Source organism: Mycobacterium sp. NPDC049093 (assembly GCF_040704635.1).
GTDB lineage: Bacteria > Actinomycetota > Actinomycetes > Mycobacteriales > Mycobacteriaceae > Mycobacterium.
In genome coordinates, this window is the sequence record NZ_JBEZJS010000003.1 from 173,015 (window position 1) to 403,700 (window position 230,686).

The following is a 230,686-nucleotide window of genomic DNA, read 5'->3' on the forward strand; positions in this document are numbered from 1 at the left end:
GTCCAATACGAAGAACGCCGCCCACGCCGTCGGCGAGCCGATCGGCGGTGCACCCGAACCGGCCTCCAGAGGCGTGCTGGCGCACAACCACATCGTCGTCTCGGTCGGGCCGTAGACGTTGACCATCACCCGCCCCGGTGACCAGCGATCCACCAGGTCCGGCGGGCAGGGCTCGGCCCCGATCACCAGCGCCGTGGCGTCCAGGCCTTGGACCGGCAGCACGCCCACGGCCGACGGGGTCTGCGTCAACACCGTGACCTGCTCACGCACCAACAGGGCGTGGAAGTCCTCCGGTGAGCGGGTCACCGACTCCGGCACCACCACGAGGCGCCCGCCGTGCAGCAGCGCACCCCAGATCTCCCAGACCGAGAAGTCGAACGCATATGAGTGGAACTGCGTCCACACCTGTCCCGGCTCCAGCGGTATCCCGATCTGCAGCGAGTCGAACAGCTGCGCCACGTTGTGCTGGGTGACCGCAACGCCCTTGGGCTGCCCGGTCGTGCCCGAGGTGTAGATGATGTGGGCCATGTCGTCGGGGGCGGGCGGGGTCAGTGCCGTACTCGGCTGGCCGGCCACGACGGGGTCGGCAACGTCGCCGCCGTCGAAAAGCCTCAGCTGGTGACCGTCGAACCGATCGAACAGCGCCCTGGTGGTGACCGCGGCGATGGGGGCGGCATCGGTCAGCATGAAATCGACCCGGGACTCCGGCAGGGCCGGGTCGATCGGCAGGTAGGCCGCACCGGCCTTGAGCACCGCCAAGATCGCCACGACTGCCTCGGCCGAACGGGGGAACATCAACGCGACCCTCTCGCCGGGCCCTACTCCCTCGCCGACGAGCAAGTGCGCCAACCGATTCGCGGCCTCATCGAGTTCGCGGTAGGTGAAGGTCCGGTCGTCGCAGACCAATGCCACCGCCTCCGGCGTACGTGCCACCTGGGCGGCGAACCGCTCCGGCACCGACGTCGGCCGCGGCAGGTGAGCCAGGACGTCCCGGTTACCCCAACGCTGAAGGCGCGCCCGCTCGGACTCGTCGAGCAGATCCAGCGCCGACAGCTGCCGATCCGGCGCGGCCGTCATCGCCGTCAGGATCGCCTCGATCCGTTTGGTGAGGGCTTCGATGTCGGTCGGGTCGAAGACGTCGGTGTCGTATTCGAGACGCAGCCGCAGTTCGTCACCGGGTATCGCCTGCATCGTGAGCGGGTAGTCGGTGGACTCGTGGCTGGTGAACTCGGTGATCTCCAGTCCGTCGTCCACACCGGACAACGCGTTGGTGTCCACCGGGTAGTTCTCGAACACGAACAAGGTGTCGAACAGACGGTCCTGGTCAGTGATGCGATGAATCTCGCTGAGCGACAGATATTGGTGCTCAAGGGTTTTGGTCTGTGCGCTCTGCAGGTGGTCGAGCAGGTCGGTGGTGCTGGTCGCCGCGGTGATGTCCGCGCGGACCGGCACCGTGTTGATCAGCAGGCCCACCATCGATTCCGCGCCGGCAACCTCGGCCGGCCGACCCGAGACGACCGTGCCGAAGGCGATGTCACGCTGGCCGGTAAGGGAGTTCAGCAACAGCGCCCACGCACCCTGCAGAACGATGTTGACCGTGGTGTGGTGTGAGCGCGCCAGATCGTTGAGCGCCCGGGTGGCATGCTCGGACAGTCGATGCGCCCGCACGCCGCGGAGTCCCGACCCTGACTTCTGCGACGGCCCGACCAAGGTGGGTGTGTCGAAGCCGGCCAACACCTCGCGCCAGGCCGCGTGCGCGGCTGCGACGTCGCGATCGGCCAGCCAGGTGATGAAACTGCGATACGGCGTGGCCGCGGGCAGCCGAAGCCCTTGATAGCAGGCGAAGATCTCCTGCAACAGGATGGGCAGCGACCAGCCGTCGAGCACGATGTGGTGATTGGTCAGCACCACGCGGTGTCGGTTGTTCGCAGTGCGGATCACGGCCACCCGGAAGGCCGGTGGATGGGCCAGGTCGCACACCGCGGTGCGTTCCTCGGCGCAGATCTGTTGGATCTGCTCCTCGGTTGCGGCCGCGCCCAATTCGACATACCGCCAGCCCGCGGTGGGATCGGCCGGAATGATCTGCACCGGCTCGTCGAACTGCTCGCAGAACCGGGCTGCCAGGTGTGGGTGCCGGCTGGCCACGGCCTGTACGGCATCGCGCAGCCGGTGCTCGTTGAGCACTCCGGCGACGGTGATGTCCAGTTGGACGACATACAGATCGTCGTCGGGTCCCTGCGCAGTGCTGCTGTGGAAGACCAGTCCCTGCTGTAGCGCGGTCAGCGGCAAGATGTCCGCGATCCGGTACTGCTGTGACAATTCGTCGATCTCGTGCTGGGCAAGCCGGGCGGGCGCGATGTCCGAGGGCGTCAACCCGCCTCCGCCATTTCGCACATGCACGCAGAGACCGGTCAAGGCGTCCAGCCACAGTTGGCTCAGCCGGCCGATCTGGGCGTCGTCGATCGACGAGTGTGCCCAGGTCCAGTTCGCCTGCAGATGCGGGCCGGCATCGGTGTCGACGGTGCCGGCGTTGAGGGCCACGGTGTGGGTCAGCGGCATCGATGTCGCCGCGGCCACAGCGGTCGCCGAGGCGGCTTCGGCCGGCATCTGCCACAACTCGCCGGTCGTCTCGGTGGTACCACCGCCGAGGCGGCCGAGGTAGTTGAATCCGACTGTGGGGTCGGCAATGTCGAGGTCGACGTCGGGATTGAGGTAGCGCAGCAGCCCGTAGGACAAGGGATCCGGTTGGGCCCGCAGCTGTTCTTTGGCGTCTTTGACCACCGCGCCCAACGCCGGGTCACCGGCGATCACCTGATCCCAGGACAGGGCGCCGAGCGACAGTGCCACCGGGTACTTCGTGGTGAACCACCCGACCGTGCGCGACAGGTCGACGTCAGCGGCGATCTCCTCATGCCGCCCGTGGCCCTCGACGTCGAGCGCGATCGGATCGCCGCCGGTACCCGTGAATTCAGCCAGTGCGAGCCCGAATGCGATCAGGAGGATGTCGTGCACCCCGGCGTGGAACGCTGTCGGCACCTCGCCGAGCAACATCCGCGTCGTCTCGGTGTCCAGCGATATCGGCAACTGGCCCGCGGTCGCGTAGGTATCCACCTCGGGGCGTACCGCCGGCAACACCGCAGGCGTCGCCGCGATCCGTCGCCACTCCAGCGCCCGGCTCGCAACATCTGGATCGCTCGCGTAGGCCTCCAGCAGCCCGGCCCACCGGGAGAACGACGTCCCCGCAGGTGGCAGCACCACCGGTTGGCCGCCGCGAAGCTGCGCCCAGGCGATGTTGAGGTCTTCCAGGATGATTCGCCACGACACCCCGTCGACCGCCAGGTGGTGAACGACCAACACCAGCTGGGCCGTGGAGGTGACCCACAGCGCGCGCATCATCGCGCCGGACGCCGGGTTCAACCCCGACCGGGCCGCCACCAACGCCTCGTCCGTCAGTGCGTCCACCGACTGCAGGCATTCGCGTGCGTCGACCGAACCCGGCTCGGGCGCGGTCAACGACCACCCGCCCGCTCGGTCGTCCTCGGCGCGCAGACGCAGCATGGCATGCCGATCCAGCAAGGCCTGCAACATGATTACGACGTCAGCTTCGGTCGCCCCATCGGGAGCCTGCACCAGCAGCGTCTGGTTGAACTGGTCGACCGGGCCGTCGACGTCACACAACCACCGAATGATCGGGGTGGCCGGTACCGGTCCCACGCCTTCGTCGACCGGGCCATGTGATCCGGCGGTCACACCGGCAATCCGGGCCAGCCGGGCCACGGTCTGCTCGACGAAGACATCGCGTGGGCGGCACACCAGGCCGGCCGCGCGGGCCCGCGCAACGACCTGCATCGACAGGATGCTGTCGCCGCCGAGGTCGAAGAACGAGTCGTCGACTCCGACCCGCTCCAGCCCCAGAACCTGGGCGTAGATACCGGTCAGGACTTCTTCGACGGCGTCTGCCGGGGCACGGTAGCGCTCCCCGTCTGCGTAGTCGGGCGCGGGAAGGGCCCGGGTGTCGAGTTTTCCGTTCACCGTCAACGGAAGTGCGGCCAGCGCCACCACGGCAACGGGCACCATGAAGGCAGGCAGCCGCTCGGCCAGCTCGGCGCGGACCCCGGCCGGATCCGCGGTGCCGGTGAGATATCCGACCAGCCGCTTGTCACCGGGACGGTCTTCCCGGGCGATCACGACCGCCTGCTCGACGCCGTCGAGTTCGGCCAGGGCGGCCTGGACCTCACCGAGTTCGATGCGGTAGCCGCGGATCTTGACCTGCTCGTCGGCGCGGCCCAGGTACTCCAGCTGCCCATCGGCCCGCCAGCACACCAGGTCTCCGGTGCGATACATGCGCGTTCCGACGCCGCCGAACGGGCAGGCGACAAACCGTGATGCGGTCAACCCGGTCCGGCCCACGTAGCCGTATCCCAGGCCCGCACCCGCCACGTACAGCTCGCCGATGACTCCGGCCGGTACCGGGCGCAACCACTCGTCGAGCACGAACAGTGCGGCCCCGGGAACCGGTGAGCCGATGGGGACCACGTGCGGTCCGGCGGCTTCCACGTTCAGAGGCGCACTGATCGCCACACACATCGTGGTCTCGGTCGGACCGTAGGCGTTGATCATCACCCGGCCAGGGGCCCACTGCTCCACCACCTCGGGTGGGCACGCCTCACCGACCACCACCAGTGCCGTCGACTCCAGCCCGTCGCGCGGCAACACCCGCACTGCTGACGGTGTCTGGGTGAGAACGTCGACGTTCTCGCGAACGAGCAAGGCGTGGAAGTCTTCCGGGGAAACGGTGATCTCCTCGGACACCACCACTACCCGTCCGCCGCGGAGCAGAGCGCCGAAGATCTCCCAGACCGAGACATCGAAGGCCAGCGAATGGCACTGCGGCCATACGCCGGGGTGCGGTAGACCGGCATCGAGTGTCTCGAGGAGTTGGGTGACGTTGTGGTGGGTGACCGCGACGCCCTTGGGGACGCCCGTCGTGCCCGACGTGTAGATCAGGTACGCGATGTCGTCTGCATCGGGCGCCGGTAGAGCGATACCCGACTGATTGCCGGGCTCGACACTCGCGTCGACGATCGCCAAGCCGCGTCCCTGCAGCCGCTCGACCAGATCGGTGGTGGTGACCGCGGCCACCGGCCCCGCATCGGCCAGCACGAAATCCAGCCGCGTATCGGGCACCGACGGATCGATCGGAAGATATGCGGCACCGGTTTTGAGGATCGCCAGGATCGCCACGATCGCCTCGGCAGACCGGTTGAACAGCAGCGCTACACACCGGCCGGGGCGGGCGCCGTGACCGATCAGCAAGTGCGCCACGCGGTTCGCGGATTCATCGAGGTCACGGTAGGTCCAGGAACGGTCACCGCAGGTGACTGCCACCGCTTCGGGAGTACGCGTCACGTGTTCGGCGAACAATGCCGGAACCGACACGGCGGTAGAGGCCGGTGCTGGGTCCTCCAATGCCGCCTGGTTGCCGATCGCCGCCAGACGGGCGTGGTCATCGGCATCGAGCAGATCCACCGACGACAACCGCGCTGCCGGATCGGCAGTCATCGCGGTCAGGACTCGCCGTAGCCGGGCGACCAGTGTTGCGATGGTCTCGGCGTCGAACACGTCGGTGCGGAATTCCACCGTCCCGCCGATGCCGGCCGGCTCACCAGCGTCGGTCCGGCGATCCATCAGCGAGAAATTCAAATCCATTCGCGCGGTGTGGGTATCCACCGGCACCGGGGAGACCTGCACATCGCCCAACGCCATCCCGGCAGCCGGATCGTTGACGTCGTACCCGCCCAGGTTCTGCCATGCCAACGCCACCTGGATCAATGGGTGATGCGCCAGCGAACGAGTCGGGTTCAGCCGCTCGACCAGCACCTCGAACGGCACATCCTGGTGGTCGAACGCGGCCAGACTCCGCGCGCGAACCTGAGCCAGGACCTCGGCGACCGTCGGATCGCCCGCGAGGTCGACCCGCAGAACCAAGGTGTTGACGAAGAAGCCGACCAGTTCATCCAGTGCCGGGTCACGACGTCCTGCGATCGGAAAACCCACCGCCACATCCGAACTCGCGCTCAGCTTGGACAGCAGGGTCAGCAACGCGGCTTGGACCACCATGAAACTGGTCGCATTGTGCTCCCGCGCGAACCGGGCCACCTGCTGCTGCAGCTCGACCGGCCAGTCCACCGCCATCGTCGCGCCCCGCTGATCGGACATCAGCGGGTAGGGCCGATCGGTGGGTAGCGCGGTGCGCTCGGGCATCCCGGCCAATGCGTCCTGCCAGTAGGCCACCTGCGCCGCAATCCGGCTGTGGCTGTCCTGGAGATCACCGAACTGGGCGCGCTGCCACAACGTGTAGTCGGCGTACTGCACTGCCAGATCCGCCCAACCGGGGGCCTGTCCGGCGCATCGACTGGTGTAGGCCACCCCCAGATCGGCCACCAGCGGAGTGATCGACCACCCGTCGGCGGCGATATGGTGCACCACCGCAGTGAGCACGTGCTCGTTGGCTGCCAGGCGGAACAGCCGTGCCCGCAAAGGGATCTCGGTGGACAGGTCGAAGGTGTGCCGCGATGCGGTCTCGATCGCGTCCTGTAGGCGCACCGCCGGCCAATCGGTGGCGTCGACGACATCCCAACCGAATTCCACCGGTCCACGTGCCATCACCACCTGACGGGGAATCCCGTCGGGGGCGGCGAACAACGTCCGCAGGCTCTCGTGCCGGTCCACGACGTCGGTCAGCGCCGCACGCAACGCATCGACGTCCAGAGCGCCGCTGAGGCGGAAGGCGGCCGTCATGTTGTAAACCGGTGAGGGACCCTGCAATTGATCCAGGAACCACAAGCGCGACTGGGCGAACGACAACGGAACCACCGCGGGCCGCTCACCAGCGATCAGCGGCTCCAACTGAGCCGCTTCCCCACCGATATGGCAGGCCAACCGCGCGACCGTGGGCGCGTCGAACAACGAGCGCACCCCGATCCCGGCCTTCAGCGATGTGTTGACCGCTGCGACCAGACGCATCGCGGAGAGCGAATCCCCGCCCAGATCGAAGAACGAATCGTCGATACCTACCCGTTTTACGCCCAGGACGCGGGCATAGACGTCGGCCAGGAGCTCCTCGACCGGGTTGGACGGTGCCCGATAGTGATCGGTGCCGGCGAAGTCAGGTGCCGGCAGCGCGCGTTGGTCCAGCTTGCCGTTGACCGTGAGCGGCACCGCGTCGATGGCCACCACCGCGGCCGGGACCATGTAGTTGGGGAGCCGCTCGGCCAGCTGGGCGCGGACGTGGCCCGGATCGGCGGTGCCGGTGATGTAGCCGACGAGACGCACGGGGCCGGCATCGTCGCCGCGGGCGATCACCACCGCCTGTGTCACCCCGTCGAGGGCGGCCAGGGCGGCTTGCACTTCACCGAGTTCGATGCGGTACCCGCGGATCTTGACCTGCTCGTCGGCGCGCCCAAGGTACTGCACCTGGCCGTCGTCACCCCACCGCACCAGATCGCCGGTGCGATACATCCGTTGTCCCGAACCGAACGGGCATGCCACAAACCGCGACGAGGTCAAACCTGCCCGGCGCCAATAACCCACGCCCACACCGCGACCGGCGATGTACAGCTCGCCGACCACCCCGGGCGGCACCGGACGCAGCCAGGCGTCCAGGATGAACAACGCTCCTCCGGCCACCGGCTTGCCGATGGGCACAACGGGCCCCGGGGCGAGCGGTGCGCTGATCGACGCGTACACCGTGGCCTCGGTGGGACCGTAGGCGTTGATCATCACGTGTCCGGGCGCCCAGCGGTCGACCAATTCAGGCGGGCAGGCCTCGCCGGCCACCACCAATGCAGCCGATTCCAGGCCTTGCGGCGAGATCATCCCCGCCGCCGAGGGCGTCTGACTCAGCACGGTGACGCGTTCGGCGACAAGCAGCTCATGGAAAGCGTCGGGTGATTCGGCGACCTGTTCGGGCACCACCAGCAGACGTGCGCCGTGCAGCAAAGCGCCGAAGATCTCCCACACCGAGACGTCGAAGCTGTACGAATGCCACTGCGTCCACACCTGCCCCGGCCCCGACGACACGTTGGTGTCCAGTGAGCCGAACAGACCGGGCACATTGCGATGCGGGATGGCAACACCTTTCGGGACACCGGTGGTGCCCGAGGTGTAGATGATGTAAGCGATGTCGTCGGGTCCAGGTCCCGCGGGCGCGTTGGCTGGGAGGTCGTCCACAGCCGCGTCGTCGACGTCGATGACTGGAAGGTCGCACCCGTCCAGACGCGACCGCCGGTCGGCCGTGGTGACCGCAACGATGGGCGCGGCGTCGGCCACCATGAACTCGATACGCGCCAACGGAAGTGCCGGGTCCACCGGGACATAGGCCGCACCGGTCTTCAGCACCGCCAGAATCGCCACGATCGCCTCGGCAGACCGGGAGAACAGCAGCGCCACAACCTCACCCGGGCCGGCGCCGTGACCGGCCAACAGGTGCGCAAGCCGGTTGGCTGCGACATCGAGTTCCCGGTAGGTCATCGACCGGCCGTCGAAGGTCACCGCCACGGCGTCGGGCGTGCGCGCGACCTGCTCGGCGAACAACGCCGGAAGTGACTGCGCTGTAGTTGGTTTAGCCAATACCGCCAGGTTGCTCCACTCGTCCAGGCAGGCGTGCGTGCCCGCATCCAGCAGATCGACCGACGACAACGGCCGGTCCGGATCCACGGCCATCGACGCCAGAATCGTCTTCAACCGATCGATCAGGGCCTCGATGGTGCCGAGGTCGAAGACATCGGTGTCGTATTCGACGCGTAGCTGCATCTCGCGGTCGACGCGTGGTCCGGTCTCGCGGCCGGGCAGCGCCTGCACCGCCAGCGGGTAGTGGTTGGACTCGCGGAAATCGAACTCGGTGATGGTCAGGCCGTCGACACCCAGCGGCGCGGCGGTATCGATCGGATAGTTTTCGAAAACGAGGAGGGTGTCGAACAGTTGGTCCTGTCCGGTGATGCGGTGAATGTCGCTCAGCGCCAGGTGCTGATGCTCGAGCGTGTCGTTGTGGGCACTCTGCAGCTGATGCAGGAGGTCCGCGGTGGTGGTGTCCGGTGTGAAGGTGGCCCGCACCGGCACCGTATTGATGAGCAGACCCACCATCGAATCCGCGCCCGCGACCTCGTCCGGACGCCCCGAGACCGTCGTGCCGAATGCGACGTCAGGCTGACCGGTCAGTGAGTTGAGCAGCAGTGCCCAAGCGCCCTGCAACACCACGTTGGCAGTGGTGTGATGCGAGCGGGCGAGGTCGCCGAGTGCCCGGGTGATCTCGAGAGGCAGCCGGAATGACTCAATACCGCGTTGCCCCAGCCCTTCCCGGGCCCCAGGTCCGACGAGCGTGGGAGTGTCGAAGCCGCTCAACCTTTCCTGCCACGCCTCGTGGGCGCCGGCGCGATCCCGTTCGCCGAGCCAGGTGACGAACCGGCGGTACGGCGCGGCGGCAGGCAGTCGGTGCCCACCGAAGCTTGCGAAGATCTCCTGCAGCAGGATCGGCATCGACCAGCCGTCGAGCACGATGTGGTGAGTGGTCAGTACGAACCGGTACCGGCCATCTGCGACGCGGACGAGGGCGGCCCGGAACGGCGGCTGGTTGTGGAGGTCGCACACCGCGGCACGTTCGGCGGCACAGACCGCCTGGATCTGGTCGTCGACGTCGAGGGCGTCGGCATTCAATTCGACAGACCGCCACGGCACCACGGGATCGACGAGAATGACCTGCACCGGCTGGTCGAACTGTTCGCAGAACCGGGCCGCCAGGTGGGGATGCCGTGCCGCGACCGTCTGCACCGCATCGCGAAGCCGATTCTGGTCGATCGGTCCGCTCAACGCGATGTCGAGCTGCATGGCGTAGACGTCGTCAGAGTCCAGTGCGGTGCCGGCGTGGTAGAGCAGCCCCTGCTGCAGCGGTGTCAGCGGCAACACGTCGGCGATGCGGTACTGCCGACTCAGCTCGTCGATCTGCTGCTGGCTCAGCTCGGCGGGGGCGATGTCGGACGGAGTCAATCCACCGCCACCGCGTCTCACATGCTTGCAGATGCCGGTCAGGGCCTCGAACCACAACTGACCCAATCGGTTGACCAGCTCGTCGTCGAGCGCCGAGAGCGCCCACGTCCAGTCGGCATTCAAGTGCACGCCGGTGTCGGTGTCGACGGTGGCCGCGTTGAGTTCGACGGTATGCCCGAGTGAGGTGGGCACCGCCGCTGCGATGCTCGCCGACGAGAAGCCGTCAGGGCAGATCCGCCAGACATCAGCGGACGTATCGTCCTGCGCCGTACCCAGGCGGCCCAGATAGTTGAATGCGATGACCGGGTCAGGTCCGGCCAGGTCCACGTCCGGATTCTGGTAACGCAGCAGGCCGTAAGTCAGGCCGTCGGGCTGGGCCCGAAGCTGCTCCTTGGCATCTTTGAGCATGGCGCCGAGCGCCACGTCACCTGCGACCACCTGGGCCCACGACAGGCCACCACCGCGATCGAAGTTCAACGCCACCGGGTATTTGGTGGTGAACCATCCGACGGTGCGGGACAGATCGATATCACGCGCGGGAACCCCACCCAGGTCTGCCATCTCCTCGTGGCGACCATGACCCTCGACGTCAATGGCGATCGGCGCGCCGCCTGCGCGCGTGAATTCGGCCACCGCCAACCCGAAGGCGATCAACAGGATGTCCTGCACCCCAGCGTGAAACGCGGCAGGCGCTTCGCCGAGCAGCATCTGGGTGGTCTCGGCGTCCAGCACCATCGACAGCTGTCCGGCGGTCGCGTAGGTGTCGACCTCGGGTTGCGGCTCGGGCAACGTCGCCGGTGTGGCGGCGATCTGCCGCCACTGCTGCGCCAGCTCCCCCACGTGCGGGTGCCGCGCAGCGTGAGTCAGCAGATCCGCCCAGCGACCGAAGGACATGCCGGTATCCGGCAGTGCCAGAGACTGCCCGCTGCGAAGCTGGGCCCAGGCGATGTTGAGATCCTCCAAGACGATTCGCCACGACACCCCGTCAACCGACAGATGGTGAACGATCAGCACCAGTTGGTGCGCCGAAGTCACCCACAGCGCGCTGAGCATCGTCCCGGCCGCCGGGTTCAACCGCGACCGTGCCGCCACCAGTGCCTCATCGGACAGCACATCCACTGCGTGCAGGCAGGCGGCGGCGTCAACCGAACCCAGGTCGGGAACCGTCAACGACCATCCGCCCGCGCCATCGTCCTCGGCATGCAGTCGGAGCATGCCGTGTCGATCGATCAAGGCCTGCAACAGGATTACGAGATCGGACTCGGTGGTTTCGGCGGGCGCCTGCAGCACCACCGTCTGATTGAACTGGTCGATCGGGCCGTCGGCGGTTTCCAGGTCCTTCAACCACCGCATGATCGGGGTCGCTGTCACCGGACCCAGTCCGTCGTCGGCGGGCCCGTCCGCGATACCGGTCGTCCCGACCACCTGAGCGAGGCGGGCGACGGTCTGCTGGACGAAGATGTCCCGGGGGCGGCACACCAGGCCCGCCGCGCGGGCTCGGGACGCCACCTGCATCGACAAGATGCTGTCCCCACCCAACTCGAAGAACGATGCATCGACTCCGACCCGGTCCAGTCCGAGGATCTGGGCGTAGATGCCGACGAGGATCTCCTCGGTGGGAGTCGACGGGGCCCGATAGTCATCGACGTCGTGATATTCGGGTGCGGGCAGTGCTTTTCGGTCGAGCTTGCCGTTGACGGTCAACGGGAACGCATCCAAGGCAACCACGGCCGTGGGCACCATGTAGGACGGCAGCCGCTCGGACAGGGCCGCCCGTGCCACGGACGGATCGGCGGTCCCGATCAGGTAACCGACCAGCCGCTTGTCGCCGGGACGGTCCTCCCGGGCGATCACCACGGCCTGCTCGACACCGTCCAAAGCCGTTAATGCGGCCTGGATCTCACCGAGCTCGATCCGGTAGCCACGAATCTTGACCTGCTCATCGGCACGCCCCAGATACTGGAGCTCCCCGTCAGCGCTCCAGCAGACGAGATCCCCGGTGCGATACATCCGCGCGCCCGGCGTGCCGAAAGGGCAGGCCACAAATCGTGTCGAGCTCAACGGAGCCCGGCCCACATAGCCATAACCCAAACCCGCACCGGCCACGTACAACTCGCCCACCACACCGGCAGCCACCGGACGCAACCAGTCGTCGAGCACGAAAAACGCCAGATCAGCCAGTGGCACACCGATCGGACTCACATCGCCTTCGGCATCCGCGGAGGTGATCTCACGGAACGAGGCATGCACCGTCGTCTCGGTGATCCCGTACATGTTGATCAACCGGGGCAGCCGAGGATGTTCGGCCAACCATGACCTCAGGCGGGGCGGTTCGAGAGCTTCTCCACCGAACACCACCACCTCGAGGGCCAGCGGGTTTTCCGGCTGTGCCGTGTCCACGGCAGCCAACGCATAGAACGCCGACGGAGTCTGGCTCAGCACGGTGACGTGCTCGTCGACGAGTAGGGCGTGGAACTCTTCAGGTGAGCGGGTCACCGATTCGGATACGACGACGAGCCGCGCACCATGCAGCAGCGCACCGAAGATCTCCCACACCGAGAAGTCGAACGCCAACGAATGGCACTGCGTCCACACCTGACCCGGCGACAACGCCACATCACGATCGATCGCATCCAACAACCGCGTCACGTTCCGGTGCGGAATCGCCACACCCTTGGGCACACCCGTAGTGCCCGAGGTGTAGATCAGATAGGCGACATCGTCCGGTGACGGCAGCACCGGCAGCGGAGTACTCGGTTGGCCGTACACCGAACGGTCGTGGACATCGATCACCGCCAACCCACGCCCACCGAGCCGATCCAACAGATCGGCGGTGGTCACGGCGACAACCGGGCCGGCATCGGCCAGCACGAACTGCAGCCGGGTATCGGGCACCGACGGATCGATCGGCACATATGCCGCACCGGTCTTGAGCACACCCAGCATCGCCACGATCGCCTCAACCGACCGCGGAAACAGCAGCGCAACCCGCTGCCCCGGACCGACACCGCGCTCGACAAGCAAGTGCGCCAACCGATTCGCAGCCGCATCCAGCCCGCGGTACGACATCGAACTATCGCCGTAACTGACCGCTACCGCCGCCGGATCGCGGGCCACCTGCGCGGCGAACAGCTCCGGAATTGCCGCCGATGACACAGCCGCCGCAACCGGCACCTCGAGCGCCGCCCGATTACCCCACCCGTCCAACTCGGTGAGCTCATCCCGGACGTCGACAGTGGAAATCGACTGTCCCGGGTCGGCCGTCATCGACATCAGCACCCGTTGGAAACGGTCCGCCAAATCGCCTGCGTCGCAGCCGGCGAAGAGCTGTCCGACGCCCGTCATGCTGACAAGGAGATCTTCACCCTCCTGGAGGAACACCAGACCGAACTGATCCACCAGCCCGGTGTGGGTCACCGTCCCTGTCCCGAAAGTGCTCCCGAAATAGGCCACGGGGATGGTCGGGATGAAATTGATCGCGGCCCGGGTGGACGGTTGCCCGGTCCCCTGGAATCGCGCCTTGTTCTCGATCGCGCGGAGCGGAAAACGCTGATGACGCATCGCTTCCTGGATGCGCGTATCCACATGCCGGCAGAACTCGGCCACCGTGGTCTGCGGTGACGTTGTCAGGACCAATGGCACGACTCCGGAAACCATCCCGGGCATCAGCAGTACTTCGGGATTCACCCGTCGACTCACCGGAAAGTCGAGGACGACCTCGGATCCCCCGGCCTCGCCATGTACGAGCAGCGCGTACGCCGCGGCGACTACCGATGCTCGACGTACCCCGAGAGATTTCGAGAGCTCGCGCGCCCTGTCGACGGCGAAGCGATCCAATCGGATTGGCGCAGAAGGTTCGTATTCATCGACGGGGTTTGCGACTCCGGCGGCCGGTCCAGGGCGAGACTCGGACTCAGGCGGTACATTTTTGGACCAATAGGCCTGATCAACGAGGTAATCGTCGGTAGCCTCGTATTCGGACTCGCAATCGATGATGGTCTTCAGCGGCCCGAAGATCGTGGGCGGTATCGGCTCGCCGGCATCGATTGCTGTATAGGCAGCGGCAATCTGGTGAATGACGAGACCCATGCCGATGCCGTCGATCGCGATGTGGTGGCAGCACACAAAAAAGTAGAACTCGTCGGCCCGCGTCTGCATCAACGCGAACTTGAACAGCGGACCGTCGAGCGGCATCGGCGTCCGGCGGATCGCTGCGACCACCCGATAGGCGTCCTGCACCGGATCGGCCGAGTCCGTCAAGTCATAGCGGCCGAGTTCGATGTCCGGATAGTCGACGACGGTCTGGAAAACCTGGCCGTCTACCTCCGAAAATACGGCTCTGAGGGGTTCGGCCTGGCCGACCACATGACGAATGGCCCGTTCGAGCACGTCATGTTCGATGACGCCGTCGAGGCGGGCAAGCATTCCCAGCTGCCACTTGACACCGGCGCGCCCGGACTCCTCGGCAAGCCAAATATCCAGCTGGCCCCGCGTGAGCGGAAGTGCCCCGTGATCACTTCGAGTATTTCCAGCCGACGGCTTACTGATCAACAGTCCGACCCTGTGCCAACCTCTCACGGAGACTCTTCGGCCGGATGTCAGGCCAATGTTGCTCGATGTACTCCAGGCAGGAGGCGCGATCCGCCTCGCCGTAGACCACCCGCCAGCCCGCCGGAACATCTGCGAAGGCCGGCCACAGGCTGTGTTGCTCCTCGTCGTTGATCAAGACGAAAAAACTGCCGTTGTCGTCGTCGAATGGATTGATGCTCACCAGTTCTCCAGACCATCTGGGCGAGTTAAATGGAACACGTTCTAAACCTAACCCAAACAGCCGGGTCGGCAGGCAGTTTTAGAGAAATCGTCAATATTTGCTGCCCACTGTCCGTCAGCCGATGCGCGGTGGCGTTCCCCCTGTCGCAGCCCCCGTTAACATAGCGAATTAGCCACTAACACTTGGATCGCGACGCGCAATCGCGATACGTACGCAGCCACCACTGCTGATTACGTTCGTCCTCCTCGTAGGGCAATTGTTAGCTGTGCGGCAGACCTTCCCCGCCGGGCAGCCCACATCGCAGCACCAGGCCGACCTCTACGAGCCTTCAGCAAGACAAATGCAACTCATAGAAATCTGCTGAGCACCAGCACAGCATTTCGCCCGGCGAACCGGAACTAATGGTCGTAACCGGAACCGGGTTGAAGGCAAACGTGCCCGCCACTCGCCAGGGTCACCCGCAGCAGGTGATGTCTCCGACCGAAAGCGCCCCGTACCCATGCCAAGACTCGTACGGTTGGGAAATACCGTAGAGCCCGGATCTGCGACCTCGGATCGCGCGAGCGCTCCCCACGACCGGCCACCCGCGTCGGTTGCGATCCGAGGCCGTCGGCCTGTCCGCACCCGTACCGTCTAGTAGCTAGGGATCACGCAAAGTGTCTGCCGCGAAAACCGAACTGCCGCCCGGCCCTCCACTTCCCATGGTGGTGCAGTCCACGTTGATGGCAAGCTTCGGTCTACGCTTCCTGCGCGCGTGCCAGCGCCGTTACGGGAACATGTTCAGGCTGCGTATTCCGTTGTCGGGCACGGTCGTTTACCTCGCGGATCCTGCCGACATCAAGACGGTGTACGCCGGCGACCCTCGGGTCTTTCATTCCGGCGAAGCACATTGGTTCTTCCGCGGACTCCTCGGTGAGAGCTCGCTGTTTGTGCTCGACGAGGACGCGCACCACTCCCTGCGCCGGCTGACTATGCCGGCATTTCATCGCGACGCCGTCGCGCAGCAGGCTGCTCAGATGGTCGAGATCGCCGCGGAGAACGTCGCCGGGTGGCCGGTCGGGAAGAGCTTCCCGGTGGCACCCATGACGACGGAGATCACGCTCGAAGTGATCTTGCGGACAGTCATCGGCGCCAGCGACCCCGCGCGACTGGCCGCGCTGCGTCGGGTGGTGCCGCGGTTGCTCTACATGAAACCGTGGGAAACACCGGCGATTACGAAGCCGAGCCTGCGGCGTCATCGCCCGTGGCGAGGCGTCGGCCGGCGATTCGAGGAAGCCGACGCCCTGCTCTACGCCGAGATCGCTGACCGGCGTGCCGACCCCGACCTCGCCGAACGTACTGACGTGCTGGCCATGCTGGTCCGCGCCACCGACGACGACGGTCGCACCATGTCCGACAGCGAACTGCGCGACCAGCTCCTGACCGCGATCGCAGCCGGCCACGAGACCACCGCGACGGCACTGTCCTGGGCGTTGGAGCGGCTGACCCGCCACCCGGAGGCACTGGCCAAGGCGGTGCGGGCCGCCGATGCCAGCGCAGCAGGCGACGCGACCGGCGACGAGTACCTCGACGCCGTGGTCAAGGAGGCGCTGCGGATCCGTCCGGTGCTGTTCAGCTCGGGCCGCGTCCTCAAGGAGCCGACCGAGATCGGCGGCTATCGGTTGCCGGCCGGCATCATGGTCGACCCGGCCATCGGGCTGGTGCACGCGAGCGCCGAGGTGTACCCCGATCCGGATCGATTCGACCCGGATCGAATGCTCGACGCCTCCCTCAGCCCCACCACCTGGCTCCCTTTCGGTGGCGGAAACCGCCGCTGCCTCGGTGCGACCTTCGCCATGGTCGAGATACGGCTCGTTCTCCGTGAGATCCTGCGCCGGGTCGAATTGAGCACCACCACGGCAGCTGACGAAAAGGCACGGGCGAAGCACGTCACGTTCGTTCCGCATCGTGGCGGCGTGATCCATGTCCGCGCGATCCGGGATGCCGAGCCCCCGTCGCGGGCCGCAATGCCACAACGCTGCCCCGCCAGCGCTCACGGCTCGCGCGACGTGCCGGACTAAGACGCGGGACCAGGCTGATCAGAGCAGTGTCACAGCCGACCGGCCCCGGCAAGTTTCTCCACGAGATCTGCCGCGGTCGCGATACTTTCGGCGGGTTGGGTCATCTGGGTGGCGACCTCGCGCGCTCGGGCGGCATACTGCGGCTCGAGGATCGTGCGCAGGTCGGCAACCAGGCTCTTCTCCGTCGTGCTCGAAAAGCGCCGGGCGGTGCCCACTTTCAGCACCTTGACCCGGCGCCCCCATAGCGTCTGGTCGAGATCGGTCGACAGGATCAAGGTGGGAACTCCCGCGCGCAGCCCGGCGGCGGTGGTGCCCAATCCCCCATGGTGCACAACCGCGCGGCAACCGGGAAAAGCCGTCGCGAAGTTCATCGTGCCGACGATCTTGACGTGCTCGGACCGAGGAACCTGGCTCAGGTCGGTTCCGGCCGCACACACCAGCGCCCGTTCGCCGAGCTGGGCGCAGGCCGAGCTGATCATCGCGAGTGTTTTCGCGCCGGATTCCATCGGCAAGCTGCCGAAGCCGAAGAAAATCGGTGGTGGGCCCGCCGCGATCCAGCTGGCGACCTCGTCATCGGAATCCCCGGGCAGATTCATCGTCAAGGCACCGACGAAGGGCCGTTGGCCGGACCATTGCGCCCATTCGTCGGCCAACCCGGGAAAGCAGGCTTCGTCATAACCTTGGATCTCCAGGCACCCGCGTTCGGTGAGCCGCCACGGCGAGGGGGACGTGGCCTTGGGCAACGCCAATTCGCCTCGCTGTATGCCCTCGACCTTCCTGGCATTGCGCCACGCAAGCCATTCGGACACCCGCATCGCCGTTCGGCCCAGCCGCCCAGGCAGGAACGGTACGAACTGGCCATTGGCGCGAAGCGGGAACAGGTGCAGCGTGGCCAATGGAATGTCGTAGTACTCAGCGACATTGCCCGCGGCGTCCTCGAAATTCACCCCGGTGAACAGCAGGTCGGCATCTTCGGCGAGTGACGTCAACGTGGCGATGATGTCCTTCCAGCACTGGTGGAACGGCGCCACAACCTCCCGTCGCAACCTGATCATCTCGCGGACCTTCCAGAAGTTCCGGAAGAAGTGGGTCCAGAAGTCGCGGTGCGCATCCAGCACTGCCTGCAGATCCGGCCCGTACGGGATCGCTGTCGGCCCGGCCGCCTCGGCAAAGCCGACGAGGTCGGGCGGGACAGCCATGTGCACGTCGTGCCCGCGCCGTAGCAGCTCGCGGCCCACGGCGACACACGGCTCGATGTCACCGCGGGTTCCGTAGCTTGCCAGCACAATCTTCATTGCAGATTCTGGCCTTTCACGTCCCTCCAACGCCTTTCGCTATTTGCGCCAGAGCACAGCAGTCCCGTCGATGTCGACGATCTCGGCGGTGATCCCGTGCTCCGCGCGGTAGTCGGTAACGGCTTGCCGACATGGCTCGAGATCGTGATAGTCGTCGATGATGCAGAAGCCCTGCGGGGACAGCCGCGGGTAGAGCGCGTCCAGCGCTTGGATTGTGGATTCGTACAGATCGCCGTCGATCCGCAGGACCGCAATGTGATCGATCGGCGCGTCCTTCAGGGTGTCCTTGAACCAACCAGGCAGGAAGCGGACCTGGTCGTCCAGGAGTCCGTAGCGCTCGAAGTTCGCCCTGACCTCAGTTTCGGACACTCCCAGAATTCCGGCCAGGCTCTGCGTCCTGAGCCCCTTGTCGGCGATGTAGTTGTCAGGGTCGGCAGGTGGCAGGCCCTGAAACGAGTCCGCCACCCAGACGCTGCGTGTCTGATCCCCATACGCGGCCAGTACGGCACGCATCAGGATGCAGGCCCCGCCCCGCCACACGCCGCATTCGATCAGGTCGCCGGGGACCTCCTCCGCAAGCACCGTCTCGACGCACTGCTGAAGACTGGTCAGACGCTTCATTCCGATCATCGTCTCGGCCTCCGCCGGCCAATCGATGCCCAGGTCCCGCTTGTGCTGAACGAGGGTGCTGCGATTCTCGTTCGGAGTGGCGCGGGCAAGTCGATGCGCCCCACCACGAACCATCATGCGATTGAGGGTCTTGAAGTAGAGCCGTCGCCGCAGCGTCCACTGGGCGGGCATGCGTTCCGGCATCCCGTACCTCGTGAGGTTGCCTCGGATCAGGTCGAGGTACAGCGATCGAACATCATGGTCGGTCACGTGAAATTGGGCCCCCAGCTCGTATTCCAGTAAGTTCGAGTGACTCTAGCCTCGAGCCGGCACTGCCCGGATCGGTTTGCTGATTGCGCATGGGGAAATTGACCCGCACTTTGGCACGACAACGATAGCGCAGCGGGCCACCCCCGGTCCGAACCGCAAGATCGACTGTGCGAGAGACGATTTCCGCTGCAGCGACCCGCGGCCGCCCAATACCTCAGATTGCCTGTAGGACGAATCCCGTCTGGTCGCCCCGCCCCTGCCGGTTGAGCAATTGTGCGCGTTTTTCCCACGCCCACAGCTGCTTGGGTCCAAACATGCGAAGTATCTTCGGGTCGGTAACCGGAACATCACGTCGATAGGCTTCACTGCCGAGGAACTGGCCCAAATTCGAATCATCGAACGTCCGGACCACCCGCATTCCAGCCCGTTCGGCCGCCATTGCCATTCCCTGCCGCGACGGGATGACCATGTGCCGCGGTGCATCGGCCTGCACCCAATCCGCCCGGTAGGTGCTCCAGGCTTCCGACGAAGTCGTGGGCACACGAGCCAGGCACATGCCTCCGGCAGCGAGCTTGTCGTACGCCACCTTGAGGGTTTCGACCGGGTCAGGAACGTGTTCGAGCGAATGATTGAACATGATGAGGTCGTATTTGCCGTCGACATCGCACAGATCTGCCTTCATCAGCGGCACGCCTTCGGCAGATTCGCCATCGGCCTGGATGAACGGGTCCGCGCCGGCCAAGTTGTTGAACCCGATTCTGGTCAGACGGTCCAGCAGTCCCCCCGTGCCACAACCGACGTCCAGAATTCGCGCGTCGTGCGCCACCGCCAATTGAGCGAGCATTCTGACGACGTCGCCTCCGAGAAGCACGCGGAAGAGTCCTTCGGTCAGCCGCGACTTCATGAACGCACCGACAATGGGATTGCCTCCGCGCAGTTTGTACTCGTCATGCTGGGTGACCAGCCATCGAAAGGCACCCGGTTGCGCTGACGCGCTGTGCGAGTAGTAGTTCGAGGGATAGTGACGCATGAGGTCTTCGCCCTCAAGCTCCTTGTCGATCTGCAACGTATCGCACGCAGCGCAGCAGAAATATTCAAATTGTTCCCGAGTGCCGAACATCATCTCGCGAACTTCAATCGCCGGATGGGGGCCAGTCGATCCGCATAACCGGCAATCTCTGGTTATCGCGGACACTCGGCCATCCTCAGAGAACTCCACACCACCGCGAGAGCATAGCGTCTGCAGCCTGCCACGGGGCCGAAACCGGAGTGCCGGCAGGGACGGCGCATGAGCCAAGTTGGTGCTGGCAAACCGACTTTGGCGTGCCGGGACAGCATCACTCAGGACACCGACAGTGCGAAAAGAGCGGAGCGGCTGGAGCGACCGGGTAGTGTTTCGGCCGTGTGGGGATCGGTGCTGGCGCTCGGGATTTTGGTTGGACTCGATCCCATGCGCATCGGCATCACCCTTCTCGTGATCTCGCGGCCGCGACCCGTGCAGAACCTCCTGATGTTCGGCGCCGGCTGCATGGCTGCATGCATTCCTACGCTGATCGTTCCGTTGACGCTGCTGCACGCGACCCCGCTGTTCAAGTCCACCGCGGAATCCTGGGCCAAGAGTTCGACCGGCGGTTACATTCAGATCGGCATGGGAGCGGTCGCGCTGACGACTGCCACGGTGCTGACGGTGCACTTCTGGGTACGTCAGCGGGCGAAACTACCGGCCACGGACGGTGGCGCGTCGACCATGGTCCTGGACACCGACACGTCGACGCCGGTCTCGCGGCTCCTCGCCCGCGCGAAAGAAGAACCCGAAGGCGGCACGTCCTTCTTCCGGCGCCTGCTGCGGCGCGGCCACGACGCCTGGGAGAGCGGAGCCCTGTGGGTCTCGTTCGTGATCGGCTTCTCATTTGCCGGGGCCCCACCCGACGTGGCTCTGTTCCTACTCGCGATCGTCGTCGTTTCCGGGGCTGCGGTCGGCACGCAGATCACCGCCGCAATCGCGTTCATCGTCGGCATGCTGGCGGTTGTCGAGATCGTCCTCGTCAGCTATCTGGCCGCTCCCAGGAAAACCGAAGCGGTGCTGCAACGGCTGCATGACTGGGCGTGGGCTCACCATCGAAAGATCCTGGTGGCCATGTGCATATTGGCCGGCATCATGCTGATTGCCAAGGGGTTGAACACCATCTGAGCCGGGCCACGACCCGACAGATGACGAAAGTTCAATCGACTCCGCTAGCCACCATGCCGGGACCGGCTGGCCACCGCCACCGTCGGGCCCAGCCCCCGTCGAGTGCGGAACTCGACCGTGATCGACGGGTCGGCGTGCCGGCCCAGCGCACGCAATGCCGCCGGGCTGTAGGCGCGCAGGGAGCTGATGAATCCATCGTGTTGCAGCGGCGAGACCTTGACCAGCGGTAGCACCACCGCCAGCAGAACGACGTGCAAAGGAGCGGGCGGCCTGGGGAGGTCGACTATCAGCAGCTTCTTCGCCGCCCGAGTGCCCGCCGCAAACACCTGGACGGCGAGTTCGGGGGACAGGTGATGCAACGACAACGCGAACACCGCCAGGTCGTAATAGCCGTCCGGCGCGTCGATTTCGGTGGCGTCCATCTCCCGGACGACGGCACGCGGGTGGCTGCCGAGATCTCCGGCGGCCATGCCCGCCACAAATGTGGGCTCGATGTCGGTGACCGTCATCTGCGCAGAAGGATGCATCTCCAACAGCTTGCGCGACAACCCGCCGAGGCCCGCACCGAGTTCGAGGATCTTCGGCGCCGGCACGTCGGCCACCTCGCGAAGCACCATCCGGGCGCACTTCTCGTGGATGCCGATCCGCCGCCGCCCTCCGGCACGGTCGAGCGAATCCATGACCTTGCGCTTCAGATCATCGACGTCGTCGCGATCCAGGTACTCCAGTCGGTCGGTCTGCAGTCGCCGGTCCAGCCAGGACGCGTCCGGCCCACCCCGGGGCATGTTCGCAATATCGGAGGTTCTGCTTTCCACCCAGACATCATGGGTCATCGCGCTCGCGATCCGACCAGAAGTCGTAAAGTCACCGCGATTGCGGAGCGACAAAAAGGCTTTCACCGTGGCGACGCCGCTGTCCCCCGTCAGGCTGATCAGCCGGCACGCTTGAGGCGACCGAGCTTTTCCAACAGGTCGGCGGTGGTCGCCACACTTTCGGCGGGTTTGGTCATGCGAGTGGCGACCTCGCGGGCGCGAGCCGAATACTCCGGCTCGAGGACGGTACGCAGATCCGCGACCAACGTCTTCTGGGTCGTGGCCGAAAGGCGCCGAGTGGTACCCACTTTCAGTCGCTTGATCCGGGCGCCCCACAGCGTCTGATCCAGGTCCGTCGAAAGGATCAAGGTGGGAGCCCCGGCACGCAATCCCGCGGCGGTGGTACCCGCGCCGCCGTGGTGCACGACCGCACGGCACACCGGAAAGGCAGCCGCATAGTTCATGGTGCTGACCACCTTGACGTGATCGGAATGGGGCACGTCGCTGAAGTCACTCGCGCCGGCGCACACCAATGCCCGCTCGCCCAACTCCTCGCAGGCGGCACTGATCATTGCCAGCGTCTCGGCGCCGGAGTCCACCGGCATGCTGCCGAAACCGAAGCAGATCGGCGGTGCCCCCGCGGCGATCCAGGCAGCGACCTCGTCATCGGTGTCGGTCGGCAACTCCATCGTCAACGCACCGACGAAGGGCCGCTGCCCATCCCATTCCGCCCATTCCTGCGCCAGCCCGGGAAAGTAGATCTCGTCGTAGGCCTGAAGCTCCAGCGAGCCGCGTGCGGCCACCCTCCACGCCGAGGGACCAGTTGCCTTGGGCAAGCCAAGTTCGCGGCGCTGGGGATCCTCCAGCCTTTTCATCATGGGCCAGCTCAGCCACTCCGACGCCTTCATCATTGCGCGAGCCAACGGCGCCGGTAGCCCCGGGACGAGCTGCCCGTTGGGCCGCATCGGGAACACATGCAGCATGGCCAACGGAATCCCGCAACCCTCGGCGACGTTGCCTGCAGCCTCCTCCCCGATCACCCCGGTGAAGAGCACGTCCGCCCCGTCCACCAAAGACGTCAGCGTCTTACTGACGTCTTGCCAGTACTGGTCGAACAGGTGCCATTCCTCGCGCAGCAAACCGGCCAGATCCCGGACCCGCCAGAAGTTCCTCCAGAACTTGCGCAAGAAGCGCGCCCAGAAGTCCCGGTTCAGGTCCTGCCACACCCGTACGTCCGGCCCGCAGGCGATGGCCTCCGGTCCAGCCGCTGTCACAAACTCGACCAGATCGGGCGAGACGGCCATGCGCACTTCGTGGCCGCGCCGCACCAGTTCACGACCGACCGCAACTCCAGGCTCTACGTCACCACGCGTCCCATAGAAAGCCAGCACAAATTTCATCGCGGAGCCTCTAGCCTTTCAGTTGTCGAGCCTGTGAGCTGCCCGAAGACATCGGTCATTATCCCCATCCCCTGTCAGTTCTGTTCCAAAACGGAGCAGCTGAATCCGGAAGAGAATACGGAAGATTCGACCGACGCCCTCACGCAACCGCAGTCCGTCGGCGCCGTCGGCCCGTACCAGAGCGCGACTTCTGTCGGAACGCCGGACGGAACGGACCAGGGTCACGTAGGGCCAAGATCGAACAGGTTGCCAAAGGCCCAAAAAATAATTAACTAGCAGGTAATGTTCCCCGCCGTGTGGGGCTCATTACTCGGGATGGCGATTCTGATGGCGTTCAATCCCGCGCTTCTCGCCCTCATCCTTCTCGTGATCTCGCGTCCACGGCCGGTACAGAACCTGCTCGTGTGCTGGATCGGCTGCCTCACAACGAATATTCCCGCGCTGTTGGTGCCGGTGGTATTGCTGCACCGGGCGCCGATGTTCAGTCCCCAGACACCGGCCGCCAGCGCCGCGGCCCGACACATCCAACTCGGTATGGGTGTGCTGGTGTTATCGGTCGCACTGCTGATCGCAGTTCGTTACTGGGTACGTCGGCGAGCACAGGTGCCGACGCCTGCCGGCAACGCCCCGAGCGAGGTGCCGGAATCCGAGGGGACGGGCCAGATCTCGTCGCCGTTCGCCGGCGTGGGGGAAGCGACGGAAGGCGGCGACTCCGCAATTCGCCGCCTGTTCCGCCGACTTCAACGAGCCTGGGACAGCGGCGCTCTGTGGGTCGCGTTGGTGTGCGGTTTAGGATTCATCCCTGGGTTTCCGCTGGTCCTTTTTGTGGCGACCACCGTCGTGTCCTCCGGGGCGTCGACGGGCACGCAGATCATCGCCGTCATCCTGTTTGTCGTCGCGATGTTCACCGTCTTCGAGGTCGCCGTCATCAGCCATCTGATCGCTCCGGCACGAACCCAAGCTGTCCTTCAGCCAGTCCACGACTGGGCGCTGGCCAACCGTCGCCAGGTGATGATAGGCATCTTCGTGATGATTGGATTGCTGCAGGTGGTAAGGGGATTGGGCATCATCTGAGCGGCAAGCTCGGATGATCACCTCATTCAGAACGTCCTGACCGGACGAACCGTTCCAGGTGATCCGCGGTGTCGGCGACGCTGTCGTCCGGGGTGGTCATCTGGGTAGCGATCTCTCGCGCGCGGGCAACGTACTGGGGGTCGAGAATCGTGCGTAGGTCTGAGGCGAGCCGCTCACTGCTGGCCGCCGAGATGCGCCGTCCGAAACCAACTTTCAGCTGTTCGACGCGAGATGCCCACAGTGCCTGGTCGAGCGCCGTCCAGTAGACGAGCATAGGTACCCCGGCGCGCAGGCCCGCGGACATCGTGCCCATACCGCCGTGGTGCACCAATGCGCGGCACGCTGGAAACACAGCCGCGAAGTTCATCGTGTCCACGACTTTGACCTGGTCGGAATCGGGGACCTGGCTGAAGTCACTCGAACCGGCGCACACCAACGCCCGCTCCCCCAGCTCCGCGCAGGCCTTCTCGATCATCGTCAACGTGTCGGCGGGAGACTTGACCGGTGTACTGCCAAAGCTGAAGAAAATCGGCGGTGTTCCCGCGGCAACCCAGGCAGCGATCTCGTCATCGCCGTCTGTGGTCAGCTCCATCGTCAGTGCACCGACAAAAGGCCTTTGGTCAGTCCATTGCGCCCACTCGGCAGCCAGACCGGGAAAACAAACCTCGTCGTAGGCCTGTATCTCCAGTGATCCGCGTTCGGTGATCCGTCGCGGCGAGGACCCCGTGGCCTTCGGCAGACCCAGTTGACGACGCTGCGCGTCGTCGAACTTCTTCACCCCGCGCCAATTCGCCCACTGGTACACCTTCAGAGCGGAACGTCCCAATGAGGGTGGCAGGAATGACAACATCCGACCATTGGGCCGAACCGGCGAGACGTGCACCGTGGCCATCGGGATGCCGTAGTACTCAGCGACGTTGACCGCTGGGGGTTCGAAATTCAGGAATGTGATGAGTAGATCCGCCCCGTCGGCCAGCGACGTCAGCGTCGTCGTGATGTCCTCCCAGAACCGGACGACGGACTCCCCGATCTCGCGCATCTCGCGCATCAGTTTCATCAGTTCTGGGATCTTCCAGAAGTTGCCGAAGAAACGGACCCAGAAGTCGCGGTGCGCGTCCGCCCATACCGCCGTGTCCGGACCGTAAGGGACCGTCTCAAGCCCGGCGGCCTCGGAGAAGGCAACCAGGTCGGGCGGGACGGCCAAACGCACGTCATGCCCGCGGCGCTGCAGCTCACAACCGACCGCGACGCAGGGCTCCACATCGCCGCGAGTGCCGTAGCTTGCCAGCACGAGCTTCATCGCGCGTCTCTCGACATGAACTCTCCAGTTGGGACCTGTTGGCGAACAATGGTGTGGCAGATGATCTTCGGGATTGAACGGTCTAGGCTACCTACCGCACAGCTGGTACGTCAGTGGATCTCGCCGACAAGATCAAAATCAGCCAGCGTGCGTTCTGCCAGTTCCCGCAGGGCGAATGTCGTGTTCTCCGCGCCGGGTTGGTAGGCCCCGACGCTGATGAAGATCTTGCCACTCAGGCGTCCAGAGAGGATGACCAATCGGCCGCCGGTCCGCTCGAGGAGCTGTCGCGATTCTTGTTGCCCGGTGGTCCGCGCATTGGCGAACTCGGCCACGGTGCCGTCGGCCTCGCTGATGAACGAGCTGAGATCGCCCAGGTAAGAACAGAACACCGCTTGGTCCGGGTCCGCGGGCACTCTGGCGACCATCTGTTTCAGCATCCGCTTCGGCATGAACGACGGCAGCCACAGGAGCTGCTTGGTCTCCTCTGAGGTCTCCTTCAAGGTCGCCAGCGTCTGTTTGATGGCGGCACGGACCTCGCGCAGATCCGTGCCGACAGGTGCCGGGTCGATCGTGACGCGCGCATACGACAGCGCCATCGCACGAGTGTCGTCCTCTGTGCGGTCGCTGATCGGGATCTGGAGGGTGACAGCGCCGTCCCTGTCGCGGGTGCGGCCGATGTGCTCGCCGAACTTCGCGGCAAAGGCCGCGGCCAGCGTGTGACTCGCTCCGCCGAGGGCTTCCGCGCGCGCGTCCCACTCACCGAGGTCGACGTAGACCGTCAGAGCCGGCACGAGCACGATCTCATCGGTGCCGACTGCCTTGGCCGCCCGGGCAGACTGCGGTGCCGATGACGTGTTGTCCTGCTCCTTGGTGCGAGCCTGCTCTCTGGCGGATTTCACCGCCGTGACGAGGGCTCGGGCCGCCTTGGGTACGTCCCGCGCGGTTTGTCGGGCATCTTGCACCAGAGCGCGCATTCGAGTACGCGACCGTGGCGGTGGGTAGCCGAGATCGCGCGTCTTGCCCAGTGTCCCTTCGACTATCACGAGCGCAAGTCCGAGCCCGTCGATCAGGTTGTGCGAGAGCACCAGGCTGACCGCGGTCGAGCCGTCGTCGAGGCGTACGACACCGATGTGCCAGCCCGGACCCGATTCCGCATCGACCGGAAGCTGCGACCGCTCGTCGACCCAGGAACTGAAATCGGCACGCGGACGGGTCGACTCAGCGATGTCGACATCTGACGGTCCCCGGTCCACAACCCATCGGTGCCGGGCGACCGGCAGCGCGGGACGCTCGATGCGACGCCCCAACAAACCCTGGCCGAGATGATGGTGAAAACGCCGCAGCCCATCGAGATCGACGGCGCGGTCGTACAGCCAGGTGACCTGGATGACCACCTTCATGCCGGCAGCGCGATGCTCCGCCAACGACGCCTCGTCGGCCAACGCGAGCCGATTATCCAGTTGCACACGTTCTTCGGATACGGGGCGCGGTCTCAAAGACTCCCGTGCACGACTTGTTCGTCCCGACACTAACTAGCCTCTTTCATCATCGGCAGTGCGCTGCGTAACTGCAGCGGTCCCCGGTTGCAGACGGGTCAGGCCCACGTCCCACGACGCCGGTTGGCCAGTGCAACGGCCTCGTAGCGAAACTTAAGGATCGACGGCCGGATGAATCGGTTGAGCTTGTTCAACCGGACGGAGTTCTCGAACACCGACCGGAAGCCCTGTTCGCTCGCCCGGTACGCCGTATACACGCGATCCAGCTCGACCTGGTCTACAGGTTCGTCGCGTGCAGCCGCGCTCAACGCGTCGTAAACCGAAGAAATCCAGTCTGTCCCGAAAGTTTCCGTCACCGGGCCGGTATGCCGCTGGCGGTGGAGATCCGGGGTGAGGAACTCCTCGATGGCGTCCTCATCCCGGTTGTCCAGATCGATGCCGAGGGCCAATGAGATCCGTTTGACTTCCCGACGCCAATCCTCGAGCAGATTGGCGTACTCGACGAACACGCGCGGCAGCTCACGGGTATCTCTTTCGGCCAACAAGTTGAACTTCAGCCACAGTGCACTGCCGAGCTCCGGTGATGTCAGGAAGTCCGCGGCACCTGACGCGATGACCTCCTGCGGAGGACGCACCATGTTCACGACAGCGATATCGAAGCCGGCCTGCCGTGCCGCTTCGAACCACAAACTGGACAGCAGCGTTATCTGCAGGTCTTTGATGAGTACGACAGGCGCTGCCGGCAGGGTGGCGAGAAACTGTCCGATCTTGTTGATACAGAAAGCCTTCTGGTCTGCATCGAACCCCCCGTCCTCCTGCAGGCGTAGTGACGGGTCGAACACGGCGCTGCCGTAGCGGCGCAAGATCGTGTTGTTGAGATGGAGCGAAGCGCGCGGCTCCCAGTAGCCACGCGGGTTGCGCGGGTCTGCGCCCGACAGCCCCGCCGGGAGCGTGGCACCGCAGAGCGAGAGGACCCGGGTGACCGCAGAGGTTCCGGATCGAGGCACACCCAACACGAACAATGCGACCGGCCGAGCCGTCGAACCGCTGTCACTGGCGGGGGTCACGAGCACGACTCCTCGAACGGCGTTGCGGGCAGCTCACGCGCGGAGCAGATGGAAGGAGATCCTGCGACGCGTTGCGCAGCGGTGTATCGGCTCTGACTCATGACGGCAGAGTATTCGGAAATGCGTTGCTATCGTGGCGAATTGCTATAGGCCGCACAATCTGTTGGCTTTCGGTCACCGATCTCGCCGAGGGCACCGACAGTGGGCCCCGCCGGCCCGCCGAGGACGAGCGAATCGACCACGGCGGCGCCGACTTCAGATCAGAAGTTGTTGCAGGTGTTGAAGGCTTGTTCGATGGTGCCGAGGTACGGCTGGAACATCGGAGCATTCGCCACATCTTGCGCGGTCTTTGCCCGCTTGGCCGGTGCGTCAGCGATGAACTCACGCAAGCCACGCTGCAGGATCGGAGATTGATCGAATGCCATCCGGACTTGCGGATCCTGCGCATCGAGCGCCGACACCAACTGCGGGTATGTGCACGTCGTGTTGATGGCCGAATCCAGATTCGGCCCCGCGGACGCGATCCCGGCCCCGGCGGTCAACGACAAAGCCAGGCCGCCGAGCCCGACTGCAAGTCTGGTCAACGACAGACGGAACATATTCAAACTTCCTCCCTACCATTGCTCCCGACCATTCCGACTGTAATCGGCCTGGGCGGATCTCACCCATGCTTTGTTCAGCTCCATCACAGCGCGAAATCAGGCCTCCTGCTTGACCAGTGGGTCAGCGGGCACCCTGACCGGGCCCAGAACGGCACTCGAGGGCCGCTGACGGACCCGCAGCGGCCACCAGAACCACCGCCCGAGCAGCGCGGCGATCGCCGGAGTCATGAATGCACGTACCACCAGGGTGTCGAACAACAGACCCAAACCGATGGTCGAACCCACCTGACCGATGATGCGCAGATCGCTGACCACCATCGACAACATCGTGAACGCGAACACCAGACCCGCGGTCGTCACCACCTTGCCGGTGCCGCCCATGGCTCGGATGATGCCCGTATTGATCCCGGCGCTGACCTCTTCTTTCATCCGCGATACCAACAGCAGGTTGTAGTCGGAGCCCACCGCCAACAGGACGATCACCGACATCGCCAAGACGAGCCAGTGCAGCTCGATGCCGAGGATGTGCTGCCAGACCAGCACCGAAAGCCCGAACGCCGCACCGAGCGAAAGCGCCACCGTGCCGACGATGACCAGAGCGGCGACGAAACTCCGCGTCACGACCAGCATGATGCCGAAGATCAGGCACAGCGCCGCGACACCCGCGATCAAGAGGTCGAATTTCGACCCGTCGCGCAGATCCTTGTACGTCGCAGCGGTTCCGGCGACGTGGATGGAAGCGTTCTGCAGCGGCGTCACCTTGATCGCCTCTTCGGCTGCCGTCCGCACAGCATCAACCCGAGAGATGCCCTCGGGAGTTCCGGGATCACCCCGGTGCGTGAGGATCAGTCGGACGGCCTTCCCGTCGGGCGAGAAGAACAGGCTCATCGCCCGTTGGAAGTCCTTGTTCTCGAACACTTCCGGAGGCAGATAAAACGAGTCGTCGTTCTGGGCGCCGTCGTAGATCTTGCCCATCGCGCTGGCGTTCGACGTCGTTTCATCCATGATGGCGATCATTCCGGACATGGTGCTGTGCATTGTCAGCATCATGGCCCGCATTGACTTCATGATCTCGATCATCGGCGGCAACTGAGTGACGAGCTGTGCCTGCAACCCGTCGACTTTCACCAAGTTGTCGAGAAGTTTGTGCATCTGAAGGCTGAGCTGGTCGGTGCTGTCCAGCGCGTCGAACACCGATCGGATCGCGAAGCAAATGGGAATGTCGTAGCAGTGGCCTTCCCAATACAGGTAATTGCGAATCGGCCGGAAGAAGTCGTCGAAATTTGAAACGGTGGCCATCAGATCATCAGTAAGTTCGGCAGTCTCCCCGGTCACCTCGACCGTGTTGTGGGTGATCGAGCCGATCAACTTCATCAGATTGTGAGTGCCCTCCATCTGCGTGATCATTCTCTGCATGTCGTCCGCCTGCTTCAACATGCCATTCATGCGATCTTTCGCGAACGGCACGATCTGTCGGAGGCCGGCGCTCTGCAGGCTGATCTGAAACGGTATCGACGTGCGCTCGATCGGGCTGCCCTCAGGCCGGGTGATGCTCTGCACCGTGGCGATCCCGGGAACCGCGAAGATCTTCTTGGCCAGCTTGTGCAGAACCAAGAAATCTGTCGGGTTGCGCATATCGTGGTCGGCTTCGAGCATCAGGATGTCGGGCGTCATCCGAGACTCGGGGAAATGACGCTCGGCGGCCGCATATCCGACATTGGCCGGGATGTCCTGGGGCACATACAACCGGTCGTCGTAGCTGGTCTGATATCCGGGCAGGGCCAGCAGTCCGACGAACGCCACCGCGCACGCCCCGGCAAGAATCGGCACCGGCCATCGGACCACCGCCGTGCCGACCCCCCGCCACCGGCGGACCATGAGCTTCCGCTTCGGTTCGAACAGCCCGAACCGGCCGCCGACGGCGATCACGGACGGAACCAGCGTGACGGCCACCGCGACGGCAACCGCCATGCCTATTGCGGAAGGAATGCCCATCGTCTCGAAGTACGGCAACCGGGTGAAGCTCAGACAGTAGATGGCTCCGGCGATCGTCAAACCTGAGGCCACCACCACCTTGGCCACACTGCGATAGGTGGTGTAGAACGCGGTTTCTCGGTCTTCTCCGGCTTGGCGCGCCTCGTGATATCGCCCGATGAAGAAGATTCCGTAATCGGTGCCGACCGCGATTCCGAGCGATACCAGGAGATTCACCGCGAATGTAGACAGCCCGAGAACCTGGTGATCGCCGAGGAATGCGACGACTCCCCGAGCCGCCTGCACCTGGATTCCGACCATGGCCAGTAGGAGAACGACGGTGATCACCGAGCGATACACGAATAGGAGCATCGTGCAGATCACCACCAGCGTCACCAGCGTGATCTTCATGATCGACGTATCGCCGGCATGGTTCATATCGGTGATCAACGGGGAAGGACCCGTGACGTAGGCCTTCACCCCGGGCGGCGGGACCGTCCCCGCGACGATGTCCCGGACCGCTTCCACAGATTCGTTGGCCAGGGCCTGCCCCTGGTTACCAGCGAGATTCAGCTGGACGTAGACACTCAGGTCATCGGCGCTCTCGACGCCCGACGCGGTGAGTGAGTCCCCCCAGTAGTCCTGAACGTGCTGCACATGTTTCGTATCGGCCCGCAGCTGACGAACCAAGTCGTCGTAATAGCGGTGCGCGTCCTCGCCGAGGGGTTTGTCACCCTCCAGAACGATCATCGCCACGCTGTCGGAATCGGATTCGCCGAACACCTGCCCCATGCGCTGCATCGCCTGAAACGACGGCGCATCCTTGGGAACCAGCGATACAGAGCTTTCCCGTCCGACTTGTTCCAATGACGGAACTGCGAAGGTGACGACGGCGATGATCGCCAGCCAGCCGAGAATGATCGGCACCGACAGTCGATAAATCACCCGAGCGATCAACGGCGGCCGGTCGCTGGTGTCCCGACTGCTCATGCGGCCTTCACCGCACAGAAGGAAGACGCATTCATGGCTGTCAGCGCTCTTCTCTCTGCAGGATCGACCGCACGAGCTGGCCGCGACCGGAGGGACGCCCCGTTGCACTGAGCGGCCGTGGATGCACCCGCTGCGGCCACCAGAACCACCGCCCCAGCAGCGCGGCGATAGCCGGCGTCATGAATGCGCGTACCACCAAGGTGTCGAACAACAGGCCGACGCCGATGGTCGCACCCAACTGCCCGATGGTGACCAGGTCACTGACGACCATCACCAACATGGTGAACGCGAACACCAGTCCGGCGGCAGTCACCACCTTGCCGCTGCCGCCCATGGCCCGGATGATGCCGGTGTTGATCCCGGCGCCGATCTCCTCTTTCATCCGGGACACCAGCAGCAGGTTGTAATCGGAACCCACCGCCAACAGAACGATCACGGACATCGCCAGCACAACCCAGTTCAAGGGCATACCGAGGATGTGCTGCCAGATGAGCACGGAAAGTCCGAAGGCCGCGCCCAGTGAAAGCGCCACCGTGCCAACGATGACCAGTGCCGCGATGAAGCTTCGCGTCACGACCAGCATGATGCCGAAAATGAGGCAGAGTGCGGCGACAGCCGCAATCAGAAGATCGTATTTGGACGCTTCGACCAGGTCTTTCACAGAAGCTGCGGTGCCCGTGAGATAGATCGAGGCATTTTGTAGCGGGGTGCCCTTGAGCGCTTCTTCGGCCGCGGTTTCGATCGGGTCGACCAGCGACATGCCCTCGGTCGTTGCCGGGTCGCCTCGCTGGGTGATGAGCATGCGGGCCGCTTTCCCGTCCGGTGACAGGAAGATGTCCATGACGCGCTGGAAGTCCTTGTTCTCGAAGACTTCCGGAGGCAGATAGAACGAGTCGTCGTTCTGGGCGGCGTCGAATGCCTTGCCCATCGCGGTGGCGTTGTCGTTCGACGTCGCCATTTGATCCATGATCCCGGACATGGTGCTGTGCATCGTCAGCATCATCGTTCGGGTGGATTCCATGGTCGAGATCATCACCGGAAACTGCGCGGCCAATTGCGGCAGAATTGCGTCGAGTTGATCGAGGTTGTTGACCAGGCTGACCATCTTGACGGTGATTTGGTCAATTCCGTCGAGCGTGTCGAAAACCCCTCTGATCGACGAACAGATCGGAATCGTGTAGCAGTGCGGTTCCCAGTAGAAGTAGTTCCGGATCGGTCGGAAGAAATCGTCGAAGTTCGCAACGTGATCGCGCAGTTGATTGGTCACCGTTTGCAGCTCGTGGGTGTCGGCGACCATTTGATGCGTGGTGCTGACCATCTCTTCGGTCAGTGCTTGCATGCGCTTGACGATGGCGATCGTCTTGGTCATGTCGTCGGCCTGCACCAGCAGGTCTTCCATTCGATCCTTCTGGAACGGCATCAAATGGGTCTGAGACGCATTGCTCATGCTGAGCATGAACGGAATCGTCGAGTGTTTGAGCGGCTCGCCGGCGGGACGGGTCGGCGCCTGGACCATGGAAACTCCCGGTACCGACTGCACGCCCTTGGCCAGCTTGTTCAGGGTCAGGAAGTCGATCGGATTCCGCATGTCGTGGTCGGCCTCGATCAACAGAATGTCGGGCGCCATCATCAATGACTGGGGAAAGTGCCGCGTCGCCGCCGCATATCCCACATTCGCGGGGATGTCCTTCGGGATGTAGTTCTGGTCGTTGTAGCTCGGCTTGTACGCGGGAAGCGCCAGCAGTCCGATGAGCGAGACCGCGCACGTCGCGATGAGAATGGGCCCGGGCCAACGAACCACCGCCGTGCCCACCTTCCGCCACCGGCGGGTGGTGAGCTTCCGCTTGGGTTCGAACAGCCCGAAGCGGCTACCCACGGCGATGACTGCGGGAACGAGTGTGACGGCCACCAAGACTGCGGCTGCCATGCCCACGGCGGTCGGGATGCCGAGGGTTTGATACACCGGCAAGCGGGTGAAGTGCAGACAGAGAATCGCCCCGGCGATCGTCATGCCGGAACCCACGACCACCTTCGCGACGCTGCTGAACGTCGTATAGAACGCCGACTCTTTGTCCTCGCCGGCCTGGCGCGCCTCCTGGTAGCGCCCCGTGAAGAAGATGCCGTAGTCGGTTCCCGCCGCGATCGCGAGCGCTACCAGCAGATTGACGACGAACGTCGTGATACCGATGACGCCGATACTGCCGAGAAACGCCACTACCCCTCGGGCCACCGTCAATTCGACGCCGACAACCACCAGCATGAGAATCACGGAGATGATCGACCGATAGACGAGCAGCAGCATCACGAAGATGACCGTGAGGCTCAACGAGGTGACCAGCCCCACCGTGCGGTTGCCGGCCGGTCCCAGATCCGCGGCGAATGCCGCCGGCCCCGTGACATAGGTCTTGATTCCCTGCGGCGGCGGAATCCGGTCCACGATCGCCCGCATCGCCTCAACGGACTTGACCGCCGAGATGTCCGCGTTGCTGGTGAGCGTCACCTGTACGTAGGTGGCCTTGCCGTCGACACTCTGCGCGGCGCCCTGGGTCATCGGGTCGCCCCAGAAATCCTGGACGTGCACGACATGCGTGGTGTCGGCCTTCAACTGACGGACGATCTCGTCGTAATAGCTGTGTGCAGCGTCGCCGAGGGGTTGCTCGCCCTCCAGGACGATCATCGCGACCGCGCCCGAACCGGCTTCGCCGAACAGTTGCCCCATGCGCTGCATCGCCTCGAACGACGGTGCCGCGATGGGATCCATCGCTACCGGATGCTCTTTCTCCACCTGCTCGAGCGACGGAACGGCGACGCTCAAGATGACGGTGATCGCCAACCATCCCAGGATGATCGGCACCGAAAGCACGCGGACCATGCGTGCGATGAACGGGCGGCGCCTCGCTATGGGCAACGGCTCCGTGATCGGCTCACTGTCCGTGCTCATGCGGCCTTCAGCTGACAGAAGGTGAAGGCACTCACGCCAGTCCGGACCTTCTCGTCCTTCACCTCGTCTCCGACGAGGATGCGGCATCCGATCGAGTCAGTATTGCCTTGAGCGGAGATGTTTCCCATCGCCGTCGCATCCGAGATCGGGAAGTCCATCGACCATGGCAGCGGCGCATCCCTGACGAGTTTCGGTTCGGCATCGGCATCGAAATAACTGATGGTCGCCAGCGTCCCCGGGGGGCCGAACACCTCGTAAACCAGGTGCTTGGGGTCGTGGGGCCGCTTCTCCTCACGCTCGGCGCTGGTGTAGGCAGGGCGGCTCTGGCTGCCGAAGACGCCGTGCAATCGCGACACGGTAAATCCGCCTGCGACTCCCACCACCACCAGCACCAGCGGAATCCACAGCCGCTTCAGGATCCTGAAAATCGCGAGTTCCTCCGACTGTCTTCCGTGCCGGCACCCTGCGGGTGCTCAAACATGCATTTGCAGATCGGATGCGAACGACCGAGCCCCGGATGCGGTGGCATCCCAGGCCGGACCCTGCACGAAGCTCCCGCAAACGTGCGGCGCCCTTCGATGAGCGCAACCGATCCCGAAGAGTAAACCATGCCGGTGCGTCAATATGGCGCAAACGGGACAGATGGCCGGAATCGGTTCAACGCCTTGACAATCACCCTGTGGCCACTCCCGGTGGCACACCGACCGACACCCCGATCAATGCCACTGTCGTGGGCACTGCCGACCCGGTGTCTCACGGTGCCGAAGCTAGGAACTAGCTATGAATCCGACCTGAAGGACCACGAAGTGTGCCATTGCCGCAGGCGGGTCGACGCAAACTGTGTGGCGGCGATGAATCCATAGAAGCACACGCCGGCATCCACGCCCTCAGTAGCCCCCGACGAGCCTCAGCTCACCTGAACGGCTGGGGCAAGGTCCCCGATGACCCGACGAATGGTGCCGGCTCGGGGCACCGCACCCGCGGGGTACACGACGGTGATGTGCGAGCGCAGGTTGCTGGTGCGGATCATCCACACGTGGGTGTACACCACGCCGCGGATATCGCGGGACGAATGGCTGACCGCCGTCACACAGTCCCATGGCAGGAACCCCGGGTCATCCTCGGAGGGCGGCGGATAGCCGATTCCTTCGCGTGACAGCCAGAAGTGGGTGCGCCCGTAGGACCGGATGCTTCGCACCGGAACTGCGATGGCCGCCGAAACAAACCCGACCAAGGCCATCACGGCGATGACGGTCACCCCGAGGGCCGCCAGTCCCGTCGTGCCGGGCCGGTCGAGACCGCCGTGCTGGATTGCTCGCCGAACGAAACGACCTAGGCCAGAAGCCGTCACCGCCAGGACGACCACGGCCAGAGTGGCGAAGAGCCAGAACACCAGACCGAGCGGATTACGAACCTCGAGCACGATGTCGTCCGGCGCATCCGGCGGTTCACCCTCGGGTTCAGCGGTGGACGCACAACGAAAGGCGACGGTCCCGAATCCGGCCCCCATGACCAGGACTCCCATCAGCGGGACCCACGGTGATCCCGCCAGATCGCCGTGGGCCCAACCAAGCACTACGAGCACTCCCCCGACGACCGAGGCGACGGCCGCGGCGGTGAACACCCAGACCAGTGGGCCCATCCGGTACCCAACCGCAGCAGAACGTCTGCGGTCATGCTCGCCGCGTGTCATGCGGTGCCGCTACGGCAGGAAACGAGCGATCTGGGGCGACGGAAGTGTCTGCGCCGCGCGCGCCTGCCGGACACCGACTGCTCCCCCGGCGGCCGTCATCAACAGCATGCCTGCGAGTCCGGGCAGCACCGCGAACAGCAGATCGCTGGTGCTGGCCGTGCGCAGATAGTCGGCGTATCCGAGCCGGAAGGACTCCGGCACCGCAGGCACCGAAAGCGGCTGCGCCGCTGGCGGTTCAGACCTCGGCGCAGGAATGATCGGCGCGCTCGGTACCGCTGGCGGCGCCCCTGCCGGCGGGGCCGCGGGCACCGGGACTGCGATGACGGGAGCGGGCGGGGCAACCACCGGAGCCGGAGCGGCCGGGGATGCAGCGATTACCGGCGCCGGCGCGGCGGGAGCTTTGGGCGGGGTCGACCGGATCACGATCGTGCGACTGCTCGGAGCCGTCGGCACCGGCGCGAGGCCCGGGGCCCGGCCGAGGTTGCCATTGGTCGGCGCCCCCGCCGCTCCGCCTCCTCCGCCACCGCCCGACACGACAGCCGAAGGGGCCTGGGAAGTGCCGCCGGTGACGGCCGCGGTGGGTGCCTGGGCGGTCCCACCCGACAGGACCGCCGACGGCGCCTGCCCGGTCGTGCCGACGCGGGCCGACTGCGGTGATTCAGCGGATGTTCCCGAGCGGGCCGCAGTAGCCGGTGCGTCACCGGCGCCCGCTGTCGTGGCCCCGGAGTTGGTGGTTGCGGTCTTGGTGGTCCCGGTCTTGGTGGTCCCGACCTTCGACTCGGGCTTGGAGCCATTGGAGACCCGCGGTCCGCCGAGGCTGCCACCGGAATTCTTGACTCCGCCGCCACGCTGCGGGCCAAACTTGGCCGCGGGACCGGACTTCTTGTTCTTCTTCTTGTGATCGAAGAGGTCGTGGATGTCGATCCCGAACAGATGCGCCGAAGCCACAGCGGTGCCGGTCATGCCAGGTCCGACCACCATGGCGCCACACGCGATCGCACAGCCTGCAGCGGTGTTTCGCACCCATGACCGATCCACGTCGAGATCCCCCCAAAGAAACGAGATCGGCGGCACGACGGCCGCGCGCACTGGAACAAGTTCCCATTGTGACATACCGCCATTCCGTCGGATTTGCTGGACAGTGATTCGAAATAGCGGCCGCGTCAATGTCGGCCAATCCGGTGGTTTGCGGCGATACCCTTTGTCCGTGGTGGTCAGCGAGTTCCGCCGGTCGGTCTGCATACCTGAGATGGCGTTGAGCAACCGCGTTCCGGCCCGCACTCGGCACTACGCCGAGAGCGTGTCGAGCCGACTGCGGGTGTTGACCATTGCGACGTGGATTGCGGCCGCGGTATCCGGTGGATTCGGGGTCTTCCAACTGGTCCTCGGCGGGCCGATGTGGCGGTTCGGGTTCGTCAACCTCGGATCCGCAGCGTTGTTCCTGCTAGTGCCGCTGTTGTACCGGTTCGGTGAACTGATCGCACCGCTGGCGTTCTTCCTGTTCGCCTACGTGTCGGTGTCGACGATGTGCTTCGCGGTCGGGACCGGTTCGGGACTGCAGTTCTACTTCGTGGTGGCCGCGTCACTAGCGGTGCTGGTGTTGGGAATCGAGCGCATCGTGCTGGCCGGGGTGCTGACGGCGCTGGCGGTGGCCGCCGCGATCGTGCTGGAAGTGCTGGTCCCTGAGGATCGGGGCCTGGGGCCACCGTGGACGCTGACTGCGGGGTTCATCCTTTCGGCCGTCTCAGCCGGAGTAATGGTGTTTGCCACAGTCTGGATGTCGTTACGGGAGATCGCGCGGGCCGAACAGGCGATGGAAGCCGAATATCAACGATCCGAGCAACTGCTGGCCAATATCCTGCCGGCCACCATCGCCCAACGACTCAAGGAACCCTCACGCACGATCATCGCCGACAAGTACGACGACGCCTCGATCCTGTTCGCCGATATCGCCGGCTACACGGAGCGGGCCAGTGACCTCACCCCCACCGATCTGGTGCGCTTCCTGGACGTCCTGTACACCGACCTCGATGCACTGGTGGACCGCCATGGTCTGGAGAAGGTGAAGACCAGCGGCGATTCCTACATGGTGGTGGCCGGCGTGCCCAAGCCACGCACCGATCACATCGAGGCACTCGCCTGTTTGGCGCTCGATCTGGCCGACGCCGTAGCCGACCTCAAGGACCCCCAGGGGCGCGCGGTGCCGTTGCGGATCGGCCTGGCCGCCGGACCCGTGGTGGCCGGGGTGGTCGGGGCACGCAAATTCTTCTACGACGTCTGGGGCGATGCGGTCAACGTCGCCTCACGGATGGAGACCACCGACGTGGCCGGCCGAATTCAGGTGCCGCAGAACGTCTATGACCGGATCAGCCACGCGTTCGTGCTCGAGGAGCGCGGTGACGTCGAGATCAAGGGCAAGGGCGTCATGCACACCTGGTACCTCGTTGGACGCCGCGGCGACGAGGCGGCACGCGCCCGGCCGGAGGTGGCCGGTCCGATGCGTGCCGCCTCGGTCGAGCCGCCGAGCGACGGCTAAACCTTGCGGTTCTCCGACTTGATCAGCCACGCCAGCTTTTCCAGACCATCGATCAACTGGTGCAGGATGTCAGCGGTGGTCGGGTCGTGCGCGTCGACCTCGTCGTGCACCCCGCGCATCGTCTCCACGGTCGCATGGATCCGCGTGGTCATGAGGTCGACCACCTCAGCCGTGCTGCGCTCGTAGGCGGGGAACTCCGGCAACGTGGTGCCGGCCACGACGGTGTCCGACCGTCCGTCGGGCACTGCGTCCAGGGCACGCATCCGTTCCGCGACCGTGTCGCTGCCTTCCCTGGCGAAATCGACGAGCTCGTCGAGCTGCAGATGCAGGTCCCGGAAGTTCGTGCCGACGACGTTCCAATGCGCCTGCTTGCCCTGGATGCCGAGCTCGATCAAGTCGACCAGCACCTGCTGTAGGTAGCCGCTGAGCTCGGGCGCGGCCTGGTATCCCTGGATATCGGATTCGATTCGACGTGTACTCATGCCAGTTACAACCGTCCCCAATTTGGAATCACTCCAGATTAGGGAAGATGTGAGCACCTTCACACAGACTGCTGGTCGGCCGCCTGATCCTGCTGATTGAGCAGTCGTGCATACCCCGCTCCCATTCCCAGCAGCGCCAACCCGACCACGATGAACACCGCCACCCGGAAGATTCCGTCCAGAGTCCCGAGGTCGAACAGGAACAGCTTGGCCATGGCCGCCGCGACGAGCGCCATACCTCCGCCGATCGGCAGGGACCGCTGCGCCTTGGGGCGTCGCGCCGCGTAGCCGAGCAGGCCGGCCGCCACCGCGATCCAGCAGATCGTCGCCACCATGTGACCGCCGAAGAAGCCGGCCCCGGTGCCGCCGACTGCGACACCGGCCGTCACGGTGAACACCGTCAGCGCGTATCCGGCCACGAGAGCCGCAGCCGCCCACACCAGCCGGAGCAACTCCTGATCCGCGGCACCCTCGGCCGACCACGCCCACGAGACCGCCGCCGCCGCTGCGATCGCCAGGACGCTGCCGATCAACACCAAAACCGTAAGTCCTGCAGACATTTTGGTGGCGTGAACCAAGATGTCGGGACCGGCGGAATCGAGATAGATCATGCCCCCGACCGCGGCTATCCCGAGGGCAATAGACCGCGCGACACCGGCGTAGCGCCCCGCGAGGGCGACCACCGTCGCCATCGCCAACAACACCGGGCCGGCCACCGGTCCGTCGAAGGCCACCAGCACCGCAATCAGTGCAGCTGCAGCCGCGAGTACCGCCCAGATCTGGCGGACCACCACGACCACCCCCGGAATGCGGTCGCCGAAGGCCACGATCGCCACCAGGGCGGCCGCCAACGCCGCCGCCACGAGGGCCGCGATCACGCGGTCGACGCCGGCCGCCACGCACAGCACGGGAAGAACGCCGCACGCCGTCAGAACGGCCGTCGCCGACGGCTTGGTGGTCCAGCGCAGCACCAGCAGCCCACCCGCCAACGCCAGCACTGCGGCGAGCCCGCAGGCCAGCGCGAGCAGGAGATCGGTCCGACCATCGATTGCGGCGGCCGCGAGCCCCATCAACAGCGGCAACGTGGCCGCGGCAACACCCGCGGCATACAACCCGGTCCAGTCCCGGCCGAACTGCACCGGGAGTGCGGCAACCGATAGAGCCAGCATGAACCCGATCAGCAGGTGGGTCACCCCGTCGGTGACGACGGGCGCCAGGGCGATCAGCGGCACCAGCACCAGCAAGCCCAGCTGTTCGGAGTTCCACCGCCGTGCCAGCAGCAGGCCGCCGCCACCGATTGCGGCGGCCAACAGAAGGCCGATCGGCGCTGCCACCCACTCATAGATCGTGGTCACGGCGATCACGTCGATGTACGCGGCGGCAACACCGGTGGCGGCCAACGCGATGGCCCCCACCCGGCCACCCGGCCGGCGATGTAGCCACCATCCGGCGCCGACCAGTCCGGCGGCCAGAACGGCCCCTGCACCCACCCGGAACTCCGGTCGCAGAATGCCGGCCTGCGCGGCCAGCACCAACAGCAGCACCACACCGGTGAGCGTCACGGCCACTCCCGCTACCGCGAGCGCCTTGCCGATCCAACCTTCTGAGCGCTCCGGGCGGAACGCGGGCTCAGACCTCGGCGGCACCGGAGCAGGGGCGGCGGGCCAGGCAACCGGAGCCACAACAGGGACCGGGGGCGGTACGGCGACCGGAACCTGATCCAGCCGTCGACCCAGCTCCCCCAGATCCGCCGACACCCGGTTCATGTACGCCGAGATCGCGGCCAGGTCAGACGACATCCGGGCGATCACGACCCGATGGGATTCGCTCATGCGGTCATGGTGGCAACAAATGCGGCCGCCCGGATGAGTAGGACTACTTGTCGAGGCCGTGTTCGATGGCGTAGCGGGCCAATTCGACGCGGTTGGCGACCTGCAACTTACGGAACGTCGCCTGGACGTGGTTCTCCACCGTGCGGTGACTCAGGGAGAGGCGCGTCGCAATCTGCTTGGCCGTCAACCCCTTTGCCACAAACCGCAGCACTTCGGTCTCCCGCTCGGTCAGGCTGGGCGTGGCCGGGCCGTCCTCCGGGCGTTGGGCGATACGCCGGTACTCACCGAGCACCAGTCCGGCCAACCCGGGGGTGAACACTGCGCGCCCCTCCGCGGTGGCCCGTACCGCCGCGGTCAGTTCGGCTTTCGACGCGCTCTTCACCAGATAACCGGTGGCCCCCGCTTTCACCGCCTCCAGAACATCGTCGCGTTCGTCCGAGGCCGAAAGCACCAGCACCCGCGACGACGGCGACACCGTGAGCACCTCCGCGGTGGCCGTGGCACCACTGCCGTCGGACAGGCTCATGTCCATCACCACCACGTCAGGCAGCACCACCCCGGCCCGCCTCCGCGCCGAAGCCACCCCGTCGGCGGTGGCCACGACATCGAATCCCTCGTCGGCAAGGTCGCGTGCCACCGCGTCACGCCAGATCGGGTGGTCGTCGACGACCATCACCTTCAGTGCGGTCTCGGTCATCACTGTCCCCTCTCGAAGGCGTCACGGCTGCCCGAAGAGCGGGGCAGCGTGAGCTCCCATTCCGTGCCGCATCCGGGTGCAGTGTTCAGCTGCGCCTGACCGCCCAGCCAATCCATCCGTCCCACAATCGATTTCGATATGCCGACATGCCCTTCGCGGACCGCCTCTGCCAGCCGTCCGTCGCCGATCCCGATCCCGTCGTCGCGGATACTCACCGTCACCGAATCGCCGAGATCCTCGAGCAGGACGAAAACCCGGGCGTCAGGTCCCGCGTGTGCGGCGGCGTTGTCCAAGGCATTGCCTGCCGCAGCGAACAATTCATGGGCGGCATCGTGGTCCAGCAGCACGGGTTCGGCCGGCAGGCTGACCGAAATTCGATCAGACGCTCTGGACCGCAGTAGGGCACCGATATCGGTGACCCCGCCGGTGTGAACCTCCGGATCAGGTGCGCTGACCAGCCTGCGCAACGCGCGCTCCTGTTCCCCGGCGAGTTCGGCCAATTGAGCTGTCTCACCACCGATTTCGCGGCCCCGCCGCGAAACCAGGGCCAGCACCTGAATGGCACCGTCGTGGACCCGTCGCGACAATCGTTCCCGTTCCTCCAACGACGCCGCCAACCGCACCGCCCGCTCCAACTCGGCATGAGCCCGGCGCGCGGTCTGAGCGGCCATCCCTACCGCGAGGCCCACGGCCAGCTCGATGACGATGGTGGCATTGCGCCCGAGATTGATACTGACGTAGCCCTTCAATGCGGCCGCGGCGGCCATCACCGCCAGCCCAGCTCCCATCCCTCCGACCGGACCGAACTGCAGTGCCGCCGAAATCGTGGCGTTCGTCGCCCACAACGTGGTGGGCCAGGACTGATTGTCCGCGATCCAGTGGTCGGATGCCACCAACTCGGTTGAGAGCATGAGGCCAAGAACGACCACGATCTCGGCGATCACCCACGATGGGCGCCGGCCGAAACCCTGTAGGTAGGCGATCGCACAGGCGATGCTCCACGCGATGAGCACCGCGCACAGCACGCCGGCCAGTACCGGGCTGGTCAGATCGTCGTTGATCGCGACCTGAAAACCCAGCGCGTACAGGCAACTCAGTAACCGGAAGATCTGAGCGGCACGCCACAACGGGGTGACCGGGTCCGGGCTGCGCTGCATCGGCTCAGCATAAAGTCGCTGACCGGCGCCGCGGAGCACCGATGTCGCGCGTCGGAGCTACTGCTCACCCCGGGCGACCGGACGATCCGGATCCGATGCCCACTCCGACCATGACCCGGGATACAGCGCCGCATCCACCCCGGCGGCAGCCAGTGCGGCCACAGCCAGCGCCGCGGTGACCCCGGAGCCGCAGTAGGCACCGACGTCCGCGCCCGCGACCGAGCGATCTGCGAGCAATGCCTGCAGTTGGGCGTCCGCAACCAATGTGCCGTCTGAGGAAAGAAACTGGGTACTCGGCAGATTGACCGCCCCGGGGATGTGACCGGCCACGGGATCGACGGGTTCGACGTCTCCGCGGAACCGTTCGGGCGCCCGCGCGTCGAGCAGCACCTCGACCCCGGTCGTCGCCTGTTCGGCGGTCAGGGTGCGCAGGGCCCCGCGGTACAGGTCGTCGTGTAGCACGTCGACGTCCCCGGGCTGCGCTGCAACCGGGCCGGAGTCCAGGGCCTCCCCCGCCGCCGACCACGCCGCCAGACCGCCGTCGAGGATGCGGACGTCGTCGATGCCGGCCGCGGTCAACACCCACCAGGCCCGGGCCGACCCGGCGCGGTTCCAGTCGTCGTAGACCACGGTGGGCACGCCCTTGCGCACACCCCAGCGACGCGCCGCCGACTGAAGGTCAGATCCGGACGGCAACGGATGACGACCCCGACCGGTGACACGGTGGTCCGTGAGCTCATCATCCAACGAGACGTAGACCGCACCGGGCAGATGGCCGCTCAGGTACCCCTGTTCGCCGTCGGGCTCAGTCAACGACCATCGCACGTCCAGCACGATGACGGGATCCCCCGAGTCGATGCGCTCGCGAAGGTCACCGACGGTGACGAAGACGTCTTCACGCGTGGAAGCCACACCGTCGACGCTACATCACCTTCGACAGAAACTCCTTTGTGCGTTCATGTTTGGGGTTGGCCATCACCTCGCGGGGATTTCCGCTCTCCACGATGACACCGCCGTCCATGAACACCAACTTGTCGGCGACCTCACGGGCGAAACCCATCTCATGGGTGACCACCACCATGGTCATGCCCTCACCCGCGAGTTTCTTGATCACCGCCAGAACCTCACCGACCAGCTCGGGATCCAGCGCCGAGGTCGGCTCGTCGAACAGCATCAGCTTCGGGTTCATCGCCAGCGCCCGGGCGATGGCCACCCGCTGCTGCTGGCCACCCGAGAGTTGTGCCGGGTACGCGTCGGCCTTGGCGGCCAAACCCACCTGATCGAGCAGATCCTTGGCCCGGGCCAGCGCGGCATCCTTCTTCACCCGCTTGACGCGCATGGGCGCCTCGATGATGTTCTCCAAGGCGGTGCGGTGCGGGAACAGGTTGAAGTGCTGGAAAACCATGCCGATGTCCCGGCGCTGCCGGGCAGCATCTCGCGGAGCCATCTCGTGCAGCTTGCCACCCCGTTCGCGATACCCGATCAGCTCTCCGTCGACGTAGAGGCGGCCCGCGTTGACCTGCTCGAGATGGTTGATACACCGCAGGAACGTCGACTTGCCCGAGCCTGACGGCCCGACCATGCACAACACCTCACCCCTGCTGACGTCCAACGTGACGCCTTTCAGGACGTGCAGGGCACCGAAGTTCTTGCAGACACTCTCGGCCCGCACCATCGGTTCGGCGGCGGCGGTCATGGATGTGGCTCTCCCATCTGGGCGTTGGCCAGGGCCTGCAGCTGCTTGGAGGTCAACTTGCGCGAGGCACCACGCGCGTAGTGCCGCTCAAGGTAGTACTGCCCGACCATCAGAATGCTGGTGATCGCCAGATACCAGGTGGACGCCACCAACAGAAGCGGGACCGGCTGAAACAGGTCCACGCCGATATCTTTTGAGCGGCCGTACAACTCGAAGCTGTACGGAATCGCGGTGACCAGCGAGGTCGTCTTCAGCATGCTGATGAACTCGTTGCCGGTCGGCGGGATGATGACCCGCATGGCCTGGGGAAGCACCGTACGTCGCATCGTCATGGTCCACGACATGCCAAGCGCCACCGAGGCTTCCGTCTGGCCTTCAGGCACTGAGTTGATACCCGCCCGGATGATCTCTGCCATATAGGCGGCCTCGTTGAGGCCCAGACCGAGAACCGCCAGCCAGAACACATTCGGGTCAGAAAGGGTGAACTCGAAAAGCTTCGGGCCGAACGGGACGCCGATCTGAATGTTCTTGTAGATCACCGGGACCAGGCCCCACAGCACCAACTGAACATAGATCGGGGTGCCGCGGAAGATCCACAGGTAGGTCCAGGACACCGCTTTGAGCACCGGATTCGGTGACAACCGCATCACCGCGAGGAGGACACCCAGGACGAGCGCCAGGATCATCGAATAGATGGTCAGTTGCAGCGTGTTCCAGGCAGCTTGCGAGATGCGTTGATCGAAGAGGTACTTGCCGTACGTCTCCCACCCGTACGCCTCGTTGGTCGCAGCGCCCCACAGGAACAGCCCGATCAGGACGAGGATGAGGATCGCCGCCACCCAACGCCATGGATGTCTCAGCGGGACGGCGTCGATGGCGGCCGGCGAGGATTCATCACTCATCGGCGGCTCAGCTGGTCGCACCGTTGATGACCGGCTTCTCGATCATCCCCTTCTCCGCGCCCCAGTTCGTGGCCACCTGCTTGTACGCACCGTTGTCGATCAGGTGCTGAAGCGCCTGTTGCAGCGACGCAGCCAGCGGCGAACCTTTCTGGACCGCCCAGCCGTACGGAGCCGAGTCGAAGATATCCCCTGCGGCTTCGAGTTTCCCGTTGCTCTGCTTGATCGCATACGCCGTCACCGGCGAATCCGCCGACATGGCGTCGGCCTGGCCGAGCATCACCGCGCTGGTGGCGGCGGTCTGGTCGTCGAACTTGATGACGTTGATGGCGGGCTTGCCCGCGTCGACACATTTCTTGCTGCGCGCCGGCATTTCCTCGGTGTCCTGCACCGTTGCCGTCTGCACCGCGATCTTCAAACCGCAGGCATCTTCGGGGTTGATCCCGGCACCGACCTTCTGCGCCCACGATGAACCCGCATTGAAGTAGGTCACGAAGTCAACCTGCTCTTCACGCTTCTTCGAGTCGGTGAACGACGACATGCCGACGTTGTAGTTCCCGCCCTGCACCGACGGGATGATCTTGTCGAACAACGACGCCCGATACTCCGGAGTGAGACCCAACGTGGCGGCGATCGCATTCATCAAATCGACATCGAAGCCGATGATCTTGCCCGCGGGATCTTTGAATTCGTTGGGCGGGTACGTCGGGTCGGTGCCGATGACCAGCTTGCCGCTCGACTTGATCGGCTCCGGCACCGAATTGGCGATCGCGTCGACCTTTTCAACCTTTGCCGCCGTCGTCGTCTTGGTTTCCGACCCACCGGATTCGGTGTTGTTCGCGCAGCCCGACATCGCGAGCGCGCCGCTGGCGGCGACCACCACCGCGAAACGCCACATCTTGCTTCGTCGGGGACGACATCCAACTGTCACGGTTGCCTCATTTCTCTGTCTGCGGCTGCGGTCGGACTGTTCCAAAACGAAGAGGTTAACGGCCGCGGGCCGGGGATGCAGCGCCGGTAACGGAACCTTAACTACCAGGCTGCGACACCACAGCCGTAACGCAAAAACCGCGATCTACATCTACGTTTGTGTCAAACTGCCTGCATGGAAACCACTGCTGCCCCAAGCTTGTTGCCACATCTGTGGAAATCGACGCTGGTTTCGGGAATTCTCGCCGTCATCCTCGGCGTCCTGGCGTTGGTCTGGCCCGGGATCACCATTCTGGTGGCCGCGATCTTCTTCGCCGCGTACCTGTTGATCACCGGTATCTCGCAGCTCGTCCTGGCGTTCAGCATCCGGTCATCGGTCGGTGGGCGGGTGTTGCTGTTCATCGGCGGCGCCGCGGCACTCGTGCTGGCCGTGCTCTGTTTCGTCAGCCTGCAGAATTCGTTCGAACTGCTGGCGATCTGGATCGGTGTCGGGTTCATCTTCCGCGGTGTCGCAACGACGATGTCGGCCATCGGAGATCCGTCGCTGCCCGGGCGGGTCTGGGAGATCATCATCGGCATCATCAGTGTGATCGCCGGCATCATCATGTTCGTCGCCCCCATGGAGGGGTTGGTCGCCCTCGCTCAGGTCACCGGGATCATCCTCATCGTCGTCGGCGTATTCGAAGTGATCTCCGCCTTCGCAATCCGTAGCGAGGCCAAGAAACTCCACGCGGCAATCTCACACCAGGCGCCTCCGGTGACATAAGACACCGGTCATGGTCGGCGCCTGGCCCGCAACCTTCTACTACACTCCGTCGTAGATTGGTCTGAGACCTCGGAAGTAGGGCCAGATGGACGCTTTGGACGTATCGCGGTGGCAGTTCGGAATCACCACCGTCTACCACTTCATATTCGTACCGCTGACCATTGGGTTGGCGCCGTTGATCGCCATCATGCAGACCGCGTGGGTGTTCACCGGCAACGACAGCTGGTATCGCCTCACGCGATTCTTCGGCAAGCTGTTCCTGATCAACTTCGCGATCGGTGTGGCCACCGGCATCGTGCAGGAATTCCAGTTCGGCATGAACTGGAGCGAATACTCGCGTTTCGTCGGCGACATCTTCGGCGCGCCGCTGGCCTTCGAGGGCCTGGTCGCGTTCTTCGTCGAGTCCACGTTCATCGGCCTGTGGATCTTCGGCTGGACGCGACTGCCGCGTGCCGTTCATTTGTTCTGCATCTGGATGGTCGCCTTTGCCGTCAACGCTTCGGCGTTCTTCATCATCGCTGCCAACTCGTTCATGCAGCACCCGGTCGGGGCGAAGTACAACCCGGAGACCGGGCGGGCTGAGCTCATCGACTTCGGCGCGCTGCTGAGCAACAACACCGCGATTTGGGCGTTCCTGCATGTCGTCGCCGGGTCGCTGCTCACCGCAGGCACCTTCGTCGCGGCCGTGAGCGCCTGGCTGATGGTGCGCGACCGGCGCAGGGCAACCGCCGACCAGGCGGCCGCCGAGTCCACCGACGTGTCCGACGCCGCAGCCGGAAACGATTCCGCTGGAATGTACCGACCCGCAACGATTCTCGGCAGCCTCGTGGCGTTGGCCGCAGTCGCCGTGATCTTCTTCACCGGGGACATCCAAGGCAAGTTGATGTTCGTGCAACAGCCGATGAAGATGGCCTCGGCCGAATCCCTGTGTGACACGCAGACGGACCCGGACTTCTCGGTCCTGACCGTGGGTACGCACAACAACTGCGCGAGCGTGACCCACGTGATCGAGGTGCCCTACGTGCTGCCCTTCCTGGCTGAGGGCAAATTCAGTGGCGTCACCCTCGAAGGCGTCAACGACCTCCAAAAGCAGTACGAATCACGGTTCGGACCCGGCGATTACCGGCCGAATCTCTTCGTCACGTACTGGTCGTTCCGGGCGATGATCGGCCTCATGGTGGTGCCACTGGCGTTCGCCCTGCTGACACTGTGGATGACCCGCCGCCGACGGCTTCCCGATCAACGGTGGTATGGCATCTTCGCACTGATCACCCTGCCCACGCCGTTCCTGGCCAATTCCGCCGGCTGGGTTTTCACCGAGATGGGCCGGCAACCCTGGGTGGTGGTCCCGAATCCGACCGGTGACCAGATGGTCCGACTGATGGTGCAACAGGGCGTGTCTGACCATGCGGCCGGCACGGTGTTCTTCTCACTCGCGGTCTTCACCCTCCTCTACGGCGGGCTCGCGGTCGTCTGGTTCTGGCTGCTGCGCCGCTATGTGACCGAAGGGCCACAGGAACACGATTCCGAGCCGGCCCCGCCGACGCCTCCTGACGAGGACGAATCCGCCCCGCTGTCTTTCGCGTACTGAGAGGACTGATCTCAGATGGGACTCCAAGAACTCTGGTTCATACTCATCGCCGTCCTGTTCCTCGGATTCGTGGTTCTGGAAGGCTTCGACTTCGGTGTCGGGATGCTGATGGCCCCGCTTGGCAGCGCGGGCGAAGGCGACCCGGAAAGCCGCAGGCGAGCCGTGCTGAACACCATCGGACCGGTGTGGGACGCCAACGAAGTGTGGCTGATCACCGCGGGCGCAGCCATGTTCGCGGCATTCCCCAACTGGTATGCGACGCTGTTCTCCGCGTTGTACCTGCCGCTGCTGGCGATTCTGTTCGGGATGATCCTGCGCATCGTGGGCATCGAGTGGCGCGGCAAGATCGACGACACCAAGTGGCGCAAGTATGCCGACCTGGGCATCGCCGTGGGATCGTGGCTGCCCGCCATACTGTGGGGTGTCGCTTTCGCAATCCTGGTGCGCGGCTTGCCGATTGATGCCAACCATCGGGTTCACGCCGGGATCGGTGACGTGCTCAACGCCTACACGGTGCTCGGCGGGCTCGCGACAGCCTCACTGTTCGCCTTCTACGGTTCGGTGTTCATCGCCTTGAAAACCGCTGGGCCCATACGCGACGACGCGTTCCGGTTCGCCCGGATACTGACGCTGCCAGTGATCCTGCTGGCCGGCGGCTTCGGACTGTGGACGCAGTTGGCCCACGGCAAGCCATGGACCTGGGCGGCCCTGGCGGTCGCGGTGGTCGCACTGCTGATCTCGGTGGCACTGATGTGGTCTCGGTCGCGGGAAGGCTGGGCCTTCGTCGCCACCGTGGTGGTCGTGGCCGGCGTCGTCGTCCTGCTGTTCGGTGCGATGTACCCGTACCTGCTGCCGTCCACACTGAGCTCGGAGTGGGGCGTCACCATCTACAACGGCTCCTCCACCCCGTACACCTTGAAGATCATGACCTGGGCGTCGTTGACCCTGCTGCCGCTGGTCCTGGTGTACCAGGGCTGGACCTACTGGGTGTTCCGCAAGCGGATTTCGGCAGACCGTATCCCCGCCCCCATCGGACTGTCCCGGCGGTCGGTCTGAATCTCTGGCGCGCACTCGGTATCCGCGGGGCCACCGGCGCTACGACGGGGTTACGGCGCTACCTGCTGGCGGCGGTGGTCTGCGGCGTGACCATCAGTGCCGGCACCATCGCCGCAGCGGTGGTGCTGGCACACATCGTGGCCGCGATCATCGTCCACCCTGGCTCGGCGGCCCGTCACGGCGGCGCACTGGTGGCACTGTGTGCGCTGTGGATCCTGCGCGCGGCCGCGCACTGGCTTCAGGGCCGGCTGTCGCAGCGCGGCGCCACCGCGGTGATCGGGGAATTGTCCAGCCAGGTCTTGCGCTCGGTAACCTCTGCACCACCAAGGCAATTGGCGGCCGATCGCGATGCCGCGGCGGCAGTGGTGACCCGCGGCCTGGATGGTCTACGCCCCTACTTGACCGGCTACCTCCCCGCGGTGATCCAGGCCGCGGTCCTGACACCGGTGGCCGTGATCGTGATGGCTTGTTACGACCTTCAGTCCGCGGCCATCGTGGTGATCGCGCTGCCGCTCATCCCCGTGTTCATGATTCTGATCGGCCTCGTCACGGCCGACCGGTCGGCCGCCGCTCTGGCCGCGATGACCACCCTGCAAGCCCGGCTGCTCGACCTCGTGGCCGGGATCCCCACCCTGCGCGCCGTCGGCCGGGCCGCCGGCTCAGCCCAGCGCATCACTGAACTGGCTGCCGCGCACCGACGCTCGGCCATGGCAACCCTACGGATCGCGTTCCTGTCCTCATTGGTGCTCGAACTGTTGGCCACCCTGGGCGTGGCTCTTGTTGCAGTCAGCGTCGGCGTACGACTCGTGTACGGCGAGATGGACCTGTCTGCGGGCCTGACCGCCCTGTTGCTGGCTCCCGAGGTGTTCTGGCCACTGCGCCGTGTCGGCGCTGCCTTTCACGCGGCTCAGGACGGCAAGACCGCCGCCGAACAAGCTTTCAAGCTCTGTGAGACGCATCAGCCCGCCGGAGGTGCTCTGCGCGTAGCGGATTCCGCTCCCGCGATCGAGTTGGAGGGTCTGGGGCCAACCATCGAACCGGGCAGGGTCACCGTGCTCACCGGCCCCAACGGAGCGGGAAAATCGACTGCACTACAGGCCATTCTCGGTTTGGCCACGCTTCCGTCCGGGCCCGTACGGGTCGATGGAGTGGATGTCGGTGACCTGGACATGACGGCGTGGTGGCACCGCATCGCCTGGCTGCCGCACCGGCCCGTGCTGATCCCGGGAACGGTCCGCGAGAACCTTGAGCTGCTCGGACCACTGACCGACCTGGCCCGGGCCTGCCGCGATTCCGGCTTCGACGACGTGCTCGACGACCTTCCTGACGGGCTGGACACGAGGATCGGCCGCACCGGGGTCGGATTGTCACTGGGACAACGACAGCGGTTGGGGCTCGCCCGCGCGCTCGGGGCCTCGGCACGGGTACTGCTTCTCGATGAGCCCACCGCCCACCTCGATTCCGCGCTGGAACAACGGGTGCTGCAGGCGATCGTCGGCCGGGCCCGCGCCGGTGCCACGGTCATCGTGGTCGGGCACCGGGATCCGGTGGTGGCCATCGGCGACGAGGTGATCACGATAGGTAGCGCACATGTTTCGACGTGATCCGCTGCTGCGGCTGGCCCTGGACCTGCTGCGACCCCGGCTGAGCCGGCTGATCCTGGCCAGCGTTCTCGGAGTGCTCTCGCTGGGCAGCGCGCTGGCCCTGGCGGGTATCTCGGCGTGGTTGATCACCCGGGCCTGGCAGATGCCCCCGATCTTGGACCTCTCGGTGGCCGTCGTCGCGGTGCGTGCGTTGGGTATCTCCCGCGGTGTGCTCGGCTACTGTCAGCGGCTGGCCGCCCACGACACGGCGCTGAGGGCCGCGGCCAACGCCCGCACCGGGTTGTACCGCAGACTCGCCACCGGACCCGACGACGATGCGATGCGACTTCCGAGCGGGGAGTTGGTTTCCCGGGTCGGCAGTTCCGTCGATGAACTGGCCGACGTCGTAGTGCGTTCTGTGCTGCCGATCGTGGTGGCCACAGTGCTCAGCGCGATCGCGGTCGGTGTCATCGCGCTCATCTCCCCGGGCGCCGCGGTGGTCCTGGCGCTGTGCCTGCTGATCGCCGGCGTGGTGGCCCCGGCACTCACCGCCCGCGCCGTTGCAGCCGCGGAATCCGTTGCCGTGCAACATCGTGGCGACCGCGACTCGGCGACGATGTTGGCCCTGGAGTACGCGCCGGAGTTGCGGGTGAGCGGACGCCTCGACGATGTCATCGCCACCGCCGAGCGCCACCACCGCGACTGGGGCCACGCCGCTGACCGAGCGGCCGCCCCGGCGGCGTTGGCCGCCGCGATGCCCAGCATCGCCATTGGTGCCAGTGTCCTGGGTGCGGTCGTCGCAGGCATCGCACTGGCCCCCACGACCGCGCCGACCACCTTGGCCATCCTGATGTTGTTGCCGTTGTCGGCTTTCGAGGCCACAACGGCCCTGTCCGACGCTGCTGTCGGGCTCACGAAGTCCCGTATCGCCGCACGGCGCCTGCTCGAGCTCATCGAGGGCGATCCCCGGGCCCGCCGACGTCCCGAGGCACCCTCGGTCGATCTGCCCGACGGCGGCCGACTGGCCGTCGTCGGGCCGAGCGGCTCGGGAAAGACGACGCTGTTGATGGCGCTGGCCGAACGACTCGATGAAACACCTGGACGCGCAGCGTTTTTCGCCGAGGATGCACACATTTTCGAGACCACTGTGCGGGACAACCTGCTCGTGGTCCGCGGGGATGTCACCGACACCGAATTGCTGTCGGCGATCGAGCGTGTCGGTCTCACCGACTGGTTGGACGGCCTGCCCGACGGCTTGTCGAGCGTGCTCGAAGGCGGTCACACCGCGTTGTCGGCCGGTCAGCGGCGCCGGTTGTTGCTGGCGAGAGTGCTGGTGTCCGATTTCTCTGTCGTCCTGCTCGATGAGCCCACCGAGAACCTCGACGCCGCCGACAGCCAACGGATCCTCACCGAAATCCTCACTCCGGGTGACTGGTTCGCCGCGGACCGGACCGTCGTCGTCGCCACCCACCATCTGCCGGACGCGCTCGGCTGCCCCGTCGTGCACTGTCCACAGCCCGGCACCCTCATCGGCGGGTAGCCTCGCAGGCATGACCGACGAGCGATCCAACCCACCCGGGTCGGAGGAGCCGCAGCCGACCGAGCCTCCCCCGCCGTCGGGATATCCCTACGGGCCGCCCCCCGGTGCGTATCCCGGGCCGTACCCGTCGGCCCCGCCGCCGTACGGCGGATACCCGATGCAGCCCAGCCCGCGTGGGCCCGCCAACGGACTCGGCATCGCCGCGCTCATCCTGGCCATCTTCGCGCTGCTGCTGACGTGGACGGTGATCGGTGGACTGATATTCGGCATCGTCGCACTGATCCTCGGGTTTCTCGGTCGTGGGCGCAGCCAACGCGGCGAAGCCACCAATGGTGGCGTCGCTACCGCCGGAGTCGCGCTGGGAGCCATCGCCTGTGTGGTATCCCTGGTGTTCGTCGGCATCTGGCTGTACTTCGGCCAACGATGGTTCGACGATGTCGGTGGCCGGGACTACGTGCACTGCCTGCAGCAGGCCGGCGACGACACCGTGGCGCAGCAGCGGTGCGAGAAGGAGTTCGAACGGCGGATCGAGGATTCCTTCGGCGAGACGCCGACCACTATCCGCTGAGCCGACTCACGTCGTGGCGGCGCCGGGGAAGTACTTGACGATTCCCTCCTGGACCACCGTCGCGACCAGATGGCCCGCGGCGTCGAAAAAGTGGCCGGTGCCCAACCCGCGGGATTCCGCCGCCACCGGCGACGTGGTCGAGTACAGCACCCACTCGTCGAACTTGACCGGCCGGTGAAACCACACGGAGTGGTTCATCGTCACCGCGAAGATCCGGTCAAAACCCCAGGACAACCCGTGAGTGGTGATGATCGAATCGAGCACGGTGGTGTCCGAGGAGTACACCAGGGCCGCACCGTGCAGCACCGGATCGGAGGGCATGGTGCCCTCCGTCTTCAGCCACACCCGGTTGTGGTCGAGCTTGCCGCCCTTTCTCCGCATCACCCAGGACGGATCGTTGGTGTACCGCCATTCGATCGGGCGTAATGCCTCGACGAACAACGGCACCGTTTTCTCATAGCCGCGCAGCAACTCATCGATCTTGGGCAGCGTGTCCGGATGCGGAACCTCCGGAGCGGGCACGCTGTGCTCGAGCCCCCGGCCAGCGTTCATGTAGGACAGCATCACCGAGGTCAGCAGGTTCCCGTCCTGCATGACATCCACCCGGCGGTTGGCGAACCGGCGCTCGTCGCGCAGCCGCACCACGTGGAACTCCAGATCCTTTTCCGGGTCGCCACCGGCGATGAAGTGCGCATTCAGCGCACTCGGCGCGAGCTTGTGTTCTAGCGTGCGCCCACCGGCGACGAACGCCTGCGCGATCATCTGGCCACCGAAGGTGCGTACCGGGTTCTTACTCGGATGCGAGCCGATGAACAGGTTGTCATCGACGCGATTCAGATCGAGAACAGCCAGCAGCTCCTCGAAATCCGGGTGTGTCAAGGAATGCCTTTCGAGATCTTTGGCAGGCGCTGGTCGGCAGACGACCGCTAGACGTCGTCCTCCCCGATGCGGTGCACGTGGATCAGATTCGTGGAGCCTACTGTGCCCGGCGGCGCACCCGCGACGATGACCACCAGCTCACCGCGCTTGTAGCGGCCCAGATCCAGCAGCGACTTGTCGACCTGACGGATCATGTCGTCGGTGCTCTTCATCTGCGCCACGATGAACGTCTCGGTACCCCAGGTCAGGGCCAGCTGGCTGCGCACCTCGGGCAGCGCCGTGAAGGCCAGCACCGGCAGCGGGGTGTGCAGCCGGGCCAGGCGACGCACCGTATCCCCGGACTGGGTGAACGCGACCAGCGCCTTGGCGTCGAGTCGCTCGCCGATATCGCGGGCCGCATAGGAGATGACCCCGCGCTTGGTGCGAGGGGTGTGGGTCAGCGGCGGCACGCTCACCGAATTGTCTTCGACCGCCTTGATGATGCGGGCCATCGTCTTGACGGCCTCCAGCGGGTACTTGCCGACGGAGGTCTCGCCGGAGAGCATCACCGCGTCCGCGCCGTCGAGCACGGCGTTGGCGACGTCGGAGGCCTCCGCGCGGGTGGGCCGGGAGCTTTCGATCATCGACTCCAGCATCTGGGTGGCGACGATGACGGGTTTGGCGTTCTCCCTTGCCATCTGGATGGCCCGCTTCTGGACCAGCGGCACTTCTTCCAGCGGCAGTTCGACGCCGAGGTCACCGCGGGCGACCATGATCGCGTCGAATGCCAGCACGATGGCCTCGAGGTTTTCGACGGCCTCGGGCTTCTCCAGCTTCGCGATCACCGGAACGCGCCGGCCGACCCGGTCCATCACCTCGTGGACGAGTTCGATGTCGGCGGGCGACCGGACGAACGACAGGGCGATGAGATCAACGCCCAGGCGCAGCGCGAACTCGAGATCCTCGATGTCCTTCTCGGACAGCGCCGGTGCGGTCACGTTCATGCCGGGCAGCGACATGCCCTTGTTGTTGCTGACCGGGCCGCCCTCGGTGACCGTGCAGATCACGTCGTTGCCGTCGATCTGGTCGACCACCAGGCCGACGTTGCCGTCGTCGACGAGGACCCGGTCCCCCGGGCGGGCGTCCTCGGCCAACCGCTTGTAGGTGGTCGACACCCGGTCGTGCGTGCCCGGGCAGTCGTCGACGGTGATCCGCACCGATTCGCCGTTCGCCCAGTAGGTGGGACCGTCGGTGAACCGGCCCAATCTGATCTTGGGGCCTTGAAGGTCAGCCAGCACACCCACTGCATGGCCGGTGGCATCCGATGCCGCCCGGACCCGCTTATAGGCGGCCTCGTGGTCGGTGTAGTCACCGTGGCTGAAGTTCAGCCGAGCGACATCCATCCCGGCCTCGACCAGGGCCCGTACCGTCTCATCGGTGCTGGTAGCCGGGCCAAGCGTACAAACGATCTTTCCGCGTCTGCTCACGTCATGTCAGTCTAGTTGATCGATTCAGACGACGCTTAGTGGGAGCGTCCCGGGCCTCACCGGCGACGGCAGATCCGACTCACCCATCAGGTAGGCGTCCACCGCGTGCGCCGCGCTGCGCCCCTCTGCAATGGCCCACACCACCAGCGAGGCGCCCCGGTGGGCATCGCCGCAGACGAACACCCCGGGCGCTTCGGTCTGCCAGTCCGAACCGCACGACACGGTGCCGCGCCGGGTCAGTTTCAGGTGCAGCCCGTCGAGCAGCGCCATGTGCTCGACGCCTTCGAACCCGATCGCCAACAGCGCCAGGTCGCAGGGAATCTGCAACGACTCGCCGACCGGGGTGATCTGGCGCCGTCCTTCCGCGTCGCGGGTCACCTGAACCTCGGCGATCTCGACGGCCCGCACATGACCGTTGTCGTCGCCGAGAAAACGTTGTACCGCCACTTCGAACCGGCGCGCGCCCCCTTCGGCGTGTGCCGGAGAGGTCCGCAGCACCAACGGCCACGTCGGCCAGGGAGAGAGTTCGTCATCGCGGGTCTCGGGCGGCTCGGCGTTGTAGTCGAGCTGCGTCACCGACGCCGCACCCTGACGGTGCGCGGTACCCAGGCAGTCGGCGCCGGTGTCACCGCCACCGATGATCACCACGTGCTTGCCCGCCGCCGAGATCGGCGACGACGAGTCGCCTTCGCACTCGCGGTTGGCCGGCACCAGATGCTCCATCGCCAGGTGCACGCCGTCGAGCTCTCGTCCGGGCACGTCGTTGTCGCGGCCCCGGAGCGCGCCGACCGCCAGCACTACCGCCTGGTGACGCTGACGCAGCTGCTCGACGGTCAGATCAACGCCCACTTCGCACTCGGTGACGAATCGCGTGCCCTCGGCCCGCATCTGGGCCAGACGCTGATTCAGCACCGACTTCTCGAGCTTGTACTCGGGGATCCCGTAGCGCAGCAGCCCACCCACCCGGTTGTCACGCTCGTACACCGTCACCTCGTGGCCGGCACGGGTGAGTTGTTGTGCCGCAGCCAAACCTGCCGGTCCCGAACCGACGACGGCCACGCTCTTACCGGTGGAGATCGCAGCGGGCTGGGGTTCGACGGTGCCGTTCATCCAGGCGTGGTCGGCGATCGTCTGCTCGATCCGCTTGATCGTCACGCTGCCGCCGGTCTGCTCCTCGGAGATCGAGAGCACGCAGGCGGCCTCACACGGCGCCGGGCACAGCCGTCCGGTGAACTCCGGAAAGTTGTTGGTGGCGTGCAGGCGATCACTGGCCGCATCCCAACGACCCCGCCTCACCAGGTCGTTCCATTCCGGGATCAGATTGCCCAACGGGCAGCCCGCCTTGCCGGAATGACAGAACGGGATCCCGCAATCCATGCAGCGCCGCGCCTGCTGCGACACCTCGCCGGCGCGCGCGTTGGGATCCTCGCGCTCGTACACCTCGCGCCAGTCCCCCACCCGTTCCTCGACGGGGCGCTTGGCCGCCTCGATCTTGGGGACACGAAGAAATCCGCTCGGATCAGCCACGGCTGGCCTCCATGATCGCGCTGTCCACATCGCGTCCCTCGGCCTTGGCCATCCGGGTCGCCTGCAGGACACGCTGGTAGTCGGTGGGCATTACTTTGGTGAATTGCGCGCTGCGCCTTGGCCAGTCAGCCAGAATCGAGGACGCCAGAGTGCTGCCGGTATGGCGAGCGTGGGCGGCCACCACATCGTGCAGCCAGGCCAGATCTTCGGCTTCGAGCTGCTGCAACTGCACCATTTCGGTGTTGACCCGGGCCGGGTCCAGACCGAGCACGAAGGCAATGCCACCGGACATGCCGGCAGCCAGGTTGCGTCCGGTCTTACCCAGGATCACCACCCGTCCGCCGGTCATGTACTCACACGCATGGTCGCCGACACCTTCGACGACGGCCAAGGCGCCGGAATTGCGCGCGCAGAACCGCTCGCCGACCCGGCCCCGCAAGAACACCTCACCCGAGGTGGCCCCGTACAGCAGGGTGTTCCCGGCGACGACGTTGTCCTCGGGCAGAAACAGCACATCGTCGGGTGGACGCACGATCACCCGGCCGCCGGAAAGCCCCTTGCCCACATAGTCATTGGCATCCCCGATCAGATCGAGTGTGACTCCCGGCGGCAGGAACGCTCCGATCGACTGGCCGGCCGACCCGGTCAGGGTGACGTGAATGGTGTTGTCGGGCAATCCGGCCGCACCGTAACGCCGGGTGACCTCCGAGCCGAGCAACGTACCCACTGTGCGGTTGACGTTGCGGACCGGAAGTTCCAAGCGAACCGGCAACGCATCTTCGAGTGCGCCCTCGGCGAGCTGGATGAGCGTCTGATCGAGGGCCTGCTCGAGTCCGTGGTCCTGGTCGCGCACCCGCAGCCGCTGGGTCAGCGTGCCGCCGTCGGCATCCGTCGGCAATGCGAATATCGGGCTGAGGTCCAGCCCACGGCTCTTCCAGTGCGCCACACCGGGATCGGTGTCGAGCACCTCGGCGTGGCCGACGGCCTCGTCGATACTGCGGAATCCCAACTCGGCCAGGTACCGGCGGATGTCCTCGGCAATGAAGGTGAAGAAGTTCTCGACGAACTCGGGCTTGCCGTTGAACCGCGCCCGCAGTTCCGGGTTCTGCGTGGCCACACCGACCGGGCAGGTATCGAGGTGACAGACCCGCATCATGATGCAGCCCGACACCACCAGCGGCGCGGTGGCAAAACCGAACTCCTCGGCGCCCAACAGTGCAGCCACGATCACATCGCGGGCGCTGCGCATGCCACCGTCGCACTGCACGGTGATCCGATCACGCAAACCGTTGAGCACCAACGTCTGCTGGGTGTCGGCCAGACCGATCTCCCACGGCGCCCCGGCATGCTTGAGTGAGGTCAACGGTGCCGCGCCCGTGCCGCCGTCATATCCGGAGATCAACACGACGTCGGCATGCGCCTTCGACACCCCGGCCGCGACCGTGCCGACACCGACGCTGCTGACCAGCTTCACGTGGATCCGGGCCTGGTCATTGGCGTTCTTCAGGTCGTGGATGAGCTGGGCCAGGTCCTCGATCGAGTAGATGTCGTGGTGCGGGGGCGGCGAGATCAGTCCCACGCCGGGAGTGGAGTGCCGGGTCTTGGCGATGTTGGGATACACCTTGTACCCCGGAAGCTGGCCACCCTCACCGGGTTTGGCGCCCTGGGCCATCTTGATCTGGATGTCGGTGGCGTTCACCAGATAGTCGCTGGTGACACCGAAGCGTCCCGAGGCCACCTGCTTGACGGCGCTGCGCCGGCGCGGATCGTACAGTCGGTCGACGTCCTCACCACCTTCACCGCTGTTCGACCGGCCGCCGAGGTTGTTCATGGCGATCGCCATGGTCTCGTGGGCTTCCGCCGAGATGGAGCCGTAACTCATCGCCCCGGTGTTGAACCGGGTCACGATCGACTCGACCGGTTCGACCTCATCGAGCGGAACCGGGGGCCGCAGTCCCTGCTTGAACTCGAACAGCCCACGCAGGGTCCCGCCTTCGCGAGACAGCCGGTCGACCTCCTCCGAGTAGCGGGCGAAAATGTCGCGCCGACCGGTCCGGGTCGAATGCTGCAGCAGAAAAACCACTTCCGGGGTGAACAGATGCAGCTCACCTTCCCGACGGAACGCGTACTCGCCCCCGACCTCCAGACGACGGTGCACCCGCTCGGTGGGGTTCTCCGGATAGGCGCGCCGGTGACGCAGCTTGACCTCCTCGGCCAGCACATCCACCCCGACGCCGCCGAGCTGGGTGGTGGTTCCCGTGAAGTAGTCGTCGACGACGTCGCGGCTCAGCCCGATGGCCTCGAAGACCTGGGCGGCGGTGTAGGACGCGACCGTGGAGATACCCATCTTGCTCATCACCTTCACCACCCCCTTGCCCAGCGCCTTGACGTAATTGCGCACGGCAGTGGCGGTTTCGATGCCGGTGAGCTCGCCTTCGCGGATGAGGTCCTCGATCGACTCGAAGGCCAGATACGGGTTGACGGCGGCGGCGCCGTACCCGATGAGCATGGCGATGTGATGGACCTCGCGGGCGTCACCGCTTTCCACCACGAGCGCTACTTTGGTGCGTTCCTTGGAACGCACCAGATGGTGGTGTACCGCGGAAACGGCGAGCAGCGACGGGATCGGAGCCCTGGTGTGGTCGGAATCGCGGTCGGAGATCACCAGGGTGCGAGCACCTTTGGCAATCGCCTCGCTCGCCCTCGACCGCAGGTCGTCGACCGCTTCGGCCAGGCCTTCCCCACCCCGCTCGACGTCGTAGAGCGCACGCAGCACGGTGGTGCGCAGGCCCGGATGCTCACCGTCGTCGTTGATATGGACGATCTTGCTCAGCTCGTCGTTGTCCAGAACCGGCCAGCGCAAGACGATTTGGCGGCACGACGCGGCAGAGGGTTCCAGCAGATTCTCCTCGGGCCCCATCACGCGGGCCATCGAGGTGACCACCTCCTCGCGGATGGCGTCCAACGGCGGGTTCGTCACCTGGGCGAACAGTTCGACGAAGTAGTCGTAGAGCAGCCGTGAGCGCTTCGAGAGCACCGCGACGGGGGTATCGGTCCCCATCGAACCGAGCGGCTCGCCGCCGGATGCCGCCATCGGCGTCAGCAGGATCCGCAGTTCCTCCTCCGTGTAGCCGAACGCGATCTGACGGCGCACCACCGAGTCGTGATTCGGCTGGGTCCGGGCCCGCTCGGGCAACGTGCCGAGATCGAGCAGACCGGCATGCAGCCACTCGCCGTAGGGTTCGGCGGCCGACAACTGCTCCTTGATCTCGTCGTCTCCGATGATGCGCCCGGCGGCGGTGTCGACCAGGAACATCTTGCCGGGCTGCAGGCGCCCCTTGGCGACGATCTCGCCCGACGGCACGTCGAGCACACCGCTCTCGCTGGCGAGGATGACCCGGTCGTCGACCGTGCGCCACCAGCGTCCCGGCCGCAGACCGTTGCGGTCCAGTACTGCCCCCACCACGGTGCCGTCGGTGAACGTCACGCAGGCGGGGCCGTCCCACGGTTCCATCAGCGAAGCATGGAACTTCCAGAATGCGCGCTCCGCGGCGTCCATGGTGGTGGCGTTCTGCCACGCCTCCGGAATCATCATCAGCACCGCGTGCGGCAGGCTACGCCCGCCCAGGTGCAGCAGCTCAAGCACCTCATCGAAGGACGCCGAATCAGAGGCGTCCGGGCTGCAGATCGGCGACAACCGGCTCAGGTCACCGGGAATCCGTGCGCTGGCCAACAGCGCCTCCCGGGCGTGCATGCGGTTGCGATTACCGCGCACGGTGTTGATCTCGCCGTTGTGGGCGACGAAGCGGAACGGATGCGCCAACGGCCACGACGGAAAAGTGTTGGTGGAGAAGCGACTGTGGACGATGGCGATCGCGCTCATGCAGCGCTCGTCCCGCAGATCCGGAAAGTATTGCGGCAGCTGCATTGTCGTCAGCATGCCCTTGTACACGATGGTCCGGCTGGACAACGACGCGAAATACACCGCATCGGCGCCCTGGCCCTGTTCGGCGCGCTTGCGCAGTGGATAGACCTTGCGGTCCAGCTCGATACCGCCCAGCCGGTTGCCATCGACCTCTGGTGCCGCGACGAACAGCTGCGCCATGTGGGGCATGCAGCCCAGCGCCGTCGAACCGATCTCGGCGCCGTCCGGATCCACCGGCACCTCGCGCCAGCCGAGAACCTCAAGGTCTTCCTCAGCGGCCAGTGCTTCGATGCGGGCGCGGGCGGCACTGCGCGCGTCCTGGTCCTGCGGCAGAAAACAGATGCCCGCGGCGAAACTATGGCGGCCGTCGGCGGCAGAGGCGGGCAGTGCGAAGTCGACCACGTCAGTCAGCAGTTCGACCGGCAGCTGCAGCAGGATGCCGGCCCCGTCGCCACTGTTGGGCTCGGCCCCGGCGGCACCGCGGTGTTCGAGGTGTTCGAGGGCGGTCAGCCCATCAGTGACGATGCCATGGGAGCGGCGGCCCTGAATGTCGGTGATCATGGCCACGCCGCAAGAATCGGCCTCATTGGCGGGGTCATAGAGCCCCTGCGCATCTGGCAATGCCGAGAACAGCATCTAGTCGCACCTCCGCAAGTCCGGAACATCCTGGTCCCGGGACTGCACCGGCCCGAATTTTCAGTGTATCAGCGCAGGTGGGCTACTACTGAGCGCTTAACGTCGGGACCAGTGGGAAGCCTGGCAGGTTGCGCACCACCGTCCACAGCACAACCGCGACCACGATCGTCACCACGGCGGGCATCGGGAACAGCGCCTTGCCCAACCGCCATCGCACCAACATCCACACGATCAGAGCAGGCAGACCGACCAAGGCGAATACGTTGTCGACCACTGCCGCAGCCACGTCGCCGTGCAGCAGATCATGGGTCATCCGCAGCCCGCCACAGGCCGGACAGTTCAATCCGGTCAGAGCCTTGAACGGGCAGCCAGGAAACAGAAACCCGGGACGGTGTGGATCCGCCACACCGGTATAGGTCAACGCACCAGCCCCGAGCACTCCGGCCGTCAGCAGCGAATATCGTCCGGCCGTCGTGGAGGTGAGGCCGCTAGGTTCCATCGCGCAGTGGACGCCCGTACGGGTCGCGAACCTTGTCGGTGAAGATCAGGATTGCATCGACCAGTCCCCAGATGATGGCGCCGATGGTGCAGGTGGCCAACCCCACGATCAACTGGGCGATGCCCAATCCGGTTTGTCCCAGGTAGATCCGCCCGAGGCCGACAAAGCCGAACAGCCCGACCAATTGCAGCAGCCCGGCCACAACCTTCGACTTGTCGGAAAGCGGGTCACCGGTGACCGGATGACGGCCGAAGGGCGCGCTCGGATCCACGAACGCCGGCGGATAGGGCGGGTAGCCCGGTGGCGGTGGCGGATAACCCGCGGGTGGCGGAATGCCGGCCGACGACGGGATATCCGAGGAGCCTTCGGACTGCGACGGATCAGTCATACAGCCAGGATGCCAGAGCCCGATCCCTACCGGTTACGGCGGAACCAGCGACGCACCCGACCACCCTGCTTGGTCGTCTCGGAAGGCTCCGACGGCTCGACAGCAGCGGGTGATTCGGGGCCGGTTTCGCCCGACACGTCCTCATCGCCATCGTCCGTTTCGGCAGTCTCGTCTTCGTCGGTCGCGGGCTCGTCGGCTGCCTCCGCGGTGCCTTCTTCAGCCTCGCCCCCGGCGTCATCCGCCTGGTCGACCTCGTCGGCATCCACCGACGCCTCGGACTCACCGGTCTCAGTTGGAAGGGCGTCGTCGGCGTCTTCGTCGTCGGTGTCCGCCTCGACTACCGCTTCCTCGCCTTCGGCGTCCTCCGTGGTCTCGTCCGCAGCCGGCTCCTCGGCGGCTACCTCAGATTCGAGTTCCGGCTCGTCGTCTACGTCAGTGGACTCGTCGTCAGCGGGGACTTCGTCCGCAGCTTCTTCTTCGACCTCGGCTTCGGCTTCTTCAGCCTCGCCTTCGCCATCAGTGGGCTCATCGTCGCCAGCGACCTCGTCGGCCGTCTCGTCAGCAGCCGACTCCTCGGCGGCTACCCCAGATTCCAGTTCCGGCTCGCCTTCGACATCAATGGACTCATCGTCGCCAGCGGCCTCGGCGGCGGTCTCGTCAGCAGCCGACTCCTCGGCGGCTACCCCAGATTCGAGCTCCGGCTCGCCTTCGACATCGGTGGACTCATCGTCAGCGGGGACTTCATCAGCTTCTTCGACGTCGGACTCGGCTTCGGCTCCTTCAGCCTCGCCTTCGACATCAGTGGGCTCATCGTCGCCAGCAGCCTGGTCGGCCGTCTCGTCAGCAGCCGACTCCTCGACGGCTACCCCAGATTCGAGCTCCGGCTCGCCGTCTTCCTCATTGGACTCATCGGCGGCAGTGACCTCGTCCACAGACTCTTCTTCGACGTCCGGCTCGGCTACCGCATCCTGATCGGCGACCTGCTCCTCGGCAGCCTCGGCGACATCGTCCTCGGCCTCAGCACCAGTGGGCTCGTCATCAGCGACCTCGTCCGCAACTTCTTCCCCGGCCTCGGACTCGGCTTCAGCCTCACCGTCTTCCTCAGTGGACTCACCGGCGGCAGCGACCTCGGCGTCGGACTCTTCTTCGACGTCCGACTCAGCTTCTACGGCTCCAGCTTCTGCTTCGGCGTCTTCAGCCTCGCCCTCGAGATCCGCCTCGTCTTCGGCGTCTTCAACCTCGCCCTCGAGATCCGCCTCGTCCTCGAGCTGGTCGGCCTCATCCTCAGCTTCGGCTTCCGCCTCGTCTTCGAGTTCCTCGGACTCCTCGTCGCCGGCGTCCTCGTCAGGCTCGGCCGCGATCCCCTTCAGTTCGATGGCCGCGGCAGCTTCGGCGCCGTCGTCCTCACTGGCGCCGACCTCGTCCGGATGCATGTGGTCGGCATCTTCGTCGTCGTCCTGACCCGCCACAACTGCGGCCGCGACGACACCGGTACCCGCCGCGGCGGCGACCAGCTCCTTGCCGAGTTCGTCGACCGTGGTTTCGTCCTCGTCGTCATCGCGCTTACCCACCAGGGTCGCCGGGTCTTCCCGCCCCTTGGTCGCCAGCATGATGTAGACAACGGCGCCGATGAACACGAACGTCGAGGTGAAGGTGTTGACGCGGATACCGGCGAATTCGGTCGCCGGGTCGCTGCGCATCAATTCGACCAGGAAACGGCCCGCACAGTAACCGGCCACATACAGCGCGAACAGACGACCGTGACCGAGCTTGAATTTCCGGTCCGCCCAGATCAGTAGCGCGAAAACCAGTAGATTCCACAGCAATTCGTAGAGGAAGGTCGGATGTACGACCTTGATGACCTCGCCGGTGGACACGCCATTGAGATCGTCGGGCACGCCGGCCGCATTCAGCCGCTTGTAGATCTCCAGGCCCCACGGCAGCGTGGTGTCGCCGCCGAAGAGTTCTTGGTTGAAGTAGTTTCCGAGCCGCCCGATGGCCTGGGCCAAGATGATTCCGGGCGCGATCGCGTCCCCGAAGGCCGGCAGCGGTATCCCGTGCGCCCGGCAACCGATCCAGGCTCCGACACCGCCCAGCGCGACGGCGCCCCAGATTCCCAGACCGCCCTGCCAAACCTGGAATGCCGCACCGAGGCCCTTGCCGGTGGGCCCGAAATACGTGGGCCAGTCCGTCATGACGTGGTAGAGCCGGCCGCCGACAAGCCCGAACGGCACTGCCCACAAGGCGATGTCGTAGATGACGCCGGCTTGTCCGCCCCGCGCCTGCCAACGCCGGTCACCTATCACCAGCGCTGCGATGATGCCGACGATGATGCACAGCGCATACGCGCGTATCGGCACCGGGCCCAAATGCCAGACGCCCTGTGACGGGCTGGGCAAGTACGCGAGCACGGTAGTGGTCAAGCTGAAATCCTCTGCCTAACGCCGTTGGCCAGTTCTTCGGTGAGGCGCCGGACTGCGTCCAACCCCTCACTCAGGGCCGACACCAGTGCCGACCCGACGATGACGCCGTCGGCGTAGGCGCCGATCTCGGCCGCCTGCGCTCCCGAGCGCACACCCAACCCCACTCCGACGGGAATGTCGGAGACTTCCTTGACGCGGCGCACCAACTCCGGCGCCGCGTTCGAGACCACGTCGCGTGCGCCGGTGACACCCATGGTCGATGCGGCATAGACAAAGCCGCGTGAAGCGTTCACCGTCGCCGCGAGCCGCTCTGGCGTCGAGGACGGGGCGACCAGGAAGATCCGGTCCAAGTTGTGTTCCTCCGATGCCGCGATCCAATCGACGGCTTCCTCGGGGATCAGGTCCGGGGTGATCAACCCGTAGCCACCGGCAGAGGCCAGGTCGCGGGCAAACGTGTCAACGCCCTTGCGCAACACCGGGTTCCAGTACGTCATCACCACGGCGCGGCCGCCGGCGTTGCCGATCGCCTCGACCGCCGCGAGGGTGTCGCGCACCCGAACCCCGCCGGCCAGCGCCGCCTCGGTGGCGGCCGCGATCGTCGGCCCGTCCATTCCCGGATCCGAGTACGGCACGCCGACTTCCACGAGATCACAACCGGATTCGACCATCGCCGTCATCGCCGCGATCGACGTCTGAACGTCCGGGAACCCGGTCGGCAGGTACCCGATCAGCGCGGCACGACCCTCGGCGCGGCAGCCGTCGAACAACTCCGCCAGCCGGCTCATCCCGCGCTCCCCTCATCGAGCAGTCCGAACCACTTGGCCGCCGTCTCAACGTCCTTGTCGCCACGCCCGGACAAGTTCACCACGATGATCGCTCCGCTGCCCAGTTCAGGGCCCAACTCGAGCGCACCGGCCACCGCGTGCGCCGACTCGATCGCTGGGATGATGCCCTCGCGGCGGCACAGCAACGAGAACGCGTCCATCGCCTCGGTATCGGTGACGGGACGGTACTCGGCGCGGCCGATGTCTTTGAGGAATGCATGCTCGGGCCCGACGCCCGGGTAGTCCAAACCGGCCGAGATGGAGTGCGATTCGATCGTCTGACCGTCCTCGTCCTGCAACAGGTAGGAGAACGATCCCTGGAACGCACCAGGCGAGCCACCGGTGAAGGTCGCGGCGTGCCGACCCGTCTCGACACCGTCGCCCGCGGCCTCGAAACCGACCAACCGCACCGCGGGGTCGTCGATGAAGGCGTGGAACACACCGATGGCGTTCGAGCCGCCGCCGACGCACGCGGTGACCGCGTCGGGCAACCGGCCGGCCTGATCGAGGATCTGCGCCCTGGCCTCCATGCCGATGATGCGCTGGAAATCCCGCACCATCAGCGGGAACGGATGCGGGCCTGCCGCCGTCCCGAAGCAGTAATAGGTGTCGTCGGCGTTGGTGACCCAGTCCCGGAACGCCTCGTTGATCGCGTCCTTGAGCGTCTTGGACCCGGCCTCGACCGAGACGACGGTGGCGCCGAGCAAGCGCATCCGGGCGACGTTGAGCGCCTGGCGGGCAGTGTCCACCGCGCCCATGTAAATGATGCATTCCAGTCCGAGCAGGGCACATGCGGTGGCGGTGGCCACCCCGTGCTGCCCGGCTCCGGTCTCGGCGATAACGCGCGTCTTGCCCATCTGCCGCGCCAGCAGTGCCTGGCCCAGAACGTTGTTGATCTTGTGAGAACCGGTGTGGTTCAGGTCTTCTCGCTTGAGGAAGAGGCGTGCACCACCGGCATACTCGGACAGTCGGGTCGCCTCGTACAGCGGGGACGGCCGACCGCTGTAATGACGCTGCAACCGGTCGAGTTCGTCGAGAAAGGCTTGGTCGCCGCGCGACTTCTCGTAGGCCGCGGTGACCTCTTCGATCACCGCCATCAGCGCCTCGGGAACCAACCGACCGCCGTAGGAACCGAAATGTCCCAATGCGTCGGGATCGTGAACGGTGGGTTCGGCAACGCCAGCGCTGGTACGGGGCAACTCGGGCCCCGCGAGATCCGCCATCAAAGTGTCTTTTCGTACAAGCGGCTCATTGACTGGTTCAGCGAGCCGGTTTCGGGCAGGACGGGTGCGTACCGGCAGTGACCAGATCGGCGACCGCGCTGCGGGGATCCCCGCTGGTCACCAGACCTTCACCGACCAGCACGGCATCGGCACCCGCGCCGGCGTACGCCAGGAGGTCAGCGGTTCCACGGACCCCGGACTCCGCGACGCGGATGACATCGGAGGGCAGCCCCGGCGCGATCCGGGCGAAGCAGTCACGGTCGACTTCCAGCGTCTTGAGGTCGCGGGCGTTGACACCGATCAACTTGGCCCCGGCCTGCAACGCCCGGTCGGCCTCCTCTTCGGTGTGCACCTCGACGAGCGCGGTCATGCCGAGGGATTCCGTGCGCTCCAAAAGCGATTCCAACACCGACTGCTCCAGCGCCGCCACGATGAGCAGCAACAGATCGGCGCCGTGCGCCCGCGCCTCATGGATTTGGTACGGCTTGACGATGAAGTCCTTGCGCAGCACCGGAATTGACACTGCCGCCCGCACCGCGTCCAGATCGTCGAGTGAGCCGTTGAACCTGCGCTGCTCGGTGAGCACGCTGATCACCCGGGCACCGCCGGCCTCGTAGGCCTGCGCCAACTGCGCCGGATCGGCGATATTGGCCAACTCACCTCGGGACGGGCTCGCACGCTTCACCTCGGCGATCACGGCAATACCCGGTTCCCGCAAGGCGGCCATCACGTTCAGTGGCGCCGGTGCTTCCTGGGCCCGCGCCTTGATATCAGCCAAGCTGATAACGGCCTCGCGGGCGGCAACGTCGGCGCGGACTCCCTCGATAATGGAGTCGAGCACTGTGGCCGAACTCATCGCCCGTCGGTTCCTTTCTGGTGCCTCCGGGCCGGTCCCGGTTGCCCTCCCTGGAAGGGTAGCCGTCGCCACACCTTCACCATTCACCGGCCCTTACTGTCCGGATCACTGCCGCCATCACTGCCGTCACCGGTCGGATCGTGACCTTCGTCCAGCGCGTCCCACAACATTCGCTCCGACATCGGCTCATCACCGCCGTCGCCCCTGGCTGCCTCCCGCCGCGCCGCCGGTGCCGCGTAGCGGGTCGCAGTGCCACGCCTCGCGCTGTTGGCCGACCGCATCAGCAGCACCGCGCCGACCAGTGCACACCCCGCTGCCACCAGGGTGAGCACCGCGCCCCCGTAGGACCGACTGGTTCCGCCCCCGGCTGCGGTCAACTGGGAGACGGGAACGACTGCCAGGTCAGCGGCCCGCTGCGCCACATCCTTGATCACCCACAGGCTGATCCCCAGGTACCCCATGCCGGCGCTGGCGGCGGCGATCAGCAGGGCCAGCAGCCGCAGCGCCCAGCCGTGCACGGCCAGCGCCGCTACCGCGGCCGCCAGCACCAGCAACGCCAGCGGGATCAACGCCGTCGACCAGGATGCGCCCGTCAACGCCGTGGTCTTGGGCTGCCCGAGCCCGTCGAACGATGTCACCGAGACCCAGGTCATCCGCGAGGCGACCCACAGCAGCACCGCCGCGACGACCAACAGCGCCTGCGCCACCCGTGTCACGGCTCGGCCAGTGTGTCGGCGGCGGCGATGGCGTTGAGCACGGCTTTGGCCTTGTTCGCAGACTCGTTGTACTCGTAAGGGCCGTTGGAATCGGCCACGACTCCCCCGCCGGCCTGCACGTAGGCCGTGCCGTCACGCATCAGTGCGGTGCGGATGGCGATCGCGAAGTCGGCGTTGCCCGCGAAGTCCAGGTAACCCAGCACGCCGCCGTACAGGCCGCGCCGGGTCATCTCGACCTCCTCGATCAACTCCATGGCCCGGACCTTGGGTGCCCCCGACAGGGTGCCGGCCGGGAAGCAGGCCGTCACCGCGTCGAGCGCGACCTTGCCCTCCGCCAACTCCCCGGTCACCGTGGACACCAGGTGCATCACGTGGCTGTAGCGCTCGATGTGGCTGTAGTCCTCGACCCGCACGGTGCCCGGGCGGCACACCCGCCCCAGGTCGTTACGGCCGAGGTCGACCAGCATCAGGTGCTCGGCACGTTCCTTCTCGTCGGACAGCAGCTCCTTCTCGAGCAGCACGTCTTCTTCCTCTGTGTTGCCGCGCCACCGCGTTCCCGCGATCGGATGGGTGGTGGCCCGGCCGTCCTTCACCGTGACCAGCGCCTCGGGACTGGAGCCGACGACCGAAAAGTCCAGTCCGCCATCGGCATCGGGGACATTGAGCAGGTACATGTACGGGCTCGGATTCGTCACCCGCAGCATCCGGTAGACGTCGATCGGGTCGGCGGCGGTATCCATTTCGAACCGTTGCGACGGCACCACCTGGAAGGCTTCGCCGGCCTCGATGTCGCCGACGAGCTTCTCGACGATCGCGGTGTACTCCTCCACCGTGCGCTGTGCGCGATGATCGGGTGCGGGGCGACTGAACGTCGCCACCGAGGAAGACAGCGGCTGGCCCAGTGCAGCGGTCATGACGTCCAGGCGTCGCACCGCATCGTCGTAGGCCTCGTCGACGCGCTCGTCGGTGCCGTTCCAGTTCACCGCGTTGGCGATCAGGGTGATGGTGCCCTCGTGGTGATCGACGGCGGCGATGTCGGTCGCCAGCAGCAGCACCATGTCCGGCAGGCCCAGATCGTCCACGGTGAGCTCGGGCAGCCGTTCCAGCCGGCGCACCATGTCGTAGGCGAAGTAACCCACGAGCCCCGAGGACAGCGGCGGCAGATCCGGCACGGCCTCGGTCTGCAGCAGATCCAGGGTGGCCCGCAACGCCGCCAGCGGCTCGCCACCGCTGGGCGCGTCCTTGGGGGCCGTGCCCAGCCACACCGCCTGGTCGTCGCGGACCGTCAGGGCCGAGGGGGCACCGGCGCCGATGAACGACCAACGCGACCACGAGCGACCGTTCTCGGCCGATTCCAGCAGGAACGTTCCGGGACGGTTGGCGGCGAGCTTGCGGTACGCCGACAACGGCGTCTCGCTGTCGGCCAGCACCTTGCGGGTCACCGGGACCACGCGGTGCTCGGCGGCCAGTGCCCGGAAATCCTCGCGCGATGTGGTGCGGGTGAGGCTGTCGGGGGTGGTTTGCACAGACCAATCCTCCCAGATCGACCGAGCAGGACCGGCATGCAGACGGCGTAGCGTGAGCGACCATGACACAGATCAGGACCGGTGACACCGTTCCCGACTTCGAGCTCCCCGACCAGACCGGCACGATTCGCAGCCTGACGAGCCTGCTCGCCGACGGCCCCGTGGTGCTGTTCTTCTACCCGGCGGCGATGACGCCGGGGTGCACCAAGGAGGCCTGTCACTTCCGGGATCTGGCCGGCGAGTTCGCCGCCGCCGGGGCGAACCGGGTCGGCATCAGCACTGACCCCGTCGCCAAGCAGGCCAAGTTCGCCGACATCCAGAGTTTCGACTATCCGTTGCTCTCGGATGCCGACGGCAAGGTGGCGGCCCAGTTCGGGGTGAAGCGTGGCCTGCTCGGCAAGCTCATGCCGGTCAAGCGGACCACGTTCGTCATCGATACCGACCGCACCGTGCTCGCGGTGATTGCCAGCGAGATCAGCATGGACTCCCACGCCGACAAGGCACTGGAAGTGCTCAAGGCGCGTTGACCGCCCGCAGCACCGCCGCCATCGACGCTGCGAGCACCGAATCGCTGCGCCCGCACGCCCATCCGGTGCGACTGGGCGACCGGTACTCCAGGTAGCTGACGGCGGTGCTGCCGATCGACTGTTGGGTCAGGCTCAACACCTCGACCGGATGGCCGATCTCGGCGAGCGCGGCCCGCAGTGCATCCACCGGGCCGATGCCGCGATGGCTGCTGGTGACCGTGCCGCCGTCGGACACCAACGTCAGGTCGGTGACCGCGGCCGCGCCGTCGCCGCCGGTGTGCCAGTCCTTGAGTTGCACCGGCCCGGTCGGCTCCAGATAGGTCGCCTCGAACAGGTCGAACAGTTCGGCGGCAGTCACCTCCGCGCCGCTTTCGTCGGTGTGGGCCTGGACGTGACGGGCGAAGTCGATCTGCAGCCGACGAGGCAGCTCCAGCCCGTAATCCGTGGCCAGCAGATAGGCGATGCCACCCTTGCCGGACTGGGAGTTCACCCTGATCACCGCGTCATAGGTGCGGCCGATGTCGGCCGGATCGATCGGCAGATACGGTACCCGCCAATCGATTTCGTTTTCCGGCTGTCCGGTGTCCGCGGCCCGCCGGCGATGTTCGGCGAAGCCCTTCTTGATCGCATCCTGGTGAGTCCCGGAGAACGCGGTGTGCACCATGTCCCCGACATAGGGATGGCGTTCGTGGATCGGCATGCGGGTGCAGTGGCTGACCGTGCGCGCGATCTCGTCGATGTCGGAGAAGTCGATCATCGGATCCACACCCTGGGCATGCAGATTCAGCGCCAGGGTGGCGATGTCGACGTTGCCGGTGCGTTCGCCGTTGCCGAAGACGCAGCCCTCCACCCGCTGCGCACCGGCCAGCACCGCGAGCTCGGCGCAGGCGATGCCGGTTCCCCGGTCGTTGTGCGGATGCACCGAGAGGATGACGCTGTCGCGGCGGGTCAGGTTGCGATGCATGTACTCGATCTGGTCGGCATAGACGTTCGGGGTGGCGATCTCGACGGTGGCCGGCAGGTTCAGGATGACCGGGCGTCCCGGGGTGGCGTGCCACAGTTCGGTGACCGCGTCGCACAACTCCAGTACGTAGTCGGGCTCGGTGAGGTTGAACACCTCCGGGGAGAACTCGAACCGCACGTTCGGAATATCGTCGGTGAACTCGAGGACGTCACGCGCACCGGCATAGATGAGCTGGCTCAGCTCGCCTCTGGCCTTGCCCAGCACGACATCGCGCCAGGTCGGAGCGGTCGCGGTGTACATGTGGATGACGACGTCGTTGCTGATGCCGCGCACCGAGTCCACGGTTCGTTGGATCAGGTCGCGGCGCGCCGGGACGAACACGACGATGGTGACATCCGGCGGGGCGATGTCGGACTCGGCCAGCAGTCGGACGAAGTCGAAATCGGTCTGCGAGGCGGACGGATACCCGACCTCGATCTCCTTGTAGCCCATGGCCACCAGCAGCTCGAAGAAGCGGCGCTTGCGGGCCGGGTCCATCGGCTCGGCCAGCGCCTGATTGCCGTCACGCAGATCCACCGGCACCCACAGGGGCGCGCGTTCGATCCGGGCGGTGGGCCAATCACGTTGAGCCAGTGGAACTTCGACACGGTCATAGACACTGGCGTAACGGTGCGACGGCATTTGCGAGTGCCGCTGCCGATTCCAGGCCGGTGCAGTGGCCGGGATCTCGCCGGCCGGGGTGTTGATGGTGGGAAATACGAAAGTGGTCATGAGGGTGCCTTCGGTCGGATTGGAGTTCGACCGGCGCGACACAGCCCCACGGCAGGGGGCCGGTCGATTCAGGCCCCGCCGCGGCGGCTAAGGAGGAGGGCGCGCGTCATGATGGGTAGACTATACACAACTCCTCAGACAAGTAGACAGGTTTCGATGACGTCCCAAGTTCAGCGTCACCCGCTGGCGGCCCAGACCGCCCAGCTTCTGCTGACGCGCATCCGCCAGGGCGAATGGCCACTCGGACATCGGCTTCCGGGCGAGACGACCCTGGCCGCACAGCTCGGCGTAGGCCGCTCCACCCTGCGCGAAGCCATCCGCGAACTGTCCGGCAAGGGCGTGTTGGAGAGCCGCCAGGGTGCCGGCGTATTCGTCACGGCACTCGACGCCGCCGAAGACTGGGATACCGTGCTGCGCCGGGCCACCATCGTCTCGGTCATCGAGGCACGCATCGCCATCGAGGCCGAAGCCGCCGCGCTCGCCGCGGCCCGGCGTACCCCAGCCGATCTGCGCGCGATCCGTCGCACCCTGGCTGCCCGCGGGGTCACCGGACAGTCGGTACCCGACCACGTCGACGCGGACATGGCGTTTCACCGCACGGTGATCGCCGCGTCCCACAACGAGGTGCTGATCCAGTTGTTCGATGCCTTCCTGCCGCGGCTGCGGCTGGCGATGATCGACATGCTCAAGATCCGGCCGATCGCGTCCGAACCCTGCGATCACGATCTGCATCAGCAGTTGGCCGACGCGATCGTCGCCCGAGATCCCGAGGCCGCTGCGGCGGCCAGCAGAACCCATTTGAGCTCATTGAAGGAGTCTTTCGCATGACCCCGGTCCTCGACATCGCCGATGTGACGTTCCGCCGCGACGGCAAGCAGATCATCGACGGCATCTCCCTGACGGTGCAATCCGGTGAGCACTGGGCGCTACTGGGCCCCAATGGCGCCGGCAAGAGCACGCTGCTGGGTTTCTGTGCCGCCGTGACCTTTCCGACCTCAGGCACCGTGCACGTGCTCGGCGGCCAGATGGGCCGCACCGACCTGGCCGTGCTGCGCCGCTCCATCGGCCACGTGAATCCCCGGCATCGGCTGCAATACCCGTTGACCGTGCGCGAGGTGGTGCTCACCGGCATCACCGCCACGATCGACATCGCCGCGCACTGGACGCCGACCGCAGAGCAGGCCCGCCGGGCCGAGGAACTGATCGACACCGTGGGGCTGTCGGCGCGGGCCGACGCGATCTGGCCCACGCTGTCCCAGGGCGAGCGCGGCCGCACCTTGATCGCACGGGCATTGATCGCCGATCCACAGCTGCTCCTGCTCGACGAACCCACTACCGGTCTGGACGTCGCGGCCCGCGAGCAGTTACTGGAAGCCCTTGACACCCTGGATGACTCGCACCCGGACATGGCCTCGATCCTGGTCACCCACCACCTCGAGGAGCTGCCCACCAGTACCACGCACGCGCTGTTGATCGCCCACGGCCGTACGGTGGCCAGCGGCGCGGCCCGCGACGTCGTCAACACCGAACACGTCAGCGAAGCTTTCGAGCACCCCGTGGTGGTGGGGTATCAGGACGGCCGGTGGAGTGCGCGGGCCAAGGCCAGCTCGCGGGTGCTGTAGGGCTGCTCAGGCGTCGGCCGGCGTATTGCGACGCCGGCGGGCCTCACGATGCCGGGTCACCGGTGTGGTGTCGATGACGCGGTTGACCATGGTCGCCAGAAAGCGCGAAGGTTGGAGCTCGGGCGGCACCGCGTCATGCCGGATCGCGATGTCGGGCAGTGCCGCCAGCGCCTCGTCGACGGCTGCCGTGGCGACGTCGACGATCTCGAACAACGCATCCGGCTCGGCTTTTTCGATGCTGTCGACTTCCTCGTCCGCGGACTCGGCCACCTCAGAGTCGTAGTCGATCATCACCAGTGCCACCGCGTGGTAGGCGTCGTCCTCGGTGCCGAGCTTGCCCAGCAGATCGATGAGCCACTCGGCCTTGTCCGGCTCGGTGCTCAGGATCGTCGACCGCAGGCCGTAGACGAATCCGAGCGCCGAAAGCGGGTGGCGCAGGCGCAGATTCTTGGCGTCGCCGTAACTTTCCTCGACCCGGTTTGCGGCATTCTTGCCGAAGCTGGAATCCATACGTTTGGTACTGATCAGCAACTCCGGACCGGTATCCCAGTCCGACATCACCACGTCGACCTGTTTCATGTAGTGCTTGCCCAGCACGCTGGCACTCGACGCGGCAACGCCTTTCATCGACCGCTTGAGCCGTTGCTCGATGAGGTGGCGTTCCTTCTGCGGCAGCGCCTCAAGCAGATTGGAGATAGCGCTGGGCATGATCCGCGGATCCGTCGCTCGGGGCCACACCGCATCCGGATCGAATCCGGCGCGGCGCAGCTCGTAGGCCAGCCACACATCCAGTGCCAGCGCCGGAACGCCGGTGGTGGACGGCGCGTCCAGGAACAGCGGGACACCGAGAAGCTTGCGCAGCACCCGGAAATCGGGAACGAAGGTCAGTGCGCCCGCGCTGCGCACCCACGGATTGGTGTGCACACCGCCGGGTGCGGCGTCGGCCACGATGCGATCGAAGATGGCCCACGCCGTGGCCTTGGTCGACGGTTCAGCGGGCACGCCGAGACCTTACCGTCCGACGGGTCGCCAATGAATCGCGCGCCGTCCGAACAGGTTCCAAGACGATCTGGGCCGGCAACCCCAATGCGTCGTCGACGGTGCGCGTCGCGTCGAGCAAACGGCCGCGCTCCAGCAGCGATCCGACGCGCCGTCTGATGGCTCGCAACTCATCGGCGCGGCCGGCCACCAGATCGGGTGAGGGCACGAGCCAACGGTCGGCCTCACGGGGTTCGATCTTGAGGATGCCGCCGCCGTAGGAACGGCCGACGATTTCGGCATGCAGCACCGTCACCGAGTTCAACGCGGCCAACCCGAGCAGGTCGCGCCCCAACGTGCGCAGCCCGTCGCGCAGATACACACCGTGCACCGAGTTGAGATGATGCGCCTTGGCCCGGTTGCTGACCAGCCGCGGGGTGTCGGCGTTCATACAGGTCAACAGCAGGTCGGCCGGGTTCACGAGCGGCACCAGATACCAAGGCTGACGCACCCGGCATTTGTAGGCCAGATGCACGCCTGCCGCATGCCCGGCATCGATGTAGCGCTGCGCGGCGGCCGATGGCTGCCCGGCCGGCCGAAACAGGTGGATGGACCGGCCGTCCTCCCCCAGCTTGGCCAGTTGCTCGGCGGTCAGCGTCAGGCCGCGCAGATGCGCACTGCCCGGCGGGGACAACGGCAACAGGTCGCTACCGCGCAGACCGAGTTCACGTACGCGGCCCGGGGACAGCGCGAAGAAGCCGTTGTTGCCGGTCACCATGCCCAGCGTCGTGTCACCCCAGGTTTCCAGCATGGAGAAGTGACCCGCGTCGTGCAGACCGTGAAGCGCGTCGACCGGTGCGTTGCCGATCAGTCCACTGACCCATTTGTCGGCCGGATCGCGCGGTGACCAACGACGTTGTGCCAGTTCAGATGTCAAGGAACTGGCGTTGCGAGCCCGGTGGATGACGGCGTGGCTGGTCGGGCCGCCGCCATAGCCGTCGGCCAGCAGCAGCACCACATCGGCTTCGGCCTCGGGAAACACCTGCTCGTCGAACATCACCAACTCGACGCTGGCGAACCGGTCGAACAGAAACTTCCGCACCGCCGCCGCATAGTTGACACTCAGCAGCTCCGCGGGCAGCACCAGGGCCAGGCGTCCTCCCGGCTGCAGGAACAACGCAGCGTGCACGGTGAACGCGGCCCAGCTCGAGGCCAGTCCCGACAACGTCACCCCGGCCTTGAGCGCGGCCCGGCGCGACTGCGCCCGGGTGGCACCCCGGAAATCCTGGTAGCGGATGTAGGGCGGATTGCCGATCACCGCGGTGTACTCAGCACGCGGCTCGACATCGAAGAAGTCAGATGTCTTTATGCGGGCCCGTCCCCCGGCCTCGCTGACGCGGCGGCGCGCGGTGGTGGCGCTGCTCCGGTGAATCTCGATGCCGTCGAGTTCGGGATGCTCGACATCGAGCTGCTGGAGCCGGCGAGTAGCGGCCACCAGGAACGCGGCGTCTCCGGCCGAGGGCTCCAGGACGCGCTCATCGGCGGAACGCACGGCCCATTGGGCGAGGTAATCGGTGATCTGAGCCGGTGTGAAGAACGCACCGCGCGCTTTGCGGGCTTCGGCAGAATCGCCGTGGGCCGGCCCAGCGCTGTCAGTCACCCCGTTATTGTGCGATACCGCACCGACAAGCCGATGACCGCAACGCCCGCTCAGAGTTTGAAGTTGGTGTAGACGACCCGGTGCCCGAGAAATCTGCTGACCTCGGCGATGAACTCGGGCGCCAACGGATTCCAATTCCAGACTTCCATGGTCAGCAGGCCGAATCCCCAGGTCGGCTCCCAGTCCCACCCGTTGACGTCGTTGGCCGCACCACAGGACGGGCACGGCATCGCACCGACACCACCATCCGCCCAATCACCGATGGCAGCGAATGCCGCCTGCCAATTCTGACCATCCGGTGCCGGCAACTCCCGGTGCCCGCAGGGCCGGCAAGTCAATACTTCAGGCTCATAGCTGTAAGACACCACCCGGCCGACGCCGATGGCAGCTCCGTTCGTCCAGAGCACCGGTGCCGGTTCGGTGCCGCCGATGGCGTGGCCATACTTCGGTCCGGGTGGGTGACCGAGTGGCGTCCCGAGTACGCAGTCGGTTTGCTCGGCACTGATCACCCCGGTGTCGATGAGCCACCGGGTCAGGCGGGCACCCAACTCGGGTGCGTCCTCGGCGGACACCTCGACATCAACCAGTGACTGCGACCAATCTCCCATCGCTCCACGGTAATGCCGCGGCAGTCAGTCCACGGGCGGCAAAAGCACGTCCGCATCGAAGCACGTGTGCGCCCCGGTGTGGCAGGCGGCGCCGATCTGGTCGACCTCCAGCAACACCGTGTCGCCGTCGCAGTCCAGGCGAACCGAGTGCACGTACTGGGTGTGACCGGAAGTCAGGCCCTTGACCCACTGCTCGCCGCGGGACCGCGAAAAATACGTGGCCTCACGGGTTTCCAGTGTGCGGGCCAGTGCGTCGTCGTCCATCCAGGCGACCATCAGCACCTGGCCGGTGGAACGCTCCTGCGCCACGGCGCTGAACAGCCCGTCGGCGTTGCGCTTGAGGCGCTTGGCGATGTCGGGATCGAGAGGCATTACCGCACCACGATTCCTTCGGCCGCCATCGCAGCCTTCACCTGACCGATGGTCATCTCGCCGAAATGGAACACACTGGCAGCCAGCACCGCATCCGCACCGGCCTGCACGGCGGGAGCGAAATCAGCGACCGCACCGGCACCACCACTGGCGATCACCGGGACGCCCACTGCCGCGCGCACGGCACGCAGCATCGGCAGGTCGAACCCGGCCTTGGTTCCGTCGCGGTCCATCGAGTTGAGCAGGATCTCCCCGACGCCGAGTTCGGCACCGCGGGCGGCCCATTCGATGGCATCGATGCCGGTGCCGCGGCGCCCGCCGTGAGTGGTCACCTCCCACCCCGAGGGGGTGGGCTGGTCACCGGCGGGCACGGTGCGCGCGTCGACGCTGAGCACGATGCACTGCGAACCGAACTGGCGGGCCATCTCGGCCAGCAGTTCGGGCCGGGCGATCGCGGCGGTGTTGACCGACACCTTGTCGGCGCCGGCACGCAGCAGCACGTCGACGTCCTCGACCGCACGCACACCGCCACCGACGGTCAGCGGGATGAACACCTGCTCGGCGGTGCGCTTGACCACCTCGAGCATGGTGGACCGGCCCGACGAGGACGCGGTCACATCGAGGAAGGTCAGTTCATCGGCGCCCTCGGCGTCGTAAACGGCCGCGAGTTCCACGGGATCGCCCGCATCGCGCAGGTTTTCGAAGTTGACACCCTTGACCACCCGGCCGGCGTCGACGTCGAGGCACGGGATCACCCTCGTCGCGACGTCACTGATCGTGCTCACAGGTAGTCCTCCGGATTGCCAGCAGATTTGACGAGTTCCAGCATGCGTTCGTGCACGCCGGGTGCGGCGGCCAGCGCCGACTTCGACTCGGCCGTCCACGGATCGCCGGCCAGGTCGGTCACGATGCCGCCGGCGGCCCGGACCAGCGCCACACCGGCCGCATGGTCCCAGATGTGGTGCCCGAAACTGATGGCCCCGCCCAGGATCCCGGCCGCGACGTAGGCCAGGTCCACCCCGGTGGCGCCGTGCATCCGCACCCGCGAGCACACCCGGCTGAGGTTGGACAGCACCTCGACGCGGTAGCGGCCGGGGAACCGGCCGCGAGAGTCGATGTTGAAGGTCTGGATCCCGACGATCGAATCGGTCAACGTCGGCGACCCCAGCGGCGGCAGCGCGGTTCCGTTGTCCCGCACCGGTCCCCCGGCCAGCGCCGAATACCGCTGTCCGGTGAACGGCAGCCAGGTCAGGCCGGCCACCGGCTCGCCATCGGCCAACAGTCCGAGCAGGATGGCCGCCATCGGCGACCCTGCCGCGTAGTTGAACGTGCCGTCGATCGGGTCGAGCACCCACACCAGCGGTGAATCGATGGGCTCACCACCGAATTCCTCACCGTGGACCCCGATACCGGTGGCCTCGGTCAGTGCCCGCACCACCTGCCGCTCGATCGCCAGATCGACCTCGGTGGCAAAGTCGTTGCCCTGCTTGGTGACAGCCGAATCCGCGCGGTGCCCGGCGATGAACGGCACGGACGCCGCGTCGAGAATCTCGGCGGCCGCAGCAACCAGTGCGGTCAGCTTCGACGAATCCAGCTCACCCACCTCGCTTATCCGCTGACCGCGGCCAGTGCCTGCGGCAGAGTGAATCGTTCGGCGTAGAGCGCCTTCCCGACGATCGCGCCCTCGACACCGTGGCCGGTCAGGGTGGCGATTGCCCGGAGGTCTTCCAGGCTGGACACCCCGCCCGAGGCGATCACCGGGGCGTCGGTGCGGTCGGCCACCGCGGCCAACAGTTCCAGGTTGGGCCCGGTCAGGGTGCCATCCTTGGTGACGTCGGTGACGACGTAGCGCGAGCACCCTTCGCGGTCAAGGCGATCCAAGACCTCCCACAGGTCGCCACCATCGGTTTCCCAGCCGCGGCCACGCAACCGCCAGCTGTCGTTCTCGAACTGGACGTCCAGCCCGACCGCGACCCGGTCGCCGTACTCCGCGATGGCCCGGCGGCACCACTCGGGGCTTTCCAGCGCCGCGGTGCCGATGTTGACCCGTGCACAACCGGTGTCCATGGCCGCTTTGAGCGAGTCGTCATCGCGAATCCCGCCGGACAGTTCGACTTTCACGTCGAGCTTGCCGACCAGATCGGCCAGCAGTTCGCGGTTGCTGCCGCGCCCGAAGGCGGCGTCCAGGTCCACCAGGTGGATCCACTCGGCGCCGTCGCGCTGCCAGGCCTCCGCAGCTTCCAGTGCCGAGCCGTAATCGGTCTCACTGCCGGCCTTGCCCTGCACCAGACGCACCGCCTTGCCGTCCACCACATCGACAGCCGGCAACAGAATCAAACTCACAGTCCCTCAACCCAATTCGCGAGAAGCGTCGCACCGGCGTCGCCGCTCTTCTCCGGATGAAATTGCGTAGCCGACAACGCGCCGTCTTCGACGGCGGCGATGAACGGCACGTGATGCGTCGCCCAGGTGACGCGTGCGTCCGGATTACCAGACCACTCCTGAGCGGCGTACGAATGCACGAAATAGAAGCGCGTGGCGGCGTCGAGTCCCTTGAACAGGGTGCTGCCGGCCGCAGCATCGACGACATTCCAGCCCATGTGCGGGATCACCGGCGCGTCCAGTCGGGTCACCGAGCCTGGCCACTGCCCGCACCCGGTGGACTCCACGCCGAACTCCACGCCGCGGGCGAACAGGATCTGCATGCCGACGCAGACCCCCAGCACCGGACGACCGTGCTGCAGGCGGTCGGCGATGATCTTCTCGCCGCCGATCGCCCGGAGTCCGGTCATGCAGGCCTCGAAGGCACCGACACCGGGCACCACCAGACCGTCGGCTGCCGCGGCAGCGCCCGGATCGGCCGTGACTTCCACGTCCGCGCCGACCCGCTCCAGCGCACGCTGAGCCGAGCGGAGATTGCCCGATCCGTAGTCGAGAACGATGACTTTCTTGGTCACAGAGTGCCTTTGGTCGACGGAACGCCGGTCACCCGGGCGTCGTACTCGACGGCCTGGCGCAACGCGCGGGCCACGGCCTTGTACTGCGCCTCGGTGATGTGGTGCGGGTCGCGACCGTAGAGCGTGCGCACATGCAACGCGATGCGGGCGTTGAACGCCAGTGATTCGAACACGTGCCGGTTGATCACGGTGTGGTACGGCGCCTGCGATCCGGCGATGGTGAATTCCACCATGAACTCCGGTTCGCCGGTGTGCACGAAGTACGGCCGGCCGGACACGTCGACCGCGGCGTGCGCGAGGGACTCGTCCATCGGGATGAACGCGTCACCGAACCGCCGGATGCCCTTCTTGTCACCGAGCGCCTGGCCGAGTGCCTGGCCCAGCACGATCGCGGTGTCCTCGATCGTGTGGTGCCCCTCGATCTCGATGTCGCCCTTGGCGTGCACGGTGAGATCGAAGCTGGCGTGGGTGCCCAGTGCGGTCAGCATGTGGTCGAAGAAGGGCACACCGGTGTCGATGTCGACGACACCGGTGCCGTCGAGATCGATCTCGACGGTGATGTCGGATTCCCTGGTCTTGCGTTCGACTTTCGCGCGACGGGTCACGATGCTCCTACCGGGCTGTTGGCGGGCTGAAGTTCGGTGGCAGCCAGATCGGCGCTGGCGGCCAGGAATGCGTCGTTTTCCTCGGCCAGACCGATCGTGGTGCGCAGGAAGCCAGGGATACCGACATCGCGGATCAGAATTCCCTTGTCCAGGTAGCGCTGCCACGTCGCCGGCGCATCGGTGAAATCGCCGAACAACACGAAGTTCGCGTCGCTGGGGATCACGCGGTACCCGAGGCGGGTCAGTTCGGCGCTCACCCGGTCACGTTCGGCGGCCAGGGTCGCGACGCTGGCCAGGGTGTCATCGGCATGACGCAGTGCTGCGCACGCGGCCGCCTGGGTGAGGACCGACAGGTGATACGGCAGACGCACGAGCAGCAACGCGTCGATCACGGCGGGTGCGGCGGCCAGGTAGCCGAGCCGTCCGCCGGCGAACGCGAACGCCTTGCTCATCGTGCGGGTGACGATCAGCTTGGCCGGGAACTCGTCGATCAGTGTGACCGCACTGGGCTGCGAGGAGAACTCACCGTAGGCCTCGTCGACGATCAAGATCCCACCCGGCATCGCTTGCAGCAGCCGGCGCAGGTCCTCGATCGAGACGCTCTGGCCCGACGGGTTGTTGGGGCTCGCCACGAACACCACGTCGGGTGTGCGCTCCTCGACCGCGGCCACCGCCACATCGATGTCGAGCCCGAAATCCGCGGCGCGGGCCGCCTGCAGCCACTCGGTCTGGGTGCCATCGGAGATGATCGGGTGCATCGAGTAGGACGGCACGAAACCGATTGCGGTGCGCCCCGGTCCACCGAACGCCTGCAGAAGCTGCTGCAGGATCTCGTTGGAACCGTTCGCCGCCCACAGGTTGTCGACGGTGAGCGGCACGCCGGTGGCCGCCGTGAGATAGGCGGCCAGATCGGTGCGCAACTGAACCGAATCCCGGTCGGGATAACGGTGGAGCTCGGCCGCGGCGTCGCGGACCGATGCGGCGACGTCGTCGATGAGGGCCTGGGTCGGCGGGTGCGGGTTCTCGTTGGTATTGAGCCGCACCGGAACCACCAATTGCGGTGCCCCGTAGGGCGATTTCCCGCGCAGGTTTTCGCGCAGCGGCAGATCGGCCAGCGTCACATCCTGTGCGCTCACCGTTCGAACCTCCGTCGGACCGCCTCGCCGTGCGAGGGCAGGTTTTCTGCCTTGGACAGCGTGATCACATGGCCAGACACATCTTTGAGTGCGGCCTCGTCGTACTCGACGACGTGGATGCCGCGCAGGAACGTCTGCACGGACAGTCCGCTGGAGTGTCGGGCGCAGCCCGCGGTCGGCAGCACGTGGTTGGAGCCGGCGCAGTAGTCACCGAGGCTGACCGGAGACCAGGCGCCCACGAAAATGGCTCCGGCAGAACGAATCCGGCCAGCCACCGCAGGCGCGTCTTCGGTCTGGATCTCCAGGTGCTCGGCGGCGTAGGCGTTCACCACCCGCACGCCGGCATCGATATCGTCGACGAGCACGATCGCCGACTGCTTGCCGGAGAGCGCGGCCTTGACGCGCTCGACGTGCACGGTGGTCTCCAACTGGCGGGCGAGCTCGCGGTCGGTGGCCGCGGCCAGCGCCTCGCTGTCGGTGACCAGCACACTGGCCGCCATCTCGTCGTGCTCGGCCTGGCTGATCAGGTCGGCGGCGACGTGCACCGGATCGGCCGTGTCGTCGGCCAGGATGGCAATCTCGGTCGGTCCGGCCTCGGCATCGATGCCGACCTGCGAGCGGCAGATCCGCTTGGCCGCGGTCACGTAGATGTTGCCGGGGCCGGTGATCATGTCGACGGGGGCCAACTCCGTGCCATCGGTGTCGATGCCGCCGTAGGCCAGCAGCGCTACGGCCTGTGCGCCGCCGACAGCCCACACCTCTTCGACGCCGAGCAGCGCCGCAGCGGCCAGGATGGTCGGGTGCGGCAGCCCGTCGAATTCGGCCTGCGGTGGGCTGGCGATCACCAGCGAATCAACACCGGCGGTCTGCGCGGGCACCACGTTCATCACGACACTCGACGGGTACACCGCGTTGCCGCCGGGGACGTACAGTCCGACGCGCTCGACCGGGACCCAACGTTCGGTGACGGTGGCACCAGGCGCCAGCGTGGTGGTGGTGTCGGTGCGGCGCTGATCGGCGTGCACCATGCGGGCCCGGTCGATCGCGACCTGCAGTGCGGCGCGAACATCGGGGTCGAGGTCGGCAAGGGCCGCAGCGAGTCGGTCCGCGGGCACCCGCACGGTGTCGGGACGGATGCCGTCGAAGGTATGACCGTAGTCCAGCGCGGCCTTCGCGCCGTGCTCGGCGACGGCCTCCACGATCGGGCGGACCTTGGGCACAATTGCGTCCACATCGACTCCGCCGCGGGGCAGCGCGGATCGCAACTGCGCGGCATTCAGCGCACGGTTACGCAGGTCGATACGGGACATCTGAAACTCGGCCATCAGTTCAATTGTCCCTGATCAGTCCAGTTGATAAAAATCCGTCGCCGGCTGCCGCCGGCACAACCCGCCGTAGGGTGGTCCCAGACTGCCGAATGGAGCCCTAGATGTCCGCAAAAGACCATCCGAACAACGCCCCTGGCGTACCGATGCTTGTGCCGCCCGCGCTGGAGCGGTTCCAGATCAAATACATCAACCCACTGGTCAAACCGTTTTCCAAGCGCTTGCCGGGCTTCACCGTGATCAAGCATCGGGGCCGTACCTCCGGTACGCCGTACGAGACGATCGTGACCAGCTACCGCAATGGCAACGTTTTCGCGGTGACGCTCCTGCACGGCAAGACCAACTGGGTGAAGAACGTGATCGCCGCCGGTGGGGCCGACGTGCACCTGTTCCGCGGCGACATCAAGATCACGAACCCGCGCGTCCTGCCGGCGGGTACCGACGATCCCACCCTCCCCCGGATCCCCCGCAACGCGGCCCGCCGGATGGGCGTCTTCGTCGCAGATATCGTTTGACACGGTCGCCAGACTGCACATATGACCTGGCAGATCTGGCTCGCGTTTCTCGGCGCGTCGATCGCCATCAGCTTGTCCCCCGGTGCTGGGGCGATCCAGTCGATGGCGACCGGCCTGACCCATGGCGTACGTCGTGGGTCATGGAGCGTGCTCGGACTCCAGCTCGGGCTGCTCGCGCAGCTGGTGTTGGTGGCCGTCGGCCTGGGCGCCCTCGTCGCCAAGTCGATGCTGGCCTTCCACATCGTCAAGTGGATCGGTGTGGCATATCTGATCTGGCTGGCGATCCAGCAATGGCGTAGCGCCTCGCAGGATCTACGCGACCGGATGGGCGGTGCGGGCGAGCGGGGCCGGCTGGCCCTGGTGACGCGCGGATTCCTGGTGAACACGACCAACCCGAAGGGCTTGGTGTTCCTGGTCGCGGTGCTGCCGCAGTTCGTGGTGCCGACCGCACCGTTGCTCCCGCAGTACCTGGCGATCGGGGCGACGATGGTCGTCGTCGACGTGGTCGTGATGAGTCTCTACACCGGCCTGGCGGCGCGGTTGCTCAATTGGCTGCAGACACCGCGTCAGCAGACGATGCTCGGCCGGGTGTTCTCCGGGCTGTTCGCGACGGCCGCCGTGGTGCTCTCGTTGGTCCGCCGCGGCGCGACCGCCTAGCCACCCGTCGTAGCCTCCAGCGCTTCCTTGATGATCGGTGCTGCCGTTTCCATCGCAGTCTGCAGCGGACTGGCGACTTCGGATGGCAGCACATCGCGAGACCAGACGAAGCGGCAATGGTTCGGCCCGTCGGCCACCACCTGCATCACGGCATTGTCATGCTCAGGCCGCACCGCGTCTCCGATGAGCGAGTAGGCGATTCGGCGCGCGTCGTCGTCGCGGCTGACCAGGCGTTCGCGGGCGACGAAACCATCAGCGAACGTCACGATGCGAACGTCGCCGTCGGCCTCGGAAGAAGTGACGAAGCCGGGGGCCATCCGCACCGGACCATCGGCCCAGTCGCCTATCACCTGCCACACGTGTGCACCGTCGGCGTCAACTTCGAACTCGATCTGGATGAAGGCCATGGCATCAGTCTGGCCGGACACTGACCTGGTGTCTTGAACATTCTTGCGGGCCTTGGATGTCGGTCCGCGGGGCTAGCGTGTGGGAGGTGTTGAGTGCACAGACGCTGATTTCCCGGCCGGATTTCAGCATCGCCACCTGGAGCTGCACCGGCGAGCACGCGGACTGGTCCGAGCCTGAATGCCCGGTCGACGGGCGGTTCGTCCTGGTGCGCTCCGGGCGCTTTCAGCGTCGTGGGTCCGGCGGCCCGGTGGAACACGATGCGACGCTCGGCTATCTCGGTGCGCCCGGGGAGCCCGAACATTTCGCTCATCCACACGGCGGCGATGCCTGCACGTCGTTGCAGCTCAACGCCGAGAACTGGTGGCAACTCGCCGGCGAGCCGAAACGGATCGGCCCTACCGCCGTGTATGTGGACGCCCGGCTCGAACTGGCGCATCGGCGGCTCCTGTCCGCCGGTCCCGACGATCCCGACTATCAACTCGCGGAGGGTCTGGTGCAGCTGGTGGGCACGGCGCTGCGTTCGGTGGCACAACGACCGATACCGGCCGGGTCACCGGCTCAGCTCTCGGAGCGGCGGTTGGTGGCACAGGCCCGCGAGGCGATCAGGCAGGCCGACGACGCTGCCGTGGGACTGTTCCCCCTTGCCGCCGCTCTCGGGGTTTCCCCGTACCGGCTGAGTCGTTCGTTCGGCCATGAATTGGGGGTGTCGGTGACGCGGTACCGCAACCGGGTCCGGATCAGCCGGGCGCTAGACCATCTGCACCGCAGAGACTCCACGGTGGCCGATATCGCGGCTGCACTGGGCTTCGCGGACCAGGCGCACCTCTGCCGCACAATGCGTGCACACACCGGGTGGACGCCGACCGCGGCCCGGCGCGAATTGCGCCGAGCCGCAGCGGATTAAGTGTCCAGGCCGATATCGAGCACCCGCACCGAATGGGTGAGGGCACCGATCGCGAGGTAGTCGACCCCGGTACCGGCGTAGTCGGCGGCGCTGTCCAATGACAGGCCACCCGAGGATTCCAACAGGGTTTTGGGCGAGCGCGTGTCGCGGCGCTGCACGGCGATCTGGGTCTGCCAGACCGGAAAGTTGTCGAGCAGCACCAATTCCACGTCGGCGGCGAGCACGTCGTCGAGTTGCTCGAGCGAATCCACCTCGACCTCGCAGGGCAGGTCCGGCGCCTCCGCCCGGACCGCCTTGAGCGCGGCAAGCACCGACCCCGCCGCGGCGACGTGGTTGTCCTTGATCAACGCCGCGTCGCCCAGCCCCATCCGATGGTTGACGCCACCACCGACGCGGACCGCGTACTTCTGCAGCGCACGCAGGCCCGGCAGCGTCTTGCGGGTGTCGCGGATCTTGGCGTTGGTACCGGCCACCGCATCGACCCAGGCGGCGGTCGCCGTGGCGATCCCCGACAGGTGGCACATCAGGTTCAGCATGGTGCGTTCGGCCGTGAGCAGCCCGCGGGTCGGCGCCTCGACCGTCAGGATCGCCGAATGGGCGTCCAGGCGGGCACCGTCCTCGACTCGGTTGATCACGCGGTAGCCGTCGGCACCGAGGACCTCGTCGAGCACCAGCAGCGCGATGTCGACACCGGCGGCCACGCCTGGCTCCCGATTCACCACCGAGGCGGTGGTCATCGCATCGGCGCCCACGGTGGCAAGAGTCGTGATGTCCGGGCCGTAGCGCAGGTCTTCTTCGAGCGCACGTGTGATCGTGGCCCTGGCCTCGGCCAGCTCAGTATCCGAAAGTGCCATCAGCACACCGCCGTTGCGGTATCGAGGACGGGGCGGCCGGCTACGGCGCGAATTGTCACGGAATGCTCCTGAGCGGGGTCGGTATCGGGGTAATCGGCGCGATGGTGGCAGCCACGGCTTTCGGTGCGGGCCAGGGCCCCGACGGCGATCGCGCGTGCGGTCGCGGTGAGGGCCGCATCCTCGAAGCTGTGGCGGTTGGCGGGCTGCACCGAACGCGCATCGGCCAGAACAGCGTCGAGCCGCCGCAGGCCCTCGGCGTCGCGGACCACTGAAGCATGCTCGGACATGGCTTGCTGCAGGACATCTCGGTCAACGGAGTCTCGACGGCGGTCCTGCGGCGCCTGGGCGCGCACCGAACCGGCCGCGCTTGCGTGCTCGGCGGCCAACCGGCCGGCCCGGCCGCCGACGACGAGCCCTTCCAGCAGGCTGTTGGAGGCCAACCGGTTGGCTCCGTGCATCCCGGTGCGGGCGACCTCGCCCGCGGCGAACAGCCCGGGCAGTTCGGTACGTCCATACACGTCGGTCACCACACCGCCGCAGCTGTAGTGGGCGCCGGGAACCACCGGAATCGGTTGGCGGGTGGGGTCGATCCCGGCCACCGCGCAGGCCGCCGCCACGGTGGGAAACCGGTCGGAGAACCGGACGATACGCCGGGCATCCAGGTAAACGCACGGGTCACCCGAGGTGCTGAGCCGGGCGTTGATGGCAGCCGCGACCACATCGCGGGGGGCCAGATCCCCCATCGGATGCACCCCATCGGTCACCGAGTTGCCTTGCGAGTCAATGAGTACGGCGCCTTCACCGCGGAGTGCTTCGGTGATGAGCGGACGCCGTCCGCCGCCGTTCTCCGCGTACAGCATGGTCGGGTGGAACTGGACGAACTCGATGTCGCGGACCGCAACTCCGGCCCACAGCGCCAGGGCGATGCCGTCACCGGTCGAGCCACTCGGATTGGTGGTGGCCGCGTACACGTGGCCGAGGCCGCCGGTCGCCAGGATGACCGATGGCGCGTGGATGAGACCCAGGCCGTCCTCGTTGCGCACCAGCACTCCGGTCACGCCACTGTGGTCACGCAGGATCTCGCACGCCACGTGGTCACGGCGGATGTCGAGTTCAGCGGCTGCCGAATCGAGGGCGCGCTGCACCTCGGCCCCGGTGGAATCACCCCCGGCGTGAATGATCCGGCGGCGGGTGTGGCCGCCCTCGCGGGTCAGCGCCCAGCGCCCAGGTGCTGTCTCGTCGAACTGGGCGCCGTCGGTCACCAGATCCGCCACCGCGCCGTAGCCGGCCGCGACGATGGAGCGCACCGCATCCGGATCGCAAAGGCCGCCGCCCGCCGCGACCGTATCGGCAACGTGCGCCTCGACGGAGTCGTCGGAATCCGGCAACACGACAGCAATCCCGCCCTGGGCATGGAACGTCGCAGTCTCGCGAGCCTTGCTCAGGACCACCACTCGCCGGCCCCGGCGGTGCGCGGCCAGGGCCGCCACCAGACCGGCGACTCCGGTGCCGACCACGACAACGTCAGCGCGCTGCTGCCACAGCGTCGAACTGCCGCAGGCGAAGCGGCTCGATCCCCGGGCGCTGCCCGTCGGGGTCATTCGCCGCCGCCGGGCTGACCAATCGCGATCATGCGCTGCACGCTGGCCCGTCCCAGCCGAGCGGTCTCGGGATCGACATGCACCTCGTCGGCACCCTCGATCAGGCAGCGCAGCAGTGCGGCCGGAGTGATCATCTTCATGTAGGTGCACGACGCGCGGTCGTTGACGGCCAGGAAGTCGACTTCCGGTGCAGCCCTGCGCAACTGGTGCAGCATGCCGACCTCGGTGGCGACGAGTACCTGTCGGGCCCGGGTTTCACGGGCCGCGTCGAGCATTCCGCCCGTTGACAGGATCTTCACCCGCTCCTCGGGAACCGCACCCTCACCGGCCAGGTAGAGCGCCGAGGTGGCACAACCACATTCAGGGTGCACAAAGAGTTCGGCGTCGGGGTGCGACCGGGCCTGGTCGGCCAGCTCGTCGCCGTTGATCCCGGCGTGCACGTGGCATTCGCCGGCCCAGACGTGCAGGTTCTTGCGGCCGGTGACGCGGCGCACGTGCGCACCCAGGAACTGGTCCGGGCAGAACAGCACCTCGCGGTCCTCGGGGATCGAGGCCACCACCTCGACGGCATTGGACGAGGTGCAGCAGATGTCGGTCAGCGCCTTCACCGCGGCAGTGGTGTTGACGTAGGAAACGACGACCGCACCGGGGTGCTCGTCCTTCCAGGCCTGCAGCTCGTCGGCGGTGATCGAGTCGGCCAGCGAGCAACCGGCGCGCTGATCCGGGATCAGCACCGTCTTGTCGGGGCTGAGGATCTTGGCCGTCTCGGCCATGAAGTGCACGCCGCAGAACACGATGGTGTCCTCGGGAGCCTCGGCGGCGATGCGTGACAGCGCCAGGGAATCACCGACGTGGTCGGCGACGTCCTGGATGGCCGGCAACTGATAGTTGTGCGCCAGCAGCGTCGCGCCACGCTGATCGACCAAACGGCGGATCTCGGCAGCCCATTTCTCGTCGCCGTCAACGCCGGAATAGCCACCGGGACCATCGACGATCTGATCTGCCAAGCCCCCCGCGAGGGTGTCATTGAGAGCGGTCACGCCGACCTCCTCCACTGCGTCAGGTTTTCGACTTATAATCGAAAACATGCCACATGGTAACACCGCGCACGAAGTGCTCGCCGTCGTGTTCCAGGTTCGCGGCCTCGACACCCGGCAACCCGCACTCAACGTGCTGCTGTGGCAGCGGGCACTGGATCCGGAGCAGGGCAAATGGTCCCTGCCGGGCGGCCGACTGGATGACGACGAGGACCTGATCAGTTCGGTTCGACGACAGCTCGCCGAGAAGGTTGACCTGCGAGAACTCGCCCATCTCGAGCAACTGGCGGTGTTTTCCGACCCGCATCGTGTTCCCGGCACGCGGACCATCGCATCGACGTTCCTGGGCCTGGTACCCTCCCCCTCTACCCCAACCCTGCCGCCGGACACCCGGTGGCATCCGGTCAGCGACCTCCCCCCGATGGCCTTCGACCACGCACCGATGGTCGAACACGCACGCAACCGCCTGGTGGCCAAGATGTCGTACACCAACATCGGATTCGCCTTGGCGCCAAAGGAATTCGCGCTGTCCACGTTGCGTGACATCTACAGCGCCGCGCTCGATTACCAAGTCGATGCCACGAACCTGCAGCGCGTCCTGGAACGCCGCAAGGTCATCACCCGCACCGGGACCACCGCCCGATCCGGGCGTAGCGGCGGCCGTCCCGCGGCGCTGTACCGCTTCACCGACTCGCGCTACCGCGTGACCGACGAATTCGCTGCTCTGCGCCCGCCCGGGTGAGTCGACTGGCTTCTTAGACCCTCCTTAAGTAAGAATGCCGGGATGGACATGGGCAGTGCAGCCACCGTCTCGGCAGCCGAATGGATCGGTCGGGCACCTCACGAGGAGCTCGACCAGGCCGCCCGGCCCGTCCTCCCCCACGACGACGCGTTCTATGTACCGCCCGCGGGGTTCCAGCACGCCGAACCAGGCACCGTCCTGCGCAGCCGTGACGTCGAGCTGGCGTTTCTGGGCCTGATCCCGCAGCGCCTGCAGGCCACGCAGCTGTTGTTCCGTTCCACCGACCGCAACGGCATCCCGGAAGCTGCCGCCACCACCGTCATCGTCCCGGCCGACGCCGCACCGGACTGTCCGATCGTGTCGTACCAGTGCGCGATCGACGCAATTTCAGCCCGGTGCTTCCCCTCCTACGCCCTGCGCCACCACGCCAAGGCCACCGGCTCCCTGGCCCAGCTGGAATTTCTGCTGGTCTCGGCCGCGCTGGCCGAAGGCTGGGCGGTCTCGGTGCCCGATCACGAGGGCATCAACGGCATGTGGGGCGCGCCCTACGAGCCCGGTTACCGGGTGCTCGACGGCTTACGGGCGGCGCTCAACACCGAGCACCTGTCGTTGTCTCCGACGGCACCTATCGGCCTGTGGGGATATTCCGGCGGCGGCCTGGCCAGCGCCTGGGCAGCCGAGATGGCCGGCAGCTACGCCCCTGAGCTCAATATCGTCGGCGCCGTCCTGGGCTCCCCTGTCGGCAACCTCGGAAACACCTTCCGCCGGCTCAACGGCACCGTGTTCTCCGGGCTGCCGGCCCTCGTGGTGGCCGCCCTCGCCGACATCTACCCCGACCTCAACCGAGTGATCGCCGAGCACGCCACCACCGAGGGACGCAAGATCCTGGACCGGCTGCACCGGATGACCACCGTGGAGGCCGTCGTGCGGATGTTCCGCACCGACATGGCCGATCTGGTCGACCTGCCCCTGGAACAGATCATCGACGGCCCCGAGGTCACCGAGGTGTTCAACGACACCAAACTCGGTGTGGCCGTGCCGGTCCCGCCGGTGCTGATCGTGCAGGCCGTGCATGACGAGATCATCTCGGTCGACGACATCGACGAACTCGCCGATACCTACCTGGCCGGCGGGGCCGACGTGACCTACCACCGCGACATGTTCAGCGAACACCTGCTGTTGCACCCGTTCTCGGCGCCGATGGCGTTGCGCTGGCTGAACGACCGGTTCGCCGAGCGCCCGCTGACCGCCAACCTCGTGCGTTCCAAATGGCCGACGCTGCTCAACCCGATCACCTACATGGGCATGGCGCGACTGGCCGGAATCGCCACCAAGGTGGCTTTGGGCCGGACGGTACGGAAGCGCCCGCTCTGACCTTTCGCGAGCTGGCACAATAGGGGTAGATGCGTTATATCCGTCAGCCTCCGACAGTGGCCCTGCGCGACAGCGTCGACCACCTGTGGTGCATTGCGGACGGACCCACGTACCCGGCGGAACGCATCCTGCCCACCGGTACCACCGAACTTGTCGTGAACCTCGGCGCCGACACCATCACCATAGCGAACCATCAAGGTGCACAACGACTTTCGGGATCAGCGGTCTCCGGCCCCTACACCCGGCCGTTCGACATCGACGCCCGTGAGCACACCGCAATGGTGGGCGTGCATTTCAAACCGGGTGGCGTACACGCGGTCCTCGGAGTGTCACCGCACGAACTGCTGGGTTCCCACATCGATCTCGACGCAGTGTGGAACGGCGCAGCCGACCTGCGCGCCGAGATCTGCGAGGCGAAGTCGATCACACAGCGCTTGGCGATCGTCGAATGTGCGCTGCTCACCCGATCTAGCGGCGACCGCGGGCTGACCCCGGAAGTGGCCTTCGCGGTGGGCGCGCTCAGCCTCGACCGCCAACCAACGATCGAAAAGCTTGCCCGCGCAATCGGCTTCAGTCACCGCAGGCTGATCCAGCTGTTCACCGCCCAGGTCGGGATGTCACCCAAACGGTTCGCTCGCCTGCAACGGTTCCGGCACGCACATGACGCCGTCTCATCGGCACTCTCACCGCCGCATTGGCCCACCTTCGCCGTCGAGCACGGATACGCCGACCAGTCGCACATGATCAGGGAGTTCCAGGAGTTCTCCGGGATGACCCCCGCCCAGCAACTACGCCGAAGCAGCTACGTCGCGAAGGATGACCACATCGCGCTCGAGTCGTAGGTCAATTTTGTTCAATACATCCGCCTCGAAGATCGGCAGACTGCGGTCATGTCTGGACACATCACCTACCGAACCGGCGCGATCCGCTACCAGGTCACCGACGTCGAGCGCGCGGTGGCGTTCTATACCGGGCACCTGGGATTCGACGTCGCACTCCGTGGAGGACCGGCATTCGCATCCGTGGTCAACGGCGATCTCACCGTGTTCTTGAGCGGGCCGGGCAGCTCGGGTGCACGTCCACTGCCCGACGGCACGCCGCAGACCCCCGGAGGCTTCAATCGGATCGTCCTCGAAGTCGACGACCTCGACACCGCCGTCACCGAGTTGCACGGGGCCGACGTCAGGTTCCGCAACACGATGGAGACGGGGCCGGGCGGACGGCAGATCCAGGTCGACGACCCCGACGGCAACCCCGTCGAGCTTTTCGAACCCGCAGCCGTCAAGCCCCGGGCGGACTGACCACCGGCGGGATCACCGGATACGTCGGGGTCTCCACAGGAGGCCACGCGCCCAGATCGTCACGCACGGTGGACACCGCGATCAGCGCATAGACCATTGCCGCCGCGGCTGCAGGAAACAGGATCGTGCCGGCGATCTGCAGCGGTGTGTGCCCGAAAAAGACCGACGGCGCTTCCAACACGTACTGGACCCGATGTTCCGGGCTCACCGGGGCTCCGGCGATGTCCAACGAGCCGAACCGCACGTGCGCCAGTGCCGCACCGACACCGGCAGCCACGCCGGTGGCCAACGCAGAGCCCATGGCCAACGCAGCGACCATGACGGGCCCGCGATGCGGAGCCCATTGCCACAGCGCCACCGCGGCCACGATCGCCAGGACGACGAGCATGCCGACGAACATGAATGCCGACGTGAAGAAATGATCGGATTCACTGCCCAGATACGCGTGCACCCGCTCACCGCTACGGGTCAACGCGATCACGCCATGAATCCCCGGCGTCAACCAGGCCCACAGCGCGCCGAGCAGCGCACCGGCCACCGCCAGAGCCCCAAGGACGGTCACCACCGCACGCTCGCGCGAAACTCTCGGTGCGCCAGGGAGATTGGCGGGAGCCGAACCGGCCTGGGCAACCTGCTCTTCGCCCGAGAGGCTCATCGGGACCTTCTGCTCTTCGCCCGAGAGGCTCATCGCCGCGTATCCAGGTCCATCGAATCCACCTGCCCATGCCGCGAACACTTGGCCCACCACCCGGTGGGCCGCACCTGGACGATCATCCGGCGGCCGCATTCGGCACAGAACCGTGGCGGTTCCAGCCCGAGCTGAGCGGCAGTGGGCACGACGCTTCCGTCCGCCGCGTCCGCCTGGACCCCGGTGTAGACGTTGTATAGGCCGGCGCCGACGGGCGCGGGCAAGTCTTGAACCATCACCACCAGTTCTACAGGCTGGCGTTCAGCGCCTTGATCGGCATCTGCAGATCGTCGAGCAATTCCAGGTCCGACTCGGCCGGACGGCCCAGGGTGGTCAGGTAGTTGCCGACGATGACGGCGTTGATGCCGCCCAGGATGCCCTGCTTGGCGCCGAGGTCACCAAGGGTGATCTCGCGGCCACCGGCGAAGCGCAGCATCGTGCGCGGCAGCGCCAGCCGGAACGCGGCCACCGCCTTGAGGGCCTCAGAGGCAGGCAGCACCTCGAGATCGCCGAAGGGTGTGCCCGGGCGCGGGTTGAGGAAGTTCAGCGGCACCTCGTGCGGGTCGAGCTCGGCCAGGTTGGCGGCGAACTCGGCGCGCTGCTCCAGCGTCTCGCCCATGCCCAGGATGCCGCCGCAGCAGACCTCCATGCCGGCCTCGCGCACCATTTCCAGCGTGCCCCAGCGCTCTTCCCACGAGTGGGTGGTGACGACGTTGGGGAAGAACGACTGTGCGGTCTCCAGGTTGTGGTTGTAGCGGTGCACGCCCATGTCCTTGAGGCGGTCCACCTGCTCCTGGGTCAGCATGCCCAGCGAGCACGCGATCTGGATGTCGACCTCGTTGCGGATCGCCTCGATGCCCGCGGCGACCTGGGCCAGCAGGCGCTCGTCGGGGCCACGCACCGCGGCCACGATGCAGAACTCGGTGGCGCCGGTCTTGGCGGTCTGCTTGGCCGCCTCGACCAGGCTCGGGATGTCGAGCCAGGCGCTACGCACCGGGGAGGCGAACAGACCCGACTGCGAGCAGAAATGGCAGTCCTCCGGGCAGCCGCCGGTCTTGAGGCTGATGATGCCCTCGACCTCGACCTCGGGGCCACACCACTTCATCCGGACCTCGTGGGCCAGGGCCAGCAGTTCCTCGAGCTGGTCGTCGGGCAGCTGCAGCACCTGCAGCGTCTGGTCCTTGTCGAGGCCGACGCCACGCTCCAGAACCTGCTCGCGAGCTACGCCCAGTACATCTACGGCTGCCTGCGTCACCGAAAGTCCTCCTGTGGATCATGGGGTCGGCCGGGCCGACAATTGAACACGTCGGCCGGGCCGACAATTGAACACCGTTCAGGCTAGGGTAACGGTGTGCAACTCCACAAACCCGACGTGGTGGATGCGGCGACGGCCATCCTCGACAACTACGGCATCGCCGACCTGACGATGCGCCGCCTGGCCCGTGAGCTCAACGTCAGTCCGGGCGCGTTGTACTGGCACTTCGCCAACAAACAGGAACTGCTCGGCGCCGTCGCCGACCGCATCCTGCAGCCTGCTAGCACTGATTCCACGACGCCGTCCTGGCCGGGCCGGATCCACGAGATCTGTGTGGCGCTGCGCGACGCACTGCTGTCGCACACCGACGGCGCCGAACTGGTGTCATCGAGCTTCGCGGCCGGGCAGTCAAAGCTGGCCATCGAGATCGTGGCCCAACTCGCCGACGCCGCCCAGCGGGCCGGTGTGGCATCGCCGGACGACGAGTTGGCTGCTCGCACTTTGCTGTACTTCGTGCTCGGCTTCACCGCCGACGAACAGTCCCGTCTGCAGTGGGACGCCGCGGGCGCGCTGGCCGACGAGCAGTCGGTGCTCACCCGTGACACCTCCCGGCAGTTCGCCTTCGGCCTGCAGTTGCTCGTGGACGGTGTGGCAGTACGGGGCGCCAGCGCACTCAGCTCCGGCCGCGATGGCCGGCAGCGTAGCGAGAATTGATCCGGGCAGCTCAGAATGCCGCCTCAAAATGGCGGTGGTGGTCCATATTCTTCGGCGAGCCAGGCTTGGTATTGGCGTTCGACGTCGAGGTCGTTGTTGAATTCGGCGCGTAGGCGTCGTTCTTCGGCGATGCGTTCTTGGCGGTCCTGCTCGCGAGTGTGTGAGCGTTTGGGCATCTTCCCGGCCCGGTGCGGATTCTCGTTGGGGGCTTCGGGTACGGACAGGTTGAGGTCCCCGGTGGGTTGGCCCAGGGTGGGAAACATACCCGCGCCGTGGGGTTCGGTGACATGTGTGTGGCCGGTGGGTGTGGTGATTTCGACTGTGCCATCAGGTAATTGACGATCCGACCAGCCGGGGCAGAACGTCTTCACCAAATGATGGGCCCGGCAGTACAGCTTGGTGTTCGATGGATGCGTCGGGCCCGCCGGATAGGGCACGGTGTGGTCGATGTCGCACCGGGCGATCGGGGCGTCACAACCGGGGAACCGACACGTCAGATCGCGCCAGCGGATGAACTCCGATAGTGCCACCGACGGGCGATACCCCGGCTCAGCCCCCTCGGGGGCGGCGGACTCGCTGGGTTCGATCGGCGCCTCAGGCGAACCGCTCGGTTCGGTCGACTCAACCGTGTCAGACACCGTGCCTTGTTCGGCCGGAGTCTTAGGCGCTGCAGGCATCCGCACCGGCTTGATCTTGGCCGTGGCCGCCAGGTCGCGAACGGATTCGGCGGGCAGGATGCCATGCCCAGGCAGATACCCCGGATTCTGCGAGCTGCCATCGAGAGTGGATTGCTCGGCCAGCACGTGCACCACCGCCGCATCGGCCGCCGCACGCTTGTGGGCGGCCGGGCAATCATCCCGACCACACCGGCAGGTCAACTGGGCCTCCCGCCGCGCCAACGGCCCGATCGCATCGGCACGGCGCCGCTCCCGGCTGCGCGGATCATGCTCACACACCGTGTCCGCCAACGCATCCAGGCGTTGATCGAACGCCGCCCCGTCAACGGCATCCACATTGGCCACGATGGTGGCCTGACCAGGGCTGCCCGGATCGACCTGCACAAACCGGTCTTGCGCCAGATCCGGCGGCACCCGGACCCCGTTCGGATCGAGTTTCGCGATCCACTGATCAATCCGATCCCGCAACTGCCGCTCGGAGAACCGCATCCACTGAGGCGCCCGCGCAGCCAACTCGGCGTCCAGCCCGGCCCACACCGCGCGGTCCGTGGTCTCGGTGCGGGCGATGATCATCCGCACCACCCGATAGTCGATATCGCCGACGGCGAAGCGGGCTGCCACCTGTGGCAGTTTGTCGCGCAACACCCGAGCGTGATGTACCTGGGTACCGCCGCGGCCCCGGCTGATCCGCATCGCCGCCGAAACCTCCGCCGAAACCTCTTCGAACGGATCGGTGCGCCACAAAATGCTGTCGGCCAGTTCCTGTTCACGCAGGCTGTCCAACGCCCCGATCGCCGCCAACCGTCCGGCGATCGCCACCGACTCGGCCCGCGTAGCAGCACTGACCTTGTCGATCAGCTCCACATCAGACAGTGAGTCGAACATGTGTTCGATTATGCCACCACCCACCGACGCTGCGGGCGAATTCGGGCCGGACAGACCTAGGGGCAGTTCCCGATCGGGTGATCCAGGCGCTTGTCGCCGTCCCAATGACGTAGCCCGGCCACCTGACCGATGATCTCGGCGGGTCGCCCGGCGATCCGCACAGCGGTGGTCTGCCGGCCCGGAGCGATCCGCCGGGCCAGCGTGACGTGCGGAGTCCAGTTCCCCGGTTCGGTGTGGGGCATGGGAGTCGGGTCCATGAACGGCAGGCACAGTCGATACACCTCGGCCTGGATCTCGAGCAGCTCCTCCGTCGGGACCAGCAGCCGCGCCAATACTCCGGCCGAGCGCCCGAAGATCAGCGTCGCGCCCAGCCGGCACTGCAGCGGGAACCGGTGGACGAGGTCGGTGAGCACGACGTCAGCCTGAGCGTCGATGTGTCGGGCGACGGTCAGCGTCGCGTGCGGCCTGCTGGCGGGCGCCTGGCTCGGAATGTCGGCGTCGCGCAGCGCATCCCAGATCCGCCGGACCGTGTCCTCGGTGTCCGGGTCGAATACCAGCTCGACGGAATGGACCATCTCAAGCCAGGCCGGTCAGCCAGTTCAGATCGAAGGCGTCGGCGCAGAGCTTCTCGAACTCCTCGGCGCTCGCCCCGCCCGCTCCTGCGGGCAGTACTGCACGCACCGGCGCCAACCGTGCCAGCGCGACCCGGTTTCCGGACTCGGCGGCGCCGGGGTTCTCCGGCCACGCCCCGATCACCAGACCGGCGCAGGTAATTCCTTGCCCTGCAAGTGATTCCAATGTCAACGCGGTGTGGTTGAGCGTTCCCAGCCCCGGGGAGACCACCACGAGGACGGTAGCGGAGAGATCAACAGCCAGATCACGCAGCGTGACGCCGTCAGCCCCCAGCTCGACCAGCAGACCACCCGCACCTTCGACGAGGGTCAGCCCGCCGGGAACCTCGGCGGCTCGCACCGCGTCCACCAACTCGGTACGCGTCGGCAATGGAAGTCCGGCACGCTCCGCGGCAGATACCGGCGCCAGCGGTTCCGGATACCGCCATCCGCCGTGCAGATTGCCGACCCCGGACAGCCGGTGCACCTCACCGAGGTCGTTGTCACCGTCCACGGTTCCGGTCTGCACCGGCTTGGACACCGCGACATCGAGCCCGGCCAGCCGCGCCGCGCAGGCCAGCGCGGCGGTCGTCACGGTCTTGCCGACGCCGGTGTCGGTCCCGGTGACGACCAGCGTGCTCACAACCGGGCCTCCGACAGAACCTCGGTCAACACCTGACGGGCCAGATCCATCTCGTCGGCGGTCAGCGAGGCCCGGGCCGTCAAGCGCAGACGTGAGGTGCCCTCGGGAACCGTCGGTGGCCGGAAGCAGCCCACCCGTACACCGCGGTCCAAGCACGCGGCCGCAGCAGCCACCGCGACCTCCGGCTCACCGAGGATCACCGAGACGACCGCGGAATCGGGCACCGCGGTATCCCCGGAGATCCGGGCCAGCTCGGCGGCATGGTCCAGAACTGCTTGCGCTCGCTGGGGTTCGGCGATCAGCACCCGCAGAGCGGCCGCCGCCGCACCGACTGCCGCCGGCGCCAATCCCGTATCGAAGATGAACGGACGGGCCGCGTCGATCAGGTGGGCGCGGATCGGCTCGGGGCCGAGCACCACGCCGCCCTGGCTGCCGAGCGCCTTCGACAGCGTCGTCGTCATCACCACGTCCGGCGCTCCGGCGAGGCCGGACTCGTACAACAGACCCTGCCCGCCCGGACCGCGCACGCCGAGTCCATGTGCCTCGTCGACGAGCAACAACGCACCGTGCCGGCGGCAGACCGCGTGCAGTTCGCGCAGCGGCGCGAGCACGCCGTCGGTGCTGAACACCGATTCGGTCAGCACCACCGCGCGGTCCTCGGTGCGCGACGAGAGCGCGGTATCGACGGCGTCAACGTCGAGGTGCGGCGTGACGGTCACCCGCGCACGGGACAACCGGCAGGCGTCGACCAGCGAGGCATGGGTCAGGGCATCGGAGACGAGCAGCGAGCCGGGACCGCTCAGTGCGACGACGGCACCCAGGTTGGCGGTGTAACCCGAGGAGAAGACCAATGCCGACTCGGCGCCGACGAAGGTCGCCAGCGCGGTCTCGAACTCTTCGTGCAGCTCGGTGTTTCCAGTGACCAGCCGCGATCCGCCGGCGCCGGCACCCCAGGTGCGCAGTGCCTCGATGCCGCCGTCGAGCACCTCCGGGTGCTGCGACAGCCCCAGGTAGTCGTTGGAGGCCAGGTCCAATTCGGTCGCCACAGCGGGGCGGGTTCGCAGCTCACGACGAAGCCCGGCCTGCCTGCGCTGTGATTCGACATCGGCCAGCCAGGCCAGCGGTGATAGATCGGTGCGCGTCACGGTGGGCTCCTCGCTGCGGTTGAACACGTCGGCGGTGCCGACAGTTGAACACGTCGGCGGTGCCGACAGTTGAACACCGTTCAGGTTAGTGCACGAGCGACGCCGACCATGCCGGCGGTGATCTGTTCCACCTCCGCAGGCGTGCAGATGAAGGGCGGCATGGCATAGACCAGCTTGCCGAACGGACGCAGCCATACCCCGTGCCGCAACGCCGCCAGCGTCGCCACCTTCATGTCGACCGGCTCGCGCATCTCGATCACGCCGATGGCGCCGAGCACCCGCACATCGGCGACGCCGGGCAGGGCGCGGGCCGGCTCGAGTCCCTGTCGCAGGCCCGCCTCGATCTCGGCCACCCGGGCCGGCCAGTCACTGCTGACCAGCAGTTCCACCGCGGCGACACCGACCGCACAGGCCAGCGCGTTGGCCATGAACGTCGGCCCGTGCATCAGGGCACCGGGCTCCCCCGCACTGATCGTCCGTGCGATCTCACGGGTACACAGCGTGGCCGCCAGGGTGATGTAGCCGCCGGTCATCGCCTTGCCGACACACATGATGTCCGGGCTCACCCCGGCGTGCTCAGCGGCGAACAGCTTTCCGGTGCGGCCGAATCCGGTGGCGATCTCATCGAAGATGAGCAGCACATGGTGGCGATCGCAGATGGCCCGCAAGTCCGCGAGGTACCGCGGGTCGTGGAACCGCATTCCCCCGGCACCCTGCACAACAGGTTCGACGATCACGGCGGCGAGCTCATCGGCGTGCTCGGCCAGTTGCCGCTCGAACGCCTCGCTGTAGGACGGCTCGTAGTCGGCGGGCACGGGCGGTGCGAACACCTGGGGCACCAGAACGTCGGTCCACAGGGAATGCATGCCACCGTCGGGATCGCACACGCTCATCGGGGTGAACGTGTCGCCGTGATAGCCGCCGCGCCAGGTCATCAGACGGTGCTTGGACTCTCGGCCGACGCTGCGCCAGTACTGCAGCGCCATTTTGACCGCCACCTCGACCGACACCGACCCGGAGTCGCTGAAGAACACGGTCTCCAGGGGCGCGGGGGTGAGGTCGACCAGCAGCTGGGCCAGCCGGGCGGCCGGTTCGTGGGTCAGACCGCCGAACATGACGTGGTTCATGGTGGCGAGCTGGTTGTTGATGGCACGGTCCAGCACCGGGTGTCCGTGCCCGTGTACGGCAGTCCACCAGGACGCCATCGCATCGAGAACCTCGAGCGGTGCGCCGTCGGTAGGGTCGATCACAGTCAGCCACGCGCCCTTGGCCCCGACCGCGACGACCGGCGGCAACACGTCCGCATCCATGGCGCTGTAGGGGTGCCAGATGTGCGCCGCGTCGATGGCGCTGATCTGCGCCGGTGTCAGCTCAGGCACAGTCGGGCAGCCTAGCCCTTTGCTCACAGGGTGTGACGCACGCATCCGAAATGTGAGCGGCGGGCCGATGTTAGGTAAATTGGCCTCGACCATGAAAACCCTTGACGCCCCCCGGACGGAGCCCGGCACCGAATCCGGTTCCGTTCCGCACGCAGTCATGGGCACCCGTGCATCAGGTTTCTACCGCCACGATCTGGACGGACTGCGCGGTATCGCGATCGCCCTCGTGGCGATGTTCCACATCTGGTTCGGGCGGGTTTCCGGTGGTGTCGACGTTTTCCTGGCGCTGTCCGGATTTTTCTTCGGCGGCAAACTCCTGCGGATCGCGCTCAACTCCGAAGCACCGCTATTGCCTGTTCCCGAACTGATCCGGTTGATTCGGCGCCTACTTCCAGCCCTGGTTGTGGTGCTTGCCGCAGCCGCCGTGCTGACGATCCTCGTGCAACCCGAGACCCGCTGGGAAACGTTTGCTGACCAGAGCCTGGCGAGCCTGGGTTACTACCAGAACTGGGAACTGTCCAACACCGCTGCGGACTACCTTCGCGCCGGTGAGGCGGTCAGTCCGCTGCAGCACATCTGGTCGATGTCGGTCCAAGGGCAGTTCTACGTGGCGTTCCTGGCACTGGTCTTCGGGTTCGCTTTCCTCGGCCGCCGGATCTTCGGGCGGCACCTACGCACCGCATTCATCGTTTTACTGGGCGCCCTGACCATCGCGTCGTTCGTGTACGCGATCATCGCCCACAACAACGATCAGGCGACGGCCTACTACAACAGCTTCGCCCGCGGCTGGGAACTGCTGATCGGCGCACTCGCCGGGGCTTTGGTTCCGGCAGTGCGGTGGCCGATGTGGCTGCGCACGATCTTGTCCACCGTGTCGTTGGCCGCGATCCTGTCGTGCGGATGGTTGATCGACGGCGTCAAGGAGTTCCCGGGGCCGTGGACGCTGGTTCCGGTCGGCGCCACCGTCCTGTTCATCCTGGCTGCCGCAAACCGGTCCGAGGATCCGAGCGCGGGCCAGCGGTTACCTGCACCCAACCGGATGCTGGCGACCAAGCCGTTCGTGTCGCTGGGCTCGATGGCCTATTCGCTCTACCTCTGGCACTGGCCGTTGCTCATCTTCTGGCTGTCCTACTCGGGTCACGCGCACGCCAACTTCCTCGAGGGCACGATCGTGCTGCTGGTGTCGGGCGTGCTCGCCTGGCTCACCACCCGCTACATCGAGGAGCCGCTGCGCTCGCAGAAGAAGGCAAAGGACACCACCCAGACTGTGTCCATGCCTGCCGTTCCGTGGCGAGTCCGACTGCGCCGGCCCACCATCGTTCTCGGCTCGATCGTCGGACTGCTCGGTGTCGCGTTGACGGCCACCTCCTTCACCTGGCGCGAGCACGTCACCGTGCAGCGCGCCAACGGCAAGGAGCTGTCCGGACTGTCGGCCCGCGACTACCCGGGGGCCCGCGCGCTGATCGACCATGCCCGGGTGCCCAAGCTGCCGATGCGCCCGACGGTGCTGGAAGCCAAGGACGATCTGCCCGCGTCCACGACCGACGGCTGTATCAGCGATTTCGGCAACACCGACGTGATCAACTGCACCTACGGCGACAAGAACGCGGCGCGCACCATCGCGGTCGCCGGCGGCTCGCATGCCGAGCACTGGATCACCGCGCTCGATCTACTGGGCCGCCTGCACAACTTCAAGGTGGTCACCTACCTCAAGATGGGTTGCCCGCTCACCACCGAGGAAACCCCGCTGGTGATGGGCGACAACCGCCCCTATCCGAAATGCCATGAGTGGAACCAGAAGGTGATGTCCCACCTCATCGCCGATCGCCCCGACTTCGTGTTCACCACATCGACGCGGCCCTGGAACATCAAAGACGGCGACGTCATGCCGGGCACCTACATCGGAATTTGGGAAACCCTCTCCCAGAACAACATTCCGGTTCTGGCAATGCGCGACACCCCGTGGCTGACCCGCAACGGCAAGCCATACTTTCCCTACGACTGTCTGGCCAACGGTGGCGATTCCATCTCCTGCGGCATCGAGCGGTCCAAGGTACTCTCCGACCACAACCCCACGCTGGATTTCGTCGGGAGGTTTCCTCTGCTCAAGCCACTGGACATGAGCGATGCGGTGTGCCGGAAGGACTATTGCCGCGTGGTGGAGGGAAATGTGTTGCTGTACCACGATTCTCACCATATTTCGACGACCTATATGCGCACGATGACAGGCGAACTGGGCCGTCAGATGGCGGTTGCCACCGGTTGGTGGTGAACCCATGCCGCCGTCATCTGCAGTGCCGCCCTCGTCAGCACCCACGCCGATGTCGACTGTGTGGCCCGGCGAGGCCTACCCGCTCGGTGCCACCTATGACGGTGCCGGCACCAACTTCTCGTTGTTCTCCGAAGTCGCCGAACGCGTCGAGCTGTGCCTGATCGCGAAGGACGGCACCGAACATCGGATCAACCTCGAAGAGGTCGACGGCTACGTCTGGCACGCCTACCTACCGACGGTCACCCCCGGCCAGCGTTACGGGTACCGGGTCTACGGCCCGTGGGACCCGGGCAGCGGTCATCGGTGTGACCCCAGCAAGTTACTGCTCGACCCGTACGGCAAGTCGTTTCACGGTGACTTCGATTTCAGCCAGGCCCTGTTCTCCTACGACCTGAACGCCGAGCCTCCCGGTACCGGAAACCCGCCCGCGGTCGACTCTCTCGGTCACACCATGACGAGCGTGGTGATCAACCCCTTCTTCCAGTGGGGATCCGACCGGGCGCCCAAGACGCCGTATCACGACACGGTGATCTACGAGGCACACGTCAAGGGCATGACCCAGACCCACCCGGGGATCCCGGAGGAACTCCGGGGCACGTACGCCGGACTCAGCCACCCGGTGATCATCGAATACCTCCAGTCGCTGAACATCACCGCGATCGAGTTGATGCCGGTGCACCAGTTCATGCATGACCACCGACTCCTCGACCTCGGGCTGCGAAACTACTGGGGCTACAACACGGTTGGCTTTTTCGCGCCGCACTTCCAGTACGCCGCCACCCGGCATGCCGGCGGGGCGGTGGCCGAGTTCAAGACCATGGTCAAGGCGTTCCACGACGCGGGCATCGAGGTGATCCTCGATGTGGTCTACAACCACACCGCCGAAGGCAACCACCTCGGTCCGACCATCAACTTCCGCGGCATCGACAACGCGGCCTACTACCGACTGCTCGACGGGCAGCCCGAGTACTACAAGGATTTCACCGGGACCGGCAACAGCCTCAACGCCCGGCACCCACACACGCTGCAGCTGATCATGGACTCACTGCGGTACTGGGTCCTGGAGATGCATGTCGACGGGTTCCGTTTCGACCTGGCCTCCACGCTGGCCCGCGAATTCTATGACGTAGATCGCCTCTCGGCGTTCTTCGATCTGGTCCAGCAGGATCCGGTGGTCAGCCAGGTCAAGCTGATCGCCGAGCCGTGGGACATCGGCGAGGGTGGCTACCAAGTCGGGAACTTCCCAGGTTTGTGGACCGAATGGAACGGGAAGTATCGCGATACTGTGCGCGATTACTGGCGGGGCGAGCCCGCGACTCTGGGCGAGTTCGCCTCCCGGCTGACCGGCTCCTCGGACCTGTACGAAGCCACCGGCCGTCGTCCCGGCGCCAGCATCAACTTCGTCACCTGCCACGACGGGTTCACCCTCAACGACCTCGTGTCCTACAACGAGAAGCACAACGAGGCCAACGGTGAGGACAACCGCGACGGCGAGAGTCACAACCGCTCATGGAACTGCGGGGTCGAGGGACCGACCGACGATCCGGAGATCCTGGCCTTGCGCGCCAAGCAGATGCGCAACATCGTGGGGACGCTGATGCTGTCGCAGGGCACCCCGATGATCGCGCACGGCGACGAGATCGGCCGTACACAGTTGGGCAACAACAACGTGTACTGCCAGGATTCCGAGCTGTCCTGGATGGACTGGTCGCTACTGGAGACCAACGCCGAGCACCTCGAGTTCACCCGCAAGGTACTGGCATTTCGTAAGCGCCATGCGGCATTTCGTCGTCGCCGGTTCTTCGAGGGCAAGCCGATCCGCAGTGGTGATCAGGTCCGCGACATCGCCTGGCTCACTCCGGGCGGTACCGAGATGACTCCGGAGGACTGGGGCACGGGATTGGGAACCTGTGTCGCGGTGTTCCTGAACGGCGACTCCATCCCCGCCCCCAATGCCCGCGGTGAACGCGTTGTCGACGACACGTTCTTGTTGTGCTTCAACGCCAATGACCACGAGCAGGATTTCGTCACGCCCAACGGCGACTATGCCGCCGAATGGACCGGCGACCTCGACACCGCCAGTCCGACGGGCGATTCCGATCTGGTGGTGGCCGCCGGCGAGAAGATCTCGCTACAGGCCCGCTCACTACTCGTCCTGCGCAAGACGGCCTGACATGCCGCGCCCGGTGCTGTCCACATATCGGCTCCAGATGCGCGGGGACTGCTGCACATTCGACGATGCGGTGAACCTGCTCGACTACCTCGACCGTCTCGGTGTGTCCCACCTTTATCTCTCCCCGATCCTGTCCGCCGCACAGGGATCGACCCATGGGTACGACGTCACCGACCCCACCACGGTGTCGGCCGCACTCGGTGGGCCCGAGGGTCTACAGCGCCTGTCCGAGGCGGCGCGATCCCGCGGCATGGGGCTGATCGTGGACATCGTGCCCAACCATGTCGGCGTCGCCCATCCCGAACAGAATCCGTGGTGGTGGGACCTACTGCGACACGGCCGGAATTCGTTGTACGCCGACTACTTCGACATCGACTGGGGTCTCGACGACGGCCGGATCGTGTTGCCGGTCCTGGGCTCCGATGACGACATCGCCGATCTGGTGGTCGACGGCGACGTACTGCGCCTGGGCGATCTGGTCTTCCCGATTGCACCGGGGACCGGCGCGGGCACCGGCAGCGATGTGCACGATCGCCAGCACTACCGGTTGACCGGTTGGCGCAGCGGAATCTGCGGCTACCGGCGCTTCTTCTCGATCACGTCTCTGGCAGCACTGCGACAGGAAGACCGTGCTGTTTTCGACGCCAGCCACGTAGAGGTCAAACGCTGGTTCGACGAAGGATTGGTGGATGGTCTGCGAATCGACCACCCGGACGGATTGTCGGATCCCGCAGGCTATCTGCGGTGGTTGCGTGAGCTCACCGGTCCGGACGCGTGGATCGTGGTGGAGAAGATCCTGGCTGCCGACGAGAGCCTCGATGCATCGCTCCCGGTGAACGGCACCACCGGGTACGACGCGTTGCGTGAGGTCGGCGGACTGTTCATCGACCCGGCCGCCGAGAGTCCACTCACCGCGGTGAGCGGGCATCCGGATCCCGAGGCCGAATCGACGCTCAAGACGGCCGCCGTGGCCGACACCCTCGCCAGCGAGTTGGGCCGCCTGTGCCGGTCTGTCACGGCGGTGACGGGGCAGCACGATCCCCGACTGCCTGCGGCGCTGGCCACACTGATCAGCAGGATCGGCGTGTACCGGAGTGACTATCCGGCGCTGGGCACGATCCTCCCGGTGGCAATACAGGAGTCTGCCTGCGCCGCACCCGAACTCACCGAAGCGTTGACCACGATCTCGGAAGCCATGTCCCGCAGCAGCGAGGTGGTTTCCCGGTTCAACCAACTGTGTGGCGCCGCGACTGCCAAGGCCGTCGAAGACTGCCTGTTCTACCGCGAAGCCCGTCTGGTGTCGCTCAACGAGGTCGGCGGTGCACCGGAGTTGTTCGGGGTCACGGCCGCTGAGTTCCACCAGCGGGCGACGACGCGAGTGCGTGCCTGGCCGTCCACGATGACGGCGTTGTCGACCCATGACACCAAGCGCGGTGAGGATGTGCGCGCCCGCATCGGGCTGCTGTCCCAGGTGCCCGAGACGTGGGCAGATTCGGTCGAGCGGTGGATTGCAACGTCCACTCCCCCGGATCGCGACACCGCACTGTTCTTGTGGCAGAACATCTTCGGCGTCTGGCCGATCGACGGCGCTGTCACCGGCGAGCTTCGCTCCCGGCTGCACGGCTACGCCGAGAAGGCGATCCGCGAGGCCGCCACCAGGACGTCGTGGCACGACCCCGACGAGGATTTCGAGGATGAGGTACACGCGTGGCTGGACCGGGTGCTCGACGGGCCGGTCGCAGCCGAACTGACGGCATTGGTGAGCCGGCTCGAAGCCCATGCTCGCAACGACGTCCTGGGCCAGAAACTCATTCAACTCACGGCACCCGGCATCCCCGACGTCTACCAGGGCACCGAGACGACCGAGGACAGCCTGGTCGATCCGGACAACCGGCGCCCGGTCGATCACGCGGCACTGCGCGGCGCTGTGGAACGCGGCGACGACGACAAGCTGCGCGTGACCATGGCCGCCCTGGCGCTACGCCGGGCCCGGCCCCAGACATTCTTGGCCGGCGGCTACACCCCACTGCCGGCCACCGGCAGTGCTGCGAGACACCTGGTGGCGTTTCTGCGGGGCCAGGATGTGGTGGTGGCCGCCTGCCGGTGGACCGTGGCGCTGGCCGAAACCGGCTGGGAAGACACAGCATTGCCGCTGCCCGACGGCCGGTGGTTGGATCGACTCAGCGGCCGTCAGTGGGCGGGGTCGGTCCCGCTGACCGAGCTGCTCGCCGATTCCCCGGTGGCGCTGCTGGAGCGTACCGATGACTGAATTTTCCGTGTGGGCACCGGCCCCCGACCGCGTGCGGGTTGACCTCGACGGAACGCTGCACGACATGGTGCGCTCCGAAGACGGCTGGTGGCGGGCCGAAGTCGCGAGCCGTAGCGATGCCCGATACGGGTTCGTTCTCGACGACGACCCGACGGTGCTGCCGGATCCTCGCTCAGCGCGCCAACCCGACGGTGTGCATGAACGCTCTCAGCTGTGGCGGCCGGAGCCCGACGCCTGGACCGACAGCGGCTGGGCGGGCCGCTCGATCACCGGCGCGGTGATCTACGAACTTCATATCGGAACCTTCACTCCCGAGGGCACATTCGATTCCGCCATCGACAAGCTCGACCACCTGGTGGACCTCGGTGTCGATTTCGTGGAGTTGATGCCGGTCAATGCCTTCAACGGCACCCACGGCTGGGGTTACGACGGCGTGCTCTGGTACGCGGTGCACGAGCCCTACGGCGGTCCCGACGGGCTGATCCGGCTCATCGACGCCTGCCATGGTCGTGGTCTCGGTGTGCTGATCGACACGGTGTTCAACCACCTCGGCCCCTCTGGCAATTACCTTCCGCGGTTCGGCCCCTACCTGTCATCCGGCCACAATCCGTGGGGCAGTTCGATCAACCTGTCCGATGCCGACGCCGACGAGGTGCGTACCTACATCATCGATTGCGCGCTGCGCTGGATGCGCGACTTCCACGCCGACGGCCTACGCCTGGATGCAGTGCACGCACTCGTGGACAACACCGCAATCCATCTGCTCGAGGAACTGGCGACCGACACCGACGCCCTGGCCGAGGAACTCGGCCGACCGCTGTCGCTGATCGCCGAAAGCGACCTCAACGATCCGCGGCTGATCACCCCGCGCGACCGCGGCGGTTACGGGCTGACCGCACAGTGGGACGACGATATCCACCACGCCATTCACACCGCGGTGTCCGGCGAAAGGCAAGGATATTACGCCGATTTCGGATCACTGGCGACGTTGGCGCAGACGTTGAAGCACGGCTACTTTCATGCCGGCACCTATTCGTCGTTCCGGCACCGCAGACACGGTCGGCCATTGGACACCGCAACGATTCCGGGCACTCGGCTGCTGGCCTACACCCTCACCCATGACCAGGTCGGCAACCGCGCCGTCGGCGACCGGCCGTCACAGTTGCTGACGTTCGGCCAGCTGGCGGTCAAGGCCGCGTTGGCTCTCGGATCTCCTTATACGGCGATGCTTTTCATGGGCGAAGAGTGGGGATCGTCCTCGCCGTTCCAGTTCTTCAGCTCGCATCCGGAGCCGGACCTTGCCCGCGCCACTGCCGAGGGGCGCAAAGCCGAGTTCGCCGAGCACGGCTGGGACGCCGACGAGATCCCGGATCCGCAGGACCCGGCCACCTTCCAGCGCTCCAAACTGAACTGGGACGAGGTCACCGTTGGTGATCATGATCGGCTCCACCGCACCTATCGCGCGCTGATCGCATTGCGGCGCAGCGAACCCGACCTCGCAGACCCGTGGCTCGACCACATGTCCATCGACTTCGACGAAGAGCAGCGCTGGATCGTCCTGCATCGAGGGGCGGTGTCGATCGCCTGCAACCTGAGCGCGGAGGCGGTGGCGGTTCCTGTTTCCGGCGAGCTGCTCCTGGCGTGGGAGGCCCCCGAGATCCGCGCCGAATCCACTGTGTTGGCCGGTCACTCATTCGCCGTCCTGCGCTGCACGCGCGATCAGTGAATCTTCCGCACGGACGTGCCGTCGAGGTCCACGACGGCACCGCGCGAGTTCATGGGCCGTAGTTCCGAAAGTTGATCACCGCTCGTGTCGACGAGCACCGAGTGCGCCTCGCCAGATGCGAATGCATGCCGCTCACCCCACTGGCGCAGCGCCACCACCACCGTGAACAGGTCACGACCGGTCTGGGTGAGCGTGTATACCTGCCGCCGACCGGATGCGGCCGTCTCCCGGTCGAGAATGCCGCGGTCGACCAGTCGGCGTAGGCGGTCGGTCAGGATGTTGCGCGCGATGCCGGTGCGCTGCTGAAAGTCGGTGAAGGCGCGGGCTCCGTCCATGGCGTCACGCACGATCAGCAGGCTCCAGCGATCCCCCACCAGGTCGAGGGTCCGCGCCACCGGACATGCGGGATCGGTCCAGGTCATGTCATCGCTGTGCGGTATCGCGTCGCCCATCGCTCCCCCTGAAGAGTTGCTGAATGAAACCATTCTGCCGTAGCGTCGGTTCAGTTGCAATTTGCAACTGAATCGGAGGGTAGATGAAACCGACCGTCGGTCTGAAGGTGCTTCTCGCCACCGTGTGCGCAGTGGCCGTGGCAACGATCTACGCGGCACAGCCGGTGCTGGCCCTGATCGGCCACGACCTGGGCGTGCCCGACGCTGAGCTGGGATCGATCGTCACCGCCGGACAACTCGGTTATCTGGTTGGGCTCGTCGTTCTCGTCCCACTCGGCGACATGCTCGATCGCCGCAGGCTCATCGCCGCGCACCTGCTGTTGGCCGCCGCCGGCGTGGCACTGGCCGCGACGGCCGCACAATCCCGGCTGCTGCTCGCCGGCCTGGCGGTCGCCGGCCTGTTCGCGGTCGTCGTGCAGACCACGGTCGCCTACGCTGCGGCCCTGTCCACACCCGAACAACGCGGTCGAACCCTGGGCGTGGTGACCTCTGGAGTCGTCATCGGCATCCTCGGATCCCGCGTGGCGGCGGGCGCCGTTGCCGCGGTGTGGGGTTGGCGCAGCGTCTATCTCGGGCTGGCGGTGTTGTTGCTGGCGCTGGCATGTCTCGTCCTGCGACTCCTGCCGCCCGACCCGCCCCGGGCGCACACCACCTACGTCGAGGTGCTGGCGTCGTTGGGCCGACTGTTCAGTGACCGCCTCTTCGTCTCGCGCGGCGTGATCGCGTTCTTTCTGTTCGCCTCCTTCGGAACGCTGTGGAGTGGCCTGGCTCTGCCACTCGCGGCGGACCCGTGGCATCTGAGCACAGCGCAGATCGGACTCTTCGGAATCGCCGGCCTCGCAGGCGCACTCGGCGCAGCCCGGGCCGGACACTGGGCTGACGCCGGGTTCGCAAGTACGGTCACCGGCGGGGCGCTCGCGCTACTGGCCGTATCGTGGCTGGCCATCGGGCACGCGTCATGGTCGTTGCTGCCGATCGTCGTCGGTGTCGTGGTGCTCGACTTCGCGGTGCAAGCAGTCCATGTGAGCAATCAGCACCTGCTGACCACAGCCCACCCACACCTCACCAGCAGCGTCATCGGCGGCTACATGTTCTTCTACTCGCTCGGCTCAGCCCTTGGGGCGACTGCCACGACCGCCGCGTACTCGGCCGCGGGCTGGACCGCCTCGGCGCTCCTCGGCGCCGCCTTCGCCGCCTGCGGGCTCATCGTCTGGGCGGTCAGCCGACCGGCGCACCGAACGCCACGATGACGGCGACCACTTCAAGGCCACCGGGATCGGCGCCTGAGGGCTTGCCCCTCAGATCGGCTTCCTCAGGTCAGATATCGGTACGTCGGTGACCCGGGTTCGAGCAACTCGACGTGGATGTCGGAGTCCCTCATCCGGGCCAGCAGGCCTTCGAGGTCGGTCGCTGCACTCAACTCGACACCGCACAGTGCCTCACCGGTCTCGCGGTTGTTGCGCTTGACGTACTCGAAAAGCGTGATGTCGTCGCCCGGTCCTAGGACCTCATCCAGGAATCGGCGCAACGCCCCGGGCTCCTGCGGGAAGTCGACCAGGAAGTAGTGCTTGAGCCCCAGATGCACCAGTGAGCGCTCGACCACCTCGTTGTACCGCGACACGTCGTTGTTTCCGCCGGAGATCAGGCACACGACGGTGGAACCGCGTTCGATGTCCGCCTCCAGCAGCGCCGCGACCGACAACGCACCGGCAGGCTCGGCGATGATTCCGTCGTTCTGATACAGATCGAGCATCGTGGTGCACACCGCGCCTTCGTCGACCGTGGTGAGCGAGACCATGTCACCGGCGGCGGCCAACGCGGCATAGGGCAGCGCCCCGGCCCGCGCCACTGCCGCACCGTCGACGAACTGGTCGACGTGTTCGAGGGTGACCGGCTGACCCGCGGCCAGCGCGGCGATCATCGAGGCCGCACCGGCCGGCTCGACACCGAGTACCGAGGTGCCCGAGGCCCGCTCGGCGAGGTAGGTGGTGATGCCGGAGATACAGCCGCCGCCGCCGACGGGGACGATCACCAGGTCCGGCTCGTCGTCGAGTTGGTCGAGCAGCTCGGCAGCGATGGTGCCCTGCCCGGCCATCGTCCGCACATCGTCGTACGGGGGTACGAGGGTCGCCCCGGTCCGGGCGACATCGTCGAGCGCCGCGGCAGCAGCCAGATCGTAGGTCGACCCAACCGCGATGAGCTCGATGAACTCGCGGCCGTGGTATCGGATCCGGTCACGCTTCTGTTTGGGCGTCTTGGCCGGCACGTACACGCGGCCGTGGGTCCGCATCGACCGGCAGGCCATGGCGAAGCCTTGGGCGTGGTTGCCCGCCGAGGAGCACACCACACCAGCGGCCAGCTCCTCGGGCGAGAGCTGCGCCATCAGATTGAACGCCCCGCGCACCTTGTAGGAACGCACTGCCTGCAGATCCTCACGCTTGAGGTAGACATTGGCTCCGGTCGCGTCCGAGAGCCGTTCGTTGAACTGCAGCGGGCTGCGGGTGACCACGCCGGAAATTCGCTTGGCGGCCTCGTCGATGTCGGCCGCGGAAAGCGGCGCAGCCAGCGGGGAGACTCGGGAGCCCTTGCTCAGATCGGCAGTCACCGTTCAATGGTGCCACTGGCCAGGCGTTTCTCTGCAGCTGGGTGGGGACACACCGCAGGATCCCGGCAGCTGCACGGCCACCCCGAGGAAATCCACCGCAGTTGGTTGAAGGGACTCCGAACTGGGAAAACAACCGTCATGTGGCACATGCAGCGGCTGGTGCGGCGGGTGGCGGCGCGCACCGTTTCGGTAGGCGTGCTGGCATTATCTGCCTGCGCTACGGCCACCGGCATCTCTGCGGATGCCTACACGGCGCGGATTTTCATCAACGGCGAGCAGGTCCCGACCACGTTCTCGGTGCTCTGCACGCAACGGTCCTGGCTGTGGACCATCGAAACGCAGCCGGAAACGCCCGGCTTCACGGCCATCATCCAGACCGGCGGCACCGTCGAACCGAAAGCCATGCGCCTGACCGGGCTGGAAGGGTTCACCGGCGGCTCAGCCAATGTGACAGCACCTGCCGATGCCAGCGTGGATGGCACCACATTCCATATCAGCGGCACGGCGCGTGGCTGGTTCGCTGATCGTCCCACCCGGCCGGCCGAGGTCCAGTACCGGATGGAAGCCCACTGTTGAGCAGTCTGGACCGATAAAGTGACACGCCGCATCCAAGGTTTCGGCTAGCCGAAATCAATGTTGCGAGCTATCGTCAATACATGACCACCGCCGGGAACTTTCGTAGTGTCGCCTCCCGGGCCGATCACGAAGTGGACATCGCCGGGGTGCCCTGGCCGACCTACAAGCTGATCGCCCTGGCGGTCGGCGCCCTGGTACTGGTGATCGTCGGCGTGGCAACCATGAGCGCTGCACCGGCGGTACTCTCCGCAGCCGCGGCGGCCATCGTCGTGTGGCTGACCCTGGGCCACGTTCCGCCCTCTGATCAGTGACCCTCCAGCAGCCGCCGCAACGTCTCTAGATCCGCTGCCACCGCGGCCACGTCCGCTTCGAACTCTGCGTCCGTCATGCCCTGCCGCTGCCGCACGGTGAACACGACTTCGCACGACGCGGCGTCGACGCCGCCCGGCACCACCCGCAGCGGGTTGTAAACGGCCTCACCCGAGGGCAGCCGCACCACGTGATCGAGTACTCCCAGCGTGTTCGGGCCGGCGAACTCGACGGTGACCTCACCCATGGGGGAATCGGCGACCCATCCCCGCGGAGTGAGTCTCAATCCGCCCTCGGCCAGCCCCGCCGCCCAGTTGGCCAGGTGCTGCGGATCTGCCGCGTAGGCGTACACCGCGTCCGCGGCAACCTCGATCCAGACGCTCACATGCGTACTGCGCATGGCTCCCACCGTAGGCTGCTGTCGGTTCACTGCCCACCCCGACGCGTGATCGCAAGGGCGGTAAACGTTTTCGCCCAAATGTTCAGCCGCGGGCCGGGTGTACCGTCGGGCTTGTGGGTATTGCGACGACAGGCCTGACGCCGGTGGAGGAAACCGCGTTCCTGACCCTGTACGCCAGGGCGCTCGACAGCAGATGGGTGAGCCCCATCCTCGGCGACACGATCGCCGACGAGACTGTGAAACGGCTCGACTACGACTTCGCCGGCCTGGGTGTGCAGACCAGCGTGGTGTGCCAGTCGGCGTTGCGCGCCAAGATGCTCGACGATCGGGTCCGCACGTTCGTCGTCGAGCATCCCGACGCCGTCGTGGTCGACCTCGGTGGAGGACTCGACAGCGGCGTCCACCGCGTTGCGCCGCCGGCCACAGTCGACTGGTACAGCGTCGATCTACCCGGAATCAGCGAACTGCGCGATCGGGTGCTGCCCGCACTCCCCCAGGCGCACACCGTCTCTGCGTCGTTGGCCGACCCGGACTGGACGGATCCGATCCCGTCGGACCGCCCCACCATGCTGGTGGCCGACGGATTGTTCGCGTTCCTCACCGAACCGGTGATCACAGGCATCTTCCGGAGAATCACCGAACACTTCGAATCCGGTGAATTGGCATTCAACGATTACGGTCGCATCGGTTGGGTGAGTAAGGCCGCGCTGAAGTTCTTCCCCGCCAAGATGTTCAAAGACGTCGGAAGCCAATGGGGCTATCCGGGATTCAAGGATGCGCACCATCCTGAAACGTGGAATCCGCGGATGCGGCTCATCGAGGAGTCAAGTCTGGCCCACCAGCCTGAGGTCGACCGCTTTCCCGGCATGCTGCGGATCGCAACGCGGGCCACCGGCCTGAGCAAGGCCGGCGCACGCAAGGCGCGCATCCTGCGCTACCGGTTCTGACGCAGCCGCGCCATTACGCGCGAGATAATCGACCCCGGGTTTCGCTCCTGCGTCAGGCCGGCAGTTCGTGGTGAATACCACACGTGCACAACTCGATTGACGGACACGTGCACCGCATCCCCCATTCGATGATGGCCCGCGCCCGCCTCAGCGACTCCAGTTGCTCGTCGATCTCGGCCAACTTGCTCTGGGCCAGTTCGCGAGCCAAGGGGCGGCCCGGAGTGTCGTCCTTGAGCAGCAGAGCGATGTCTGTCAGCGAGAATCCCGCCGTCTTGCACAACCTGATCACTTCCAGCCGCATCAGGACCGACTCCTGGTAGCGGCGCTGGCCGCCCACGCGGTGCGGTGCAGGCAACAAGCCGACCTGCTCGTAGTAGCGCAGCGCGGTCTGGGCGATGCCCGACCGCTGCGTGACGTCTCCGATTGTCAGCGTCGCGTCCATCTGCCCTCCTGCTGCGCTTGACTTAGAGTCAACTCTAAGTCGTTGACTGGCTACATGCCATACACCGACTCCACGCTGGAGACCCTGAGTCACTCCCGATACGCGCTGCTGCGCAGCTTTCGCCGCGACGGCACCGCAGCAGACACCCCGATCTGGTTCGTGCTCGACGGCCGAACGGCATTGTTCCGCACCAAGATCGGACCGAAGACCCGCAGAATCACCGCGCGGCCCGACGTCGAACTGGTGATCTGCGATCACCGGGGCCGGATCACGGACACCACCTGGCTGACCGGTCGGGCCACCGTGCTGGGAGGCGAAGACGCCCAAGCCGCCAACCGCGTCCTGCACCGGCGCTACGGCTGGCAGTGGAACATCGTGCCGCTACTGAAGATCCCCGGAGTCACCAATGTGCACGCCGACCTTCCGTTGCGGGAAAAACTACGGCGGGCGCGGGATCGTGCACTGTGGCCCGACAGCGCGATCGTGAAGATCGACCTCGACGATCAGCCCAGGCAACCCGGACCGAGCAACGCCTTCAGGTCGCCCATCAACGCCGAGGACGGCGTCACCCGAAGGGACTGATCCAGTTCCAGCGTGGTGATCCGTTCACCGCTGATCAGCCGCAGATGCACCTGAGATGTGCCGGGATGGTTGGCCAGCACCTGCTTGAGCGCAGTGACCTTGTCGATGGTGCACTGCCGGGTCGGCAGGCTCACCGCCAGCGGCCGGTCGGCCTGGGCGCTGCTGAAGTCGGGTACCACCAGTTCGTGGGCGATCAGCGAGATCCGGTCGTCCCGGACAGCCACCTTCGCCTTGACCAGGACCACCACGTCGTCAGCGATCTCGTGACCGAACAGTGAGTAGGTCTGTGGGAAGAACAGCACCTCGATGCCACCGGTGAGATCTTCCAATTGGGCTGAGGCCCAAGGCAAGCCGTTCTTGTTCACCCGACGGTTGACCGAGGCCAGGATGCCACCGACCACCACCTGCGCATCGTTGGCGACATCGCCGTCGAGAATCGCCGGAATCTGGGTGTCGACCTGGTTGGCCAGCAGGTGGGCAACCCCGTTGAGCGGATGGCCGGACACGTACAACCCCAGCATCTCGCGTTCGAGCGCCAGCTTGTGCTTGTCCTCCCACTCCTCCTCGGGCACGCGGATGGTGAACACCGCATCCGTGCCGCCGCCGTCGTCGGCGCCGCCGAACAGGTCGAACTGGCCCATCGCCTCGGCCTTCTTGGTGCCGAGCACCGAGTCGACGGCGTCGGTGTGCACCAGGAACAGCCCCTTGCGGGGGTGGCCGAGCGAATCGAACGCGCCCGCCTTCACCAACGACTCGGTGACCTTCTTGTTGCAGGCCGCGATATCGATCTTGTTGAGGTAGTCGGAGAAGTCGGCGTATTTGCCCTTCTCGGTACGGGTACTGATCAGCGACGCAACGACATTCGCGCCGACGTTGCGGATGGCCCCCAGCCCGAACCGGATGTCATCGCCCACCGAGGCGAAGTTCTGCACCGACTCGTTGACGTCGGGCGGAAGGACCGTGATGCCGAGCCGACGGCAGTCGGCCAGATACACCGCGGCCTTGTCCTTGTCGTCACCGACCGAGGTGAGCAGGCCGGCCATGTACTCGGCGGGATAGTTCGCCTTGAGGTAGGCCGTCCAGTACGACACCAGGCCGTAGCCGGCCGCGTGCGACTTGTTGAACGCATATCCGGCGAACGGAAGGATGGTGTCCCACAAGGCTTTCACCGCGGCCTCGGAGAACCCGTTGGCCGTCATGCCCTCATAGAAGCCCTTGTACTCGGCCTCGAGCACTTCGAGCTTCTTCTTACCCATGGCCTTACGGAGCGCATCGGCCTTACCCATGGTGTAGGAGGCGACCTTCTGCGCGATGAACATGATCTGCTCTTGGTAGACGATCAGGCCGTAGGTCTCGGCGAGGATCTCCTTGAGCGGCTCTTCGAGCTCAGGATGGATGGGCTTGATGGCCTGGCGGCCGTTCTTCCGGTCCGCGTAGTCGTTGTGGGCGTTCATGCCCATCGGGCCGGGCCGGTACAGCGCGAGGACCGCGACGATGTCGTTGAACCCGGTGGGCTGCATCCGGCGGAGCAGGTCTCGCATGGCACTGCCGTCGAGCTGGAACACGCCAAGGGTGTCGCCGCGGCCCAGGAGTTCATAGGCGGCCGGATCATCGAAAGGCAACGTTTCGAGGTCGAGGTCGATACCGCGGTTGGCTTTGATGTTCTCGATGCAGTCACCGATGATCGTCAGGTTCCGCAGGCCCAGGAAGTCCATCTTCAGCAGGCCGATGGCCTCGCACGACGGATAGTCCCAGCCGGTGATGATGGCGCCGTCCTGCGGCCGCTTCCACAGCGGGATCGCGTCGACCAGCGGCTCAGAACTCATGATCACCGCGCAGGCGTGCACGCCCGCGTTACGGACCAGGCCCTCCAGGCCGCGCGCCGTCTCGAAGATGGTCCGCACATCCGGATCGGTGTCGATCAGGGCACGGACCTCGGCGGCTTCCTTGTACCGCTCATGGTTGGGATCGGTGATCCCCGACACCGGGATGTCCTTGGCCATGATCGGCGGCGGCAGCGCCTTGGTGATGCGGTCGGCGATCGCAAAACCAGGTTGGCCGTAATGCACGCGGGCCGAGTCCTTCAGCGCCGCCTTGGTTTTGATCGTGCCGAAGGTGATGACCTGCGCCACCCGGTCGCTGCCCCACTTGTTGGCCGCGTACCGCAGCATCTCGCCACGACGGCGGTCGTCGAAGTCGATGTCGATATCGGGCGCGGAGGGTCGTTCCGGGTTGAGGAACCGCTCGAACAGCAGGCCGTGCGGGATGGGGTCGATGTTGGTGATGCCCATCGCGTACGCCACGAGCGAGCCGGCAGCCGATCCACGGCCCGGCCCCACCCGGATGCCGACCGAACGGGCGTAGTTGATCAGGTCGGCCACGATCAGGAAGTACGACGGGAAGCCCTTGTCGCAGATGACCTTGATCTCGTAGGCGGCACGCTCGGTGTACTCGGCGGGTACGGCGTCCCCACGGAACCGGCGGTTCAGCCCCTCCGTCACCTCGTGCGTCAGCCACGACGCCTGGTCGTGGCCGTCGGGCACCGGGAACACCGGCATGCGGTCGGTGGGTGTCCACACGTCGGCATAGGACTGCACCCGCTCGCCGATCAGGACCGTGGAATCACACGCGCCCGGAACCTGCGAATCCCACAGGGCCCGCATCTCTTCGGCCGATTTGAGGAAGTAGCCGTCGCCGTCGAACTTGAACCGGTTCGGGTCCGACAGGGTCTTGCCGGTCTGGATGCACAGCAGGGCCTCGTGGTTCTGCGAGGCCTCACGCGTCACGTAGTGGCAGTCGTTGGTGGCCAACGGCGGAATGTTGAGCTTCTTCCCGATCTCGAGGAGGCCCTCGCGAACCCGGCGCTCGATGTCGAGGCCGTGGTCCATCAACTCCAGGAAGAAGTTGTCGGCGCCGAAGATCTCGCGCCATTTGGCGGCCGCCTCCAGCGCCTCCTGACGGTGGCCGAGCCGCAGCCTGGTCTGCACCTCACCGGACGGGCAACCGGTGGTCGCGATGATGCCTTCGGCATGCTCGGCGATGATCTCGGCATCCATGCGCGACCACTTGCCGAGCTGACCTTCGAACGACGCCAGCGAGGACAGCTTGAAGAGGTTGCGCAGACCGGTGGCATTCTCGGCCACCATGGTCATGTGGGTGTAGGCACCGCTGCCCGAGACGTCGTCACTCTTCTGGCTCGGGTCACCCCACTGGACCCGCTTGGTGTCAAATCGAGAAGCGGGAGCTATATACGCCTCGATGCCGATGATCGGCTTGATGCCGGCCTTGGTTGCCGAGTTGTAGAACTCACTGGCACCGAACATGTTGCCGTGGTCGGTCATACCGATCGCCGGCATGCCCAGCCGCTGCGCCTCGGCCAGCATCGGCGTGATCTTCGCGGCCCCGTCCAGCATCGAGTACTCGGTGTGGTTGTGCAGGTGTACGAAGGACCCCGAAGATGAACCGCTCATAGGGTGGCCAGTCTATTGCCGACCACCGACACCCTCCGGGCGTGTCGCCACGCGTGTCTGCGCCGAGGTTTCAGCGATCACGATCAGCGATCGACAGCAACCCGTTTCCGATGACCTGGTGCAGTTGCTTGGCTATCGCCGGCACATCAACCGGCCGACCCTGCCAGCCACTGTAGGCACCCACTCCCCACATCATCGCGTACAGCAGTTCGACCAGGGTCGCGGGCTCGGTGTGCGGGGGCAACTCGCGTCGGGTGATCGCCTCGTCGACCACCTCGCCGAGGAACCCGCGGGTGGCCGCGACCGTGGCGGCGGGCAGGTCCGGATGCCGGTAGGCCTCAAGCCGCGCATTGGCCAGGAACCCGACCACCGCCTGGTCCCGATGCCATACCGCCACCACCGCATCGATGTAGGCATACAACCGATCCAACGTTCCTTCATGCTGTTTCGCCACGCGAATGCACGAAACGACGACGTCGTGTGCCTGCTGGAGAAGTGCGCCGTAGAGTTCTTCGCGACTGGCGAAGTAGTAGTTGAGGGTCGGACGGCTCAGACCACTGCGCTTCGCGATCTCCTGGAATGTCGCCGCCGCGTACCCGCGTTCGTTGATGACCTCATAGGCCGCGTGCACGATGCGTTCACGGGTTTGCGCAGCGTCGGCGCCAACCGGCCTTCCGGGCCGACGAGCGGCCCGAGGCCCGCTTCGCACAGTCATTCAGCAAACACTATGACATTGCCAAAATGACGTCAAAAGATGCGTTCGCAAATAGTCGCTCGGCCGGGTCAGGACCCCGGCCCGGTGTGGCCGGCCGATCGGAGACCCATCAGCCGTCCGGCCAGGTAGGTCCGCACCGCATCGTCGGCGGTCAATTCGACGGCGCGGCGGTACGCCGCGGCCGCCTCGTCGACCCGTCCCGCCCGGGCGAGGAGGTGTCCGCGGGTGACCCACGCCGGCTGAAACGCGCCGGCCGCGCGGTCGGTGATCGTGTCGAGGGTGCGCAGTCCCGCGTCAGCACCGTCGATTTCGCCGTCCAGGGCCGCCAGGGCCACAGCCGCTCCCAACGACGGCCCGACCCGCATCAGCGCCCGGTACAACCTACGCAGCGCATGCCGGTCGACGTCGGGGGCGCAGTGCGCCGATTGAATCGCCGCCTCGTACTGGAACCGGCCCGGACGCGCAAAGCCGTGTGCACGGGCAAGCAGGCCTTCCCCCCGCGCGTGCAGCTCGGCGTCCCACCGATCCCGGCTCTGATCGTCCAACGCCACGAAGTTGCCGTCCGAGTCGAGGCGCGCGGGACGGCGCGCCTCGCACAGACACATCAGTGCGGCCAGACCCAGAACCTCGGGCTCGTCGGGCAACAACTCGACGAGCACCATGGCCAGGTGCAGGGCCTCGGACGACAGCGATTCGATGGCCGTGGCCTGCGGGACGGACAGCCAGTCGATCGAGTAGGCGCCGTACACCGCTTCGAGTACCTCGGGTAGCCGCGCATCGAGGTCGGCACGCTCCGGCAGGGTGAACGGGATCCCGGTGTCCCGAATGCGTTTCTTGGCCCGCACCAGCCGTTGCGCCATGGTGGCGGGGGCGACCGCGAAGGCCGCGGCGATGGCGGCGGCGTCCACCCCCAGAACCGTCTGCAGCATCAGCGGGGTACGGATGTCGGCGGCGATGGCCGGGTGGGCGCACACCAGCATCAGTTCGAGCCGACGGTCGGGAATCGCCGCCGGGTCCGCCATCTCCCCCGCGACGTCGTGGTCCTCGGTCCATGGCCCAATCAGCCGGTAGGCGGGTGATTTCCACATGTCCCGCAGTCGATTTCGCGCCACGGTCACCAACCACGCCTCGGGATTGCCCGGAACGCCGTCGCGTGGCCACCGTTGCAGGGCGCGTTCGAGCGCGTCGGCCAAGGCGTCCTCGGCCGCGGCGATGTCGCGGCTCTGGGCGGCCAGCAGCGCAAGCAGTCGGCCGTAGGACCGGCCGACCACCTGCTCGAGGCGCGCCGAGGCCGGTGTGTTCAGGGCGCGTACCAGCCCCGGCCACTGCGATAGGTCACTGCGACGGGTCTGATCTCGATCGAACCCCACGCCGCCGCCGGGCATTTCGCCGCCCACGCCAATGCCGCATCGAGATCGGGCACGTCGATCACGAACACGCCGCCCAACCGTTCCCTGGTGTCGGCGAACGGGCCGTCCTGGATCTCGGCGACACCGGTGCGTGCGGTGTAGGTCGTGGAGGCTGACGCCGACTGGAGTACCTGTGTCCCGATGAGCACTCCGGCCGCGTCGAGATCGTCGGCGTAGCGGGCGAATGCGGCCCGGGCCGGTTCCATGTCCTCGTCGCTCAGGCCCGCCTCCGGGCCCTCCTGATAATGCATGATTAGGCAGTACTGCACGGTGTCCTCCCGGTGTCGGTTTTCAGCCTGTCACCGTGATGACGATTCCGGTTGCACCTGATCGACAAAGTCGGCCGGAACCTCGGCCGGCTTCTTGCGCAGCGCTCCGGCGGTCATGATCACCAACGCCACCCAGATGAGGGTGAACCCGATCCACCGGCCCGGCGGCATCGGCTCGTGACCGATGAACACACCCCAGGCCATCTGCAACCCAGGGTTGAGATAGAACAACAGGCCCAGTGTCACCATCGGGAGCCGCTGTGCGGCCGCGGCGAACAACAGCAGCGGGACTGCGGTGACCGGCCCGGCCAGCAACAACAGCAGCGCGTGCCAGGTGCCGTGGTCGAGGAAGTTTCCCCGGCCCAGCACCTCGAGCGTGATCACGTAACCGGCCGCAAAGGGCAGCGCTACCAACGTTTCTGTGGCCACACTGACCCGCGGGTCGGCCTGCACCACTTTCTTGATCAGGCCATAGACACCGAAGGACAGCGCGAGCACGACCGCGATGTAGGGCGGCGCGCCCAGCTCGACGGTCAGGATCACCACTGCCACGAGTGCGAGCACCAGGGCGACCGCCTGCCATCGGCTGATCCGTTCGCGGAACACCAGCACGCCCAGCAGCACGCTCACCAGGGGATTGATGAAGTAGCCGAGAGCCGCGTCCACCACATGGCCGGTGGTCACGGCATAGATGTAGGTCCCCCAGTTGACCGAGATCAACGCGGCGGCCACCAGCAGCTGCAGCCAGGTCTTCAGCGTCAACCTGCGGAGGTCGCCGAGCCGCCGGGCCACCGCGAGCACCAGCAGCAGGAACACTGCGCTCCACACGATGCGGTGGGCCAGCACCTCGGGCGCTCCCGCCGGGAGCAACAACAGGAAGAAGCCGGGGCACAAACCCCACCAGATGTAGGCACCCGCACCGTAGAGCACCCCGGCGCGGGTGCCGCCGGTCTGCTGCGCAGGTACCTGCACACCCACCGCTAGTGGCGGCGCAGAACGTCGAGGGCGGCCTGCAGGTCAGCCGGATACGGACTGGTGATCTCGATGCGCCGGCCGTCGGCCGGATGGGCGAAGGCCAGCGACCGGGCATGCAACCATTGACGTTCCAGCCCAAGCTTTTTCGCCAGCGTCGGGTCGGCGCCGTAGGTCATGTCGCCGCAACACGGATGGTGCAGCGCGGAGAAATGCACGCGGATCTGATGAGTACGGCCGGTCTCCAGGTGAACGTCCAGCAGGCTGGCGGCCTGGAACGCCTCCAGGGTGTCGTAGTGGGTGATGCTGTGGCGTCCGCCCTCGACCACGGCGAACTTCCAGTCGTGACCACGATGCCGCCCGATCGGGGCATCGATGGTCCCACTCGACGGATCAGGGTGCCCCTGCACCAGCGCGTGGTACCGCTTGTCCACGGTGCGTTGCTTGAACGCCCGCTTGAGCGCGGTGTACGCCCGCTCCGACAACGCCACGACCATGACTCCGGAGGTGCCGACGTCGAGTCGGTGCACGATGCCCTGGCGTTCGTGGATGCCCGAGGTGCTGATCCGGAAGCCGGCGGCGGCCAGCCCGCCCAGGACCGTCGGGCCGTGCCAGCCCACGGTCGCGTGCGCGGCCACGCCCGGCGGTTTGTCCACCGCCACGATGTCGTCGTCCGAGTAGAGGATGCCCATGCCCTCGATGTCGACCGGGGTGTTCTCGACCGGTGGCGGCGCCTCGGGAAGCCGAACCTCCAGCCACGCCCCGGCGACGAGCTTGTCGGACTTGGCTGCCGGCGCGCCGTCGATATCGACACCGCCGTCCTCGGCCATGGCTGCCACCGCGGTACGGGACAGCCCGAGGAGCCGGGCCAGGCCGGCGTCGACCCGCATTCCGGCCAGGCCCTCGGGCACCGGCATCGACCGGGTGGTCACTATGACGTCTCGGCCTGGCGCCCGACCGCGCTCGACTCGTCGGACTCGGCCGCAGTCTCGGGATCGGCGTCATCCGGGCGCCGCCGACCGACGGTATCGAAGTCGAACCCGAACAAGGAGAGCGCCACCAACAGGATCGCGCCGCCGACCACCGCAGGATCGGCCACGTTGAACACCGGCCACCAGCCGACCGAGAAGAAGTCCACCACGTGACCGCGCAGCGGTCCGGGAGCACGGAAGAAGCGGTCGATCAGGTTTCCCGTCGCACCGCCCAGGATCATCCCGAGACCGATCGCCCACCACGGGGAGACCAGCCGACGGCCCATCCAGACGATTCCGATCACCACTCCGGTCGCGATGAGCGTCAACACCCAGGTGTATCCGGTTGCCATCGAGAACGCCGCGCCGGAGTTGCGTACCAGCGTCCAGGTCACGGTGTCACCGATGATCGACACCGGCTGTCCGGGGGTCAGCAGGCGCACCGCGAGCACCTTGGTCACCACGTCGATGAACAGCACGACCGCGGCGACGGTGAGCAGCAGACGCAGCCGCCGCCGGGGCGGAGCAGCGGTTACAGGGGATGGTTTCGCATCCCCGGTTGCGTCGGTCACCGGCTCCACCGGGCCTGACGTTTCATCAGTCACTCCCCCATCATCCCAAACAGTCGAGCCGGGACAATTACGGGACAATCTGGACCGTGACGGAGACCATGACAGGACCTGTGGAGCCGCGCCGGCGCGTCGTCGTGATCACCACCGGCGGCACCATCTCGACCAGCACCGACGATGCCGGGATCAGGCATCCGACGCGTGCCGGGGCCGAGCTGACGGCCGGGCTGGCGGTTGACGCGGACGTCGAGATCGTCGATGTGCTCTCGACCGACAGCGCCCTGCTGACACCTGCGGACTGGGACGTGATCCGGGCAGCGGTCGGGGTCGCGGCGGCCCGCGCAGACGGCGTCGTCGTCACTCACGGAACCGACAGCCTGGAAGAAACCGCGCTGTGGCTGGACCTCACCTACGACGGAGCCGTGCCGGTGGTGCTGACCGGGTCGCAGCGCAGCGCCGACGCGCCCGACGCCGATGGTCCGGCCAACCTGCAGCACGCCATCTCTGTTGCGGCCAGTCCGCAGGCCCGGGACCTCGGGGTGGTCGTGAGCTTCGCCGGGACCGTGTGGCAACCGCTGGGTCTTCGCAAGCGGCACACCGAGGAGTTGAACGCCTTCAGCGGGCTGCCCCCGACCAAGCGCCGCCCGTTTCTCGGTGAGTTGTCCGCATCGACGGCACCGCGAGTCGACATCGTCGCCGCCTATCCGGGAGCGGAATCGACCGCCCTGGACGCCTGCGTCGACGCCGGGGCACGTGCGGTGGTGCTCCAGGCGATGGGCTCGGGCAACGTGGGAACCGCGCTGATCGACGCGGTGCGCCGGCACTGCCGCGACGGCGTCGTGATCGCGGTGTCGACCCGGGTTCCCGACGGCCCGGTCGTCGCGCAGTACGGACCGGGCCGGCGGTTGGTCGACGCGGGCGCCATCGTGGTCCCTTCCCTGCGCCCAGCGCAGGCCAGGGTTCTGTTGATGGCCGCACTGGCTGCCGCGCGACCGGTCGCGGAGGTCGTCGACGCCTGGGGTTGACAGCCTGTGCTGAAATAGCGAACGTGCGTTTCCACATTGCGGCGGCAGCTGCCGTCGGCCTGTCGGTGCTCGGCCCGCTCCCGACCGCGCAGGCTTGGCCGTGGCCGCCGCCACCGGGCATCGAGGACATCAACGGCTACCCGATCGCCGAGGGCAACTACACCTCACCCACCGATTTCTACGGGCTGTACTTCCAGACCCCGGACGGTCGGTTCTGCGGAATCCTGCCCAACCGCGGTCCGGTCGGTTGCGACGCGGTGCCCGCAGATGCACCCGAGGGCATGAACCAGACCTTCGTCGAGGCCGGAGCGCCGGCCTCCTACCGTTATTCGGGGAGCAAGCTGTTCACCCGCGAGGTCGACGTGCTGCCCGCCGGCTATCGGCTGGAGAACTGGGAAGCCGCCTGCGCGGTCACCCACGAGGGCACACTGATCTGCAAAACGTCCGGCCGGCACGGCTTTTCGCTCGATGCCGCTTCCGGCGTGCTCTGGTAGTAGCCCGCGGGGGTTGACGGCGTCGGTTCAATGGAACCTATGCGCCATCACCTCATGGCAATTGCGGCGATCGGTCTACTGACGCTGACACCGGCCCCGACTGCGGCGGCGGAGCCACCGCCGGGCGCCGACGACATCGACAGCTACCCCAAAGCCGAGGGGCATTACAGCTCGCCCACCGACTTCTACGGCGTGTTCTTCCGGACCCCGGACGGTCGGCATTGCGGAATCGGCCCCAACGGCGGGCCGGTGGGCTGCGACGCGGTGCCGATCGACGCACCGGCCGGCAGCAACCAGATCTACGTCAACAGTGGCGCACCCGCGGCCTACCGTCATTCCGACACCGCGTCGTTCACCCGCGAGGTCGACGTGCTGCCCGAGGGCCACCGGCTGGAGAACTGGGGCGCCAGTTGCGGTGTCGGCTATCAGGGCACCGTGACGTGCAAGACCTACGGCGAGCACGGCTTCATCTTGAACGCCACCTACGGGGTGCTCTGGTAGTCGGCCAGGCCGCTGAGATAGTCACCCCAGTCCAGGCTGTCGACCGGATCGGCGCGGCGGAAACCGGGACTGTCGTCGGGAAACGTCCGGGCCGGCCCGGGACCGCTGGCCCTGGTCTCGAAGCGCACGGTCATCACGCCGTGGCCGGCCCCCTGGACCCAGCCGTGACCGTGGTCGGGGTGCGCGACGTCGTCGCCGATGCGCCAGCCGGTCGGGTTGCTGCTCTGAGCAGCGTCGGCGGCCTCATGCTGGTGCGAGTCGGCGATGTCGTCGAGCTGCTCAAGGTCCGGAAACAGGGATTCCTGCCTGCTGTCGGACAATCCCGAAAAACCCACGCCGACAAGGCGAATCGGGCCGATCTCCACCGGGTCGAGCAGCAACCGGCGGGCGGTGCCGATCAGGGTGGCGGCCTCGGTCGTGGCATAGGCGAGCGTCGCCGAGCGAGTCAGCGTGCTCATATCCGACTTCTTCAGCTTGACCGTCACGGTGCGGGCACCACGCCCGTCCTTCTCCAGGCGCCGGTGCGCATGTTCGCCGATCGGTGCGATCGCATCCTGCAACTGGCGAAGAGTGGTGAGATCCTCCGGAAAGGTCGATTCCGCGCTGATCTGCTTGGCCTCGGCGCGCTCGGTCACCGGGCGGTCGTCGATCCCGCGGGCCAGCCGATGCAGCGCGGCACCCACCGCCGTGCCGAGCACACTGGCGGCTTCGGCATCCGACAACGCGGCCAATGCGCCCACCGTCTCGATCCCGAGTCGGTGCAGCTTCTCCTCGGCCACCGGGCCGATCCCCCACAACTTCCGCACCGGCAGGCCGTCGAGCAACAGCGCCTCCTCGTCGCGGCGGACGATCCGGATCCCATCGGGCTTGGCCAGCCCGGACGCGATTTTGGCGATCTGCTTTCCCGAGCCGGCTCCGACGGAGGCCACCAGCCCGGTCTGCTCGAGCACCTTGGCCCGCAACTGCTGACAGAACTGTTCGACGTCGGCGGCGGTGGCGCCGACCAGTTCAACCGGTTCACCGAAGGCCTCGTCGAAGGACAGCTGCTCGAGCACCGGGACGACGCTGCGCACGGTGTCGAGTGCGCGTCGGCTCGCCAATCCGTAGACCGCGCCGCGGGGCGGCAGCACCACGGCGGGTGCACCGACGAGCCTGCGGGCCTGGTGCATCGGCATCGCCGACCGCGCGCCGTAGCGGCGCGCCTCGTAGCTGGCCCCCGCCACCACGCCGCGCCCGCCCAGGCCGCCGACCAGCACGGGTCGGCCGCGCAGGGTGGGACGCGTCAGCTGTTCGACGGATGCGAAGAACGCATCCATGTCGAGGTGCAGAACCCAGCGTCCGCCCGCGCCCGTGACCTCGGCGCCGTTCATAGTTGCTGATGCTATGGCGCTAGCCTGACTTTCATGACGCCGGATGACGTGCCGATCAGGGACGAGTCGATTCGCCTTGGACAGTTCCTGAAGCTGGCCTCCCTGATCGACAGCGGCGCCGACGCCAAGTCCGTCATCGCCGACGGCCTGGTGAGCGTCAACGGCGAGGTCGAACTGCGCCGGGGCCGCCAGCTACGGCCGGGCGACACGGTCACGTTCGAGGACCGCACCGCGCGCGTGGCCGGCGCCTGAACCGACCGCCTCACGCCTTGGTGATCGCGACCCGCACTCCATCCCCGATCACCGAGCCCTCCAGCCCCGTCGCCGCATCTACGAATTCGAAACCGGTGGCCAGGATCTCTCCGGCGATGAGATCACGATGGGCCCGGGCCCATGGCTCGTACTGCGCCGGCACCGACATCTGCACGACGATCCGGTCGGACACCTCCAGGCCGGTCGACTTCCGCAGTTCCTGAAGTTCGCGGATGCGGTCCTTGGCCCAGCCCTCGGCCTCAAGCTCCTCGGTGACCGTGCCGTCCAGAACCACCAGGCCCGCACCGTCAGGCAGGGCCGCAGTCCATTCCGGATCGGCGGCAACCAGTTTGGCGGTGTACTCCTCGGGCTGCAGCACCACCGGTCCCGCTGTGAGGGTGCCGTCGGGATTGACCACGCCCTCCCCTGCCTTGACAGCCTTGATGGCGGCCTGCACGTCCTTGCCGATCCGGGGACCGGCGACGCGGGCGTTGACGGCGAGGTCGAACTTGCCGTAGGCGTCGATGTCATCGGTCAGCTCGACCGCCTTGACGTTGAGCTCATCGGCGATCAGATCCGCGAACGGCGCGAGGGCGGATGGGTTTTCCACCGCCACAGTCAGTTTCGGCAACGGCAACCGGACCCGCAGCTTCTTGGCCTTGCGCAGCGAGGACCCGACCGAGCACACCTCGCGCACCTGATCCATCGCGGCCACCAACTCGGCATCGTGCGGCGCCACGTCGGCTTCGGGCCAGTCGGTCAGATGTACCGAACGCTCACCGGTCACGCCCCGCCAGATCACCTCGGTGGCCAATGGCAACAGCGGCGCGGCCAGCCGGCAGGTCACCTCAAGGACGGTATGGAGGGTGTCGATCGCGTCGGCATCCTCTTCCCAGAAACGCGAACGTGACCGGCGCACATACCAGTTGGTCAATGCCTCGGTGAACTGTCGCAGTTCGTCGCACGCCCCGGAGATGTCGCAGGTGTCCAGCGAGTTGGTGAGATCGTCTCGCAACTGGGCCAACTTGGCCAGGATGTAGCGGTCGAGCACGTTGGCCGAGTCCGTCCGCCAGGTGCCCTTCTTTGGCGCGTACAGCGCCAGGAAGCTGTACGCGTTCCACAACGGCAGCAGCACCTGACGCACACCTTCGCGGATGCCCTGCTCGGTGACGATCAGGTTGCCGCCGCGCAGGATCGGCGAGGCCATCAGGAACCAGCGCATGGCATCAGAGCCATCGCGGTCGAACACCTCGCTGACATCGGGATAGTTGCGCAGCGACTTGCTCATCTTCTGGCCGTCGTTACCCAGCACGATCCCGTGTGCCACACAGGTTTTGAATGCAGGCTTGTCGAACAGCGCGGTGGCCAGCACGTGCATGGTGTAGAACCAGCCGCGGGTCTGGCCGATGTACTCGACGATGAAATCACCCGGGAAGTGGGCGTCGACACCGTTGTGGCCGTCGAACCACTCCCGATTCTCGAACGGATAGTGCACCTGCGCGTACGGCATCGACCCGGAGTCGAACCACACGTCGAACACGTCCTCGATCCGGCGCATCGTGGACTTGCCGGTCGGATCGTCGGGGTTCGGCCGGGTCAGTTCATCGATGAACGGCCGGTGCAGATCCGTCGGCCGCACACCGAAATCGCGTTCGAGTTCGTCGAGGCTGCCGTACACATCGATCCGCGGGTACGCCGGATCATCGGACTTCCACACCGGGATGGGGCTGCCCCAGTAGCGGTTTCGCGATACCGACCAGTCGCGCGCATTCGAGAGCCACTTGCCGAACTGGCCGTCCTTGACGTGCTCCGGGTACCAGGTGATCTGCTGGTTGAGCTCGACCATCCGGTCGCGGAAGTCGGTGACCTTGATGAACCACGAGGACACCGCACGGTAGATCAGCGGATTGCGGCACCGCCAGCAGTGCGGATAGGAGTGCTCGTAGGTCTCGTGGCGCAGCAGCACCGCGCCGTTGGCCGCGGCGGGCCCGTCGCCGTTCTTGAGGTCCCGGATGATCTGCGAGTTGGCCTCGAAGACATGCTGGCCCGCGTAGTCGGGCACGGTGGTGTCGAAGCGGCCCTTCGAATCCACCGGGGTGACCGCGACGATGCCGGCGGCGTCTGCGGTGGCCTTGTCGTCCTCGCCGTAGGCAGGCGCCATGTGGACGATGCCGGTGCCGTCCTCGGTGCTGACGAAATCAGCAGGCAGCACCTGGAACGATTTCGGCGCGTCCATGAAGTAGGTGAAGGGCGGCAGGTAATGCGTCCCGAGCAGGTCGCGCCCGGTGTAGCTACCGAGCACCTCCGGTTCCTCCCCGAGTTCGCGCGCGTAGGCGGCGAGGCGAGCCTGGGCCAGCACGTAGCGCCGCCCGTCGGTGCCCTGCGCCAGCACGTAGTCGATGTCGGGGTTGACGGCGACAGCCTGGTTGGACGGCAGTGTCCAGGGCGTCGTCGTCCAGATCAACAGGTGAGCGCCCTTGAGCGGGCCTTCGGTCACGGTGAAGCCGACTGTCACCGCCGGATCCTGGCGGCTCTGGTAGACGTCGTCGTCCATGCGGAGCTCATGGTTGGACAACGGGGTCTCGTCGTTCCAGCAGTACGGGAGCACCCGGTTGCCCTCATAGGCCAGGCCCTTGTCCCACAGCTGCTTGAATGCCCAGATCACCGATTCCATGAAGGTCGGGTCCAGGGTCTTGTAATCGTTGTCGAAGTCGACCCAGCGGGCCTGCCGCGTGACATAGGCACGCCACTCGTCGGTGTACTTGAGCACCGATGCGCGACACGCCGCGTTGAACTTCTCGATGCCCATTTCTTCGATCTGGGCCTTGTCGGCGATGCCGAGCTGGCGCTGCACCTCGAGTTCGGCGGGCAGTCCGTGGGTGTCCCAGCCGAACCGGCGCTCCACCTTGTAGCCGCGCATGGTGCGGTAGCGCGGCACGATGTCCTTGACGTAGCCGGTCAGCAGGTGGCCGTAGTGCGGCAGGCCGTTGGCGAACGGCGGACCGTCGTAGAAGACGTACTCCTCGGCGTCGGCACGGCGCGCGATGCTCGCCCGGAAGGTGTCGTCGGCGCCCCAGTAGTCGAGCACCTCGAGTTCCCGCTCAGGGAAGTTGGGTGCCGCCGGCTTGGGGTATCCGGCCGACGTTGAAGACTCCGATTGGGCAGTCACTGACGCGTCTCCTGTGCCTCGTCTGTCCAGGCACGGGGACGACGTCGCGCGGGTGCGCAAGCGCCGCGGTACCACCCCGCTTGCGCGCTGTCACGCAGCGCGCCGCTCAACTTTCAGGCGATCACGAGCCCACCCGTCCGGTTCTACTGAGCCGCGGGCCTGAAGCACCCGAATCCCGCAACTGTTCTTCCGAAGGCTCCCCGGTGATGGCCGGATCAGCGCCGATGCGCCCAGTCTAGTGACCACCGCAAATCGTTGAGAAATCACACCTAACCGGAGGTGACCTCGATCAGTGCCAGCGGGAACTGCTCGGACAATTCCTGCACCGTGCACTCGTCGAACCCGCGGCTGTCGAACCGCCAGTCCAGGCTCATCGTGGTCGCGCTGTCGCAGCGGATATGCAGCGAGAGCGGATGCTCGCACTGACCGGCCCGCGGCCCCTCGCCGTAGGCGAAGGCGATGTCCGCCGGCGGATGGTCCCCGTTGTCGACGACGGGCCGGGCCGCCGCGAGCAATTCGGGCCCTGACAGGTCACGACGCGACACGCAGGACACCCCGACGCGGCGATATCCGGCGCGCTCGGGACCGGTGACGACGTCGACGACCAGCACACCTTCGCCGATCGTGCGGGCGACCGTCCGGCCCAGTGCAGCCAGCAGCAGCTCCTCGGCAGTGCAACCCATCGCGATCTGGGCTTCGTGCACCTCCGCGGACAACACCTCATCCAGCGAACTGGACACCGACGCCAGATCTGCGACAACGGGGGGCCCCGCGGTGCCGTAGTCGGCGATCCACGAGCTCGCGCCGTATGCATGGGGCAGGACGGAAACAGACATAGCTGTAACGGTAGCCAGAGAGTCCCAAAAATGGGAGAGCTGTGCCAAACGTCTGACATCGTTGTCAATTACGTCATTGCTGGCTTCGCTGCGGTTCGCTGTGACCAACCCCGGGCACGGGGTCTATTGTGTTCTGATGCCGCGAACCGACGAGAACGGCAGGCAGCTCAAGGCCCTGCTCGACTATCTGCTGGATGGCGAGGTCGACGCCAAGGCCGTGTACAGCGCGCTGGGCGTGTCCAGTAGCACGTACTACCGGCGGGTGAAAGAAGCCGACTACCCGAATGCCGAGGAATTGCGGCAGGTGGCCGACCGCTTCCACCTCAGCTATCCCGACCTGCAGATTCGGTTCGGGCTGATGAGCCGCCAGGAAGTCTGGCACTACATGGAATCGTCACCGGTGACGGTGGCACCGGCGGATACCGCCACCCGTGTGCGCCAGACGGTCCACCGCCCCAAGAGACTGTCCCAATTGACCCCGAGATCCGACGCACCCCCGCTGTGAGCAACCCGCACGTCAGCTGAATCCGCAACACCGTCCGAGGCAGATCGTTATGTCCGTCGCCACACTCATCCTGATCACACTGTCCTGCATTCTGTGGAGCCTGTGGATCAGGAGGGTCACCTGGTCGTGCCGGTGGGAGGTGGCCGCCACCCTCAACATCGCGCTCCAGGGGCTGGCCGTGCTCCTGATGTCGCCCTGGGCCTCGGCGACCATCGGGCAGGTCCTCTACGAGCTGACGGGCAAGTGGAATGTCGAGGACTACATCGGTCACGACTGCTACATCGTGGCCGCCTCGGCCATCGTGTACAACTCCCTGGGCCGGCTCCAGGACGACAACGCCATGCAGCGCTCGTTCAAGCAGTACGTCGAGCGCCCGGCAACGATCTGCATCCCGGTCCTGCTGGCCACCTTCTCGATGGGCAACGGCGCCGCGGTGTACCGGGCCGACTTCTTCCAGGTGCCCACCGACTTCTGGCTCAGCGTGTACTGGATCATCCTGTGCGGCACCTTGATCTACCTGCTGGGCTACGGTGCCCGCGCCATGCTGATCCTCCGCAAGGATCCGCGGTCCCGGCGGATCGCCAACATCTATCTGTTCGCCTCGATCAGCGGCGTACTCGCGTGCGCGACACGGATCGTCACGTCGCTGGTTCCGGCGCTGCAACCCATCGAGAACGGCCGTCTGGTCTGGATTTTCGCCTGTGGCTGCGGTGCGATCTTCGCACTCGCGTCCGCGCATTCCTGGCGGATCAAGACGCGGTGGCTGTCCCCGAGCAATCGGTGAGGTCGAGGCGCACATCAATTCACTGTCCCCACGGCACCGCCCGCTGCCGTCCCGCTCGCCCGTAGGATCGTAAAGTGCCGCCGCCGACAGAATCTACGAGCACGGCCGAACACTCCTCGCTGTTCGTCCGGCTCGGCTCAGTGATCGTGCGATGGCCGTGGATCGTCATCGGAATCTGGTTGGCCATCGCCGCTGCCCTGCCCCTGACGTTTCCGTCGTTGACCCTGATGGTGCAGCAGCGTCCGGTCGCGATCCTGCCGTCGCACGCGCCGGTCACCGTGGCCACCCGTGAGATGACCGAGGCGTTTCACGAATCCGGCTCGGAGAACGTGCTGTTGGTCGTGCTCAGCAACGACAAAGGCCTGGGCCCGGCCGATGAAGCGACGTACCGCACGCTCGTCGACGATCTGCGCAAGAACCACACCGATGTCGTGATGCTGCAGGACTTCATCAGTGCCCCGCCCCTGCGCGAATTCATGGCCAGCAAGGACGGCAAGGCCTGGATCCTGCCGGTCGGCATCGCGGGCGACGTCGGTTCACCACAGTCATACGCGTCGTATACCCGTGTCGCCGACATCGTCAAGAACAGCGTGCAGGGCGCCGAGCTGACCGCGAGCCTCACCGGACCCGCCGCCACCGTCGCCGATCTCACCGACATCGGCGAACGCGACACGACCGCCATCGAGATCGCCACGATCGGGATGGTTCTGGTGATCCTGCTGTTGATCTACCGAAATCCGGTCACGATGCTGCTGCCCCTGCTCACCATCGGGGCCTCGCTGGTGACGGCCCAGTCGGTGATCGCGGGCCTGGCCTACCTGGGCATGGGAATCTCGAACCAGACCGTCGTGTTCCTGACCGCGATGATGGCCGGCGCCGGAACCGACTACGCCGTCTTCCTCATCAGCCGGTATCACGACTATCTGCGCGACGGACTGGAATCCGACCGCGCGGTCGAACAGGCACTCGGCTCGATCGGCAAGGTCATCGCTGCATCCGCCGCCACGGTCGCCGTCACCTTCTTGGGCATGATGTTCGCTCAATTGGGCCTGTTCTCCACCGTCGGCACCGCACTCGCCGTCGCCATCGGCATCGCGTTGTTGGCCGCGTTGACGCTGTTGCCCGCCGTGATGGTGCTGGTCGGGCGTCGGGGTTGGATTGCCCCGCGCCGTGACCTCACGAGCCGGATCTGGCGACGGTCCGGTATCCGCATCGTGCGCCGGCCATGGTCCCATCTGGCCGCCAGTCTGGTCGTCCTTGCGGCGCTGGCCAGTTGCGCGACCCTCGTCCAGTACAACTACGACGACCGCAAGGCGCTGCCGGCGCACGCTGAGAGCTCGATGGGTTATGCGGCGCTGGAGGACCACTTCCCGATCAGCTCGGCCATTCCGCAGTACCTGATCGTCCAGTCCCCGAACGAGTTGCGTACGCCCCAGGCTCTGGCCGACCTGGAACAGATGGCCCAGCGGGTGAGCCAGCTCCCCGGGGTCGCGGTCGTGCGAGGTATCACCCGGCCGACGGGAGAATCGCTGCAGCAGGCACGACTGAGCTATCAGGCCGGCGAGGTCGGAACCAAGCTGAACGACGCGTCGACCCAGATCAACGGGCGCGCAAGCGATCTCAACCGGCTCACCGACGGTGCCGATACGTTGGCCACCAGCCTGCTCGATGTGCGCACACAGGTCACCCGCGGCGTGGCCGGAGCGCGGGGCCTGGTCGACGCCCTGGCGACAATGCAGAAGCAGGTCGGCGGCAACACGACGCTCCAGCAGATCGATAGCGCGGCAAAGCTGGTCAGCAGCATGCGGGCGCTCGGCGACTCGCTCGACACGAACTTCGCCGATCTGACCAACGGCATGCCGTGGATCGATCCGGTCCTACGGGGACTGGACACCAGCCCGGTCTGTCTCACCGACCCGGCCTGTCTCGAGGCCCGCGGATCACTGCGCCGACTGGCCGCCGCCCGAACCGACGGTACCTTCGATCAGATCGCCGCCCTGGCACGGGATCTGCGGGCGACCGATTCCATGCAGACCCTCGAGGACACCGTCAAGAAGCTCAGCGCCACCATCGACACCGCGAGCAAGGCCATGCAGTCCATGGGGCTGGCCAATCCGGCCCAGGCGCGATCACAGCTCAGCACCCTGCAAAACGGCGCCGACAACCTCGCCGACGCCAGCAGACAGATCGCCGACGGAGTCTCGCTACTGGTCTCCGAGACGAAGCGGGTGGGTTCGGGGCTCGACGAGGCGTCCGCATTCCTGCTCAACATGAAGACCGACGCCGCCAGCCCACCGATGTCCGGGTTCTACGTGCCCGCACAGATTCTGACCCAGGACGAATTCCGTAAGGCCGCAGCGACATTCATCTCCCCCGACGGGCATACCGCGCGTTACCTGATCCAGACCGACATCAACCCGTTCGGCACCGAGGCGATGAACCTGGTCAATTCGATCGGTGACACCGCGCGGAGCGCCCTGCCCAATACCGCGCTCGAAGGGTCCTCGGTGTCTATCGCCGGATATCCGGCGATGCTGCGCGACACCCGCGACTTCTACAACCACGACATCCGGCTCATCATCGCGATCACCATCGCGGTCGTGCTACTGATCCTGGTCGTCCTGTTACGTGCGTTCGTCGCGCCGCTCTACCTGATCGCCTCGGTGGTGATCTCCTACCTGTCGGCCCTGGGTATCGGTGTCGTGATGTTCCAGTATGTCCTCGGCCAACAGTTGCATTGGAGCGTGCCCGCACTGACCTTCATCGTGCTGGTGGCGGTCGGCGCCGATTACAACCTGCTGCTGATCTCCCGAATACGCGATGAGTCGCCCCACGGCGTGCGGTCGGGTGTGATCCGTACCGTCGGATCCACGGGCGGCGTGATCACCGCGGCCGGACTGATCTTCGCGGCATCGATGTTCGGCCTGTTGTTCGCAAGTATCACGACGGTCGTGCAAGCCGGATTCGTTGTGGGCGTGGGGATTCTGCTGGACACGTTCCTGGTCCGCACGTTGACCGTGCCCGCCATCGCCACGCTGATCGGCACCGCGAACTGGTGGCCGTCGGATTTCGTCACACGGCAGGTCGACCGGTTGCGCAGTCGACTGAGGGTAGGGGTAAAGCAGGAAGCCGAGCCCGGCAACTGAGCCGAGCCGGCTAGCCGATCCCTGGGAACAGGTTCTTCACCTGTGCAGCCGCGTTGTCGATGTTGGCCTGATCAGCGGGGCTCACCTTGATGCCCTGCACCGCCTTGTCGATGTTCTCCTGGTCGGTGCGGCTCAGCTTGATCGTGGGCTGCGACGCGGGAGCCTGCTGTGGCGGCAGTTCCGCCAAGCCGGTGCCGGCCTGCCGCAACCAATCCTCGACGTTGGCCCGGGCTACGGGATCGATGCCGGTAGCCGGGGCACCCGGGTAGTCGTTACGCGAGTAGCCGGCGTCCACCATGGGTCGCACCACGCCGTCGAGCTGGTCGACCAGTTCGTTGGGAACTCCGAGATCGCGAAGCGGTCTGGTCAGGGGCAGGAGCTGGGTCGGCAGGAAATACGCCGTCTGCGTCGCCCCCTTGGAGTTGACCGTGACGAAGATGTTCTGCGGCGGCACTTCCTCACGGGTGGAGTACGACGTCTCGGTGTGCAGATATTCCAGCGCGACAAGCGAATTCGCGAGCGCCAGGAAGTTGTCCGGCCGATCGGGGAAGTCGGCGATGAAATCGTATTCACCCACCACCAAGGTGGTGTCGTACTGGCTCTCCACCGGACCGCGCACGGTGTAGTCGATCAGCGGCACGTACGTTCCCGGCGTCAGCGACGACAGGACCGAATGGCTGAACGGTGTCACCGACTGCGGGGGCCCGAACAATGTGAAGGACACGCCTTCTGGGGCGCGCGCACCAGGATCCTGCGACAGGCGCGCCAGCGCCTCGCTGAGCACCAGCGCGCCCTCGGAGTTGCCGACCACCACGGTCTGGCCGGGAGTGTTCTGCAGCGCGGTCTTCAGGTTGCGCGCACCGATGTCCACCGAGTCGCCCACGCTGTCGGTCGAGATGTCGTTGCCGGGCCACAACTTGTCCGGCAGCCGGCCGTACACCATCCCGGCGGGATACTCGACGATGCGCCGGTTCGCATTCGGGTAGTAACCGCGGCCCACCTTGTTGGTGATCTGGTCCCACGGAATGCCGGGGCCGCGGGCGCCGCCGAAGATCAGCGCGTTCTCGGCGGACGCGGTTCCGGCGCCGAACACCGTTCCCGCGGCGACGAGGCCGACGGCGAAGGTTCCGGCGAGCAGGCCTTGCGGCACGCGGCGGACGGCATCTCGTGACCGCCTCCGACCGCGGACGGCTTCGCGACGCCGACGTCCTCCGTTGACTCCAGGCATCCTGCCGTCTCCCTTCTGAGCACCGCCCGTCGGCGGTGTCATGCTGCCGCTCATATCCCCAGCAGACCGATCGTGATGAACAAAGCACCTGCCGCAGTGAGGATCATCGCTACGTCGCGCCGCGTGCACGAACGGATCCAGGTGTGCACGCGGGTCATCCACACCAGCGTACGTTGCGGCGCGATCAGGTAACTCAGGAGTGGGATCTCCACGAGTGCAAATGCCACCAGGTTGAAGGCGATCACCGCGCCAACCTGTGTGCCGGGTGCGACACCGGAGGCGTGTATGACGGCCAGTGCCGCCAGGTAGTCGACCGACGGCAGCGCGATACCCAGCCCGCTGACGCCGGCCACCCACAGCGAATTGCCTTGCATGACCGCACGTATCCGGTCTCGCAGACCGACGCGCGGCGCCGCCACTGCCACCTGGCCGGAGCCGGATTCCTCAGGCGCCGGCTCTGCCTTTTGCGCCCGCCGCGAGCCCACGTTGGCGGCCACCAATACGGCGGCGACCAGGGCGAGGATGCCGATCCCGATCTGCATCCTCGGCACGGTGAGCGTGCCTGCGGCCAGCGGTGCGGCGTCGAGGACCAGCAACGCCGTCCCGCCGACCACCAGGCCCATGAGGAACCCGCCGCACAGGAACGCCAGCAACTGATGCACCGGCCGGGGACGGTTCAGCATCAGCACGGTCAGCCCGATCCGTACCGGTTCGAGGCTGACCGCGATGGCCATCAGCAAAAGGGTTGCCCACATGGTGGTTTCAGCGCTTCGGTTCAGCCCCGATCAGGCGTCCAACCTCGCAAACTCCTGCCGGCGGTACAGCTCGGCACTCGCCTGCCGACGGACCTTGCCGCTGGTGGTGATCGGGAGCGAGCCGGGGGCCACGAGTGCCAGGTCGGCGGGGTTGAGTCCGTGCGCCGTCGAGATGGCGGAGATCACTTCGCGTTTCATCAACGTGAGACGCTCGGACAGGGCCTCCGGGCTTTCGTCGGAACGCTTCTTGACCTCGATGACGGCGACCAGCTTTTCTTCCTCTTCGTGGTTCACCGCAATCGCAGCGACCCGCCCACGGGAGATCGCCGAGACCGTGGCCTCGATGTCGTCCGGGTAGTGGTTGCGCCCGCGGACGATCAGGAGATCCTTGACCCGTCCGATGATGAACAACTCGCCTTCGGAGATGAAGCCCAGATCGCCGGTCCGCAGCCATGTTCCGTCGGGGACGCCGTCGACGGTCGCGCCGAAGGTCTCCTGCGTCTCGGCGGGCCGGTTCCAGTATCCGGCCGCGATGTTCTCGCCCTGCGCCCAGATCTCACCGATCATCCCGGCGGGCATCTCGGTGTGGGACTCCGTATCGACGATGCGTACGGCCGGGCTGTGCGGTGTCCCGTAGCTGATCAGCGCGGTTCCGCTGGCACACCGCTCGGCGTGCCCGGCGGCCAGTTTCTCGGGCTCGAAGTTGGCCACCACCGGCGGCTTGCCCGGCTCGCGCGTCGCTACGTACAGCGTGGCCTCGGCCAGACCGTAGGACGGACGAATCACCTTGCCCTGCAGATTGAACGCGGCGAACCGCTTGGTGAAGCGTTCGACGGTCGCATGGTGAACGCGCTCCGCGCCGCTGATGATGCTCAGCACGTTGCCCAGGTCGCAACCCGCCATATCGTCATCGGTAGTCTTGGCCGAGGCCAGGTCGAAGGCGAAGTTGGGTCCCGCGGTCAGGCCGGTGGTGACGCTGCCGAGCTGCTGCATCCAGCGTGCCGGCCGGGCCAGGAACGCCAACGGACTCATCATCACGGTGCGCCATCCACCCAGGATCGGCGCCACGATGCCCGCCATCATCCCCATGTCGTGGTACAGCGGCAGCCACGTGACGACGGTCGTGTCGGCCGGCGGCACGCGGTTGTAGTCCGGATAGAAGCTGGCCATCATCTGCTCGAAGTTGGCCGTCAGGTTGCGATTCGAGACCATCACGCCCGCGGGAGTCCGCGTCGAGCCCGACGTGTACTGGAGGTACGCGGTCTCGGGGGCGGCTTCGCGCCTCAGCCGTACCGCCTTGCGGGAATCGAGGTCGAGCTTGTCGACCTCGAGCACGACGGGCGCCGGGTTGCCGTCCTGTGCCACCGCATACGGGGTCACCGTCCCGGAAATGGCGGACGTGGTGAGGATGACGGTGGGCGCCGCGTCACGCAGGACCGCGGTGACCCGCTCGTCGTGGGCGCCGATCATCGGCGTCGACAGCGGGACGCAGACCACCCCGGCTTCCAGCGAAGCCAGGAACGCGACGATGTAGTCGAGGCTCTGCGGTGCCAGCACCACCGCGCGGTCCCCCGCTGCGGCGTGGGTCTGCAGTTCCCCCGCCAGATTCCGGATGCGTCGGTAGAGCTGACCCCAGGTCAGGGTCTCCTCAACGCCATCCCAGTCGCGTTCGTAATCGACGAAGGTGTAGGCGATGTCATTGGGCTGCATGCTCGCCCGCTCACGCAACACGCCGTTGAGTGTTGACTCAGCCATCGAGTGTGCCTTCCTGTTCTGACTTCATTCCGCGGCTCACCTGCGCGACCCTGCGCTGAGGTTTTCCAGCACCCGTGCACACGTCGACTTCAGCACCTTGACGTACCGGCCGACCGATTCATGTGCCTCGGGATTGTTCGGATAGACCACCGAGACCGCCGTGCGGTCCTTCAATCGCACCAGGAACACCGTCATCTGGTACGAGTACACGCCGTCACTGAACATGCCGATCCGCATCGATTCCAACTCGGTGGTGAGCAGCACCGACAACGGGGCCGCCCCGGCATCCAGGAAGTTGATCACCTGGAAATTCGGCCTCGGCCAATCCAATTCGGGCCGCAATTCGAGCACCCGGTAGAACGGGACATCGACGAGCTGATGTCCGGCGTCGAAGGACTGCTGTGCCGCAACGGCCGATTCGGCAAAGGACCTACCCGCGATCGGGACGGTGATCGGGACCAGCCCGGTGAACCAGCCCATCGTCATCAGGTCGGCCGTGGTCTTGCGGGTATCGCTCGGTGTCAGGCCATAGTAGGTATCCGCTCCGGTCAGTTCATGCTCGGCCATCCCGGTGCAGGCGAGCATGCCACCGATGAAGCGGGCCCCGGCTGCGACGCATGCCGATTCGAAATTGGCCGTCTGCTCCTCGTCCATGAGGGTCTCGACCCACATCTCCGCTCCACACGGCTCGAGCGGATCGCCCAGAGGCAGTGGGAAGTCCGGCAGGCTGCCCTTGTTGCTGGTCGCGAAATCGGCCCACGCCGTGACTTCCGGCGAATCCGACGTCAATGCACCGAGCAGTTCCTTCTGACGCATGCAGAAGGCGTCGTAGCTGCCCGCCTCCGGAAGTGCCAGCGGCGCGCCACCACTGACGAGGGTGGTGTACATCGCGTGGAACTCCATGAGCGTGACACCTGCGAACGTCGCGTCCATGTGCAGGTGGTCGATGCTCACGTAGAGCGTGAACCGATCCGGGTACTGGACGATGCCGTAGGTGAAGCAGTCCCAGTGCAGCGGATCCGGAGTCGACAGCGTCAACTGACGCAGTTCCTCCGACGTGAGATCGCCGTGCCGGGTGGGCACGAACTTGATGTCGGCCGGATTGGGCATCGTCCGCCGCACGATGTCGTGGACATCGTGGTATTCGAACCAGCTACGGAACGTGTCATGCCTGCGCACATGGGCATTGACCACGTAGGTCATCGCCCTGATGTCGCATTGCCCTGCAATGTCACACGTGACGATCACCAGACGGGAGTAGTCCAGGCCCTTGGCTCGCTGATCGACGAACCCGCGCAGGTGCTGGGCCTGCATGTAGCTGACCGGCACGTCACTGACGGGCGCTTCAGCCGCCTTGGCGCACGAGGCCGGCGAGGCTCGCCAGGAAACGGCAGAACCGGGCGGTGCGTCCCACTCTTCGACCGAACCGATCGAAACGGACCCTAACTGCAACGTGACTCCTCTATAAACTCAACCGAATTCGGCATCACGCCGTCGGTGTCAGCTCCGTGTCGGCATTGGCGACCAACTTCTCGCACAACTTGTCGGCGAGCCCGCGGACGGTGGTGATGTCCGCCGGGCTGATCCGCACCCCGGTTTCGGTCTCGATCCTGGTCCGTACCTCGAGGTTGCCCAGTGAGTCGATGCCGTATTCGGCCAGCGGACGATCCGGATCGATCGAACGACGCAGCAGCACGCTGATCTGGTCGGAGACCAGCCGGCGCAACCGCGAAGGCCATTCGTCCTGCGGACTGGCGTACAACTCAGTGAGGAACCCGCTGGCGTCGGAATCCCCGGAACTCGCGGGACGGAACGACTCGGCGAACGGGACCCGCTTGGCGAAGTCGGCGAGCCAGGACACCCCCACGATCGGGGTGTAGCCGGCGTAGCCACGGTTGTGCCGCAGCATCGTCTCGAACGCGTGGGCGCCCTCGTCTGGCGCGATCGCCGAATCGGAGGCCTCGGCAAAACCGGTGCCCTTGCCGATCTCGGTCCACGCACCCCAGGCGATGGCGCTCGACGGCAGTCCCTCATTTCGCCGCCACTGGGTGAATCCGTCCAACCAGCTGTTGGCGGCCGCGTACGCGCCCTGCCCCGGTGAGCCCACCAGGGCGGCAGCCGACGAGAAGCAGCAGAACCAGTCCAGCGACTCCGACCGCGTCGCCTCGTGAAGGTTCCACGCGCCCACAGCCTTTGGTGTCCAATCTCGGGTCATGAGGTCGTCGGTGATGTTGGTCAGCGTGGCGTCTTCGACGACCGCCGCCGCGTGCAGGACACCACGCAGAGCCAGTCCGGTGGCCGTCGCCGCCGACACCAGGGCGGCGGCAGTGGCGGGATCGGCGATGTCGCCGGTGACCACCTCCACCTCGGTACCGAGGCCGCGGATCCGGTCGAGCTCGACCAGTGCTTCGGCGGACGGCTGGGACCTGGCGTTGAGCACGATCCGGCCGCAACCGGCCGACGCCATCTTCTCGGCGAGGAACCGTCCGAGGCCGCCGAGGCCGCCGGTGATCACATAAGCCCCGTCGGCGCGGAACACCGGTGCGTGCTCGGGCGGCACCACCGCCGTATCGGAGCCCGACTCCGGGATCTTCACGACGAGCTTGCCGGTGTGCCCGGCCGCATCCATCAGTTCCATCGCCGTGGCCCATGCGGTCAGCGGATAGGTGCTGATCTCCGGAAGCGGCAGCGCGCCTTCGGCGAGCTTGCCGAACACTGTCTGCAGCAGTCGGCGGACGACGTCCGGGCGACGCTGGCTCAGCGACGACAGATCGACCGCGTGGAACGACAGGCCCTCTCGGATCATCTCCGGTGTGAGGGTGGCGTCACCGCGAAGGCCAGCCACTCCGGTCTCGACGAACCGGCCGCCGAAGGCGAGCAGTTCCAGTCCGGCACGCTGCCCGGACCCGGTCAGCGAATTGAGCACGACGTCGACACCGTATCCGTTGGTGTCGCGGCGGATCTCATCAGCGAAGCTCAGCGTGCGCGAGTCGTAGACATACTTGATGCCCATGTCGCGCAACAGTTGCCGACGTTCGGGACGACCCGCGGTGGCGAACACCTCGGCTCCGCATTCGCGTGCGACCGCGATGGCTGCCAGGCCGAGGCCTCCGGTTGCCGAATGGATCAGCACCTTGTCCTGTGCCGATATCCTCGCCAACTCCCGCAGCGCGTACCACGCGGTGGCATGCGCGGTGGGCACCGCGGCGGCACTGTCCATCGCCAGCTCATCGGGGAGAGCGACGGCCAGGTCGGACGCGCACGTGACGAACGTGCCCCAGCAACCGGTCGCCGCCACGCCGGCCACCCGGTCGCCGACCTTGTGGTCGGTGACATCGGGTCCGACGGCCGTGACGACGCCGGCGAAATCGCGGCCCAGCGCTGCGGACTGCTCCGCCAGACCGGGATACCGGCCCGACGCCGCCAGAACGTCCACGAAGTTCAGGCTCGATGCGCTGACCCTCACCTCGATGCAACCGGGCTCGGGCGCCGGACGCTCGAAGGTGGTCAGCTCCAGCGAACCGAAGTCCCCTGGGGTCCGGATGCTCAGCCGCACCGCATCGGTGGACAGGTCGACCGTGGTGGACAGCCGCTCGTCGGCAGCCAACGGGCTGGCGCCCAGCCGCGCGGTGTACCACCGACCGTCGCGCCAGGCGGTCTCATCCTCGGGACTGCCGGTGAGCAGCTGGCGCGCAATGTCCTTGGGATCGGTGCGCTCGTCCACGTCGATCTGCGTCGCGTGCAGTTGCGGCTGCTCATTCCCGATCACCCGGACCAGTCCGCGCAGCCCGATCTGGTCGAGGTTGAGCCCGTCGCCCGGCAGCACCGACTGCGCGCCACGCGTGACGAGGTGGAGTCGGGGAGCCTGGTCGTCGACATCGATCAGTTCACGCACGATGTGGACCACCCGCTGGACCAACCCGAGGCCCCGGGACGCCGACTCCCGGTCCCCCGTTTCGGCAGCGCCGGCCAGCACCAGGACGACGTCACTGTAGGTCTCGGCACCGAGGTGTTTGCGCAGCGATTCGGCGTTGGCGGATTGGTCAGCCCCATCGGGCCAGACCACTGTCGACACGTCGCCGAGATCGGGTTCGAGCGCGTCGGCCAACTCCGTGGTCAGCAGATCCGAGCCGTCGGACGTGATGAACAACCACTTGCCCGTCCCCGATGTCCGGGCCTCCGGCAGTTCCTGCTCGTGCCACTCGACGGCCAGGAGGCGCTCGTTGAAGATGCGTTCCCGCTGACCGCTTTCGGTCATGCCGGTGCCGAGCCGCAGGCCACGAACGGCGAGCAGGACCTCACCGTCCTCGTCGAGCAGATCGAGATCGGCTTCCACGCTGGTGGCGTCGGCGTTGGTGACCTGCAGCAGGCAGTAGTGCGCCGAACGCGTCGACCCGGACGCACGCAGGCTGCGCACGCCGAGCGGGAGCAGCAGACCGCCCGGATCCTCGCCTTCGGCGTACGCCGCGACCGACTGGAAGCACACGTCGAGCAGAGCCGGATGGATCTGGTAGGCGCCCTGCTGGGACCGGATTGCGCTGGGCAGTGCCACCTCGGCCAGCACACTGGTGACGGGACCGTCGGCGGTAAATGCCGCCGCGAGGCCGGAGAACGCCGGCCCGTACTGAATACCCTTGTCCCCGAACCATTTACGCAATGCATCGCCCTCGACACGGCGAGGGTGGGCCGCCTTGAGTTCGGTCAGATCGAGTCGGGTCGGCGCCTCTGAGGGCTCCGCCTCGACGATCACCGCCGCGGCACGCCGGATCTGTTCGCCGGCCCCGGCTGTCTCGACCAGGAACTGCACTGCCCCCTCGGGGGTCACCTTGGCCTCGGCCGAGACCACGGTCTCGGCGTCGAGCAGCAGCATCTGCTCGAAGGTGATGTCGCGTACCTCGCAGGCATCGCCCAACAGTGAGCGACCGGCGACCAACGCCATCTCGCAGTACGCGGCGCCCGGAAGCGCGGCCACGTTGTGGACCTGATGGTCGGCCAACCACGGCTGGGCCTCGACGCCGACGTCGGCCTGCCAGACATGGCGCTCGGGATCCTCGGGAAGTACGACATGCGCACCCAACAGCGGATGGACGCTGAGCAGATGTCCACCGCCCGGAAGGTGCTCGCGAGCGTCCCGGCTGACGGTCAGGGGCAGACGAGTCCAGGTGGGCAGGGGTGCGTCGGCGAGCGTGCCCGTCGGGTACAGCGTCGCGAAGTCGACTGCGGCGCCTGCGCTGTGCAGGTCACCGACGTACTGCAGCAGACCGGTGGGCATCTCGGTCTCGCGCCGCATGCTCGGAAGTGCCGCGATGTTGATGTCCAGGCTGCGGGCGACCTGCTGGGCCGGGTGAACCAGCAGCGGGTGCGGAGAAAGCTCACCGAACACGCGGTAGCCGTCCTCGAGGGCGGCCTGCACCGCAGCCGAGAACCGTACGGCGTGGCGCAGATTGTCCACCCAGTAGTCGGCGTCGGTGTAAGGCTCGTCGCGGGGGTCGTACGACGTCGACGAGTAGTACGGAACCGTCGGCGTGAGCGGCGTCAGGTCACTGAGCACCTCGGCGAGTTCGTCGAGGATCGGATCGACCTGCGGCGAATGCGATGCGACGTCGACCGCGACCTCGCGGGCCATGATGTCCCGCTGTTCCCAGTCGGCGACGAGTTCCCGGATGCGTTCAGTGGTTCCGCCGACGACGGTGGACTTCGGCGAGGCGATCACCGAGATCACCACGTCCGTGATGCCTCGGGCGGCGAGCTCGGACAGCACATGTTGCGCCGGCAGTTCGACCGAGGCCATGGCGCCCGAACCCGAGATCCGGGTCATCAGGGCCGACCGCCGGCAGATCACCCGCACGGCGTCCTGCAGCGACAACGCCCCCGCGACCACGGCGGCCGCGGCCTCGCCCATCGAGTGGCCGATCACCGCTCCGGGCTGCACTCCCCTGGACTTCAGTGCAGCCGCGAGCGCGACCTGCATCGCGAAGATCGTCGGCTGCACCCGGTTGATGCCCTGGACCGGCTCGGAATCCGAAATCGCCTCGGTCACCGAGAAGCCCGACTCTGCGGCGATGAGGGGTTCGAGTTCGGCGATGGCCGCCGCGAAGGCGGGCTCGGTGGCGAGAAGCTGCGCACCCATCCCGGCCCACTGCGAACCCTGGCCGGAGAACAACCACACCGGTCCGCGCTCGCCGGTCCCCACTGCCGGCTCGTAGACCGCGTCGCCCTCGGCGACCTCCCGCAACGCTGCACCGAGTTCGTCGGCAGTCGCCGCCGTCACCGTCGTCCGGAACGGCCGGTGAGCGCGGCGCCTCGTCAGCGTGTAGGCCAGATCCGGCAAGGGCTGGTCGCCGGCCTCGTGGATCAGCCAGTTGGCCAGTCGGCCTGCGGTCCGCCGCAGCTCGTCGGCCGAGGTGGACGACACCGGGAACATCATCGGCTCGCCGTCACCGGCCGGCGCACCGGCGGGCTCGGACCCGGCAACGGGCGCCTGCTCGAGCACCGCGTGCACGTTGGTACCGGACAACCCGTAGGACGACACGGCGGCGCGTCGCGGGTGTTCCCCGGCGACCGGCCACTGCATCAGTTCGGTCGGGACGACCAGCGAGCTGTTGAGCCGGGCCATCGCCTCGGGAAACTCGGTGAAATGGAGGTTGGCCGGAACGGCGCCGTGCTGCAGGGCGAGGACGGCCTTGATCAGACCGATCGCCCCGGACGCCGACTGCGCGTGACCGATGTTGGTCTTCACCGACCCGAGTGCGCACGGTCCGTCGGTGCCGTAGACCGCGGCCAAACTGGCGTACTCGATCGGGTCGCCGACGGGCGTTCCGGTTCCGTGGGCCTCGATCATGCCGACGGTCACCGGATCGACCGCCGCGGCCGCCAGCGCCGCGCGGTAGACCGCGCTCTGCGACTCCTCCGACGGGGTCGCGATGTTGATCGTGTGGCCGTCCTGGTTGGCCGCGGTGCCGCGGATCACGGCGAGCACCCGGTCACCGTCGCGCTCGGCATCGGCAAGACGCTTCAACAGCACCATGGCGACGCCCTCGCCCGAGACGAACCCGTCGGCGCCGACGTCGAACGCGTGGCAGCGACCGGTGGGCGACAGCATTCCCTGCGCCGAGCCCGCCACCATCTTCTTCGGATCGAGCAGGAGTGAGGCGCCGCCGGCCAGGGCCAGGTCGCTCTCCGATTCGTGCAGGCTCCGGCATGCCATGTGGATGGCCAGCAGGCCCGATGAACAGGCCGAGTCGACCGTCAACGCGGGTCCGTGCACGCCCAGTGCGTAGGCGACACGACCCGACGCCAGGCTGAAGTTCGTTCCGGCGAAGCCGTAGGCGCCGTCCAGCGCGTCCGCCTCGGCAGCGACCATCTGATAGTCGTTGTGCGTCATGCCGAGGAAGACGCCGGTCGACGAACCGGAGATGTCGCCGGGAGCCCGGCCCGCGTGCTCGAGGGCCTCCCATGACGTCTCGAGCAGGAGTCGGTGCTGCGGGTCGATGGACGGCGCCTCACGCTCGCCGTAACCGAAGAAGTCGGCGTCGAATCCTGCGACGTCGTCGAGGAACGCACCCCACTTGGACACTGAACGCCCCGGCACTCCGGGCTCCGGGTCGTAGTACTCGTCAGCGTCCCAGCGATCCAGCGGGACCTTGGTGACGAGGTCATCGCGCCGCAGAAGTGCCTGCCAGAACGCGGCCGGTGAGTCGATCCCTCCGGGCAGACGGCAGCCCATGCCGATTACGGCAATCGGGGTGACTGGTGTCTCGGCCAAGTTGGCTCACCTCTCTCGATGCGATCGATCAGCAAAGCGTCGATCAACATACTTAGAACGCGGAAAAGAATGTGCGCTACGTCGCCCTCGACGCACGGTACCGAATCCCCGTATCCGGTACGAGTCGTTGCCAACGCGGGTCCGTAGCCTAGCGCGTGGACCAACTGGATGTTGGAAACACCCGATCGCAAAAACGGTCACGCGTTCGCTACACCGACCAATTCTTGGGAAATGTCAGTACCCGCCAATTTCACCAGCGAGGCGCCGAACTCGGACGGTGGGCGCCTGCCATGGTTCACCAATATCGCTGCGCACCAACACTATTCACCACCAGATAGAGTAGCGCCACGGTGCAGGAGAAATTATCCCGCTAACTAACTCCGAGCTGATTTCAGGCGCAAAGACAGGCTTTCACAGGTTGTCCATAGTTTGAAAACGGTGTTCGGTTCACCACTCACAGTTAATTCATAGGGCAGCTGGCAATAGTTAGCTGGCTACCGACACGCAAACTATCGGTTCCGTAGTTGAACCGAATTCATGTTCCATCGCCCGGGCCGACGAAAACGGTACGAATGTGTACCCAAATCCCACATCAGCTAATGGCCATCATTGACTATGCAACGTCATAACCAGCATGGATCACTACGAAGGTGGAAATTGTCGCAACACACGAGACGTAGACGTACCAAATTCCGGCGCCAGGACAGGCCGACTGAGATCCAGCCCACGCGACACGCGAAGGGGTGACAGAAACCACAATGTGTCTACCAAGGCAAATCTGCCGAGGTTAACGGTGGACAGGCGCTGCAACCACGGGAAGGGCATCCCATATATGGGACATAGTGTGATGTATATCACTGCAGGTAGAAGCGGTACGCCGCCGTTCCTGTCCCGCGCTCAAGCCCCCGCAACGAACGGAGCCGACCTGTTGGTGCAACAGGTCGGCTCCGGGGTGTCAGGTGAGAACTATCCCGCGACGGGCTTCGGTAACTCGTACGGCGCCGCACCGAGGTTCGGCACCGCCTCGAATCCCCGCTCGCGGGCACGAGCCACGTCCTTGCGAATCAGCGCATTCAGACCGACGAAGGCGGCCATGTCCAACACCATCGGAGTCAGGAGGCGGTTGTGCACAAACCCGATCGCCAGCCCGCTGGCCGGGTCCGCCCAACCGACCGACCCGCCGAGCCCGACATGGCCGAATCCGGGCATGATCCCGAACGGCACCGAGTGATAACCGAGATGGAAGCCGAGCGGCACCCCGAGATTGCGGTCCGGGCGTATACCGGGCGGACCGGCCAAACCGCCAACGATGCGCTCAGACAGGTAGTCCGCGCCACCGATGCGGCCGTGGTTGGCGATGGCGCCGTACATTCTGGCCAGGCCACGCGCCGTGGCGACACCGTTGACGGCGGGCGCCTCGGCGTCCAGAAACGGGGTGTCGCCCTGAACGAGGGACATCACGCCGGGGAAGTACATGGAACCGAAGGCGCCGGAGAAGTTCAGCGCCGCGATCCGCGGGGCCATGAAGTCGAAGACCTGGTTGGGCCAACGTCGTTGCGGAACCAGAATCTGTGCGGCCCGGGTCGGGGCGTCGGCCGGCGGACGCCCCAGATGCAGGCCGTCAGTTCCCAACGGCTCTGCCAACTCGGTCCGGAACAGCTCGCGCATGCCCTGCCCCGTGACCGCGCGGGCCAGACCCGACAACAGCCAGCCATAGGTGAGCGCGTGATAGGCGGGTTTGCCGAACAGAAGTGAGTTCACCGGCGCCGCTGCGACCCGGCCTTCCATCACCTGGTGATCCAACAGATCGGCTTTGCTGACGCCGTTGAGCTGAGACAGCCCCGCCTCGTGCGCCATCACCTGTCGCACCGTGACCGCGGATTTGCCATTGGTCCCGAATTCAGGCCAATACTCGCTCACCGGGGCGGCGTAATCGATCAGACCACGATCAACGAGGCGATGGATGACCGTCGAGGCCATGCCCTTGGTCGCGGAGAACACCATCGCGCCCGTGTCGGCCGTCCAATGTCGGGTGCCGTCACGGTCCGAGTAGCCGGTCCAGACGTCGACCACCGGTTGACCGTCTTGGAGAATCACCAGTGCCCCGCCGCCGTACTTCCGGCCCGGGAACAGCTTCGAGAACCCGCGGACCGTGCAGGAGAAGTTCCTGTCCGCCGCGCCTTGGACGCCGTGTGGAAGCGCCTCGTCGCGCTCCCCGTTGTGATCGGTCACACACTTGAATTTACCTGGCCCCCCGGCAAATTCCACAGGCGTTACCTACCTGTTAGCCGGAGCCCGGCCACCGGGTCAGGAACTCGGCTTGTCATCCACCTTGAAGTCGATCTTGACCTTCTCGGACTCGACGTTTTTGACCGTAGCCGTAACGCCGTACTTGGTGCCGTTCTTGTCTGTCAGCACACAATGCTGGGTCGCTCCCACCTTGCCGACGATGCCGTCGTCGCAGGTCACAGACTTGGCCTTGCGCTTGGCCGCGGCTTCCAGGTTCTCCTTCGCCATGGTTTGCAGCTTGGACTTGGCCACCGTGGGTGCCGGGGCGGTCGATCCGCCGCCGCCGCAACCGGTCAGGACAGCACCGCCGACCATCGCGGCGGCCACGAGCACACGCAGTTTCACGTTCACGTCCCTCATCTCCGGGTCAGCCCAGCCTTTCACTGTCATCCGGCCGCGTCGAGAATTTCCTGCGCGGCCAGCGCCGGAGTCAGTTCACCCTCGCGCACCCGGCGCTCTACCTCGTCGCGGATACCGCGGACACCGGGATGCGACATCACACGGTCCAGCACGGTGTCTCGCACCATCGACCAGGTCCAATCCACCTGCTGCGCGCGTCGCCGAGCCTCGAACTCGCCCGCCTCGGTCAGCACCTCACGGTGCTTGATCACGGTGTCCCACAATTCGGCAAGCCCGTGGCCTTCGATCGCGCTCATCGTGAGAACCGGTGGCCGCCATAGTGTTTCGCGGGGATAGATGAGACGGATCGCGCCCGTCAGTTCGCGCGCAGCAGCCTTGGCCTCGATTGCGTGCTCGCCGTCGGCCTTGTTGACGACGATGACGTCGGCCAGCTCCAGCACACCTTTCTTGATGCCCTGCAGCTGGTCACCGGTGCGGGCCAGGGTGAGAAACACGAACGTGTCGACCATGTTCGACACCGTGACCTCGGACTGCCCGACGCCCACGGTCTCGACCAGGATGACGTCGTAGCCGGCGGCCTCCAGCAGAACGATGGTCTCTCGGGTGGCCTTGGCCACCCCGCCGAGCGTCCCGGACGTCGGCGACGGCCGGATGTAGGCGTCCGGGTGAACCGCCAGTTTGGCCATCCGGGTCTTGTCTCCCAGGATCGAGCCACCGGTCCGGGTCGACGAAGGATCCACCGCCAGAACCGCCACCCGGTGGCCTGCCTCGATGAGGTACATGCCGAGGGCTTCGATCGTCGTCGACTTGCCGACGCCGGGAACCCCGGTGATGCCGATGTGTTGAGCTTTGCCCGCCTCAGGCATCAACTCCAGCAGCAACTGCTGGGCCTGGTCACGACGGTCGGCCCGGGTGGATTCCACCATCGTGATGGCGCGCGCCAGGGCAGCTCGGTCGCCGCCCCGGATGGCCTCCGCCAGTTCCTGCACCGAGAGGGCCATTGCTAGCTCAGCTGGTAACCGAGCCGGTCTGCCAGCTTCTGCAGCAGGCCGATGGCCGCATCGGCGATCACGGTGCCCGGCGGGAAGATCGCGTTGGCCCCGGCGTCGTAGAGCTCGTCGAAGTCCCCGGGCGGGATGACCCCGCCGACGACGATCATGATGTCGGGCCTGCCCACCTCGGCCAGCGCGTCGCGCAGCGCGGGTACCAGGGTCAGGTGCCCAGCGGCCAGTGACGACACCCCGACCACATGCACGTCGTTGTCGGCGGCCTGACGGGCCACCTCCTCCGGGGTCGAGAACAACGAGCCCACGTCGACGTCGAAACCGATGTCGGCGAACGCCGTTGCGATCACCTTCTGCCCACGGTCGTGCCCGTCCTGGCCCATCTTGGCCACCAGGATGCGGGGCCGACGACCGTCGGCCTCGGCGAACTTGGTCACGAGCTCCGTCGCGGTAGACATTCCGCCGACCTTCCCCGCTCCCCCGATTTCGTCCCGGTAGACGCCCGAAATAGTACGGATCTCGGCCTGGTGCCGCCCGTACACCTTCTCCAGGGCGTCGGAGATCTCGCCGAGGGTGGCGTTGGCGCGGGCGGCGTTGATGGCCAGGGCCAACAGGTTGTTACCCAGTCCGTCCTCACCTGCAGAACCCGTCGCCTCGGCGGCCCGGGTCAGCTCGGCCAGCGCGGCCTGCGTCGCCGACTCGTCGCGGTCGGCCCGCAGCTGCTGCAGTTTGGCCAGCTGTTCGGCCCGCACCCGGCTGTTCTCGACCTTGAGGACCTCGATCTCCTGGTCCTCTTCCACCTGGTACTTGTTCACACCGATCAGCGGCTGGGCACCGGAGTCGATCCGCGCCTGGGTCCGGGCCGCGGCCTCTTCGATGCGAAGCTTCGGTATGCCGTCACTGATGGCCTGCGCCATGCCGCCGTGCTCGTTCACCTCGTGGATGTGAGCACGTGCCTTGTCGGCCAACTGATGCGTGAGCCACTCGACGTAGTACGAACCGCCCCACGGGTCGATCGGCCGGGTGGTCCCCGACTCCTGCTGCAGCAGCAGCTGGGTGTTGCGGGCGATCCGCGCGGAGAAGTCGGTGGGCAGCGCCAGCGCCTCGTCCAGGGCGTTGGTGTGCAGCGACTGGGTGTGCCCCTGCGTGGCCGCCATCGCCTCGATACAGGTTCGGGCGACGTTGTTGAACACGTCCTGCGCAGTCAGCGACCAGCCCGAGGTCTGTGAGTGGGTGCGCAGCGACAGCGACTTGTCGTTCTTCGGGTCGAACTGGGCCACCAGCTCGCTCCACAGCAGGCGGCCGGCCCGCAGCTTGGCCACCTCCATGAAGAAGTTCATGCCGATGCCCCAGAAGAAGCTCAGCCGCGGCGCAAACTTGTCGATGTCCAGGCCGGCGTCAAGGCCTGCCTTGATGTACTCGACACCGTCGGCCAGCGTGTAGGCCAGCTCCAGATCGGCTGTCGCACCGGCCTCCTGGATGTGGTAACCCGAGATCGAGATCGAGTTGAACTTGGGCATCTTGGCACTGGTGTAGGCGAAGATGTCCGAGATGATCCGCATCGACGGCGTGGGCGGATAGATGTAGGTGTTGCGGACCATGAACTCTTTGAGAATGTCGTTCTGGATGGTCCCGGCCAGCTTCTCCGGCGGCACCCCCTGCTCCTCGGCCGCGACGACGTAGAGCGCCAGGATCGGCAGCACCGCGCCGTTCATCGTCATCGACACGCTGACTGTCGACAGATCGATGCCATCGAACAACTGGCGCATGTCGAGGATGGAATCGATGGCCACACCGGCCATTCCGACGTCACCCTGCACGCGCGGATGGTCCGAGTCGTATCCGCGGTGGGTGGCCAGGTCGAAGGCCACCGAGAGGCCCTTCTGCCCGGCGGCCAGGTTGCGTCGGTAGAACGCGTTGGATTCGGCAGCAGTGGAGAACCCGGCGTACTGACGGATGGTCCACGGCTGGTTGACGTACATCGTCGGGTACGGCCCACGCACGAAAGGCGGTGCGCCGGGGAAGGTGTCGAGCGGGTAGCCGGCGGCGGCCGCCTCGTCGCGGTCGGCGGCGATGTACACCGGCTTGACGTCGATCCCCTCGGGCGTGGCCCAGGTCAACTGCTCGGGGGTGTAGCCGTGCGCGGTGGCAGCTGCCGCGACGTGCGCCTCGACGGCTTCTGGAGTGGCGGGCTCACCCGCGCCTTCGCCGTGCAGCGGTACGTCCGCGAAACTTCCGATTCCAGTTGTGGCAGTCATCTCAGGCCCCCAGTCCGGTGAGCAGGTTCGACAAAGCTTCGACCGCATCGATCTTGGCGGTCAGGTATCCGTCCGGCTTCGAATCAGCCTCGGCGACCGCCTTTTCCGGGCCGGCCAGCAGGACCTGACGTACCCCGGCCGCGTGTGCAGCGGCCACCGCCGCAGAGGCCTCGGCACCGTAGCGGGCGTCACTGCCACACAGCACCGCCACCGTCGGGGCACCGGCATCGGCCACCGCCGCGGCAACCGCGGCCGCCTCGACGGTCCCGGGGTTGATTGCCTCGATTCCGCCGGACGCCAACAGGTTCGACGCGAACGTGGTGCGGATGTTGTGCTCGGCGAGCGGCCCCAGCGGCAGCAACAGAACCCTGGGCCGCGCTCCGGTCGATGCCAGGAACGCATCCGAGCGATCCCGCAGCGCCTCGAATCCGGCCGCGTACCGCGCGATGGACGACGCCGACGATCCCTGCGGGAGCGGCTGTTCGTCGAGGTTGGGGAATTCGTTGACACCGGTGATCGCGGTGCGCCGGTGTGCGACATCGTCACTGCGCCGCGCGGCGACCTCGGCGATCTGGGCTGCGATGTAGTCGCGAGCGGCGACGAACCCGCCCCGCGCCTCGATGTCCTGGAAGTGCGCCCACGCCTGTTCGGCCAACTGAGCCGTCAGATCTTCGACAAACCAGGAGCCACCGGCCGGATCGAGCACCTGACCGATGTGCGACTCCTCCAACAGCAGCAGCTGGGTGTTGCGGGCGATGCGCCGCGCGAAGCTCGCCGACGTGCCGTCCAGTCCATCCGGAATCGCCGCGTCGAACGGATGCACCTGCACGGTGTCGGCTCCCCCGACACCCGCCGCGAAGGCGGCCAGCGTGGTGCGCAGCATGTTCACCCACGGGTCGCGCTGGGTCATCATCGGCAATGAGGTCACGGCGTGGATGCGGGCGGCACCGGCGTCAACCGCGCCGACCACCTCAGCGACGCGTGCCCACAACTGCCGGGCAACCCGAAGCTTGGCGATCGTCATGAACTGGTCGTCGTCGGCGGCGTAGCGGAAGCTGATCTGCCGCAACGCATCCGGTGTGGCCACGCCGCCGTCGCTGAGAATGCGCAGGTAGGCGACCGCTGCGGCGATCGAGCCCGCGAGCTCCCAGGCGGCGCTGGCGCCGAGGTTGTGGAAGGCGGGACCGTCGACGGTGACCGCACGCACTCCCCCGGCATGGCCGGTGAGTTTGGCGACGGTGGCCAGTAGGTCCGAGTCCTCGGTGGCGGGCTGCCCCGACAGCGGTGCGGTCAGCGGGTCGGCACCGAGATCGACCGACAGTCGCGAGCGCTGGTCTTCGTCGAGGTTCTCGAGCAAAGGCAGCACCGCGTCGGCCGCTGCCACCAGATCGGTTCCAGCGCTTTCGAAGATCACCGGCACCAGGTCAAGGAACACGCCGTCGAGCAGACGGTCCAGCTCGCCCAGGGCGATGCCGCCCTCGTCGCCGACCCGCAGTGAAAGCGCGCTGGCCCCCTCGGTCAGTGCCACCAGTACCGCACCGTTGACGGTGCCGACGGCGGTGCCCGCGACGGCGGGGAAGCTCTCGACGACCTTCCAGCCGGACTTCACGTCCCGCAGGGCGTCGCCACCGCGCACAAACGGCCACTGCCCCGGCAGCGCGGACTCGGGCCGCGCATCCAGGCTCGTGTAGAGCGGCCGGATCGCAAAACCCTCGTAGGTCTGCGAATCCAGCAGGCGCTCGGGCTCGGCCGGCAGATCGGCCACGTCCCGCCGGCTGCTCTTGGCCAGCACTCCGGCGACTGCCGTCCGCCACTGCTGTCGGTCCGCCTCGACCGCGCTAGTCCCCTGTAACGACACCCGCATCTCCTGTTATCGCAGCGTGTGACCTACCTACTTGACCCTCAGGCTAAATGATCGCCATCACGGCTCTGACCGCTGGTGGGCGGACTCGCGGTTACGCCCAGCGGTGATCGGTGCCTGCGGCCCGTACTCTTGGAAGACGTGAAACCCGTCGTCAGAACCCTGCGCGTGCTGCGCGCCGCAGTGATCTCGACGGTTTCCCAACTGCCGCCCCGGCGGATCGTGGGCCTGCTGGCCGGCATTGTGATTCTTGTCGCAGTCGCCGTACTGATTCCGTTGCCGACCGCGATGCAGATGCGGGACTGGGCCACCTCCGTGGGCCCCTGGTTCCCGCTGGCGTTCCTCGGTGCGCACATCGTCGTCACGGTCTTCCCTTTCCCGCGCACCGCATTCACCCTGGCTGCGGGCCTGCTGTTCGGGCCGGTGCTGGGCGTGGCCATCGCCGTGGTGGCCAGCGCGGTGAGCGCAGTGCTCGCGCTGTTCTTGATCCGCGCCGCCGGTTGGCAGCTCAATCGGCTGGTCCCGCATCCCCGGATCGACTCGCTGGACACCCGATTGCGCCGGCGCGGCTGGCCCGTGGTGCTGTCCATGCGGTTGATCCCGGCGGTGCCGTTCTCGGTGCTGAACTATGCGGCCGGCGCGTCTGCCGTACGGGCCGTCCCCTACACGCTGGCGACGCTGGTGGGGCTGTTCCCCGGCACGGCCGCCGTCGTCGTCCTGGGCGACGCGTTGACCGGGAACATCAGCCCGGCGCTGGTCCTGGTGTCGTTGAGCACCGCCGCGCTCGGCGTGGCCGGCCTGGTCTACGAATGGCGCCTCCACCACCGCGACCAGCGCACCCAGCAGTCCGCCGACCAGGCGCACGAACGCGCCGTAACCGGCTGACGCACCCCCGACCGTTGTCGCGAGGCCGAGGCACCTTGCGAGTGCTAAACATTTGTTTACAATAGTAAACGTGAGTTCACCACCAGACGATCGAACGGCGCGGGCCCGGATTCGCGACGAGGCGTTGCGACTGTTCGCCGAACGCGGTGCCGACGCGGTGACGATGCGCGACATCGCCTCCGCAGCCGATGTTTCCCCGGCGCTCCTGGTGCGGCACTACGGCTCTAAGGATGGACTCGTGGCGGCGGTCGACGAGCACGCCGTACGAACCCTCGAGGCGGTGCTGACCCACGTCACCGAACAGACCGCACAGGTTGGCATCGGACCGTCGGCGGTGCCGACGATGCTGGAAAGTCTCGCCACCCACCTACCACCGGACTCTCCCGTGCCGGGTTACCTGAGCCGACTGCTGACAACGGGCGGCACGGTCGGATCGGCAGTGTTTCAACGGCTGTACGGCATCAGCAGGACGGCGTTGGACGGCATGGTCGCGGCAGGTGTCGCCAGTCCCGGCGAAGACCCCGCCGTGCGGGCTGCGGTCCTCATGGTCAACGACCTGGCGGTGCTGACGCTGCGGACGCGCCTCACGGAAACGCTCGGCGTCGACCCGCTCTCCGATGCCGGGATGAAGCGCTGGGCGACAGAAGTTTTCGCGATCTATCGCGATGGTCTCAAATCCTGATCGAAAGGAGACACGGCATGTCCATGACAACCGCTCTCACCAATACCGGTGCCCGACTCCTACGCAACCGCCGGCTCGTGCGAGCGCCGATCTGGCTCTACCGGATGCGCGCCGGCGCGCTGTTCGGTCCGCGGATGATGATGCTCGAACACATCGGTCGCACCTCCGGTGCCCGCCGGTACGTCGTGCTCGAAGTGGTGGGCCGGCCGAACCCCCACACCGTCGTCGTGGCCTCAGGATTCGGGGCAAAGGCCCAGTGGTTCCGCAACATTGCCGTCAATCCGCAGGTCCGGGTGTGGCTCGGCAGTCACCGTCCGGTCGCCGCCACCGCTCATGTGCTGGACCAGCAGGCTGTCGACCAGGCGCTGGCCGATTACCGCACCGAGCATCCGAAGACGTGGGAACAGTTCAAGCTCGTCCTCGAAGAGACACTCGGCCAACCGATCACCGATACCAATGCACCGCTGCCGATGGTGGAATTGCGGTTGCAGCCCGGTCACTGACAGACGTCCCTAGCCGGGTGGCGGTTGGATACGCACCTGACGCCGGGTGGGTCGGTGCGCGACCATGATGCCGACGGTCACGCACGCCTGCACGCCGCCGGTCGGTGACGGGTCGACGGTCCAATCACGTTGCCCCGCATCCTCGAACAGGGCGACCGCGTTCGCGCCGGCGCCGGTACTGAACCGGGTCTGATAACGAATTCCGCTGTGGCGGCCGGTGGCGAAGAAGGCCGCGGCCCAGGCCTGAGGCAGCTCGTATTCCGGGCACATACCGAGTTCGCGGGTCATCCCCACGAAGGAGGCCGCTCGCGCCGAACATGCGTTGGCCAACCACCGGGCGGCGGGCACCCGCACCCGCGACACCACGGTGCGGGCCGCGGCGTCGAACGTGACCACACCCTGGCGTACCAGATCGTGGCCGAAGCGCTCCCGCAGCGCGGTCGTGACATCGGTTGCCAGATAACAGGTTCCGTTCGGCGGCAGCAGATCGAAGCGACCGCTCAGGTCCGAGGAGAACCACCACGGCGACTTGCCCACGGTGTGGGCCCGGTACAACAGGTGGTCGATGCGCAGCCGGGTCCGCGGGAACCCGGAGACGTCCGGCGGTGAACCGAGCGCGGGCCGCTGACGGCTCATGCGCTCCAGCTCGCCGCGGTCTCCCGGGCCATGTCGATGACCGTTTGCGGATCCCCACCGTCGCGCAGCCAGTCCGCGGGGCAGGATCCGTCGAGTCGCTCACTGGGCGCCCGCATCCACAGCGCCGCCATCCACGGGTCATCGGCGCCGGCGGTCAGCACCGTCAGTACGTCACGCAGCGAGGGAATGGTGGCTCCGCTGTCGAGAAACTGCCACGTCGGATACACGACCCCGCCGTCGTCGAGTGGGCAGGCCAGTATCGCGTACCGCGCCACCTTCTGGTGCAGGGCCTGGCGGGTGACGCCGAGCCAACGCGTCAGCCCTGCCGTGTCGTAGAACGGCCCGGTGACCTCGTCGAACACGTGGCCCAGCGGCAATGCCGCCACCATGGCCTCGGCGATCTGCTCCGGGTCACCGAATGCCTCAGGGCCCAGGCTCGCCTCGTCGGCCCGCCGCAACCGCTCGTGGACCTTCTGCCCCACCGAACGCATGATCTGGCGCTCGAACAGTGCGAGATCGGTCATTGCGGCCTCCCAGACGCGTCAACTACGTCAAGTCTACTGCGTCAAGGAGGTCAAGCAATGAACGCGACCACTACGCGCGGTGCGCGCCACCTTCCAGTTCATTGGGCGGCATCCCCGGCGGCGTCCCCAACGACTGCTGCGCCGACGGAGCGCCCAGGGGCGGCGTGGTAGCCCGCGCCTCCGCCTCGGCCTTGGCCACGGCTCTGGCGATCTCGGGATCGGTCTCGGTGTTGAACCATTCGGCGACTTCGTCGCTGTCGTCCTCGGGCTTGGGCAGGTCTTCGTCCACCGGCGTCGGCGTGTAGCGGAAGACACCGTCCTCGCCCGGGGCGCCCAGCAGTTTGGTGAAACCCTGCAGCGCCGAACCGAAGTCGCTGGGCACCAGCCAGACCTTGTTCGCCTCGCCCTTGGCCATCTGCGGCAGGGTCTGCAGATACTGGTAGGCCAACATCTCGGGGGTGGGCCGGCCCGCCTTGATCGCGGCAAAGGTCTTCTCGATGGCCTTGGCCTGGCCCTGCGCCTGCAGATACTGGGCGGCCCGCTCACCCTGTGCGCGCAACATCCGGGACTGCCGATCGGCCTCGGCGGCCAGGATGGCGGCCTGCTTGGCACCCTCGGCGGCCAGGATCTGCGACTGCTTCTGGCCCTCGGCCTGTTTGATCGAGGACTCCCGGACACCTTCCGCGGTCAGGATCATGGCCCGCTTGTCGCGGTCGGCCTTCATCTGCTTTTCCATCGACTCCTGGATCGACGGCGGCGGGTCGATGCTGCGCAGCTCGACTCGCGCCACCCGCAGCCCCCACCGACCGGTGGCTTCGTCCAGCACTCCCCGCAGTTGGGCGTTGATCGAGTCGCGCGAGGTCAGCGTCTGCTCGAGGGTCATGCCACCGACGACGTTGCGCAGGGTGGTGGTGGTCAGCTGTTCCACACCGACGATGTAGTTGCTGATCTGGTACACCGCAGCCTGCGGGTTGGTGACCTGGAAATAGACCACGGTGTCGATGTTGAGCGTCAGGTTGTCCTCGGTGATCACCGGCTGCGGCGGGAAGGACACCACCCGCTCGCGCAGATCCACCCGAGCCCGGATCCGGTCGATGAACGGCACCAGCAGCGTCAGCTGGCCACTGACCGTGCGGCTGTAGCGGCCCAGGCGCTCGATCACCGCCGCCTCGGCCTGGGGAATGAGCGCAACTGATTTCGCCACGATGATGATCGCGAACACCACCAGCACGAGCAGCAAGATCAGCCCGGCTACGGCACCTTCCATGGTGGATCCCTCCCTCTAGGTCCTACCTTGTTTACAGAGCTACATCGTTTACAGAGCTACATCGCCTTGAAGACCACCGCGGTGGCGCCGTCGATCCTGACGACGGTCACGTGATCACCCGGTTCGTACACATCGTTGTCGTCGAGCGGCCGCGCCGTCCAAACCTCGCCGTCGAGCTTGACCTGGCCCTCGTGCTGTCCCACCCGGTCCAATACCAGCGCCGACTTGCCCTCGAGCGCCTTGACGGGTTCGGGGAGTCCCCGGCCCGCCTCGAAACGGCGCCGCAGCGCGGGCCGGACCAGAACCAGCAAAAGCACCGACACCACGAGAAACACCAGACCGTCACCCCAGAGCGGCAGGTCGAACAGCCAACTCGATCCCGTCGCGGCCAGGGCACCGCCGGCCAGCATGAGCAGGAACATGTCACCGGTCAGCGCCTCTGCCCCGGCGAGTCCCAGCGCCAGGATGAGCCAGATCAGCGGAAGCGGCATACGCACACCCTAGCGAATCCGACCCGATCGGCGACCGACAATTACACTGCCAGGATCATGTGGTGTCCAAGTGCGACTCTTTCGATGTGGGCCAACGCCTGGCTTGCCGGCGCGGCCGCGCCCGACGACGTCCTCGACGCGTTATCTCAATGGGCACCAATGCATTCTGTGACGGCCTATGACTCGCAGGCCGCCGTCCGTACGGGGCTGCCCTGGCCCGAGTTGGAGGACTCCGGTTCGGTGTCCTTGCTGCAGACGCTGCGCACCGCCGTCGGCCGATCCGGCACCCGGCCATCCATCAGGGTGGCGTTGCCGGTGCCCGGCGATGTCCGCGGGTTGCCCGCGGGATCGCAGTTCCAGCGCGACGCACTGAGCGTGGGCGAGGCGGTGCTGGTGACCCATGACGAGCTCGACGGCGTCGGGCTGGTGCCGGAGTTCGAGTATTTCGAATTCGACGACGTCGAAACCGAATCCACCTTCGAGCCCGAGCCGAGGGCGCTGTCGTGGACCGTGTACTCGCTGCCCGTTCTGCCACCGCCTCAGCACCACGATCTCGGCGAGGCCGAGTACGAGCTGCGGTCAGCGGTGCGCTCGGCGGCCGACACACTGGTCACCTTGCGCGCCGGCGTGGGCGTAGATATCGAGGACCCCCGCGGCATGGTCGAAGACATCCTCGAAGCCGGACGGATGCACCGCATCCCCGACCACGCCCCCACCCGGGCCGTGAGGGTGTTGGAGAACGCCGCCCACGTGGACGCGATCATCACCGTGAGCTCGGGCCTGATGCCGATCGGCCTGCAGAGTTCCTCGGAGGTTCAGATCGCCGGCGACGCCATGCGACCACTGGCACAGGTGGTGCGCTCGGCGCGGTTGGCCGCACTCGAAGCGATCCTGCAATCCGCTTGGCGGGACTAGCCTTTGGACGGTGTCCCGCAGCAGTGCGGTGAGCACGGCGCACCGTTGACGCTGAACCCGTAGCCGGGCACCGGCTCTGGACCGGCGACCCGCAGCGGGACCGCACCGGTGCGCAGCTCCTCGATCAACCCGGCCGCCAACCGGGCGAAACGTTCGTCGGCGTTCGGGGTGCTTGCCCGCGCGAAGGCGATGCCGGCTTCTTCGGCCTGTAACCGGAGTTCGTAGTCGAGATCCCACACCACCTCGATGTGGTCGGCGACGAACCCGATCGGACAGACGATGACCGCCCGGGTTCCGTTCTGGCCCAACACAGTCAGATGATCTGCCACGTCGGGTTCGAGCCACGGGATTCGGGGCGGCCCCGACCGCGACTGCCAGACCTGGTCGTAGTCGTCATAGCCCGCGGCGGCGGCCACCAGCCGCGTCGCGTAGCCCACCTGCCGACTGTAGAGCCCGGGGCCGTGCCGCTCATCGGCGGCGACGGGCACCGAGTGCGCGGTGAACACCAGCCGGGCCTCGTCACGCACCTCGACCGGCAACGTGGCGGCCGCCGCCGCGATCGAGTCGGCGAACATCTCCACCAACAGCGGATGGTCGAAGTACTGGCGCAGTTTGACCAGTTCCGGTGCGTCGGGACCGGCCGCCGACCGCGCCCGGGCGATGTCCTCGACGTACTGGGTGCAGCTGGAGTAGCCACCCCAGGCCGACGTGGTGAACACCGCCGCCCGCCGGATTCCGTTGTCGCGCATCGCCGCAACGGTGTCTTCGACGTACGGATCCCAGTTCCGGTTGCCGAAATAGACCGGGAGGCCGGGCAATTGGAGACGCAACTGCTCGATCAGTGCCCGGTTGATCCCGTTGATCGGCGATACCCCACCGAAATGCAGGTAGTGCTCGGCGACGTCGGCCAGTCGCTCGGCCGGGATGCCGCGCCCCCGGGTGACGTTCTCCAGGAACGGCATCACCTGCTCCGGTGCCTCCGGACCGCCGAAGGACAGCAGCAGCAGAGCGTCAAAGGGATCGGAGCGCTCCATGCTTCTAGAGCAGCTGGGTGCTGGCGCCACCGTCGGCGTAGACGATGGTGCCGGTGGTGGCGGGCAACCAGTCGGACAGCAGGGCGCACACGGTCTTCGCGACCGGCTCCGGGTCCTTCATGTTCCAGCCGACCGGCGCACGCTGATCCCAGCCCTCTTCGAGCAGCCGCATCTGGTCACCGGCTTCGGCACCGAGCGCACCGCCGACGATCGCACTCATGGCCAGGGTCCGGATCGGGCCCGCCGCAACGAGGTTGGAGCGAACACCGAACGGTCCGGCCTCACGAGCGACGAACCGGTTGACCGACTCGAGGGCGCTCTTGGCCACGGTCATCCAGTTGTAGGCCGGCATCGCGCGGGTCGGATCGAAGTCCATGCCGACGATGCTGCCGCCCTCGTTCATGATCGGCAGCGTCGCCTTGGCCAGCGAGGCATAGGAATACGCCGAGATATGGATGCCCTTGGCGACATCCTCGTACGGGGCGTCGAAGAACGGGTTGACACCCATCCCGGTCTGCGGCATGAAGCCGATCGAGTGGACCACCCCGTCGATCTTGTTGCCCTCACCGATGACACCGGAGATACGCTCGGCCAGGCTCGCGAGGTGCTCCTCGTTCTGCACGTCGAGCTCCAGCAGCGGCGCCGGCTTGGGCAGCCGGTCCGCGATGCGCTGGATCAGCTTCATCCGGTCGAACCCGGTGAGCACCAGCTCGGCGCCGGCCTCCTGGGCCACCTTGGCGATGTGGAACGCGATCGACGAGTCCGTGATGATCCCGGTGACGAGGATGCGCTTGCCTTCGAGCAAACCTGCCATTAGTGCGACTCCTTCTTGAGGAAAGTTTCAGTAGACCAATACGTTTGGGTCGGATCCAGGCGGATCAGTGACCCATGCCCATGCCGCCGTCGACGGGGATGACCGCACCGGCGATGTAGCCGGCGTCCTCGGACGCCAGGAAGCTCACCGCGCCGGCGACCTCCTCGGCGGTGCCGACGCGCTTGGCCGGGATGAACTCGAGGGCACCGGCCTGAATCCGCTCGTCCAGGGCGCGGGTCATCTCGGTGTCGATGTACCCCGGGGCCACCACGTTGGCGGTGACGCCGGCCTTCGACAGCTCCCGGGAGATCGAGCGCGCCATACCGATCAGGCCGGCCTTCGCGGCCGCGTAGTTGGCCTGGTTGCCGATGCCCCACATGCCGGAGACCGAACCGATGAAGATGATGCGGCCGAAACGCTTGCGCTGCATGCTGCGTGAGGCCCGCTGCGCCACCCGGAATGCTCCGGTGAGGTTGGCGTTGATGACGTTCTCGAACCGCTCCTCGGTCATCCGCATGAGGAAAGCGTCCTGGGAGATACCGGCATTGGACACCAGCACCTCGACCGGCCCCTGGTGCTCCTCGACCTCTTTGAACGCGCGGTCGACGGCCTCGTTGTCGGTGACGTCGCACACGACGCCGAACAGTCCGTCGGGTGCGCCGGAACCGCGGTGGGTGACGGCCACCTTGTGTCCGTCGGCGGCCAGTCGCTGCGCGATCGCCAGGCCGATCCCCCGGTTTCCACCGGTGACCAGCACAGAACGGGGAACGAAGGCCGGCCGGCCGGTGGATGTCTCGGTGTCGGCTTTCGCGACAGCAGCGTCACTCATGCCCGCCAACTTATCTCCTCACCAGCATGGTCTGAAAATCGCATCGCCGGTGAGGACCGCCGCCCGGGAGGGCACGATCGCGGCTCAACCGGGCAGTCTGCGGTTGATCAGGAGAGCCGCCACCCCGGCGACGGCCAGCACCAACGCACCCAGCCGCAGCCAGCCGAGGCTCGCATCGCCCTTGATGGTCTCGTAGCCGATCTGCTGCTGCAGCGAGGTGAACACCTGCTTGAGCTGTTCCAGGCTGGACGCGGTGAAGGCGTCTCCGCCGGACAGCTTGGCGATCTTGCCGAGCATCTCGTCGTCGACCGGCACCGGCTGGCGCTGGTCGTTGATCTCGACATAGCCGTAGGGCGTACCGAAGGACACGGTGGAGATCGGGACGCCTTGGTCCTTGGCCGTGCGCGCCGCGGTGTAGGCGCCCTTCGGGTTGTCCGGGTTGGACGGCACCGTCTCCTTGCCGTCCGACATCAGCACGATGCGCGCGGGCGGCTTCTCGTCGCCGCCGCCGATCACCGCGCCGACGGTGGCGATCGCCTGCAGTGCGGTGAAAATGCCCTCACCTGTGGCGGTCCGGTCGGCCAACTGCAGCTTGTCCAGGCCGTTCTTGGTGGCATCACGGTTGGTCGTCGGCTGGACCAGCACCGTCGCCGTACCGGCGTAGGCGATCAGGCCGAGGTTGATTCCCGGGGTGAGCTGATCGGCGAACTGCTTGGCGGCCTCCTGCGCGGCGGCCAATCGGCTGGGAGCGACGTCGGTGGCGCGCATCGACTGCGACACGTCGATCACCAGCATCACCACCGCGCGGTTACGCGGAATTCGCACATCGTGGGTAGGACCGGCCATCGCGACGGTCAAGAGCACGAGCGAGGCCGCCAGCAGGGCGGCGGGCAGGTGCCGCCAACGGGTCGGTTGCTTGGGCGCCACACTTTCGAGCAGCTCCATGTTGGCGAACCGCAGGATCCGCTGCTTGCGCGCGCGCTGCACGATGACGTAGTACGCCACCAGGCCGAGCACCACGAAGAGGAACAGGAACCACCAGGCGTGCGCGAAACCCGTCAGGCTCATCGGACCGAGAATCGGTAAAGTCATGTGCTAGAAGTCATTTCGGGTTGGTTGCTGATCAAGCTTCTTCTACCGGTCCAGCGCTCATCGGCCCGCCAGGGCGCCGCGCCTCCGGTTGGCCACGAACCGCACCACGTCGGCGATCCAGTCCCGGTCGGTGCGCAGGCTCAACAGCGGTGCATCACAGCGCCGCAACGTCCGGGCCACCTCTTCCCGATGCGCGGCGGCGGCCCGCTCGAAGTCGCTGCGAAGCTGTTCGTCGATCGTGAACTCACGGGTGACACCGGTCTCGGTGTCCTGCAGCACCACATCGCCGACCGGCGGCAGCTCGACATCGCGCGGGTCGAGGATCTCGATGCCCAGCACCTCGTGGCGACCGGCGATGGCCCGCAACGGGCGCATCCAGTTGATCGGGCCGAGAAAGTCACTGATGATCACCGCCATGCCGCGCCGGCGCTCGGGGCGGCGCAGCGCGTCGATCGCCGCGGCCAGATCACCGCGCACGCCGACCGGAGCCCGCGGCGTCGTGGCGATGGCCCGGAGCAGTTCCTGCTCATGCACCCGCCCGCTCAGCGCCGGAACCCGGCGCACGGTGTCACCGTTGGCGATCACTGCGCCGATCCGGTTGCCGCCTCCGCTGTTGAGGAACGCGATCGCCGCGGCAGCCGCCACGGCCAGGTCGCGCTTCTCGCAACCGGTGGTACCGAAGTCCAGACTGGCCGACATGTCGACCACGAGCCAGGTCTCCAGCTCGCGGTCGGCGATCATCTGCCGCACGTGTGGCGTCATCGTCCGCGCCGTGACCGACCAGTCCATCCGGCGCACGTCGTCGCCGGGCTGGTAGATCCGCGAGTCCCCCGGCTCTGATCCCGGCCCCGGGATCAGACCGAGGTGGTCGCCGTGCAGGACTCCGTCAAGCTTGCGCCGCACCGTCAGCTCAAGCTTGCGCAACGCCGCCGTCAACGCGGGGTCGCGGATCTCCCCGCGCTTCAGAGACGGCAGGTCGACGGTGCGTCGCGAAGTGGTCACCGACCACCCGCCGCGCCGGCCGCGGCAGGTACGGCGGGCGCGACCGAATGTCCTTGCTGCGGAAGCGCATTGACCTGCGGCAGGGCGACGGTCTGCAGGATCCGGTTGACCACGGTCTCCGCTGACACCTCGTCGGCCAGCGCGTCGTAGGTCAGCACCAGGCGGTGGCGCAGCACGTCCGGGATCACCTCGACGACATCCTGCGGGATGACGTAGTCACGGCCGCGCACCAACGCCAGCGCGCGGGCCGCCGAGATGATGCCCAGCGAGGCACGCGGCGAGGCACCGTAGGCGATCCAGGCCTTGGCGTCGGGCATACCGAACTTCTCCGGCTCGCGGGTCGCGGTGACGATCCGCACCACGTAATCGACGAGCGCGTGGTGCACGAACGTGTTGGCCGCGAGTTCCTGCAGCCGCAGCAGATCGCCCGTGTCGAGGATCTGCTTGGGCTCCGGAGGCTTCACGCCCATCCGGTAGATGATCTCGCGCTCTTCCTCCGGCGACGGGTAGTCGACGTTGAGCTTGAACAGGAAGCGGTCACGCTGGGCTTCCGGGAGCGCGTAGACGCCTTCCTGCTCGATCGGGTTCTGGGTTGCCATCACCAGGAACGGGCTGGGCAGCGGGAAGGTCTTGCCGCCGATGGAGATCTTGCGCTCGGCCATCACCTCGAGCAGTGCGGACTGCACCTTCGCCGGCGCACGGTTGATCTCGTCGGCGAGCAGGAAGTTGACCACGACCGGGCCGAGCTCGATGTCGAAGTCTTCCTTGCCCTGCCGGTAGATGCGGGTACCGATGATGTCGGTGGGCACCAGGTCAGGGGTGAACTGGATGCGGGCGAACGTGCCGCCGACCACCTTGGCGAACGTCTCGACGGCCAGCGTCTTGGCCACACCGGGCACACCCTCGAGCAGCACGTGGCCCTTGGCGAGCAGACCGACGAGCATCCGCTCGACGAGCTGGTCCTGGCCGACGATGATCCGCTTGACCTCGAAGATGGCGCGTTCCAGGGTGTGCACCTCGGCCTGCAGGCTGCCGTTGGTCGTGGCCTGCGGGGCGGCCGGCGCGGCGTGGGAGCCTGCCGACCCGGGCGGAAAGCCCGGCGCCGGGCTCGAACCGGGATATCCTCCGGCGCCCTGCGGCGGTCCACTCGGTGACGTCATCAACTTCCTCCCACGGTGTTCGACTACAAAAACGCTGGTCTTGCTCATTGCTCATCGGGCAATCGGGTGCCCGCCGTCAACTATTCCAGGCACTTCGAGATCCGTCGACGCTGCCCGGAAGACTTCAGGTTCCCCTCAGGATTCGATGATGCGGGCCGCATAGGGCTGGATGCCCGACATGCGAACCGGGCTCACCGTCACTTTTTCCGCGCTTCCCGATGCCTCGAGCATCTTGCCGCCGCCGAGGTACATCGCCACGTGTTGACTGCCGCCGGGACCCCAGAACAGGAGGTCACCGCGCTTTGCCTGAGCCACCGGGATCTTCCGACCGGTGTTGTACTGGTCGCCCGAATACTTCGGAATCTGCACCCCCACGCCGGCGTAGGCAAAGCGGGTCAGGCCAGAACAGTCGAAGCCCATTTTTCCCGCGTCGTAGTCCACGCCGGGCCCGGGCCCGGTGAGCGTGCCACCGCCCCAGGAGTACGGCACACCCATCTGGCTGCCGCCCCGTCGGATCGCGTATTCGATGGCTTGGGGCCCGCGTACCCGGCCACCGGGGAAGGTCGAGGCGGCCTGCTTCGGGGCCAGACCGATGGTCTGCAGGAACTGCGAGCCGAGGTTCTGCGTGGTCTGCAGCGCGATCTGGCTGACCTGGAACGAGGCGTTGGCGATGGCCACCGGATCCCCCGGCGCGCCCGAGCTGACGATCTTCGGCAACGTCGGATCCCATTGGCCGTCGTCTGGCGCAGCGTTGGCCGGCGCCACCAGACCGATCGCCGCGAACGCAATCGCGGCGATCAGGATCAGGCACCGTAAGACGAAGGAGCGCAATGTATTCCCATCAGTATTCGATGTAGCGGACGACGTACGGGGTCATGCCGCTGGTGCGGACCGGGGAGACCTTGACCTGCGAACCCGTGTAGGGCGCTTCGAGCATCTGGCCGTTTCCGAGGTAGAGCGTCACGTGCTGGCTCCCGCCGGGGCCATAGAAGATCACGTCGCCACGGCGCATCTGCGACGACGGGATCTTGCGGCCGGCGTTGTACTGGGAACCGGAGTAATGGGGCAACTTGATGCCGACGCCGGCGAACGCGTAGAGGATCAGGCCCGAGCAGTCGAACCCGACGGTGTTCGCCCCCGAATCGATGCCGCGACTCGGACCGGCCGCGTTTCCGCCGCCCCAGGAGTAGGGGACGCCCATCTGCGAACCCGCCCGCTGGATCACGTATTCGGATGCCTGCCGGCCGTACACGCGCGGGATCGCGCCGTTGGTGTAGCCGGTCGGCGTGGGCAGGATGCCCAGCCTCTGCAGGAACTGCCGTCCCATGTTCTGGGTGACCTGAGCCGACGTCGACGAGATGCCGAGGATGGTGTTGATGATGGCGACCGGGTCACCGCTGACGAACGCACTCGGGATCGCCGGCAGTGTGGGATCCCATGCGGTGTCCCAGTTCTGGCCGCGCTGCACGGGCGCGCCCGGGGCGCGATCCCAGTTGTCCGCCGCGGCCTGGGGCGCGGGACCCTGCGCCGGTGCGGCCGGCGTGGTCGATGCCGACGCCTTGTGCACCTGAGCGAGTTCGGCCTGGGCCGAGGCACGTTCGGCGGTCAACCGCTGCAACTCACCTTGCTGCGAGCTGAACGTCTGCTGCGCCTGTTGCAGTGCCGCGACCGCAGTGTCCTGGCTCGTCTGGGCGTTGGCCGTGGCCTGGTCGGCGTTCTGCTTGGCCAGGCGCGCGGCCGACTGTCGGTTGACCTGTTCGGTGCGGGCGCGCTGCAGATCGGCGATCACCTTGTCGCTGCTGACGGCCAGAGTCTGACCGGTGGCGGCGGCGCTGACGATGTCGCCCGGATCGGACGCGGTCAGGTACGAGCCGGAGGGGCCACTGACATAGGTCGCCGCGGCGAAGGTGTCGAAGCGCTTCTGCGCCTCACTGATGGCGGTGGTGGCGTCGGTGATGCCCTGCTGGCTGGCATCGACCTCCTGCTGCGCCGTCGCGGCCGCGTCACGGGCGTCCTGCACGTCGACGATCGCCTTGTTGACGGCTTCCTGCTGGGTCTGGATGGCCGCACCCAACTCCTGCAGCTTCTGGTCGGCGTTGGCCACGGCGGCGACGAGCGTTGCGACCTGATCGGGCGCCCCCGGATCAGCAACGGCCGGAACGCCTCCCGAAATGGCCGTGGCCAACAGCATCCCGGCGGTCACCGGGACGGCCAAGAAACGGCCGTACAGCCGGGACGCAGAGGCGCCAGCGGTGCGTCTCATTCGACTCAAGTCTCCTATGGCTCAACGACGGCGTACCGACGTTTGCTCGGGGCCATTGCACAGAAGTCACACGAAGCACAACTACAACAATGGGTACCGATTGCACCGTACGTCACATCTGAAGCCAAAGAAACTTTAGTCACAAATTACAAGTTTGTAATTGCGAATAGTGTGACCAATTAGTGATATTGGGCGGTATCCCGAACTAATGTTCGATGGATTTCCAGGGCCCAGTCGACACCTAGTCCGAGGAGGTGGCAGACGCCTCTGACCCGGCCAATTGTTTGCTACGACGCTGGAGAACCCGGGTGAGAGCGGCCGCCCCGGCGACACCGAGAACCAACACGATCGCGAGTGCCGTCCACGGGAAATCCGGAGTGGAAATCTCGCCGACGAAATTCTTTGCAGACAACACCGGATTACCGGTCTTGGCCACGTCCTGACCCGCCTCCAAAGTCACCCGATCGATCGTCGGGCTGTATGTACCCGCGAACGACGGGCTCAGCGCCAGCACGGTCGCGCCCGGATTCGCCTGTCCGACCTCGGTGGCGATGTCACGCAACGGCGTGTCGATCCCCGGGTTGCTCGGCAGCACGACGATCTTGAGGTCGATCCCCTCCTGCCGGGCATCGCTGACGACCTGGCGGAGCGCCTCGACGTCGGCAGCGGGGGCACTGACCCCGTCGTCGCGAACGTCGGCCTGCACAGCTGCCATGCACTTGGCCACCCCGTCGGGTTGTGCCGCATCGAGCCCTACCGTGTCGCACACCTCGACCGGAATGTAGGCCGGCAGGAACGGGATGACATGGGGTCCGGTCACGTCAGGCACGGTACGCGGCGTCGATCGACCCCAGCGAGTCGACATCGGAATCGTCATCGCATCGGTACCGCGGGGGGATCTCGGGCGGATCCACCCGACCGGGTAGCAACGCGAACGCGACAAGGGAAGACTGGACCCCGGCCCGCAGGCCATTGCAGGACAAGCGTACTGTTAGGATCAGGACGCCGCCGACACAGCCCGTCGCGGCGAGATCGAGCCGGGAGTTGATGTGAGCAGCGAGAATACGGAAAATTCGTCCCTTAACTCATTTGGTGCCCGCGACACATTGACTGTCGGGGACCAGAACTACGAGATCTACCGACTGGACGCGGTACCCGGTACCGAAAAGCTCCCGTACAGCCTCAAGGTACTTGCGGAGAACCTGTTGCGCACCGAGGACGGCGCCAACATCACCAAAGACCACATCGAGGCCATCGCCAACTGGGATCCCTCGGCCGAGCCGAGCATCGAGATCCAGTTCACCCCGGCCCGCGTGCTGATGCAGGACTTCACCGGTGTGCCGTGCATCGTCGACCTGGCCACCATGCGTGAGGCCGTGGCCGCCCTCGGCGGCGATCCGAACAAGGTCAACCCGCTGTCCCCCGCCGAGATGGTCATCGACCACTCCGTCATCCTCGACGTCTTCGGCAACGCGGGCGCCTTCGAGCGCAACGTCGAACTCGAATACGAGCGCAACTCCGAGCGCTACCAGTTCCTGCGCTGGGGCCAGGGCGCGTTCGACGACTTCAAGGTCGTCCCGCCGGGCACCGGCATCGTCCACCAGGTCAACATCGAGTACCTGGCCCGCGTCGTGATGACCCGCGATGGCGTCGCGTACCCGGACACCTGTGTGGGCACCGACAGCCACACCACCATGGAGAACGGCCTGGGCGTGCTGGGCTGGGGCGTCGGCGGTATCGAGGCCGAGGCCGCCATGCTGGGCCAGCCCGTCTCGATGCTCATCCCCCGTGTCGTCGGCTTCAAGCTGACCGGTGAGATCAAGCCCGGCGTGACCGCCACCGACGTCGTGCTCACCGTCACCGACATGCTGCGCAAGCACGGTGTGGTCGGCAAGTTCGTCGAGTTCTACGGCAAGGGTGTGGCCGAGGTGCCGCTGGCCAACCGCGCCACCCTGGGCAACATGAGCCCCGAGTTCGGTTCCACCGCAGCGATCTTCCCGATCGACGACGAGACCATCAACTACCTGCGGCTGACCGGGCGTACCGAGGAGCAGCTGGCGCTCGTCGAGGCCTACGCCAAGACGCAGGGCATGTGGCACAACTCCGACCGGGAACCCGTGTTCTCCGAGTACCTCGAGCTTGACCTGTCGACCGTGGTGCCCTCGATCTCCGGCCCCAAGCGCCCGCAGGACCGCATCGAGCTGTCGGACGCCAAGAACGCGTTCCGCAAGGACATCCACAACTACGTCGAAGAGAACCTCCCGACCCCGCACACGCAGCTGGACGAGGCAGTCGAGGAGTCGTTCCCGGCCTCAGACCCGGCCAAGCTGTCCTTCGCCGACGACGGTGCGGTCGATGTGCGTCCGTCGGCCGCCAACGGCGCCGAGGGCCGGCCGACCAAGCCGATCACGGTGCGCTCCGACGAGCGCGGTGAATTCGTGCTCGACCATGGCGCGGTTGTCGTCGCGGGCATCACGTCCTGCACCAACACGTCCAACCCGTCGGTCATGATCGGCGCCGCGCTGCTGGCGAAGAAGGCCGTCGAGAAGGGCCTGACCAGTAAGCCGTGGGTCAAGACCAACATGGCGCCGGGTAGCCAGGTCGTCACCGACTACTACAACAAGGCCGGCCTGTGGCCGTACCTGGAGAAGCTGGGCTACTACCTGGGCGGCTACGGCTGCACCACCTGCATCGGCAACACCGGCCCGCTGCCCGACGAGATCTCCAAGGCCATCAACGACAACGACCTGTCGGTGACCGCAGTGCTCTCGGGTAACCGCAACTTCGAGGGCCGCATCTCCCCCGACGTCAAGATGAACTACCTGGCCTCCCCGCCGCTGGTCATCGCCTACGGCATCGCGGGAACCATGGACTTCGACTTCGAGACCGACCCGCTCGGCAAGGATCAGCAGGGCAACGACGTCTTCCTCAAGGACATCTGGCCGTCTGCCAAGGAGATCGAGGAGACCATCGCGTCCTCGATCAACCGGGAGATGTTCACGGACTCCTATGCCGACGTGTTCAAGGGCGACGACCGCTGGCGTTCGCTCTCCACCCCCGAAGGCAACATCTTCGAGTGGGACGACAGCTCGACCTACGTGCGCAAGGCGCCGTACTTCGACGGCATGCCCGCCGAACCGGAGCCGGTCGGCGACATCAAGGGCGCCAGAGTCCTTGCCCTGCTTGGCGATTCGGTGACCACCGACCACATCAGCCCGGCAGGTTCGATCAAGCCGGGCACCCCGGCGGCGCAGTACCTCGATGCCAACGGCGTTGAGCGCAAGGATTACAACTCGCTGGGGTCGCGTCGCGGCAACCACGAGGTGATGATCCGCGGCACGTTCGCCAACATCCGGCTGCGCAACCAGCTGCTCGACGACGTCTCCGGTGGCTACACCCGCGACTTCACCCAGCCGGGTGGTCCGCAGTCGTTCATCTACGACGCCTCGGTCAACTACAAGGAAGCCGGCATCCCGCTGGTCGTCCTGGGCGGCAAGGAGTACGGGTCGGGCTCCTCGCGTGACTGGGCGGCCAAGGGCACGGTGCTGCTCGGCGTCAAGGCGGTCATCACCGAGTCCTTCGAGCGCATCCACCGGTCGAACCTGATCGGTATGGGTGTGATCCCGCTGCAGTTCCCGGCGGGTGAGTCGGCCGCGAGCCTCAAGCTCGACGGCACCGAGACCTACGACATCACCGGCATCGAGGCGCTCAACGAGGGCAAGACGCCGAAGACGGTCAAGGTCACCGCCACGAAGGAAGATGGGTCCAAAGTGGAGTTCGACGCCGTGGTCCGCATCGACACCCCCGGTGAGGCCGACTACTACCGCAACGGCGGCATCCTGCAGTACGTGCTGCGCAACATGCTGAAGTCGAAGTAATCCTGTCCAGACTGACCGAAGCAGGTAAGGGACAGCGCCAACGGGCGCTTGCGCGAGGAGTGGTCGAATGCCCCGGGTGACGGACGACCACCTCGCGGCCCGGCGCCGTCAGATCCTTGACGGCGCCAGGCGCTGCTTCGGTCAGTACGGATATGAGAGTGCGACCGTGCGGCGACTCGAAGAAACCATCGGGCTATCGCGCGGCGCAATCTTTCACCACTTCAAGGACAAGGACACCTTGTTCTTCGAACTGGCCCGCGAGGACGCCGAGCGGATGGCCGACGTGGCCGCCCGCGAGGGGTTGATCCAGGTGATGCGGAACATGCTCGCCGCTCCCGAGCAGTTCGACTGGCTGGCCACCCGGCTGGAGATCGCCCGAAAGTTACGCAACGATCCGGCTTTTCATCGCGGCTGGGCGGAACGATCGGCCGAGTTGGATGCCGCCATCACCGAGCGTCTGCGCCGGCAGAAGCAGGCCGGCCGGCTGCGTGACGACGTGCCGAGTGCCGTCCTGCACATCTATCTGGACCTGGTTCTCGACGGACTGGTGGCAAGGATTGCGTCGGGAGAAGACCCGAAGAACCTCACCGCGGTACTGGACCTGGTCGAGGACAGCGTTCGGCAGCAGTCGCCGGCGGATAGCTGAATCCCGCTACCGCACAGCCGTTGTGCTCGGTCAGGCCCTGGCCCGAGTGCGGTGATTGGGCCCGCCGCGGCTGCGCATCGTCGTTCCCGACTCGCGCAGCAGGCTGTGGATCGAGCCGTAGGAACGTCCCGTAGTAGCCACGAGCGTACGGATACTGGCACCCCCCTCATACGCCTTACGAAGCTCGGTCAGCAGTTCGCCGCGATTCTTGTTCATATCCCTCATCGACATCTCTCCCGCTTGTGATGTCCCGACGGGTACCCACACTAGAAACTCCACACACACCGATGGGCCGATTTGTCCAACGTCTTAAATTGACGTACCCGAAGATGCGGCGGTCCTTGAGGTTTCGCGGTCAGGCGAGCTCGATGAGATCCCGGTATTCGGTGGACCAGAAGTCCTCCGTGCCATCCGGCAACAGGACCACACGTTGGGGATCGAGGGCCTCGGCCGCGCCCGGATCGTGCGTCACCAACACCACCGCGCCCTGGTAGCTGCGCAGCGCATCGAGAACCTGCTCGCGTGACGCGGGATCGAGGTTGTTGGTGGGCTCGTCCAGCAACAGCACATTGGCCGTAGAGGCAACCAGGCCGGCCAGAGCCAACCGCGTCTTCTCACCGCCGGACAGGGTGCCTGCCGGCTGGTCGAGCTGCGGTCCGGTGAACATGAAGGCGCCCAACAGACCTCGGAGATCCTGCTCACCGGTGTCCGGCGCGGCGTGGCGGATGTTCTCCCAGACCGTCGCCTCGTTGTCGAGCGTGTCGTGCTCCTGCGCGAAGTACCCGATCTTGCACCCGTGACCGGGTTCCAGGGCTCCGGCGTCGGCAGTCTCGGCGCCCGCGAGCAGTCGCAGCAGGGTGGTCTTTCCGGCACCGTTGAGGCCGAGCACCACCACCCGGGATCCGCGGTCGATGGCCAGGTCGACACCGGTGAAGATCTCCAGCGACCCGTATGTCTTGGTGAGCCCCTTGGCCACCAGCGGGGTCTTGCCGCACGGCGCCGGCGTGGGGAATTTGATCCGGGCCACCTTGTCGGCCACCCGCTCGGCATCGAGCTCGGCGATCATGCGGTCGGCTCGGCGCAACATGTTCTGGGCGGCAACGGCTTTGGTGGCCTTGGCACCCATCTTGGCGGCCTGGGCCCGCAACGCACCGGCCTTCTTCTCGGCATTGGCGCGTTCGCGGCGGCGGCGCTGCTCATCGGTCGCGCGCGCGTCGAGGTACTTCTTCCAGCCCATGTTGTAGACGTCGGCCTCACCGCGCACCGCGTCCAGGAACCACACCCGGTTGACGACCTCGTCGAGCAGGTCGACATCGTGACTGATGACGACGAGGCCACCGGTGTGGTTGTGCAGGAAGTCCCGCAACCAGCCGATCGAATCTGCGTCGAGGTGGTTGGTCGGCTCGTCGAGCAGCAGCGTCGTGGCCGACCCTGAACCGGTGTCGCTCGCCGCGAACAGGATGCGCGCCAGCTCGACGCGGCGGCGCTGACCGCCGGAGAGCGTGCGCAGCGGCTGCGTCAGCACCCGGTCCGGCAGGCCCAGACTCGCGCAGATGCGCCCAGCCTCGCTCTCGGCGGCGTAACCGCCCAGTGCCGAGAACCGTTCCTCGAGCTGACCGTACTTGCGGACCGCCTTGTCGCGAGCCGCGTCGTCGGCGACCTCGGCCATCAAGACCTGCTGCTTTTCCAGGTCCGCCAGCAGCGTGTCGAGACCGCGGGCCGACAACACGCGGTCACGGGCCAGGACGTCGAGGTCGCCCTCTTTGGGATCCTGTGGCAGGTAACCGATTTCACCGGTACTCGTGACGGATCCGGCGTACGGTTCGCCCTCACCCGCCAGAATCCTCATCGTGGTGGTCTTGCCTGCGCCGTTGCGCCCGACCAGTCCGATCCGGTCACCAGGCTGCACCCGCAGCGCCGAGCCCTCGAAGGACAGCAGCGTGCGCGCGCCGGCGCGGACCTCCAGGTCCGTTGCGGTGATCACGCTGCGGTCCTCCTAGGTATGTGTCTTACTTCTCGTCGGTAAAGTTCGGGTCGCGCTTCTCCGCGCGCGCAGCAACCGCTTCCTCAAAGTTTGCGGTGAGCAGACGCACGAAGAGTTGTCCCAGGCCCTCGGCCTGCATGTGCCCCTCCAGGCTAGCGGCGTCCAGTCCACTCCAAAGTGTGCGCTTGGTCAACTCGATACCCGGCCGGGAGAACGCCGCCATCCGGTCCGCCATGTCGTAGCACGCCTCCAGCAGGGCCTCCTCGGCCACCACGCTGGACACCAGACCGATGCGTGCCGCCTCCTGGGCGTCGACGTCGCGGCCGGTCAACATGATCTCGAAGGCGCGTGACGAGCCGATCGCACGTGGCAGCAGGTAGGACAAGCCCAGCTCACTGGCGGTCAGCCCGTTGTTGATCCCCGCGGCACGGAAGTAGGCGCCCTCGGCGGCGACGCGGATGTCACAGGCCAAAGCGAGGCAGAGCCCGCCGCCGATAGCCGCACCGTTGACCGCTGCGATCACCGGCTGATGCAGCCGCCGTAGGGCGAGGATCACATCGTCGAGGATCTCCATCGACCGCAGTGCGTACGTCGGCCTGGTCAACCCGGCCACGTGCGGCACCGATCCGGCCGACTTGTGATCGGCCCCGGACGAGAACCCCCGACCGGCGCCGGTCAGCACGACGACCCGCACGCTGTTGTCATAGCGCAGGTCTTCCAGGACGCCCTTGAGCGGGACCATGACGTCGAACGCCATCGAGTTCATCCGCTCGGGCCGGTTGAGGGTCACCAGGGCGACGTCCGAGCGGGGGCGGTCGACCAGGACGAATTCGTTCTGCGCAGTCACGGACAGCACGCTATCGCGTGCCGGTGCTCACTCCTGTTCGGCGTCGCCCTGAGCGGCCTGCTCTTTCATGGCCGCATCGATGTCGAACTCCTTGATCTTCTGGACGAGGTCCTCCAGTGCAGCCGGCGGCAGCGCCCCGGCCTGGTTGAAGACCAACTTGCCCTTCTTGAAGGCCATCAGGGTGGGGATCGAGCGGATCTCGGCTGCCGCGGCGAGCGCCTGCTCGGCCTCGGTATCGACCTTGGCGAAGACCACGTCGGGGTGGTTCTCGGAAGCCGCCTTGTACGTCGGCGCGAAGGCCCGGCACGGTCCGCACCACGACGCCCAAAAATCGACCAACACGATCTCGTTGTCCTTGACGATGTTGTCGAACTGTTCTGTGGTGATGTCCTGCGTACTCACACTTGTCCTAACGTCGGGGCGTAGCGGCCTGTTCCCAGCCTATTTCAGTACAGACTGGCCAGCGCGGTTTCGGCGTGGTAGCCGGTGAACCCGCCGAGCGTGTCGTCACGCAGCCGGTTCACCCAACCCGGATCTGCCAGCAGGGCGCGGCCGATCGCCACGATGTCGAACTCTTCGGCCGCGAACTGCGCCAACAGCCGATCGACCGGGGCCGGCTCGATGGGGTCACCGTCTCGCTTTCCTGGCTGGAACTCGGTTGCCAACCCGACGGAGCCCACCCCGATCACCGGCACGCCGGTGACCTTCTTGGTCCAGCCGGCCAGGCTCAGATCCGAGCCAGGGAACGCGGGTACGTAGACGCGCCGGGTCGACGGATGTAGTACGTCGACACCCGCGGCCACCAACGGCGCGAGTACCTGCTCCAACTCAGCCGGGGTCTCGACGAGTTGCGCGTCGTAGGCGTTGGCCTTCCACTGCGAGAAGCGGTAGATGATCGGGAATCCGCTGCCGACCGCGTCGCGCACCGCCGCGACGACCTCGACCGGGAAGCGCGTCCGCGCTGCCGCCGAGCCGCCATAGGAATCGGTGCGGTGATTCGTCTTCTCCCAGAGAAATTCGTCGAGTAGATAGCCGTGGGCGGAGTGCAACTCGACAGCGTCGAATCCGACCGCCTTGGCATTACGGGCCGCCTCCGCGAACTGCGCTGCGACACCGCCCAATTCATCGGTCCGCAGTGCCCGGCCCTTGGCAACGCCCACGCTGTTGACGCCCGAGGGGCTGACGGGGACCACCCCGTCACCGTCGGCACGTTCGGCACCCTGATGCCACAGTTGCGCGGCGATCACGGCGCCTTCAGCATGTACCGCATCGGTGACGGCCTGCCAGCCGTCGAGCACCTCGGTACCGGACAGCGTCGGGATGCTGAACGGCCAGCCCGCGGCCGGATCCGCCAACCGCACCCCCTCGGTGATGATCAGGCCGACGCCGCCCGCTGCGCGACGGGCGTAGTAGGCCGCCACATCCGTGCCGGGGACACCACCCGGTGACGCCGCTCTGGTCATCGGCGCCATCGCGAACCGATTCGGGATCGTCAGCGATCCGACGGTCAACGGACTGAACAGGTCGCGGGGAGTTTGGCTCACGTGGGCGTCAACGCCCCATGGGGCGGGTCGATTCCGATTTACTCAGCGCGAATTTGGGAGTGTCCAAAGAGATAACACCAGCGTGTCCCCGGATCGGCGTATAATCGAACACATGTTCGATGTTGATTCCGATGCAGCACTGATCGACGCGATGTCCGCGTCGGCCCGTGCCGAATCGGCAGCCATAGCGGGGCGGCTGGCCGCAATCGGGGCGTTGGACAGCCTGCGGGAACAGGAGTTGGCCGAGTCGATCTTTTGGACCACTGACCCGTTCGAAGAAGTGTCCGCTGAAGTGTCGGCGGCGTTGCGGATCAGTCGGGGCCGGGCCGGCACGCAGATTCATCACGCCCGGGTGCTGCGCGACAAACTACCCCTGGTCGCCGCACGGTTCGCCGTTGGGGACATCGACTATCGCGTGGTGCGGATGATCATCGCCCGCACCGGCATCGTCGACCCCGCCGTCTGGACGGGGCTGGACGAGGAACTCGCCGGCCGGGCGCATAAATGGATGCGGTTCTCCGAACGACAGCTACGCGACCGAGTCGATCAATGGATCGCCAAACTCGACCCCAACGGAGTCCGAGTCCCACCCCCAATCGATGAGGGCCGGTTTGTTCAGGTCGAACCGAGCACCCCGGGCATGGCCTCGGTATGGGCCAACCTCCACGCCGCCGACGGGGTCGCCTTCAGTCGACGCCTTGACGCGGTCGCCGACACCGTCTGCAAACACGACCCCCGCACCCGCGAACAGCGCCGCGCTGATGCGGTGGGACCGGTGGCCCGACTCGAATCCCAACTGCCGTGCCTGTGCGGACTCGACGACTGCCCCGCCAAACAGAAACGCGCCGCCGCGGATGCGGCGATCGTGCACGTGCTGGCCAACCAATCCACCGTGGACGGCACCTCCGATGATCCGGGCTATCTAGCCGGCCACGGCATCCTGCCCGCCGAATCGGTCCGCGACCTGGCCGCCACCGGCAAGGCCAAACCCGTACGCATACCCACCGGGCACCCGGCCGAGCCCACCGAGCCCGCCGAGCAGGCTGAGGCGAAGGGTCCCGGTGAGCCTTCCGAAGCGGCTGAGCCTGGCGAGCCCAGCGATCCGGCCGAGCCGGAGAGCCCTGAACCCGCTGCTGCCGGCGAGCCGCAGTACCGCCCCTCGGTCGCACTGTCAGAGTTCATTCACTGGCGCGACCTGACGTGCCGCTTCCCCGGCTGTGATGCCCCCGTCGAACGCTGCGACGTCGACCACACCGCACCCTGGCCTACCGGGCCGACACATCCCTCGAACACCAAACTATTTTGCCGCGCACACCATTTGGTGAAAACGTTCTGCCCCGGCTGGACCGACCGTCAACTCCCCGACGGCACCATCGAATTCACCACACCCACCGGACACACCCACATCACCGAACCCCACGGCGCCGGCCTGTTCCCCGCGCTGGGCCGACCGACCGGGGACCTCAACCTCCCCGAACCCCAACCGCAAGCACCGCACCCCGGCCGGGCGGCGAAGATGCCCAAACGCAGCCGCACCCGCGAACAAGACCGCCAAGACCGCATCGCCGAGGAACGACGCCTACGCGCCGAACTCAACAACGACCTCGCCACCGAACGCGACTACCAAGCCTGGCTCGCCGAAGAATACGGACCACCACCACCCTTCTGATCTGAACGGTGTTGTGCCGCTCGGTTCGGCGTGGAAGTCCGCAGCCCCCGAGCGGCAACAACCTCACGACGCGAGATCGCGTTGATATGGTCGTCCGGATTCGAACCGCCATATCGCGTGATCGAGCGCGAACGCATCCCAACCCGCAGATGCGGCCACCTCACGCACCATCTCAGCTGCGTGTTCGGCACTGACGTTGCCGATTTGGCAGGCCACGTATGCCGCCACCACGCTGCCGGCCCTCGCCCCAGGGATCTGTGTGAGCTTCAGCGTGTACTCCCACGTGACGCCCGATCGCTGCCCGGGCACCGCGCACCACGCCTTCGTGACCTGCTCCCGGCGGGCGTCCTCCTCAACCAGGACACGCAGGTCTGCGGAGGTGCGGACGTCCAGCGCGACAAGCGCTTCCGCAACCTGTTCGACAGCGACCGACTTCAACGGCGCGTTCGCCATGGTCGAGGTGGGCCGACGGTTTCCGATCTGCGTCGCCCATGAGTCCGGCCCGCCCAACTCGGCGATGTTCTGCAGGAGTTCGACAGCGCCGTCAGTGTCGGCGTCCGCACCCTGCGCTGCCCGATAGCCGCGGTATCGGGCGATGATCTTCTCCACAGAGGCACGCTGCGCCCCGGTCGAGTAGATCGAATCAATCACGCACAGCGCCAGTGATTCTGGATATCCGAGCGGGCTGAACCAGCGCTGTGGATCACCGAGATCGCGTACGCATGCTTCGTGCAATTTTTCGACGTCCGAGTGCATGGCAATTCCTTCCGGCTATTCGAAAACCCCATCGGCTCCCGATGCGCTGGAAGCTAACGACGTCGGCCGACAGAAAGTGGTCGAGAATCCATGCAGTGGCGAAGTTATCCACAGGCCTGATCGATACGTGCCAGCAGTTGCGCGTGCTTCTTCGGCCACCAGAACAGTTTCACCGCCAGAGCCGCCAGGTAGACGACCGACACCACGGCGTTGCCGACCGACCCGAATACGGCGTCCCACAACGCGCTTGCCGCGGCGACGATGAGCACCAACGGCAAGAGCCAGCGAAACGGCCTGGCCGCCTCGGCGGCTTCATGCACGCCGCGGCCGTAGTCGCGGGCGGCTTCGGCCAGTCGTGGGTCGTCGATGTGCTCACCACGGCGGGCCGCGGCCACGACGCGGGCCTGATCAGCGCCGCTCAGGTGCTCTGACATCGGCCAGTACCGGGCCATCCGGCGCGCCATCCAGACGCCGTAGAAGGTGCCCACGATGACTAGGACCAGCACGCCGGAGATCCAGAATCCGGAGTCCAGCCAGGAGAGCACGCCCAGTACGAAACCCACGCTGCCGCCGATCGTCAGCGCCCGACCCCAGAAGCCGCGGCGCCAGACGAACGCCGGGACGGTCAGCACCGCCCGTTACCAATCTCCATCGGCCACAGCATCACCCGGTGCGTCCTTCACGGTGACGACTTTCGCGGGATCAACAGGGGCAAAAGGCATCTCAACTTCCCCGAACCACTCCCCGACACTCTTCACGTTCTTCAACACCTCGGTGGCGGCCAGGTCCCGGGCGTCCGCGTCGTAATAGTCGAACCATGGCAGGCCGGCCTCGACATAGGCGTCGCGGTCCACCGGGGTGGGCGGCGGCACCTCACCGGTGATCGCGGTCCACTGAGCCGCGCTGCAGAGATGCACGAACACCCGCCACGAACGGTCCTCGTCATAGTCGGACAGCGGACGGTCGTCGGCATACACCTCCTGCCGCATCCTGCCGCCGGCCCCCAGACCCATCGACGGTGCCGCGCAGGGCGACGGGAGCGGCCCGCAGTCATCGAAATCCACCATGGCTTCTTCGATCAGGGGACGCGCCCGCCACTCGTCGAGAGCCCTCGGGGTCAGACCGACCCCGCGCAGCTGGACACCGCCATGGACTTCCTCGCCGGTGACCTGCCCTTCGACCGTCGCCCTGGAACCGAGCGGCACGGCCACGAACTGTCGGATGTAACCGTCACCGGCGTTGATGCCGTCGAGCCACGGCTGCTCGGGTAGAGCGACGTAGTTCTGCGGGTCATGGGCCAGCCGGTCAGTCCAGCCCTCACCGCTGACCGCGCACACCTTCCCGATGCCGATCTGCAGGGCGGCGGGTTCGCCTGAGCCGAACGACAGCCACATCGCCTCACGCTGATAGACCGGCAACATGATCCCGCCGTGCGCCAGCCACTCGGCGGGAACCCGATCGGGATAGTCCTGAACCCGACGCAGGGGAAACGAACCGAGACTGGGTGGGAGCGGGTGTAATCCGGTCTCCGGAATCCGGAGGGTGCGCTCGAACGTCACCGTCGCCGGTCCCAGCATCAACCGGTCACCGACGACCTTTACCTCAGGGCTGTGTCCCATGTGTGCCTCCGTGTTCGCCTGCTGGCGACATTGGTAGCACCGAGGACCGACAGCCTGACGGCCTTGGCGGCTAGACGGTGAATCCGAGCGCGCGCAGCTGCTCGCGGCCGTCGTCGGTGATCTTGTCCGGGCCCCACGGCGGGTTCCAGACCCAATTGATCTTGATCTCGTTGACGAGGCCCGCGCCCACGAGCGCGGTGCGCGACTGATCCTCGATCACGTCGGTCAGCGGGCAGGCCGCCGAGGTGAGCGTCATGTCGATCAGCGCGACTGCGCCTTCATCGCCCTGCTCGACGTTGAGTCCGTAGACCAGGCCCAGGTCGACGACGTTGATGCCCAGCTCGGGATCCACCACGTCGCGCATGGCCTCCTCGACATCGGCGAGCAGTTCGTCAGAAGCGGGATCACTCATCGCTTGTCCTCCACGTCGTCGCTGGCCTGTGCCAGCGCTCCATCTTCGGGCCTGGCCTCCGCCAGTGCGGCCTTGAAAGCTAACCAACCGAGCAGCGCACACTTCACCCGGGCCGGATACTTGGCGACACCGGCGAACGCGATGCCGTCACCGAGTACATCTTCGTCCCCCTCAACGTTCCCGCGTGAGGAAATCATCTCGGTGAACGCCTCGACCGTCTTGAGGGCGTCGCCGACGCTCTGGCCGATCACCTGATCGGTGAGCACCGAAGTGGCGGCCTGGCTGATCGAACAGCCCTGCCCGTCATAGGAGATGTCCGCGACCGTCTCCGCGTCGTCGGACAGCGCTACCCGCAGCGTCACCTCGTCCCCGCAGGTCGGGTTGACGTGATGGACCTCGGCGGCGAAGGGTTCCCGGAGTCCGCGATTGTGCGGATGTTTGTAGTGGTCCAGGATCACTTCCTGGTACATCTGTTCCATCTTCACGAGAAGAACTCCACGGCGCGTTTGATGCCGGCCACCAGGCGGTCGACCTCGTCGAGCGTGTTGTACACCGCGAAGGACCCGCGGGCGGTGGCGGCAATCCCGAAGCGACGGTGCAGCGGCCAGGCGCAGTGGTGCCCGACGCGGACTGCAACACCCTCGTCGTCGAGCACCTGCCCGACATCGTGGGCGTGGATCCCGTCGACCACGAAACTCACGGGGGACCCCCGATATTCCATCGTCGTCGGCCCGATGATCCGCACCTGCGGAACCGAGGCAAGACCTTCCAGTGCGGCTGCGACCAGTTCGGCCTCGTGAGCCTCGACCGCGTCCATCCCGATCGCACTCAAATACCGTGCGGCTGCAGCCAATCCGACCACCTGTGAGGTCATCGGCGTGCCTGCCTCGAACCGCTGCGGCGCCGGCGCGTAGGTGGTCCGCTCCATCGTGACGGTCTCGATCATCGAGCCACCGGTGATGAACGGCGGCATCGAGTTCAGCAGCGCGAGCCGTCCGTAGAGCACACCGATACCGGTCGGGCCGAGCATCTTGTGACCGGAGAATGCCGCGAAATCGACGTCGAGCGCGTGAAAATCAACCGGCTGATGCGGCACCGACTGGCAGGCGTCCAGCACAGTGAGCGCACCCACCGCCTTGGCCCGCGACACCAGTTCGGCCACCGGGGCAACGGCGCCGGTGACATTCGAATGATGGCTGAAGGCCACCACTTTCACCCGCTCGTCGAGCTCCAGCGAATCCAGGTCGATGCGGCCGTCATCGGTCACGCCATACCAACGCAGCGTCGCGCCGGTGCGCTGGGCCAGCTCCTGCCAGGGAATCAGGTTCGCGTGGTGCTCCAACTCGGTGGTGACGATGACATCACCGGGGCCGACGGCATGCTCGAACCGCTTGTCCCCCAGCACGTATGCGACGAGGTTGAGCGACTCGGTGGCGTTCTTGGTGAACACCAGCTCATCCGGCTCGGCACCGACGAACGCCGCGATGTCCGCGCGGCCCTGCTCGTAGGCGTCGGTGGCCTCTTCCATCAGCTGGTGCGCACCGCGGTGCACGGCACCGTTGGACGTCGTCAAGAACCGCCGTTCGGCGTCGAGCACCTGCAGCGGCTTCTGCGACGTCGCCCCGGAATCCAGGTACGCCAACTGCTTTCCACCGCGCATGACCCGGCTCAGAATCGGGAAGTCCGCCCTGACCTCAGCCAGCACGGTGGGGTCGATAGTCCGTGCGGCTGTCATGTCAGGCTCCGACCGCCTGCGTGAAGCGCACGTATCCGTTCTCTTCGAGCTCGTCGGCGAGTTCCGGGCCGCCCGATTCCACGATGCGGCCACCGACGAACACGTGCACGAACTGCGGACGGATGTACCGCAGGATCCGGGTGTAGTGGGTGATCAGCAGGATGCCGCCGTGCTCGGCCTCGGCGTAGCGGTTGACACCCTCGCTCACGATGCGCAGCGCGTCGACATCCAGGCCCGAGTCGGTCTCGTCGAGGATCGCGATCTTGGGCTTGAGCAGACCGAGCTGCAGGATCTCGTGGCGCTTCTTCTCGCCACCGGAGAATCCCTCGTTGACGCTGCGCTCACCGAAGGCCGGGTCGATCTCCAGATCGTCCATCGCAGCCTTGACTTCCTTGACCCAGTGCCGCAGCTTCGGCGCCTCGCCGCGAACCGCGGTGGCCGCGGTGCGCAGGAAGTTCGACATCGAAACGCCGGGCACCTCGACGGGGTACTGCATGGCCAGGAAGAGGCCCGCGCGCGCCCGCTCGTCGATGCTCATCTCGAGGACGTCCTGCCCGTCGAGCGTGATCGACCCGGAGGTCACGGTGTACTTCGGGTGACCGGCGATCGCGTAAGACAGGGTCGACTTGCCCGAGCCGTTGGGGCCCATCACCGCGTGGGTCTCCCCCGACTTCACGGTGAGGTCGACACCCTTGAGGATCGGAATCTCGGTGTTCTCAGCGCCTTCGGCGGCGTTGACTGAGACGTGCAGGTCCTTGATTTCCAGAGTGGTCATGACTAGTTGGCTCTCGATTCAGTGATGGCAAGTTCTTTTTCGATGGCTGCGGTCAGGCGCTCACGCACCTCCGGAACAGCGATCTTGGCGATGATCTCGTTGAAGAAGCCGCGCACGACCAAGCGTCGGGCCTGCTCTTCGGGGATTCCGCGGGCGCGCAGGTAGAACAACTGCTCGTCGTCGAAACGCCCGGTGGCGCTGGCGTGCCCGGCGCCGACGATCTCGCCGGTCTCGATTTCGAGGTTGGGCACCGAGTCGGCGCGGGCACCATCGGTGAGCACCAGATTGCGGTTCACCTCGAACGTGTCGGTGCCGGTGGCCTCGGCCCGGATCAGCACGTCGCCGATCCACACCGTGTGCGCATCGGGCTTCTTGGAATCCGGATCGCCCTGCAACGCGCCCTTGTAGAGGACGTCGGACTTACAGTGCGGCTGAGCATGATCAACCAGCAGTCGCGACTCGAAGAACTGACCGTCGTCGGCGAAGTAGGTGCCGAGCAGTTTGGCGTCACCGCCGGGCCCGGTGAATCGCACGGTGGCCGAGGTGCGCACGACATCGCCACCGAGGGTGACGTTGACGTGTCCGAGTACCGCGTCCTTACCGAGCTTGGCGTGGTGCGCGCTGACATGCACCATGTCGTCGGCCCAGTCGGCGATCCAGATGACACCGAGACCGGCCGCATCGCCGACGATGATCTCGACGTTGTCGGCGTAGGTTCCGCTGCCGCGGAGGTCGACGACCACGATGGCCCGGGACAGTTCCTCGACCCGGATCTGGAGGTGGCCGTAGCCCACGGTGTCCACACCGGGTCCGTCCACCACGATCTCGATGGGTTCGGCGACTTCGGTGTCCCGCTTGACGGTCACCACGGTGGCCGTCTCGAACGACGAGTAGGCCTGCGCGGCAACACGATCGGTGGGCACACCGCCCTCGCCGAGCCGCTTGTCGTCACGGCCGACGGTCTCCACGGTCACGCCCGGGCGCTCGGTCACGGTGATGCCGGCCTTGCCGTTGGCGACGGCCGAGCCGTCGTGCAGGCCGCGAAGTCGCTTGAGCGGGGTGAACCGCCACAACTCGTCGCGACCGCCGGGCACCTCGAAGGCGTTGACGTCGAACGATGCGAACAGCTCGCCCTTGTTGGTGGCGACCCCTTCGACCGCTTCAGTCAGATTCTGTGTCACTTAACCGACCGCGCCTTCCATTTGCAGCTCGATCAGCCGGTTGAGCTCGAGCGCGTATTCCATGGGCAGTTCCTTGGCGATGGGCTCGACGAAGCCGCGCACCACCATCGCCATCGCCTCGTCCTCGGTCAGGCCGCGGCTCATCAGATAGAAGAGCTGATCCTCGCTGACCTTGGACACCGTGGCCTCGTGACCCATCGTGACGTCGTCCTCACGGATGTCCACGTACGGGTAGGTGTCCGAGCGGCTGATCGTATCGACCAGCAGCGCATCGCATTTCACGCTCGACTTGCTGCCGTGCGCACCCTTGTTGACCTGAACGAGCCCGCGGTAGGACGCGCGGCCACCGCCGCGGGCCACCGACTTGGACACGATGTTGGACGACGTGTGCGGGGCCAGGTGCAGCATCTTGGCACCGGTGTCCTGGTGCTGCCCCTCGCCGGCGAACGCCACCGAGAGCACCTCGCCCTTGGCGTGCTCACCGGTCATCCAGACGGCCGGGTACTTCATGGTGACCTTGGAACCGATGTTCCCGTCGATCCACTCCATCGTGGCGCCGGCCTCGGCCCGGGCACGCTTGGTGACCAGGTTGAAGACGTTGTTGGACCAGTTCTGGATGGTCGTGTAGCGGACGCGGGCGCCCGGCTTGACGATGATCTCGACGACGGCCGAGTGCAGCGAATCCGACTTGTAGATCGGTGCGGTACAACCCTCGACGTAGTGCACGTAGGAGCCCTCGTCGGCGATGATCAGCGTCCGCTCGAACTGACCCATGTTCTCGGTGTTGATCCGGAAGTAGGCCTGCAGCGGGATGTCGACGTGCACACCCGGCGGGACATAGATGAACGAACCACCCGACCACACCGCGGTGTTGAGTGCCGAGAACTTGTTGTCACCGGCCGGGATCACCGTGCCGAAGTACTTCTGGAAGATCTCCGGGTGCTCACGCAGGCCCGAGTCGGTGTCGAGGAAGATGACGCCGAGCGCCTCAAGGTCCTCGCGGATCGAGTGATACACGACCTCGGACTCGTACTGAGCCGCCACACCTGCTACCAGACGCTGCTTCTCGGCCTCCGGGATGCCGAGGCGGTCATAGGTATTGCGGATGTCCTCGGGCAGCTCTTCCCAGGACGCCGCCTGCTTCTCACTTGAGCGCACGAAGTACTTGATGTTGTCGAAGTCGATGCCCTCGAGGTTGGAACCCCAGTTCGGCATGGGCTTCTTGTCGAAGGTGCGCAGTGCCTTGAGCCGGGACTCCAGCATCCACTCCGGCTCGTTCTTCTTGGCCGAGATGTCACGCACGACGGCTTCGGACAGGCCGCGCTGCGCACTGGCGCCCGCGACGTCCGAGTCCGACCAGCCGTAGCCGTAGTTGCCCAGCGACGCGATGGTCTCTTCCTGGGTCAATGGCGTTTCGGGCGTGATGGTCATGTCGCCGCTCCTTGCTTGTTGCTCGGTGTCGTTTGGCTTGTCGCTGCGGTCGTCCGGGCTGGGCCGTCCGCATCGAGTGGAACGTGGGTGGTGCAGGCGCAGTCACCGTTGACGATGGTCGCCAGGCGCTGCACGTGGGTGCCCAGAATCTCGGCGAACGCCTCACTCTCCGCCTCGCACAACACCGGAAACTCCTCGGCGACGTGCGATACCGGACAGTGGTGCTGGCAGATCTGCACTCCGCGAATTGGGCCGTCCACCGGGTTCGTGGTGGTGGCATACCCGGCCCGCGTCAACGCGTCGGCGACACGCTGGGCGGTGTCGGCGACGCCCTCGGACCCCTCGGTCACGCCGGCCAGGATGGTGTCCATCCGCCGCCGCGCGAAAGTCCGCACGGCGTCCTTGCCGCCGATCTCGCGCAATTGCCGAATCGCGGCGACGGCGAGATCGTCGTAGGTGTGGCCGAGCTTGGCGCGCCCCGCAGCCGTCAAGCGGTAGCGCTTGGCCGGGCGGCCCCGGCCGTTGTGCTGCCACGCGGCCGCGGCACTGGCCTGTGCATCGCCGGCTTCGATCAGGGCATCGAGGTGACGGCGTACACCGGCAGCCGAGATGCCGAGCCGGTCACCGATCTGCCCCGCGGTGATCGGACCTTCGAGCAACAGGTGAATGATCGCGCGGCGGGTATGCCCGTCCGATGCGGGCACGACGTCGTTGACCGGCTTCGGCGCACCAGCCGAAACGGAGCCCACAGTCGTCCGACCCATTTTCACAACACCATTGTGACGGAATTCCGCTCCGGGTTCCACCAAGGGCACCCTTACGTGACCTGGGCCACCGTTGCCCGGCGAAGACCGCCGCGGCCGACGGTTACGCTGCCCTGATGGCAAGCCGCCTGTCGACCTTCAGCACATCGATCGCCCGGTGGCACGGCGACGAACGCACCGTCGGATCCCCACTCAACCCCGCCGAGGTCGTCGCGCAGCGTCGTACCCGGCTTTTCGGTGCCACCGGCACCGTACTGATGGCGATCGGTGCCCTCGGCGCCGGCGCCCGTCCCGTCGTGCAGGATCCGACGTTCGGCGTGCGACTGCTCAACCTGCCGTCCCGCATCCAGACCGTGTCTCTGACCATGACCACCACCGGCGCCGTGATGATGGCGCTGGCCTGGCTGATGCTCGGACGCTTCGCTCTCGGCCCGCGCCGGATGTCACGCAGCCAGCTCGACCGCACACTGTTGCTGTGGGCCATCCCGCTGCTGATCGCGCCCCCGATGTACAGCAAGGACGTCTACTCGTACCTGGCCCAGAGTGAGATCGGGTACATCGGCCTCAATCCGTATCAGGTCGGTCCCGCGACCGGCCTCGGCCTCGATCACGTGTTCACGTTGTCAGTACCCAGTCTGTGGCGCGAGACCCCGGCTCCGTACGGACCGCTGTTCCTGTGGATCGGCGAGAGCATCTCTGCGCTGACCGGCGAAAACATCGTCGCCGCCGTGCTGTGCCACCGCGCCGTGGTGCTGCTCGGTGTCGGGCTCATCGTGTGGGCAACGCCTCGGCTGGCCCGGCGCTGCGGCGTCGCCGAGGTCAGCGCACTGTGGCTCGGCGCATGTAATCCGCTGCTGTTCATGCATCTGGTGGCCGGGATCCACAACGAGGCGCTGATGCTCGGCCTGATGCTGGCCGGAACCGAGTTCGCGCTGCGAGGCATCGACGCTGCAGCACCGCTGATCCCCCGGCCGCTGACCTGGCCACACTCACGCGAGGACTGGGACCACTGGTATCCCGCGGGGATGCTGCTGTTCGGCACCGTCCTCATCACGCTGTCCTCGCAGGTCAAGCTGCCGTCGTTGCTCGCACTCGGGTTTGTCGCGATGGCCCTGGCCTGGCGTCTGGGCGGCACGATCAAGGCGTTCTTCGTGGCCAGCGTCCCCCTCGGCGTGATCTCACTGGCCGTGATGGGCCTGATCGGCTGGGCCAGCGGGCTCGGCTTCGGCTGGCTGTCCACCCTCGGCACGGCCAACGTGGTGCGCAGCTGGATGTCGCCTCCGACCCTGCTGGCATTGGGAACCGGTCAGGTCGGCATCTTGCTGGGGCTCGGCGACCACACCACCGCTGTGCTCGCCCTGACCCGCGCCATCGGCGTCTTCCTGATCGCGATCCTGGTCAGCTGGCTGTTGTTGGCGGTGATGCGCGGCCGCCTGCACCCCGTGGGCGGATTGGGCGTCGCCCTGGGCGGAACCATCCTGCTGTTTCCGGTGGTGCAGCCGTGGTACCTGCTGTGGGCGGTGATCCCGCTGGCCGCATGGGCCACGCGGCCCGGGTTCCGCGGGTCCACGATCGCCATCACCCTGGTCGTCGGGATCTTCGGTCCGACGGCCAACGGCGACCGGTTCACGTTGTTCCAGATCGTGATGGCCACGCTGGCCAGCACGTTGATCGTGCTGATCCTGATCGGCATTACCTGGCGCCGACTGCCGTGGCGCGCGTCACGCCAGACCGACACGGACGCACCGCCGACACCTTCGCAATCCCCCGACGCCTACGCTGAATCCCCGTGACCTCGCGTTCTGATCAACCGGTGCTGCTCCGCGGCGTCAGCAAGCGCTACGGCGCCACGACGGCGGTGTCCGATTTGGACCTCGATGTGCAGCGCGCCGAGGTGCTGGCTCTGCTCGGCCCCAACGGCGCAGGCAAGACCACCACCGTCGAGATGTGCGAGGGATTCATCCGCCCGGACGACGGCCGAGTCGAGATCCTCGGGTTGGATCCCGTCGCCGACAATGCCCAACTGCGTGAGCGGATCGGCGTGATGTTGCAGGGCGGCGGCGGATACCCCGCGGCGAAAGCGGGCGAGATGCTCGATCTGGTCGCTTCCTACGCTGCCGATCCTCTCGATCCGGCCTGGTTGATGGACACCCTCGGCCTGACCGAATCCGCCCGCACCACCTACCGGCGACTGTCGGGCGGCCAGCAGCAGCGCCTGGCGCTGGCCTGCGCCGTGGTGGGTCGCCCCGAGCTGGTGTTCCTCGACGAGCCGACCGCAGGGATGGATGCCCACGCCCGAATTGTGGTGTGGGAGTTGATCGATGCGCTGCGCCGGGACGGCGTGACAGTCGTGCTGACCACCCATCACCTCGCCGAGGCCGAAGAACTCGCGGACCGGATCGTGATCATCGATCACGGCGTGGCGGTAGCCACCGGCACGCCCGCCGAGCTGACCCACAGCGGCGCCGAGAACCAGCTGCGTTTCAGTGCACCGCGCAAGCTCGACCTGTCCCTGCTCGCCGCGGCCCTGCCGGAGAAATACAAGGCCACCGAGACGGCGCCCGGCGAGTACCTGGTCGAGGGTCACATCGACCCGCAGGTACTGGCCACCGTGACGGCGTGGTGTGCCCGGCTCAATGTGCTGGCCACCGGCATGCGGGTGGAGCAGCGCAGTCTCGAAGATGTATTCCTCGACCTCACAGGACGGGAGCTGCGGTCATGACGAGCGCTCCGAACCGGTTCGCCCCGGGCACCTTCTCCCCCGATCCCCGTCCGGCCAAGGTGCCGGCGATGCTCGCCGCGCAGTACCAGTTGGAACTGAAGCTGCTGCTGCGCAACGGCGAACAGCTGCTGTTGACCATGTTCATCCCGATCACGCTGCTGGTCGGGATGACGCTGCTGCCGTTGGGCTCGTTCGGCGACGACCGGGCCGGGACCTTCACCCCGGCGATCATGGCGCTGGCCCTGATCTCCACGGCGTTCACCGGGCAGGCGATCGCGGTGGCCTTCGACCGTCGCTACGGCGCCCTGAAACGGTTGGGCGCGACCGCGCTTCCGGTGTGGGGCATCATCGCCGGCAAGTCACTGGCGGTCGTCACTGTCGTGTTCTTGCAGGCAATCTTGTTGGGCGCCATCGGTTTCGCGCTGGGTTGGCGGCCTTCACCGCTGGGGTTGGCTCTCGGTGCGGTGATCATCGCGCTGGGCACAGCCACCTTCGCCGCGCTGGGGTTGCTGCTCGGCGGCACCCTCAAGGCCGAGATCGTGCTGGCGCTGGCGAACCTGCTGTGGTTCGTGTTCGCCGGTCTGGGCGCGCTGACCCTCGAAGGTGGCCCGGTGCCGTCGGCTCTGCGCTGGGCGGCCCGGCTGACACCGTCGGGAGCCCTCACCGAGTCCCTGACCCAGGCGATGACGCTGTCGATGGACTGGTTCGGCGTGGCCGTGCTGGTGGTGTGGGGCGCCGTCGCCGCGATCTGCGCGCTGCGCTGGTTCCGGTTCACCTGATCCACACCAGCCCTACTACGGGTTGTAGTTCCTGATCAACTACGATCAGGCCGTGCCCGGCGGAACAGCTTTCCAGCGACTGGTCGACCTGCTGCCCCTGCCAAGTCTGCGGGTCCAGCGCCTGATCGCGTTCCTGGTGATTCTCACCCAGGGCGGCATCTCGGTCACCGGGGCGATCGTGCGCGTCACCGCGTCCGGCCTCGGCTGCCCCACCTGGCCCCAGTGCTTCCCGGGCAGCTTCACCCCCGTCCCACACGCCGAGGTCGCGGTCGTTCACCAGGTGGTCGAGTTCGGCAACCGGATGATCACCTTCCTGGTGGTGCTGACCGCCATTGCGGCCGTCCTGGCCGTGACCCGGGCCCGTCGCCGCCGCGAGGTGCTCATCTACGCCTGGCTGATGCCGGCCTCCACCGTGGTCCAGGCCATCATCGGCGGCATCACGGTGCGGACCGGTCTGCTGTGGTGGACCGTGGCCATCCACCTGCTCGCGTCCATGGCGATGGTGTGGCTCGCGGTGCTGTTGTTCGTCAAGATCGGCCAACCCGACGATGGCGCGCCCACCGCGACCGTGCCGAAACCGTTGCGGCAGTTGACGGTCCTGAGTGCAGTCGTCCTGGCCGCGGTCCTGGTGACAGGCACTCTGGTGACGGGCGCCGGTCCGCATGCCGGCGACAAGAGCCTCGATCGCGTGGTCCCGCGACTTGAGGTCGAGATCACCACGTTGGTGCACATGCATTCGTCGCTGCTGGTCGCCTACCTGGCCCTGGTCGTCGCGCTGGGATTCGGCCTCACCGCGGTGCGCGCCTCTCGACCGGTCATGATCCGGCTCGCCGTCCTGGTGGTGCTGGTGTGCGCGCAGGGGCTCGTCGGGATCGTGCAGTTCTACACCGGCGTTCCCGCCGTCCTGGTCGCCGTCCACGTCGCCGGTGCGGCCACCTGTACCGCGGCGACCGCGGCGCTGTGGGCCTCGATGCGTGAGCGCGTCCCGGCCGGCAACTAGTCGGGTCCCGTCCGCGTCAGTGGTTCCACCCGGCGGCGCTCTGTGCGTCGAACGTCGCGTCGATCCGATCGAATCTGCGGCGGATCGACGTTCGTGACGCCTCGTGCGTCAGCACATACAGCCGATCGGCAAGGACCGCCTCCGCGGTGAGCCGGGCAACCTCATCGACGTCGAGAACGTCGTCACCGGCGATGAGTTGGTCCTCGACCACCTCTCCGCGCGCTCGCGCCGACGTGGCAAGAAGGTTGGTGCCCACCATCATCGGGCACAGCACCGAAACACCGATGCCGTCGTTGCGGACCTCGCGGGCCAGCACCTCCGCCAGTGCGACCACACCGTACTTGGCGACGCAGTACGCGCCGAGCCCCACGTTGGGCACCAGCCCGGCGAAGGACGCGGTGAACAGGAGATGCCCACCCTGGCCCTGCTCGATCAGTCGGGGCAGAAACGCCTCGACACCGTGAATCGGCCCCCACAGGTCGACGTCAAGGACAAAATGCCAGTCGTCGTGGGTCATCTGTGCGACCGGGCCGTCGACAGCCACGCCGGCGTTGTTGAACACCACGTGCACGGCGCCGAGCAGCCGGAAGGCCTCGTCGGCGAGGTGGGTGACCTGTTCGAGGTCGCGGACATCGCACGGCACGCCGTGTGCGTCGTGCCCCTCGGAACGCAATTGCGCGACGGCTCGGTCGAGTGCCGCGGCGTCGTGGTCGGCAAGCACAACCCGGGCGCCCCGCGCGGCGAACTGCCGCGCCGCTGCCAGGCCGATGCCGCTGGCGCCACCGGTGACCACGGCGCCCCGTCCTGCAAAGGTGTCCATCGGACCGACTCTAGGGCGGCCAGGTCATGTGGAGGTCAGAAACCGCGGTGCGACAACGGGCCCAGGCCGAACCGCTCGAGCGCGCCCTCCACACCGACGGCGAACCGCCGCTCGGCGTCTTCCCGAGCGACCTGATCGAGCTGCCGGAAACCCAGCCCTGGCTCGACCAGCTCCAGCTCCAGCACGCGAGGATCTTCCGGGCCGCCGATTACGTCGACACGGGCGTACACCAACTCCTCGGGCTGAAGGTAGAACGACCGGATCAACGCGTCGATCGCCAGGCGCCCGACCCGCCACACCTCGTCGTCAGGATCAGCCGGCGACAACGACTCCTCGGCGTAGGTGCCGGTCTCCTCGAACGCGGGTGACTGTCCAGCCGGGGGCAGGATCGGTCCCTTGGTGAATGCATGGGACTCCTTGCCGCCCAGGAACACCAGTGCGGTCTCGCCGTCGGCGATCCGGTGGTCGTACGGTTGCACCAACACGGCGCGGCCCGTGGCGTGCAGTGCCGCCGCATGGGCCAGGGCCTCGGAGGCGTCGACGAAGCGTTGCGCCCCGGCCGAGCCCGCACCGACCGCGGGCTTCACCACCACTTCACCGGCAGGCACGACGACCTGTTCACCGACCGCGAAGTGTCCGGTCGGGACCACCGGAATCCCCATACTGTGCAGATCGTCGAGGTAGCGCTTGTCGGTGTTCCACGCCACGACCTGCGGCGGGTTGACCAGATGACGCACCGAGCGCGTCCATGACAGGAACTCCTCGAGACGCTCGGCGTAGTCCCAGGTGGCCCGCAGGATCACCAGGTCGGCGTCGAGGGTGGCCGGGTCGTCCCACGGCAGCCAGCGGGCATGCAGACCGCGGTTGCGCAGCGCCGTCACCAGGCCGGCGTCGTCGCCGTCCCCGTCGGGCAGTGCCGCGCAGCCGGCCAACACGATGCGGGGATGGAACACATCCGGACGGGCGAGCTTCACCCCCGCGATGATAGGTGTGGATGATGGATGGCGTGTATGCCATCGAAGTTGCCGAGACCGGCGGACCCGAAGTCCTGAGCTACGTCGAGCGGCCCGAGCCCGCCCCGGGACCCGGCGAGGTCCTGATCAAGGCCGAGGCCATCGGCGTCAACTTCATCGACACCTACTTCCGGTCCGGGTTGTATCCGCGTGACCTGCCGTTCGTCGTCGGGTCCGAAGTCTGCGGCACGGTCGCCGCCGTCGGCGACGACGTGGCCGCGCTGGCTGTCGGTGACCGCGTCGTCACCGCCAACGCGACCGGCGCCTATGCCGACTTCTGTATTGCCCCAGCTGATTTCGTCGCCTATGTGCCCGAAGGCGTGGCTCCCGACGCAGTCGCCTCGGCCCTGCTGAAGGGCATGACCGCGCACTACCTGATCAAGTCCACCTATCCGGTGCAGCCGAACGACACCGTGCTGGTGCATGCCGGGGCAGGCGGCGTCGGCCTGATCCTCACCCAATGGGCCACCAGCATCGGCACCCGGGTGATCACGACCGCCTCGACTCCGGAGAAGGCCGAATTGTCCCGGCAGGCCGGCGCGATCGAGGTGCTCGAATACCCCGAGGACCCGACCGAGTTCGGGGACAAGATCCGCGATCTCACCGGAGGGGCAGGGGTCGCCGCTGTGTATGACGGGGTCGGTGCATCGACGTTCGACGCCAGCCTGGACAGCCTCGCGGTACGTGGCACGCTGGCACTGTTCGGCGCGGCCAGCGGTCCGGTGCCACCGGTGGACCCGCAACGGCTCAACGCGGCAGGCTCGGTGTTCCTGACCCGACCGACGCTGGCCCACCACACCCGCACGCCCGACGAATTCTCCTGGCGTGCAGGTGAACTGATCAACGCCATCGCGGACGGGTCGATCACCATCACGGTCGGCGGGCGGTACCCGCTGGCCGAGGCGGCCCGGGCCCACACCGATCTGCAGGGCCGCAAGACCGTCGGCTCCGTCGTGCTGGTGCCCTAAACCGGCTGCGCCGCGGGGAACGTCCAGGAGCCGTCGAGGATCTCGGGTCTCGGCCGGTACAGCCGCACGAGGTAGTTCCAGCCCTCGGTGACGGGCAGCAGGTTGGCCACGGCCTCGCCTTCGTCACTGCCGCCGAACTGCACCGTGGTGGCGCCGTCGGTGTCCTTGACGGCGGTGACGTTGTTCACCGAATAGGAGTTCTGCGCGTTCGGCGTGAGGTAGCCGTCCTTGTTGTAGACCGTGATGGACCAGAATCCGTCCACCGGGACGTCTTTCACGGTCAGTCGGTGCACCGTGGCGCCGTCGTTCGCCGGTGGCACCACGGTGAGATACAGCGCATCGCGTTCCGGGTTGCCGCCCCAGGCGAACGCCGAGCCGATCAGGTGCCGCACCGGCTCCACCGCATACCTCGGACCGAACATCGATCGGGTGTCGGCAAGGGTGGTGGACAGGGTGATGAGTGCGTCCCGAACTGTCTTCTGACTGGCCGGATCCCACGGCGGGATCTCGAACAACCCCGGCGCGTCGTCCTGTGAGACCACGATCGCGTCCTGCAGCGCGTGCACTGCGGCCAGGTCGGCGGCGTCGGCGGGATCGGCCAGGATGCGTACCGCCGCTGCCGCGTAGCGGCTGTCGACGGAATCGCGACTGAACGTCAGCTCGGCAGGCGCGTAGACGACGTTGGTGGTGTAGTGGTCCTCGCTGATGATCTGCAGGGACATGAACCGGCCGGCACACTCGGGCAGCGTGATGGTGACCGGCCCGGCATCGAGATCGAACACCGCTGCGGAGTACAGCGTGTCACGGTTCTGCCGGATGACGATCTGATGCTCGATCGAGCTCATCTCACGGTTGTGAAAGAACTGTCCGAAACCGCCGTCGTTGACGATATTGGCGAAGTACAGGTCGGATTCGGCACGTGCGAAGTTGTCGGGACTCACCGATTCGGTCATGCCACAACGCTGCCACACCCCGGAGGGGCGGACAGCGGGTTCGTGGACCTAGTGACCGAAGAGCGTCGGAAGCGCCAGCGCAGAGTCGATGGCCAATGCGCAGAACACGACGGCCAGGTAGTTGTTCGACTGCAGGAACAACCGCAGCGGCTTCACCGGCTCACCGCGCTTCACCCCGGAGTACAGCTGGTGCGCCATCACCAGGAACCAGGCGCCCGCGAGCAGGGCCACAGCGCCGTACAGCCAGCCGGTGGCCAGCGCCAGCGCCAGCGTGGTGAGGACCGTCAGCCAGGTGTAGATCAGGATCTGGCGGGTGACCTGACGCTCGGTGGCCACGGCGGGCAACATCGGCACGCCGGCCGCCTTGTAGTCGTCCTTGTAACGCATTGCCAGTGCCCACGTGTGCGGCGGCGTCCAGAAGAAGATGATCAGGAACATCACCACTGCCGGCCACTGGATGGTGCCGGTCACCGCGGACCAGCCGATCATCACCGGCATGCAGCCGGCCGCCCCACCCCACACGACGTTCTGGGAGGTGCGGCGCTTGAGCAGCAGGGTGTAGACGAAGACGTAGAACGCGATGGTGGCCACGGCCAGCACCCCGGACAGCAGATTCGACGTCCAGGTCAGCCAGCAGAACGACGTCACCGAGAGCACCAACCCGAAGATCAGTGCATGCCGCGTCGGCACCGAGGCTTGGGCCAACGGGCGGCGGGCGGTGCGCTTCATCACCTTGTCGATGTCGGCGTCGGCCACACAGTTGAGCGTGTTGGCACCTGCCGCGGCAAGCATGCCGCCGATCAGGGTGTTGAGGATCAGCAGCGGGTCAACGGTGCCCCGCTCGGCCAGCAACATGGCCGGAATCGTGGTGACCAGCAACAACTCGATCACACGCGGCTTGGTCAACGCCAAATACGACAGGAAGGTGGACCGTATTCGGCTCGGCGCCCCAGTGATGAGCCGGCGCTCGCGAATGCTCACGCAAATAACTCCTCAGGTGGCGTCACGCGGCTTCTACTACAGACGATGGTAGACCGCCGCCCGAACACCTCGGCACCGCAGGGTCTGTTCGGGGCAACAACCGGGTAAACGAGCGGGTATCGGTGCACGAACCAGTCTGCATCGGATGACTCCGCCCCACTAGGGTGTTTGTCGTAGCAGCATGGCAACTGCGCGCACGTGCCAGCAGATAGAAGACGAGGAAGTGAGCTTAGTGACCACGGCCGAAGAGATCACCGCTCTCACCCAGCCCAACCACCCCGATGATTGGACCGAAGTCGACAGCGTCGCCGTCGACACCGCCCGGGTGCTTGCGGCGGACGCGGTGCAGAAGGTCGGCAACGGCCACCCAGGAACCGCGATGAGCCTGGCACCGCTGGCCTACACGCTGTTCCAGCGGCAACTACGCCACGATCCGTCCGACACGCATTGGCTGGGCCGCGACCGCTTCGTGCTGTCCTGCGGGCATTCCAGCCTCACCCTGTACATCCAGCTGTACCTCGGCGGTTTCGGCCTCGAGCTGGCCGACATCGAAGCGCTGCGCACCTGGGGCTCGCTGACCCCCGGCCATCCCGAGTACCACCACACCAAGGGTGTGGAGATCACCACCGGCCCGCTCGGCCAGGGCCTGGCCTCTGCCGTCGGTATGGCGATGGCCGCCCGCTACGAGCGCGGCCTGTTCGATCCGGACACCGCCCCGGGCGAGAGCCCCTTCGACCACTACATCTATGTGGTGGCCTCTGACGGCGACATGGAAGAGGGCGTCACCAGCGAAGCGTCGTCGCTCGCGGGCACCCAGCAGCTCGGCAACCTCATCGTGTTCTGGGACGACAACAAGATCTCCATCGAGCACAACACCGACATCGCGCTGAGCGAGGATGTCCCCGCGCGGTACCGCGCCTACGGCTGGCACGTCCAGGAAGTCGAGGGCGGCGAGAACGTCGCTGGGATAGAAGAAGCGATCGAGGCCGCCCGCAAGGTGACCGACAAGCCGTCGTTCATCGCGCTGCGCACCATCATCGGCTACCCCGCCCCCACCAAGATGAACACCGGTGGCGTGCACGGCTCGGCGCTGGGCGCCGACGAGGTCGCCGCCACCAAGAAGGTCCTCGGGTTCGACCCGGACAAGAGCTTCGAGGTGCGCGACGACGTCATCGCCCACACCCGTGAACTGGTGACCCGCGGCAAGCAGGTCCACGACGAATGGCAGGTGTCCTTCGACGCCTGGGCCAAGCGGGAGCCCGAGCGCAAGGCGCTGCTCGACCGGCTGCAGGCCAAGGAGCTTCCGGAGGGCTGGGATGCCGACCTGCCGCACTGGGACCTGGATTCCAAGCCGGTGGCCACCCGTGCCGCCTCCGGTGCCGTGCTGGCCGCCGTCGGGCAGACGCTGCCCGAGTTGTGGGGTGGCTCGGCCGATCTCGCGGGCAGCAACAACACCACGATCAAGGGCGCCAACTCGTTCGGGCCGCCGTCGATCTCGACCGAGGACTGGAATGCGACCTGGTACGGCCGCACCCTGCACTTCGGTATCCGCGAGCACGCGATGGGTGCGATCCTGTCCGGCATCGTGCTGCACGGTCCGACCCGGCCCTACGGCGGAACGTTCCTCCAGTTCTCGGATTACATGCGGCCTGCCGTGCGTTTGGCCTCTCTGATGAACATCGATCCGATCTACGTCTGGACGCACGATTCGATCGGGCTCGGCGAAGACGGCCCGACGCACCAGCCGATCGAACACCTCGCGGCACTGCGGGCGATCCCGAACCTGTCGGTGGTCCGACCGGGCGACCCGAACGAGACCGCCTACGCGTGGAAGACGGTGCTGGAGCGCACCGCCAGCACCGGCCCGGTGGGTCTGATCCTGACCCGCCAGGGTGTACCCGTGATCGAAGGCACCAGCGCCGAGGGCGTGGCCCGCGGCGGCTACGTGCTGGGCGGCACCCCGGAGGAGAATCCCGACGTGGTGATCATCGGCACGGGCTCCGAGCTCCAGCTCGCCGTAGCAGCACAAAAGCTGTTGGCGGACAAGGACATCAACGCGAGCGTGGTGTCGATGCCGTGTGTCGAGTGGTTCGAATCCCAGCCCAAGGAGTACCGCGATTCGGTGCTGCCGCCGGCGGTGTCGGCCCGGGTGGCGGTCGAGGCCGCAGTGGCGCAGAGTTGGTACAAGCTGGTCGGAGACACCGGCGAGATCGTCTCGATCGAGCACTACGGTGCCTCTGCCGACGACAAGACGCTGTTCCGTGAGTTCGGTTTCACCGCCGAGGCCGTGGCGGCCGCGGCGGAACGATCCCTAGACAACTAGCAGACGACTGGCAGGAGAAGGCGAACATGACTCAGAACCCGAATCTCGCGGCGCTGAGCGCCGCGGGTGTATCCGTCTGGCTCGACGATTTGTCGCGCGAGCGGTTGCAGACCGGCAATCTGCAGAATCTGATCGACACCCGCAGCGTCGTGGGCGTCACCACCAACCCGTCGATCTTCCAGGCCGCGCTGTCGAAGGGCACCGCGTATGACGCCCAGGTCTCCGAGCTCGCCGGGCAGGGCGCCAACGTGGACGACACCATCCGCACGGTGACCACCGATGACGTCCGCAACGCCTGCGATGTCCTGGCCAAGCAGTACGAGGCCTCCGACGGGGTCGACGGCCGGGTATCCATCGAGGTGGACCCGCGGCTCGCCCACGACACCGACAAGACGATCCTGCAGGCCATCGACCTGTGGAAGACGGTCGACCGCCCGAACCTGCTGATCAAGATCCCGGCCACGCTGGCGGGGCTGCCCGCGATCACCGCGGTGATCGCCGAGGGCATCTCGGTCAACGTCACGCTGATCTTCTCGGTGGAGCGGCACCGGGCCGTGATGGACGCCTACCTGTCCGGCCTGGAGAAGGCCCGCGAGGCCGGCCACGATCTGTCCAAGATCCACTCCGTCGCTTCGTTCTTCGTGTCCCGCGTGGACACCGAGATCGACAACCGGCTGGAGAAGATCGGCTCGGAGGATGCACTGGCCCTGCGCGGCAAGGCCGGTGTGGCGAACTCGCGGCTCGCCTACGCCGCCTACGAGGAAGTCTTCGGCGCGGAGCGCTTCGCGGCGCTCAAGGGTGACGGTGCCCGAGTGCAGCGCGTGCTGTGGGCTTCCACCGGCGTCAAGAATCCCGACTACTCGGACACCCTCTACGTCACCGAACTGGTTGCGCCGCACACGGTGAACACGTTGCCGGAGAAGACGCTGGAAGCGTTCGCCGACCACGGCAAGATCACCGGTGACACCATCACCGGGACCGCAGCGGCATCGCAGGAGATCTTCGACAAGCTCAGCGCCGTCGGCATCGACCTGGTCGATGTGTTCAAGGTGCTCGAGGACGAGGGTGTGGACAAGTTCGAAAAGTCGTGGCAGGAACTGCTCGACGCGACACAGGGCCAACTCGACGCCGCCAAGAAATGAGTCCGCTCAACGACAGGCCGGAGACCGCCTGGCGTAACCCGTTGCGGGACAAGCGTGACAAGCGCATGCCCCGCATCGCGGGACCATGTGCGGTAGTGATCTTCGGGGTGACCGGCGATCTGGCCCGCAAGAAGTTGATGCCGGCCATCTACGACCTGGCCAACCGCGGCCTGCTGCCACCCAGCTTCGCGCTGGTGGGCTTCGCGCGCCGCGACTGGGCGGATGAGGATTTCGGCAAGATCGTCTTCGACGCGGTCCAGCAGCACGCCCGTACTCCCTTCCACCAAGAGGTCTGGGACCGCCTGGCCGAGGGATTCCGGTTCGTGCAGGGCACGTTCGACGACGACGAATCGTTCGAACGGCTGAAGGAAACCCTGCACAAACTCGATGTCGAGCGCGGCACCAGCGGCAATCACGCGTTCTACCTGTCGATTCCGCCGAAGGCGTTCCCTCAGGTCTGCGAGCAGCTGTCGAAATCCGGGCTGGCCGACAAGCCGGAGGGCAGCTGGAGCCGGGTGGTCATCGAGAAGCCGTTCGGGCACGACCTCAAGAGCGCCGAGGAACTCAACGCTGTGGTCAACAGCGTGTTCCCGGAGTCGTCGGTGTTCCGCATCGACCACTACCTGGGCAAGGAGACCGTCCAGAACCTCCTGGCACTGCGCTTCGCCAACGAGATGTTCGAGCCGGTACTGAACTCCCACTACGTCGACAGCGTCCAGATCACCATGGCCGAGGACATCGGTCTCGGCGGACGCGGCGGCTACTACGACGGAGTCGGCGCCGCCCGCGACGTCATCCAGAACCATCTGCTACAGCTGCTGGCGCTGACGGCGATGGAAGAGCCGGTGAGCTTCTCCCCCGCAGAACTGCAGGCCGAGAAGATCAAGGTACTCTCGGCGACCCGGCTTGCCGAGCCGCTGGACGAGACCACGTCGCGGGGGCAGTACGCCGCAGGCTGGCAGGGCGGTGAGAAGGTCGTCGGGCTCTTGGACGAGGAAGGTTTCTCCAAGACGTCCACCACCGAGACGTTCGCAGCCATCACGCTGGACGTGGACACCCGGCGCTGGGCGGGCGTGCCGTTCTATCTGCGCACCGGAAAACGCTTGGGCCGCAGGGTCACCGAGATCGCACTGTTGTTCAAGCGCGCGCCGCACCTGCCCTTCGACGCCACGATGACCGACGAGCTCGGCCAGAACGCTCTGGTGATCCGGGTCCAACCGGATGAAGGCATCACGCTGCGGTTCGGGTCCAAGGTTCCGGGCCACATCATGGAAGTCCGCGATGTCAGCATGGACTTCTCGTACGGTTCGGCCTTCGCCGAGGAGTCGCCGGAGGCGTACGAGCGCCTGATCCTCGATGTGTTGCTCGGCGAGCCATCGCTGTTCCCGGTGAACGCCGAGGTCGAATTGTGTTGGAAGATCCTGGATCCCGCACTCGATTACTGGGCTAGCCACGGTAAGCCCGATACCTACGAGTCCGGAACCTGGGGCCCCGAATCGTCGTTCGAGATGTTGCGCCGGTCAGGCCGGGAATGGAGGCGGCCGTGATTGTCGATCTGCCCGAGACCAATACCGGGGCGATCAACAAGAAGATCGTCGCACTGCGCGAAGAGGGCGGTGCGATCACCCTCGGCCGGGTGCTGACGCTGGTCGTCGCCCCCGATACCGAAGCGGTGCTCGAAGAGTCGATCGAGGCGGCCAACTGGGCCAGCCGTGAGCATCCGTGCCGGGTGATCGTGGCCCTTCCCGGGGACCGCTTGACCACGGAGGCCCGGCTGGATGCCCAGCTGCGGGTGGGCCGCGATGCCGGCGCCAACGAGGTGGTGGTGCTGCGGTTGTCCGGTCCGCTGGCCAACCACGCCAGCAGTGTCGTCACGCCGTTCCTGCTGCCGGACACGCCGGTGGTGACCTGGTGGCCCGATCTCGCCCCCGCCGTCCCGGCACAGGATCCGCTGGGCAAGTTGGCGATTCGCCGGATCACCGACGCCACGAACGGTTCCGATCCGCTGGCCTGCATCAAGAGCAGGCTCAACGGTTACACCGATGGTGACACCGATCTCGCCTGGAGCCGCGTCACCTACTGGCGCGCCTTGCTGGCCGCCGCGATCGATCAGCCGCCACACGAACCCATCACCTCGGCGCTCGTGTCCGGGCTCAAGGATGAGCCCGCGCTCGACATCCTGGCCGGCTGGCTGGCCAACCGCATCGACGGGCCGGTGACCCGGACGACAGGTGACTTGAAGGTCGAGCTGACCAGGCCCAGTGAAACCGTGACCCTGGCGCGGCCGCAGACCGGCGTCACGGCGGTATTGAGCCGCACCGGCAAGCCGGATGCGTTGGTGCCCTTGGCCCGCCGCGAAGCCAAGGAGTGCCTGGCCGAGGATCTGCGCCGGCTCGACGCCGACGAAATCTATTACGACGCACTCACGGGAATCGACAAGGTCCAGTACGTATGAGCACTGTTATCGAGCGTTACGCCGACACCGACACGCTGGTGGCGGCAGCCGGAGACCGGTTGGTGGGAGCAATCACGTCGGCGATCTCGGCACGAGGCCACGCCAACATCGTGCTCACCGGCGGAGGCACGGGAATCGGCCTGCTGAAGCGCGTCGGTGAGCGCAGCGACGAGATCGACTGGTCGAAGGTGCATGTCTACTGGGGCGACGAGCGATTCGTACCGCAGGACGACGACGAGCGCAACGACAAGCAGGCCCGCGAGGCACTGCTGGACCATGTCGGGATCTCGGACGTCAACGTGCACGCGATGGCCGCCAGCGACGGTGAATTCGGTGACGATCTCACCGCGGCCGCCGCCGGGTACGCACAGCTGCTGGCCGCCAACTTCGATGCCCCCGGACCCGAGTTCGACGTGCATCTGCTCGGCATGGGCGGCGAGGGACACATCAACTCACTGTTCCCCGACACTGCCGCAGTGCGTGAGAACGAGCGGATGGTGGTGGGTGTACCCGACTCCCCCAAGCCACCGCCGCGACGAATCACGTTGACACTTCCCGCGGTTCGTAACTCCCGCGAGGTGTGGCTGGTGGTTTCCGGAGAAGCCAAAGCCGACGCTGTCGCCGCCGCGATCGGTGGTGCCGATCCGGTCGACATCCCCGCCGCGGGCGCTATCGGTCGCGACCGGACGGTGTGGTTACTCGACGAGGCTGCGGCAAGCAAGCTCTGAGCCGGCCCACTAGCCGTCCGAGGAGCCGGGCTCCTGCTCGCCGGTTCGGTCGGCCAAGGCCTCGGCATAGCCGGCCCGGTAATCGGCCACCTGACGGTTGAGCACGACCCGGTCGGTCACCACAGCCGACCGGGTTCGGTGTTCGCAGAATCGCCGCACAACCATTCAGACGCGGTTGGCCCGCGTTTGGTTCCCCAGCGGCCATACTGTCTGCCATGGCAGACAAAGGAGACGGCCGCGCCCGCCCGAACTCCGGGCGGCAGCGCATCCGGACGCTGACGCAGGCCGCACTCAATGCCGATATGACCGTCGAGCAGGTCGACACCCTGCTCACCGATCTCAGCAGCACCCTCGTCGACCTCAACAGGTCGACCGGCGGACTGGATACCACGCTCGACCGCTTCAACGAAACCATCACCCGCATCGATGAACTCGCACCTCGCCTCATCGGCATGGTCGAGCGCCTGGAGTCGATCGTGGATCGTGTCGAGGTCATCGTCGGCATCGGTGAGGCGGTCATGGCTCCGTTGGCCGCAACGGAAAGCGCGGTGCGCGGCATGATCGACCGGGTCCGCAAGAGCGCCGGCCTGTAGGGCGGGCCCGAGCGGCACCTCGGTTACAGTGGTGGCCATGGGTGCCGGATCCGATCGCGTAGACGCACGTGCCGTGCGCGCTGCCGTGACGTTGGCACCCAGTTTGCTGGCTTCGATCTGGAATCGAGCACGCCTGGCGCCGCTGAAGAGGATCTCGGGTTAGCTCTTCGCTGCCCATTTGCTCCTGCTATCAGCTTCGAGGCGTCATGAAGCCGTCCCTGTATGCCGTTGCGGCATCGCTCTACCTGACCGAATACACCCTCTACTCCAATTCGTCGTCGGCTGTGCTGCTGAACTCGGCGATTGCCGAGTACTTCGGCATCCCGTTCTCACAGGCCGCCTATATCGGCGTGGCGTTCCTCGCCGGGTTCTGTCTCGCGTTGCTCCCTGCGGGCCTGCTGTCGCACCGCTGCCGACCCACGACCTTGTTCTTCGCCAGCTCGGTCGCCTTGGCGGTCCTCGGTATCGCCGTCGGACTCAGCCCCGAGTTCTGGGTGCTCATTGCGTTGCGCTTCCTGCAGGGCATCGCCTCGGCGGTGCTCGCACCCCAGATCTTCCGAATCATCCGGGCTCAGTTCTATCCCGACCATCACTCGGCGGTCCTGGGTACCTGGGGTCTGGTGGTCTCGGCATCAGCCCTGTGCTCACCACTGATCACCGCGTTGCTCAACGACCTGTGGGGCTGGCGCTCGTTCCCCTACGAAACGGTGGTGACCACCGTCGCGGCGATGGCGCTGCTGGCCGTTGCGCCCGCCACACCCGGCGCCGACGAAACCGCCACGACCGGACGGGTGGCGACCCCGATGGTGGCGCTCGCGGTGGTACAGCTCGCGGTCTTCCTGGAGATCGGCTGGTCCACCACGGTGTATACCAAGGTGACGTTGCTCGTCGTGGCGATCCTGCTCGGGATCGTCGTGATCGTTCTGCGCAGCCGGTCCCAGACCCCGGTCCTCTCAGGAAGCCTGGTCGTGGTGTTCGTGGCCGGCATCGCGACCAACGTGTTCACCCTCTCGGTCGTGTATGTGCTGCAGCAGGTGCGTGGACTGGATTCCTATGGCTCGGCACTGTTCCTGTTGCCGATGGCGTTCTTCGCCGGGCTGATCCCGATGCTGAGATTCGGAAGGCCGGGAGACAATTCGAAGAGCACCCGGCTGGTGTGCATCGGCTCGGCATTCCTGATCGTGGCCGGTCTGAGCCTGTTCGGACACGTGCCGCTGGGCAGTGCCGCGTTGATGGGTTGCGCCATGGGGTTCCTGTGGAGTTCGCTGGCCAGCAACGTGTTGACGAATTCGACGCAGGTCCCCTTCGATTCCAGTCTGTACCACTACCTTCGGGCGCTGGGCGCGGCGATCGGAGTGGCAACCGGGGCGACGATGATCGACGGTCTGGGCGCCGAGCTGTTCAGCGGCGCAGCCGTGTTGGTGACGGTGATCGGGGTGGTGGCGACCCTCGCGGCCCGTTCGGCATGGCAGGCAACGAGATTGGCTCCGGTGCGATGATGCGCAACCTCACGTTCGGCTGGCCGACTCACCAGCTCACCGACGACCCGCGGCTGGCCTACAACAGCATCTCGAAAACATATTGCCGGCTCATCTATGACAGCCTCCTCGACATCGAATTGGAAACCGGCAGGCTCCTGCCCTGGCTGGCCGCCTCGTGGCACTACCACGACCCGCTGACCCTGGAGCTGACGATCGCCCGCGACCGGCGTTTCTCCGACGGCACACCGCTGACACCGCAGGCCGTCGTGCAGAGCTTCGCCGGCATCGCTGCGCTCCAGGAGGTCTCACCACTTCCTGCCGCGGTGACGATGCTCGCCGGGCTCGACTCGGTCGAGGCGGGCACCGATTCTGTGACATTTCACTTCGTGCGTCACAACGCGGCGTTCCTGCGGTCACTGGCCAGCGTCAACCTGGCGATCCGCAACGCGCAGGGTCTGGGCACCGGCCGATGGCGGCCGGTCCCGGGCGGGGTGACCGACGACTCACGCCGATTGATGTTCGAGAAGGCCGATACCGGTGACCTGTACGCCGGCGCGATCGACGGCCACCGCCTCGCCGAGACCCACAACCCGGGGATCAGTTACGGATTGTGTCCCAACACTTCCCGTGGCCCGCTGACCGATCCCGCGGTGCGCCGTGCGCTGTCGCTGCTGATCGACCGCTCCGCGCTGCGGCCGATCCTCGATGCCCACGGATACTCCGTCGCCTCATCGGTGCTTACCCCGACGACCGACGGGTACCGGGACTGCTCCGCCGAGTTGGCCTACGATCCGGTGACGGCCCGCCGGCTCCTCGCCACTGCGGGCGCGCAGCGGCTTTCGTTCGACGTGGTGTTCAACAGCACGTTCTCCCCCGTCGACGCCGCTGTCCTCACCGAGGTTGCCGCACAGTGGCGAGAACACGGTATCGAGCTGGCCCTCGCCGATGTCGGCTTCCCGGAGCTGCGAAGCCGCCAGGAGGCCGGCGACTACGACTTCCGGTTCTTCTACTTCACCGGTGCCGACCCCGACCTACTGCGCTATCAGTTCGCCGTGACCCAGCGAAACATGAACCGCCGCAACGCCGCCGATGAACTGGACATCCTGCTCGACGCCCAGCTGACCTGTGCGGACCCAGACGCCCGTCGCGAGCTCGTGGATGTCATCCAACGCCGCATCGTCGAATCGGGCCTGTGGCTGCCGCTCTGCAATGTCCGAACCGTCACCAGCTACCGGCCGGACGCATTGACCGGTGTCCACCTCGACGCCGAAGCCCTGGCCCGGATCCCATGAACCCGAGAGGAATCTCGATGGATATCGCCATCATCGGCGCAGGCCTCGGTGGCCTGGCCGCCGCCGTCGCCTTGCAGCACCACGGCCACCGGCCCGTCATCTTCGACAAGACCCGCGAACTCGGCGAGGTCGGCGGCCCGCTGGGTATCTCGCCGCAGACCCTGCGATTGTTCGGTGAGTGGGGCATTGTCGATGCGTTCGACGAAATCTCCTCGGCCACCCGGTACTTCGAGAACCGCGATCAGCTCGGACAGTTGGAGAAGATCACCGACTACGCGGCAACGCCGGAGGTCGGCGCCGAACACGGCCGGTTCGGCTACGCCGACTCCGACCTTGCTCCGCGCACCGTGCACCGCGCGGATCTGCACGGGATGCTGGTCTCGGCGGTGGGACCAGAGCAGGTGCGGCTTCGCCACGAACTGTCCGGCATCACCGAGCGTGACGGCCACGTCGAGCTCACCTTCGCCGATGGCCAAGTGGTCCGGGCCGGCTTGGTGATCGCCGCGGACGGCCTACGGTCGCGGGCACGGAAGATGTTCAGCAACGACGATATTCACTATTGCGGCTCGGTGATCTTCCGAGCCGTCAGCCCCGCCGAATGCCTCGAGATTCCCAACGACCGGCTGCGGTCCTGGCATTCGGCGGACTACGCCAAGCACGTCATCTCCATGCCGGTGCGAGCCGGCAGGCAGGTGGCCGTCGACGCCACCCTCGGAGTGGACGAGCCGCCGGAGCACCTGTGGTCGGCCCAGGCGGACCTGCAGGCACTCGCCGGTCAGTTCGACGAGTTCGACCCTGCGGTCGGTCGGATGCTGCGCGCCGCCACCAGCCCGGTGTACATGCATCCGGTGTACGACCGCGACCCGATCGACCGGTGGACCACCGCGCGCGTCGCGCTACTCGGGGATGCGGCACACCCGATGACGCCGTTCGGTGGCCAGGGCGCCAATCAGGCCATCCAGGACGCCGCCGAGCTGGCCAACCAGATCGCCGCGGCTCCCGGCAGCGACTACGCCGAAGCGCTGCAACGCTATCAATGCGTCCGAACGGAACAGACGGCGGAGATCCAGCGTGCGGCACGCGGTTACGCCGACCGCCGGGCCAGGGTGTCGTTGCGGTTGGCCGACATCCTGGTGGGCTAGCCACCACAATTCAGCCGCTGTTGCGCAGCGCAGTCGCCAAACCGCTCATGGTGAGCAGGATTCCACGCTGCACCCGTTCGTCGGTGTCACCGCCGCGGTACCGGCGCAGCAGCTCGACCTGAAGGTGATTGAGCGGTTCGAGGTAGGGGAACCGGTTGAACACGGACCGGGCCAGGGCCGGGTTGTCAGCCAGCAGGTCGTCCTGGCCGGTGATCAGCTTGTACATCTCGATGGTGCGGGTGTGCTCGGCGACGATCTTGTCGAACACCCGGGCCCGCAACTCCTCGTCGTCGACCAACTCGGAATACCGCGCCGCCAAACCCATGTCCGACTTGGCCAGCACCTGGGCCATGTTCGACAACACCGTGCGGAAGAAGGGCCAGCGCCGGTACAGGTCCTGCAACACCGAGAGCCTGGTGTCGTCGTCGGCGATCCACTGCGCGCACGCGGTGCCCGTGCCGTACCAACCCGGCAGCATCACCCGGGACTGACTCCAGGCGAGCACCCACGGGATGGCCCGCAGATCGGCGATGGAGGTGGTCGGTTTGCGTGAGCTGGGCCGGCTGCCGATGTTGAGTGCACCGATCTCGCTCACCGGTGTGGACGCCTTGAAGTATTCGACGAATCCAGGTGTCTCATGGACCAATTCGGCGTACGCCCGTTGCGCCAGGGCAGCGAGCTCGTCGAGCACCTGATAGGCCGGGCCGGCTTCGTCGCCGAGCCCTTCGACGTCGAGCAAGGTGGACTCCAGCGTCGCGGCCAGCAGCGTCTCCAGGTTGCGGTGCGCGATACGCGGCTCTGCGTACTTCGCCGCGATCACCTCACCCTGCTCGGTGATCCGCAACGATCCGTTCACTGCGCCCGGCGGTTGCGCCAGGATCGCGTCATAGCTGGGTCCGCCGCCTCGGCCGACGGTGCCGCCCCGTCCGTGAAACAGGCGCAACCGGATCCCGGTCGTGCGCGCGGCTTCGACGAGGTCCAACTCGGCTCGGTACAACGCCCAGTTGGCCGCCAGATAACCGCCGTCCTTGTTCGAGTCCGAGTAGCCCAACATCACTTCCTGATGTTGTCCGCGCGCGGCGACGATGCTGCGGTAGACCGGCAACGCGAGCGCGGCCTCCAGAACCGTGGAACCCTGCTGGAGATCCTCGATGGTTTCGAACAACGGCACGATGCCGACGGGTGCGTACACCTCGCCATGAGCCGCACCCGAAACGTCGAGCAGACCGGCTTCTTTGAGCAGGATCGCCGCTTCGAGCAGGTCGGACACCGACTGGCACATGGAGATGATGTAGTTGGGCACAGCCTGAGCGCCGAAGACGGCGACCGCCCGCGCCGCCGCACCGACGATGTCGAGTTCTTTGCGGGCCAGCTCCGAGAGCTCGGCACCCTCGCCGATCAGTGGACGTCTGGTGGAGATCTCGGCCGCGAGCAGTTCGACCCGCTGCGCCTCAGACAGGGATGCGTAGTCGGGATGGACTCCGGCCCAGGCCAACAGCTCGCCGACCACCTGCTCGTGCACCTCGGAGTTCTGTCGCATGTCCAGGCCACACAGATGAAACCCGAAGACCCGCACTGCTTCTCGCAACCGGCTCAGCCGGTCATCGGCCAGCACCGCGCTGCCGTGGCCGCGCAGCGAGGCGTCCACCGTGTCGAGGTCGGCCAGGAATTCCTCCGGGGTGGCGTAGGCGTCAAGGCCGAGGTCGAGTTCGTGGTCGGGCTGGTCGTCCAGGATCTCGCGACCGGTGGCGGTCAGACGGGCGTGGATCACCCGCAACGCCCGCCGGTAGGGCTCGTCGGCGCGTGCCGGCTCGTGGCAGGCTTCGGCCAGCGCGGTCAGCTCCGCGGTGACCGCGACCAGCCGGGCCGACATCGACAGTTCCTCTTCCAGCGCGGTGATCTCGGTGAAGTAGTGCGCGAAGGCAACATGGGCGGCGCGCCCGGTGGCCAGCCGCACCACGCCCGCATCGACATTGGGGTTGCCGTCCCGGTCACCGCCGATCCAGCTTCCCGGCCGCAGAATCGGCTGCTCCAACAGGTTCTCCCCCGGCCAGCGCGCCTGCAACGCGTTCCGCACCTCGGCGTTCACCTGTGGAATCACCTCGAAGAATGCCGCTGGGTAGTACCGCAGCCCGGTTTCGATCTCGTCAGAGATCTTGAGTCGCGCCAACCGAACGAGCGCGGTCTGCCACAACGTCAGGATGTTGCGGCGCAACTCGATCTCGATGTCCCGGCCGTCGGGGGTGCGGGTAAGTCCGTTCATGCGCAGCCGCATCAACTCGGTGACCCGATGCTGGGTGTCGAAGACCGTGCGACGCCTGGTTTCGGTGGGATGTGCGGTGATCACGGGTGACACCAGGACACCGCTCAACGCGTCGGCGACGGCGACCGCTGCCAGGTCGGCCCGATCGAGCTTGAGATATGTGGCCGCCAAACTGCTGTCCTGCGGTGGCTCGCCGGCCGCCTCGTGCACCGCGCGTCGCCGCTCGCGGTGGATGTCCTCGGCGACGTTGGCCAGCAGAGCGAAGTGGGTGAAGGCCCGGATGACCGGGATCGCCTGCTGGACATCGATACCGGTGAACAGGTCTGCCAGCTCGGCCCGGTCGATCTCCGAGCGGCGAACCCGGAAGGATTCGACCCGGGCCCGTTCGACCAGGTCGAAGACCTCGTCGCCGTTCTGTTCGCGCACGGTGTCGCCGAGGATCGCCCCGAGTAACCGGATGTCCTCACGCATCGGCTCGGTGGCCTCACGGCCCACCGGAGTGCGCTGAACTGCGCCGATCGGGTCTAATGCGGTGTCGGGAGCGTCGGCCATGTTCTCAGTATCGGCGTGACCCCCCCGGGCCGCACCACAAGGCGAGCACACCAGGGACGAACCACTGTCCGAGCCGCACACGGCGATTTCTGCTCATGTGAGCAAAATAGTGCGGATATGTATGCACGGACGCCGGCCTTGACAGGGCTCATCCTGATCGCGGCGCTGATCATGAACTACGTGCTCGACCGTCAGACCAAATCCGCCTGAAACTCACCGCCACAACGGAAGGATCCGACTCCGATGACCAGCGATACTCCGCCGACCGCCGCCGAGGTCGCCGCGATGATCGACCACACCTTGCTCAAACCCGAGGCCACCGCGGCCGACGTCGAAGCTCTCATCGCCGAAGCAGTGGAGCTGGGCACCTATTCGGTCTGCGTGTCACCGTCCATGCTGCCGGTGACACTCCCTTCTGGCTCCAGCCTCAAAGTCGCTGTGGTGTGCGGCTTCCCGAGCGGAAAACACAGCTCGGCGGTCAAGGCCGCCGAGGCCGCCGAAGCCGTGCGTCACGGAGCCGACGAGATCGACATGGTGATCGACATCGGGGCGGCCAAGGAGGGAGCCTTCGATCGCGTCGAGGCTGACATCGCCGCGGTGCGCGCTGCCGCACCCACGCCGACCGTGCTCAAGGTGATCATCGAGTCAGCCGCCCTGACCGTCGACGAGATCGTCGGAGCCTGCCGGGCCGCCGTCGCCGCCCACGCCGACTTCGTCAAGACGTCTACGGGTTTCCATCCGACGGGCGGCGCCAGCGTGCAGGCGGTCGAGTTGATGCACCGGACCGTGCGTGATGCCGGACTCGCGGTGAAGGCATCCGGCGGGGTGCGCACCTTGGCACAGGCACGGGCCATGATCGCCGCCGGGGCTACTCGGTTGGGCGTGTCAGGCTCGCGCGCGTTGCTCGACGCGGCCGAATCTGACGGGGATGCCGGTTACTGAGTGAGCACCAAACAAGAACCGCCCCGGTGAACACCGGGGCGGTTCTTTGTGTTGGTCGCGATATCAGCCGTACTTGATCAGCAGCGCGACGCCGACGATCGACACCAGCCAGATGCCGGTCACGAAGAGTGTCAACCGGTCGAGGTTCTTCTCGACCACCGTGGAGCCGGACAGGCTGGACTGGACACCGCCACCGAACAGGGTGGACAGACCCCCACCTTTAGCACGATGCAGCAGCACCAGGAGCACGACCAGCACGCTGGTCACGACCAGAGTGATCTGCAGAGCCAATTCCATGGCTGTAAGACTACCGGGTGCGGTGTCCGGCCCTGGTCCCCGGGGTTACGGCAGCGGTCCGCCCGCGGCGATGGCCGACAGTGTGGCGAACTGCTCGCCGTCCAGCGACGCGCCACCGACGAGGGCACCGTCGATATCGCCCTTCGCGACGATCTCGCCGACGTTCTTGGCGTTGACCGACCCGCCGTAGAGGACCCGGACGCCGGCCGCGAGCTGCGGCGACGCCAGGTCGCCGAGCTCGCCACGGATCGCCTTGCAGACCTCCTGGGCATCGGCCGCGCTGGCCACCCGCCCGGTACCGATGGCCCACACGGGCTCGTAGGCGATGACCGCCTGGCCGATCTGCTCCTTGCTCAGACCGGCCAGCGAGCCGCGCAACGAGTTGACGCAGAACTCGACGTGGTCGCCCGCCTCGCGCACCTCAAGCTGCTCACCGACGCAGATGATGGGCGTGATGCCGTGCTTGAACGCCGCGGCCGCCTTGGCTGCCACCAGCTCGTCGGTTTCGCCGTGATAGGTACGCCGCTCGGAGTGCCCCACCACCACGAAACTGCAACCGAGCTTGGCCAGGAACGCCCCGCTGATCTCCCCGGTGTAGGCGCCCGAATCGTGCTTGGACACATCCTGGGCACCGTAGGTGAGCCGCAGCTTGTCCCCGTCGACGAGGGTCTGCACGCTGCGCAGGTCGGTGAACGGCGGGATGACCGTCACATCCACCTTGTCGAAGTACTTGTCCGGCAAGGCGAACGCGATCTTCTGCACCAGTGCGATGGCCTCGAAGTGGTTGAGGTTCATCTTCCAGTTGCCGGCTATCAAAGGCTTGCGTGCGGCTTTCGACATGGTTTCTACGACTCCAGTACTTCGATGCCGGGCAGGGTCTTGCCCTCAAGGTATTCCAGCGACGCACCGCCACCGGTCGAGATGTGGGAGAAACCGTCCTCGGGCAGGCCGAGCTGACGCACCGCAGCCGCCGAGTCACCACCGCCGACGACGCTGAACGCCCCCTTCTCGGTGGCGCCGATGATCGCCTCGGCCACCCCCCGGGTGCCTTCGGCGAAGGCCGGGAACTCGAACACGCCCATGGGGCCGTTCCAGAACACGGTCTTGGCGTTGGACAGCAGTGCGGTGAACCGCTTGACCGACTCAGGACCGATGTCGAGGCCCATCCTGCCTTCGGGGATGCGGTCGGAGGCCACGGTCTCCGATTCGGCGTCGGCGGCGAACTTGTCGGCAACCACGATGTCCACCGGGAGATGGATCACGTCGGCGTAGGTGTCGAGCAGCCGCTTGCAGGTGTCGATCATCTCCTCCTGCAGCAGTGACGTTCCTACCGAAACCCCTTGGGAGGCAAGGAAGGTGAAGCACATGCCGCCGCCGATGATGATGCTGTCGGCCTTGGTCGCGAGGTTCTCGATGACCGCGAGTTTGTCCGAGACCTTGGAGCCACCGAGTACGACGGCATACGGACGCTCGGTGGAGCTGGTGAGCTGCTCGAGCACCTTGACCTCGGCGTCGACCAGCGTGCCGGCGTAGTGCGGCAGCAAGGTGGCGATGTCGTAGACCGAGGCCTGCTTGCGGTGCACCACACCGAAGCCGTCGGAGACGAAGGCACCCGGTGAGCCGTCGGCACCCTCGACCAGGGCGGCCAGCGCCTTGGCCAGCGCCAACCGCTCGGCATCGTCCTTGCTGGTCTCCCGCGGATCGAAGCGGATGTTCTCCAGCAGCAGGACGTCACCGTCGGTCAGGCCTTCGGCCCGGGCCAGCGCGTCGGTGCCGACTACGTCGCCGGCCAGCTGCACGTGGCGCCCGAGCTTCTCCCCCAGTGCCGCAGCGACGGGAGCCAGCGAGAACTTCGGGTCCGGACCACCCTTCGGGCGGCCCAGGTGCGCGGTGACGACGACCTTGGCCCCAGCCTCGGCCAGTGCGGACAGCGTCGGCACCGAGGCGATGATGCGGCCGGGATCAGAAATTCGAGCGATGTTTCCGTCTTGGTACTCGAGGGGGACGTTGAGGTCGGAGCGGACCAGCACGCCCCGCCCCTCCACGCCATCGGCCAACAGGTCGGCGAGTGTCTTGACAGTCATTGGTATTAGAGCGACTTCCCTACGAGTTCAACAAGATCGGCGAGGCGGTTGGAATATCCCCACTCGTTGTCATACCAGGAAACGACCTTGGCCTGGTTGTCGATGACCTTGGTCAGACCCGAGTCGAAGATCGAACTGTGCGGGTCGGTGACGATGTCGCTCGACACGATAGGCGCGTCGTAGTACTTCATGATTCCCTTCATCGGTCCCTCGGCTGCGGCCTTCATCGCGGCGTTGATCTCCTCGGCGGACGCCGACTTGGCAAGCTCGGCGGTCAGGTCGGTGACCGAACCCGTGGGAATCGGCACGCGCAGAGCGTAGCCGTCGAGCTTGCCCTTGAGCTCAGGCAGCACCAGGCCGATGGCCTTGGCGGCTCCGGTGGAGGTCGGGACGATGTTCAGCGCGGCAGCGCGGGCGCGGCGCAGATCCTTGTGCGGGCCGTCCTGCAGGTTCTGGTCCTGGGTGTAAGCGTGGATGGTGGTCATCAGGCCCTTGACGATGCCGAACTCGTCGTTGAGGACCTTGGCCAGCGGGCCGAGGCAGTTGGTGGTGCAGGAGGCGTTGGAGATGATGTTCTGGCTGCCGTCGTACTTGTCGTCGTTCACGCCGAGCACGATCGTGATGTCCTCACCCGAAGCGGGCGCGGAGATGATGACCTTCTTGGCGCCCGCGTCCAGGTGACCCTGGGCCTTTTCGCGCTTGGTGAAGATGCCGGTCGACTCGACGACCACGTCGACTCCGAGGTCGCCCCACGGCAGGGCTGCCGGACCTTCCTTTACTTCGAGGGCCTTGATCTTCTTGTCGCCGATGACGATGGTGTCTTCACCCTCGAGGCTGACGTCCTGCGGCAGACGGCCCAGGATGGAATCGAACTTCAGCAGGTGAGCCAGGGTGGCGTTGTCGGTGAGGTCGTTGACCGCCACGATCTCGATGTCAGTGTTCTTGCCCTCGGCCTGCTGCGTTGCCAGGGCCCGGTAGAAGTTGCGTCCGATGCGGCCGAAGCCGTTAACACCTACCCGGATGGTCACGTGATTCTCCCTACAGTTGCCGTTAACTGAACTGCCCGCCGCCAGCCTAGTGGCGTAAACGCCGTGCCGCGCGGTCCGGCCAGTGCATCAGATTTCGCGGTCCCGTAGGGCTAGTTGGTCGACTTCGTGCGGATCCTGACCCACCAGATCGGCGATCAGTCCGTCGTCTGACAGGTCCATCGGCTCGGAGTGTTTCCAGTCGTGATGGGCCACCTCGTTGAGGCGCTTGATGATGTGATGGTCGGTCACTTCGATGGCCAATTCGCGGCGGTGGTCGAAGCTGCCCGGGGAGAAGTTGATCGAGCCGACGATCGCCCGCTCGTGATCGGCGAGGATCATCTTCGCGTGCAGCTTCATGTGCTTGAGGCGGTGGATCTTGATGCCGACGTCGTCGAGGATGCGCATTCCACTGACGCCTTCGAGCAGCTTGCCCGACTTGAGATGGTGGGCCGCGCGGGCCATGACGTGAACCTTCACCCCCCGGTGCGCCGCCCGCACCAACCGTTCGATGATCACCGGGTCCTGATACCGCTCGTTCTGGACGAACAACGTGTGCTTGGCGGTGTCGATGAACTCGGCGATGCGATGCCTACCGTTGGTCGGGCACCAGATCAGGTGTGCTCCACCGCCGGGATCGAAGTCCTCACGCGCCCAGTCGGCCTCGAAGCAGTCGATGATCTCGGCGACTTCGTAGGCGCTGGGGGTGACGACGGCGTAGTCCCGCGTCAGGGTGAAGTTCTCCTCGGTCCAGTTCAGCGACTCGACGAATGCGCGCTCATCGTCGACGACCATGGACTTCTCGTGCGTCAGGTCGAAGGCCGGGTTGCTCTCACGGACCGCGATACCGAACCGCTGCAACGTCTCCCGGGCGACGTCGTTGTCGGTCTCGCCGTCGCGCCGCTCGGGGTTGAGCATGACCTTGACGTCGACACCGCGCCGGTGGGCCGCCACCACCGCCTCCAACAGCGGCCGGTGGCTGAAGGCGAACATCTTGATGCGCACCGACCGGGTCGACTCCCCGATCGCATCGATCACCGGCTTTGCGGAGTCGTCGGGCAGGATGATCAGCGAACGCGTCACGTTGTCTCGTCCTCGTATTGGATGCGGTGCAGTTCGGCATATCTGCCGCCGGCGGTGAGTAGTTCGGTGTGCGTGCCCTGCTCGACGACGCGCCCCTCCTCGAGCACGACGATCGTGTCCGCGTCACGAATTGTGCTGAGCCGGTGGGCAATCGTGATCACCGTGCGGTCCTTCATCAACCGCTGCAGCGCGGACATCACGAGACGCTCGGACTCGGCGTCCAGCGCTGCGGTCGGTTCGTCGAGGATGAGGATCGGGCTGTCCCGGATGAGCGCACGGGCGATGCCGATGCGCTGACGCTGACCGCCGGAGAGGGTGAGGCCACGCTCCCCCACCGGGCTGTCGTAGCCCTGCGGCATCTCGGAGATGAACTCGTGGGCGTTGGCCAGTTTGGCCATTTCGACGATCTCGTCGTGGTCGGCGTCGGGCCGGCCGAACGCGATGTTGTCGCGGATGGTGCCCCGGAACAGGACCGTGTCCTGCAATACGTAGGCGATCTGCCGGCGGAGTTCGTGAAGTTTGTAATCGCGCAGGTCGATTCCGTCGACGCGGACGGTACCCATGCTCGGGTCGTAGAACCGCGGAATCAGGCTGACCAGGCTGGATTTTCCGCTTCCGGTGTGTCCGACGACGCCGACCAGTTGGCCCGGTTTCACCTCGAAGGTGACGTCGCGCAGCACGGGTGTCTCGCTGTCGTAGCTGAACGCCACGCGCTCGAAACTGATCGCACCCTTGATGCGCTCGGTGTCGATGGCGTCCGGTTTTTCCTCGACCGATGTCTCCGCGGTGAGCAGGGCGTTGACGCGGTCCACCCCGACCGAGGCCATGGCGATGGTGTTGGTGAGCTTGGCCAGATCCTGCACCGGCTTGAAGAACGAGGCCAGATAAGAGATGAAGACGGTCAACGTGCCCGCCGTCATCGCACCCGCGAGGATGAGCGCCGACCCGCGCCACAGCACCACCGCGGTACAGGCGGCCACCACGACGCCGACGATGGGCGACACCACCGATTTCACGCGCCGCGCATTGAGAGCCGCATCGACGGCCTGCTGGCCGGCGGTCGCCAGCTCACGCTCCTGCATGTCCTCGCGATCGAACGCCTTGACGACCCGGATGGACTGCAGGCCCTCCTCCGCGACCGCGACGATGTCGGATTCCCGTCTGCGCACCTCATGGGTCGCTGCCTTCACGGCCTTCCGGATCCGGGACACGAACAACAGGAGGAGGGGCGCCACGGCGAGCGCGATGAGCGTGAAATCCCACTGCAGCCACAGCATCATGGCCAACATCCCCACGATGGTCAGCAGGTCGGTTGCGATGCCCAGGGTCGAGGACGACGCGAAGCTCTGGATGGTGTCGACGTCGTCGGTGAGCGTGCTCAAGATGGGGCCGACGCGGTGGGTGTCGAAGTAGTTGAGCGACAACTGCTGCAAGTGGTGGTAGGCGCGGGTGCGCAGGTCGTTGCCGATGCGCTGGCCGACGGTTTCGGTCAGGTAGTTGGAGATGTACGACGCGATCGCTGCCACGACGGCGATGACCAGGACCATGATCGCCGCGAGACCGGCGATGTGCATCTTGGTTTCGCCGCCCAGCAGTGGCTGCAGCAGTCCGTGCAGCCACCCGGGCAGCGGGTGGTGACCGACCACGCTGTCCAGCACGACCTTGAGTGGCCACGGCGCGGCAAGGCCGGTGGCGATCTGCACCAGCAGCACGGCAAAGATTCCGGCGATCAGCAACCGGTAGGGGCGGATCAGCTCAAGAATCAGTCGCATCGGGAGCGCCGCCTCGATTGTTGGTGTTGACGTCGAAGTTTGTCGCCACACACTACAACGCCATGGTGACGTCGGCGCGACGCAATCGCGACATCCCGGCGGGTGTCGGCAACTACGCGGGCTGATTCCCCTAGCTTGCCGCGGCCTGAACCGTCAGCTTCTGTGCGTTGCGCTCGACAGTCGTTGCGGTAGCGGCATTTTCGCTCCATCCGGGCGGACCGAACAGGTAGCCGAGACGGCCACGCCAAGTCCGCGCCCGCCACACGTCGCCGACCATGCCCACGAACTCGTGGTAGTTCACCTTGATCGGATTGTGGGTGTCGATGTTCTTGGTGAGGCCATACCGGACGGGCTCACCTTCAGCGACGAAGGTGCCGAACATCCGGTCCCACAGGATGAAGATGCCCGCGTAGTTCTTGTCGAGGTAGGGGTTGTTCGCGCCGTGATGCACGCGGTGGTGCGACGGCGTGTTGAACACATACTCGATCGCGCGGGGCAACCGGTCGATGCGCTCGGTATGGATCGGGAACTGGTAGAGCAGAACGATCGCCTGCGACAGGAACACCAGCCAGGCCGGGATCCCGATGAGGGCCAGCCCCGCATAACCGATCGTGGACAGAAATGACCCGGGGATCAGCCAGGACAACCGCGTGGCCGTGGACAGGTTGAAGTACTGGCTCGAGTGGTGCACGTTGTGGGCAGCCCAGAACATCCGGATGCGGTGCGACATCCGGTGTTGCAGGTAGTAGGCCAGGTCGGCCAGCACGATGGCCAGCACCCAGACCCACCAGTGCGAAGCCGAGAGGTGCAGCGGTGTCACGGCGGCGGCGATCGCCACCATCGGTACCGCGATGAACTTGTCCAACGGCCGCAGGATGAAACCCAGCGCATAGATCGAGAGGTTTGTGCCGGTATCCCGCCAGGAGATGCCGGCACGGGGCCGGGCGGAGTCTCTGTCGAAGTGGTAGCTGAGGAACTCGACCGCCATCAGGACGAAGAACGCGGGCATGGCGTAGAGCCCGATGCGCAACGGATCCATCGCGACTACCCCTTGGCTTTCTTGGGCATACCGGACAACTGCCAGGACAGCGCCTGGCCGAACAGTTCCTCGGGCACCCTCGTCGGATCGATGCGCCGCTGCCGGATCAGCCCCTGGAACAGCGCGAGCACCACCACGGTGAATCCGTCCAACGAGACGCTGTCGTCGACGTTGTTGCGCTCGAGCGCCTCGGCCAGGATCTCGCGCAGTGAGGCCAGCGTGCGGGCGGACCGGCCCTGCAAGATCTGCATGCCGTCGGGATTGCGCACCGCGTGCAACCAGAATTCGGCCTGGATCGCCTCGAACTCGATGTCGTTGTCGGCGATCTCGACGAGCATCCGTCCCAGCGCGACCAGCGGTCCGTCGGCGTTCTCGGAGATGGTCTGCGCCACCTGGTCGAGCCGACCGGAGGCACGTTCATTCATCAGCTCGGAGAACAGCTGCTCCTTGCTGGAGAAGTTCGAATACACCGCGCCGACCGAATATCCCGCCACCGCGGCGATCTCGTCCACCGACGCCGCGGCGTAGCCCTTGCGGGCACAGGTCTGGGCGGCCGCGTCCAAGAGCGCCGCCCGGGTCCGGGCCTGGTTCTCTGCCCGCGTCCGCCGCACCGGCGTCGCCTCATCACCGTTTCGATCATCGACCATATTTCAGATAATAGTCGTTATCCGAGTTTTCGGATAGTGCTCGCTATCCGAAATATTCCATGGGCCGGTCAGCGGTCGATCGGGATAATCGGCGAGTGTCCTTCTTCGGGATCCCGGGGTATCAGCCGCAGTGGCTCGTCGGCCGCCACACAGTTGCTCGCGCCCACGGGCCTCGTTTGCACGCACTGGTCGGCTGCCGCCTCACCCGCAGCTGGCTGGTCTGGAACCGCACCAACGATGAGTGGCTCGCCGACTGCCCCGTCCTGCTGGACTTCGAGGGCGAGCAGTTAGAGCTCACTCACCAGAAAATCGACGATCTGTCCGTCACCTGGAACAGCATCGACCCCGGTGAGCCGATCGCCTACGGTGAGGATCCGAAGGACATCTCCCTGATATGGCGAGACGACGCATGCGTGCGGCTTGCCGCCTTTCACGGACAACAGCTCCACACCGTCGAACTTCTCGTGTGGAGCGGCAGCGAAACCGACCTCGCCGGCGATATGGTCGCGGTCAGCTTCGGCTTCGCCCACGACCGGATCACCATCACCAACGGCCTCGACGACAACGCCATCGAATTCGGCACACCCGAGCCCGAATACCGTAGCCACCCACTGCACAACTGAGCCGGATTCCCGCAACGTGGCGTCGACTCAGCCAAAAGGCGTCGCCAGCAGTGTTTTTCGGTGGTGGTACGCGTTACGACGTTCAGGCGTCGTCGAGAAGGTCCGGAGTCACCGCCGACTCGGTGTCGGGCAACCCTTCCTGCTTCGCCTTGCGGTCGGCCATCGAGAGCAGGCGCCGGATACGGCCGGCCACAGCATCTTTGGTCATCGGCGGATCGGCGAGCCGGCCCAACTCCTCCAGCGATGCCTGCCGGTGCTCGACCCGCAACTTGCCCGCCGCAGCGAGGTGATCGGGCACCCCGTCGCCGAGGATGTCCAACGCCCGCTCCACCCGGGCCGCCGCCGCCACCGCGGCACGCGCCGACCGGCGCAGGTTCGCATCGTCGAAATTGGCCAGGCGATTGGCAGTGGCCCGGACCTCGCGGCGCATGCGCCGTTCCTCCCACGTCAACCGCGTGTCCTGGGCACCCATCCGGGTCAGCAAGGCGCCGATCGCCTCGCCGTCGCGGACGACCACCCGGTCAGCGCCGCGCACCTCGCGGGCCTTGGCACTGACCCCGAGCCGCCTGGCCGCCCCGACGAGGGCCAGGGCTGCTTCCGGGCCGGGGCAACTGACTTCGAGCGCGGACGAGCGACCGGGCTCGGTCAACGATCCGTGAGCGAGGAATGCCCCGCGCCACGCGGCCTCGGCGTCACCGACGCTGCCGCCGACCACCTGCGCGGGCAGGCCACGGACCGGGCGTCCACGGAGGTCGAGCAATCCGGTCTGCCGCGCCAACGCTTCGCCGTCGGCGGCCACCCGCACCACATAGCGGGTGTTCTTGCGGATACCACTGGCCGACAGCACGTGAACCACCGCGTTGTACCCGTAGAGGTCGTAGATGTCCTTGCGCAGGCGTCGCGCGATGATCCCGAGATCCACCTCGGCTTCCACCACCACCCGGCCGGCCACGATGTGGAGGCCACCGGCAAAACGCAACAACGACGCCACCTCCGCGCGGCGAGCGCTCACCGAGTTCACTACCAGGCGGCTCAGCTCGTCCTTCACTTCGGCTGTCATCGCCACGGATCGTCCCCTCTCGGTGTATTCGGCGCCGGCTCCTGGTGCGCCACGTCGACCGACCTCGCAGCGGGCGTGGGAACGGTGGACTCCTGCACTGCCCGGCCCGGCCCCGTCGCGCGCAACCGGACCCCCTCCAGCACCGCGGCCAACTTCGCCGGGTCATGTAAAGGTGTACCAGGTCGGGACACGTCAGCAAACTCAACGCGGGCATTGAGGATGTTGGCTGTGCGGCTGAGTTGCTCCCGTTCCCGGTCGCTCGGCACTCGGCTGGCATCGACGATGATGTCATGCACGCTGAAGTCCGGAGCATGCTGGGCCAGAACGTGGATGTGACGCTCGGCCGAGAACCCCGCCGTTTCGCCCGGCTCTGCAGCCAGATTCAACACGAGCGCGCGCCGCGCCGTCGTCGCCCGCAACGCCGCCGCCAACTGCGGCACCAAGACGTGCGGGATCACACTGGTGAACCACGAGCCTGGCCCGAGCACCACAAGGTCGGCACTCATGATGGCCTCCACCGCCTGCCGGGTGGCCGGCGGATCCCCGGGCAGCAACCGCACCCGACGCACCTTGCCCACCGTGGTGGCGATCGCCACCTGGCCGCGGATCACCCGGCTCATCCGAGGATCGGACTCCAGACCCGCCACATCGGCCTCGATCTGCAGGGCGATGGGGCACATCGGCAGCACCCGGCCCTTCACCCCCAGAATGCGGCCGAGCTCGTCGAGTGCCGCGACCGGGTCAGCCAGCACCTCGCTGAGGCCCGCCAATATCAGATTGCCGATCGGATGGCCGGCCAGCGCGCCGCTGCCACCGAACCGGTGCTGAATGATCGTCGCCCACAATCGACCGTGCGGGCTGTCAGAAGCCAAGGCCGCCAACGCCATTCGCAAGTCACCGGGGGGCACCACGTCGAGTTCGCTGCGGAGCCGTCCCGATGAACCGCCGTCGTCGGCAACCGTCACCACGGCCGTCACGTGTGGGCTGAGCCGCCGAGCCGCCGACAGGGTGGCGTACAACCCATGCCCTCCACCGAGGGCCACGATCCGCGGGGTCATTCGCGACCCAGATCCCGATGCAGCACGTGAACGGTGAGCCCGTCACCGCCCTGCAACCGCTCCGCCAGCGCCTCGGCGATCGCCACGCTCCGATGTTTGCCGCCGGTACACCCGATGGCGACGGTCATATAACGCTTCCCCTCCCGGCGGTAACCGGCGATCACCACGTCCAACAGACGATGGTAGGTGTCGAGAAATTCCCTGGCGCCTGGTTGACCCAGTACGTAGTCACGCACATCCGGATGCTGGCCGCTGTGCGGCCGCAATTCGTCCACCCAGTGCGGGTTCGGCAGGAACCGCACGTCCATCACGGTGTCCGCGTCCATCGGCAGGCCGTACTTGTACCCGAACGACTCCACAGTGACATTCGTGTAGGCGACGGTCTCACCGCCGAACGCCCGCTCGATGCTCTCACGTAACGCCGGCACCGGGAGCGCAGATGTATCGATCACCAGGTCAGCCGCCGCACGCACGGGAGCCAGCAACGCCCGCTCGGCAGCGATCCCCTCGGCCAGGGTCTGTGTGCCCTGCAGCGGGTGACTGCGGCGGTTCTGCTCGTAGCGGCGCACCAGAATGTCGTCGGACGCCTCCAGGAACAGCACCCTCGGGGTGATACTCCGTGCGGCCAATTCGTTGCGCACCCAATCCAGATCACCGGTGAAGCCCCGTGACCGCACATCCATCACCACGGCCAGCTGGGTGATCCGCGACCCGGCGGCCAACCCCAACTCGACCATGCGGGCGATCAGCTCCGGTGGCAGATTGTCCGCGACATACCAGCCGAGGTCCTCCAACACCTTGGCCGCGGTACCGCGGCCGGCTCCCGACAGACCGGTGACCAGGACCACGTCGATCCCCGAATCTGCGTCCGCACCACCGATGATGCTGCCCTCGCGCAGATGTTCGTTCATGCGCGATCCGCCTGGCTAGTCATGTCCCCGTTACCCGTCATCCCGACACCCTGCGTCGATCATCCTCGATAAGCGTTGCGGGCGCCCCTGAATCGCCCAGTCCGCCGCCGTCTTCACTTGGCGGCCCGCCGCCGAGCGCAGCCAGGACAGCCTTCGCCGTCGCCACCCCGATCCCCGGCACCGCGGTGATCTCGTCGACCGTGGCCTCCTTGAGCCGCGCCACGGAGCCGAAATGCGTCACCAACGCCTTGCGACGCTGTTCGCCCAAGCCACGCACCGAGTCGAGCGCCGAGGCGGTCATCCGCTTCGACCGCTTGCTGCGGTGGTAACTGATCGCGAACCGGTGTGCCTCGTCGCGCACGCGCTGCAACAGATACAGCCCCTCGCTGTTCCGCGGGAGAATTATCGGTTCAGGCGCGGATCCGTCTTCTGAAGGCACCCACACTTCCTCCAACCGCTTGGCCAGCCCGATCACCGCGACGTCGGTGACCCCCAGTTCGTCGAGCACCGCGGCCGCCGCGTTGACCTGAGGGGCACCGCCGTCCACCACGAACAGATTGGGTGGATAGGCGAACCGGCGCGGACGCTGGTCGGCACCTGCCTCCGGCTGTGAATCGCTCACGTGCCGCAGGAAACGACGTCGCGTCACCTCGGCGATCGAAGCCACATCGTCCGAGCGGCCGTCGCCGGCGGCCTCACGGATCGCGTAATGCCGGTAGTCCGACTTGCGCGGCAGCCCATCCTCGAATACCACCAGCGAGGCGACCACGTCGGTGCCCTGCACGTGGCTGATATCCACGCATTCGATCCGCAGCGGCGCATCGGCCAGCCCGAGGGAATCCTGAATGCTCTGCAGCGCTTCCGATCTCGCGTTGAAATCGCCTGCGCGCTTGAGCTTGTGCTGGGCCAGTGCCTCACGCGCGTTGCGTTGGACAGTCTCGGCCAGGGTGCGCTTGTCACCGCGCACCGGTACCCGCAGGCTCACCCGCGAACCACGAAGGCCCGACAACCATGCCGCCAGTTCGTCGGCATTCGGCGGCAGCACCGGCACCAGGACCTCACGGGGCACCGGGTTGGTGGCCTCGTCGGCCGCACCACCCAGTTCGGCCTGCTCGCCGTAGAACTGGGTGAGGAACTGCTCTACCAATTGTTGTTGCCCGGACTGCTCTGGATCCGAATCACGGACCGCCTCCGGCTCCGAAGACTTCTCGACGATCCAGCCGCGCTGGCCGCGCACCCGGCCCCCGCGTACGTGGAACACCTGCACGGCTGCCTCAAGATCGTCGTCGGCGAACGCCACCACGTCGGCATCGGTGCCGTCACCCAGCACCACGGCCTGCTTCTCCAGCGCACGCTTGAGCGCCGCGATGTCGTCCCGCAGCCTGGCGGCCCGCTCGAAATCCAAATCCTCGGCGGCGGCCAGCATCTGCTGTTCCATGTCGCGGGCCAGCCGATCGGTCTTGCCTGCCAGGAAGTCGCAGAAATCCAGCACGATCCGTCGGTGCTCCTCGGCACTGACCCGACCGACGCACGGCGCCGAGCACTTGTCGATGTAGCCGAGCAGACACGGACGGTCGATCTGCCTGTGCCGCTTGAACACTCCCGCCGAGCAGGTCCTGGCCGGGAAAACGCGGGTCAGCAGATCGAGTGTCTCGCGGATGGCCCAGGCGTGCGAATACGGGCCGAAGTACCGCACACCCTTGCGCCGTGGCCCGCGGTACACCATCAGTCGCGGGTACTCCTCGTTGAGCGTCACCGCCAGCACCGGGTACGTCTTGTCGTCGCGGTAGCGGATGTTGAAGCGTGGATCGAACTCCTTGATCCAGTTGTACTCCAGCTGCAGCGCCTCGACCTCGGTGGTCACCACAGTCCACTCGACACTGCCCGCCGTCATCACCATCTGCCGGGTGCGCGGCGCAAGGCTCGCCACGTCGGCGAAATAGGACGTCAGGCGGCTGCGCAGGCTCTTGGCCTTACCGACATAGATGACCCGACCATGCGGGTCCCGGAACCGGTACACGCCAGGCTCCACGGGGATCGATCCGGGCGCCGGCCGGTACGTCGCTGGATCGGGCACGGTTTCCAGGTTACTGCCGCGATCCGACCGAACTCCGCTACCGTCGAACTGTGCGGTTGCTGGCGTCCACCCGTTCGGTCATCACGCTGCTCAGTGTCGTCGCTGTGATCCTTGCCGGATGCGCCGACGGCGATCGGCGCCCGGCCAGGACCGATGCCGGGCCGTGCCAGATCCTGTCGAACGGCACCCCGGAGCCCAAGGCCCCGGCAGCGCCGACACCGGCCACACCGCCGGCACCACCGACACCGGACCTGGCGACCAACCCCGAGATCGGCACCGGATACCGCAGTGACATGACGGCCGTCCACACCTCCACCTACGCGGTGGCCACCGCCAATCCCCTGGCCACCGAAGCCGCCTGCAAGGTGCTCCGCGACGGCGGCACCGCGGCCGACGCCCTGGTGACCGCGCAGGCCGTGCTCGGCCTGGTCGAACCGCAGTCCTCCGGGATCGGCGGCGGTGGCTTCCTGCTGTACTACGACGCCGCGGGCAACGCAGTGCGCGCCTACGACGGGCGTGAGACCGCGCCGGCAGCGGCGACCGAGAACTACCTGCGCTGGGTGTCGGACACCGACCGGACCGTCCCCAAACCCGACGCCAGGGCGTCGGGCCGCTCGATCGGGGTGCCCGGCATCGTGCGACTGCTCGACAACGTCCACCGCCAGTTCGGCAAGAAGGCCTGGCGCGATCTCTTCGACCCGGCGGTGTCGATGGCCGATCGGGGATTCGACGTCAGCCCGCGCCTGGCTGCCGCGATCGAGGCGGCCGACGCACAACTTCGGCTCGACCCCGCCGCCGCCGGCTACTTCCTCAACCCCGACGGCAGCCCCAAACCCGTGGGCACCCGCATGACCAACCCGGCTTACGCGAAAACCTTGGGCGCCATCGCATCCGAGGGGGCCAAGGCCTTCTATACCGGTGACCTCGCCCGCGCCGTCGTGGCCTCCGCCGCCGACACCAGCGGCGGGCGCACGCCCAGTGCCCTCACCGAGCAGGATCTCGCCGGATACGCGGTCAAGCAGCGTGACCCGGTGTGCACCACCTACCGTGGCCGTGAGGTCTGCGGGATGCCACCCCCGTCCTCGGGCGGTATCGCGGTAGCGGCGACCCTCGGCATGCTCGAGCACTTCCCGATGAGCGATTACAAGCCGGCCCGCGTCGACCTCAACGGCGGTCATCCGTCGGTGACCGGGGTACACCTGATCACCGAGGCCGAGCGTCTCGCCTACGCCGATCGCGACCGGTACGTCGCCGACACCGATTTCGTCCCGCTGCCCGGTGGATCACCCGAAACCCTGCTCGACGGCGCCTACCTCACCGGCCGGGCCGCACTGATCTCCCGAGGACACACGATGGGCGTAGCCGCACCCGGCAACTTCGCACCACCGATGACCATCCCGCCCGCGCCCGAACACGGCACCAGCCAGATCAGCATCATCGACAGCTTCGGCAATGCGGCGTCGCTGACCACTACCATCGAGTCGGCGTTCGGGTCGTTCCACATGGTCGACGGCTTCCTGCTCAACAACCAGCTCACCGACTTCTCGGCCGAGCCGACCAGCGTCGAAGGTACGCCGATACCCAACCGGGTCCAGCCCGGCAAGCGCCCACGCAGCACCATGGCCCCCACCCTGGTATTCGACAAGGCCGGGCCACAACGGGGTCCGCTGTATGCGGTCCTGGGTTCACCCGGCGGTTCGGTGATCATCCAATTCGTGGTGAAAACCCTTGTCGGCATCATGGATTGGAACCTGGATCCGCAGCAGGCGGTATCGATGATCGATTTCGGCGCGGCCAACACGCCCGTCACCAACGTCGGCGGTGAGCATCCGTTGGTCGACACCGTCGCCAACGGCGACCGCGATCAACTGGTCGAGGGCCTGCGCGCACTGGGGCATCAGGTTTCGCTGGCCGATCAGTCCAGTGGGCTCGCAGCCCTGGTACGCACGTCGCCGGGCTGGATCGGTGGGGCCGACCCACGCCGCGAAGGTGTGGTGCTCGGCGATGCCGGCTGACCGCTCGGTGTCAGCCCAGATCTGAGCGATACCGGTCCATCAGGACCCGGACCTCGTCCATGGCCGCGACGGCACGTCCCTTGTCGATCGCCTGGATCGCCATCACCGCGATGTACTCATCGTCAGGCAGATCCAGGCGGGCCCAGCGGGCCCCGACCGGGAAGGTGATGCCGAGTACCTCGGACCACGGGAACACCTTGAAGCTGACGAGATTCCGCACGGCCACGCCCGCCGGCCCGACCTTCAGCCGAGGCCGCGCGAACATCAGCACCACTCCGCCGATGATCGCGCCGAGCAGGGCGATCGCGACCTGGTCGGAGGTCTGGAAGACCACTCCGGTGGAGCCCACCTTCAGCAGCACACCGACCGCCACGTGCGCAAGGAAGATGATCAGTGCCGCACCGTAGGCGAAATACGGTGTCCGGTAAGGCCGGATCTCAAGATCCCAGCGGTCCCCGGCCTTCTTCTCCGTCTTCTTGTCAGTCATCTGTCCGGTCATGCCTTGGCGCGCAACTCGCGCAACGTCAGCGCGGTGGACAGCGCTGCTGCCGCCGCCTGAGCGCCCTTGTCCTCGGTGGAATCCGGCAGCCCGGCCCGGTCCAGGGCCTGCGCCTCGTTGTCAGTGGTCAACACGCCGTTGGCGACCGGGGTGGACGCATCGAGCGACACCCGGGTCAAGCCCTGCGTCACCGCATCACACACGTAATCGAAATGCGGGGTCTGGCCGCGGATCACGACGCCGAGCGCCACCACCGCGTCATGGGTGGCGGCCAATGCCTGTGCCACCACGGGGATTTCGATGGCCCCGAGCACGCGGACCACCGTCGGCTCGGCGATACCGGCGTCGGCGGCGACCTTGCGCGCGCCGTCGAGCAGCGCATCGCAGATCTGGGTGTGCCAGGTGCTGGCCACGATCGCCAGCTTCACGTTCGAAGCGTCCACTTGGGGCAGATCAGGGACTCCGTGGGCGCTCACAGGCTCGAACCCGAATCGGTCGCGCTGGGCGGCCGGCGGTCACCGAGCAGGTACACCGCCTCGTCGTAGTCGTCCATGCTCACCGCTTCGTCGTAATCCTCGAGGCCGACGAGGTCGTGACCCATCCGGTCCCGCTTGGTCATCAGGTAGCGGATGTTCTCCGAGTTGGCCCGCACCGGCAGCGGCACGCGCTCGATGATGTGCAGCCCGTAGCCGTCGAGTCCGACACGCTTGGCCGGGTTGTTGGTCAGCAGTCGCATGGACCGGATTCCGAGGTCGACCAGGATCTGCGCACCGATGCCGTAGTCACGGGCGTCGGCAGG

Annotated in this window: 192 protein-coding genes and 1 pseudogene (2 of these 193 cut by a window edge); 61 read left to right on the plus strand and 132 right to left on the minus strand. The window is 66.4% G+C overall.

Annotation, left to right across the window (positions count from 1 at the left end; all coding sequences use genetic code 11):
* On the minus strand, positions 1–14,622 hold the 5' portion of the coding sequence (locus AB0876_RS11385; RefSeq protein WP_526042019.1) for a non-ribosomal peptide synthase/polyketide synthase. It extends 9,846 nt beyond the left edge of the window; the window shows 14,622 of its 24,468 coding nt (coding positions 1–14,622); its start codon is at positions 14,620–14,622; its stop codon lies beyond the left edge, outside the window.
* On the minus strand, positions 14,585–14,815 hold the full coding sequence (locus AB0876_RS11390; RefSeq protein WP_055113977.1) for an MbtH family protein: 231 nt from the start codon (positions 14,813–14,815) through the stop codon (positions 14,585–14,587). Before AB0876_RS11390 ends, AB0876_RS11385 begins: the two co-directional genes overlap by 38 nt.
* A 656-nt stretch (positions 14,816–15,471) precedes the next feature.
* Between AB0876_RS11390 and AB0876_RS11395 the strand changes: the two genes are divergently transcribed.
* Entirely contained in the window at positions 15,472–16,875 is a 1,404-nt protein-coding gene (locus AB0876_RS11395; RefSeq protein WP_526042020.1) for a cytochrome P450, read from the plus strand.
* Between the two features lie 29 nt (positions 16,876–16,904).
* Here the strand turns inward: AB0876_RS11395 and AB0876_RS11400 are convergent, their stop codons facing one another.
* The 3 genes from AB0876_RS11400 to AB0876_RS11410 form a co-directional block, all read right to left on the minus strand.
* Positions 16,905–18,170, minus strand: a complete 1,266-nt coding sequence (locus tag AB0876_RS11400; RefSeq protein ID WP_526042021.1) for a glycosyltransferase — start codon at positions 18,168–18,170, stop codon at positions 16,905–16,907.
* Between the two features lie 39 nt (positions 18,171–18,209).
* Positions 18,210–19,049, minus strand: coding sequence for a TylF/MycF/NovP-related O-methyltransferase (locus tag AB0876_RS11405; protein ID WP_491839204.1), 840 nt, complete (start codon positions 19,047–19,049; stop codon positions 18,210–18,212).
* Between the two features lie 214 nt (positions 19,050–19,263).
* The gene (locus tag AB0876_RS11410; RefSeq protein WP_491839203.1) at positions 19,264–20,172 is read right to left on the minus strand and encodes a class I SAM-dependent methyltransferase; all 909 of its coding nucleotides are present in this window, start codon (positions 20,170–20,172) and stop codon (positions 19,264–19,266) included.
* A gap of 165 nt (positions 20,173–20,337) precedes the next feature.
* Here AB0876_RS11410 and AB0876_RS11415 point away from each other — a divergent pair, with 165 nt between their 5' ends.
* Entirely contained in the window at positions 20,338–21,240 is a 903-nt protein-coding gene (locus AB0876_RS11415) for a GAP family protein (RefSeq protein ID WP_491839202.1), read from the plus strand.
* A 44-nt stretch (positions 21,241–21,284) separates the two neighbouring features.
* Here AB0876_RS11415 and AB0876_RS11420 read toward each other — a convergent pair whose 3' ends face one another.
* Both AB0876_RS11420 and AB0876_RS11425 read right to left on the minus strand, forming a co-directional pair.
* Positions 21,285–22,073 carry a class I SAM-dependent methyltransferase gene (locus tag AB0876_RS11420; protein ID WP_491839201.1) on the minus strand — a complete coding sequence of 263 codons (789 nt, stop codon included), beginning with the start codon at positions 22,071–22,073 and terminating at the stop codon, positions 21,285–21,287.
* Between the two features lie 98 nt (positions 22,074–22,171).
* Entirely contained in the window at positions 22,172–23,452 is a 1,281-nt protein-coding gene (locus tag AB0876_RS11425; protein WP_491839200.1) for a glycosyltransferase, read from the minus strand.
* A 315-nt stretch (positions 23,453–23,767) separates the two neighbouring features.
* On the opposite strand from AB0876_RS11425, the gene AB0876_RS11430 reads away from it, so the two are divergent.
* Entirely contained in the window at positions 23,768–24,526 is a 759-nt protein-coding gene (locus AB0876_RS11430) for a GAP family protein (RefSeq protein ID WP_526042022.1), read from the plus strand.
* 22 nt (positions 24,527–24,548) lie between these two features.
* On the opposite strand, the gene AB0876_RS11435 is transcribed toward AB0876_RS11430, so the two are convergent.
* From AB0876_RS11435 to AB0876_RS11475, 9 genes are all read right to left on the minus strand, one after another.
* On the minus strand, positions 24,549–25,826 hold the full coding sequence (locus tag AB0876_RS11435; protein ID WP_491839198.1) for a glycosyltransferase: 1,278 nt from the start codon (positions 25,824–25,826) through the stop codon (positions 24,549–24,551).
* A gap of 110 nt (positions 25,827–25,936) precedes the next feature.
* The gene (locus tag AB0876_RS11440) at positions 25,937–27,355 is read right to left on the minus strand and encodes a hypothetical protein (protein WP_526042023.1); all 1,419 of its coding nucleotides are present in this window, start codon (positions 27,353–27,355) and stop codon (positions 25,937–25,939) included.
* 65 nt (positions 27,356–27,420) lie between these two features.
* Positions 27,421–28,389, minus strand: a complete 969-nt coding sequence (locus AB0876_RS11445; RefSeq protein ID WP_491839196.1) for a sulfotransferase family protein — start codon at positions 28,387–28,389, stop codon at positions 27,421–27,423.
* 260 nt (positions 28,390–28,649) lie between these two features.
* Positions 28,650–28,988 (minus strand): hemophore-related protein, encoded by a 339-nt coding sequence (locus AB0876_RS11450; RefSeq protein WP_064887245.1) that lies wholly within the window; start codon positions 28,986–28,988, stop codon positions 28,650–28,652.
* A gap of 99 nt (positions 28,989–29,087) precedes the next feature.
* Positions 29,088–31,955, minus strand: coding sequence for an MMPL/RND family transporter (locus AB0876_RS11455; RefSeq protein WP_526042024.1), 2,868 nt, complete (start codon positions 31,953–31,955; stop codon positions 29,088–29,090).
* Positions 31,956–31,995: 40 nt separating this feature from the next.
* Positions 31,996–34,896, minus strand: a complete 2,901-nt coding sequence (locus AB0876_RS11460; protein ID WP_526042025.1) for an MMPL/RND family transporter — start codon at positions 34,894–34,896, stop codon at positions 31,996–31,998.
* On the minus strand, positions 34,893–35,303 hold the full coding sequence (locus tag AB0876_RS11465; RefSeq protein ID WP_491839367.1) for an MmpS family transport accessory protein: 411 nt from the start codon (positions 35,301–35,303) through the stop codon (positions 34,893–34,895). The genes AB0876_RS11460 and AB0876_RS11465 overlap by 4 nt, the downstream gene beginning before the upstream one ends.
* A gap of 500 nt (positions 35,304–35,803) precedes the next feature.
* Positions 35,804–36,589 carry a hypothetical protein gene (locus tag AB0876_RS11470; RefSeq protein ID WP_491839193.1) on the minus strand — a complete coding sequence of 262 codons (786 nt, stop codon included), beginning with the start codon at positions 36,587–36,589 and terminating at the stop codon, positions 35,804–35,806.
* A gap of 9 nt (positions 36,590–36,598) precedes the next feature.
* On the minus strand, positions 36,599–37,552 hold the full coding sequence (locus tag AB0876_RS11475; RefSeq protein ID WP_526042026.1) for a hypothetical protein: 954 nt from the start codon (positions 37,550–37,552) through the stop codon (positions 36,599–36,601).
* 244 nt (positions 37,553–37,796) lie between these two features.
* Here AB0876_RS11475 and AB0876_RS11480 point away from each other — a divergent pair, with 244 nt between their 5' ends.
* The gene (locus AB0876_RS11480) at positions 37,797–39,125 is read left to right on the plus strand and encodes an adenylate/guanylate cyclase domain-containing protein (RefSeq protein WP_491839191.1); all 1,329 of its coding nucleotides are present in this window, start codon (positions 37,797–37,799) and stop codon (positions 39,123–39,125) included.
* Here the strand turns inward: AB0876_RS11480 and AB0876_RS11485 are convergent.
* From AB0876_RS11485 to AB0876_RS11520, 8 genes are read right to left on the minus strand one after another with little or no spacing between them, the layout of a single operon-like run.
* Positions 39,122–39,607 (minus strand): Dps family protein, encoded by a 486-nt coding sequence (locus AB0876_RS11485; protein WP_491839190.1) that lies wholly within the window; start codon positions 39,605–39,607, stop codon positions 39,122–39,124. The two genes, AB0876_RS11480 and AB0876_RS11485, sit on opposite strands and share 4 nt — an antisense overlap.
* Positions 39,608–39,666: 59 nt before the next feature.
* On the minus strand, positions 39,667–41,439 hold the full coding sequence (locus tag AB0876_RS11490) for a DUF2339 domain-containing protein (RefSeq protein ID WP_526042027.1): 1,773 nt from the start codon (positions 41,437–41,439) through the stop codon (positions 39,667–39,669).
* Between the two features lie 43 nt (positions 41,440–41,482).
* On the minus strand, positions 41,483–42,136 hold the full coding sequence (locus tag AB0876_RS11495; protein ID WP_491839188.1) for a response regulator: 654 nt from the start codon (positions 42,134–42,136) through the stop codon (positions 41,483–41,485).
* Positions 42,136–43,293, minus strand: coding sequence for a MacS family sensor histidine kinase (gene macS / locus AB0876_RS11500; RefSeq protein ID WP_491839187.1), 1,158 nt, complete (start codon positions 43,291–43,293; stop codon positions 42,136–42,138). The genes AB0876_RS11495 and macS overlap by 1 nt, the downstream gene beginning before the upstream one ends.
* Before the next feature lie 57 nt (positions 43,294–43,350).
* Complete coding sequence (locus tag AB0876_RS11505) at positions 43,351–44,205, minus strand: sulfurtransferase (protein WP_491839186.1); 855 nt, start codon at positions 44,203–44,205, stop codon at positions 43,351–43,353.
* 10 nt (positions 44,206–44,215) lie between these two features.
* Entirely contained in the window at positions 44,216–44,968 is a 753-nt protein-coding gene (locus AB0876_RS11510) for an amino acid ABC transporter ATP-binding protein (RefSeq protein ID WP_064887265.1), read from the minus strand.
* Between the two features lie 17 nt (positions 44,969–44,985).
* Positions 44,986–45,891, minus strand: coding sequence for an amino acid ABC transporter permease (locus tag AB0876_RS11515; protein WP_055113941.1), 906 nt, complete (start codon positions 45,889–45,891; stop codon positions 44,986–44,988).
* Positions 45,892–45,898: 7 nt separating this feature from the next.
* A complete protein-coding gene (locus tag AB0876_RS11520; protein ID WP_491839184.1) occupies positions 45,899–46,786 on the minus strand; it encodes an ABC transporter substrate-binding protein in 888 nt (295 codons plus the stop codon).
* A gap of 207 nt (positions 46,787–46,993) precedes the next feature.
* On the opposite strand from AB0876_RS11520, the gene AB0876_RS11525 reads away from it, so the two are divergent.
* From AB0876_RS11525 to AB0876_RS11550, 6 genes are all read left to right on the plus strand, one after another.
* On the plus strand, positions 46,994–47,584 hold the full coding sequence (locus AB0876_RS11525) for an HdeD family acid-resistance protein (protein WP_064887235.1): 591 nt from the start codon (positions 46,994–46,996) through the stop codon (positions 47,582–47,584).
* An 85-nt stretch (positions 47,585–47,669) separates the two neighbouring features.
* Positions 47,670–49,175, plus strand: a complete 1,506-nt coding sequence (locus tag AB0876_RS11530) for a cytochrome ubiquinol oxidase subunit I (protein WP_491839183.1) — start codon at positions 47,670–47,672, stop codon at positions 49,173–49,175.
* A gap of 15 nt (positions 49,176–49,190) precedes the next feature.
* Complete coding sequence (cydB, locus tag AB0876_RS11535; RefSeq protein ID WP_491839182.1) at positions 49,191–50,231, plus strand: cytochrome d ubiquinol oxidase subunit II; 1,041 nt, start codon at positions 49,191–49,193, stop codon at positions 50,229–50,231.
* Positions 50,232–50,251: 20 nt separating this feature from the next.
* On the plus strand, positions 50,252–51,835 hold the full coding sequence (gene cydD, locus AB0876_RS11540; protein ID WP_491839366.1) for a thiol reductant ABC exporter subunit CydD: 1,584 nt from the start codon (positions 50,252–50,254) through the stop codon (positions 51,833–51,835).
* Positions 51,822–53,354 (plus strand): ATP-binding cassette domain-containing protein, encoded by a 1,533-nt coding sequence (locus AB0876_RS11545; RefSeq protein ID WP_526042028.1) that lies wholly within the window; start codon positions 51,822–51,824, stop codon positions 53,352–53,354. The genes cydD and AB0876_RS11545 overlap by 14 nt, the downstream gene beginning before the upstream one ends.
* A 10-nt stretch (positions 53,355–53,364) precedes the next feature.
* Complete coding sequence (locus tag AB0876_RS11550) at positions 53,365–53,922, plus strand: DUF4190 domain-containing protein (protein ID WP_491839180.1); 558 nt, start codon at positions 53,365–53,367, stop codon at positions 53,920–53,922.
* A gap of 6 nt (positions 53,923–53,928) precedes the next feature.
* On the opposite strand, the gene AB0876_RS11555 is transcribed toward AB0876_RS11550, so the two are convergent.
* The 12 genes from AB0876_RS11555 to AB0876_RS11610 form a co-directional block, all read right to left on the minus strand.
* Entirely contained in the window at positions 53,929–54,801 is an 873-nt protein-coding gene (locus tag AB0876_RS11555; protein WP_526042029.1) for an acyl-CoA thioesterase II, read from the minus strand.
* 47 nt (positions 54,802–54,848) lie between these two features.
* Complete coding sequence (pyk, locus tag AB0876_RS11560; protein ID WP_491839178.1) at positions 54,849–56,267, minus strand: pyruvate kinase; 1,419 nt, start codon at positions 56,265–56,267, stop codon at positions 54,849–54,851.
* A gap of 24 nt (positions 56,268–56,291) precedes the next feature.
* Positions 56,292–57,794, minus strand: coding sequence for a glutamate synthase small subunit (gltD, locus tag AB0876_RS11565; protein ID WP_526042030.1), 1,503 nt, complete (start codon positions 57,792–57,794; stop codon positions 56,292–56,294).
* The gene (gltB, locus tag AB0876_RS11570; RefSeq protein WP_526042031.1) at positions 57,787–62,355 is read right to left on the minus strand and encodes a glutamate synthase large subunit; all 4,569 of its coding nucleotides are present in this window, start codon (positions 62,353–62,355) and stop codon (positions 57,787–57,789) included. Before gltB ends, gltD begins: the two co-directional genes overlap by 8 nt.
* Before the next feature lie 85 nt (positions 62,356–62,440).
* On the minus strand, positions 62,441–62,854 hold the full coding sequence (locus AB0876_RS11575) for a DUF2752 domain-containing protein (protein WP_491839175.1): 414 nt from the start codon (positions 62,852–62,854) through the stop codon (positions 62,441–62,443).
* Positions 62,844–63,242 (minus strand): TM2 domain-containing protein, encoded by a 399-nt coding sequence (locus AB0876_RS11580; protein WP_491839174.1) that lies wholly within the window; start codon positions 63,240–63,242, stop codon positions 62,844–62,846. Before AB0876_RS11580 ends, AB0876_RS11575 begins: the two co-directional genes overlap by 11 nt.
* A gap of 26 nt (positions 63,243–63,268) precedes the next feature.
* Entirely contained in the window at positions 63,269–65,665 is a 2,397-nt protein-coding gene (gene lgt, locus AB0876_RS11585) for a prolipoprotein diacylglyceryl transferase (RefSeq protein ID WP_526042032.1), read from the minus strand.
* A complete protein-coding gene (trpA, locus tag AB0876_RS11590; protein WP_526042033.1) occupies positions 65,662–66,450 on the minus strand; it encodes a tryptophan synthase subunit alpha in 789 nt (262 codons plus the stop codon). Before trpA ends, lgt begins: the two co-directional genes overlap by 4 nt.
* Positions 66,447–67,712: a tryptophan synthase subunit beta gene (gene trpB, locus AB0876_RS11595; RefSeq protein ID WP_526042034.1), complete on the minus strand. Its 1,266-nt coding sequence runs from the start codon at positions 67,710–67,712 to the stop codon at positions 66,447–66,449. Before trpB ends, trpA begins: the two co-directional genes overlap by 4 nt.
* A gap of 37 nt (positions 67,713–67,749) precedes the next feature.
* Positions 67,750–68,568, minus strand: a complete 819-nt coding sequence (gene trpC, locus AB0876_RS11600) for an indole-3-glycerol phosphate synthase TrpC (RefSeq protein ID WP_055113911.1) — start codon at positions 68,566–68,568, stop codon at positions 67,750–67,752.
* A gap of 83 nt (positions 68,569–68,651) precedes the next feature.
* Entirely contained in the window at positions 68,652–69,284 is a 633-nt protein-coding gene (locus tag AB0876_RS11605; RefSeq protein ID WP_526042035.1) for a TIGR02234 family membrane protein, read from the minus strand.
* Positions 69,281–70,810, minus strand: coding sequence for an anthranilate synthase component I (locus tag AB0876_RS11610; RefSeq protein WP_526042036.1), 1,530 nt, complete (start codon positions 70,808–70,810; stop codon positions 69,281–69,283). The genes AB0876_RS11605 and AB0876_RS11610 overlap by 4 nt, the downstream gene beginning before the upstream one ends.
* 71 nt (positions 70,811–70,881) lie before the next feature.
* On the opposite strand from AB0876_RS11610, the gene AB0876_RS11615 reads away from it, so the two are divergent.
* A complete protein-coding gene (locus AB0876_RS11615; protein WP_526042336.1) occupies positions 70,882–71,337 on the plus strand; it encodes a peroxiredoxin in 456 nt (151 codons plus the stop codon).
* Here the strand turns inward: AB0876_RS11615 and AB0876_RS11620 are convergent.
* Positions 71,324–73,072 (minus strand): 2-isopropylmalate synthase, encoded by a 1,749-nt coding sequence (locus tag AB0876_RS11620; protein ID WP_526042037.1) that lies wholly within the window; start codon positions 73,070–73,072, stop codon positions 71,324–71,326. The genes AB0876_RS11615 and AB0876_RS11620 overlap by 14 nt on opposite strands.
* A 156-nt stretch (positions 73,073–73,228) precedes the next feature.
* Here AB0876_RS11620 and AB0876_RS11625 point away from each other — a divergent pair, with 156 nt between their 5' ends.
* Positions 73,229–73,900, plus strand: a complete 672-nt coding sequence (locus AB0876_RS11625; RefSeq protein ID WP_491839168.1) for a FadR/GntR family transcriptional regulator — start codon at positions 73,229–73,231, stop codon at positions 73,898–73,900.
* On the plus strand, positions 73,897–74,694 hold the full coding sequence (locus AB0876_RS11630) for an ABC transporter ATP-binding protein (RefSeq protein WP_526042038.1): 798 nt from the start codon (positions 73,897–73,899) through the stop codon (positions 74,692–74,694). The genes AB0876_RS11625 and AB0876_RS11630 overlap by 4 nt, the downstream gene beginning before the upstream one ends.
* 6 nt (positions 74,695–74,700) lie before the next feature.
* Here the strand turns inward: AB0876_RS11630 and AB0876_RS11635 are convergent, their stop codons facing one another.
* Genes AB0876_RS11635 through hisD form a run of 11 tightly spaced genes read right to left on the minus strand, consistent with a single transcriptional unit; the run spans position 74,701 to position 84,335 of the window.
* Entirely contained in the window at positions 74,701–75,696 is a 996-nt protein-coding gene (locus AB0876_RS11635) for a hypothetical protein (protein WP_491839166.1), read from the minus strand.
* Positions 75,686–77,332 (minus strand): N-6 DNA methylase, encoded by a 1,647-nt coding sequence (locus AB0876_RS11640; RefSeq protein ID WP_491839165.1) that lies wholly within the window; start codon positions 77,330–77,332, stop codon positions 75,686–75,688. The genes AB0876_RS11635 and AB0876_RS11640 overlap by 11 nt, the downstream gene beginning before the upstream one ends.
* A gap of 50 nt (positions 77,333–77,382) precedes the next feature.
* Positions 77,383–77,940 (minus strand): hypothetical protein, encoded by a 558-nt coding sequence (locus AB0876_RS11645; RefSeq protein ID WP_526042039.1) that lies wholly within the window; start codon positions 77,938–77,940, stop codon positions 77,383–77,385.
* Between the two features lie 24 nt (positions 77,941–77,964).
* A complete protein-coding gene (hisI, locus tag AB0876_RS11650; protein ID WP_526042040.1) occupies positions 77,965–78,312 on the minus strand; it encodes a phosphoribosyl-AMP cyclohydrolase in 348 nt (115 codons plus the stop codon).
* Positions 78,312–79,097 (minus strand): imidazole glycerol phosphate synthase subunit HisF, encoded by a 786-nt coding sequence (hisF, locus tag AB0876_RS11655; protein WP_064887215.1) that lies wholly within the window; start codon positions 79,095–79,097, stop codon positions 78,312–78,314. Before hisF ends, hisI begins: the two co-directional genes overlap by 1 nt.
* Positions 79,094–79,924: an inositol monophosphatase family protein gene (locus AB0876_RS11660; RefSeq protein WP_526042337.1), complete on the minus strand. Its 831-nt coding sequence runs from the start codon at positions 79,922–79,924 to the stop codon at positions 79,094–79,096. Before AB0876_RS11660 ends, hisF begins: the two co-directional genes overlap by 4 nt.
* Positions 79,921–80,655 carry a bifunctional 1-(5-phosphoribosyl)-5-((5-phosphoribosylamino)methylideneamino)imidazole-4-carboxamide isomerase/phosphoribosylanthranilate isomerase PriA gene (gene priA, locus AB0876_RS11665; protein WP_491839162.1) on the minus strand — a complete coding sequence of 245 codons (735 nt, stop codon included), beginning with the start codon at positions 80,653–80,655 and terminating at the stop codon, positions 79,921–79,923. Before priA ends, AB0876_RS11660 begins: the two co-directional genes overlap by 4 nt.
* A complete protein-coding gene (gene hisH / locus AB0876_RS11670) occupies positions 80,652–81,269 on the minus strand; it encodes an imidazole glycerol phosphate synthase subunit HisH (RefSeq protein WP_526042041.1) in 618 nt (205 codons plus the stop codon). The genes priA and hisH overlap by 4 nt, the downstream gene beginning before the upstream one ends.
* Positions 81,266–81,874 carry an imidazoleglycerol-phosphate dehydratase HisB gene (gene hisB / locus AB0876_RS11675; protein WP_491839160.1) on the minus strand — a complete coding sequence of 203 codons (609 nt, stop codon included), beginning with the start codon at positions 81,872–81,874 and terminating at the stop codon, positions 81,266–81,268. Before hisB ends, hisH begins: the two co-directional genes overlap by 4 nt.
* The gene (locus tag AB0876_RS11680) at positions 81,871–83,010 is read right to left on the minus strand and encodes a histidinol-phosphate transaminase (RefSeq protein WP_491839159.1); all 1,140 of its coding nucleotides are present in this window, start codon (positions 83,008–83,010) and stop codon (positions 81,871–81,873) included. The genes hisB and AB0876_RS11680 overlap by 4 nt, the downstream gene beginning before the upstream one ends.
* Complete coding sequence (gene hisD, locus AB0876_RS11685; protein ID WP_491839158.1) at positions 83,007–84,335, minus strand: histidinol dehydrogenase; 1,329 nt, start codon at positions 84,333–84,335, stop codon at positions 83,007–83,009. The genes AB0876_RS11680 and hisD overlap by 4 nt, the downstream gene beginning before the upstream one ends.
* Before the next feature lie 104 nt (positions 84,336–84,439).
* Between hisD and AB0876_RS11690 the strand changes: the two genes are divergently transcribed.
* The gene (locus AB0876_RS11690) at positions 84,440–84,850 is read left to right on the plus strand and encodes a nitroreductase family deazaflavin-dependent oxidoreductase (protein WP_491839157.1); all 411 of its coding nucleotides are present in this window, start codon (positions 84,440–84,442) and stop codon (positions 84,848–84,850) included.
* A gap of 21 nt (positions 84,851–84,871) precedes the next feature.
* Entirely contained in the window at positions 84,872–85,507 is a 636-nt protein-coding gene (gene rhtB, locus AB0876_RS11695) for a homoserine/homoserine lactone efflux protein (RefSeq protein WP_491839156.1), read from the plus strand.
* On the opposite strand, the gene AB0876_RS11700 is transcribed toward rhtB, so the two are convergent.
* A complete protein-coding gene (locus AB0876_RS11700; RefSeq protein WP_526042042.1) occupies positions 85,504–85,914 on the minus strand; it encodes an SRPBCC family protein in 411 nt (136 codons plus the stop codon). The two genes, rhtB and AB0876_RS11700, sit on opposite strands and share 4 nt — an antisense overlap.
* An 86-nt stretch (positions 85,915–86,000) precedes the next feature.
* On the opposite strand from AB0876_RS11700, the gene AB0876_RS11705 reads away from it, so the two are divergent.
* Entirely contained in the window at positions 86,001–86,819 is an 819-nt protein-coding gene (locus AB0876_RS11705) for a helix-turn-helix domain-containing protein (protein ID WP_491839154.1), read from the plus strand.
* Here the strand turns inward: AB0876_RS11705 and nadC are convergent.
* The 3 genes from nadC to nadA are packed head-to-tail and all read right to left on the minus strand — an operon-like array spanning position 86,816 to position 90,314.
* The gene (nadC, locus tag AB0876_RS11710) at positions 86,816–87,673 is read right to left on the minus strand and encodes a carboxylating nicotinate-nucleotide diphosphorylase (protein WP_526042043.1); all 858 of its coding nucleotides are present in this window, start codon (positions 87,671–87,673) and stop codon (positions 86,816–86,818) included. The genes AB0876_RS11705 and nadC overlap by 4 nt on opposite strands.
* The gene (locus AB0876_RS11715; RefSeq protein WP_526042044.1) at positions 87,673–89,274 is read right to left on the minus strand and encodes an L-aspartate oxidase; all 1,602 of its coding nucleotides are present in this window, start codon (positions 89,272–89,274) and stop codon (positions 87,673–87,675) included. Before AB0876_RS11715 ends, nadC begins: the two co-directional genes overlap by 1 nt.
* Positions 89,271–90,314: a quinolinate synthase NadA gene (nadA, locus tag AB0876_RS11720; RefSeq protein WP_526042045.1), complete on the minus strand. Its 1,044-nt coding sequence runs from the start codon at positions 90,312–90,314 to the stop codon at positions 89,271–89,273. The genes AB0876_RS11715 and nadA overlap by 4 nt, the downstream gene beginning before the upstream one ends.
* Before the next feature lie 46 nt (positions 90,315–90,360).
* On the opposite strand from nadA, the gene AB0876_RS11725 reads away from it, so the two are divergent.
* The 4 genes from AB0876_RS11725 to AB0876_RS11740 are packed head-to-tail and all read left to right on the plus strand — an operon-like array spanning position 90,361 to position 93,728.
* Positions 90,361–91,053 (plus strand): NUDIX domain-containing protein, encoded by a 693-nt coding sequence (locus AB0876_RS11725; protein ID WP_526042046.1) that lies wholly within the window; start codon positions 90,361–90,363, stop codon positions 91,051–91,053.
* A gap of 42 nt (positions 91,054–91,095) precedes the next feature.
* Positions 91,096–92,427 (plus strand): lipase family protein, encoded by a 1,332-nt coding sequence (locus AB0876_RS11730; protein WP_526042047.1) that lies wholly within the window; start codon positions 91,096–91,098, stop codon positions 92,425–92,427.
* Positions 92,428–92,456: 29 nt separating this feature from the next.
* On the plus strand, positions 92,457–93,269 hold the full coding sequence (locus tag AB0876_RS11735; protein ID WP_526042048.1) for a helix-turn-helix domain-containing protein: 813 nt from the start codon (positions 92,457–92,459) through the stop codon (positions 93,267–93,269).
* 48 nt (positions 93,270–93,317) lie between these two features.
* Complete coding sequence (locus AB0876_RS11740) at positions 93,318–93,728, plus strand: VOC family protein (protein ID WP_526042049.1); 411 nt, start codon at positions 93,318–93,320, stop codon at positions 93,726–93,728.
* On the opposite strand, the gene AB0876_RS11745 is transcribed toward AB0876_RS11740, so the two are convergent.
* Genes AB0876_RS11745 through bioB form a run of 3 tightly spaced genes read right to left on the minus strand, consistent with a single transcriptional unit; the run spans position 93,709 to position 95,671 of the window.
* A complete protein-coding gene (locus AB0876_RS11745) occupies positions 93,709–94,416 on the minus strand; it encodes a DUF2567 domain-containing protein (RefSeq protein ID WP_526042050.1) in 708 nt (235 codons plus the stop codon). The two genes, AB0876_RS11740 and AB0876_RS11745, sit on opposite strands and share 20 nt — an antisense overlap.
* Positions 94,413–94,652: a biotin synthase auxiliary protein BsaP gene (gene bsaP, locus AB0876_RS11750; protein WP_064887255.1), complete on the minus strand. Its 240-nt coding sequence runs from the start codon at positions 94,650–94,652 to the stop codon at positions 94,413–94,415. The genes AB0876_RS11745 and bsaP overlap by 4 nt, the downstream gene beginning before the upstream one ends.
* A gap of 11 nt (positions 94,653–94,663) precedes the next feature.
* A complete protein-coding gene (gene bioB / locus AB0876_RS11755; protein ID WP_055113863.1) occupies positions 94,664–95,671 on the minus strand; it encodes a biotin synthase BioB in 1,008 nt (335 codons plus the stop codon).
* A 96-nt stretch (positions 95,672–95,767) separates the two neighbouring features.
* Here bioB and AB0876_RS11760 point away from each other — a divergent pair, with 96 nt between their 5' ends.
* Positions 95,768–96,385 (plus strand): TetR/AcrR family transcriptional regulator, encoded by a 618-nt coding sequence (locus AB0876_RS11760; RefSeq protein ID WP_526042051.1) that lies wholly within the window; start codon positions 95,768–95,770, stop codon positions 96,383–96,385.
* Between the two features lie 23 nt (positions 96,386–96,408).
* Here AB0876_RS11760 and AB0876_RS11765 read toward each other — a convergent pair whose 3' ends face one another.
* The 5 genes from AB0876_RS11765 to bioA all read right to left on the minus strand — a co-directional run bounded on the left by AB0876_RS11765 (position 96,409) and on the right by bioA (position 101,725).
* The gene (locus AB0876_RS11765) at positions 96,409–97,947 is read right to left on the minus strand and encodes an HNH endonuclease signature motif containing protein (RefSeq protein ID WP_526042052.1); all 1,539 of its coding nucleotides are present in this window, start codon (positions 97,945–97,947) and stop codon (positions 96,409–96,411) included.
* 56 nt (positions 97,948–98,003) lie between these two features.
* Positions 98,004–98,522: a 2'-5' RNA ligase family protein gene (locus AB0876_RS11770; RefSeq protein WP_526042053.1), complete on the minus strand. Its 519-nt coding sequence runs from the start codon at positions 98,520–98,522 to the stop codon at positions 98,004–98,006.
* A 1-nt stretch (position 98,523) separates the two neighbouring features.
* On the minus strand, positions 98,524–99,201 hold the full coding sequence (bioD, locus tag AB0876_RS11775) for a dethiobiotin synthase (protein WP_526042054.1): 678 nt from the start codon (positions 99,199–99,201) through the stop codon (positions 98,524–98,526).
* Positions 99,198–100,346 (minus strand): 8-amino-7-oxononanoate synthase, encoded by a 1,149-nt coding sequence (bioF, locus tag AB0876_RS11780; RefSeq protein WP_526042055.1) that lies wholly within the window; start codon positions 100,344–100,346, stop codon positions 99,198–99,200. The genes bioD and bioF overlap by 4 nt, the downstream gene beginning before the upstream one ends.
* Positions 100,347–100,426: 80 nt before the next feature.
* A complete protein-coding gene (gene bioA, locus AB0876_RS11785) occupies positions 100,427–101,725 on the minus strand; it encodes an adenosylmethionine--8-amino-7-oxononanoate transaminase (RefSeq protein ID WP_491839141.1) in 1,299 nt (432 codons plus the stop codon).
* A 91-nt stretch (positions 101,726–101,816) separates the two neighbouring features.
* On the opposite strand from bioA, the gene sucT reads away from it, so the two are divergent.
* The 4 genes from sucT to treZ are packed head-to-tail and all read left to right on the plus strand — an operon-like array spanning position 101,817 to position 110,165.
* Positions 101,817–103,997: an acetyltransferase SucT gene (gene sucT, locus AB0876_RS11790; protein WP_526042056.1), complete on the plus strand. Its 2,181-nt coding sequence runs from the start codon at positions 101,817–101,819 to the stop codon at positions 103,995–103,997.
* A 4-nt stretch (positions 103,998–104,001) separates the two neighbouring features.
* Positions 104,002–106,170, plus strand: coding sequence for a glycogen debranching protein GlgX (gene glgX, locus AB0876_RS11795; RefSeq protein ID WP_526042057.1), 2,169 nt, complete (start codon positions 104,002–104,004; stop codon positions 106,168–106,170).
* A gap of 1 nt (position 106,171) precedes the next feature.
* A complete protein-coding gene (gene treY / locus AB0876_RS11800) occupies positions 106,172–108,439 on the plus strand; it encodes a malto-oligosyltrehalose synthase (protein WP_491839138.1) in 2,268 nt (755 codons plus the stop codon).
* Positions 108,432–110,165 carry a malto-oligosyltrehalose trehalohydrolase gene (gene treZ, locus AB0876_RS11805; RefSeq protein WP_491839137.1) on the plus strand — a complete coding sequence of 578 codons (1,734 nt, stop codon included), beginning with the start codon at positions 108,432–108,434 and terminating at the stop codon, positions 110,163–110,165. Before treY ends, treZ begins: the two co-directional genes overlap by 8 nt.
* Here treZ and AB0876_RS11810 read toward each other — a convergent pair.
* Positions 110,159–110,617, minus strand: coding sequence for a winged helix-turn-helix transcriptional regulator (locus tag AB0876_RS11810; protein ID WP_526042058.1), 459 nt, complete (start codon positions 110,615–110,617; stop codon positions 110,159–110,161). The two genes, treZ and AB0876_RS11810, sit on opposite strands and share 7 nt — an antisense overlap.
* 83 nt (positions 110,618–110,700) lie before the next feature.
* Here AB0876_RS11810 and AB0876_RS11815 point away from each other — a divergent pair, with 83 nt between their 5' ends.
* Complete coding sequence (locus AB0876_RS11815) at positions 110,701–111,867, plus strand: MFS transporter (RefSeq protein ID WP_491839135.1); 1,167 nt, start codon at positions 110,701–110,703, stop codon at positions 111,865–111,867.
* A gap of 62 nt (positions 111,868–111,929) precedes the next feature.
* Here AB0876_RS11815 and ilvA read toward each other — a convergent pair whose 3' ends face one another.
* Positions 111,930–113,222 (minus strand): threonine ammonia-lyase IlvA, encoded by a 1,293-nt coding sequence (ilvA, locus tag AB0876_RS11820; RefSeq protein WP_491839134.1) that lies wholly within the window; start codon positions 113,220–113,222, stop codon positions 111,930–111,932.
* Between the two features lie 147 nt (positions 113,223–113,369).
* Here ilvA and AB0876_RS11825 point away from each other — a divergent pair, with 147 nt between their 5' ends.
* Both AB0876_RS11825 and AB0876_RS11830 read left to right on the plus strand, forming a co-directional pair.
* Positions 113,370–113,798 (plus strand): lipoprotein LpqH, encoded by a 429-nt coding sequence (locus AB0876_RS11825; protein WP_491839133.1) that lies wholly within the window; start codon positions 113,370–113,372, stop codon positions 113,796–113,798.
* 80 nt (positions 113,799–113,878) lie between these two features.
* Positions 113,879–114,109: a hypothetical protein gene (locus AB0876_RS11830; RefSeq protein WP_491839132.1), complete on the plus strand. Its 231-nt coding sequence runs from the start codon at positions 113,879–113,881 to the stop codon at positions 114,107–114,109.
* Here the strand turns inward: AB0876_RS11830 and AB0876_RS11835 are convergent.
* Complete coding sequence (locus AB0876_RS11835) at positions 114,103–114,507, minus strand: SRPBCC family protein (protein ID WP_491839131.1); 405 nt, start codon at positions 114,505–114,507, stop codon at positions 114,103–114,105. The two genes, AB0876_RS11830 and AB0876_RS11835, sit on opposite strands and share 7 nt — an antisense overlap.
* A gap of 113 nt (positions 114,508–114,620) precedes the next feature.
* Here AB0876_RS11835 and AB0876_RS11840 point away from each other — a divergent pair, with 113 nt between their 5' ends.
* Positions 114,621–115,454, plus strand: coding sequence for a class I SAM-dependent methyltransferase (locus AB0876_RS11840; protein WP_491839130.1), 834 nt, complete (start codon positions 114,621–114,623; stop codon positions 115,452–115,454).
* A gap of 52 nt (positions 115,455–115,506) precedes the next feature.
* Here the strand turns inward: AB0876_RS11840 and AB0876_RS11845 are convergent, their stop codons facing one another.
* Positions 115,507–115,896 carry a MerR family transcriptional regulator gene (locus AB0876_RS11845; protein ID WP_491839129.1) on the minus strand — a complete coding sequence of 130 codons (390 nt, stop codon included), beginning with the start codon at positions 115,894–115,896 and terminating at the stop codon, positions 115,507–115,509.
* 54 nt (positions 115,897–115,950) lie between these two features.
* On the opposite strand from AB0876_RS11845, the pseudogene AB0876_RS11850 reads away from it, so the two are divergent.
* Positions 115,951–116,394 (plus strand): annotated as a pseudogene (locus AB0876_RS11850) (PPOX class F420-dependent oxidoreductase); the annotation flags it as partial.
* 5 nt (positions 116,395–116,399) lie between these two features.
* Here AB0876_RS11850 and dnaE read toward each other — a convergent pair.
* The 7 genes from dnaE to lspA all read right to left on the minus strand — a co-directional run bounded on the left by dnaE (position 116,400) and on the right by lspA (position 124,889).
* Positions 116,400–119,948 carry a DNA polymerase III subunit alpha gene (gene dnaE / locus AB0876_RS11855; protein WP_526042059.1) on the minus strand — a complete coding sequence of 1,183 codons (3,549 nt, stop codon included), beginning with the start codon at positions 119,946–119,948 and terminating at the stop codon, positions 116,400–116,402.
* 70 nt (positions 119,949–120,018) lie between these two features.
* Entirely contained in the window at positions 120,019–120,663 is a 645-nt protein-coding gene (locus AB0876_RS11860) for a TetR/AcrR family transcriptional regulator (protein ID WP_491839127.1), read from the minus strand.
* A 68-nt stretch (positions 120,664–120,731) separates the two neighbouring features.
* A complete protein-coding gene (locus AB0876_RS11865; protein WP_526042338.1) occupies positions 120,732–121,934 on the minus strand; it encodes an RNA polymerase sigma factor in 1,203 nt (400 codons plus the stop codon).
* 29 nt (positions 121,935–121,963) lie between these two features.
* Positions 121,964–122,323, minus strand: coding sequence for a YciI family protein (locus AB0876_RS11870; protein WP_491839126.1), 360 nt, complete (start codon positions 122,321–122,323; stop codon positions 121,964–121,966).
* Between the two features lie 48 nt (positions 122,324–122,371).
* Positions 122,372–123,271: an EamA family transporter RarD gene (rarD, locus tag AB0876_RS11875; RefSeq protein ID WP_491839361.1), complete on the minus strand. Its 900-nt coding sequence runs from the start codon at positions 123,269–123,271 to the stop codon at positions 122,372–122,374.
* 50 nt (positions 123,272–123,321) lie between these two features.
* Entirely contained in the window at positions 123,322–124,245 is a 924-nt protein-coding gene (locus AB0876_RS11880; protein ID WP_088304348.1) for an RluA family pseudouridine synthase, read from the minus strand.
* Complete coding sequence (gene lspA / locus AB0876_RS11885; protein ID WP_526042060.1) at positions 124,245–124,889, minus strand: signal peptidase II; 645 nt, start codon at positions 124,887–124,889, stop codon at positions 124,245–124,247. The genes AB0876_RS11880 and lspA overlap by 1 nt, the downstream gene beginning before the upstream one ends.
* Before the next feature lie 65 nt (positions 124,890–124,954).
* Between lspA and AB0876_RS11890 the strand changes: the two genes are divergently transcribed.
* From AB0876_RS11890 to AB0876_RS11900, 3 genes are read left to right on the plus strand one after another with little or no spacing between them, the layout of a single operon-like run.
* The gene (locus AB0876_RS11890) at positions 124,955–125,878 is read left to right on the plus strand and encodes an asparaginase (protein ID WP_526042061.1); all 924 of its coding nucleotides are present in this window, start codon (positions 124,955–124,957) and stop codon (positions 125,876–125,878) included.
* Between the two features lie 23 nt (positions 125,879–125,901).
* Positions 125,902–126,372, plus strand: a complete 471-nt coding sequence (locus AB0876_RS11895; protein ID WP_491839123.1) for a hypothetical protein — start codon at positions 125,902–125,904, stop codon at positions 126,370–126,372.
* Positions 126,373–126,411: 39 nt separating this feature from the next.
* Positions 126,412–126,873, plus strand: coding sequence for a hypothetical protein (locus AB0876_RS11900; protein ID WP_491839122.1), 462 nt, complete (start codon positions 126,412–126,414; stop codon positions 126,871–126,873).
* Here the strand turns inward: AB0876_RS11900 and AB0876_RS11905 are convergent.
* Entirely contained in the window at positions 126,855–128,243 is a 1,389-nt protein-coding gene (locus AB0876_RS11905) for a DNA polymerase IV (RefSeq protein WP_526042062.1), read from the minus strand. The two genes, AB0876_RS11900 and AB0876_RS11905, sit on opposite strands and share 19 nt — an antisense overlap.
* A 33-nt stretch (positions 128,244–128,276) precedes the next feature.
* On the opposite strand from AB0876_RS11905, the gene AB0876_RS11910 reads away from it, so the two are divergent.
* Positions 128,277–128,495, plus strand: coding sequence for an RNA-binding S4 domain-containing protein (locus AB0876_RS11910; protein WP_491839120.1), 219 nt, complete (start codon positions 128,277–128,279; stop codon positions 128,493–128,495).
* Between the two features lie 10 nt (positions 128,496–128,505).
* Here AB0876_RS11910 and ileS read toward each other — a convergent pair whose 3' ends face one another.
* A complete protein-coding gene (gene ileS / locus AB0876_RS11915; RefSeq protein ID WP_526042063.1) occupies positions 128,506–131,664 on the minus strand; it encodes an isoleucine--tRNA ligase in 3,159 nt (1,052 codons plus the stop codon).
* A gap of 269 nt (positions 131,665–131,933) precedes the next feature.
* Positions 131,934–132,500 carry a hypothetical protein gene (locus AB0876_RS11920; protein WP_491839118.1) on the minus strand — a complete coding sequence of 189 codons (567 nt, stop codon included), beginning with the start codon at positions 132,498–132,500 and terminating at the stop codon, positions 131,934–131,936.
* Between the two features lie 136 nt (positions 132,501–132,636).
* On the opposite strand from AB0876_RS11920, the gene AB0876_RS11925 reads away from it, so the two are divergent.
* The 3 genes from AB0876_RS11925 to AB0876_RS11935 all read left to right on the plus strand — a co-directional run bounded on the left by AB0876_RS11925 (position 132,637) and on the right by AB0876_RS11935 (position 136,935).
* A complete protein-coding gene (locus AB0876_RS11925; RefSeq protein WP_491839117.1) occupies positions 132,637–133,005 on the plus strand; it encodes an XRE family transcriptional regulator in 369 nt (122 codons plus the stop codon).
* A gap of 49 nt (positions 133,006–133,054) precedes the next feature.
* The gene (locus tag AB0876_RS11930; RefSeq protein ID WP_491839116.1) at positions 133,055–133,789 is read left to right on the plus strand and encodes a hypothetical protein; all 735 of its coding nucleotides are present in this window, start codon (positions 133,055–133,057) and stop codon (positions 133,787–133,789) included.
* Between the two features lie 119 nt (positions 133,790–133,908).
* Positions 133,909–136,935 (plus strand): MMPL/RND family transporter, encoded by a 3,027-nt coding sequence (locus AB0876_RS11935; protein WP_491839360.1) that lies wholly within the window; start codon positions 133,909–133,911, stop codon positions 136,933–136,935.
* 10 nt (positions 136,936–136,945) lie between these two features.
* Here AB0876_RS11935 and AB0876_RS11940 read toward each other — a convergent pair whose 3' ends face one another.
* The 10 genes from AB0876_RS11940 to mutA all read right to left on the minus strand — a co-directional run bounded on the left by AB0876_RS11940 (position 136,946) and on the right by mutA (position 156,213).
* Complete coding sequence (locus AB0876_RS11940; RefSeq protein ID WP_491839115.1) at positions 136,946–138,085, minus strand: PE-PPE domain-containing protein; 1,140 nt, start codon at positions 138,083–138,085, stop codon at positions 136,946–136,948.
* Positions 138,086–138,213: 128 nt separating this feature from the next.
* Positions 138,214–138,918: a GAP family protein gene (locus AB0876_RS11945; RefSeq protein ID WP_448447743.1), complete on the minus strand. Its 705-nt coding sequence runs from the start codon at positions 138,916–138,918 to the stop codon at positions 138,214–138,216.
* A gap of 30 nt (positions 138,919–138,948) precedes the next feature.
* Positions 138,949–140,673 carry an AMP-binding protein gene (locus AB0876_RS11950; RefSeq protein WP_491839114.1) on the minus strand — a complete coding sequence of 575 codons (1,725 nt, stop codon included), beginning with the start codon at positions 140,671–140,673 and terminating at the stop codon, positions 138,949–138,951.
* A gap of 36 nt (positions 140,674–140,709) precedes the next feature.
* Positions 140,710–142,125, minus strand: a complete 1,416-nt coding sequence (locus AB0876_RS11955) for a condensation domain-containing protein (RefSeq protein ID WP_526042064.1) — start codon at positions 142,123–142,125, stop codon at positions 140,710–140,712.
* A 34-nt stretch (positions 142,126–142,159) separates the two neighbouring features.
* Positions 142,160–148,438, minus strand: a complete 6,279-nt coding sequence (gene pks2, locus AB0876_RS11960) for a sulfolipid-1 biosynthesis phthioceranic/hydroxyphthioceranic acid synthase (RefSeq protein ID WP_526042065.1) — start codon at positions 148,436–148,438, stop codon at positions 142,160–142,162.
* A gap of 966 nt (positions 148,439–149,404) precedes the next feature.
* Positions 149,405–150,670 (minus strand): esterase/beta-lactamase LipL, encoded by a 1,266-nt coding sequence (gene lipL / locus AB0876_RS11965; RefSeq protein ID WP_491839111.1) that lies wholly within the window; start codon positions 150,668–150,670, stop codon positions 149,405–149,407.
* Between the two features lie 75 nt (positions 150,671–150,745).
* Entirely contained in the window at positions 150,746–151,072 is a 327-nt protein-coding gene (locus AB0876_RS11970; protein ID WP_491839110.1) for a DUF4333 domain-containing protein, read from the minus strand.
* 41 nt (positions 151,073–151,113) lie between these two features.
* Entirely contained in the window at positions 151,114–152,088 is a 975-nt protein-coding gene (meaB, locus tag AB0876_RS11975; RefSeq protein ID WP_491839109.1) for a methylmalonyl Co-A mutase-associated GTPase MeaB, read from the minus strand.
* Between the two features lie 2 nt (positions 152,089–152,090).
* Positions 152,091–154,349, minus strand: a complete 2,259-nt coding sequence (scpA, locus tag AB0876_RS11980; RefSeq protein ID WP_491839108.1) for a methylmalonyl-CoA mutase — start codon at positions 154,347–154,349, stop codon at positions 152,091–152,093.
* Between the two features lies 1 nt (position 154,350).
* Positions 154,351–156,213, minus strand: a complete 1,863-nt coding sequence (mutA, locus tag AB0876_RS11985; RefSeq protein WP_526042066.1) for a methylmalonyl-CoA mutase small subunit — start codon at positions 156,211–156,213, stop codon at positions 154,351–154,353.
* 138 nt (positions 156,214–156,351) lie between these two features.
* Here mutA and AB0876_RS11990 point away from each other — a divergent pair, with 138 nt between their 5' ends.
* From AB0876_RS11990 to AB0876_RS12000, 3 genes are all read left to right on the plus strand, one after another.
* The gene (locus tag AB0876_RS11990) at positions 156,352–157,095 is read left to right on the plus strand and encodes a TVP38/TMEM64 family protein (RefSeq protein WP_491839106.1); all 744 of its coding nucleotides are present in this window, start codon (positions 156,352–156,354) and stop codon (positions 157,093–157,095) included.
* 70 nt (positions 157,096–157,165) lie between these two features.
* Positions 157,166–157,777 (plus strand): TetR/AcrR family transcriptional regulator, encoded by a 612-nt coding sequence (locus AB0876_RS11995; protein ID WP_491839105.1) that lies wholly within the window; start codon positions 157,166–157,168, stop codon positions 157,775–157,777.
* A gap of 17 nt (positions 157,778–157,794) precedes the next feature.
* Positions 157,795–158,280, plus strand: coding sequence for a nitroreductase family deazaflavin-dependent oxidoreductase (locus AB0876_RS12000; RefSeq protein WP_208859869.1), 486 nt, complete (start codon positions 157,795–157,797; stop codon positions 158,278–158,280).
* A 9-nt stretch (positions 158,281–158,289) separates the two neighbouring features.
* On the opposite strand, the gene AB0876_RS12005 is transcribed toward AB0876_RS12000, so the two are convergent.
* From AB0876_RS12005 to AB0876_RS12020, 4 genes are all read right to left on the minus strand, one after another.
* A complete protein-coding gene (locus AB0876_RS12005; protein WP_491839104.1) occupies positions 158,290–158,916 on the minus strand; it encodes an RES family NAD+ phosphorylase in 627 nt (208 codons plus the stop codon).
* Complete coding sequence (locus AB0876_RS12010; RefSeq protein WP_491839103.1) at positions 158,913–159,440, minus strand: hypothetical protein; 528 nt, start codon at positions 159,438–159,440, stop codon at positions 158,913–158,915. Before AB0876_RS12010 ends, AB0876_RS12005 begins: the two co-directional genes overlap by 4 nt.
* Positions 159,441–159,510: 70 nt before the next feature.
* Positions 159,511–160,707, minus strand: coding sequence for an SPFH domain-containing protein (locus tag AB0876_RS12015; RefSeq protein WP_055113775.1), 1,197 nt, complete (start codon positions 160,705–160,707; stop codon positions 159,511–159,513).
* 56 nt (positions 160,708–160,763) lie between these two features.
* Positions 160,764–161,198: an NfeD family protein gene (locus tag AB0876_RS12020; RefSeq protein WP_064883547.1), complete on the minus strand. Its 435-nt coding sequence runs from the start codon at positions 161,196–161,198 to the stop codon at positions 160,764–160,766.
* Between the two features lie 57 nt (positions 161,199–161,255).
* Between AB0876_RS12020 and AB0876_RS12025 the strand changes: the two genes are divergently transcribed.
* On the plus strand, positions 161,256–162,113 hold the full coding sequence (locus AB0876_RS12025; RefSeq protein WP_135360059.1) for an Rv1486c family protein: 858 nt from the start codon (positions 161,256–161,258) through the stop codon (positions 162,111–162,113).
* Here AB0876_RS12025 and AB0876_RS12030 read toward each other — a convergent pair.
* The 9 genes from AB0876_RS12030 to AB0876_RS12070 all read right to left on the minus strand — a co-directional run bounded on the left by AB0876_RS12030 (position 162,110) and on the right by AB0876_RS12070 (position 171,127).
* Entirely contained in the window at positions 162,110–163,147 is a 1,038-nt protein-coding gene (locus tag AB0876_RS12030) for a ferrochelatase (RefSeq protein ID WP_491839102.1), read from the minus strand. The genes AB0876_RS12025 and AB0876_RS12030 overlap by 4 nt on opposite strands.
* A gap of 4 nt (positions 163,148–163,151) precedes the next feature.
* Positions 163,152–163,961, minus strand: a complete 810-nt coding sequence (gene inhA / locus AB0876_RS12035) for an NADH-dependent enoyl-ACP reductase InhA (protein ID WP_491839101.1) — start codon at positions 163,959–163,961, stop codon at positions 163,152–163,154.
* A gap of 64 nt (positions 163,962–164,025) precedes the next feature.
* Positions 164,026–164,790, minus strand: coding sequence for a 3-oxoacyl-ACP reductase FabG1 (gene fabG1, locus AB0876_RS12040; RefSeq protein WP_491839100.1), 765 nt, complete (start codon positions 164,788–164,790; stop codon positions 164,026–164,028).
* An 84-nt stretch (positions 164,791–164,874) separates the two neighbouring features.
* The gene (locus tag AB0876_RS12045; protein WP_491839099.1) at positions 164,875–165,882 is read right to left on the minus strand and encodes a VWA domain-containing protein; all 1,008 of its coding nucleotides are present in this window, start codon (positions 165,880–165,882) and stop codon (positions 164,875–164,877) included.
* A 57-nt stretch (positions 165,883–165,939) separates the two neighbouring features.
* On the minus strand, positions 165,940–166,884 hold the full coding sequence (locus AB0876_RS12050) for a DUF58 domain-containing protein (RefSeq protein WP_491839098.1): 945 nt from the start codon (positions 166,882–166,884) through the stop codon (positions 165,940–165,942).
* Complete coding sequence (gene moxR1, locus AB0876_RS12055) at positions 166,881–168,044, minus strand: chaperone MoxR1 (RefSeq protein WP_064883558.1); 1,164 nt, start codon at positions 168,042–168,044, stop codon at positions 166,881–166,883. Before moxR1 ends, AB0876_RS12050 begins: the two co-directional genes overlap by 4 nt.
* Positions 168,045–168,179: 135 nt before the next feature.
* The gene (ripB, locus tag AB0876_RS12060) at positions 168,180–168,875 is read right to left on the minus strand and encodes an NlpC/P60 family peptidoglycan endopeptidase RipB (RefSeq protein WP_491839097.1); all 696 of its coding nucleotides are present in this window, start codon (positions 168,873–168,875) and stop codon (positions 168,180–168,182) included.
* A 10-nt stretch (positions 168,876–168,885) separates the two neighbouring features.
* Positions 168,886–170,307 (minus strand): NlpC/P60 family peptidoglycan endopeptidase RipA, encoded by a 1,422-nt coding sequence (gene ripA / locus AB0876_RS12065; protein ID WP_526042067.1) that lies wholly within the window; start codon positions 170,305–170,307, stop codon positions 168,886–168,888.
* Positions 170,308–170,548: 241 nt separating this feature from the next.
* On the minus strand, positions 170,549–171,127 hold the full coding sequence (locus tag AB0876_RS12070) for an Rv1476 family membrane protein (protein ID WP_526042068.1): 579 nt from the start codon (positions 171,125–171,127) through the stop codon (positions 170,549–170,551).
* A 229-nt stretch (positions 171,128–171,356) separates the two neighbouring features.
* On the opposite strand from AB0876_RS12070, the gene AB0876_RS12075 reads away from it, so the two are divergent.
* Complete coding sequence (locus tag AB0876_RS12075; protein ID WP_491839094.1) at positions 171,357–174,185, plus strand: aconitate hydratase; 2,829 nt, start codon at positions 171,357–171,359, stop codon at positions 174,183–174,185.
* A 67-nt stretch (positions 174,186–174,252) separates the two neighbouring features.
* The gene (locus AB0876_RS12080) at positions 174,253–174,831 is read left to right on the plus strand and encodes a TetR/AcrR family transcriptional regulator (RefSeq protein ID WP_526042069.1); all 579 of its coding nucleotides are present in this window, start codon (positions 174,253–174,255) and stop codon (positions 174,829–174,831) included.
* A gap of 30 nt (positions 174,832–174,861) precedes the next feature.
* Here AB0876_RS12080 and AB0876_RS12085 read toward each other — a convergent pair whose 3' ends face one another.
* The 5 genes from AB0876_RS12085 to AB0876_RS12105 form a co-directional block, all read right to left on the minus strand.
* A complete protein-coding gene (locus AB0876_RS12085) occupies positions 174,862–175,056 on the minus strand; it encodes a helix-turn-helix domain-containing protein (protein WP_491839359.1) in 195 nt (64 codons plus the stop codon).
* 130 nt (positions 175,057–175,186) lie between these two features.
* Positions 175,187–176,815 carry an ABC-F family ATP-binding cassette domain-containing protein gene (locus AB0876_RS12090; RefSeq protein WP_491839093.1) on the minus strand — a complete coding sequence of 543 codons (1,629 nt, stop codon included), beginning with the start codon at positions 176,813–176,815 and terminating at the stop codon, positions 175,187–175,189.
* 25 nt (positions 176,816–176,840) lie between these two features.
* Positions 176,841–177,671 (minus strand): enoyl-CoA hydratase, encoded by an 831-nt coding sequence (locus AB0876_RS12095; protein ID WP_491839092.1) that lies wholly within the window; start codon positions 177,669–177,671, stop codon positions 176,841–176,843.
* Positions 177,672–177,689: 18 nt separating this feature from the next.
* A complete protein-coding gene (gene trxA, locus AB0876_RS12100) occupies positions 177,690–178,064 on the minus strand; it encodes a thioredoxin (RefSeq protein WP_491839091.1) in 375 nt (124 codons plus the stop codon).
* 44 nt (positions 178,065–178,108) lie between these two features.
* On the minus strand, positions 178,109–179,206 hold the full coding sequence (locus AB0876_RS12105; protein ID WP_526042070.1) for an oxidoreductase: 1,098 nt from the start codon (positions 179,204–179,206) through the stop codon (positions 178,109–178,111).
* A gap of 112 nt (positions 179,207–179,318) precedes the next feature.
* On the opposite strand from AB0876_RS12105, the gene AB0876_RS12110 reads away from it, so the two are divergent.
* A complete protein-coding gene (locus tag AB0876_RS12110; protein ID WP_526042071.1) occupies positions 179,319–180,875 on the plus strand; it encodes an HNH endonuclease signature motif containing protein in 1,557 nt (518 codons plus the stop codon).
* Positions 180,876–180,938: 63 nt separating this feature from the next.
* Here AB0876_RS12110 and AB0876_RS12115 read toward each other — a convergent pair whose 3' ends face one another.
* The 10 genes from AB0876_RS12115 to AB0876_RS12160 all read right to left on the minus strand — a co-directional run bounded on the left by AB0876_RS12115 (position 180,939) and on the right by AB0876_RS12160 (position 189,548).
* A complete protein-coding gene (locus AB0876_RS12115) occupies positions 180,939–181,631 on the minus strand; it encodes a DUF8548 family protein (protein WP_491839088.1) in 693 nt (230 codons plus the stop codon).
* Between the two features lie 104 nt (positions 181,632–181,735).
* Positions 181,736–182,263, minus strand: a complete 528-nt coding sequence (locus AB0876_RS12120; protein WP_526042072.1) for a hypothetical protein — start codon at positions 182,261–182,263, stop codon at positions 181,736–181,738.
* Between the two features lie 6 nt (positions 182,264–182,269).
* Positions 182,270–183,250 carry a hypothetical protein gene (locus tag AB0876_RS12125; protein WP_526042073.1) on the minus strand — a complete coding sequence of 327 codons (981 nt, stop codon included), beginning with the start codon at positions 183,248–183,250 and terminating at the stop codon, positions 182,270–182,272.
* Between the two features lie 70 nt (positions 183,251–183,320).
* The gene (locus tag AB0876_RS12130; protein ID WP_526042074.1) at positions 183,321–183,662 is read right to left on the minus strand and encodes a metal-sulfur cluster assembly factor; all 342 of its coding nucleotides are present in this window, start codon (positions 183,660–183,662) and stop codon (positions 183,321–183,323) included.
* The gene (sufU, locus tag AB0876_RS12135) at positions 183,659–184,147 is read right to left on the minus strand and encodes a Fe-S cluster assembly sulfur transfer protein SufU (RefSeq protein ID WP_491839084.1); all 489 of its coding nucleotides are present in this window, start codon (positions 184,145–184,147) and stop codon (positions 183,659–183,661) included. Before sufU ends, AB0876_RS12130 begins: the two co-directional genes overlap by 4 nt.
* Positions 184,144–185,397, minus strand: coding sequence for a cysteine desulfurase (locus tag AB0876_RS12140; RefSeq protein ID WP_526042075.1), 1,254 nt, complete (start codon positions 185,395–185,397; stop codon positions 184,144–184,146). Before AB0876_RS12140 ends, sufU begins: the two co-directional genes overlap by 4 nt.
* A gap of 1 nt (position 185,398) precedes the next feature.
* Complete coding sequence (sufC, locus tag AB0876_RS12145; protein ID WP_055113727.1) at positions 185,399–186,172, minus strand: Fe-S cluster assembly ATPase SufC; 774 nt, start codon at positions 186,170–186,172, stop codon at positions 185,399–185,401.
* 2 nt (positions 186,173–186,174) lie between these two features.
* Positions 186,175–187,353 carry a Fe-S cluster assembly protein SufD gene (gene sufD / locus AB0876_RS12150; protein WP_526042076.1) on the minus strand — a complete coding sequence of 393 codons (1,179 nt, stop codon included), beginning with the start codon at positions 187,351–187,353 and terminating at the stop codon, positions 186,175–186,177.
* On the minus strand, positions 187,354–188,784 hold the full coding sequence (sufB, locus tag AB0876_RS12155; protein ID WP_491839081.1) for a Fe-S cluster assembly protein SufB: 1,431 nt from the start codon (positions 188,782–188,784) through the stop codon (positions 187,354–187,356).
* Positions 188,781–189,548: a helix-turn-helix transcriptional regulator gene (locus AB0876_RS12160; RefSeq protein WP_491839080.1), complete on the minus strand. Its 768-nt coding sequence runs from the start codon at positions 189,546–189,548 to the stop codon at positions 188,781–188,783. The genes sufB and AB0876_RS12160 overlap by 4 nt, the downstream gene beginning before the upstream one ends.
* Positions 189,549–189,664: 116 nt before the next feature.
* Between AB0876_RS12160 and mptB the strand changes: the two genes are divergently transcribed.
* From mptB to AB0876_RS12180, 4 genes are all read left to right on the plus strand, one after another.
* Entirely contained in the window at positions 189,665–191,341 is a 1,677-nt protein-coding gene (gene mptB, locus AB0876_RS12165) for a polyprenol phosphomannose-dependent alpha 1,6 mannosyltransferase MptB (RefSeq protein ID WP_491839079.1), read from the plus strand.
* Positions 191,338–192,270 (plus strand): ABC transporter ATP-binding protein, encoded by a 933-nt coding sequence (locus AB0876_RS12170; RefSeq protein WP_491839078.1) that lies wholly within the window; start codon positions 191,338–191,340, stop codon positions 192,268–192,270. Before mptB ends, AB0876_RS12170 begins: the two co-directional genes overlap by 4 nt.
* Positions 192,267–193,049: an ABC transporter permease gene (locus AB0876_RS12175; protein WP_055113716.1), complete on the plus strand. Its 783-nt coding sequence runs from the start codon at positions 192,267–192,269 to the stop codon at positions 193,047–193,049. The genes AB0876_RS12170 and AB0876_RS12175 overlap by 4 nt, the downstream gene beginning before the upstream one ends.
* A gap of 79 nt (positions 193,050–193,128) precedes the next feature.
* The gene (locus AB0876_RS12180) at positions 193,129–194,049 is read left to right on the plus strand and encodes a COX15/CtaA family protein (protein WP_526042339.1); all 921 of its coding nucleotides are present in this window, start codon (positions 193,129–193,131) and stop codon (positions 194,047–194,049) included.
* Positions 194,050–194,065: 16 nt separating this feature from the next.
* On the opposite strand, the gene AB0876_RS12185 is transcribed toward AB0876_RS12180, so the two are convergent.
* The gene (locus AB0876_RS12185) at positions 194,066–194,869 is read right to left on the minus strand and encodes an SDR family oxidoreductase (protein WP_526042077.1); all 804 of its coding nucleotides are present in this window, start codon (positions 194,867–194,869) and stop codon (positions 194,066–194,068) included.
* A gap of 35 nt (positions 194,870–194,904) precedes the next feature.
* Entirely contained in the window at positions 194,905–195,843 is a 939-nt protein-coding gene (locus tag AB0876_RS12190; RefSeq protein WP_526042078.1) for an ATP-grasp domain-containing protein, read from the minus strand.
* A gap of 32 nt (positions 195,844–195,875) precedes the next feature.
* Between AB0876_RS12190 and AB0876_RS12195 the strand changes: the two genes are divergently transcribed.
* A complete protein-coding gene (locus tag AB0876_RS12195) occupies positions 195,876–196,850 on the plus strand; it encodes a quinone oxidoreductase family protein (protein WP_526042340.1) in 975 nt (324 codons plus the stop codon).
* Here the strand turns inward: AB0876_RS12195 and AB0876_RS12200 are convergent.
* Together AB0876_RS12200 and AB0876_RS12205 are read right to left on the minus strand one after the other, a co-directional pair.
* Positions 196,847–197,791, minus strand: coding sequence for a DUF1214 domain-containing protein (locus AB0876_RS12200; protein WP_526042341.1), 945 nt, complete (start codon positions 197,789–197,791; stop codon positions 196,847–196,849). The genes AB0876_RS12195 and AB0876_RS12200 overlap by 4 nt on opposite strands.
* Positions 197,792–197,851: 60 nt before the next feature.
* On the minus strand, positions 197,852–198,784 hold the full coding sequence (locus AB0876_RS12205) for a heme o synthase (RefSeq protein WP_491839073.1): 933 nt from the start codon (positions 198,782–198,784) through the stop codon (positions 197,852–197,854).
* A gap of 232 nt (positions 198,785–199,016) precedes the next feature.
* Here AB0876_RS12205 and tkt point away from each other — a divergent pair, with 232 nt between their 5' ends.
* From tkt to AB0876_RS12250, 9 genes are all read left to right on the plus strand, one after another.
* Positions 199,017–201,107: a transketolase gene (tkt, locus tag AB0876_RS12210; RefSeq protein WP_491839356.1), complete on the plus strand. Its 2,091-nt coding sequence runs from the start codon at positions 199,017–199,019 to the stop codon at positions 201,105–201,107.
* Between the two features lie 26 nt (positions 201,108–201,133).
* Complete coding sequence (tal, locus tag AB0876_RS12215) at positions 201,134–202,249, plus strand: transaldolase (RefSeq protein WP_526042079.1); 1,116 nt, start codon at positions 201,134–201,136, stop codon at positions 202,247–202,249.
* Positions 202,246–203,796, plus strand: a complete 1,551-nt coding sequence (gene zwf / locus AB0876_RS12220) for a glucose-6-phosphate dehydrogenase (RefSeq protein ID WP_491839071.1) — start codon at positions 202,246–202,248, stop codon at positions 203,794–203,796. Before tal ends, zwf begins: the two co-directional genes overlap by 4 nt.
* Complete coding sequence (gene opcA / locus AB0876_RS12225) at positions 203,793–204,704, plus strand: glucose-6-phosphate dehydrogenase assembly protein OpcA (RefSeq protein ID WP_491839070.1); 912 nt, start codon at positions 203,793–203,795, stop codon at positions 204,702–204,704. The genes zwf and opcA overlap by 4 nt, the downstream gene beginning before the upstream one ends.
* Positions 204,701–205,432 (plus strand): 6-phosphogluconolactonase, encoded by a 732-nt coding sequence (pgl, locus tag AB0876_RS12230; RefSeq protein ID WP_526042080.1) that lies wholly within the window; start codon positions 204,701–204,703, stop codon positions 205,430–205,432. Before opcA ends, pgl begins: the two co-directional genes overlap by 4 nt.
* A gap of 215 nt (positions 205,433–205,647) precedes the next feature.
* Positions 205,648–206,025: an ATPase gene (locus AB0876_RS12235; RefSeq protein ID WP_491839068.1), complete on the plus strand. Its 378-nt coding sequence runs from the start codon at positions 205,648–205,650 to the stop codon at positions 206,023–206,025.
* A gap of 206 nt (positions 206,026–206,231) precedes the next feature.
* A complete protein-coding gene (locus AB0876_RS12240; RefSeq protein ID WP_526042081.1) occupies positions 206,232–207,524 on the plus strand; it encodes an MFS transporter in 1,293 nt (430 codons plus the stop codon).
* The gene (locus AB0876_RS12245; protein WP_526042082.1) at positions 207,491–208,798 is read left to right on the plus strand and encodes an ABC transporter substrate-binding protein; all 1,308 of its coding nucleotides are present in this window, start codon (positions 207,491–207,493) and stop codon (positions 208,796–208,798) included. The genes AB0876_RS12240 and AB0876_RS12245 overlap by 34 nt, the downstream gene beginning before the upstream one ends.
* A 17-nt stretch (positions 208,799–208,815) precedes the next feature.
* Positions 208,816–209,940, plus strand: coding sequence for an FAD-dependent oxidoreductase (locus tag AB0876_RS12250; protein WP_526042083.1), 1,125 nt, complete (start codon positions 208,816–208,818; stop codon positions 209,938–209,940).
* A gap of 10 nt (positions 209,941–209,950) precedes the next feature.
* On the opposite strand, the gene ppc is transcribed toward AB0876_RS12250, so the two are convergent.
* Positions 209,951–212,755, minus strand: coding sequence for a phosphoenolpyruvate carboxylase (gene ppc, locus AB0876_RS12255; protein WP_526042084.1), 2,805 nt, complete (start codon positions 212,753–212,755; stop codon positions 209,951–209,953).
* 243 nt (positions 212,756–212,998) lie between these two features.
* Here ppc and deoC point away from each other — a divergent pair, with 243 nt between their 5' ends.
* Positions 212,999–213,697 carry a deoxyribose-phosphate aldolase gene (deoC, locus tag AB0876_RS12260; RefSeq protein WP_526042085.1) on the plus strand — a complete coding sequence of 233 codons (699 nt, stop codon included), beginning with the start codon at positions 212,999–213,001 and terminating at the stop codon, positions 213,695–213,697.
* A gap of 63 nt (positions 213,698–213,760) precedes the next feature.
* Here deoC and secG read toward each other — a convergent pair whose 3' ends face one another.
* From secG to AB0876_RS12300, 8 genes are all read right to left on the minus strand, one after another.
* Positions 213,761–213,994 carry a preprotein translocase subunit SecG gene (secG, locus tag AB0876_RS12265; protein WP_003880837.1) on the minus strand — a complete coding sequence of 78 codons (234 nt, stop codon included), beginning with the start codon at positions 213,992–213,994 and terminating at the stop codon, positions 213,761–213,763.
* Positions 213,995–214,039: 45 nt separating this feature from the next.
* On the minus strand, positions 214,040–214,834 hold the full coding sequence (gene tpiA, locus AB0876_RS12270; protein ID WP_491839062.1) for a triose-phosphate isomerase: 795 nt from the start codon (positions 214,832–214,834) through the stop codon (positions 214,040–214,042).
* Positions 214,835–214,839: 5 nt separating this feature from the next.
* Entirely contained in the window at positions 214,840–216,078 is a 1,239-nt protein-coding gene (locus AB0876_RS12275) for a phosphoglycerate kinase (RefSeq protein WP_491839061.1), read from the minus strand.
* Between the two features lie 5 nt (positions 216,079–216,083).
* Complete coding sequence (gap, locus tag AB0876_RS12280) at positions 216,084–217,106, minus strand: type I glyceraldehyde-3-phosphate dehydrogenase (protein WP_526042086.1); 1,023 nt, start codon at positions 217,104–217,106, stop codon at positions 216,084–216,086.
* Between the two features lie 87 nt (positions 217,107–217,193).
* Positions 217,194–218,186: a phospholipase D-like domain-containing protein gene (locus AB0876_RS12285; protein WP_526042087.1), complete on the minus strand. Its 993-nt coding sequence runs from the start codon at positions 218,184–218,186 to the stop codon at positions 217,194–217,196.
* Positions 218,183–219,958, minus strand: coding sequence for an ABC transporter ATP-binding protein (locus tag AB0876_RS12290; protein WP_491839059.1), 1,776 nt, complete (start codon positions 219,956–219,958; stop codon positions 218,183–218,185). The genes AB0876_RS12285 and AB0876_RS12290 overlap by 4 nt, the downstream gene beginning before the upstream one ends.
* A 130-nt stretch (positions 219,959–220,088) precedes the next feature.
* Entirely contained in the window at positions 220,089–220,997 is a 909-nt protein-coding gene (locus tag AB0876_RS12295) for a sterol desaturase family protein (RefSeq protein ID WP_526042088.1), read from the minus strand.
* A 5-nt stretch (positions 220,998–221,002) separates the two neighbouring features.
* Positions 221,003–221,644 carry a TetR/AcrR family transcriptional regulator gene (locus tag AB0876_RS12300; RefSeq protein WP_526042089.1) on the minus strand — a complete coding sequence of 214 codons (642 nt, stop codon included), beginning with the start codon at positions 221,642–221,644 and terminating at the stop codon, positions 221,003–221,005.
* Positions 221,645–221,739: 95 nt separating this feature from the next.
* On the opposite strand from AB0876_RS12300, the gene AB0876_RS12305 reads away from it, so the two are divergent.
* Positions 221,740–222,267, plus strand: a complete 528-nt coding sequence (locus AB0876_RS12305) for a hypothetical protein (RefSeq protein WP_526042090.1) — start codon at positions 221,740–221,742, stop codon at positions 222,265–222,267.
* Positions 222,268–222,349: 82 nt separating this feature from the next.
* Here the strand turns inward: AB0876_RS12305 and whiA are convergent, their stop codons facing one another.
* Genes whiA through uvrC form a run of 4 tightly spaced genes read right to left on the minus strand, consistent with a single transcriptional unit; the run spans position 222,350 to position 227,373 of the window.
* Positions 222,350–223,333, minus strand: coding sequence for a DNA-binding protein WhiA (gene whiA / locus AB0876_RS12310; RefSeq protein WP_064877985.1), 984 nt, complete (start codon positions 223,331–223,333; stop codon positions 222,350–222,352).
* Positions 223,324–224,385 carry a uridine diphosphate-N-acetylglucosamine-binding protein YvcK gene (gene yvcK / locus AB0876_RS12315; protein WP_064877987.1) on the minus strand — a complete coding sequence of 354 codons (1,062 nt, stop codon included), beginning with the start codon at positions 224,383–224,385 and terminating at the stop codon, positions 223,324–223,326. The genes whiA and yvcK overlap by 10 nt, the downstream gene beginning before the upstream one ends.
* Positions 224,382–225,296, minus strand: a complete 915-nt coding sequence (gene rapZ, locus AB0876_RS12320) for an RNase adapter RapZ (RefSeq protein WP_526042091.1) — start codon at positions 225,294–225,296, stop codon at positions 224,382–224,384. Before rapZ ends, yvcK begins: the two co-directional genes overlap by 4 nt.
* Before the next feature lie 37 nt (positions 225,297–225,333).
* On the minus strand, positions 225,334–227,373 hold the full coding sequence (gene uvrC, locus AB0876_RS12325) for an excinuclease ABC subunit UvrC (RefSeq protein WP_526042092.1): 2,040 nt from the start codon (positions 227,371–227,373) through the stop codon (positions 225,334–225,336).
* A gap of 50 nt (positions 227,374–227,423) precedes the next feature.
* Between uvrC and AB0876_RS12330 the strand changes: the two genes are divergently transcribed.
* Positions 227,424–229,388: a gamma-glutamyltransferase family protein gene (locus AB0876_RS12330; protein WP_526042093.1), complete on the plus strand. Its 1,965-nt coding sequence runs from the start codon at positions 227,424–227,426 to the stop codon at positions 229,386–229,388.
* Between the two features lie 10 nt (positions 229,389–229,398).
* Here the strand turns inward: AB0876_RS12330 and AB0876_RS12335 are convergent, their stop codons facing one another.
* The 3 genes in view from AB0876_RS12335 to AB0876_RS12345 are tightly spaced (at most 8 nt apart) and all read right to left on the minus strand, a layout consistent with a single transcriptional unit that may run on beyond the window.
* The gene (locus AB0876_RS12335) at positions 229,399–229,875 is read right to left on the minus strand and encodes a PH domain-containing protein (protein ID WP_526042094.1); all 477 of its coding nucleotides are present in this window, start codon (positions 229,873–229,875) and stop codon (positions 229,399–229,401) included.
* An 8-nt stretch (positions 229,876–229,883) separates the two neighbouring features.
* On the minus strand, positions 229,884–230,363 hold the full coding sequence (ribH, locus tag AB0876_RS12340) for a 6,7-dimethyl-8-ribityllumazine synthase (RefSeq protein ID WP_055113660.1): 480 nt from the start codon (positions 230,361–230,363) through the stop codon (positions 229,884–229,886).
* Positions 230,360–230,686: the final stretch of a bifunctional 3,4-dihydroxy-2-butanone-4-phosphate synthase/GTP cyclohydrolase II gene (locus AB0876_RS12345; protein WP_003880816.1), read on the minus strand. 1,002 nt of this gene lie beyond the right edge of the window; the window shows 327 of its 1,329 coding nt (coding positions 1,003–1,329); its start codon lies off the right edge, out of view — the gene reads right to left on this strand; its stop codon occupies positions 230,360–230,362. Before AB0876_RS12345 ends, ribH begins: the two co-directional genes overlap by 4 nt.

Coding starts and splice junctions, on each gene's coding strand:
- AB0876_RS11415 (WP_491839202.1), top strand. CDS start 20,338: ATGAGCCAAGTTGGTGCTGGCAAACCGACTTTGGCGTGCCGGGACAGC.
- AB0876_RS12010 (WP_491839103.1), bottom strand. CDS start 159,440: ATGACCGATCTCGCACTGTTCGAGCGCCAGATCATGCGTTCGGTGGGG.
- AB0876_RS11725 (WP_526042046.1), top strand. CDS start 90,361: ATGCCACATGGTAACACCGCGCACGAAGTGCTCGCCGTCGTGTTCCAG.
- AB0876_RS12140 (WP_526042075.1), bottom strand. CDS start 185,397: ATGACAGCCGCACGGACTATCGACCCCACCGTGCTGGCTGAGGTCAGG.
- bsaP (WP_064887255.1), bottom strand. CDS start 94,652: ATGGTTCAAGACTTGCCCGCGCCCGTCGGCGCCGGCCTATACAACGTC.
- AB0876_RS11400 (WP_526042021.1), bottom strand. CDS start 18,170: ATGAAGATTGTGCTGGCAAGCTACGGAACCCGCGGTGACATCGAGCCG.
- mutA (WP_526042066.1), bottom strand. CDS start 156,213: ATGCGGGTGTCGTTACAGGGGACTAGCGCGGTCGAGGCGGACCGACAG.
- AB0876_RS11525 (WP_064887235.1), top strand. CDS start 46,994: ATGGAAACCACTGCTGCCCCAAGCTTGTTGCCACATCTGTGGAAATCG.
- AB0876_RS11925 (WP_491839117.1), top strand. CDS start 132,637: ATGCCGCGAACCGACGAGAACGGCAGGCAGCTCAAGGCCCTGCTCGAC.
- AB0876_RS11910 (WP_491839120.1), top strand. CDS start 128,277: ATGACGCCGGATGACGTGCCGATCAGGGACGAGTCGATTCGCCTTGGA.
- AB0876_RS12005 (WP_491839104.1), bottom strand. CDS start 158,916: ATGAGCCGTCAGCGGCCCGCGCTCGGTTCACCGCCGGACGTCTCCGGG.
- AB0876_RS11945 (WP_448447743.1), bottom strand. CDS start 138,918: ATGTGGGCAACCCTTTTGCTGATGGCCATCGCGGTCAGCCTCGAACCG.
- trpC (WP_055113911.1), bottom strand. CDS start 68,568: ATGAGTTCGGCCACAGTGCTCGACTCCATTATCGAGGGAGTCCGCGCC.
- AB0876_RS11745 (WP_526042050.1), bottom strand. CDS start 94,416: ATGAGCCTCTCGGGCGAAGAGCAGAAGGTCCCGATGAGCCTCTCGGGC.
- AB0876_RS12000 (WP_208859869.1), top strand. CDS start 157,795: ATGTCCATGACAACCGCTCTCACCAATACCGGTGCCCGACTCCTACGC.
- AB0876_RS11735 (WP_526042048.1), top strand. CDS start 92,457: ATGCGTTATATCCGTCAGCCTCCGACAGTGGCCCTGCGCGACAGCGTC.
- AB0876_RS11485 (WP_491839190.1), bottom strand. CDS start 39,607: ATGAGTACACGTCGAATCGAATCCGATATCCAGGGATACCAGGCCGCG.
- moxR1 (WP_064883558.1), bottom strand. CDS start 168,044: ATGACGTCACCGAGTGGACCGCCGCAGGGCGCCGGAGGATATCCCGGT.
- AB0876_RS11835 (WP_491839131.1), bottom strand. CDS start 114,507: ATGCGCAGTACGCATGTGAGCGTCTGGATCGAGGTTGCCGCGGACGCG.
- AB0876_RS11530 (WP_491839183.1), top strand. CDS start 47,670: ATGGACGCTTTGGACGTATCGCGGTGGCAGTTCGGAATCACCACCGTC.
- treZ (WP_491839137.1), top strand. CDS start 108,432: ATGACTGAATTTTCCGTGTGGGCACCGGCCCCCGACCGCGTGCGGGTT.
- mptB (WP_491839079.1), top strand. CDS start 189,665: ATGGCAAGCCGCCTGTCGACCTTCAGCACATCGATCGCCCGGTGGCAC.
- tal (WP_526042079.1), top strand. CDS start 201,134: ATGACTCAGAACCCGAATCTCGCGGCGCTGAGCGCCGCGGGTGTATCC.
- AB0876_RS11905 (WP_526042062.1), bottom strand. CDS start 128,243: ATGAACGGCGCCGAGGTCACGGGCGCGGGCGGACGCTGGGTTCTGCAC.
- glgX (WP_526042057.1), top strand. CDS start 104,002: ATGCCGCCGTCATCTGCAGTGCCGCCCTCGTCAGCACCCACGCCGATG.
- AB0876_RS12020 (WP_064883547.1), bottom strand. CDS start 161,198: ATGCCGCTTCCGCTGATCTGGCTCATCCTGGCGCTGGGACTCGCCGGG.
- AB0876_RS11470 (WP_491839193.1), bottom strand. CDS start 36,589: ATGACACGCGGCGAGCATGACCGCAGACGTTCTGCTGCGGTTGGGTAC.
- AB0876_RS11625 (WP_491839168.1), top strand. CDS start 73,229: ATGACGTCCCAAGTTCAGCGTCACCCGCTGGCGGCCCAGACCGCCCAG.
- trpA (WP_526042033.1), bottom strand. CDS start 66,450: ATGAGCCGGCTGGCGGAGTTGTTCGACGGCTGCCGCGCCGAGGGTCGT.
- AB0876_RS11815 (WP_491839135.1), top strand. CDS start 110,701: ATGAAACCGACCGTCGGTCTGAAGGTGCTTCTCGCCACCGTGTGCGCA.
- AB0876_RS12130 (WP_526042074.1), bottom strand. CDS start 183,662: ATGAGTGATCCCGCTTCTGACGAACTGCTCGCCGATGTCGAGGAGGCC.
- AB0876_RS11630 (WP_526042038.1), top strand. CDS start 73,897: ATGACCCCGGTCCTCGACATCGCCGATGTGACGTTCCGCCGCGACGGC.
- AB0876_RS12115 (WP_491839088.1), bottom strand. CDS start 181,631: ATGCACTCGGACGTCGAAAAATTGCACGAAGCATGCGTACGCGATCTC.
- AB0876_RS12250 (WP_526042083.1), top strand. CDS start 208,816: ATGGATATCGCCATCATCGGCGCAGGCCTCGGTGGCCTGGCCGCCGCC.
- AB0876_RS12185 (WP_526042077.1), bottom strand. CDS start 194,869: ATGGACACCTTTGCAGGACGGGGCGCCGTGGTCACCGGTGGCGCCAGC.
- AB0876_RS11430 (WP_526042022.1), top strand. CDS start 23,768: ATGGCGATTCTGATGGCGTTCAATCCCGCGCTTCTCGCCCTCATCCTT.
- AB0876_RS11920 (WP_491839118.1), bottom strand. CDS start 132,500: ATGTCTGTTTCCGTCCTGCCCCATGCATACGGCGCGAGCTCGTGGATC.
- AB0876_RS11575 (WP_491839175.1), bottom strand. CDS start 62,854: ATGGAACCTAGCGGCCTCACCTCCACGACGGCCGGACGATATTCGCTG.
- AB0876_RS12175 (WP_055113716.1), top strand. CDS start 192,267: ATGACGAGCGCTCCGAACCGGTTCGCCCCGGGCACCTTCTCCCCCGAT.
- AB0876_RS11845 (WP_491839129.1), bottom strand. CDS start 115,896: ATGGACGCGACGCTGACAATCGGAGACGTCACGCAGCGGTCGGGCATC.
- AB0876_RS11950 (WP_491839114.1), bottom strand. CDS start 140,673: ATGGCTGAGTCAACACTCAACGGCGTGTTGCGTGAGCGGGCGAGCATG.
- scpA (WP_491839108.1), bottom strand. CDS start 154,349: ATGACTGCCACAACTGGAATCGGAAGTTTCGCGGACGTACCGCTGCAC.
- hisD (WP_491839158.1), bottom strand. CDS start 84,335: ATGGCCGAGTTTCAGATGTCCCGTATCGACCTGCGTAACCGTGCGCTG.
- AB0876_RS12085 (WP_491839359.1), bottom strand. CDS start 175,056: ATGAGGGATATGAACAAGAATCGCGGCGAACTGCTGACCGAGCTTCGT.
- AB0876_RS12030 (WP_491839102.1), bottom strand. CDS start 163,147: ATGGAGCGCTCCGATCCCTTTGACGCTCTGCTGCTGCTGTCCTTCGGC.
- AB0876_RS11700 (WP_526042042.1), bottom strand. CDS start 85,914: ATGGCCTTCATCCAGATCGAGTTCGAAGTTGACGCCGACGGTGCACAC.
- rapZ (WP_526042091.1), bottom strand. CDS start 225,296: ATGAACGAACATCTGCGCGAGGGCAGCATCATCGGTGGTGCGGACGCA.
- AB0876_RS11645 (WP_526042039.1), bottom strand. CDS start 77,940: ATGGGAGATTGGTCGCAGTCACTGGTTGATGTCGAGGTGTCCGCCGAG.
- AB0876_RS12080 (WP_526042069.1), top strand. CDS start 174,253: ATGCCCCGGGTGACGGACGACCACCTCGCGGCCCGGCGCCGTCAGATC.
- AB0876_RS11410 (WP_491839203.1), bottom strand. CDS start 20,172: ATGATGTTCGGCACTCGGGAACAATTTGAATATTTCTGCTGCGCTGCG.
- AB0876_RS11545 (WP_526042028.1), top strand. CDS start 51,822: ATGTTTCGACGTGATCCGCTGCTGCGGCTGGCCCTGGACCTGCTGCGA.
- AB0876_RS11770 (WP_526042053.1), bottom strand. CDS start 98,522: ATGGTCCATTCCGTCGAGCTGGTATTCGACCCGGACACCGAGGACACG.
- secG (WP_003880837.1), bottom strand. CDS start 213,994: ATGGAATTGGCTCTGCAGATCACTCTGGTCGTGACCAGCGTGCTGGTC.
- AB0876_RS11550 (WP_491839180.1), top strand. CDS start 53,365: ATGACCGACGAGCGATCCAACCCACCCGGGTCGGAGGAGCCGCAGCCG.
- AB0876_RS11425 (WP_491839200.1), bottom strand. CDS start 23,452: ATGAAATTTGTGCTGGCTTTCTATGGGACGCGTGGTGACGTAGAGCCT.
- trpB (WP_526042034.1), bottom strand. CDS start 67,712: ATGGCGGATCTCGCGGGGCCCGAGTTGCCCCGTACCAGCGCTGGCGTT.
- AB0876_RS11455 (WP_526042024.1), bottom strand. CDS start 31,955: ATGAGCAGTCGGGACACCAGCGACCGGCCGCCGTTGATCGCTCGGGTG.
- AB0876_RS12015 (WP_055113775.1), bottom strand. CDS start 160,707: ATGGAAGGTGCCGTAGCCGGGCTGATCTTGCTGCTCGTGCTGGTGGTG.
- AB0876_RS11495 (WP_491839188.1), bottom strand. CDS start 42,136: ATGACCGAGACCGCACTGAAGGTGATGGTCGTCGACGACCACCCGATC.
- AB0876_RS11730 (WP_526042047.1), top strand. CDS start 91,096: ATGGACATGGGCAGTGCAGCCACCGTCTCGGCAGCCGAATGGATCGGT.
- sufB (WP_491839081.1), bottom strand. CDS start 188,784: ATGACCATCACGCCCGAAACGCCATTGACCCAGGAAGAGACCATCGCG.
- AB0876_RS12240 (WP_526042081.1), top strand. CDS start 206,232: ATGAAGCCGTCCCTGTATGCCGTTGCGGCATCGCTCTACCTGACCGAA.
- AB0876_RS11715 (WP_526042044.1), bottom strand. CDS start 89,274: ATGACCCCGACGGGCAGCGCCCGGGGATCGAGCCGCTTCGCCTGCGGC.
- AB0876_RS11520 (WP_491839184.1), bottom strand. CDS start 46,786: ATGTGGCGTTTCGCGGTGGTGGTCGCCGCCAGCGGCGCGCTCGCGATG.
- hisI (WP_526042040.1), bottom strand. CDS start 78,312: ATGCCTCTCGATCCCGACATCGCCAAGCGCCTCAAGCGCAACGCCGAC.
- AB0876_RS12335 (WP_526042094.1), bottom strand. CDS start 229,875: ATGACTGACAAGAAGACGGAGAAGAAGGCCGGGGACCGCTGGGATCTT.
- AB0876_RS11810 (WP_526042058.1), bottom strand. CDS start 110,617: ATGGGCGACGCGATACCGCACAGCGATGACATGACCTGGACCGATCCC.
- AB0876_RS12045 (WP_491839099.1), bottom strand. CDS start 165,882: ATGACTTTACCGATTCTCGGTCCGATGAGCCTGACGGGTTTCGCGCAC.
- pgl (WP_526042080.1), top strand. CDS start 204,701: ATGAGCACTGTTATCGAGCGTTACGCCGACACCGACACGCTGGTGGCG.
- ppc (WP_526042084.1), bottom strand. CDS start 212,755: ATGGCCGACGCTCCCGACACCGCATTAGACCCGATCGGCGCAGTTCAG.
- AB0876_RS11825 (WP_491839133.1), top strand. CDS start 113,370: ATGCAGCGGCTGGTGCGGCGGGTGGCGGCGCGCACCGTTTCGGTAGGC.
- AB0876_RS11420 (WP_491839201.1), bottom strand. CDS start 22,073: ATGACCCATGATGTCTGGGTGGAAAGCAGAACCTCCGATATTGCGAAC.
- AB0876_RS12025 (WP_135360059.1), top strand. CDS start 161,256: ATGTGGTGTCCAAGTGCGACTCTTTCGATGTGGGCCAACGCCTGGCTT.
- AB0876_RS12300 (WP_526042089.1), bottom strand. CDS start 221,644: ATGGTCGATGATCGAAACGGTGATGAGGCGACGCCGGTGCGGCGGACG.
- AB0876_RS11490 (WP_526042027.1), bottom strand. CDS start 41,439: ATGAGCGAATCCCATCGGGTCGTGATCGCCCGGATGTCGTCTGACCTG.
- AB0876_RS11450 (WP_064887245.1), bottom strand. CDS start 28,988: ATGTTCCGTCTGTCGTTGACCAGACTTGCAGTCGGGCTCGGCGGCCTG.
- AB0876_RS11510 (WP_064887265.1), bottom strand. CDS start 44,968: ATGGTGCGGGCCGAGAGTGTCTGCAAGAACTTCGGTGCCCTGCACGTC.
- ripA (WP_526042067.1), bottom strand. CDS start 170,307: ATGAGACGCACCGCTGGCGCCTCTGCGTCCCGGCTGTACGGCCGTTTC.
- AB0876_RS11435 (WP_491839198.1), bottom strand. CDS start 25,826: ATGAAGCTCGTGCTGGCAAGCTACGGCACTCGCGGCGATGTGGAGCCC.
- AB0876_RS12160 (WP_491839080.1), bottom strand. CDS start 189,548: ATGGGTCGGACGACTGTGGGCTCCGTTTCGGCTGGTGCGCCGAAGCCG.
- AB0876_RS11515 (WP_055113941.1), bottom strand. CDS start 45,891: ATGAGTGATGAATCCTCGCCGGCCGCCATCGACGCCGTCCCGCTGAGA.
- AB0876_RS11460 (WP_526042025.1), bottom strand. CDS start 34,896: ATGAGCACGGACAGTGAGCCGATCACGGAGCCGTTGCCCATAGCGAGG.
- AB0876_RS11890 (WP_526042061.1), top strand. CDS start 124,955: ATGACAGGACCTGTGGAGCCGCGCCGGCGCGTCGTCGTGATCACCACC.
- AB0876_RS11740 (WP_526042049.1), top strand. CDS start 93,318: ATGTCTGGACACATCACCTACCGAACCGGCGCGATCCGCTACCAGGTC.
- AB0876_RS12125 (WP_526042073.1), bottom strand. CDS start 183,250: ATGGGACACAGCCCTGAGGTAAAGGTCGTCGGTGACCGGTTGATGCTG.
- AB0876_RS12235 (WP_491839068.1), top strand. CDS start 205,648: ATGGCAGACAAAGGAGACGGCCGCGCCCGCCCGAACTCCGGGCGGCAG.
- zwf (WP_491839071.1), top strand. CDS start 202,246: ATGAGTCCGCTCAACGACAGGCCGGAGACCGCCTGGCGTAACCCGTTG.
- deoC (WP_526042085.1), top strand. CDS start 212,999: ATGACCAGCGATACTCCGCCGACCGCCGCCGAGGTCGCCGCGATGATC.
- AB0876_RS11765 (WP_526042052.1), bottom strand. CDS start 97,947: ATGTTCGACTCACTGTCTGATGTGGAGCTGATCGACAAGGTCAGTGCT.
- macS (WP_491839187.1), bottom strand. CDS start 43,293: ATGCAGCGCAGCCCGGACCCGGTCACCCCGTTGTGGCGTGCCGCTCAG.
- AB0876_RS11830 (WP_491839132.1), top strand. CDS start 113,879: ATGACCACCGCCGGGAACTTTCGTAGTGTCGCCTCCCGGGCCGATCAC.
- AB0876_RS11870 (WP_491839126.1), bottom strand. CDS start 122,323: ATGCATTATCAGGAGGGCCCGGAGGCGGGCCTGAGCGACGAGGACATG.
- AB0876_RS11620 (WP_526042037.1), bottom strand. CDS start 73,072: ATGACCACTTTCGTATTTCCCACCATCAACACCCCGGCCGGCGAGATC.
- sucT (WP_526042056.1), top strand. CDS start 101,817: ATGAAAACCCTTGACGCCCCCCGGACGGAGCCCGGCACCGAATCCGGT.
- dnaE (WP_526042059.1), bottom strand. CDS start 119,948: ATGAGCGGTTCATCTTCGGGGTCCTTCGTACACCTGCACAACCACACC.
- fabG1 (WP_491839100.1), bottom strand. CDS start 164,790: ATGAGTGACGCTGCTGTCGCGAAAGCCGACACCGAGACATCCACCGGC.
- AB0876_RS12245 (WP_526042082.1), top strand. CDS start 207,491: ATGGCAGGCAACGAGATTGGCTCCGGTGCGATGATGCGCAACCTCACG.
- AB0876_RS12275 (WP_491839061.1), bottom strand. CDS start 216,078: ATGACTGTCAAGACACTCGCCGACCTGTTGGCCGATGGCGTGGAGGGG.
- AB0876_RS11900 (WP_491839122.1), top strand. CDS start 126,412: ATGCGCCATCACCTCATGGCAATTGCGGCGATCGGTCTACTGACGCTG.
- meaB (WP_491839109.1), bottom strand. CDS start 152,088: ATGGCCCTCTCGGTGCAGGAACTGGCGGAGGCCATCCGGGGCGGCGAC.
- AB0876_RS12295 (WP_526042088.1), bottom strand. CDS start 220,997: ATGGATCCGTTGCGCATCGGGCTCTACGCCATGCCCGCGTTCTTCGTC.
- AB0876_RS11690 (WP_491839157.1), top strand. CDS start 84,440: ATGTCCGCAAAAGACCATCCGAACAACGCCCCTGGCGTACCGATGCTT.
- gltB (WP_526042031.1), bottom strand. CDS start 62,355: ATGCTGTTCTCGGCATTGCCAGATGCGCAGGGGCTCTATGACCCCGCC.
- yvcK (WP_064877987.1), bottom strand. CDS start 224,385: ATGACCCCGCGGATCGTGGCCCTCGGTGGAGGGCATGGGTTGTACGCC.
- AB0876_RS12110 (WP_526042071.1), top strand. CDS start 179,319: ATGTTCGATGTTGATTCCGATGCAGCACTGATCGACGCGATGTCCGCG.
- sufC (WP_055113727.1), bottom strand. CDS start 186,172: ATGACCACTCTGGAAATCAAGGACCTGCACGTCTCAGTCAACGCCGCC.
- AB0876_RS11860 (WP_491839127.1), bottom strand. CDS start 120,663: ATGACTGTGCGAAGCGGGCCTCGGGCCGCTCGTCGGCCCGGAAGGCCG.
- nadC (WP_526042043.1), bottom strand. CDS start 87,673: ATGGCACTTTCGGATACTGAGCTGGCCGAGGCCAGGGCCACGATCACA.
- cydB (WP_491839182.1), top strand. CDS start 49,191: ATGGGACTCCAAGAACTCTGGTTCATACTCATCGCCGTCCTGTTCCTC.
- AB0876_RS12290 (WP_491839059.1), bottom strand. CDS start 219,958: ATGCGACTGATTCTTGAGCTGATCCGCCCCTACCGGTTGCTGATCGCC.
- AB0876_RS11475 (WP_526042026.1), bottom strand. CDS start 37,552: ATGACCGGCACCGCTGTGGCTTCGGCGCATCTGTTCGGGATCGACATC.
- tpiA (WP_491839062.1), bottom strand. CDS start 214,834: ATGTCGAAAGCCGCACGCAAGCCTTTGATAGCCGGCAACTGGAAGATG.
- rhtB (WP_491839156.1), top strand. CDS start 84,872: ATGACCTGGCAGATCTGGCTCGCGTTTCTCGGCGCGTCGATCGCCATC.
- inhA (WP_491839101.1), bottom strand. CDS start 163,961: ATGGCAGGTTTGCTCGAAGGCAAGCGCATCCTCGTCACCGGGATCATC.
- AB0876_RS11580 (WP_491839174.1), bottom strand. CDS start 63,242: ATGACTGATCCGTCGCAGTCCGAAGGCTCCTCGGATATCCCGTCGTCG.
- AB0876_RS11930 (WP_491839116.1), top strand. CDS start 133,055: ATGTCCGTCGCCACACTCATCCTGATCACACTGTCCTGCATTCTGTGG.
- treY (WP_491839138.1), top strand. CDS start 106,172: ATGCCGCGCCCGGTGCTGTCCACATATCGGCTCCAGATGCGCGGGGAC.